This is a genomic window from Ancylobacter polymorphus, from assembly GCF_030813495.1.
Lineage (GTDB): Bacteria > Pseudomonadota > Alphaproteobacteria > Rhizobiales > Xanthobacteraceae > Ancylobacter > Ancylobacter polymorphus.
Map to the genome: position 1 here is coordinate 225,356 of NZ_JAUSUI010000006.1, position 227,161 is coordinate 452,516.

A 227,161-nucleotide genomic window follows, 5' to 3' on the forward strand; every position below is an offset into this window, starting at 1 on the left:
CGACCGGCTGGTGAAGGCGTCCGGCACCAAGGCGGAGATCGTTGTCGCCACCAAGGGCATCACCCCGCGCGAAATGGCGGATGAGGATGAGGACGACCACGCCGCGCAGGGCCACAAGGATCACGACCACGACCACGCCAAGAAGGGCGAACATGACCACGACCATGGCGGCACCGACCCGCACGCCTGGCAGTCGGTGGCCAATGCGGAGATCTATGTCGCCAATATCCGCGACGCGCTGATCGCTGCCGATCCCGCCGGCAAAGCCGCGTATGAGGCCAATGCGAGCGCCTATACCGCCAAGCTGGAGGCGCTGGACGCGCAGGTGAAGGCGGCGATGGCGGCGATCCCGGAGAGCCGGCGCCGCATCATCACCTCGCATGATGCGTTCGGCTATTTCGGCGCCGCCTATGGCGTCGAGTTCATCGCGCCGCAGGGCGTGTCGACGGAATCGGAAGCCTCCGCCAAGGACGTTGCCCGCATCATCCGCCAGATCAAGGCCGAGAACATTCCGGCGGTGTTCATGGAGAACATCTCCGACCCGCGCCTCGTCAAGCGCATCGCCAAGGAGACCCAGGCGAAGATCGGCGGCGAGCTGTTTTCCGACGCGCTCTCCGATGACAAGGGCCCGGCGAGCACCTACATCGACATGATGAAAAACAACATCACCCAGCTCTCCTCGGCCCTGTCGAGCTGACGCGGGGCCCCCCGCATCCCGGCCGGCCGCTGGCCGGACCGGGATCGGCGGGAAATGTGAACGGAACACGCGATCCCGGTTCGCCGCAATGCGGCGTCCGGGATGACGCATTTGAGACGACCACTGGAGTTCACCATGCCCGAAGCGGCTTCGTCCAAAATCCCCGTCACCGTGCTGACCGGCTATCTCGGCGCCGGCAAGACCACGCTGCTCAACCGCATCCTCTCCGAGCCGCACGGCAAGAAATTCGCCGTCGTCGTCAACGAATTCGGCGAGATCGGCATCGACAACGACCTCGTGGTCGGCGCCGATGAGGAAGTGTTCGAGATGAACAACGGCTGCATCTGCTGCACCGTGCGCGGGGACCTGATCCGCATCATCGACGGCCTGCTGCGCCGCAAGAACGACTTTGACGGCATCATCATCGAGACCACTGGCCTCGCCGACCCGGCCCCGGTCGCCCAGACCTTCTTCGTCGACGAGACGGTGGGCGCCAAGACCGCGCTCGATGCGGTGGTGACGGTGGCCGACGCCAAATGGCTGAAGGACCGGTTGAAGGACGCGCCCGAGGCCAAGAGCCAGATCGCCTTCGCCGACGTGATCCTGCTCAACAAGACCGATCTGGTGACGGAGACCGAGCTGAAGGACGTGGAGATGCGCATCCGCGCCATCAACCCCTTCGCCCGCATCCACCATACGCAGCGTTCCGAGATCGCCATCGACAAGGTGCTGGGGCAGGGGGCGTTCGACCTCGACCGCATCACCGCCATCGATCCGGACTTTCTGGAAGGCGGCCACCGCCACTTCCATGACGAGGACATGCGCTCCTATTCCTTCGCCACCGACAAGCCGCTGGACCCGGACAAGTTCTTTCCGTGGATCCAGGAACTGACCCAGCGCGAGGGCGCCAATATCCTGCGCTCCAAGGGCATTCTCGCCTTCAAGGACGATGCGGACCGCTTCGTGTTCCAGGGCGTGCACATGATCCTCGACGGCGACCACCAGCGTCCCTGGCGCGCGGACGAGGCGAAGGTGAGCCGCATCGTCTTCATCGGCCGCCAGCTGGATGCGGCGGCGCTGGAAAAGGGTTTTCTCAGCTGCGTGGCGTAGAGCCGTCATCCCTCTCCCTCCTGCCGACGATTCCCGGACACGGCCTGACGGCCGTTCCGGGAGGAGAGGGAGGAGGGGGACTTCCGTCGTGACGCCGGCCGCGAATTGGGCTAACCCGACATTTCCCGCCAAGAAGCCGTCGAGCCCATGACCTCCCAATCCTCCACGCCCTCCTCGCTCACCTCGAAGCTCCGCCGGCTCGATCTCGGCGGCGCGGTCGTCGGCCTGCGCTTCCTCGGCGCCACCGCCGGTTTCGTGCTGGGCGAGGGCGAGATCGTGCTGGTGGACGCGGAAGAGACGCGCGTAGAGGCGCATAAGGGCGCGGTACTCTCGGTTGCCGGCGACGACAGGCGGCTCCTCACCGGCGGCGATGACGGGCGGGTGGTCGCGACGACCGCCGACGGCGCGATGCAGGCGCTGTTCGAGCAGAAGGGCCGCTGGATCGACCAGGTGGCGGCAGGCGCCGATGGGACCGTCGCCTTCTCGGCCGGCAAGACCGCGCATTTCCTGCCCGTGAAGGGCGAGCGCAAATCGCACGATTTCCCTTCCACCGTCGGCGGCCTCGCCTTCGCGCCGAAGGGCACGCGGCTGGCCGTCGCGCACTATGGCGGCGTCTCGCTCTGGTTCCCCAATGCCCAGGCCAAACCCGAATTTCTGGAATGGAAGGGCTCGCATCGCGGCGTTCTGTGGAGCCCGGACATGCGTTTCGTGGTGACGACCATGCAGGAAGCGGCACTGCATGGCTGGCGGCTCGCCGATGGCGGGCATATGCGGATGTCGGGCTATCCCTCGCGCGTCACCTCGATGGCCTTCACCGCCGGCGGCAAGTTCCTCGCCACCTCCGGTTCCAGCGAAGCGATCCTCTGGCCCTTCGCCAGCAAGGAAGGGCCGATGGGCAAGCAGCCTTCCATGCTGGCGCCGCGGGATGTGCGCGTCTCCAGCGTCGCCGCCCATCCCCGCGACGAGGTGGTCGCCTGCGGCTATGAGGACGGGCTGGTGCTGATGGTGCGCATCTCCGACGGCGCGGAAATCCTGCTGCGCGCCCCCGATGGCGCGCCGGTGACGGCGCTGGCCTGGCGCGGCGACGGCGGTGCGCTGGGCATCGGAACGGAAAGCGGCGCGGCCGGCCTCATCGCGTTCTGAGGTTATTTAATACCGTGATTTCTGGGGGTTAGCCGCCTTCTGCTGTGGCAAGTCGGCCACGGTGAGGCGAGGACGTCGCTCGCGCGCCAACAATCTGGGGTGTGTCACCGGCCTGTCACCGATCTGTCGTCCGCGCTCGCTAGCGGGGCAGCGGGAACAGAGGACCGGGGAGCCGACCACCATGAACCGTCACGTCACGTCGAACCGCTACGTCACGTCGACCAGCCGCCTTGCGCTGGTGGTGGCCGCCACCATCCTAGCCGCACCGCTGGTGCTCGGGGCGGCGGCCCGCGCCGACTCTTTCGTCGTGCCGACCGGCTCGACCGTGACCACGGCGCAGAGCGTCGCCGGCACCGACACAGGCCTGGTCGAGGAAGGCGGGCGGCTCGATGTCTCCGGCGTTGCCATCACCTGGAGCGCTCCGGCGACCGGCGTGGGTGTGACGCTGGACAATGACGGCACGATCACCAGCACCGGCCGGGCGATCGACAGCGCCTCCGACGTGACGGGCACGCTCACCTTCACCAATAGCGGCGCCATCACCTCCGGCGAGGACACGGTGCGGATCAACGGCGCCTTCGTCAATGGCGTGCTCGATATGGTCAACTCAGGCACGATGACTGCCAACGCCGGGCAGGTGCTGGACCTCACCAAGGCAGCGGCGGAAACCGCCACGGTGACGATCGAAAACACCGGCACCATGACCGCCGCGAAGAGCGATGCCGTGCGTTTCGGCGCGGGCACCATCGTCTTCACCAACTCCGGCACGATCCAGACGCTCGACACCAAAAGCCGCGCCCTGAAGTTCGACGATGAGACCGCGATCGACACGCTCGTGTCGTTCACCCTCGTCAACGAGGAAGGCGGCAAGATCATCGGCATGGATGATGGCTTCAAATTCACTGCCAAGTCCCAAACGTCCGACGCGAAGGTCACGGTCGAGAATCATGGCCTCATCGACGGCGGGGCCGGCCAGGCGCTCGATTTCGCCGACCTGACCTCCGCCGGCAATGTCATCGCCATCACCAATTACGGCGTGCTCAAATCCGCCACTGCCGACGGCATCCGCCCCGGCGCCGGCGCCACGGTGACGAATTACGGGCTGATCCAGTCGACCGCCCTGACCAGCGACGGCGACGGGATCGATTTCCAGAAGGCTGGCGGCACGGTCGTCAACAAGACGGGCGGCCAGATCATCGGCGCCAAGCACGGCATCACCGGCGACGGCGCCGTCACCGTCACCAATGAGGCCGGGGCGACCATTACCGGCAAGAACGGCTCGGGCATCAACATTGACAGCAGCGGTGCCACGCTGGTCACCGTCACCAATTACGGCACCATCCGCGGCGAGGTCACCGGGCTCATCGACGAAGAGGGCAAGGACAGCGTGCCGGACGGCGATGGCGACGGCGTCGATGTCGACGGCCAGGTGCTGCTGCACAATTACGGCGTGATCCAGGGCACCGGCGCCTCCGGCACCAAGGATGGCGAGCCGAACACGGCGGACGGCATCGCGGCCGGCGGCGGCATCATCTACAACCACAAGACCGGCATCATCGAAGCCTTCGACAACTATCCGAACGTGGATTCCGACGATGTCGGCCGCGCCATCCTCATCGACGACAGCGCGCAGGGGCCGGCGCCCTTCGCCACCCAGCTGTTCAATGAGGGCATCATCCGCTCCGATGGGCCGACCGTGACCTTCATCGGCACGCAGGACGACACCATCGTCAATAGCGGCCTCATCAGCAGTGGCGGCGAGGTCGCGGTCGACATGGGCGGCGGCAACGATCTGTTCGTCTATGTCGCCGGCAGCGAGGTCGTCGGGCTGGTTCTGGGCGGGGCGGGCGACAACACGTTCGAACTCTCCGGCGCGGGCACGTTCGACCTCTCCCTGCTTGGGGACGCGGCGCAGTATCGCGACTTCGGCACGCTGCTGGTGGGCGAACTCTCCAGCTTCACCGGCACCGGTATCTCGACTTTCGACGGTGAGGTGCAGATCGACGGCAGCTTCGTCCTGAATGGTTCGCTGGCGGCCGCCTCCGTGGCGGTCGAGGACGGTGCTCTGCTCGGCGGGAATGCCACCGTCGGCAACCTTGTCGTCGGCCTGGGCGGCACGGCCTCGCCGGGCAATTCCATCGGCACCGTTACTGTGCTGGGCACGACGACCTTCGAGACCGGCTCCTTCTATGAGGTGGAACTCAGCGGCCTCGCCTCGGACCGCATCGTCACCGATACGCTCACGCTCAATGGCGGCACGGTGGTGCTCTCGGCGATTGGCCCGGTCTATACCGGAACGCCCTACGAGATCATCTCGGCCTCGGCGACGACCACGCCGTCGAGCCAGTTTACGCTGGAGGATCCGGGGTTCTTGTTCGTCGACGCCGCACTCGGCCGCGACGACGCCTCGGTGACGCTCACCCTCACCCGCAACGACGTGTCACTCGCCAGCCTCGCGCGCACCGCCAACCAGGCCAGCGTCGCCGGCGCCCTCGACCGCGCCAATGGCAGCGCGCTGCAGGCCACCGTGCTGGCCGGCACGAGCGGCCAGGAAGAGGCGATCCGCGCCGGCTACGATCTGCTCTCCGGCGAGGTGCATGCCTCGGTCGGCACGACGCTGTATTTCCAGTCGACGCTGGTGGCCGACACGCTCGTCGGCCGTCTCCGGCAGGCTTCGGCGGCCGGGGCCTCGCCGGCCCTGGCGGCGCTCGCCACCGGCGGGCCGGTGACCGCCTATGCGGCGAAGGCGCCGGAGGCGGCGAGCCCGTTCCCGGTGAAGGCCCTGCCGCCTGAGCCGGCGGGTCCGGTCTACGCCGCCTGGGCGCAGGGCTTTGGCCAGTGGAATTCCGCCAACGGGACCGGCAATTCCGCCGATGTCGATTCCTCGCTCGGCGGCTTCCTCGCCGGCGGCGACGTCACCTCGGGCAATGTCACCTTCGGCCTCGCGGCCGGCTACGCTTCCGCCAGCCTCGATGTCGACGACCGGATGAGCAGCGCCGATGCCGATACGGTACTCCTCGCCGCCTATGCCGGGGCGAATTTCGACGCCTTCCGCCTGCGCGGCGGCGCCAGCTATGGCTGGAGCAGCATCGACACCACGCGCAGCGTCGCGATGCTGAGCCTGTTCGAGAACCCGCTCGGCTCCTATGACGGCTCGACCGCGAACATCTTCGTCGAGGCCGCCTATGCGGTGGAAGCCGGCGGTATCGCCTTCGAGCCGTTCGCGCAGATGGCGTGGAGCTGGATCGACACGGACAGCTTCACCGAGACCGGCGCCTTCACCAGCGGCCTCGCCTCCTCCGGGCTTTCCTATGACGTGCCGTACTCGACGCTGGGCCTTCGCCTCGCCACCACGCTGTCTCTGGGCGAGGGCACGATGACCCCGCATGCCAGCGTGGCCTGGCGCCACGCCTATGGCGACATCACCCCGGAGCTCGGCATGAGCTTCGCTTCCACCGGCACGGCCTTCACCGTGTCCGGCGCGCCGATCGCCGAGGACAGCTTCCTGTTCGGCGCCGGCATCGACTTTGCGGTGGGAGCAAACGTGCTTCTCAATGTCGGCTATGAGGGGCAGTTTGCCAGCGAGGTGAACACCAACGCGATCAAGGGCGGCTTCACCTACCGGTTCTGAGGCGCCGCGCGGCTGGGCTCTCCTGACGGTCCCGGCCGCCCCCTACCAGAAGACGGCAATTCGGCTAGAGCACGTTCCGATCTGATTGCATCGCAATCAGATCGGTAAAACGTTCTCTATCGATCATTGAGAGACTGATTCACCGATCAGGTCGATTCAACCTGATCGGATCAGGCTCTAGGCTGGGCCATCGCAGGAGTCTCCCGCATGAAGATCGACGACGTTCGCCGCACCGCCTATTCCATGCCGCTCACCAACCCGGCCTTTCCCAAGGGGCCGTACCGGTTCTTCAACCGCGAATTCTTCGTCATCACCTACCGCACCGATCCGGCGGCGCTGGAGAAGGTGGTGCCCGAGCCGCTCAAAGTGGTCGAGCCGATCGTCAAATATGAGTTCATCCGCATGCCGGATTCGACCGGCTTCGGCGACTACACCGAGACCGGGCAGGTGATCCCGGTCGAGCTGAACGGGGTGAAGGGCGGCTATGTCCACTCCATGTATCTCGACGACGAGGCCCCCATCGCCGGCGGGCGCGAGCTGTGGGGCTTTCCCAAGAAGCTGGCGAAGCCGAGCCTGAAGGTCGAGAGCGACACGCTGGTCGGCACGCTCAACTATGGCAGCGTGCTCGTCACTTCCGCGACCATGGGCTACAAATATACGGCGCTGGACAAGGCGGCGCTGCACGCCTCGCTTCTGGGCCCCAACTGGGTGCTGAAGATCATTCCCCATGTCGACGGCACGACGCGGGTGTGCGAACTGGTCGAGTATTATCTCGAAGACATCACGGTCTATGAGGCGTGGACCGGCCCGGCGGCGCTCGGCCTGTTTCCGCATGCGCTGGCGGATGTCGCCAAGCTGCCGGTGCTGGAAGTGATCTCGGCGGCGCATTTCCGCACCGACCTCACCCTCGGCCTCGGCAAGGTGGCGTTCGACTACCTGAAGGACTGAGGCCCTATCCGAGCGCCAGCCGCTCCGTCGCCATGAAGCCGAAAAACAGGGCGAGCCCGAAGGCGACCAGCATCAGGGCGGCGAGGAGTTCCACGCCGCGCAAGGCTACCGCCGCCGCCGACCCGGAACGGTTGGCGGCGAGCCGCACCGCCGCGTGCTTGGCGAACACCGCCAGCGCGGCGATGGCGCTGACCGTCAGTGCCGTACCCACCCCCATGAGCAGGGCCGAGGCGGCGCCGACCCAGAAAATGCCCTGCGCCAGCGCGAAGACCAGCACGAGAATAGCGCCCGAGCAGGGCCGCAGCCCGACCGACAGCACCGCCCCCCACCAGTCGCGCCAGCGATTGCTGCGAGGCAGATCGTCCGGGCTCGGCATATGGGCGTGGCCGTCGCCGCAGCCGCAATCAGGGCCATGGACATGGGCGGGCGTGCCGCGCCAGGCGGCCATGAGCGCTTGGCCCTTGATCCAGGCAAGGCGCAGGCCGAGGACGACGATGAGGCCATAGGCGGCGAGCTCGATGAAGCTCACCGCCCGGCTCATCGTCGCGGCGGTGGCGCCGAGGAGGGCGGCGAGCAGGCCGGCGACGGCGATGGCGGTGAACGCCTGCGCCAGCGCGCTGGCAAAGGCGAGGCCGACGCCGCGCTTCAGCGTCGCCTCGTTCGCGAGCAGATAGGAGGAGATCACCGCCTTGCCATGGCCGGGGCCGGCGGCGTGGAACACGCCATAGGCGAAGGAAATGCCGCCGAGCAGCAGCACTGCATGGCCATCCTGTTTGGACGCGCGCACGGCGGAGGTGAGGAGCCGGTAGAATTCCGCCTGCTTGGCGAGGATGAAGCCGGCGATGCCGCCGGCCTCTGGCGCCGCCGGCGCGCCGACACCGAACGGGCTCTGGGCAAAAGCGGGGTGCAGCGTCAGCGCGCAAGCGCCGAGAGTCAGCGCCAGCAGGGCGAGCCGGCGTCTCACGAGCACTTCACCGTCACGCGGTTGGCGAATTGCGAACCGAACTGGCTGGCCGAGGTGAGGGCGTTGAAGAAGCCTTCCGACAGCGTGGTCGAGCTTCCCGTCGCCGCCGGGTCGGGGCGGTGCAGGGTGAGGGCGCAACTGCCGGCGTCGCCGGCGAGCGTCACCGGGTCGTCATCGGCGAGCTGGAAGGCGACGAAATAGGTGGGGTCATAAACGTCGAGCGACATTTCCCCCTTCTTCGCAGGGGGATCGGCGAAGGGAAGGGTGAAGTGCAAGGTCAGCGCGGTGCCGTCATAGGTGAGAGAATAGTCCTTCGGCGGCAGGAACTTGATGTCCTGCTTGCCACGCTTGGCATAGGTGAAGAAATCGAACTCGTGCAGGGAGTCGATATTCACCTGCGCCAGTTCCTTCAGCGTCTTCTCGCTGGGCTTGCCATCGGGCGTGGTTTCCAGCCCTTGCAGCGCATAGGTCGAGAACGCCTCGTCGAACTTCCAGTGGTGGCGCACCCCGCTGAGCCGGCCATCGGGCGCGTAGTCGAGTTCCGACTGCACCTCGACCCAGACATGCGGGTGTGCAGTGGCGCCGCCAGTGAGTGCGGTGAGGACGACGAAGATCGCCAGAAGTCGCTGAATCACGTCGGGTCTCTCCGGAGCCGCTGGGCTGAGCGACTGGTGGCGGGGGAGTTCGGCGGAATGGTGACGCAGGGCGCAGCAAACGGCAACGGCCGCCCGCAGGCGGCCGTCTCATCGCTTCACAAGCCCGTGTGGGTGGCCCCAACGCCTGCCCGCCGCTCCGTGCGTCAGGCCGCCTTCTGCGCCTTCGGCTGGATCAGCTTGCGGTTGACCAGCACTTCGGCGATCTGCACCGCGTTCAGCGCCGCGCCCTTGCGCAGATTGTCCGACACGCACCAGAAGGAGAGGCCGTTCTCCACCGTCGCGTCCTCGCGGATGCGCGAGACATAGGTGGCGTCCTCGCCGGCCGCTTCATAGGGCGTGATGTAGCCACCGGGCTCGCGCTTGTCGACGACCAGCACACCCGGCGCGTTGCGCAGGATCTCGGTCGCTTCCTCGACGCTGATCGGATTCTCGAACTCGACGTTCACGGCTTCCGAATGGGAGATGAACACCGGCACGCGCACGGCGGTGCAGGTGAGCTTGATCTTCGGGTCGAGAATCTTCTTCGTCTCGGCCATCACCTTCCATTCTTCCTTCGTGTAGCCGTCTTCCATGAAGACGTCGATGTGAGGAATGACGTTGAAGGCGATGCGCTTGGGGAACTTCTTGGCTTCCACCGGGTCGGAGACGAACACGGCGCGGGTCTGGGCGAACAGTTCGTCCATGGCGTCCTTGCCGGCGCCGGAGACGGACTGATAGGTCGCCACGACGACGCGTTTGATCGTCGCCTTGTCGTGCAGCGGCTTGAGCGCCACGACGAGCTGGGCGGTCGAGCAGTTCGGGTTGGCGATGATGTTCTTCTTGGTGAAGCCGACGACGGCGTCGGCATTCACCTCCGGCACGATCAGCGGCACGTCGCTGTCGTAGCGCCAGGCGGAGGAATTATCGATCACCACGCAGCCCTGACGGCCGATCTTGGGCGACCATTCCTTGGACACCTCGCCGCCGGCCGACATCAGGCAGATGTCGGTGTCGGAAAAATCGTAGTTTTCCAGGGCTTTGCACTTAATGGTCTTGTCGCCGAAGGAAACCTCGGTGCCGACGGAGCGGCGAGAGGCGAGCGCAACCACCTCGTCGGCGGGAAAGCCCCGCTCGGAGAGAATGTCGAGCATTTCGCGGCCCACATTACCTGTGGCACCGACGATGGCGACCTTGTAGCCCATGTGCTGATCTCCTGAAGGCCCTGCCATTCACAGGCTCGGGCGAGCGCGGGCTTTTACGCGATAAGGCGAAGCGAGGCAACGGGTGCGAGCGCAGCGAGCCTCGAAGGATGGTCGCACAAGCGCGTCACTATTTGCGCAGAGACGGCCGCCGCGCGGCCCCTCGCACCGTCTCCCAGTCGCCACGGATGAGGGCTTCTTTCTTGAGCCGGCTCCACCCCTTGACCTGCCGTTCGGCGGCGATGGCATCGGTGATGCGCTCGAACGCTTCCGACCAGACCAGCCTTACCGGCCGCCGCCGAAACGTGTAGCCGGGATAGCTGCCACTCTGGTGTTCGGCAAGGCGCTTTTCCAATGCGCCGCTAGTCGAGCCGACATAGAGCGAACCGTCGGCGCAGCGAAGCATGTATACGACCGCACCCATCTTCTCTCCCGGATGACCATCCTTCGAGGCTCGCTGCGCTCGCACCTCAGGATGACGTTGTGCCGGGGGAAGGCAAGGGGCGTGGACGAGCCTCCTTCGAGGTCCGGCGATGCCGGGCACCTCCGGATGCCGGCGCGTTGGTGGATGACGACGTGATGAACTCCTTAAGGAACCACGTCATCCTGAGGTGCGAGCGCAGCGAGCCTCGAAGGATGGTCGTCCGGGCACATGTCGCCCACGCCACCTCACCCCTTCGCCGCCACGCTCTCCACCGGCGCGCCGGAAGCCTTCCACGCGGTGAAGCCGCCCGTGAGGTGGCAGAGCTTTTCCAGCCCCATCTCCTGCGCCGTTTTCGTCGCCAGTGCCGAGCGCCAGCCGAGCGAGCAGTAAAACACGAAGCGCTTGTCCTGCTGGAAGATGTCCTTGGCGTAAGGGCTTTCCGGGTCGATCCAGAATTCCAGCAGGCCGCGCGGGCAGGAGAAGGCGCCGGGGACGGCGCCCTCGCGTTCGCGCTCGCGCGGGTCGCGCAGATCGACGAACACCACGTCGTCGCGGCCGTGCAAGGCCGTGGCCTCCGCCACGTCGATCGCGGTGACGACGGCATTGGCCTCGGCGAGCAGCTGCTTGTAGCCCTTCTTCATCGTCTCACTCCGCCGCATCAATGCCGGCATCGACGCCCGGCGCCCGGCCGGTCCCGGTGACGCCGAACCGCCGCTCCACATAGTCCTCGACGATCTTCTTGAAATCCTCGCGCAGGGAAGGGCCGCGCAGCGTCATCGCCTTCTTGCCGTCGAGATAGACCGGGGCGGTGGGGAACTCGCCGGTGCCGGGCAGCGAGATGCCGATATCGGCATGCTTGCTCTCGCCCGGTCCGTTGACGATGCAGCCCATGACCGCGACGTTCAGCGTCTCGACGCCGGGATAGCGCTTCTTCCATTCCGGCATGGAGGTGCGAATGAAATCCTGCACCTCGAAGGCCAGCTCCTGGAAGGTGGTGGAGGTGGTGCGCCCGCAGCCGGGGCAGGCAGCGACCAGCGGCACGAAGGTGCGCAGCCCCATGGTCTGCAGCATTTCCTGCGCCACCGTCACCTCGCGGGTGCGGTCGCCGCCGGGCTCGGGGGTGAGCGAGACGCGGATCGTGTCGCCGATGCCCTGCTGGAGCAGCACGCCCATAGCGGTGGAGGAGGCGACGATTCCCTTGGAGCCCATGCCGGCCTCGGTGAGGCCGAGATGCAGCGCATAATCGGCGCGGCGGGCCAATTCGGCATAGACGGTGATGAGGTCCTGAACCGCCGAGACCTTGGCGGAGAGGATGATCTGATCGCGCGGCAGGCCGATCTCCTCCGCCAGCGCCGCCGAGAGCAGGGCCGAGCGCACCAGCGCCTCGCGGGTGACGGCGCGCGCTTCCGCCGGGCGGGGGAGCTTGGCATTCTCATCCATCAGCGCGGTGAGCAGATCGCCGTCGAGCGAGCCCCAATTGGCGCCGATGCGCACCGCCTTGCGGTAGCGGATCGCCTGCTCGACTATGGTGGTGAAGTGGCGGTCGCGCTTCTCGCCAAAGCCGACATTGCCGGGATTGATGCGGTATTTGTCGAGCGCCTCGGCACAGGCCGGGTACTTCGTCAGTAAGAGATGGCCGTTGTAATGGAAGTCGCCGACGATGGGGGTATCGAGCCCCATCTTCAGCAGACGCTCCTTGATCTCAGGCACCGCCATGGCCGCTTCCTCGCGGTCCACGGTGATGCGCACGATTTCCGAGCCGGCGCGGGCCAGCGCGGCGACCTGGCGGGCGGTGCCTTCGGCGTCCGCCGTGTCGGTATTGGTCATCGACTGCACGACAACGGGCGCGCCGCCGCCGACGGTGACGCCGCCGACCTTCACCGCGACGGTGCGGCGGCGGGAGGCGGGCCCGGCGGCTTCCAGCTCGGGGGCGACGACGGGGGCGGGGGAGAGGGCGTCCATGTTCATCGTCCGGGGACTAAAGCGCGCGGCGGGCGGCAGGGGGTAAGACGGGGCGGGCGGGGCGTCAACGGGCCGCCTCGGCGGGCACGGTGGCGGCGTCCGCTTGCGCCGTGGCGGCGCGGCACTTTGCGCAGGTGCCGGCGATCTCCACCACCGGCGTGCGCGGGGTGAAGCCCTCGGCGCGGGTGGCCCAGGCGAGATCGCGGCCAATGGCGTGGGAGGCGACTTCCGCTGTCACGCCGCAGCCCTCGCAGATCAGGAACACGATCACATCGTCGGGGCCGTGCTCGCGCCCGCAGACGAGATAGGCGTTGCGGCTTTCGATGCGGTGGGCAAGCCCCTCGCTCACCAGAAAGTCCAGCGCCCGGTAGACCGACATCGGTGGTGGCTTCTCGCCGGAGGCGCCGAGCCTTTCGACGATGTCATAGGCGCCGAGCGGGGTGTGGCTATCGGCCAGTTCCTCCAGCACACGGCGGCGCAGCGAGGTCAGCCGCGCGCCGCTTTTGGCGCAGCGCGCCTCGAAGCGGGCAATGGCCCCGGCGACGCAGGCCGCGTGGTCATGGTCGTGGCCATGGTGGTCATGCCCGTGCGGGCCGGCGGGGAGAGGTAAAACCGACATATGAATATTATAGACCCTCCGGCGTCACGGCGCCATGACGGCTCGAGTCACGCCCCGTTCACGCTGCCGTCACCCGGTTCCGGCGCAGGCGACGAAAGAGGCAGCGGCTGGCGGCGGGTTCGGCGCGCTTCGCCCTTGTGGGCGCCCGTGTGCCGGAGCAGGATACAGGTGCCGGTTCGTCAAGTGGGGGTTCCATGAAGGCTTTCAAGTTCATTCTCGTGGCGGCGCTCGCGCTGCCTCTGGCGGCGTGTTTCGAGGGGCCGTCCGGCCCTGCGGGTCCGAAGGGTGAGGCCGGTGCGGCCGGCGCCGCGGGTCCTGCCGGTCCTGCGGGCCCGGCCGGCGCGACGGGTCCCGCCGGGCCTGCCGGTCCCGCCGGCCCGGCCGGTCCCACCGGTCCGCAGGGGCCGGCCGGCACGCCCGGCGCGGCTGGCGCGCCCGGTTCCTCCGCGCTCACGGTACGCAGCGTGCCGTGCCCGGCGGCGGGCTGCACCAGCAGCTGCGAGACCGGCGAGGTCATCATCTCCGGCTACTGCGTCAACAAGGAGCGCGGCTTCCAGCACATCGCCTCCTTCGCCGATGATGGCGGCAAGACGGTCGTGGCCTGCGAACATCCGGTGAAGGAAGTTGTCGCGGTCTGCCTCAAGCAGCCGTGAGCCGCGTCTGAGCCTGTGTCGAGGCGGGGCGGTGATGGGAACGTCACCGCTCCGCCCTAGAATCCAGCGGGCGGCCGCAGCCGCCCGTCCCGTCGCATGAGGAATTGGCTATGTCCTTGAAGGGTAAGAACGCCGTCGTCACCGGCTCCACCAGTGGCATCGGCCTCGCCATCGCCCGCGCCTTCGCCGCCGAGGGGGTGAATGTCACGCTGAACGGCTTCGGCGACGCGGCCGAGATCGAGGCGCTGCGCGCCGGCATCGAAAGCGAATTCGGCGTCAAGGCGCTCTATTCCGATGCCGACCTCACCAAGGCGGCGGCCTGCGCCGGGCTGGTGGCCTATGCGCAAGAGAACCTCGGTTCGGTCGACATTCTCGTGAACAATGCCGGCATGCAGCATGTCGCGCCGGTGGAGGAATTCCCGGACGACAAGTGGGACCTCATTCTGGCGCTGAACCTTTCCGCCGCCTTCCACGCCATCAAGGCCGCCGTGCCGGGCATGAAGGCGCGCCAGTGGGGCCGAATCATAAATACCGCCTCCGCCCATGCGCTGGTGGCCTCGCCGTTCAAATCCGCCTATGTCGCCGCCAAGCACGGTATCGCCGGCCTGACCAAGACCGTGGCGCTGGAGACGGCGCCCTTCGGCATCACCGTCAACGCCATCTGCCCCGGCTATGTCTGGACGCCGCTGGTGGAAAAGCAGATCCCCGACACGATGAAGGCGCGCGGGATGACCGAGCAGCAGGTGAAGGACATGCTGCTGGCGGAGCAGCCGACCAAGCAGTTCGTCACCGTCGAGGAGGTGGCGGCGCTGGCGGTATTCCTCGCCGGCGACAATGCCCGCTCCATCACCGGCGCGCTGCAGCAGATGGATGGCGGCTGGGTGGCGAAGTAGCGCCCTCTCGACGGGCGGGCGGCTTTGTGGTGTGACGGCGCGATGAGCGACACCGTCACGTCCGCCCCGCCCGCCTTCGACATCGCCGCCCGCGTGCTCTACCGCGACGGCATGATGCTGGTCATCGACAAGCCGGCGGGCCTTGCCGTGCATAAGGGGCCGAAGGGCGGCGAGACGCTGGCCGACCATCTCGACGCGCTGCGCTTCGGCCTGCCCAATGCGCCGGAACTGGCGCACCGGCTCGACAAGGATACCTCTGGCTGCCTTGTGCTCGGCCGCCACCGCAAGGCGCTGGCCGACCTCGGCAAGGCGTTTGCCGACGGTACGGTGGGCAAGACCTATATGGCCGTGGTGCGCGGCGTGCCGGCGGAGACGCGCGGGCGCATCGAACTGCGCCTCGCCAAGCGCTCGCCGACGCGCGGCTGGTGGATGGCGGTGGACCCCAGGGGCCAGGAAGCCATCACCGAGTGGGAGGCCATTGCCGTGGGCGAGGGGCTGGCGGTGCTGGCGCTCTCCCCGCTCACCGGGCGCACCCACCAGCTGCGCGTGCATCTCGACGCCATCGGCCACCCGATTCTCGGCGATTCCATCTATGGCGGTGCCTCGCGCCTGCCGGGCGGGCCAATCCTGCACCTGCATTCCCGCCGGGCGGTGATCCCGCAGAAGAAGGGACGCGAGGCGGTGGATGTGCGGGCGCCTCTGCCCCCGCACATGCGGGCCACGCTGGAGCGTGCCGGTTTCGATCCCGCCGCGCTGGAAGCGCTGGCGGACGCTGCCGTCTTCACGCCACGGGCGGAGCGCTAGAACTTCCTGCAAAAGTGGGTAGCGGCGGCGTGGCCCGGGTCGATGGGGCGGCGCCACCGGGCAGGTGAGACCGCGTCACAATTGCCTATGCAATGCGGGCGCCCCCTTTGCGTCACCCGCGACATACGACAAGATCATACCGTCGCTGGTCGGCGGTCTGTTTGTCGGGAGATGCCTGTGCGTCGAAGTGTGCTTTTTGTTCTTGCTGCCATGTCTTTCACCGGTCCGGCGCTCGCGCAGGACGCGTGGCCGGATCTCGTCGGCAAATGGGTGGGGAAGAGCCGGGCGATCATTATGAGCCCGGCGGGTCACTATGGCAGCGCCGGCAGCGGCAGCGAGCCACGGTTCGTCTCCGCCGATCTGGTGATCGAGATCACCAAGCAGGACCAGGGCCGTTACATCGGCACCATCGTCTCTGCGGGCCACAGGGAAGAAAAATTCATGATTCTGTCCGAAGACCGGAAAACACTCCGCTCGGCGGACAGCGACGGAAACTCCGTCGGCCACATCATCGATTCGAACAGCTTTGAATTGTGCTATGCGCAGATGGCGCCGACGGTGGCCTCTTGCGCTCTCTTCAGGCGTGAAAAACAATAAATCTGCCGGAGCTGTCACGCGCGCGAACGTTTCCCGATCTGATGGCATCGCCATCAGATCGGAGCGTGCTCTCGTCTAGACCACCCGCAAACCGGGCTTGAGGGTGCGCGCCACCCGGCCGCCGAACTGGCCGCAGCCGATCAGCCCCGGCGTCGGATGGGTGATGACATGCACCGGCATCTCGGCGAGCCGGCCCTCGAAGGGCGGGTGCTCCTCGAAGGCGGCGCGGAAGTCCGATTGCGCGAACAGCGAGGCGAGGCCGACCGAGACGCCGCCGGCGAGAAATACGCCGCCGCGCGCATTGGTGATCAGCGCGAGATCGCCGGCGATGCGGCCGAACAGTCGCAGGAAAACCTGGCAGCTGTGCCTTGCCGCGTCCTCGTCGCGCTTCGCTGCCGCAATCACCTCTTCCGGCGACAGGGCATTGCCGGAGAGGATGCGGTGGATGCGGGCGAGGCCGGAGCCGGAGAGCGCGTGCTCCACCACGACAGGGCCGAGCTCGCGCACCATATGGCCGAGCAGCAGCGCCTCCTCCGAATCGGCGGCGCCGAGCCGCACGCGTCCGCCCTCGCCGGTGAGCACCATGCGGTTGCGGCCGGTCTTGACGAGCATGGCGGTGCCGAAGCCGGTGCCGGGCCCGCACACCAGAATGGGCGCATCGCGCTCGGCATGGCCGCCGCCGACCGCGACCAGATCGTCGGCGGTGAGCGCCGGCACGCCCAGCGCCAGCGCTTCGAAATCGTTCAGCACGTTGAACTTCTGCCAGCCGAAATAGCGCCGCATCTCGCGCTTGGAGAAGGCCCAGTCGCGGTTGGTAAGGCGGATCTCCTCCTCATCCGCCGGTCCCGCCACCGCCAGCACCGCACCGCCGACCGAGGCCCGCGCCTCCGCGCCGCGCTGGGCGAGATCGGCCTCGATCATCCGCTCGAAGCCGGCAAAATCGTCATTGCGGTGAATCTGGATGTCGCGCGGCACGCCGTCCGGGCCGACAAGGGCGAGGCGGGAGGAGGTTCCGCCGATATCGGCGATGAGGATCTTGCTGGGCATGTTCCATTCGCTGCAGGACGAGGCCGGGGGAGGGCGGCACGGCAAGGATTAGGGCCCATTCGGACCCGGTTCGACAACCCCCATGCCGGCATTTGGATGCACCGCTTGCGGGAAGTTGCGGATAAGGTTGCCTTCCCCTCCGGCTCGGCCTAGTCCCATCGCGATGAAAGACACGCGCTCGTCTCCCCGCCGCCCGGCTTCGGGCTCTCCCGCCGCTTCCCCGCCCGCGTCCGAGGCGCCGGGCCTTGCCGCGCGCCGCGCTGCCGCCGAGGCGGTGCTCGCGGTGCTGGAGACCGGCCATCCGCTCGAAGAGACGCTGGAGCGGCTCACCCGCGGGCTGGAAGACCGCGACCGGGCGCTGGCGCGCATGATCGCGGCGACGACGCTGCGGCGGCTGGGAAGCCTGCGGGCGCTGCTGAAGACGCTGCTGGAACGCGGCATTCCCGACAAGGCGCGGCGGGTGGAGGTGCTGATCCTCACCGGCGCGGCGCAGATCCTGTTCATGGACGTGCCCGACCATGCGGCGGTGGGCACCACGGTGACACTGGTGGGCGAGCAGGCGGCGACCGCCGGCTTCAAGGGGCTCGCCAATGCTGTGCTGCGGCGCATCGCCCGCGAGGGTGGGGCGGTTCTGCCCGACGCCGCCGACCAGCCGGAATGGCTGGTGGAAGGCTGGACGGCGGCCTATGGCCCGGCGCGGGGCGAGGCGATCTCCCGCGCGCTGGCACAGGAAGCGCCGCTCGACCTCACCGCGCGGGAGAACCCGGCGGCGCTGGCGGAAAAACTCGGCGGACGGCTGCTGCCCACGGGCTCGATCCGTCTTGTCGAGGCCGGCAATGTCACCGCGCTTCCCGGCTTCGCGGAGGGCGAGTGGTGGGTGCAGGACGCGGCGGCGGCGCTGCCGGCGCGGCTGCTGCGTCCGGCGGCGGGCATGACGATCGCCGATCTGTGCGCCGCGCCCGGCGGCAAGACCGCGCAACTCGCCGCCGCCGGCGCGCGGGTGGTGGCGGTGGACCGTTCCGGCCCGCGCCTGCGCCGGCTCAAGGCCAATCTGGCGCGGCTGAACCTCTCCGCCGAGATCGTCGAGGCCGACGCCACCCGCCTCAATGCCGGGCCGTTCGACGGTGTGCTGATCGACGCTCCCTGTTCGGCCACCGGCACCATACGCCGCCACCCCGAGGTCGCCTGGACCAAGGCGCCGGGCGACATTGCCAGCCTCGCCGACCTGCAGACGCGCCTGCTCTCCCACGCCGCCGACATGGTGAAGCCGGGCGGGGTACTGGTCTATTCGACCTGCTCGCTGGAGCCGGAGGAAGGCGAGCGGCAGGTCGCGGCCTTCCTTGAGCGCCGGCCCGATTTCGTCCGCGATCCGGTGACGCCGGGCGAGGGCGGCATCCCCGCGGAATGGATCAATGCCGAGGGCGAGGTGCGCACCCTGCCCACCCATCTGCCGGACGAGGATCCGCGCTTTGCCGGCCTCGACGGCTTCTTCGCCGCGCGGCTGCGCCGGGGGTGAGCTTTTCCACCTGCGCCGCCTCCCGCCCTGCTCCCCGGTTGGAGGCCGGGACTCGCTCCGCTACAGTCGCGTCCATGGCAGAGCTGGTGATTCCCGGCGTCTTCGAGAGGGGCTGAGGCGCTGATGGCCCGCGACATCAACGCGAAGCGCGCCCGCCTGGCGCTGTTCGCGATCGAGACCGGCTGGAACAGGCTGGTGGCGCGCACGCTGGTGCATCCCTGGTTCCCCTGGCGGGCGACGGCCGTGCCGGTGCCCTCGCGCCTGCTGTTCGCCCCGCATGAACTGCGCACCGGCGACCCCGCCCGCGCCGCCGAATTCTATGCCGGGCGCTACAGCTTCGTCGGCAAGCTGGTGCTGACCGACGGCGCGTCGCCCTTCGAGATGGAGCCGCCCTCGCCGGAATGGGCCCGCGAGCTCTATTCCTTCGGCTGGCTGCGGCATTTGCAGGCGGCGGCCTCGCCGGTCGCCCGCGCCCATGCCCGCGCGCTGGTGGGCGACTGGATCGCGATGCGCGGCCACCGCCTGCCGCTCGCCTCCGCCCCCGATGTGGCGGCGCGGCGGGTGACCAGCTGGCTCACCCAGGCGCCCTTGATCCTGCAGGATGCCGATCCGAGCTTCCACCGCCGCTTCATCCGCAGCCTCACCGCGCAGGTGCGCTACATCAAGAGCGTGGGGCCGAGCGCGCCGGACGGGCGGGCACGGCTTTCCTGCGCCTTCGCGCTGGCGCTGGCCAGCCTGTGCATGGCCGACCAGACGAGGCTGATGCGCGCGGCGCAGAAGCGGCTGGTGGAGGAGCTCGACCGGCAGGTGCTGGGCGATGGCGGCCATGTCAGCCGCAATCCCGGCCTGCTGATCGAGGTGCTGCTCGACCTGCTGCCGCTGCGCCAGAGCTATGAGGCGCGGCATGTGCCGCCGCCGCCGGCGCTGCTCAATGCGCTCGACCGGATGATGCCGATGCTGCGCTTCTTCCGCCATGTCGACGGCGCTTTCGCGCTGTTCAACGGCATGGGGCCGACGCCGGCGGATGTGCTCGCCACCGTGCTCGCCTATGACGATGCACGCGGGCGGCCGGTGGCGAACGCGCCCTATTCCGGCTACCAGCGCATGGAAGCCGGCGCCACCGTGGTCATCGCCGACACCGGCGCCCCGCCGCCGCTGCCGGTGAGCCTGGAGGCGCATGCGGGCTGCCTGTCGTTCGAACTTTCCGCCGGGCGGCACCGCATCGTGGTCAATTGCGGCCTGCCGGCCGCCGGGCGCGACGAATGGCGCGCGGTGGCGCGGCAGACGGCGGCGCATTCCACCGTGGTGGTGGAGGATGCCTCTTCCTGCCGCTTCCTTGCCGCCGGCCCGCTGACGCGCCTGTGCGGCGCGCCGGTGTTGAGCGGGCCCAGCGACCTGCATGTCGACCGTAGCGAGCGGGGCGGGGCGGATGTGCTGCGTGCCAGCCATGACGGCTATGCCGGCCGCTTCGGCGTGGTGCATCAGCGCTCCTGGCGGCTGTCGGCCGATGGGATGCGGCTCGACGGCGAGGATTTGTTCCGGGTGGCGCAGGGCGAGGAATTCTCCGCCGACCAGCCGGCCCGTTATGCCGTGCGTTTCCACCTGCATCCGGCGGTCGAGCCTTCGCGCACCTCGGACGGGCAGACGGTGATCCTGCGCCTGCCGGATGGCGATGACTGGGCCTTCACCGCGCCGGGCAGCAGCGTGGCGATCGAGGAGAGCATCTTCCTCGGCAGCGGCGCCGGCCCGCGCCGCACGGCGCAGCTGGTCATGACAGGCACGGCGCGGCAGACGCCGCGGGTGGAATGGACCTTCGTCCAGCTCAAGGCGCTGCGGGGCTGATCCCTCGCCTCGTCCCAATTCGTCATCCCGGCCGAGCGCAGCGAGAGCCGGGATCGTTTCCCGATCGTCGCGCGATCCCGGATACGGCCTGCGGCCGTTCGGGATGACGCCGCGCCGTTTTCGCGCGCCGTCATCCTGAGGTGCGAGCGCAGCGAGCCTCGAAGGATGCATACCTGTCCGCGAGGCCCGAAGGTTCACCCGGAAGGCCAGACGTGGTAGGGGCGGCGGCTTCCTCGTTCAAACGCACTGGCCGCTCCCATGTCCGCTGATATCCGCCCCATCGCCCGCGCTCTGCTTTCGGTTTCCGACAAGACCGGCCTCGTGCCCTTCGCGCAGGCGCTGGCCGCCAAGGGCGTCGCGCTGGTGTCCACCGGCGGCACGCGCAAGGCCCTGGCCGAAGCGGGGCTGGAGGTGAGCGACGTGTCGGACCTCACCGGCTTTCCTGAAATGATGGACGGGCGGGTGAAGACGCTGCACCCGGGCGTGCATGGCGGTATTCTCGCCATTCGCGACGATGCCGGCCACCGTGCCTCCATGGACGAACACGGCATCCTGCCGATCGACCTCGTGGTGGTGAATCTCTACCCGTTCGAGGCCACGGTGGCGCGCGGCGCCGGCTATGACGACTGCGTCGAGAACATCGACATCGGCGGCCCGGCGATGATCCGCGCCGCCGCCAAGAACCATGCGGATGTGGCCGTGGTGGTCGATCCCGCGAGCTACGCCACCGTGCTGGCCGACCTCGAGGCGAAGGGGGGCACGAGCCTCGCCACCCGCCGCAAGCTGGCGCAGCTCGCTTATGCCCGCACCGCCACCTATGACGGCGCCATTGCCGCCTGGTTCGCCGAGGTGGAGGCGAAGGAGAACGCGGAAGCGGTGGCGGAAAGCCGGGTGTTCGGCGGGCGCCTTGCGGAGGCGCTGCGCTATGGCGAGAACCCGCACCAGAGCGCGGCCTTCTATGTCGGCGGCCCGGCGCGGCCGGGCGTGGCCACCGCCCGCCAGCTGCAGGGCAAGGCCCTGTCCTACAACAACCTCAACGATACCGACGCGGCTTTCGAGGCGGTGGCGGAGTTCGACCCCGCCCGCGCCCCGGCGGTGGTGATCGTCAAGCACGCCAATCCCTGCGGCGTCGCCGAGGGCGAGACGCTGGTCGAGGCCTATCGCAAGGCGCTGGCCTGCGACCCCACCTCGGCCTTTGGCGGCATCGTGGCGCTGAACCGCACGCTGGACGCCGAGGCCGCCCGCGCCATCGTCGACATCTTCACCGAGGTGATCGTCGCCCCCGACGCGACAGAGGAGGCCGCCGCCATTGTCGGCGCCAAGAAGAATCTGCGCCTGCTGGTGACCGGCGGCCTGCCGGACCCGCGCGGCGGCGGGCTGGCGGTGAAGTCGCTCGCCGGCGGCTATCTCGTGCAGTCGCGCGACAATGCCGTAGTGGACGACATGGCGCTCAAGGTGGTGACCAAGCGCGCGCCGACGGCGAAGGAACTGGCGGACCTCGCCTTCGCCTTCCGGGTGGTGAAGCATGTGAAGTCCAACGCCATCGTCTATGCCCGGGACCTCGCCACCGTCGGCATCGGCGCCGGGCAGATGAGCCGGGTCGATTCGGCCCGCATCGCCGCCCACAAGGCGCGCGACGCCGCCGAGGCGGCAGGGAATGCCGAGCCGCTGACGCGCGGCAGCGTGGTGGCGTCCGATGCCTTCTTCCCCTTCGCCGACGGGCTGGTTACCGCCATCGAGGCCGGGGCCACCGCCGTGATCCAGCCGGGCGGCTCGATCCGTGACGCGGATGTGATCGCGGCAGCGGACGCGGCGGGCATCGCCATGGTGTTCACCGGTATCCGCCATTTCCGCCATTGAGCGGGACGGACACGCCAACGAAAAAGGGCCGGCGCGAGCCGGCCCTTTGCGTGTGAGGCTCTTGGCCTCAGAAGCGGTAGGTGACGCCGAGGCCGACGATCCACGGGTCGAGATCGGCCTTGCCGGTCAGCGCCTGGCCGGCGACGACCACGTCGAAATCGGGCTTGAGGAAGAGCTTCTTCACGTCGACGTTGAGGCCCCAATGCTCGTCGAACATGTAGTCGAAGCCGACCTGCAGCGCCCAGCCGAACGTGTCCTTCACGTCGATCGAATCGGCCGAATAGGCCTTCTGGTCGAAGAAGAAGGTGTAGTTGATGCCCGCGCCGACATAGGGCTTGAAGGCGCCGAAATCGGTGAAGTGATATTGCAGCGTCAAGGTCGGCGGCAGCAGCCAGACTTCGCCGATCTTGTTCAGGCTGGCGATCGTGCCGGTGCCGTTGATATCGTGCGGGGTGACGCCGAGGATCAGTTCGGCGGCCCAGTTCTTGGTGAAGTAGTAGGTGATGTCGAGTTCCGGCACCACCGAATCCGAGATGTCGAGCCCGGAGCCGGGGACGCCGTGCACCGAACCATTATCTTCGGGGAAGACGCCGAGCAGGCGCAGGCGAATCTGCCACGGGCTCTGTTCCACCACCGGCGCGGGCGCCTTGTAGGCCAGCGGCGCGGCCTTGGTGATGTCGGCGGCCAGCGCCGGGCCCCCCATCAGAGCCGCGCCCGCGAGCGCAAGGACCGCCGGCGCGGCGGTGCGAGCAAAAAATGACCGGATGGACGACATGCCCCAAAACCCCTTTATTCCCTTAAGCCCCGTGCAAGGGCGCGGGCCTATTGGTGAGGGCGCGGGCGAGTCGTGCGCTTGATCGAGATCAATCGGGCGATAGTCTTGTCTTTCTGTGACCAACGGGCAACAGCGGCCGAGAGAGGGCTCACCCGCATTTCAGTGGGCGGAATAGACGTATAATAGAACAATCGGCTACAGCCGGCGGGCGGGCTCCCAGGCGGAGGCCGCGCCATCCGGCGGGGGGAAGTGATGGGCGTCGAAGGGTTCCTGGCCAGCGAGGACGAGCGCGTGGCGCGCCAGCTCGTCGAGCAGGCGGACCTTATCCTGCAGGCGACCGACGGCGACGTGCCGGCCCGGTTCGCGCAGGGGCTGTTCGGCCGCGCGGTGGCGGAGGATGTGCGGGTGTACACGCCGCACGAACTCGCCGCGCTGGCCCGGCTTGCCTATGGGCATCTCAAGGTCCGCCGCCGCGACAGTTTCGACATTCGCATCGAACAGCTCCCGGCCGCCGAGGGCGGCGACCGGCTCGCCCGGGTCTCGGTGATCGAGATCGTCAATGACGACATGCCGTTCCTGCTCGATTCGCTCATGGGCGCGCTCAACGCGCAGGGGCTGACGGCGAGCTTCGTCGTCCACCCGATCATGGGCGTCGACCGCGACACCAGCGGGCAGGTGACCAATCTCGTGCCCGGCGAGACCCCGGCCGGCGCCCGCATGCGGCGCGAAAGCCTGATCCAGATCCATGTGCCGCGCATCGAGGATGAGAGCCGCCAGCTCGCCCTGATCGAGGAACTCGGTGCGGTGCTCAACCAGGTGCGCGTGGTGGTCGCCGCCTGGCAGCCGATGATGGCCCAGGTGCGCGCGGCGGTGACCAACCTCACCCTCGCCCCCGCCATGGTACCGCGCGAGGACCGGGAAGAGGCGATCGCCTTTCTGGAATGGCTGCTCGCCGGCCGCTTCACCTTTCTCGGCTGCCGCCACTATCAGTCCGCCGGCGCGCCCGGCGCGAAAGCGACGGTGTTCGAGCGGCGCATGGAGGATGCACTGGGGATGATGGCGGACGAGGCTTTCCGCCTGTTCCGCCCCACCGGCGATCCGCGCTCGGTCAGTGCCGATATCGCCGAGGCGCTGGCCGATCCCAGCCCGCTGATCGTCACCAAGTCGCGTACCGTCTCCAGCGTGCACCGGCGGGCCTGGATCGACGTGGTTCTGGTCAAGCGCTACGACGCGCAGGGGCGTGTGGTCGGCGGGCTGTGCATCGCCGGCCTGTTCACCGCCACCGCCTATACGAGCTCGGTCCGCACCATTCCCGTGCTGCGGCGCAAGGCCGCCACGGTTCTGGCCCGCGCCGGCTTCGCGCCCGAAAGCCATTCCGGCCGGGCGCTGGTGAAGGTGCTGGAAACCTATCCGCGCGACGATCTGTTCCAGATCGACATTGCCGCGCTTTACCAGTTCTCGCTCGCCATCCTGCAGCTGGACGAGCATCCGCGCGTGCGGGTGCTGGCACTCAATGAGCGGTTCGACCGTTTCGTCTCCATCCTCGTCTTCGTGCCGCGCGAACGCTATGGCAGCGAGGTGCGGGCCAAGATCGGCACGCTGCTGGCGTCGAGCTTCGGCGGGCAGGTGGTTGCCTTCCGCCCGCTGTTCCTGGAAGGCCCGCTGACGCGGGTGCATTTCATCATCGAGCGCGGCGCGGGCGAGGTGCCGAACATCAATCGCGCGACGCTGGAAGAGGCGATCGGCGCGATCATCCGCACCTGGGGCGATGGCTTTGCCGAGGCACTGGCGGCGACCGTGCCGGCCAGCAAGGCGAGCGAGCTGATGGACCGCTACGCCAGCGCCTTCCCGGCCGGCTATCAGGCGGCGGCGACGCCGGCAGAGGCGATCGACGATCTGCGCCTCATCGAGGATCTGAGCGAGGCGAGCCCGGTGGCGGCGGATTTCCGCCCCTCCGCGCTGCGCGAGCGCGGGCGCCTCGCGCTCAAAGTGTTCAGCTACAAGGTGCCGCGCCTGCTGTCCGAGCGTGTGCCGCTGCTCGAGTCCATGGGCTTCGTGGTCATTGACGAGCGCACCTTCACCGTCCGTCCCGCCGGGGGCGCGCCGGTCTATGTGCATGACATGCTGCTGTCGCGGCGCGGCGGCGGCGATGTCGCGCTCGACAAGCTGGGGCCGCGGCTGCACGCGACGCTGATGGCGGTGCTGCGCGGCGGCGAGAGCGACGGGTTCAACGCGCTGGCGCTGACCGCCCAGCTCGGCTGGCGCGATATCGCGCTGCTGCGGGCGCTGGGGCGCTATCTCCGGCAGGTCGGCATTCCCTTCAGCCAGGACTATCTCTGGCAGACGCTGAACGCCCATCCCGCCATCGCGCAGAAGCTGGTGGCGCTGTTCCACACACGCTTCGACCCCGAACAGGGCGAGCGCCGGGCCGAGCGGCAGGAGGAACTGCGCGCCGCCATCGAGGCCGCGCTGGCGGATGTGCCGAGCCTCGACGAGGACCGCATCCTGCGCCGCTTCGCCAATCTCATCGGCGCGGCGGTGCGGACCAATTTCTTCCAGCGCGGGCCGCAGGGCAGCCACCGGCCGACCATCGCCTTCAAGTTCCTCAGTGCCGAGGTCGAGGGACTGCCGCAGCCGCGCCCGCTGTTCGAGATTTTCGTGCAGTCGCCGCGCGTCGAAGGCATCCATCTGCGCTTCGGCCGGGTGGCGCGCGGCGGGCTGCGCTGGTCCGACCGGCCGCAGGATTTCCGCACCGAGGTCCTCAGCCTCGTCAAGGCGCAGCAGGTGAAGAACGCGGTGATCGTGCCGGTGGGCGCCAAGGGCGGCTTCGTGCCGCAGCAGCTTCCCGCCGGGCCGCGCGAGGCGATCCAGGCCGAGGGCGTCGAAGCTTACAAGCTGTTCATCTCCAGCCTGCTCGACGTCACCGACAATATCGAGGACGGCCAGACCGTTCACCCCGCCCATACGGTGCGGCACGACGAGGACGACCCCTATCTCGTCGTCGCCGCCGACAAGGGCACCGCCACTTTCTCCGACACCGCCAACGCGCTGTCGCTGGAGCGCGGCTTCTGGCTGGGCGACGCCTTCGCTTCCGGCGGATCGGTCGGCTATGACCACAAGGCGATGGGCATCACCGCGCGCGGGGCGTGGGAGGCGGTGCGCCGGCATTTCCGCGAACTCGACATCGACATTCGCCGCACGCCCTTCACCGTGGCCGGGGTTGGCGACATGTCGGGCGACGTGTTCGGCAATGGCATGCTGCTGGAGAATACGATCCGTCTGGTCGCCGCCTTCGACCATCGCGACATCTTCCTCGATCCCAATCCGGACCCCGAACTCTCCTTCCGTGAGCGCCAGCGGCTGTTCGCGCTGCCGCGTTCCAGCTGGCAGGACTATGACAAGTCGCTGATCTCGCCCGGCGGCGGCGTGTTTCCGCGCAGTGCCAAGAGCATTCCGCTCACCCTGGCGATGCGCGAGGTCCTGGGCTTCGAGGCCGCCTCCGCTTCGCCGGCCGAAGTCATCAGCGCCATATTGCGCGCGCCGGTGGACCTGCTGTGGTTCGGCGGCATCGGCACTTATGTGCGCGCGACCAGCGAGACCGATGCCCAGGCCGGCGACCGCGCCAATGACGGCGTGCGCATCACCGGCAGCCAGATCCGGGCGCGGGTGATCGGCGAGGGCGCCAATCTCGGCGTCACCCAGCGCGGGCGCATCGAGGCGGCGCGGCGCGGCGTGCGGCTGAACACCGATGCCATCGACAATTCCGCCGGCGTCAACACCTCCGACATCGAGGTGAACATCAAGATCGCCATGGCGCCGGCCCTGCGCGAGGGGCGGCTCGATCCGCAGGCGCGGGCGCAGGTGCTGGCCGGCATGACCCCCGAGGTCGCCGCGCTGGCGCTGACCAACAACTATCTGCAGACGCTGGCGCTCTCGCTCGCGGAAATGCGCGGGCTCGACGATCTCGGCTTCCTGCAGCGGCTGATGCAGCGGCTGGAAGCGCGCGGCCTGCTCGACCGGGCGGTGGAGTATCTGCCCTCCGACAGCGAGATCGCCGAGCGGCGCGGGCGCGGCGAGGCGCTGACCCGGCCGGAAATGGCGGTGCTGCTGGCCTATGCCAAGCTGTCCGTCCATGCCGACCTGCTCGACACCGACGTGCCCGACGACCCCTATCTCGCGCGCGAACTCGCGGCCTATTTCCCGCCCGAACTGCGCGAGCATTTCCCGGAAGGCGTGGAACATCACCGGCTGCGGCGCGACATCATCGCCACCCGGCTTTCCAATGCCATGATCAACCATGGCGGGCCCGCCTTCGTTGCCCGGCTGATGGACGAGACCGGCGCGGGCATTGACGGCATCGCCAAGGCCTTTGCGGTGGTGCGCGACGGTTTCGGCCTCGCCGGGCTCAACCGCGAGATCGACGCGCTGGACGGGCTGGTGCCGGGCGCGGTGCAACTCGACCTCTATGGCGTTGTGCAGGACATGCTGCTCGACCGTGCCATCTGGTTCCTGCGCAATGTCGACCTCCGGCGCAATCTCGACGACCTCGTCGGCCATTACGCCGCCGGCATCCCGCCGGTGGAGAAGGTGCTGGCCGGCCCGGTGCGCGAATTGCTGCCCGAAGAGGCGCGGGTGCTGCACGATGCCCGCATCAGCCAGTGGACGCAGGCCGGCGTGCCGGAGGCGCTGGCGCGCCGCATCGCCCGGCTGCCGGCGGTGGAGAGCGCCACCGATATCGTGCTGATCGCCGACCGCACCCGTGCGCCGCTGGCGGATGCCGCCGTCACCTTCTTCGCCGTCGCGCTGCTGTTCCGGCTGGAGCGTATTCTCGGCCCGGCGCGGACCTTGACGGTGACGGACTATTACGACCGGCTGGCGCTGGAACGCGCGCTGGCGGCGTTCGAGAGCGCGGTGCGCCGGCTCACCGCCGAGGTGATCGAGGAGCACGGCGCCGGCGTCGCCGGGGTGTCGAGCTGGGCGCGGGCGCGCGGCGAGGTGGTGGAACGCGCGCGCAATGGCGTGCACGAGATCGCCGGCTCGGGGCTCAGCGTGTCGAAGCTGTCGGTGGCGGCGAGCCTGATCGGCGATCTGGTGCGCGGGTAGTTCCGGCCCGAACGCCCGGCGCGGCGCGACTACCTCCTCCCAAACGAAGACCGGCCGCGCGTGGCGCGGCCGGCTCCGTTACCCTGGTGCAAACAGGAAGCCGAAACCGGCTACACCGCCGCGTGCTTCTTGTTCTGGCGGTGGGAGATGAGGTCTTCCACAACGGCCGGATCCGCCAGCGTCGAGGTGTCGCCGAGGCTGCTGAACTCGTCCTCGGCGATCTTGCGCAGGATGCGGCGCATGATCTTGCCGGAGCGGGTCTTCGGCAGGCCGGGGGCGAACTGGATCAGGTCCGGCGAGGCGATGGGGCCGATCTCCTGCCGCACCCAGGCCACCAGTTCCTTGCGCAGCGCCTCGGTCGGCTCCTCGCCGGCCATCAGCGTGACATAGGCATAGATGCCCTGGCCCTTGATGTCGTGGGGATAGCCGACCACGGCGGCCTCCGACACCTTGGGATGGGCGACGAGGGCGCTTTCCACCTCGGCCGTGCCCATGCGGTGGCCGGAGACGTTGATCACGTCGTCGACGCGGCCGGTGATCCAGTAATAGCCGTCGGCGTCGCGGCGGCAGCCATCGCCGGTGAAATACTTGCCGGGATAGGTGGAGAAATAGGTCTGCATGAAGCGCTCATGGTCGCCATAGACCGTGCGCATCTGCCCCGGCCAGGAATCGGCGATCACCAGATTGCCCTCGCAGGCACCGCTGAGCGGGTTGCCTTCCGCGTCCACCACTTCCGGGATGACGCCGAAGAACGGGCGCGTCGCGGAGCCGGGCTTCAGCTTGGTGGCGCCGGGCAGCGGGGTGATGAGAATGCCGCCGGTCTCGGTCTGCCACCAGGTATCGACGATCGGGCAGCGCTCCTCGCCGACCACGCGATGGTACCATTCCCACGCTTCCGGGTTGATCGGCTCGCCGACCGAGCCGAGCAGGCGCAGCGAGGCGCGGCTCGTCTTGGTCACCGGCGCATCGCCGCCCTGCATGAGCGCGCGGATGGCGGTGGGGGCGGTGTAGAAGATGTTGACCTTGTGCTTGTCGATGACCTCCCAGAAGCGGGAATTGGTCGGGTAGTTCGGCACGCCCTCGAACATCAGCGTGGTGGCGCCATTGGCGAGCGGGCCATAGACGATGTAGCTGTGGCCGGTGACCCAGCCGATATCGGCGGTGCACCAGTAAATGTCGCCATCGTGATAGTCGAAGACATACTGGTGGGTCATCGAGGCGTAGACGAGATAACCGCCCGTCGTGTGCAGCACGCCCTTGGGCAGGCCGGTGGAGCCCGAGGTATAGAGGATGAACAGCGGGTGCTCCGCGTTCACCGGCGTTGCCGGGCAATGGCTGGTCACCAGGTCGGCGGCCTCGTGATACCAGACATCGCGGCCGGGCTCCATGTTCACCGCCCCGCCGGTGCGGCGGACGACGACGACGTGATCGACCTCGACATCGCCGAGCTTGGCAATGGCGGCGTCGACATTGGCCTTCAGCGGCACCTTGCGGCCGCCGCGCAGGCCCTCATCGGCGGTGATGACGACCTTGGAGCCGCAATCGCGGATGCGGCCGGCGAGGCTGTCCGGTGAGAAGCCGCCGAACACCACGGAATGGACGGCGCCGAGCCGCGCGCAGGCGAGCATCGCATAGGCCGCCTCGGGGATCATCGGCATGTAGATGGTGACGCGGTCGCCCTTCTCCACATTGCGGTTGCGCAGCACATTGGCGAAGCGGCAGACCTCGTCATGCAGCTCCTGATAGGTGATGTGGCGCTGCTCGGAAGGATCGTCGCCTTCCCAGATGATGGCGACCTGATCGGCGCGGGTCGGCAGATGCCGGTCGATGCAGTTCCAGGCAACGTTGGTGACGCCATCCTCGAACCATTTGATCGAGACATGGCCGGGGTCGAAGGAGGTGTTCTTCACCACCGTATAGGGCTCGAACCATTCGATCCGCTTGCCCTCGTCGGCCCAGAAGGCCTGCGGGTCGTTGAGCGAGGCCTCATACTTCGCCTGATAGGCGCGATCATCGAGGAAGGCCCGCTTCGCCCACTCCGCGGGCACGTCGTAGATCTTGTCGGACATGGCGTTCTCCCCATCAGGCGGCGCTGTGCGCCCTCTCTTGCTTCGGCGGGATTATGGTGACCCCGCCGGGGCGGGACAAGCGCGCGGGCGCGCAACTTTGGTCGGTAGGTAGTCGCGCGGAGGGGCACGCCGCGTCCGCTCTCAGCGCGGCTTCGGGCGCCAGACGCTGGTGGCCTTGATCTCCGCGTCTTCCAGCTCGCGGGAGACGGGAACGGCATAATCCGCCATCTTTTCCAGCTGCGCGCGCGGCAGATAGGAGCGGCCGGGATCGCCGATCCACACCTCGACGCCGCCCGCCGCGAGGGCTTCCAGCCAGGCGAAAACCCGCGTCGCCAGGTCCCGCTCATAGGCGATATCGCCGGCGAGCACTACGTCCCAGCCGCCCTCGCTGCCCACCACATCGGCGGTGAGCACATCCAACGCCGCACCGTTGAGGGCCGCATTCGCCGCGATGGCGGCATGGGCGAAACGGTCGATGTCGGCGCAGGCGACGCGGCTCGCGCCCGCCTTCATTGCGGCGATGCCGACCAGCCCCGAGCCGGCGGCGAAATCCAGCACGCGCTTGCCGCGCACCGTCTCGGGATGGTCAAGGATGTAGCGCGCCAGCGCCTGCCCGCCGGCCCAGGCGAAGGCCCAGAACGGCGGCGGCAGGCCGATCTCGCCCAGTTCCTCCTCGGTGCGCTGCCAGATCGGCAGCGATTCTTCGGCGAGGTGCAGCGTGATTTCCGGCACCAGCGGCGGGGCGAGGCGCTGCGTCTCGGCGCGGATGAAGGCGGCGGGGTCGGCGATGCCGCGCGGCGTCACCGTGTGCCGCCCGCCATCTCCAGCACGATGTCCCATTCGGCGTCGGTGACGGGCTGGACGGAGAGGCGGGAGAATTTCATCAGCGCCATGTCGGCGAGGCGCGGTTCCGCCTTCACCGCCGCGAGCGACACCGGGTTCTTCAGCGCCGCCACCGCCTTGAGGTCGACCATGACGAACTTGCCCGAGGGGTCGGAGGGGTCGGGATAGGCTTGCCTGATCACCTCGACGATGCCGACGATCTCCTTGCCCTCATTCGAGTGGTAGAAGAACCCCCGGTCGCCGAGCCGCATGGCGAGAAGCTGCTGCTTGGCCAGGTGGTTGCGCACGCCGTCCCAATGGGTGCCCTTGTCGGCAGCGGCGACCTGCTGCTCCCAGGACCATTTGAAGGGTTCGGACTTGTAGAGCCAGTGCGCCATTTCCATTCCTCGTCGCCTCGCCGGGAGGCCCATTCACTTACCGCCTCGCCGCGCCTCCGTCATCCCGAAGGGCCCGGCGCGCCTTGGCTCACGCTTCCGCCTTTTGCGGGCGGGCCAGCAGCGAACCGATCGCCTGCTCGATGCCATGGCGCCCGGCCAGCACGTCTTCCACCGCGCGGGCGATAGGCATGTCGACGCCGCGCGCCTGCGCCATCGCCACCAGCACGCTGGCGGTGAGCGCGCCCTCCGCCAGCTTGCCCGGCGGGTGCAGGCCCTCCTCCTGGCCGAGGCTGAGACCGAGCGCGTAATTGCGCGATTGCGCGGTGGAGCAGGTGAGGATGAGGTCGCCGAGGCCCGACAGGCCGGTGAGCGTTTCCGCCCGCGCGCCATAGGCCTTGCCGAAGCGCATCAGCTCGGCGAAACCGCGCGCGATCAGTGCCGCCCCGGCGCTGGCACCGAGCTTGCGGCCGCCGACAATGCCGGCGGCGATGGCGAGCACATTCTTGGCCGCGCCGCCGATCTCGACCCCGCGCACATCCTCGCTGTGATAGAGCCGGAACGAGGCGGAACCCAGCGCGGCGGCCAGCGCCTCTGCCACCGCGCCGTCCCGCGCGGCCAGCGTCACGGCGGTGGGCAGGCCGGCGGCGACATCGGCGGCGAAGCTGGGACCGGAGAGAATGGCGGGCACCGCCCGCGGGCAGGCCTCGCCCAGCACCTGCGTCATGAACAGCGAGGTGCCGCGCTCGATGCCCTTGGCGCAGGTGACGACCGGTGTGCCCGGCGCGAGATGCGGGGCGAGGGCGGTGGCCACGGCGCGGCTGGCCTGTGCGGGCACGACGAGGAGCACCGCATCGGTGGCGGCGGCGGCGGCGAGATCGTCTGTCGGGCGCACCGAATCGGCCAGCGCCACGCCGGGCAGATGGGCGGGATTGGCGCGCCGCTGTGCCAGTGTCTCCATAAGCGCAGCGTCGCGGCCCCACAGCACCACCTCGCGCCCGGCGCGGGCGGCGGCGTTCGCCAGCGCCGTGCCCCAGGCGCCGGCCCCGACCACGCCGATGGAGGCGAAGCGTGCCGGCATCAGCCGCCGATCCCTTCGGACGGGGCGGAAGGCGCGGCGGCGGGCGGCGCGGCGGGAGCGTCCGCGGCGGTCTCGGCTGCCTGCGCCGCAGCACGCGCCGCGCCCACGCCCTCGATCTCGCCCAGCGGCCAGCGGGCGCGGGGGGAGGCGTCGAGCCCGTCATGCAGGCCGCGCGCCAGCCGCTCGGCGCCGGCCCAGGCGATCATCGCGCCGTTGTCGGTGCACAGCTCCGGCGGCGGCACGGCGAGGCGGGTGCCGCCATCGGCCGCGACCTTGTGCAGCGCCCGGCGTACCGACTGGTTGGCGCCGACGCCGCCGGCCAGCACCAGCGCGGAGGGCTTCAGCCCCTGATGGCGCATCAGCCGCAGCGCGCAGCGCACGCGGTCGGCGAGAATGTCGACCACCGCCGCCTGGAACGAGGCGCACAAATCATTCACGTCCTGCTCGCTCAGCGGGGCGATCTTCAGCGCCTCGATGCGCACGGCGGTCTTGAGGCCGGATAGCGAGAAATCCGGCACCGGCTTGCCATGCAGCGGCCGAGGGAGGGCGAAGCGCTCGGGGTCGCCCTGCAGCGCCGCGCGTTCCACCGCCGGTCCGCCGGGATAGGGCAGGCCGAGCATCTTGGCGGTCTTGTCGAAGGCCTCGCCGATGGCGTCGTCCATCGTTCCGCCGAGCTTCTCATATTCGCCGATGCCGGTGACGGCGACGAGCTGGGTGTGGCCGCCGGAGACGAGCAGCAGCAGGAAGGGGAAGGGCACCTTGTCGGTGAGCCGCGCGGTGAGGGCGTGCGCTTCGAGATGATTGACCGCGATCAGCGGCTTGTTCGCCGCCAGCGCCAGCGCCTTGGCGGTGGTGAGGCCGACGATGACGCCGCCGATCAGCCCGGGGCCGGCGGCGGCGGCGATGCCGTCGATCTCGTCGAGCCGCAGCCCGGCGGCGCGCAGCGCGCGCGCCACCAGATGGTCGAGCACCTCGACATGGGCGCGGGCGGCGATCTCCGGCACCACGCCGCCATACTCCGCGTGGTCCTCGGTCTGCGAATGCACGATGTTGGACAGGATCGCGCCGGTCCCGTCGGCACGCCGACGCACCACCGCGGCAGCAGTCTCGTCGCAGGTGGTCTCGATGCCGAGCAGGAGAAGATCACGCATTGACTTTACGGGGTTGGCCGGTGAACTGAACGCATACGAACCGCTAGCACCGCAGGACGGCATGACGCAATCGCTTCCCAAACTCCGGCTCGGCACCCGTGGCAGCCCGCTCGCCCTGTGGCAGGCGCATGCGGTGCGCGACGCGCTCTTGAAGGCGCATCGCTGGCCGGACGAGGCGGTGGACGTGCAGGTGATCCGCACCACGGGCGACGCCATCACCGACCGCGCGCTCTCGGAAGCCGGCGGCAAGGGCCTGTTCACCAAGGAGCTTGAGGAAGCGCTGCTCGACCGGCGCATCGACCTCGCCGTGCACTCGGCCAAGGACATGCCGACGCGGCTGCCGGACGGGCTGCACCTTGTCGGCTACCTCCCGCGCGCGGATGTGCGCGACGCGCTGATCTTGCGCGAGGGCGTGGCGCTGCGCGACCTCAAGCCCGGCGCGCGCGTCGGCACCGCCTCGCTGCGGCGTGAGGCGCAACTGCGCCGGCTGCGGCCGGACCTCGACGTGTCGCTGCTGCGCGGCAATGTGCACACCCGCCTCGCCAAGGTGGAGAGCGGCGAGTTCGACGGCACGCTGCTCGCCTATGCCGGCCTCAGCCGCCTCGGCCTCGCCGACAAGGTGAGTTCGGTGCTGGAGACGACGGATTTCCTCCCCGCTGTCGGCCAGGGGGCGGTGGCGATCGAGACCCGTTTTGGCGACATCGCGGTGGACGCGCTGGTGGTGCCGGTGGTCAGCCCCGCCACCGGCCTCGCGCTGCGGGTGGAGCGGGCCTATCTCGCCGAGCTGGACGGCTCCTGCCGCACGCCCATCGGCGGGTTGGCGCAGGTGGAAGGCGACGAGATCCGCTTCCGCGGCGTGGTGCTGGCGCCGGACGGCTCGCGCTTCTACGAGATCGTGCGCTACGGGCCGATCAACCGCGCGCTGGAACTCGGCATCGCGGCGGGCAAGGAAATGCGCGCCATGGTTCCGGCCGATCTGCTGCCGCATTGATGCGGGTGCTGGTGACACGGCCGCAGCCGGACGCGCTGGCCACCGCGGCGCGGCTGCGCGAAGCCGGATGCGACGCGCTGGTCGACCCGATGCTGACGGTGGAGGCGCTTCCCGATGCGCTTCTGCCCGCCGGCGCTTTCGACGCCGTGACCCTGACCAGCGTGAATGGCGCCCGGCTGCTGGCCACCCGCCCGGAGCTGCCGGCGCTGGCGGGCCTGCCGCTCTATGCGGTCGGCCGGCGCACGGCGGCGGCGGCGCCGGAGGCGTTCACCGAGGTGCATGTGGCGGGCGGCGACGGGGCGGCGCTGGGCGCGTTGCTGCGCGAACGGCTGCCGGCCGGGGCCCGGCTGCTCTACATCGCCGGCGAGGAGCGGGCGGTGGACATCGGTGCGGTGCTGGCGGATGCCGGCATTTCCACCGAACTTTTCGTGATCTACCGCACGGTGCCGGCCGAGGCGCTGGCGTCGGCAACGGTGGAGGCTGTGAGGGCGGGGCGGATCGACGCGGCCTTCCATTTTTCGCCGCGCACGGCGGCCACGCTGGCGGAGCGGGGGGAAGCGGCGGGGCTGGCGACGCATTTCCGCCATGTCGAGCATCTGTGCTTCTCCGCCAATGTGGCGAAGCCGCTGGCGGCGATGGGCTGGCCGACCCGGATCGCGCGCGAGCCGACCGAGGACGGGCTGTTCGATCTCATCGGCCGGTAAACCATCGCAGTCTCCCGAGGTTGCGGCGCGGGGACGGGCGGTCTATCCCGGAACCAGGGGCCAGCCCGGCGCTTTATCAAGGCGGAGGTAAGGACGTGGCGACAGACGATCCCAATAAGGGCGCGACCGACAAGCCGGAGGCGGGAGCCAAGCCCGCGCGCCGCAAGCCGCCGACGCTCGACCTTTCCGCCCGCGACGTGACGCCCGAGGGCGAGAAGGTCTCCGACGACGCGGCCACGACGCCGGTGCTGGCGGATGAGGCCGCTTCCGCGGCCTCGCCGGACAGGTCGACGCAGACTTCGACCGGTGGACCCGAGGCGCCCGCCGCCGGCGAGGTCCCCGTGCTCGACGCCGGTGCGACGCCCCCCGACACCAAGGAGCCGGCGTCGGCGGACGCGCCCGCTGATGCGCGGCCGGACCCGCTTGAGCCGGTTCATCCCGTGCCGCCGCCGGCCGCGCCAGCGCCGAAGCGCCCGCTGGGCCTGTTCGGCACGCTCCTCATCGCGCTGATTTCCGGCTTGATCGGCGCCGCCTTTGCCGTCGCGGTCGTTTCCGCCTTTTCCAGCGCCGAGCAGAATGTCGAGGCGATCACCGAACTGGAAGCGCGCGCGCTCGATCTGCGCCAGCGGCTGGAAATGCTGGAAGCGCGCAATGGCGACGCGCCGGCGCCCGGGCTCGCCGCCCCCGCCGAACTGGCCACAAGGCTCGATGCACTGGAAAGCGGGCTCGGCGCGCTCGGCTCCAAGGTCGACGCCCTGCCGGCCACCGCGCCCGCCGCGCCGGCGGCCTCGCCCGACGAGGTCGCGGCGGTGAAAGGCCAGGTCGCGGCGCTGGAACAGCGGGTGAATGCGCTTCCGGCGCCGGCTCCGGCCGCCTCCCCGGCCGCGCTCGACGCCACCAATGCCCGCCTCGCCGCGCTGGAGGAAAAGCTCGGCGCGGCCACTGCGGCCCAGCGCAGCAGCGGCCAGGGCGCGGCGCAGATCGTGGTGCTCGGCACGCTGCGCGAGGCGGTGATCGCCGGTCGCCCCTTCGCCACCGAACTGAAGGCGGCGCAGGTGTTGCTCGGCGATCAGGGCGCGCCGCTCGCGGCGCTGCAGCCTGCCGCCGCCACCGGCTACGCCACCGACGCGGCGCTGGCGGCGCAACTGCGTGCCGCCACCGCGCCCAAGGCCGATGCCGCGCCGGCCGCTGCCACGGAGGAGGGCGTCGTCGGCACGCTGCTGAAGGGGGCGCAGAAGCTCGTCACCATCCGCCGTTCCGATGAAGCCGCCGCCTCTGCCGATCTCGCCAAGGCGGAAGCCGCGCTGGCACGTGGCGATGCCGAGGGCGCGCGCACGGCCATCGCCACGCTGCCGGAAGCCGAGCGCAACGCGGCCCAGCCCATGCTCGCCGCGCTGGACGCCCGGCAGGCGGCGCTCACCACCCTCGCCGACCTCCATCGGCGGGCGCTCGCCACTCTCGCGGGAGCAAGCCAGTGATCCGGCTCGTCGTCTATCTCCTCGTTCTCTCCGCCGTGGCGTTCGGCATCGCCTGGTTGGCGGACCGGCCCGGCGCGGTGGTGATCGACTGGCAGGGCTGGCAGGTCGAGACCAGCATTCTCGTCGCGGCCAGCGCCCTGCTGGCGCTGCTGGCGGCGACGATCCTGCTGTGGACGCTGCTGCGGCTGATCGTCCGCTCGCCCGACAGCATCGCCCATTCCTGGCGCAGCCGGCGCCGCAATCGCGGCTGGTCGGCGGTGACGCGCGGACTTGTCGCAGTCGGTTCGGGCGACGCGGTCGGCGCACGCCGGGCGGCCAATGACGCCCAGCGCCTCCTGGGCGAGGAACCGCTCGCTAAGCTGCTCGCCGCGCAGGCGGCGCAGCTTTCCGGCGACGCTGCCGGCGCCGAGGCGGTCTTCCGCTCCATGACCGAGGCCCCCGGCACGCGCCTGCTCGGCCTGCGCGGCCTGCATGTGGAAGCCCGCCGGCGTGGCGACCAGGGCGCGGCGCTGCAGGCGGCGGAAGAAGCCGCCCGCCACGAGCCGGGCCTTGCCTGGGCGGCGGATGCGGTGATCGAGGCGCGCTGCCTCAATGGCGATTTCGCCGGGGCGCTGGCCATGCTGGAGCGCGAGGCGGCGCATGGCGCGCTCGACCGTGCGACCCACCGCCGCCGCCGCGCGGTGCTGCTCGCCGCGCAGGCGCAGGCGCTCGAACTCTCCGACCCCGCCAGCGCGCGGGAAAAGGCGCAGGAAGCCGCGCGCCTCGCCCCGACGCTGGTGCCGGCGGCCGAGATCGCCGGCCGTCTGCTTGGCGCCTCCGGCGATATCCGCAAGGCGGCCAAAATCATCGAGGTGGCCTATGCCGCCACGCCGCATCCCGACCTCGCTGACGCCTATCTGCATCTGCGCCCCGGCGATGCCTCGCGCGAGCGGCTGAAGCGGGTGCGCACGCTCACCGCGCACCAGCCGGCGCATCCGGAAAGCGCCATGGCGCTCGCCCGCGCCGCACTCGACGCGCAGGATTATGAGGTCGCCCGCACCGCGCTGGCGCCGCTGCTGGTGGCGCCGACGCAGCGCACCTGCCTATTGATGGCCGAACTGGAAGCGGGCGAGCATGGCGATGTCGGCAAGGCCCGCGAATGGACCGCCCGCGCCGTGCGCGCCCAGCGCGACCCGGCCTGGGTCGCCGATGGCGTGGTGGCGGAAGCCTGGGGACCGGTGTCGCCGGTCACCGGCCGCCTCGACGCCTATGAGTGGAAGCTGCCGCCGGGGCTCGCCACGACGCCGATGCTGGAGAACGAGGCGGAGCGGGTGAAGCTCGCCATCGCCGCCGCCATTGAGAGCCGTCCGCTGGCGGAGCCGGTGGGGCCTGTGGTCGACCTGTCCGCCGACAGCGCCGCCGCCAGCCTGGCGCCCGAGGCGGAAGGCAAAACGGATGTCACGGCGTCCCCCGCGCCGGCGCCGGTCAAGCCCGCCGCCGCGAAAGCCACGGGGGAAGGTGCGGTGAAGGCCTCGCCCGTGGTCGCCATGCCGCATCTGCCGGACGATCCGGGCCCCGGCGGTTCTTTCGCCGATGAGCAGAGCGGCACCCGCCCGCCCTATCCCGTCTGAGGCGCCGCCGGCGCGCCGCGCCGGCCGCGCGGACAACACAAAAAAGCGCGCCTTGCGGGCGCGCTTCCTGTCTTCCTTCGAAGAGAACCGGTCAGAGGCCGGCCGCTCGTCAAGCGGCCGGAGGGTGAAAGGGCGGTCGGAGTACATCCGTCCTGACCGCTCTCCATCCGGCGAGGCACTGACGAGGTGCCAACATGCCGGAAGCCCTGTTCTGACCGGGATGATGCCTATATGGGGCACGTCCGGCGGCTTTCAAGGGGTGGCCGCCAAGCAACGCCGCGCGCCTGCCGCCTGCCCGATCCCGGCTCTGCGCTTCGCTGCGGCCGGGATGACGGTGTGCCAAAGCGCGGTTTGCGACCGCGCCTTCCCTCTCAGTGCACCCGGCGGGTGGAGAGCGGGGTCGCCGTGGGCCGGCCGACCGGAGCGGCGGGCTTCGGCGGCGCCTTGGGAGCCTGCGCGAAGGCCGCGGCGCTGCGGCCCTTGGTTTCCTTGGCGCCCCCGCGGGCGCCCTGCTCGCTGAACAGTTCCGCCAGCTTCTCGGTCATCGCGCCGCCCAGCTCCTCGGCGTCGACGATGGTGACGGCGCGCTTGTAATAGCGCGTCACGTCATGGCCGATGCCGATGGCGATCAGCTCCACCGGGGACTTGTCCTCGATCTGCTGGATCATCCAGCGCAGATGCCGCTCGAGATAATTGCCGGGGTTCACCGAGAGGGTGGAATCGTCCACCGGCGCGCCGTCGGAGATCATCATCAGGATGCGGCGCGATTCATTGCGCGCCAGCAGGCGGTTATGCGCCCATTCCAGCGCCTCGCCGTCGATGTTCTCCTTCAGCAGCCCCTCGCGCATCATCAGGCCGAGATTGCGCCGAGCGCGTCGCCAGGGCGCGTCCGCCGACTTGTAGATGATGTGGCGCAGATCGTTCAGGCGGCCGGGCGCGCCCGGCTTGCCGGCCGAAAGCCACGCTTCGCGTGCCTGGCCGCCCTTCCACGCCTTGGTGGTGAAGCCGAGAATCTCCACCTTCACGCCGCAGCGCTCCAGCGTGCGGGCGAGAATATCGGCGCAGGCGGCGGCGACGGTGATCGGCCGCCCGCGCATCGAACCGGAATTGTCCAGCAACAGGGTGACGACGGTGTCGCGGAAGTCGGTGTCGCGCTCGCGCTTGAAGGAAAGCGGCTGCATCGGATCGAGAATGATGCGGTGCAGGCGCGCCGGGTCCAGCATGCCCTCTTCGAGATCGAACTCCCAGCCGCGGCTCTGCTGCGCCATCAGACGGCGCTGCAGCCGGTTGGCGAGGCGGGCGACGATGCCCGAGAGATGCACGAGCTGCTTGTCGAGATGGGCGCGCAGCCGGGTCAGTTCCTCGGCGTCGCACAGCTCGTCGGCGTTCACCGTCTCGTCGAAGCGCGGGGTGAAGGGGTGATATTCCGGCGGGCGCGGCTCGGCCGGCACGGCATTTTCCGGCTTCCACGGCTCGGACGCATCGTCGGATTCGCCGAGTTCCGCGTCGTCGGACAGTTCGGAATTGGGCTGGTCCTGCTGCTCCTCGGATTCCTCCGGGTTCTGGTCGGAGGACAGATCGGTATCGACCTCGGTCTGACCCTCGGCGTTCTCGTCTTCCTCGCTGTCGCTGCCCTTGCCGTTGTCGTCGTCGCGGCTGTCGTCGGTCTCGGTGGAGGGGTCGTTGTTCTCGTCGAAGGGGGCGATGTCCTCGCCCATGCCGAGCGAGGACAGCAGGTCGCGCATCGCCTCGGCGAAGCGGGCCTGGTTCTCGGCGGCGCCGGCCAGCTCATCGAGCGCGGCCGAGCCATGCTCCTCGATGAAGCCACGCCACAGATTGACCATTTCGCGCGCGGCGGCAGGCGGGGCCATGCCGGTCATGCGCTCGCGCAGGATGAGCGAGAGCGCGTGTTCCAGCGGCGCGTCCGAGCGGTCGGCGAGATTGGCGAAATTGGCCTTCTGGTAGCGGTCTTCCAGCATGGCGGAGAGATTCAGCGCCACGCCGTCCATGCGCAGGGCGCCCACGGATTCGCAGCGCGTCTGCTCGGCCGCCTCGAAGGCGGCGCGGGCCTGCTCGCCCATCGGCACCAGCCGCTGGTGGATCTTCGGGTCGTGGCAGGCCATGCGCAGCGCCATGGAATCGGCATGGCCGCGCATGATGGCGGCGTCGTGCTTCGACATGCGGCGCGCCGGCTCCGGCAGCCGGGCGCGGCCATCGGCATAGCCGGGCTTTTCCGCGCCGAAGGTCACGTCGATCTCGCGATTGCCCGCAATAGCGCGCAGGCAGCCGGTGACGGCGCGCTTGAGCGGCTCGGTCGGGGCTTCCTTGGGCGGCGTGCGGGAGGTGCGGTTCGACGTGGACATGGGCTTGCCTTGGAGGTTGGCATCACGGCTCCCTTGCGGGAGGTCGCCCCGAAAGGCCGGGGCGCTGCCCCTCTCCCCGGCGGGGAGAGGGCGCGTGTCGCTCAGGACAGGACGACGTTGACCGCGGATTCGGTCAGTTCCTTGCCGAAGCAGCGCTGGTAGAACTCCGCCACCAGCGGGCGCTCCAGCTCGTCGCACTTGTTGAGGAAGGTCACGCGGAAGGAGAAGGCGAGGTCCTGGAAGATCTCGGCATTCTCGCCCCAGGTGATCACGGTGCGCGGGCTCATCACCGTCGACAGGTCGCCATTGATGAAGGCCTGGCGGGTGAGGTCGGCGAGGCGGACCATGCGCGCGGCGGTGTCGCGGCCTTCCGGCGTCTGCAGGTTCTTGGCCTTGGAGACAACGATGTCGACCTCCTTGTCATGCGCCAGATAGTTCAGCGTGGTGACGATGGACCAGCGGTCCATCTGCGCCTGGTTGATCTGCTGCGTGCCGTGATAGAGGCCGGTGGTGTCGCCGAGGCCGATCGTGTTGGCGGTGGCGAACAGGCGGAAGGCACCGTGTGGGCGGATGACGCGGTTCTGGTCGAGCAGCGTCAGGCGGCCGGCGGATTCCAGCACGCGCTGGATGACGAACATCACGTCCGGGCGGCCGGCGTCATATTCGTCGAACACTAGCGCGACGTTGTTCTGGTAGGCCCAGGGCAGGATGCCGTCGCGGAACTCGGTGACCTGAAGGCCCTCCTTCACCACGATGGCGTCCTTGCCGATCAGGTCGATACGGCTGATATGGCTGTCGAGGTTCACGCGCACGCAGGGCCAGTTGAGCCGGGCGGCGACCTGCTCGATATGGCTGGACTTGCCGGTGCCGTGATAGCCCGTGACCATCACGCGGCGGTTATGCGCGAAGCCGGCGAGGATGGCGAGCGTAGTCGGGCGGTCGAACAGATAGTCCGGGTCGATCTCCGGGACATAGGCGTCCGGTTCGGCATAGGCCGGCACTTCGAGATCAACGTCGATGCCGAACACCTGACGAACAGAGACCTTCATGTCCGGCAGCGCGGGCGCTTGCGTGAGCGGGGCGGTCATTCTTCCTCCGTTGCCGCGCATGCGCGCGGGCTGGTCTGGCACGCGCTTCCCTAGCAGAAGCCCGCGTTCTTGAGATGATTATAGGACTGGATCACGTCGCGCAGACGGTCCTCGGTTGAAATGTCGCCACCATTGGCGTCGGGGTGGTATTTCTTCACCAGCACCTTGAAGCGGGCCTTGATCTCCTCCGGCGTGGCGGAAATCTCCACGCCAAGGGATTCGAAGGCGCGGCGCTCGGCATTGCGGATCATCCGGCTCTCGCGCGGGGCTTCCGGCTCCGGGCGCGCCCGGCCGCCGACCTCGCCGAACATGCCGAAGGGATCGCCGATATTCTCCGTCGTATGACGCTTGGCGTGTTCGGCCGCCCGTGCCGCGCCGCCCTTGGAACCCATTTTCCAGGTCGGGCGATGGCCGGTGGCCGCATCCTTCTGGTAGGCGGCGACGGCGTCGTCCCCCATGCCGGCGAAATAATTATACGACTGGTTGTAGGCGCGGGTGTGCTCGAAGCAGAAGCGCCAGAACTGTCCTTCCATCTGCCGGCCCTTGGGCGCCCGGTGAGTCGCGGCATTGCAGCAGCCCTCCCATTCGCAGGTAGGGCCTTCCGCTTTGAGGCGGCGATCACGGTCGGGCTTCACCCGGATGCGATCGAAGAGGGGGGAGTCGAGCTTCATGGTCCGACGATTATGCTGTTGCTGGAGCAGGTATACAAGAAACCGCGGGTTCGTCACCGCCCCGTCGCATCATTCCGGGGCGACAGCGGCGCCACGACGCGGCGGGATCGGCGCGGCCCGGCGCCTTAGACGGTGCAGAGCCGGCAAGTCTGCGCCGCGATTGCGGTGCAATCGGGTCGGCGGATGCCGCGCCGGGCTGTTGACGCGGCTAGCCGGCGGGCGTACCGCATCGGGCATGAGCACGCCCGTTCCCCCGCTGCCGACCGACGATGCGATCTCCCAGAGGCTGGCCCGCGTGCGGGCGGCGCTGGCCGAACTCTCGCCCAGCGTTCTCGAACTCGAGGATGAGAGTCATCGGCATGAAGGTCATGGCGGTCATCGTCCCGGTCAGCTCACGCATCTTCGCGTGCGGATTGTCGCGCAGGCCTTTGCCGGCCAGAACCGGCTGGCACGGCACCGTCTGGTGAACGGCCTGCTGGCGGACGAACTGGCGCGCGGCCTGCACGCCCTTGCCATCGAGGCCAAGGCGCCGGGCGAGTAGCGCCGGATCATCGCCGAAGAAAAGCCTCGCCGATATGGGGAGGCGGCGGCGTTTTGCCAGAGCGGCGGCAGGGCAGGTGGCTCGTTAACCGGCCGGCCGCCGCAGCGGGGCCACGCGCAGAAGGGTGATGCGGTTGCGCTGCTTGCGCATCACCTGAAAGCGGAAGCCGTGGAACATGAAGGCCTGTCCCGGCTCGGGGATGATGCGGGCCTCGTGGATGACGAGGCCGGCGAGGGTGGTCGCCTCCTCGTCCGGCAGGTGCCAGCCCATGGCGCGGTTGAGATCTCGGATCGGCACCGAGCCCTCGACGCTGACCGAGCCGTCCGGGTTGCGGCGGGCGCCGGTGAAGGCGCGGTCATGCTCGTCGGAGATGTCGCCGACGATCTCCTCCAGAATGTCCTCCAGCGTCACCAGGCCCATCACCTCGCCATACTCGTCGACCACGAGGGCGAAATGCTGCTTGCGGCGCCGGAACGCCTTGAGCTGGTCCGGCAGCGAGGTCACGTCGGGCACGAACCACGGCGCGCGGGCGATCTTCTCGATGTCGAGCTTGGACGTGTCGTTGCCGAGCGCCATCAATTCGCGCAGCAGGTCCTTGGCGTGCAGCACGCCGATGATGTTGTCCGGCCGCTCGCGCCACAGCGGCAGGCGCGTATGCGGGGAGGCCAGCACCTCCTGCACAATGCGCTCCGGTGGCGTGTCGGCGTTGAGGCTCGCCATCTTGGTGCGGTGGACCATGATGTCGGAGACTTCCAGTTCGCCGAGATCGAGCAGGCCGCCGAGCATGTCGCGCTCGTCCTTCACCACGCTGCCCTCGCGGTGCAGCAGGTCGACCGCGCCGCGCAGTTCTTCCGAGGCGGAGAGCACATTTGTGGTGGCGCCGAGCGGGACGCCCGCGGCGCGCAGAAGCGCCCGCACCAGTGCCTCGATGGCGAGGGTGAGCGGACCGAACAGGCCGACGATGAAGCGGATCGGACCCGCCACCAGCAGCGACACGCGGTCGGGATGGTTGATGGCGATGGTCTTGGGCAGCACCTCGGAGAAGATGACGACGACGACGGTCATGCCCACCGTCGCATAGGCGATGCCGGCCGAGCCGAACCACGCCAGCAGCAGCCCGGTGGTGAGCGAGGAGGCCGCGATGTTGACAAGATTGTTGCCGAGCAGGATGCCGCCGATGAGCCGCTCGCGCTGCGCCATCATCCGGTTGACCAGCGCGGCGCGGGCGTCCCCGTTCTTCTCCAGCGCGTGCATCCGCGCCTTGGAGGAAGCCGTCAGCGCGGTCTCGCTGCCCGAGAAGAAGAAGGACAGCAGGAGGCAGAGGACGACGGCGCCGAGGGCCATCCAGTCATAAAGGGTCATGCGCCCTTCTTAGCGGCCCCGGCGCTCCTCCTCAAGGAAGGCACGCAACTGCGCGGGATCAACATCCCGGGCGATGTAGCTCTGGCCGATCCCGCGCGCGAGGATGAAGGTGAGCGCACCGCGCGAGACCTTCTTGTCCTGCGCGATCAGGTCCATCAGCCCATCTGTGTCGGGCAGGGCGCCGGGAATGTCGGCGATGCGGGTCGGCAGCCCGACCGTGCGCAGATGCGTCTCCACCCGCTCGGCATCCGCCGTGGCGCACAGCCCCTGCGCGGCGGAAAAGCGGAAGGCCTGCGCCATGCCCACCGCCACCGCCTCGCCATGCAGCAGGCGCTGGGAGAAGCCGGCGCCCGCTTCCAGCGCATGACCGAAAGTGTGGCCGAGATTGAGCAAGGCGCGGTCGCCCGTCTCCTTCTCGTCGCGGCTAACCACGGCGGCCTTGGAGGCGCAGCTGGTGGCGATGGCCTCGATGCGTTCCGCCCCGCCGCGGAACACGGCTTCCCAGCGGCGCTCCAGCCAGCCGAAGAACGGGGCGTTGTCGATCAGGCCGTATTTGGCGACTTCGGCATAGCCGGAACGGAACTCCCGCAGCGGCAGCGTGTCGAGCGCGCCCGTGTCGGCGAGCACGAGAATCGGCTGGTGGAAGGCACCCACCAGATTCTTGCCGTGGCGCGAATTGATGCCCGTCTTGCCGCCGACGGAGGAATCGACCTGCGCCAGCAGGCTGGTCGGCGCCTGCACGAAATCGACGCCGCGCCGCAGCGCTGCCGCCGCGAAGCCGGCGAGATCGCCGACCACGCCGCCGCCCAGCGCCAGCAGGAGGTCGCGTCGCTCAATGCGGGCGGCGAGCAGCGCGTCCACCACCTGCTCGAACACGGCGAAGCATTTGGACTTCTCGCCGGGCTCGACGAGGATCGGTGTCGGGGTCAGGCCGGCCTCGCGCAGCGAGGCCTCGACCACGCCGAGATGGCGGTCGGCGACGTTGCTGTCGGTGACGATGCCAATGCGGGCGCCAGGCCGCAGCGCGGCGATGCGCGCGCCGGATTCCGCCAGCAGGCCCGGGCCGATGACGATATCATAGGAGCGATCGCCGAGCCCGACGCTGAGCTGGGTGCGGTCGGCTGCCAGGGGGGGGGCTTGCTTGTTCACGTCTCGTCTCCCGATCCCGGCACGGCGAGATGGCCGATCAGGGCCTCGATCACCGTGTCGACCATCACTTCCTGCGGCACGTCATGCGACACCACGGTAAGGTCCGCGCCCGCATAGACGGGGTAGCGCTGGTCGATGAGCCGGGCCAGCGTGCCTTCCGGGTCGTTCTTCAGCAGCGGCCGGTCGTCGCGCCGGCGCACGCGGCGCAGCAGCACGTCAAGCTCGGCCTTCAGCCAGACGCAGATGCCGTTGGCGGCGATGGCGGCGCGGGTGTCGGCATTCATATAGGCGCCGCCGCCGGTGGCGAGCACCATCGGCCCGGCTTCCAGCAGGCGGGCGATCACCTTTTTCTCGCCGTCGCGGAAGGCGGGCTCGCCGCGCAGGGCGAAAATCTCCGGAATGGTCATCCCCGCCGCCTGCTCGATCTCGGTATCGGCATCGGCGAAGGGCAAAGCGAGACGGCGGGCGAGGCGCTTGCCGACCGAGGACTTGCCGGCACCCATCATGCCGACGAGCACGACGGAGCGTGCACCCAGAAGTGCGCGCAGCCGTTCCGCCTTCTCGTCCTGTTCGGGTTCCGCCGTCATCGCCCTGCGCTCGCTCGCTCAAGCGCGGACTATCATCAGCGCGGGGGTGACGCAATGCGAGCGCGGCGCGTGCACGCCCGTGGCGGCGCTGTAACGCTCCGTTCAGACAGAGATGGCAGGGTGAGGAAGATACCGCCGGCTTCCACCGCCGCGCCGAACGGCCTTAGGATCGGCACAACCCCTTTCGAATCGTGCAGGGCCTGCTCACCATGCCGAGCCTCATTCGCCTTCTCGTCATTCTCGGCATCCTCGGCGGCATCGGCTATGGCACGCTGTGGGCGTTCGCCACGCTGGTGAAGCCGCAGATGCGCGAGATGAGCGTCGTGGTGCCGCCGGACCGGTTCGCCAAATGAGCCCGCGCGGGGCGCAGCTGTTTCTCGACATGATGGCCGCTGAACGGGGCGCGGGAGCGAACACGCTCAGCGCCTATCAGCGCGACCTCGAAGACTATGAGGGGTTCCTGGCGACGCAGGGCCGCGATGTCGCGGGCGCCACCACAGCCGATCTGCGCGGGTGGCTCGCCGCGCTCTCCGCCCGCGGTCTTGCCAGCGCCAGCGTGGCGCGAAAGCTCTCCGCCGTGCGCCAGTTCCACCGCTTTCTCTATGCCGAGGGCCATCGCGGCGACGATCCCGCCGCCGTGCTCGAAGGGCCGCGCCGCAGCCGGCCGCTGCCCAAGGTGCTGTCGCAGGAGGAAGTGAGCGGCCTCATCGCCACGGCCCATGAGCGGGCCGGCGAGGCGGTGGCGAGCGTCGCTGAAGCCGCGCGGCGGGCGCGCACCGCCTGTTTCGTCGAACTTCTCTACGCCACGGGTCTGCGCGTGTCCGAGCTCGCGGCGCTGCCGGCTTCGGCGGCGAATGCGCGCGGCGACGCCATCATCGTCCGTGGCAAGGGCAATAAGGAGCGGCTGGTCCCGCTCGGTGAGCCGGCGCGCGCCGCCATGTCCGCCTATCGCGCGGCACTGGACAGAGTGGCGGCCGAGCGGGCGGCGGCAGACGGACGCAAAGCACCGGCCGAACGCGGGCGCTGGCTTTTTCCCTCTGGCGCGGCAAGCGGGCATATCACCCGCCAGCAGGTGGCGCTGGACCTCAAAGACCTCGCTCTGGCCGCCGGGCTCGATCCGGCGCGGCTGTCGCCGCATGTGCTGCGCCACGCCTTCGCCAGCCATCTCCTGGCGCATGGGGCGGAACTGCGTATCGTGCAGACGCTGCTCGGCCACAGCGACATTTCCACGACGCAGATCTATACCCATGTGCTGGATGAGCGGTTGAAAAGCCTGGTGCGCGACCTGCATCCGCTCAGTGAGGGCAGCGGCGATTGAGCGCAGATGCGCGCCTGCCTTGACGTCGCCACCCTCTCGGGGCAGCTTCCGGCCGATTTCGCGGGCTGTCCTTCCCGGTGGCCCCCCTTTCCCGTGAGCCGGTTCAATCATTTCCAATGCGCAGCTACCTCGATTTTGAGAAGCCCGTGGCCGAACTCGAGGCCAAGCTGGAAGAATTGCGCGCCATGGCGGCGCAGGGCGACGCGGTCGCCATTGGCGACGATATCGCGCGGCTGGAAGGCAAGGCGCGCGACGCCCTGCTCCAGCTCTACGCGAATCTCTCCCCCTCGCAGAAGACGCAGGTGGCGCGCCATCCGCTGCGCCCGCACTTCTCCGATTATGCCTCGGCGCTGTTCGAGGAGTTCGACCCGCTGGCCGGCGACCGCAAATTCGGCGACGACCACGCCATTCTCGGCGGCCTGGCCCGCTTTCGCGGCCGTGCCGTCTGCCTGATCGGGCAGGAGAAGGGCTCCAGCACCGAAACCCGTATCAAGCACAATTTCGGCATGGCGCGGCCCGAGGGCTACCGCAAGGCGGTGCGGCTGATGGAACTCGCCGACCGCTTCTCGCTTCCGGTCATTTCGCTGGTCGACACCGCCGGCGCCTTTCCCGGCCTCGACGCCGAGGAGCGCGGCCAGGCCGAGGCCATCGCCCGCTCGACCGATGCCTGCCTCTCGCTCGGCGTGCCCAATGTCGCCGTCATCATCGGCGAGGGCGGCTCCGGCGGCGCCATCGCCATCGCCACCGCCAACCGGGTGCTGATGCTGGAGCATTCGATCTACAGCGTCATCTCGCCGGAAGGGGCGGCCTCGATCCTCTGGCGCGACACCGCCAAGGCCCAGGAAGCGGCGATGAACATGAAGATCACCGCGCAGGACCTGCTGCGCTTCCATGTCATCGATTCCGTGATTCCCGAGCCTCCCGGCGGCGCCCATCGCGACCCCGAGGCGGCGATGCGCGCGACGGGCGACGCCATCGAGGCCGCGCTCGGTGAATTGGACGGCCTGGAGCCGGCAGCGTTGCGCAAGGCCCGCCGCGAGAAGTTCCTGGCCATCGGCCGCAATCTCTGAGCGGATGCGGGCGCGCCGAAGCGATCCCCTCGCCGGGCTGTGATCGACCGTCATACGCCGTGGGATTGCGCCGGCCCCGGACGCGGTATAACGCTTGGCGCGGGCGCCTTGTGCGCTGCGGTTTCGGGGAGATACCGGGGTTGAGGTTTCAGGCCTTTTCGAGCCTCTCGCGTCAGGCGCGTGACCGGGGACTCGGTGCGCGCTGGCGCGCGGCCCTGTTGGCCGGCTGCACCGCGCTGGTGCTGGCCGGCTGCAATGGCGGCGACAGTTCCTCGCCCATGTCGAAGGCGAGCAAGAGCCTCTCTCCGCAGACGCTGGCACTGATCGACCAGAAGGGCATGACCAAGTCGAGCCCGATCGTGGTGCGGATCTTCAAGGAAGAATCCGAGCTGGAAGTCTGGAAGGAAACCACCAGCGGCGACTATGCCCTGCTGAAGACCTACCCGATCTGCCGCTGGTCCGGCGAATTGGGGCCGAAGGTGAAGGAGGGCGACCGGCAGGCGCCCGAGGGTTTCTACGCCATCACGCCCGGGCAGATGAACCCCAATTCAAGCTATTACCTCGCCTTCGACCTCGGCTTTCCCAATGCCTATGACCGCGCCTGGGGCCGTTCCGGTAGCAATCTGATGGTGCATGGCGACTGCTCCTCGCGCGGCTGCTACGCCATGACCGACGAGCAGGTGCAGGAGATTTTCGCGCTCGGCCGCGAGAGCTTCTATGGCGGGCAGCGCTCCTTCCAGGTGCAGGCCTATCCGTTCCGCATGACGACGGACAATCTGGTCCGCCACCGCAACAACCCGAACCTCGCCTTCTGGAAGATGCTGAAGGAAGGCAGCGACGTGTTCGAGATCACCAAGGCGCCGCCAAAGGTGGATTATTGCGGCAAGCGCTACGTGTTCAACGCCACGCCGGTCGACCCGAACCAGAAGCTGCAAGCGAGCCTTCCCTGCCCGGACTACACGATGCCGGAGGGGCTGGAGGAGGAAGTCGCCGCCCGCCAGAAGGACGTCAGCACCAAGATCGCCAGCGCCGGCGCGCTGCAGCCTGTCGCCCCGGTCAAGACCGGCAAGGACGGCGGCATGCACAAGGTGTTCCTCGCCAAGCTGGAAAACCCGGAACTGTCCGCGCCGGGTTCGCTGCCGCCGGTGGTGAAGCCGCCGGGAAGCGATTATGGAGTTTCAACCACCGAGCCGGCGCCGGCAGAGAGCATTGCACTCGCCACCGCCGACACGGTGACCGAAGCCGCCGCCGTTCCGCTGCCGGCCCCGCGTCCGGACGATGCACCGGGCGGGCCGCGCATCGCCGCCGCCGCCGCGCCCAGCACGGGCGGGTTCTTCGACAATTTGTTCAGCGGGTTGACGCCTGCGCCGACAGCCTCCGCGCCCCCGGCCGTCGCTGCGGCGCCCCCCGCTTCGGCGCCGACCCCGCCGCAGGCCGGCGGCGCGCCGTCTGCCGCTGCCGACGCTCAAGCCCGGCCGCCGGAACGGGCGGCGCTGCCGCAGCTGGCCGCGCTCGATGCCGGCAGCAATGGCGGCTTTCTCGACAGCCTGAAGAACCTGTTCGGTGGCAGCGCGCCGCCGGCAGAAGCGGCCCCGGCGGCCGAGCCGATCGCCAACGTGCCGGTTCCGCCGGTGCGTCCGCCCGTGCCGCGCCAGGCGGCGGCGCCCGCGCCGCAGGCGGCAACCCGCGCGAATCCGCCGACGCCTGCCACTGTGGCTCCTTCGGTGGTGTCGTCCGGCACGGCGACGACGCCCGGCGCGGTTCAGACGCTGCCGGGTGCCGCCGGCATTCTGGCGCCGGGTAGCTTCTCAGCGGTTCAGTAAGGCCGAAAGGGCTTCAGGCGAGCGGGGTGCTGTGGGCGCTGGCGACCCGCCAGCCTGCGGCCTCTCGCCGCCAGACGCGGGTGAAGCGCAACGTTGCCTCGAAGGGCGCTCCGCCCGCCGTGCCGGCCGCATCGGCGCGCAGCACCGCGAGCACCAGCCCGGGCGCGAGGTGGCTTAGCCGATAATCGGAAAAGGTCAGCCGCTCCAGCCGGAAGGCGCCGGTGCGGTGCAGGTCGAGATCGTCCTCTTTGCTCAGCACATGGCCGAACTGGTTGACGAACACCAGATCGTCGGCCAGCAGCGCGTCGAGCGCGGCGACATCGCCCGCGAGAGCGGCGTCGCGCAGGCGCCGTTCGGCGGCGGCGACGCGGTGCAGGTCGTCATTGCGATCGGCCTGCGCCCCGTCACCCATCGCCCTGCCTCAGACGAACTTGCCGTGGCAGTGCTTGTACTTCAGGCCCGAACCGCAGGGGCAGGCCTCGTTGCGGCCGACCCGGCCCCAGGTCGAGGGGTCATTGGGGTCACGGTTCGGCGTCGCCGCGTCGAAAGCCGGGGCCAGCGTCGCCGCCGCGGCAATCTCGGCATCGGCGAGCGCGAACTCGTCCTCGCCGGTCGCCGCGTCGATATGGTGCGGCGCCATGGGCGGCATCTCGTCGGTCTGCGGCGCAGACATCACTTCGACGCGCATGAGCTGGGCCGTGACCGCCTCGCGCAGATTGGCCAGCATGGCCTCGAACAGCTGGAACGCCTCCGACTTGTACTCGTTCAGCGGGTCGCGCTGGGCATAGCCGCGCAGGCCGATGACCTGGCGCAGATGATCGAGCGTCACCAGATGCTCGCGCCAGAGATGATCCAGCGTCTGCAGGAGGATCGACTTCTCGACATAGCGCATGATGTCGGGGCCGTATTTCGCCGCCTTCAGCGCCATCGCCTCATCGGCCCGGCGCTGCACGCGCTCGCGCATCTCCTCGTCGGCAATGCCTTCCTCGGCGGCCCATTCCTTGACCGGCAGGTCGAGGCCGAGCACGCGCTGCAGCTGCTCGGCGAGGCCGTCCGTGTCCCACTGCTCGGGATAGGCATTGGGCGGCACATGCTTGGTAACGATGTCCTCGATGACGCCATGGCGCATTTCGGCGACCGTCTCGGCGACATCCTCGTCCTGCATCAGCTCGACGCGCTGCTCGAACACCACCTTGCGCTGGTCGTTCATCACGTCGTCGTATTTCAGCAGGTTCTTGCGGATGTCGTAATTGCGCGCCTCGACCTTCTGCTGCGCCTTTTCCAGCGCGCGGTTGATCCAGGGATGGACGATGGCCTCGCCCTCCTTGAGGCCGAGCTTCTGCAACATGCCGTCGAGCCGGTCCGACCCGAAGATGCGCATCAGGTCGTCTTCCAGCGACAGGAAGAAATGCGAGTGGCCGGGGTCGCCCTGGCGGCCGGAGCGGCCGCGCAGCTGGTTGTCGATGCGCCGGCTCTCATGGCGTTCGGTGCCGATGACGTAGAGCCCGCCGGCTTCCAGCGCCTTCGCCTTCAGCTTGGCGATTTCGTCGCGGATGCGGGCTTCGGCGGCGGCGCGTTCCTCGCCCTCCGGCATGTCGCCGAGTTCGTGGCTGATGCGCATCTCGGCATTGCCACCGAGCTGGATGTCGGTGCCGCGGCCGGCCATGTTGGTGGCGATGGTGACGGCGCCGGGCACGCCGGCCTGGCTGACGATGTAGGATTCCTGCTCATGGTGGCGGGCATTCAGCACCGCGAACACCTTGTCGTCCGCCGTGCCCTGGTCGCCATCATAGAGCGGGCGGAAGGCGTCGGGGTCGGAGAAGTCCTTCTGCTTGAAGCCGCGCTGCTTCAGCAGTTCGGCCAGCAGTTCCGACTTTTCGATCGAGGTGGTGCCCACCAGCACGGGCTGGCCGCGGGTCTTGCAGTCGGTGATGAGGTCGATGATGGCGTTGTATTTCTCGCCCGCCGTCCGATAGACCTCGTCATCGTCGTCGATGCGCTGCACCGGCAGGTTGGTCGGGATCTCGACCACTTCGAGGTTGTAGATGTCCTGGAATTCCGCCGCTTCGGTATTGGCCGTGCCGGTCATGCCGGCCAGCTTCTCATACATGCGGAAATAGTTCTGGAAGGTGATGGAGGCCAGCGTCTGGTTCTCAGGCTGGACCTGCACCCGCTCCTTGGCTTCCAGCGCCTGGTGGAGACCTTCCGAATAGCGCCGGCCCGGCATCATGCGGCCGGTGAACTCGTCGATGATGACGACTTCGCCGTTGCGGACGATGTAGTCCTTGTCGCGCTGGAACAGGCTGTGGGCGCGCAGCGCCTGATTGACGTGGTGGACCACCGAGACGTTCTCGATGTCGTACAGGCTCTCGCCCTTGAGAATGCCGGCGTCGCGCAGCAGGGTCTCGATCTTCTCCATGCCGGCTTCGGTCATGGCGACGGAGCGCTGTTTCTCGTCGACCTCGTAGTCTTCCTTCGACAGCTTCGGGATGTAGGTGTCGATGGTATTGTAGAAGTCCGAGCGGTCGTCGAGCGGGCCGGAAATGATGAGCGGCGTGCGCGCCTCGTCGACCAGAATGGAGTCCACCTCGTCGACCACGGCGTAGAAGTGCGGGCGCTGCACCATCTGGTTCAGCTCGTACTTCATGTTGTCGCGCAGATAGTCGAAGCCGAGCTCGTTATTCGTGGCGTAGGTGACATCGCAGGCATAGGCCGCGCGGCGCTCATTGTCGTCCATGCCGTGATGGATGATCCCGACGGTGAGGCCGAGGAAGCGGTAGACCCGCCCCATCCATTCGGCGTCGCGCTTGGCGAGGTAGTCATTGACGGTGACGACGTGCACGCCCTTGCCGGTCAACGCATTGAGATAGACCGGCGAGGTGGCCACCAGCGTCTTGCCTTCGCCGGTGCGCATCTCGGCGATGCCGCGCTCATGCAGAACCATGCCGCCGATCAGCTGCACGTCGAAATGCCGCTGCCCCAGCGCCCGGCGCGCCGCCTCGCGCACCGTGGCGAAGGCGGGGACCAGCAGGTCGTCGAGGCTCGCGCCCTTGGCCAGCTGCTCGCGGAAGGCAATGGTGCGGGCGCGCAGCGCCTCGTCGGAGAGCGCCTTGACCTCGGGTTCGAGCGCGTTGATGGCCGCGACCTTGGGCTGATAACCGCGCACGCGGCGGTCATTTGCCGATCCGAAGAGCTTTCGCGCGAGAGCGCCGAACATGAGACTTCCAATCCGAGTCCGCCAGGGGCAGGTGTCGGACGGGCGGTGACGGGCCGCCACATCCTCTTGAGCAAGCTGCGGGCGCGAACGCGCGGGCTGAAGCCTCATCGAGACGCCATTTGCGGCCGAAATGGGTCTTCAGGGCCGGGCCGCCGCGAACGGCTTGCGGGTTCTTGGCTCACATAAGCGCGAGTGCCGGCGAGAACCCGCACCGCGTGCCACACTTATGAACGGGTTTGGGGGTTGTCAATCGCACGCCGGACGACAGTTTCGCCGATCAGCGGGCGGTCGCGCAGGTAGCCCATGCCACCGGCGCGCAAGCGGCGAAATATCCGGCGTTGGCCATCATACCGGCTTGCAACCTGTGCCGTGCTGGGCCAGCTTTCGCGGCCCACGCGGCCAAACCGAATTGAGGAACGTTCCATGACCCGTCATTTCCCGCTCGCCGCGCCCAAGGCGTCCGCTCGCGCCGTCGCCGGCCGGGTCTCCGCCGGCCCGCTGCGTGCCGGCCTGCTGGCTGCGCTGATCGGCACCGCCCTGCTTCCCGCCCTGCCGGCGCTCGCTCAGGACGCGGCGCCGAAGCCGGCCGCGCCGGCCGCCGCCGCGACCCAGGACGATCCCGTGCTCGCCACCGTCAACGGCCAGCCGATCCGCCGCAGCGACGTGACCGCCGCGGCCGCCGAACTGGCGCCGAACCTGCCGCAGCAGATCCAGGGCGCGGCCCGCGACGAATATGTGCTCGGCTTCCTCATCGACCTCAACGCCATGGCGCAGGCCGCCGAGGCGCAGAAGCTCTACGAGACCGAGGAATTCAAGCGCGAGATGGATTTCATCCGCAAGCGCGTGCTGATGCAGGCCATCCTCACCAAGGCCACCAAGGACGCGCTCACCGATGCCGCCCTGAAGCAGACCTATGAAGAGGCTGTGAAGCAGCAGAAGCCGGAGAAGGAAGTGCGCGCCCGCCACATCCTATTCCGTGCCGACCCCAACAACAAGGAAGCCCAGGCGGCCGCCGAGAAGAAGGCGCAGGATGTCGAGGCCCAGCTCAAGAAGGGCGCTGACTTCGCCAAGCTGGCGAGCGAGCTGACCGAGGACCCCTCGGGCAAGGATGATGGCGGCGATCTCGGCTTCTTCACCAAGGAGCAGATGGTGCCGGAATTCGCCGAAGTCGCCTTCGAGCTGAAGCCGGGCGAAGTCTCCAAGCCGGTGAAGACGCAGTTCGGCTGGCACGTCATCAAGCTTGAGGAGGTGCGCGAGCGCCCGGTGCCGACCTTCGACGAGGTCAAGCCGCAGATCGAGCAGTTCCTGGCGCAGAAGGCCCAGGCCGATGCGGTGCAGAAGACCCGCGAGGCCGCGAAGGTGGAGAAGACCGAGGCCGCGCCGAAGCCGGGCGACCTGATCAACGCCCCGGCCGCGAAGCCGGCCACCCCGGCGGCCCCGGCCCCGTGATCGCCGCGGACCCCGCGCGGTCCGCCGCGACGGGCCGCTGACGAGAAAAGCCCCGGACCGCAAGGATCCGGGGCTTTTTCGCGTCAAGAGGCCCCGCGTCTTGGGACGGGACAGTCGCCCCGTGTGGGTCAGTCCATGGGGAGGCGCTGCAGAAGCGCGTCGACGCTATGGCGCCAGGTCAGCCAGGGCATCCCGCGCGATCCCACCGCGCGCCCGGCCTGGAAGGCGGCGAGCCAGGCGTCGAGCGCCGCGTGGAGGGTTTCCGCTCCCGTGCCGTCGAAATAGCTGGCGTGGTCGCCGGCCACTTCGCGAAAGACCGGAATGTCGCGGGCGAGGATGGGCAGGCCGTGCCGGGCCGCCTCGATCAGCGGCAGGCCGAAGCCTTCCCCTTCGCTGGCGGCGAGAAGACAGCTGCACGAGCTGTAAAGCTGCCGCAGCTCCGCGTCGCTGGGCCGCTCGACCCAGATCAGTCTGTCGCCATACTCATGATGCCCGCGCAGCCTTTCTATCAGTTCCTCGACCATCCAGCCCTGCGCGCCGGCGATCACCAGTGCCGCATTCCCGCCGGCGGCCCATAGGCGTTCCATGGCATCGAGGGCCAAAGCGTGGCCTTTGCGCGGCTCCACCGTCCCGACCATCAGGAAGCTCGGGCGGCGGGGCGCCTGCGTGGCGGCTTCGCGCATGGCGTCGGCGCGGGGCCCCCGGCAGGTCGCGCTTTCCAGATCGGCCCCGAGGTGGAACCAGTCGATGGCCGGCATTCGGCCATTGGCCGGCGGATGGACGGCGAGGTAGCGCGTGACATCTTCCGCCACCGCGCGGGAGATGCACAGCAGCTGATCGTAGCGCGCGATCGTGTGCAGCCAGGCCGCGAAAAACCCCTCGGGCATCGGGAAGCAGTGCGGGAGAGTCAGGGGCAGGAGATCATAGACGATGAAGGCGAGGTGAACGCCCGACTGGGCCATCGAATCCAGCGCGCCCCGCATCCGGGGAATGAGCGAGAAGCCAGGATCGGCGCCGAGCAGCATATCGCCGGCGTAATAATCGATCGGGGCGTCCTCATCCCAGACTGGGGGAATATCGAGGAAGGCGCAGGTGAACCGACGCGCATAGCGGTAGCGGCCAAGGACCGGGTCGGCGAAAACCGGCTCCACCTGCCAGCCGGCCGGCGGATCGCGCAGCAGCGTTCCCAGCAGGGCACGCACCACCCGCTGAATGCCGCTGTTGGCATCGTGCCGTGCAAGCTCGGTGACATCGATGAGGAACTGCCGCTGGCGGGCTCCGCTCGGCAGGCTGTCGGCTGCGGCCTGTGCCAGTTCCGCGTCGAGGAGGGGATCGGACGGCAGCCGCGCCAATTCGTCGACAAGCCGGTGCCGGCCCTGCGCCCGCCGGCTGAACGTCTCGATGGCGGCGTGATAGGCGCGGGCGCAGCTTTCAGGGGCGTGTTCGGCCACGGTCCGCTCACGCCCGGCCTTGCCCATGTGCTGCCGCAGGGCCGGATCGTCCACCAGAAGGTCGATGGCCTGGGCGAGTTCGCGATCCGCGAAGGCGTCGGGAATGTGAAGCACCCCCGCTGGCGACAGGTCGGCAAGGCTGCCATGCGCGTTCACGATCACCGGCAGGCCGGCGGCCAGGCAATCAATGACGGACGCGGAACTCTCGCCGCGCGAATTCGTCCTGAGCTGGACGGCGAGGTCGGCCGCCAGCAGATAGTCGCCGAACATCTCCTCGCCGGCCCAGCCGGTGATGTGGACCCGCCCGGCGCAACGGGTCGGGGCCACGCGCTCCATGATCGCCGCGCCGAGGGTGCCCGCATCGCCGACGAAGACGAAGCGCACCTTTGGGTTGGCGCTACAGGCGGCGGCACACAGACCCTCGATCAGGCGCAGCGGCAGCTTGGCCGGCGTCACATAGCCGAAACTGCAGATGAGCACCTCGTCGGGCGCAATGCCGAGGCGCGCACGGGCGTCGGCGCGGCTCTTGTCCGTCCTCGGATGCGGGACACCGGGAAGCGGGACGACCACCCAGTCGGCGACGGTCGCCGCATGATAGAAATGCCGCGCCAGTCGGCGGGCATGGTCGGAATGGACGATCACCCCATCGGCCATCCGCACGGCGCGGGCATTGGTGGGCCAGGTATAAATCGCCTGGGTCAGGGGATCGCTCCCTTCCGCCGACGCGCAGCGGGCGAGCAGGGCTCCGTAGCCATGGCCTTCCGCCAGCAGCCGGGAGAAGCGCGCCGCGCTGGTGACGCACTCGATGCTGGACAGGAAGAAGTCGTGCAGCACGACGACACCGGGAATCTCCTCCAGCAACTCGAACATATGCGCGTGAAAGTGCGAATTGCCGAATTGGTAGAGAACCCGATCGTAGCGCTCGGCGTGGGCGCGAAGAAAGGAGACATCACGCACGCAGAAGCGCGCGGCCAGAGCGGGGTCGACCGAGCGTCGCTCCTCCGCAATGAGTTCGATCGCGTAATAGTCGGCCAGCGCCGGCAGGAGTGTGGCGCTGTAGAAGCTGATGCCGCTGCGCTGCGGCGGCAGTGGCGAGACAAAGGCGAGGCGCGGCTTGGGATTGACGCCGGCTTCTGCCGTCGCTTGCGGCCGTGGCGGTGCGAGCGCGCGCAGCGCCGCGAGCGCGTGTCGGACCGTCTCGTCCCAGCTGTAGCGCGCGGCCCGCGCGGCGGCGGACGCGCGCAGCGACTGGCGGAAGGGTTCATCCGTCAGCACTTTCTCGATCATCCGCGCCATGTCGTCGATGGAGTGCGGATCGAACAGCGCGTCGTCCCGGCCGATGATCTCCGGCACGCTGGAGGCGTTCGCCCCGACGACCGCAGCCCCGCAGCGCAGCGCCTCCAGTACCGGCAGGCCGAAGCCCTCGTACCAGCTCGGGAAGATGAACGCGGCGCACAGATTATAGAGGGCGACGAGAGTGTCGTCCGGCACATAGCCCGTGAGGATCACGGCCGTGTCCGGCAGGCCGGCGGCGCGGGCATGGGCGAGCAGCCGCTCCTTCTCATCCGCCGTGGCGCGGCAGACAATGGCGAACTGATGGGTCTCGATCAGCGACGGGGAGAGGGCGGCAAACGCGCTGATGAGGGCGGGAATGTTCTTTCGATGGTCGATGCCGCCCGTATACAGGAGGAACGGGCGCGTGAGGCCCAGCCCGGCGGTGTGCCGCTCGCGCTCCTCCTCGCTGATGGCGAGAGGGACGAAGCGGGCGTCGACATCGGCGCCTATAGTGACGATCCGATCCGTCGGCCGTCCCAGATGCAGGGCCGCATCACGCGCCGAGCAATCGGAGATCGCGAGCAGCAGATCGGCCTTTTTCAGAGACTCGATCTTGCTCTGGTACCAGCGCTCGAATTGGGGGGCGGTGAGGTAGAGCGAGGAAAAAAGCAGCGGGATCAGGTCATAAAGCACCACGGCGGTCGGTGTGTCGCCGACGCCGGTCACGCAGTCCTCCGACATGCCTTCGAACAGGCTAGTGACGAGAACGATATCGGCTGCGCACTCGGCGATCACCGCCTCGCGAATGGCCTCTGCCGCCTGTCTCCGCGCCGCCGGTGCCAGGAAGCTGGCGGGCCGTGCCGCGGTCCAGAGGCGCAGGGTGACATTGGGCCATGCGGCGAAGTCGCGTCGCAGACCCGCATTGTCCTCGCCGATCATGCCATTCAGGAGCAGGACGAAGTCGTCCTCGGGCGCCAGGCGCAGAAGGCCTTCCACCAGAGAGCGGGCATAGCGGCCGATGCCGCGCTGTCCGCTCGATCGTGACTGAAGCGCCTGCAGGTCGACAAGAATGCGCACGATGTCTCTCGCTTCAGGAGGTTTGACGGGCGCGCCGCGCCGCGATGCGTCGCGACAGATGGGCTGCGGCGGGGCTGAGGAATGGCGCATCCTGCGATGGCTCCGGCAGGTGCGGCGCCACGTCGGGAGGGGCGGCCAGCGCTACCGCGCCGCGCAGAGCCTGGTATTCCGCACTGTGGAGCCAGAGCCGGAACGGCCGGCGGGGCCGTCCGCTTGAGTGAAAGACGAGACGGCGGAACATCTTGCGGGGCTTGCCGCTGGTGTGAAACAGCAGCCGGCGCAGCATCTTCTTCGGTCGGCCCGATGGGCGGAAGAACAGCGCCTCCCAGAAGCCCCGGTGAGTGGCGTATTCACGGGCGAGGGCGGTCGCCTCGCTCTGGTGCGCCAGCGCTGCTTTAAGCGCTTCGATCGTCTGCTCCCGCTGCTGAATCTGCGCCGTGAGGTCTCCGTTTCGGACGCGCTCGGCGGCGAGGAGCCGCTCCAGACCGTTCATCTGCTCCTGCAACAGCTGCGCGCGGGCCTCGCCGTCTCCCTTGACGAAGTGATCGAACACATTGGGCGGCGCGGAAAAAGCCGGCGCGAGATCCTCGTGCTCGGCGGCGAGGTAGAAACGATTGAGTCCATCCCAATAGAGGCTGCGATATCCCGCGGCCGTCAGGAACGGCTCCCAGCTTCTGGCGGTCTCTTCCGGTGAGTTCGGGTGCGTGCCCTCGATCAGGATCACCCAGGGGCGATAGCGGGAGAGATCCAGCCCCCGCACCACGGCGGTCTCATGGCCTTCGACATCGATCTTGAGGAAGTGAATGGGCTGGCCCGGGGAAAGATGGGCGTCGAGGAGGCCGGTCAACGTGTGCTGGGGCACGTCGATGGCCGATATCGCCCAGCCCATGGTGCGGTGCCTCTCGGCGATGGCGGCGTCGACGGTGGACAGCCCCGTATCGCCAACGATGTACAGCCGGGCAGTGCCGTCATGATCGCTCGCCACCACGCCGAGATTCACGTCCCGCGCGCGCCGCGCCTCAAGCTCGGCCAGCCTTTGGGGTAGCGGTTCGATGTTCACGCCCCGCCAGCCGTGCTCGTAGAAGGCACGGGTGACACTGTCGGCGTCGGGGGAGAAGGCGCCGACATCGACATAGAAGCCGGCCCCGACATGGCCGAGCGCCCGCCAGAGCATCACGTCTTCATGGTTTTGTGCGAAGGAGACGAATGGCACAGGGGAACTCCGAGGAGTGGGACGCTGCCGCTACAGCCCGAGCCTGCCGCGCGCGGGCCCGCGCGTCGGCGCGCCAGGGAGGTTTCGTTCACCGAAGCGGGTGGACCGGCCATCGCAGCGACGGCCAGCCGATTAGCGCGAGGGACCTTCGGCTCTCCAGTCGTCGTAATCCGAGCGGGCCATCATGTCCGCGAGTTCGCGGACGGTGACCTTGGGTTCCCAACCCAGCCGCGTGCGCGCCTTCGTCGCGTCGCCGAGCAGCAGGTCGACTTCCGCTGGCCGGTAGAATTTCGGATTGACCTTGACCGCCACCTTGCCGCTGCGCCGGTCTACGGCCTGTTCGGCCTCGGCCGTGCCGGACCATTCCAGCGCGAGGCCGAGCGCCTCGGCGGCGAAGCTGACAAAGTCGCGAATGGGCGTCGTCACCCCGGTGGCGAGAACATAATCGTCCGCCTCGTCCTGCTGGAGCATGCGCCACATGCCGTCGACATAGTCGCCGGCGAAGCCCCAGTCGCGGCGTGCATCGAGATTGCCGAGTTCGACCGGGACATGTTCGCCATGGGCGAAGCGGGCCAGCCCCAAGGTGACCTTGCGTGTCACCATTTCCGCACCGCGCACGGGGCTCTCATGATTGAAGAGAATGCCGGAGGAGGCGTGGAGCCCGAACGACTCGCGGTAATTCATGGTGATGTAGTGGCCATACACCTTGGCCGCGCCATAGGGCGAGCGAGGGTGGAAGGGCGTCTGTTCATTCTGCGGCACTGCCCGGGCGCGACCGAACATTTCCGAGGTCGAGGCCTGATAGAAGCGGGTCTGGGGACAATAGGTGCGGATGGCGTCGAGGAGGCGCGCCACGCCCATGCCGTTGACATCGGCGACATAGAGCGGCTGGTCCCAAGAAGAGCCCACAAAACTTTGTGCCGCGAGATTGTACACCTCGTCAAAGGTGGTCTGGCGGAGCACGCGGTTGACGCTGTTGATCTCGCTCAGGTCGAAGTTCACAAGCCGCACATCGTCGGCAACGCCCAGCTTCCGCAGGCGGGTGAGCTTGGCCTGCGAATTGGCGCGGACGGTGCCTGTGACCTCATAGCCCTTTTCAAGCAGCAGACGCGCGAGATAGCTCCCATCCTGCCCGGTAATACCCGTTATTAGCGCCTGCTTCATCTTGGACTCCACGCGCATTACCAAACGTCATGTGGCCTACATATCTACCGACCTGACGGATTGTCGAGCGAATGGGAGGTCGTTTGATCCCGCAGGGCGTGAGAAAATCGGTCCGTTCCCGTTTCTAACTTGAGTTGCGAGGGCGCTTTGCCGGCGGTGGGAGGAAGAGTGTCGCGCCGTTGGCTCGCCGTCAGCCGAGCCGCTCTTTGATAAGCCGTCCCACGGCGCCAAAGGAATTATGGCGCTTGAGGTGTGCGAACCCCGCCTGTGTTTTTGCGGTGGTCTGTCCAGGATCGTCATAGATGGCCCGCATGATGCTGGCGGCATGCGCGAGGCTCGGTTCCGCCCAATAGCTTCCCTCGGTGCCAAAGTAATCCTGGGGCGACACGGCGGTTTCTGCGAACTGCACGGGATATCCGGTTTGCTCATTGATGAAGTCGCGCGTGCCACCAAAATCGGTCGCGATAACCGCCTTGCCGCGCGCCAGCGCCTCGGCGCATCCGAGGCCAAACCCCTCCGAGCGATGGAGGGACACGAAAACGTTGCAGTCCTCCATCAAGGCCGACATCTCGGCTCTGGTGAGCGTGCCGTCGACGATCTCGATACGGGGATCCTGGCGGGTAAGCGCCAGGAGGCTCGAGAGCCGGGCCGCGTCCGAGCCGCCGCCGCGTGCCTTGACCAGCAGCCGGGCGTCCTCCCGCCCGCTCGGAAAAGCGAGGCGGAACGCTTCTATCGTGCCGAGCGGGTTCTTTCGCGCGATGGAGGAATCGGCGTCAAAGAAGGTGTGAAACTTCAAAGGACCCGTAAACGGCTGCTGCCGTGGTTCCGCCGGCAGGTCGACGGGTTGCGGCACCAGGTGGATCGGCCTCGACCGAATGCTTTCGAGCGCGTCCCGAATGAACGTCGTCGGCGCCCAGTGCACGTCGAAGTGTTCGAACCCGTGCCTCCATGCGGCGGGAAAGCTGGGCAACTCCCAATAGGGATAGGCGATGTTGGTCTGGTCGCGGCAGGCGCGGCGGGCGAACATAGCGATTTCAGCGGCGCCGAAGATGGCCAGCGCGGTGCGGTGGCGGGATGTGGCGGCCAGCCGGTTTGCCAACGCCGGTTCCGCCATGCGCCCAGGCAGGGGCACATTGATGAGGCCTGCGGGAATTCCGCCGGCATCAAGGGCGGCCACCATGAGCCGCGCCGCTTCGCCAAGCCCGATTTCCGATCGAAGAAAGCCGACGATATCAACCCCGGGCTTCGGCCTCTTACCGGCGAGGCGGCGCAGCCAGCAGGGCACCGCCCGCACCGGAGGGCAATTCTCACGCGCGCACTGAAGCGATCGCACGCCCGACTTGATCGTCTTTCTGCCAATTTTCATCGTGCGGCCGGGATCCTCACGGGGCGATCTCCTGCCGAGCGGCAGCCTTTCCCGCATCCGGCGTACGACCGGCATGCGTCACGACGTGAGAGCGCATCGGGATGAACAGCGTTCCAGCCATGCGGCGGTCCACCTTCGAGCCGGGCGTAGGGGAGCTACAGTACGAGGGCAGGCGTCGTGCCTCAATAGCTCAGCGGGCGCGGTCGGGCTAACGGGCAGTTCTGGCACTTCTATCCGCCCCTGGCGGACCGCGACACCGGCCCCAACCAGCCGCCGATCCGACGACAGGTCTGCCGGCGCGAGACGCGGCTGTGCCGTCGCTGCGCCGCCTTGGACAGACGTGCGTGTGCGATGACGGGCGCGCCGAAGTGCAGGCTGGCCTCGGGCGAGGATCTTGCCATGGGGCTCGCTGCCCGCGTGGGAATCGAGGTCGAGCGGCTTGCGACCGGCGGCACTTTACGCGGGGCGGCGTCTGGAGACCCACTTCTCCCGTCAACGAGGTTTGAGGCTCTCAGCAGGGCAGGCATCCCCGGGCGATCAGGCGGGCGGCGGCTGCAAGGCCATTTGAGCGGCAGCGCCGTTGCACGCGAGTGCAGCCTTTGGCGGGCACTCCGCCGCGAGGAGGTCCACGGAGCGTGCCCGTTCCATGCGCGGGCAACATTGGCGCGCGTCGCGGCACCGCACGCCTCTGTCGCAGCTCTTGCGCGGGCCGCGGGCATTCACGCACGCAGGCATCCCCGGGCGATCAGGCGGGCGGCGGCTGCAAGGTTGGCGGCTTCGTCATCAAGCCGGCGCGTCAGCAGGCGCGCCCACACATAACCGTTGACGAGATCGAGGCCGGTCGCAGCGTCGAAATCCGCCACCAGTTCTCCACGTCGCGCAGCCCGGGCGAAAAGTTCGGCAACGGGAAAGCTGCGCTCAACCAGGAAGGCGCGCAGGGTTTCCAGCGCCGCCGGGTCCTGCTGCGCTTCCACCAGCAACGCGGTGAGAGCTTCACCAGCGGGCGTATCGCGCCAGAAGCCGAGGAGCTTCCGCAACGCCGCTGCGAGGTCGTTCTCCAGGGAACCGGTATTGGTCTCCGACATGTCGAAAGGCTGGCGGGCATAGATTTCGACTAGCAGGGCCGGCTTTCCGCTCCACCAGCGATAGATTGTCGGCTTGCCCGCGCCCGCGCGGCGCGCGACCTGCTCGATAGTGAAGCCGGCATATCCGGTTTCGGCGAGCACCGCCTCCGCAGCTTCCAAGATCGCCTCGGTGGCCGCCTTGCTCCGGCGCGGTCCGGCGGAGCCCCGTCGTGCCGGGCTCCCTTGGACGCCGCCCGACCGTGAATGAGCGGTTTTGTTAACCATAGTCGTTAACTTTCTTGCACCACGCGCATCCTCGGATCGCCGCCCATATGATCGCTCGCTGTTCGACGGCAGTGGTCCCATATGCGTTCGCCGGAAAACGATACGAAACGTTTCGACACATGAAACGATACGTTTCGTATCAATACTAGTCTATTTATCCGACTAATCTTTTCGTGGATGATCTCGGGCAGCGCGGCGCGCGCTGCGAGGGGGCCCGTCTCCTCGGCCGGGCCTGCAATGCCCGAGAAACAGGGGGTGGACGAGCGCGAATCACTTCAAACCAACCACGCCAACTTGTCGCTCGGCAGACTCAAAAGGTAAAGATGGTGCGATGCGGTGTCGGTACGGTACCGGCACGTCTCCTCACGCATCGTGATGATCCACCCGGGCCAGACGAGTATTCGTCCAAAGCCGAACCTGTCCGGCGGATCCGAAGCACTGCCATCTGGGTCGGCCAAACATCCCGACCGCACCGACGCCGGCCTTGGACCGCCGAATGCTCAACTCGGGCGGGCGCACCTCCGCCGCGCCGCCTGAGCGCTGCCGCTGCCGGTGTCGCCGGCTCTCCTGGCGCGCGGGATGCCGCCGGGAGGCGGCGCCGGGCCTCGCCATTCGCCTCGCGCTGGCGACGCCTAGCTACGCCGCGACGAGCCGGAATGATCAGTCACCAAATTGACCATCTGGTCGTCAGCCCGCGCCGGAAGGGACCCATGCCGTGATCGACTTTGGCTCGTAACCGGCTTTGGCCCTGCGGTACCAAGCGCGACTGCAGGGGCGTCGATCACAATTATGATTCGCCGCCGGCAGTGGAGACCGGTTCGAGCCGCCTGCGGCAGAGCCTGCCCCCTTCCGCAGGCGAAAGGGTTTCGATCGCTTGTTCGCGGCCCTTAGCGTTCGGGCACGTCCCGCCCAGGCGAAATGCGGGGCCGCCAGCGATCGCGGTTGGCCTGCCGGCGGTCATCCACCCGCGCCGCGTTTCTCGGAAGTCGGGGCACCATCCTTCATGCCGGGTCGCACCCTTCGTGCCTCGCCTCATTCTTTCGCCCATCGCACGTGGTCGAACAATGCGCCTGGCCCGCCCGCAAGGCTCCGTGTCTTCGGCCACGCCGCAGGGGGCGTCTCGGCCGTCACCTGCGGATCGCCTCGGTCCACGGCTCGCCCCCCAAGTCGAACCAGTGCCGACGGCGGCGTCGATGCCGCCCGGCCGTGGCCTGGTGAAACACGCGTTCGGTCGCGTCTCCGGCTCCAGCGGCGCTCGATGTTCCGACCCGTCGGACCACCCTGCCTTCCCGATGTTCGGGCAGCGTCGCCGCATCGGGACAGTCAATGCCGTTTGCCGCCTGCCACCGCCCGCCGGGACTTAGCGCGCCTACGCCGCCCATGATGCCGATCTCGGGCCTGCCGACTGAGACTTACCCCGCCCGCCTTTCCATGCTGCGCTCGGCCGCGTCACGCGCCGGGGATTTTCTGTCCCAACCAGTCCCGGTGCCGCCGCCGCTCCCGTCGAGTCCCAGCCGTTCGACGTGGGGGCCCGAGCGCGGCCGCCACCCATCGTCTTGCGGATGTTGCGCATCTCGGGCACACCCGTGCAGCCCTTTCCCGCGATCGAGTTCCCGCCGATGGCCCACGCTGCTCCCGTCTCTCCGCTCGCCCCCAAGACCACGCCTGAACTCGGCCCGGTTGCCGGGGTGCGCTTCGCCACCGCCGAGGCGGGCATCCGCTATAAGGGCCGCACCGATGTGCTGCTGTTGACGCTGGACGAAGGCACCACGGTAGCGGGCGTGTTCACCCGTTCCAAATGCCCATCGGCGCCGGTCGAATGGTGCCGCGCCAACCTCGCTCACGGCACGGCGCGGGCGCTGGTGGTCAATTCCGGCAATGCCAACGCCTTCACCGGCGCCAAGGGTCGGGAATCGACCGCGCTCACCGCCAAGATCGCGGCCAGGGCGCTCGGCTGCCGCGAGGAGGAGATTTACCTCGCCTCGACCGGCGTCATCGGTGAGCCGCTCGATGCGACCAAGTTCGAGGGCGTGCTGCAAGAGACCGCCACGCGCCTCGCGCCGCTGCCCTGGATCGAGCCGGCCAAGGCGATCATGACCACTGACACCTTCCCCAAGCTGGCCACCGCCAAGGTGAAAATCGATGGCGTGGAGGTGACGATCGCCGGCATCGCCAAGGGCGCCGGCATGATCGCGCCTGACATGGCGACCATGCTCTCCTTCGTCTTCACCGATGCCGCCATCGAGGCGCCGGCGCTTCAGGCCCTGCTCTCCAAGGGCGTGGTGGACAGCTTCAACGCCGTCACCATCGACGGCGACACCTCGACCTCGGACACGTTGATGCTGTTCGCCACCGGCGCCTCGGGGGCGCCGCGTATCGATGACGCGAAGGACCCGCGCCTCGCCCGCTTCCGCAAGGCGCTGACCGGCGTGCTGGCCGATCTCGCCGAGCAGGTGGCACGCGATGGCGAAGGCGCGCGCAAGCTGGTGAAGATCCATGTCACCGGCGCGACCTCCAAGCGTTCGGCGCGGCGCATCGCCATGTCGATCGCCAATTCGCCGCTGGTGAAGACGGCGGTGGCCGGCGAGGACGCCAATTGGGGCCGCATTGTCATGGCGGTGGGCAAAGCCGGCGAGCCGGCGGAGCGGGACCGGCTCTCCATCTCCTTCGGCGCCATCCGCGTGGCGCATGAAGGCGCCCGCGACCCGGCCTATGACGAGGCCGAAGTCTCCGCCTATATGAAGAACGATGTGATCGACATCACCGTCGATCTCGGCCTCGGGCGGGGGGCGGACCGGGTGATGACCTGCGACCTCACCAAGGAATATGTCGCTATCAATGGCGATTACCGCTCCTGATCGGCGAAGGGCGAACGCCATGAAACTCATCCTCGTCGCCGCCGCGGCCCTTGTCGATGCAGATGGCCGCGTGCTGCTGACCGAGCGGCCGGCGGGCAAGTCGCTGGCCGGGCTGTGGGAGTTTCCCGGCGGCAAGGTCGAGCCGGGCGAGAGGCCGGAGGAGTGCCTCATCCGCGAACTGGCCGAGGAACTGGGTATCACGGTCAAGGAGCCGTGCCTGGCGCCGCTCTCCTTCGCCAGCCACACGTATGAGACCTTCCAGCTGCTGATGCCGCTGTGGATCTGCCGCCGCTGGGAAGGGCAGGCGCAGGGCCGCGAAGGCCAGCGCCTCGCCTGGGTGAAGCCAGGCGCGCTGCGCGACTATCCCATGCCGCCGGCGGACGAGCCGCTGATCCCGGTGCTGCTGGATCTCTTGGGCCCGGGCCGCTAGCCGATGTGGGCTTCCTAACCCTCACCCGGCAGTTTGCCCTCGGGCACCCTGAGCGCATCCGCCAGCCGGGTCTTGGCGGAGCCGGGGCGCAGCGGCTTCTGCTGGCTCTCATGCGGCGCCCAGCCGGAAATCCACACGATCTCGAAGGTGGCGCGCAGGCGCCCGTCCGGGTCGGCGAAGCGCTCGGCATAGACCTCGAACAGCCGGACCAGCGTCTTCTTCAGCAGCGGCGCGCGCCGCCGGTCGGCGAGCGGGTTGGCGGCGCCCATGCGGCGCAGATCGTGCAACAGCGCCAGCGGGTCGCCATAGCGCACCACCACGCGGTCGACATCGGTGACGGGGAGGGCGAGGCCCGCGCGCTGCAGCAACCCGCCGAGATCGCGCAGATCGACGAAAGGCGCCACGCGTGGGGAAATGCCGCCCAGCGTGTCGCTCTCGGCAATGGCGAAGGCCTCGCGCAGTTCATTGAGCGTGCCGCCGCCGAGGAAGCCGGCGAGCAGCAGCCCGTCGGGCCTCAGCGCGCGGCGGATCTGCGCCAGCGCCCCGGGCAGGTCGTTGACACTTTGTAGGGCGAGGGCGGAAACGACGAGCTCGAGCGACGCTGGCGCGAAGGGCAGGATTTCCGGGTCGGTGACGACATCGACATCGGCCCGTTCGGCCGGACCGAAGGCTTTGTAGGTCTCGACCATGCCCGATGCGGCCAGCGCGTCGCGAAGGACGCGGGTTGGTGTGCCGAGATCGGCCGCATTACCGAAGCGCCGCTTCACCGCGCCCAGCCGGTCAAGGAGGTCCTCCGCCACCCGGTCGAGCAGGAATGTCTCCGGGCCGAGCACGAGGGCGCGTTGGCGGCGCTGGGCGAGGGCGGTGGGATCGAACACGTTCATCGGCGCGGCGGCGGTCGGGGCAGCGGGCATGCGGAGGCTCCTCGGATGAGAGCCATAGGGCGGTGGGCAGGAGAGGTCAAAGGCAGGGCGCGGTCAAAAAAACGGGGAGGGAAACGGGGCGCGGACCTGCGCCGTGCTAATCTACCGCCATGACACCGCTCCCGGAGCCATGGCCCGCGCCTGCCGGTGAGGCCGAGGCACTACCGCCGGCCCTGGCCTCACGGCTGCGCGGCCTGGCGCGGCGGCTATGGGGCGGGCTGGTCGATGTCGCCCTGCCGCCGGGCTGCATGGTCTGCCGCGCCGCGGTAGACGCGCCGGGCTGTCTGTGCGGTGCGTGTTGGAGCCGGCTCGCCTTCATCGCGCCGCCGATCTGCGACCGTCTCGGCACGCCTCTGCCCTATGGTTTCGGGGAAGGGCGGCTGCTCTCGCCGGCCGCTCGGGAGGCGCCGCCGGCCTATGGCAGGGCGCGGGCGGTGGCCGCGTTCGGCGAGGTGACGCGGGACCTGATCCATGCGCTGAAATATGCCGACCGGCTGGATGTCGCTCCGCCGATGGGGCGGATGATGGCGCGCGCGGGCGCGGACATTCTCGCTGATGCACAGGCGCTGGTTCCCGTGCCGCTGCATCGGCTGCGGCTGTGGCGGCGGCGGTTCAACCAGTCGGCGGCGCTGGCAGGGGTCATCGGCCGCGAGACGGGCCTGCCGGTGCGCGCCGGCTGGCTGGAGCGGCGCCGCGCGACGCGGCCGCAGGTGGGGCTCGACCGGGCGGCGCGGGCGCGCAATGTGCAGGGCGCCTTCGCCGTGCCCGACATGGCGAAGGGCGAATTGCGCGGCCGACGCCTGGTCCTGGTCGATGACGTGCTCACGACCGGGGCCACGATCGACGCCTGCGTCAAGGCGCTGCAGCGCGCCGGGGCGGGACAGGTGGATGTACTGGTGTTCGCGCGGGTTGCTGACGAGGCGGACGCGCCCATATCATGAGCGACCAGGATCACGGCCGCGCCGGCGGCTGACGGTTAGGACAAGCCGATGGCGAAGATCGAGATTTACACCACGTCGAGCTGCCCCTATTGCCACGCGGCCAAGTCGCTGCTGGGCCGGAAGGGCGTCGATTTCTCCGAGGTCAATGTGACAGGCGATCCGGTGGGGCGCTCGGCCATGTCGAACCGCGCCAATGGGCGCACCAGCGTGCCGCAGATCTTTATCGACGGGCGGCATGTCGGTGGCTGCGACGACCTTTATGCGCTTGAGGAAGCAGGCGAACTGGACGCGCTGCTGGCAAGCTGAACGAGACCGCGATCATGACTGCTTCCGACCACGCCTCCATGCCCGGTGCCCCGCCGCTTGGTGCCCCGTTTCGCGCGGCGCTCATCCAGATGCGCACGGCCAAGAGCGTTGCCGCCAACATCGCGGCGGCCTCCGCGCTGATCCGTCAGGCAGCGGCGGAGGGGGCGAGCTACATCCAGACCCCGGAAATGACCGGCACGATGGAGGAGAACCGCGAGGCGCTGTTCAACGTGCTGCACGCGGAAGAGGACGACCCGGCGCTGGCCGCCTTCCGCGCGCTCGCGGCCGAACTGAAGGTGCATCTGCATATCGGCTCGCTGGCGGTGCGGGCGAGCGAGCACCGCGCGGCCAACCGTTCCTATCTCCTCAGCCCGGACGGCACGATCGCGGCCCGCTACGACAAGATCCACATGTTCGATGTCGACCTGCCCAATGGCGACGTGTACCGCGAATCCGCCGCCTACCGGCCGGGCGAACTCGCCATCGTCGCCGATCTGCCGCAGATTCGGCTCGGCCTCACCATCTGCTACGATCTGCGCTTTCCCGCGCTGTTCCGCGCGCTGGCGGAAGCGGGCGCAGGCATGATCGCGACGCCGGCGGCGTTCACCCAGTCCACCGGCGAGGCGCATTGGCACATTCTCCAGCGGGCGCGGGCGATCGAGACCGGCTGTTTCGTGCTCGCCGCCGCCCAGGGCGGCACGCATGAGAATGGCCGCAAGACCTTCGGCCACAGCCTCATCATCGACCCCTGGGGCACGATCCTTGCCGAGGGTGGCAGCGAGCCCGGCATCATCGCCGCCGAGATCGATCCCGCTCAGGTGGCCGCGGTGCGCGGGCGGATTCCCTCTCTGTCGAATGGCCGCCGCTTCGAGCTGGTGATGCCGGCCGATCAAAGCCGGCTGCATCTCGTGCCCGGTGGCGCGGCATGATCCTCTACCGCCTGTCTTGCGCCGCGGACCATGACTTCGAGAGCTGGTTTCGCGACTCGTCGGCCTATGACGAGCAGCGGGCGAGAGGACTGGTCGCCTGCCCGGTTTGTGGTTCCGCTGAGGTGGAGAAGGCGCTGATGGCGCCGGCGCTCGGGCGGGGAACGCGCAAATTCGCCGTCGAGACGGCCGCCGAGGTGCCCGTTGCCGAGCCTGCGGAGGTGGCGGTGCCCGCCGCGCAGCCGGTCGCGCTGGTGTCGGAGAAGGAGCAGCAGCTGCGCGCCATGCTGCGCGCGGTGCGCGCCCATGTGGTCGCCAATTCGGTCGATGTCGGCGACGAGTTCGCCACCCTTGCCCGCCGCATGCATGAGGGCGAGGAGGAGAAGCGCGCCATTCGCGGCGAAGCGACGCCGGACGAGGTGCGCGCGCTGATCGAGGACGAGATCGAGATTCTGCCGCTGCCGGTGCTGCCGGACGAGCGGAACTGAGGGGTTGTGCACCCGTCATCCCCGGACGGTCCATCGGACCGATCCGGCCGGGATGACGGCTGAACGGGAGCCCTCCGAGCCGCCGCCTCAGCTCGCCTTCTGCGCCTTGGCGATTTCCGGCAGCAGCCGCGTCTTCAACCCGTCCGCGTCGAGCGGGCCGATGAACTTGTAGGCGATGCGCCCGTCCTTGCCGATGACGAAGGTTTCCGGCACGCCGTAAACGCCCCAGTCGATGGCGGCACGTCCATTGGCGTCGACGCCGACGGCGGCATAGGGATTGCCGAAGCGGCCGAGGAAGCGGCGGGCATTGCCGGCATCGTCCTTGTAGTTCAACCCGACGAGGCGGAAGCCGTTCATTTGCGACAGCTCGACGAGGAAGGGGTGTTCGTCGCGGCAGGGCACGCACCAGGAGGCGAACACGTTCAGCACCGTCACCTCGCCCTTGAGGTCGGCCGAGGCAAGGCCGGGTACGGCCTTCCCGTCGCGCGTCAGGCCTTCCAGCGGCGGCAGGTCGAGGGTGGGCGCGGGCCGGCCGATCAGCGCAGAGGGCACGCGCGAGGGATCGCCGGAGAACAGCCGCCCATAGAACAGCCCGGCCAGAGCCAGGAAGGCGACGAGGGGCAAAAGCACCAGCAGCCGGCGGCCGGACCGTGCGGCCGGGGGCGCGTTCGGGGTGTCCGGGGGCGTGCTCATGCGTCGCTCCGTCCCGCCGAGCGGCGGCGCACCCCGCGCGCCTCCATCTCGTTCAGCCGGCGGCGCACGGAGCGACCGTCGAGGATGATCCACAGTGCCAGCCCGCCAAGGGCGAGGGCGCTCACGCCATAGCAGGCGAGGATGAAGAAGCCGTGCTCGCCGAACATTCAGGAGGCCTCACGCATAGGCCGCCTCGGCGGCGGCACGCGCTTCCAGAACGCGCAGGCGACGGCGGTGGATTTCGTTGCGCATCGCCGCCATGTGCAGCGCCAGCATCAGCAGGGTGAAGCCGAGCGCGCAGATCAGCAGAGGCCAGAGCAGGCTCGAATGGATGGTCGGTCCGTCCATGCGGAACACCGAGGCCGGCTGGTGCAGCGTGTTCCACCAATCGACGGAGAACTTGACGATTGGCACATTGACAAAGCCGACCAGCGAGAGCACCGCCGCCGCCCGACCCGCCTGATTGGGGTCCTCGATCGCCGAGCGCAGCGCCAGGAGGCCGAGATAGAGCAGCAGCAGCACCAGCATGGAGGTGAGGCGCGCGTCCCAGACCCAATAGGTGCCCCACATCGGCCGTCCCCAGAGCGAGCCGGTGAACAGGCAGAGAAAGGCGAACACCGCGCCGATGGGCGCCATCGCCTTGTGCGCCACATCCGCCAGCGGGTGACGCCAGACGAGGATACCGAGCGCCGAGGCCGCCAGCATGGAATAGCCGAACATGGCCAGCCACGCGAAAGGCACGTGGATGTACATGATCTTGACCGTCTCGCCCTGCTGGTAATCAGCCGGGGCGCGGAAGGCGAGCAGGAAGCCGATCGCCAGCGTCGCCAGCGCGAGGCCGCTCAGCCATGGCAGCACGCGCCCGGAAAGGGCGAGAAAACGGGTGGGGTTGGCAAGGTCCATCAGCGCCATGGGGCGGTTCTAATCTGCCGCTCGGCGCTCGGCAACTCGCAGTCGCCCCGTCGAAATGCAGATAGGCCGCCATAGCATCGCCAAATCTGCGCTATTGAAGGAGAGCATCAACGAGCGAACAGGATTCGAGCGCTTATGCCGCACATCGCCGCCGCCCCCGCCGCCCTTCTGCTCGCGCTGGCCGCGCTGCCGGTCGGCGCCCTCTCCAGTGCGCAGGCGCGCTCGACCCAGGACGAGATGATGCAGTTGGAGCCCTCGGAGCGGATCGAGCAGGTGTGCAACACCCGGGCGATGGGCGAGGTCCAGCGGGCGGGCAAGGGCCTGCGCCCGGACGAACTCGTCGCCTACGCCTATCGCGATCCCGTGGTGAAGGGGTGGAAGATCAAGGCGCCCGGCGCGGCGGTGCGCTCGGGCGGCACCTGGTACCACATCGCCTATGAATGCGAGACCGCGCATGAGGGCCTCGACGTGACCAGCTTCCACTACACGCTCGGCGCGGCGATCCCCACCTCGGAATGGGGCGCCCACTATCTCGTGGGACAGTGAGCGCCGCCAAAGGGGCCGACGGCCTTACCAGGAGCGCAGCGCCCGCAGGGTCGGGGTCTTCTTGTCGAGATGATCGGCCATGCGCCCGAGCAGCCGGTCGAGCAGTTGAACCGCTTCCACCACCGCCGGACCCTTGTTGAGCATCACGCATTCGGCGCGGGCGGCCATGGCGGCATCGGTCATTTCGCCGCGCGAGGGAATGCCGTCGCGCACCAGATCCTCCAGCACCTGCGTGGCCCAGATCGACGGAACGGCCGCGGCCTCGCAGATCCACAGCAGTTCCTCCTGCATTTCCGCGAGCCGCTCGAAGCCGATTTCGGCCGCGAGGTCGCCGCGCGCGATCATCACGCTGAAAGTGCCGGAGCGGGCGGCGCGGGCGATCAGATCGGGCAGGTTACGCACCGCCTCCGGGCGTTCGATCTTGGCCATCAGGCCGAGTGGGCGCTCGCGCCCCGCGCCATGGCGGGCGATGGCGGCGTCGAGCAGATCGAGATCTTCCGGCCGGCTGACGAAGGAATAGCCGATGAGATCGGCGCATTCGATGACGGTGGCGAGATCGGCATCGTCCTTGTCGGTGAGCGGCGAGAGGCCGAGCGCGGTGTCGGGCAGGTTGATGCCCTTCTCCGGCTTCAGCTTGGTGCCGCCCGGCCGGGTGTGGAGGATGCGCAGGATCGCCTCGCCCTCGCGCACGCTCTCGACCACCGCCTCCACCTTGCCGTCGTCGTAGCGCACGCGGTGGCCGACCGCGAGACGGGTGACGATCTCGGGCAGCGAGACGGCGGCGCTGAACAGCGCGGCCTCGTCCACCCGCGGTTCGCCCTCGGCGACCAGACGCAGCGTGTCGCCCGGCAGAAGTCGGCCGGAAGGCTTGCCCTTGCGCATCGGCAGCACGGCGCCGGTGCGGATCTTCGGGCCGGCAATGTCCATCAGCACGGCGATGGGGCGCCCGACCGCCCCGCCGGCCACGCGCACATGTTCGGCCATGCGACGCCACGCATCCGGCGTGTCATGGGCGCAGTTGATGCGGGCGACATCCATCCCGGCCCGCGCCAGCGCAAGGATAAACGCCGGATCGTCCGCCGCCTCGCCGGGCAGGGTGACCATGATGCGGGTGTAACGTCCCGCCCGCTCCGGGCCGAGGCTCGCCACCGCCGCAGCGTCGAGCCGGGCTTCGCCGGCAAAGAAGGTGGCCTCGTCGGGCGCGGCGAAGGGAGCCGCGCGGCCCGCCAGCGCCGCCAGCGCCGCCAGCACCGCGTCGAGAGTCGGCAGCACCCGGCTTTCCAGCCGTCCGAGCGAGGACAGGCCGCGCCGCATCAGCTGCCGCTGCAGCGGGCGCAGTTCATGCCGGCGCAGGGCCAGATAATGGGCGAGGTTGTCCAGCGCGGCATCCTCGCGGCCGGCCTCGCGGCGGAATCGCTCGGCCAGCGGGGCGGCTTCCTCAATCACCGCCGCGCGCAGTGAGAGCAGCGTCTCGAACAGGGCAGCGCAGTCATCGGCGGCGCTCTCGCTGGTGACGGGGAGGGGGGCGGTGTCGTGGGTCATGACCGGGTTCCTCGCGAGGATGGGCACGCTATAGGATGGGGCTGTTACGAGGCTGTGACCTCCGTACTCTCCCGCAAAGGGCCGTCAAAACTTGACTTGGCGGCGGGCGGCGCTTACCAAGCCGGCATCCTCGCAGAACCCGCGAGCCGATCCGCCGCCCGGTCCCCGAGACCGGAGGTCAACGCCCGACAGCGCTTTGCGCCCTCGGGCGACGTTCGGCATTGCGCTGTGAGCTGTGGGAAAGCACCGGAGCGAACGCATGTTCGATTCATTGACCGACCGCCTTGGCGGCATACTCGACCGGCTGAAACGACGCGGCGCCCTCACCGAGGCCGACGTGAACGAGGCCATGCGCGAGGTGCGCCGGGCGCTCATCGAGGCCGACGTGGCGCTCGACGTGGTGCGCTCCTTCACCGACAAGGTGAGGACGCGCGCGGTCGGTGCCGAGGTGATCAAGTCGGTCACCCCCGGCCAGATGGTGGTGAAGATCGTCAATGACGAACTCGTTGCCATGCTCGGCTCCGACGCCAAGGCGATCGACCTCGACGCCGCGCCGCCGGTGCCGGTGCTGATGGTCGGCCTGCAGGGCTCGGGCAAGACCACCTCCACCGCCAAGATCGCCAAACGCCTCACCGAGCGCGGCAACCGCAAGGTGCTGATGGCCTCGCTCGATACCCGCCGTCCGGCGGCGATGGAGCAGCTGGCTACGCTCGGCACCCAGGTCGGCGTCGCCACCCTGCCGATCGTCGCCGGCCAGTCCGCCGTGCAGATCGCCCGCCGCGCCATGGAGGCCGCCCGCCTCGGCGGCTATGACGTGGTGATGCTCGACACCGCCGGCCGCGTCACGCTGGACGAGGCGCTGATGGCGGAAGTGGCCGAGGTGAAGGCCGCGACCAAGCCGCACGAAGTGCTGCTCGTCGCCGACAGCCTCACCGGCCAGGACGCGGTGAACACCGCCAAGGCGTTCGACGCCCGTGTCGGTCTCACCGGCATCGTGCTGACCCGCGCCGATGGCGACGGGCGCGGCGGTGCCGCCCTGTCCATGCGCGCCGTTACCGGCAAGCCGATCAAGCTGCTCGGCACCGGCGAAAAGATGGACGCGCTGGAGGATTTCGATCCTCGCCGCGTCGCCGGCCGCATCCTCGGCATGGGCGATGTGGTCTCGCTCGTCGAGAAAGCGGTCGAGAATCTCGACGCCGAAAAGGCGATGGCCGCCGCCGAGCGCATGCGCAAGGGGCAGTTCGACCTCAATGATCTGCGCACGCAGCTCGACCAGATGGAGAAGCTCGGCGGCCTCGGCGGGCTGATGGGCATGCTGCCGGGCGTCGGCAAGATGAAGAACCAGCTCGCCGCCTCCGGCATGAATGACGGCGTGCTGAAGCGGCAGAAGGCGATCATCGATTCGATGACCAAGAAGGAGCGGCGCAATCCCAAGCTGCTCGACGCCTCCCGCCGCAAGCGCATCGCCGCCGGCTCGGGAACCAAGGTCGAGGACGTCAACCGGCTGATGAAGATGCACCGCCAGATGGCGGACATGATGAAGGCGATGGGCGCCCCCGGTGCCAAGCGCGGCCCGATGGCCGGGCTCGCCTCCATGTTCGGCCTCGGTGGGGGCGGCGGCATGCCGAGCCCCGAGCAGCTGAAGCAGATGGCCGAGAAGATGCCGGGCGGCCTGCCTGGCGGCGGCATGGGCGGCGGTCTGCCGCCGAATTTCCCCGGCAACATGCCCGGTCTGCCGGGCGGGTTGCCGGGACTGGGAACCAAGCCGGGCGGGCTTCCGGGCCTGCCGGGCTTCCCGGGGAAGAAGAAGTGACGAACGACGTGCCTTGAATCCAGCCTGTCATCCCGGACGGCGCCGCAGGCGGCGATCCGGGATCGTTCTCCGCGTGGCGGTCAGCGATCCCGGATCTCCGTTCGCTCCGCCTTCATCATCCGGGATGCGGCCGACCAACCGACGAACTGAACGAACTTACTGAAAGGAAGACCCGCATGTCCCTCAAGATCCGTCTCGCCCGTGGCGGCGCCAAGAAGCGTCCCTATTACCGCATCGTCGTTGCCGATTCGCGCTCCCCGCGCGATGGCCGCTTCATCGAGAAGATCGGCACCTTCGATCCGCTGAAGCCCAAGGACTCCGCCGACCGCTTCACGCTCGACACCGAGAAGGCCAAGGCCTGGCTCGCCAAGGGCGCCCAGCCGACCGACCGCGTCGCCCGCTTCCTCGACAGCCTCGAACTGGTGAAGCGCGCCCCGCGCAACAACCCGAACAAGGCCGTCCCCGGCAAGAAGGCGCAGGAGCGCGCCGCCGAGGCTGCCAAGGCTGCCGAAGCCGCCGCCGCTGCCGCCGCTTCGGCGGAATGAGTTTGGGCGGGGCGGCCTTGCGTCGCCCTGCTTGAGCCTCCTTCGAGGCCGCGTCGCGGCACGTCAGGATGACGCGGTTCTCTTGCCGGGAACGACGTCATCCTGAGGTGCGAGCGTGAGCGAGCCTCGAAGGATGGTCATTTCAGAGCGCACCCCATGCCCCAGGACCGCATTCTCCTCGCTCGCATCGGCGCGCCGCATGGCGTGCGCGGCGAGGTGCGGCTGTTCATCTTCGCCGAAGACCCGTCTTCGCTGACGGACTACGCGCCGCTGACCGACGAGGCGGGCACGCGCGTGTTTCGCATCAGGACGCTGCGACCGGCGAAGGAGCATTTCGTCGCCCGGCTGGAGGGCGTCGACACCCGCGAGGCGGCGGAGGCGCTGACCAATCAGGGTGTGTTCATCGCCCGCGACCTTCTCCCCGAGCCGGAGGAGGAAGACGATTTCTACCATGCCGACCTGATCGGCCTCGCCGTCGAGACCCTGGAGGGCGCGCCCTTCGGCAAGGTAGTGGCGGTGCATGATTTCGGCGCAGGCGACATTCTGGAAATCGCCCCGGAAGCCGGCGGCAAGACGCTGATGCTGCCCTTCACCAAGGCGGTGGTGCCGCAGGTCGACATCAAGGCGGGCCGCCTTGTCGTTAATCCCGGCGAATGGATACGCGAGGAAGCCCCGCCGCCTGAGGCGGATCAGGGTTAGGCGTGTGTGAGCAGGGATCGGGCAGGGCCTGTCCGGGCTTCTCAAGCGAAACAAGTCGTCATCCCGGCCGAGCGTAGCGAGAGCCGGGATCGATCTCCAACGGCTCGCGATCCCGGATCGGCCTGACGGCCGTCCGGGATGACGGTGATCGGAAACCCTGCCATGTGGCGCGCCTCGGTTCTCACCATCTTCCCCGACATGTTTCCCGGCCCGCTCGGCCTGTCGCTGGCCGGGCGCGCTCTGGCGCAGGGCGGTTGGGCGCTGGAGACGGTCGACCCGCGCGACCACGCCATGGATCGCCACCGCTCGGTCGACGACACGCCCGCCGGCGGCGGGCCGGGCATGGTGATGCGGGTGGACGTGCTCGCCCGCGCGGTGGACGCCGCCGCGCCGGAGGGCGACACCCGTCCGCGGCTGCTGATGACGCCGCGCGGCAAGCCGCTGACCCAGAAGCGCGTGCGTGAACTGAGCGCCGGCGACGGCGTCGTCATCATCTGCGGCCGCTTCGAGGGCGTGGATGACCGTCTGGTCGCCGCGCGCGGGCTGGAAGAGGTCTCCGTCGGCGATGTGGTGCTCTCGGGTGGCGAGATCGGCGCGCTGGTGCTGCTCGACGCCTGCGTTCGGCTGCTGCCAGGTGTGATGGGACATCCCGAATCCGGCACCGAGGAGAGCTTTTCCGGCGGCCTGCTGGAGTATCCGCAGTATACCCGCCCGCAAAGCTTCGAAGGGCTGGAGATCCCCGCCATCCTCACCGGCGGCGACCATGCCAAGGTCGCCCGCTGGCGGCGCGAGCAGGCGGAGGCAGTGACGAGGGAGCGCCGGCCTGATCTGTGGGCGGCTTATCGCGCCGCGCGTGACGGTTCTGCGACGAAGGGGGAATGACAAACCCGCGCGTTTCGCGTATAGGGCGCGCCGTCACTACCAACTGACAACAGCAAGATGCGGGCGTCCGGGCCTGACGTGCCACGGACGATCCCGCCTGAGGTGATAGAAATGGTCGATATTATCCGCGAGCTCGACATCGAGCAGGTCGCCAAGCTTTCCGAAGTGCGCGCCATCCCCGACTTCCAGCCGGGCGATACCGTCATCGTCAATGTGAAGGTGAAGGAAGGCGAGCGCACCCGCGTGCAGGCCTATGAGGGCGTCGTGATCGCCCGCAATGGCGGCGGCATCAATGAGAGCTTCACCGTCCGCAAGATCTCCTACGGCGAAGGCGTCGAGCGCGTGTTCCCGCTCTACTCGCCGAACATCGACAGCCTGAAGGTTGTCCGTCGCGGCAAGGTGCGCCGCGCCAAGCTCTATTACCTGCGCGACCGTCGCGGCAAGTCGGCCCGTATCGCCGAGCGTCAGGACAAGAACGCCGGCAGCCGCAAGAAGGGCGCCGCCCCGGTCGCGGCCGAGTGAGGCGGGCTCCGGCTTCGGCCGGGCGATGAAAGACGTTCAGGGCGGCTTCGGCCGCCCTTTTCATTTGTCCCGCGCCGGGTGCCGTTCAGGGCGCGGCCGTGACGGGAAAATCGAAAGAGGTGTCGGGGAAAGGCTCGCCCGCCAGCGTGTAGTGCCACCATTCTTCGGCATAGGGCGTGAAGCCGTGGCGCTGCATCAGTGCCTTCAGCGTCGCGCGATTGGCGGTGGCCTCCGCCGCGATGCCAGCGGCGCCGTGATGCGCCTTCACATCGAAACAGTCATAGCCGGTGCCGAAATCGAGTGTCGCGTCAGCGTAGCGCTGGCCCGCGGGGAGGGCGCAATCCGCCAGCGGGTCGCCGGGCCTCCAAGGTTTGGCTGGCGCCTGCTCCAGCCTCACCAGCGCGAGATCGACCGTGCTGCCCCGGCTGTGACCGGACTTTTCGGCGATGTAGCCACGGGCAAAGAGCTTGCTCTTGGGCACGCGGGGATAGAACTCCGGCTTCATCGTCTCGTCGGACAGGTCCTTCGCCCAGGCGACAAAAGCGGCGACAGCCCGCGCCGGGCGGTAGCAATCATAGACTTTCAGGCCGAGCCCCTGCGGTGCCAGCTCCCGCGCGGCGGCGGCCAGCGCCTCGGCCGCGGGACGGGTGAGAATGCAGTCCGGCGCGTCATAGCCGGCGATCGGGCGGCCGACGAAATTATGGCTGCCGGCATAGCGAATCTCATGGCGAATGGTGGGGGCGAGGCTGCGCAGCCGCACGAAGCCCTCGGGGAGATCGCTGCTGCGGGCGGTCGCCGGCGCCGCCGCAAGCGCCAGCATAAGCAGGAAGAGCCTGAGCATCGCATGGTCCTCGTTCGCAACGAGGAACGGGATTTGCCACCGCCGCCCGACCCTGTCCAGAGGATGGTGCCGTTACGGAAGAGTGTGCCGCCGCGCCCTTCAGCAATCCTTGATATGTGCCACACGGGTGTTGGTCTGCTGCTCGACCAGCAGCGTGCCGTCGCCGAGCATCGCGGCCTGCATGACGGTGGCGAAGTCGGGCTTGCGCAACGGGCATGTAATTAATTGCGGATGCTGGATCTTTGCCACTTCCTGCGGTCGCATTTCCACGCGATTTCCCGCTTCCACGGCGGCGAAAGTGGCGAATGTCGCAGCGATTAAGGCGATATCGGACAGGCGCATCATCCACTCCGTTCCCCGCATCAGCTTAGCGTCGCGCATGACGCTACGCCATATCGAATATAATAGGCGAAAGACGACGCGGTTTCCGCATCAAATGCGGACATTTACTTTGGAATACATTATTCCAATCATTTTGACCGTTGCTTGCCCTCACGCCCTCGTGCATCTCAGATCCGGACGGGGCAGGCTGGCAGCGATTGTTTGCCGAGCCGAGACTTGCTAGAAGGGTTCCATGATGGCGCAGGGCTTCCCGATCACGGCTGCTGGCGGCGCGGCGACCTCGCCGGCGCCCGGTGCCGCGCGTCCGGAGGCCCGCCGACGCCTGCCGACAACCATCGGTTTCGCCGCCGTGCCGGACCATGTCCGCCTGCCGGCGCGCTTCTTCGGGCGTTTCACCGCCTGCGCGGTCGCCGGGCTTAGCTGAGCGCCGCCCGGAGCCGCCTTCCGGCTTCGTGCTCCCGGCCGCGCTGCTGCCCGCCCCTGTTTTCCTCATCGCATGAGACGCCCAGCATGAGCACGTCCGCTCCCCGCACCCTGTACGACAAGATTTTCGACGACCACGTCATCGACCGCCAGGAGGACGGCACCTGCCTCCTCTATATCGACCGGCATCTGGTGCATGAGGTCACCAGCCCGCAGGCCTTCGAGGGGCTGCGCCTGGCGGGTCGCCGCGTGCATGCGCCGTCGAAGACGCTGGCCGTGGTCGATCATAACGTCCCGACCACCGACCGCCGCTTCGGCATCGACGATCCCGAAAGCCGCACCCAGGTGGAGACGCTGGCCGAGAACGCCCGCGAATTCGGCGTCGAATATTTCAACGAGCTCGACAAGCGCCAGGGCATCGTCCACGTCATCGGCCCGGAGCAGGGCTTCACCCTGCCCGGCACCACCATCGTCTGCGGCGACAGCCACACGTCGACGCACGGTGCGTTCGGCGCGCTTGCCCATGGCATCGGCACCTCGGAGGTCGAGCATGTGCTCGCCACCCAGACGCTGATCCAGAAGAAGAGCAAGAACATGCGGGTGCTGGTGGACGGCCGGCTGCCCGAGGGCGTGACCGCCAAGGATGTGACGCTTGCCATCATCGGCGCCACCGGCACCGCCGGCGGCACCGGCTATGTCATCGAATATGCCGGCGAGGTTTTCCGCAACCTCACCATGGAAGGCCGCATGACGGTCTGCAACATGTCCATCGAGGGCGGGGCGCGCGCCGGCATGGTGGCCCCCGACGAAACCACCTATGCCTATGTGAAGGACCGCCCGCGCGCGCCCAAGGGCGCCGCCTGGGACGCGGCGGTGCGTTATTGGGACACGCTGCGCACGGATGACGGCGCCTTCTTCGACAAGGAAATCCGCCTCGACGGCGCCGCCCTGCCGCCCATCGTCTCCTGGGGTACCAGCCCGGAGGACGTGATCTCGGTGGAAGGCACGGTGCCCGACCCCGAACTGATCCACGACGCCGACAAGCGCGAGGCCAAGAAGCGCGCTTTGGCCTATATGGGCCTGACCGCCGGCACGAAGATCACCGATATCGCCATCGACAAGGTGTTCATCGGCTCCTGCACCAATGCCCGCATCGAGGATCTGCGCGCCGCTGCGTCCATCGTGCGCGGCCACAAGGTGCGTGAAGGCGTTTCCGGCATGATCGTGCCGGGCTCGGGGCTCGTGAAGCTGCAGGCCGAGGCCGAGGGGCTCGACGCCATTTTCAAGGCGGCCGGCTTCGACTGGCGCGAGCCGGGCTGCTCCATGTGCCTGGCCATGAACGCCGACAAGCTCGGCCCGGAGGAGCGCTGCGCCTCCACCTCGAACCGCAATTTCGAGGGCCGGCAGGGCTTCAAGGGCCGCACCCATCTCGTCTCGCCCGCCATGGCGGCGGCGGCGGCGATCGCCGGTCGTTTCGTCGACGTGCGCAGCTGGCCGCGCGCGAGCTGAACCGCGCCGGGGAGGCGCCGCGATGAGGGGCGATCCGTTCTGGGAACCACCGCCCGACGACCCCATGGAAATATGGGGTCGTCGCATCGGGCGGAGCCTTGCCGTGGTCGTTGCCTTCGCGCTCGCCGTCTATCTTCTCGTGACCTATCTGCGGTGAACCCATGAGTGCGGATTGGCTGAAGCGCGGGGCGCCCTCGCTGGCGGAGATGGAGGCCATGGCCGAGGAGGCCTATGCCCGATTGCCCGAGGAGTTCCGCGCCCTGTGCGGCAATCTCGTCATCCGCGTCGAGGATTTCCCCACCGATGAGGTGCTGAAGGAGATGGAGGCGGAGACGCCGTTCGATCTGCTCGGCCTGTTCCAGGGCATCGGTCTGGCGCAGGGCTATGAGCTGGCGACCGGCGTGCTGCCCAACATGATCTTCCTCTATCGCCGCCCGATCCTCGACTATTGGGCGGAGAATGAGGAGACGCTGGGCGATATCGTCACCCATGTGCTCGTGCATGAGATCGGCCACCATTTCGGCCTGTCGGACGAGGACATGGAGCGGATCGAGGAGGAGGCGGATACGTAGCGGACCGCATGGGAACGGAGTAAGGCTCTGCTTAGAATCTCTCCAAATGGAGAGACGAGGCAAAGCCCATGTCAAATTCATCCGTTCCCTCCGACGAGCCCTGCTACAGCCTGCCGCTGCGGGCGCTTCACTGGCTGACGGTGCTCGCCATCGTCGTCGCTTATGGCGTGACCTATCTCGAAGGCTTCTTCGAGCGCGGCACGCCCGGACGCGCGCTTATCTGGTGGACCCATATCTCGGTGGGTCTGACGATCCTCGGCTTCGTCATCCTGCGCCTCGTGGCGCGGCTTGTCGGGCCGGTGCCGCCGCCCTCGGCGGCCCTGTCGCGGCCGGTGCATCTGGCCTCGGCGACGGTTCATGTGCTGCTTTATGTCCTGCTGGTCGCGACGCCTCTGGTCGGCATCTATCTCGCCTTCCTGCGCGGCAATGAGGTGACGTTCTTCGGCCTGTTCACCGTTCCCTCCCCTGTGGAGGTGGACCGCACGGCCGCCGGCCAGGTCATCGAGTGGCACGAATTGCTGGCGAATGCGCTGGTCGTGCTGGCCCTGCTGCATGCGGCGGCGGCTCTGGCGCACCACCACGTTCTCAAGGACGATGTGCTGCGCCGCATGCTGCCCCGCCGCCGTCGCCTGGGGTGATCGGGCGGGGGCAGGGTTGCGAACGGCGCGTCGTCAGGTCACATCAGCCGCGAAGGCGGAATATCTGACGGGGAGCGGCACGCGCCGCCTCCGGAATCTGAGGAGAGTGCCGTGGACAAGTTCACCACCCTGACCGGCGTCGCGGCGCCGCTGCATCTGGTCAATGTCGATACCGACATGATCATCCCGAAGCAGTATCTGAAGACGATCAAGCGCACCGGGCTCGGCACCGGGCTTTTCTCAGAACTGCGGTACAAGGAGGACGGCTCGGACAATCCCGATTTCGTGCTCAACAAGCCGGCCTATAAGGGCGCGCAGATTCTGGTCGCCGGCGACAATTTCGGCTGCGGCTCCTCGCGCGAGCACGCGCCCTGGGCATTGCTCGACTTCGGCATTCGCTGCGTGATCTCCACGTCCTTCGCCGACATCTTCTACAATAACTGCTTCAAGAACGGCATTCTGCCGATCCGGGTGACGCCCGAGCAACTGGCGGCGCTGTTCGACGACGCGGCGCGCGGCGCCAATGCCAAGATCACCGTCGATCTCGAAAGCCAGACCATCACCGGCCCGGACGGCGGGTCGATCTCCTTCGACATCGATCCGTTCCGCAAGCACTGCCTGCTCAACGGCCTCGACGATATCGGCCTCACCCAGGTGAAGGCGGACAAGATCGCGTCCTATGAGGAAAAGCTCGCCGAAGAGCGCCCGTGGGCCTGAGCGCCCCTGGGCGTGAGCGTGCCGGCGCCGCCATGTCGCGGCGCCTCGCGGGAGGTTTGAATGACCGAGCGCCGTCGCATTTCCTCCGGCTCCGCCTTCGAGGCGGAGGCCGGCTATTCCCGCGCGGTGGTGGACGGGAACGACATCTTCGTCTCCGGCACCACAGGCTATGACTATGCCGCCATGGAGCTGCCGGAGGATCTGGTGGCGCAGACCCATGGCTGCTTCCGCAACATCGCCGCCGCGCTGGCTGAGGCGGGCGCCAGCCTGGATGATGTGGTGCGCGTGCGCTACATCGTGACTGAGGCGGACTACGCCGCGACCGTCTTTCCGATCTTCGGCCAGTATTTCGCCAAGGCCCGGCCCGCTGCCACCCTCATCGTCGCGGGGTTGCTGCAACCGCAGATGAAGATCGAGATCGAGGTAACGGCACGCCGGCAAGGCTGAGCCGGGCTGCGCCGCCTTTTCGCTTTACAGCGCCCGCGTCTCGGGATGGAATCGTTCAAAATGAGAACACCCCGGGAGACGCTCCATGTGCCACATCTTCGCCGGCCAGGCGCCCGAAACCTATGACAGCCAGACGCGCTCGGTGCGCATTGGCGGCCATTCCACCTCGATTCGACTCGAAGCCGCCTTCTGGACCGTGCTGGAAGAGGTTGCCGCCCATCAGGGCATGAGTCTGGGCAAATTCGTCACCAAGCTGCATGACGAGGTGCTGGAACTGCATGGCGAGGTGCGCAACTTCGCCTCGCTGCTGCGCTGTTCCTGCCTGATTTATCTCGCCGAGCTTCGCCCCGCCGGCATCGCCCCTGCTGCCGCCCGCGAGCGCTATCTCTGCGAGAGTGGGCGGGTGCATCTCCACGCCGCCGAATAGCGCGCGGGCGCCGTCCGCCGGCAATGCACATCGTGGTGATGTGTTAGCGGTCTACCACCTGCCGCTCCCTCTGCGGCCTAGCATCCTCCTCAAGGCGACCATCATCGCCGGAGTGAGTTTCAAGGTCGGAGGTACAGGTGGCGAAGGCCATTCATTCGATGATCCGCGTGCTGGATGAGGCGCGCTCGGTGGATTTCTACACGCGCGCTTTCGGGCTGACGATCGCGCAGCGGCTTCCCTTTGACGGCTTCACGCTGGTCTATCTGCGCAATCCGGAAGCCGATTTCGAGGTCGAACTGACCATCAACCACGACCGCACCGAGCCCTATGTGCTGGGCGACGGCTACGGGCATATCGCCTTCGTGGTCGACGATCTCGATGCCGAGCACGCTCGATTTACGCAAACCGGCCTAAATCCGCAGCCGGTCAAGGAGTTTTTCCACGAGGGCGAGCTGCTGGCCAAGTTCTTCTTCGTCACTGACCCCGATGGCTACAAGATCGAGGTGCTGCAAAAACACGGCCGCTACCGCTGAACGACCGCGCCGGTACGCCAAGCGGCGCTGAGGACATCAAGAATACATAAGAATACCCTGGGAGGTAACAATGCCAACACTGATCGACAGGCGCGGCCCCTCACGCCGCGCCGTGCTCGCCGGCCTCGGTGCCGCCGGCGCGCTGATGGTGAGCGGCGCGGCCGTGCTCAACCCGCGCGAGGCGTGGGGGCTGGAAGTCACCGCGCTGAAGCCGGAGACCATGCGCACGCTCATCGTCATGGCGCGCGACGTCTACCCGCATGACCGCATCCCCGACCGCTTCTACGCCATCGCCATGAAGCCCTATGAGGCGGACGCGGCCAAGGACCCGGCGCTGAAAGCGCTCGTCGAGGATGGCGTCGTTACCCTCGACACCCTGTCCAAGGCCAAATACGGCGCGGCCTATGCCGATCTCGGCTGGGAGGACCAGCGGGTGGCGGTGCTGCGCGAGATCGAGGACAGCGCCTTCTTCCAGAAGGTCCGCGGCGGCCTCGTGGTCGGCCTCTACAACCAGGAGGAGGTGTGGCCGATCTTCGGTTATGAGGGCGCCTCGGCCGACAAGGGCGGTTACATCGACCGCGGCTTCAACGACATCGCCTGGCTGTGAGGGGAGGCTCAACCCATGTCCGCACCCTTCGATCTGAATGACGATTCCGTCGTGGTCATCGTCGGCTCCGGCGCCGGCGGCGGCACGCTCGGCACCGAGCTGGCGCTCAAGGGCATCAAGGTGGTGATCCTTGAGGCCGGTCAGCGCCACAACATGGAAGATTTCGTCAACAATGAGTGGGAGAGCTTCTCCCAGCTCGCCTGGACCGACATGCGCACCACGTCCGGCTCGTGGCGGGTGCACAAGAACTTCCCCAATCTCCCCGCCTGGATCGTCAAGGCGGTGGGAGGCTCCTCCGTGCACTGGGCCGGCGCCTCGCTGCGCTTTCAGGAGCACGAGTTCAAGACCCGCACCACCTATGGCGACATTGACGGCGCCAATCTGCTCGACTGGCCGATCACGCTGGCCGAGCTGGAGCCGTGGTACGCCAAGGCCGAAGACCGGATGGGCGTGACCCGCACCAACGGCATTCCCGGCCTGCCCGGCAACAACAATTTCAAGGTGTTCGAGGCCGGGGCGAAGAAGATCGGCTATCAGGAGGTCTCGACCGGCCGGATGGCGATCAACAGCGAGCCGCGCGCCGACCGTGGTTCCTGCCAGCAGATCGGCTTCTGCTTCCAGGGCTGCAAGTCGGGCGCGAAATGGTCGACGCTGATCGCCGAGATTCCGCGCGGCGAGGCCACCGGCAATCTGGAAGTGCGCCCGCAAAGCATGGTGCAGAAGATCGAGCATGACGCCTCCGGCAAGGTGACGGGCGTCGTCTATGTCGACAAGGACGGCAAGACCCAGCGCCAGAAGGCGCGCATCGTCGCGGTGGCCGGCAATTCGATCGAGAGCCCGCGCCTGCTGCTCAACTCCGCCAGCAACATGTTCCCGGACGGGCTCGCCAACTCCTCTGGGCAGGTGGGGCGCAATTACATGCGGCACATGACCGGTTCGGTCTACGGCATCTTCGAGAAGCCGGTGCACATGTATCGCGGCACCACCATGGCTGGCATCGTCCGCGACGAGGCGAGGAACGACACCAAGCGCGGCTTCGCCGGCGGCTACGAGATGGAGACGCTTTCGCTCGGCGTGCCGTTCATGGCCGCCTTCCTCGATCCCGGCGGCTGGGGCCGTTCCTTCACCTCCGCCATGGATGGCTATGTGAACATGGCCGGGCTGTGGATCGTCGGCGAGGACATGCCGCAGGAGACCAATCGCGTCACCCTCAACACGGACGTGAAGGACCAGTACGGCCTGCCGGTGGCCAATGTGCATTTCGACGATCATCCCAACGATGTCGCCATGCGCAACCACGCCTATAGCCGTGGCGCGGCGATATACGATTCGGTCGGCGCTGTCCGTACCTTCCCGACGCCGCCTTACCCCTCCACGCATAATCTCGGTACCAACCGGATGAGCGAGAAGGCGCGCGACGGCGTGGTGAACAAGCACGGGCAGACGCACGACATCCCGAACCTATTCATCTCTGACGGCAGCCAGTTCACCACCGGCGGCGCCGAGAACCCGACGCTGACCATCGTTGCCCTGGCGCTGCGCCAGGCGGATTTCATCGCGGGAGAAATGTCACGCAAGACGATCTGATTGGGCGGGGGGTGCGTAGAAGAGTTGCCGGCATGCCCCCCGGCCACCTCTCGGGGTGACGACTAAACTCGTCCCACTCGAGCGCGATCCGCTCGTCTTGCTTTAATCGGATCCGGCTCCAGGCCGCTGGCGTTTGCGCGCCGGCGGCTTTTTTTTCCGCGCGAGGGGGCCTCGCCCGCGCCGGATCGGCCAATGTCTTGCCAGCGTCAGGCTTAGCGATTAGCAACGCTTCGCCTGAGACAGAGGCTCGGGCCACAGGCGAATGCGAGGAAACCATGGCGACCCACAAGCTCCTGCTTCTTCCCGGCGACGGTATCGGCGTCGAAGTGATGGCCGAGGTGAAGCGGGTCATTGATTGGCTCGACCGGCGCGGTGTCGCTTCCTTCGCCATCGAGGAAGACCTCGTCGGCGGGGCTGCCTATGATTCCTGCGGCCAGCCGATATCCGAGGAGGCGATGGCCAAGGCCTTCGCGGCGGATGCGATCCTGCTCGGCGCCGTGGGCGGCACCAAATGGGCGAATGTGCCCTATGAGGACCGGCCTGAAGCCGGCCTGCTGCGCCTTCGCAAGGACCTGCAGCTTTTCGCCAATCTGCGCCCCGCCGTCTGCTACCCTGCGCTCGCCGATGCCTCCAGCCTCAAGCGCGAGCTGGTCGAAGGGCTCGACGTGCTGATCGTGCGTGAGCTGACCGGCGGCGTCTATTTCGGCGAGCCCAAGACCATCACCGACCTCAGCGATGGCCAGAAGCGCGCCGTCGACACCCAGGTCTACGAATCCTACGAGATCGAGCGCATCGCCCGCGTCGCCTTCGAGCTCGCCCGCACCCGCCGCAACAAGGTGGTTTCCACCGAGAAGCACAACGTCATGAAGACCGGCCTGCTGTGGAAGCAGGTGGTGAGCGAGGTGCATGGCTCGGCCTATGAGGACGTGCATCTGGAGCACCAGCTGGCGGATTCCTGCGGCATGCAGCTGGTGCGCGCGCCCAAGCAGTTCGACGTGATCGTTACCGACAATCTGTTCGGCGACATTCTCTCGGACGTGGCGGCGATGCTCACGGGTTCGCTCGGCATGTTGCCCTCCGCCTCGCTGGGCGGCGTCGAGGAGCTCTCCGGCCGACGGCGCGCGCTTTATGAGCCCGTGCACGGCGCCGCCCCGGACATCGCTGGCAAGGGGCTGGCCAACCCGATCGCAATGATCGGCTCGCTGGCCATGGCGCTGCGCTATTCCTTCGGCGAGCTGGAAGCGGCGGACCGCATCGAGGCGGCGATCGCCGGCGTGCTGGCGGGCGGGGTGCGTACGGCCGACATCTATTCCGAGGGCAAGACCCGGGTCGGCACGTCAGGCATGGGTGACGCCATCCTCGCCGAACTCGACAAGGCCAACTGAGCCGCCGGACCCCGCGCCAAGCTCATGAAAAGCCCGGCCTGTGCCGGGCTTTTTACTGTCCGGGCTTTTTGCGTCGTGGCTCGGCCTATGAAAAAGCCCGGCGCGAGCCGGGCTTTGGTGTCGTCAGGCGAGGCGCCGAAAAACCAGGCGAATCAGTAGCCCGGCAGGTCGAAGCGGCTCGGCAGCGGCCAGCGAATGCCGGTGATGCCACCATCATTGCCATACTGCGGATACACCGACTGGGCGACATAGATGTAATTGAGGTCGCGCGCCGTGCCGGGCTTCACCACCGGACCGGGATCGAGATAGGAGCGCGGCGGCAGCTTGCGAATGATAATGCGGTTGCTGTCCTGCGCCTGGGCAGGGGCCGTGGCGACGACGGCGGAGCCGGCGACAAGAGCGGCAAGGGCGAACAGGGCGACACGCATCTCAACCTCCAGGAAACGGTCGCGTCGCGCGGCGCGGACGGTCTCGTTCGGTACAACATTGCCCGGAACTTATCGTTCCGTCGAGATGATGAAAGTCCTAATTGCGCCGATCGGCGATGAAATATGCCGCTTCCACGAGAAGTGTGGCCGCGCTGCCAAAGCCGGCAAGGGCCGCTTCCGCCTCGCTGACCAACCGCGCCAGTTCCGCCCGCGCCCCCTCGATGCCCAGCTTTCCGACCAATGTGGCCTTGCCGGCGGCGGCGTCCTTGCCCACGGCCTTCCCCACCAGCCCCGCTTCGCCCTCGACATCGAGCAGGTCGTCGGCGATCTGGAAGGCACGGCCGACGGCGCGGGCGTAGCGGTCCAGGCTGGCGCGCTCAGCGGGGCTCGCCCGCCCGAGCAGGGCGCCGGCCTCGCAGGCTTGGCGCAGCAGGGCACCGGTCTTCATCGCCTGCAACTCGATGATGGAATCGGCCGGCAGGTCGAGCGGAACGCCGTGCGCCGCGCCTTCCGCGAACCGGCCCTCGGCGGCGAGGTCGAGCATCTGCCCGCCGATCATGCCGGCCACTCCCGCCGCGCGGGCCAGGCTGGCGATGAGGGCGAGACGCACCGCCGGATCAGTCTCAGTCGCGTCATCCGCGAGGATCTCGAAGGCGAGGGTCAACAACCCGTCGCCCGCCAGAATCGCGGTGGCCTCGTCATAGGCGCGGTGAACGGTCGGCCGGCCGCGCCGCATATCGTCATTGTCCATGGCGGGCAGGTCGTCATGCACCAGCGAATAGCAGTGGATGCACTCCAGCGCCGCCGCTGCCGGCATCGCCGCATGCGAGGGGACACCGAACAGCGCGGCCGATTCGATCACCAGGAACGGGCGCAGCCTTTTACCGCCGGCCAGCGTCGCGTGCCGCATCGCCGCCGACAGACGCGCGCCCGGCGCTCCGCTGCGGGCGATGGCGCCGTCGATATAGGCCGCGACGGAATCGGCGGTGGCGGCGAGCGCAACGGCGAGGGCAGGGCGGTTTTCGGCAGCGGACATCGGACCGAGGGATCGTTCAAGAGGGTAATGCGTTGCGTGCCCGAGGCGGGCGGTGGGGTCAAGCGAGGCGATTGCCGCAGTCCCTCCCGGTCGACCGGCGGAAGCGGGGCGGCTACAGTGCCCGCGGCGGGGAGAACGCATGGGTCGGGTGTGGAGCTGGGTCTGGAAGATCGCACTCGTGGTGGTGGCGACCCCGCTCGTGCTTGGTCTTCTCTATAATATGGTCCCCGCGCCCTCCACGCTGATGCTCGGCCGCTGGGCCACCGGTCAGAGGGTGGAACGGGTGTGGCTACCCCTCGACGACATTTCGCCCACGCTCATCCGTTCCGTGCTGGCCTCGGAGGATGCGCGCTTCTGCTCCCATTCCGGCATCGACATGGTGGAACTGCAGGGGGTGATCGACGAATCGGACGGGCTCAACGCGCCGCGCGGGGCCTCCACCATCACCATGCAGCTCGCCAAGAACCTGTTCCTGTGGAACGGCCGCAGCGTCATCCGCAAGGGGCTGGAACTGCCGCTGGCCCTGTATCTCAATGCGGTGATGACCAAGCATCGCCAGCTGGAAATCTACCTCAACATCGCCGAATGGGGGCCGGATGGCGAGTTCGGCGTCGAGGCGGGCGCGCAACGGGCCTTCGGTCGCTCCGCCCGCGATCTCTCGGCGCGGCAGGCGGCGCTGCTCGCGGTCATGCTGCCCAATCCGCATAACCGCAACGCCGGCAAGCCGGGACGGGGGCTGAACCGGCTGGCGGGAAACCTGCAGGCGCGCATTCCGCGCGAGGGGCCGGAGCTGACCTCCTGCCTGTGAGACGCACCGCGCGGTAAGCGTGCGACAGAATTGCGTCAGCCCCTTTCGCTCGCGCCCATGAGTCTGTATAAGCCGCCACTCGAATTACGCACCATCCGGCGCGGCCCTTCCGACTGGGCGTGAGCCAGGCCGGGACAGGAGAAGACCATGGCAGTTCCGAAGAAGAAAACCAGCCCGTCGCGTCGCGGCATGCGCCGTTCCGCCGATGCCCTCGCCAAGCCGACCTATATCGAGGACAAGGATTCGGGCGAGCTGCGCCGTCCGCACCACCTGGACCTGAAGACCGGCATGTACAAGGGCCGTCAGGTGCTGAAGGTGAAGGCCGAGGCCTGATCGCCCCGGACCCGTGCCGATCTGTCTGAAGCCGGCCCTCGGGCCGGCTTTCGCGTGTCCGGCCGGCATTCGCCCCGCGTGGCGGTAACGATCCAGAAGCGTTGGTGCCGTATCCTTGTAGGGTCGCCACTGCTATCGTGCCGCCCGCACCCGTAAAGGTGTGATCGTCGGGCGCGTCGAACGGAGAGCCTGTTGTGTCGCGTAAGTCTAGTCGTGGATCGCGCAGTGGCTTCGCTTGGATCGTGGCGCTGGCGCTGGCGCTGATCGCGCCTGTTCTGGCCGGATGTGCCGGGCGCCCGGGGCCGGACGCGCTCTCCGTCATCACCGACGAGGATGTCAGCATCGGCACCCACACGCTGCTGGTGGCGTCGGCCCGTGCGCGCGACCCGCGGCCCGGCGTGTTCTACAATGGCGAACGCACCCCGGAACTGAGCTTCGCCAAGGTTCAGGTCAGCGTTCCGCCCACCCACAAGCCCGGCATGGTGGAAGCGCCGACACAGTCGCCGCCCAATCCCGCCACCGACATGGTGGTGCGCGAGGCGGTCTATCGCGAGACGCCGAAGCAATTCACCGCCGATCTCAAGAGCGAACTGGCGAAATACCCGGCCGGCAAGCGGCAGGCGGTGATCTTCGTCCATGGCTACAACACGCTGTTCTCCGAGGCGCTGTACCGGCTCACCCAGATGGCCGAGGATTCCAAGGCCACGGGCGTCCCGGTGCTGTTCACCTGGGCCTCGCGCGGCGAAATCGCCGATTATGTCTACGATAACAACAGTGCCACTGCGGCCCGCGACCGGCTGGAAGAGACGATCCGTCTCGTCTTCGACAGCGGCGCCGATCAGGTGAGCATCGTCGCGCATTCCATGGGCAATTGGGTGACGGTCGAGGCGCTGCGGCAGATCCAGATCTCCGGCAAGCGCCTGCCGGTGGAGAAGATCGGCAACATTGTGCTGGCCGCGCCTGATATCGACGTGGACGTGTTCAAGAGCCAGCTCAAGCGCTTCGGCAAGCCGCCCAAGCCCTTCATCGTCATCGTGTCGAGCGACGACAAGGCGCTGGCCTTCTCCAATTTCATCGCCGGCGACAAGCCCCGTCTCGGCGCCTACACCCAGGACACCGAACTGGTCGAACTGGGCGCCGTCGTCGTCGACATGTCCAAGGTGAAGTCGGTGGATGGATTCAATCACGCGAAATTCGCCCAGCTGGCGGAGATGGCGCCGGAACTGCGTGGAATGATCACGCGCGCCGCGCATGGCGAAGCGACGCCCCCGTCCAATGTCGAGGTGGCCGGCATCCGCTTCGTCGGGCTGGACCGTGTCCGCGCGGCGCAGGTGACCTCGGGGCTGCCCGTGGTTCAGGTGCCGGCGAATGGGGCGGTCACCGGCGATGCCGCAGTCGTTACGGCCAATTCCGTGGCGCAGCCCTGACCCCAGAGGCGCTGGCGCCGTATCTCGGCCCGCCACTGCCGGCCGGGCGCCAGACCTCGCGCGTGACGTGAGGCGGCGCCGGGCCGGCCGAGAGCCGGCTCGGCCGTTTCCCCGGTGGATCAGTCCTTCTTGCCGCCGTCGCCGAGCTTGTCGAGCCGCTTCTGCATATCTGCCACCTGGCGGCGCAGCTCGTCGAAATCGCCCGCCTGCGGAGCGGCAGGCGCTGCGGGCGCAGTGGGCGCCTCGTCGCGCCCGTTGGGCAAGAACATCTTGAAGGTGCGGTCAAACATTTCCATGTTGCGCCGCACCTGTTCTTCCAGCATGCCGAACCCGCCTATACCTCCCATGCCGCCAATGCCCAGCGTCTTGGTGAAGTGTTCCCGCAGGTTGTTCTGTTCCTTGCTGAAATTCTCGATCGACATGTCGAGATAGCGCGGCACCAGCATCTGCATGCTGTCGCCATAAAAGCGGATGATCTGGCGAAGGAAATTGATCGGCAGCAGGTTCTGGCCTTTGCCTTCCTGCTCGAAGATGATCTGGGTCAGTACGGAGTGAGTGATGTCATCGGAAGTCTTGGCGTCGTAGACGACGAAGTCTTCGCCGTTCTTGACCATCTGCGCGAGGTCTTCGAGCGTTACATAGGTGCTCGTGCCGGTATTGTAGAGGCGGCGGTTCGCGTATTTCTTGATGGTGACGGGTTCGGTGGATTTTGCCATTGTGATCCAGTCGCCTTGATCGTTTCCCATTGAAAACTCTAGGACGTTTCCCGCCGCCCGGCTACTGGAATTGTGGCGCCCCGCCGGCGCGCGCGAAGGTAGGGTGCAGCGCACGCCTGACCTGACGTCAAGAATATCCGCCTGCCATTGACATGGATCACAGGTGGCCACCACGATGCTGTCACACCTAAATAACAAGGTGAGGCGCCGGCTGGGAGGCCGAGCCCGCATCCAGGAACGGTACCGGAGGACGTCATTCATGAAAGACGGCATCGTCATTGTCGGCGCCGCGCGCACGGCGGTCGGCGCGTTCAACGGGGCGCTCTCGTCGCTGCCCGCCCATGAGCTGGGCAAGATCGCCATCGCGGCCGCACTGGAGCGTGCCGGCGTCGCACCGGGCGAGGTGAGCGAGACCATAATGGGCCAGATCCTCACCGCTGGTGCGGGCCAGAACCCGGCGCGCCAGGCGTCGGTGGCGGCTGGCATCCCGGTGGAAAGCCCGGCCTGGGGCGTCAATCAGCTCTGCGGCTCGGGTTTGCGCGCCGTCGCCCTCGGCTATCAGGCGATCCTCAATGGCGACAGCGACATCGTTGTCGCCGGCGGCCAGGAATCGATGAGCCAGGCGCCGCACTGCGCGCATCTGCGCAACGGCACCAAGATGGGCAGCCTTGAGATGGTGGACACCATGATCAAGGACGGCCTGTGGGACGCCTTCAACGGCTATCACATGGGCACGACAGCCGAGAACGTCGCCCGCCAGTGGCAGATCACCCGCGATGAGCAGGACAGCTTCGCCGTCCGTTCGCAGAACAAGGCTGAGGCGGCGCAGAAGGCGGGCCGGTTCAAGGACGAAATCGTCCCGGTGACCATTGCCTCGCGCAAGGGCGATATCGTCGTTGCCGATGACGAATACCCGCGTCACGGCGCTACCATCGAGGCGATGACCAAGCTGCGCCCCGCCTTCTCCAAGGACGGTACGGTCACCGCCGGCAACGCCTCCGGTATCAATGACGGCGCCGCCGCCGTGGTGCTGATGTCCGCCTCCCGGGCAGCCAGCGCGGGCAAGAAGCCGCTGGCGCGCATCGTCTCCTGGGCGCAGGCCGGCGTCGATCCCGCCATCATGGGTTCGGGCCCCATTCCCGCCTCCCGCCGCGCGCTGGAAAAGGCCGGCTGGAGCGCCGCCGATCTTGACCTGATCGAGGCCAATGAGGCTTTCGCGGCGCAGGCCTGCGCGGTGAACAAGGACCTGGGCTGGGATACCGACAAGGTGAACGTCAATGGCGGCGCCATCGCCATCGGCCACCCGATCGGCGCCTCGGGCGCCCGCATCCTCACCACGCTGCTCTACGAGATGGAGAAGCGCGACGCCAAGAAGGCGCTGGCCACGCTCTGCATCGGCGGCGGCATGGGCATCGCCATGTGCCTTCAGCGCGACTAGGCGGGAAGCGCGGCCGGTGTCGGCCGTGACCGAAGCCTGAACCGGCGGCAGGGCGGACGCACCGCCTTGCCGTCGACACAGATCGACAAACAGAAGTCGCAAGTTCCCTTGGAAAAGGGACGCCAGAGGGGGGAGACATGGCGCGAGTTGCATTGGTCACGGGTGGGACGCGCGGCATCGGCGCGGCTATCGGCAAGGCCCTCAAGGCGGCGGGCTATACGGTAGCGGCCAATTATGCCGGCAATGACGCGGCGGCGGCGGCCTTCTCAGCGGAAACCGGCATTGCGACCTTCAAATGGGACGTGTCGGACTTCGAAGCCTGCAAGGCGGGCATTGCCGAGGTGACGGAGAAGCTCGGCCCGGTCGAGGTGCTGGTGAACAATGCCGGCATCACCCGCGACGGCATGCTGCACAAGATGACGCCGGAGAACTGGCACGCGGTGCTCAACACCAATCTGACCTCGGTGTTCAATATGTGCCGCAACGTGATCGAGGAGATGCGCGAGCGCGGTTTCGGCCGCATCGTCAACATCTCCTCCATCAACGGCCAGAAGGGCCAGATGGGCCAGACCAACTATTCCGCCGCCAAGGCTGGCGAGATCGGCTTCACCAAGGCGCTGGCGCAGGAAGTCGCGCGCAAGGGCATCACCGTGAACGCCATCTGCCCCGGCTATATCGCAACCGAGATGGTGCTGGCGGTGCCGAAGGACGTGCTGGAGAAGAACATTCTGCCGCAGATTCCCGTCGGCCGGCTCGGTCAGGCGGAGGAAATCGCCCGCTGCGTGGTGTTCCTGGCCGCCGACGAGGCCGGCTTCATCACTGGCTCGACCCTCTCCGCTAATGGCGGCCAGCTGCTCAGTTGAGGCCGAGGCCGCCCGCTGCGAAGGCGGGCGGCGTGTGATGCCCCTTAGCGGGTCTCGGTCTTGAGCACCTTGCCGGTCGCCGGATCGATGTCGATCTCGATCTTGCGCTGGGAAGTGTTCATCCCTTCCACTTCCCACTTGCCGTCATCCAGTTCGATCTTGGTGACGTGCGCCACGCCACTGGCGCGGGCGATGCGCAGGGCCTCCTCGATACCGGTGGCCGGAGCCGGCGTCTGGGCAAAGGCCGGCACGGCGAAGAGCGCGGCAAGGGTGAGGGCCGGGACGAGGGCACGAGCTAAGATCATCAGGGGAACTCCTCCGAACAAGGGTGACGTGTGGGTAATCGGCTCTCGCGCCGCAGGTTCCCGTGCGCGGCGCGATTCCCGGTGGGCGGCAGGCCGAAAACGGCCCTTGGCGTGTGCGGCCGCACCGGTCATAAGGAGCACCCGCACAGGTGTTTCCATGCCCTCTTCCGCTTCCACTCCCGCCCGCTCCCTGTCCCGCCGGACGGCCACACTGATCGGCTTCAGCGCCATTCTCTTGTGGTCGACGCTCGCGCTGACGACCTCCTCCACGGGCGCGGTGCCGCCTTTCCTGCTCACCGCTCTCACCTTCGCCATTGGCGGGGCGGTGGGGCTGGTTACGGCGGTGGCGCGCGGCGTCGGGCTCGGCGTGCTGCGCCAGCCCTGGCCGGTGTGGCTGCACGGCGTGGGTGGCCTGTTCGGCTATCATTTCTTCTATTTCTCGGCGCTGAAGCTGGCCCCGCCGGCCGAGGCCGGCCTCATCGCCTATCTCTGGCCGCTGCTCATCGTGCTGATGTCCGCCTTCCTACCGGGGGAGGGGCTGCGGCCGGCGCATATTATCGGCGCGCTCATGGGGCTCGCCGGCACCGTGGTGCTGCTCGGCGCCCGGGCGGGCGGCTTCGGCTTCGCGCCGGAATATGTGCCGGGCTATCTCGCTGCCGCGCTGTGCGCGGTGATCTGGTCGGTCTATTCGGTCGCCTCGCGCCGCTTCGCCAGCGTGCCGACCGAAGTGGTGGCCGGTTTCTGCCTCGCCACCGCCGCGCTCTCGGCGCTCTGCCATGTGCTGTTCGAGCCATCCGTGTGGCCGGCGGGGGCAGGGGAGTGGCTGGCGGTGGCGGCGCTCGGCATCGGCCCGGTCGGCATCGCCTTCTATACCTGGGACATCGGCATGAAGCGCGGCGACATACGTCTGCTCGGCGTCATGTCCTATGCGGCGCCGGTGCTCTCCACCCTGCTACTGGTGCTGGCGGGCTTTGCCGCGCTGAGCTGGTCTCTGGGGCTCGCCTGCGCGCTCATCGTTGGCGGCGCGGCGGTGGCGACGCTGCCGGCGCGGCGCTGATCCCGTTTCAGCCCGGCGACCAGCCGGGCGCCGCCAGTTCGAAGCCGGCGAAATGGAAGCCGGGCGCCACGGTGCAGCCGACCAGCGTCCAGTCCCCGAGGCTGCGAGCGGATTGCCAGGCCGCGCGTGGGACGATGCGCTGCGGCTCCTCGCCCGCGTCGAGGCCCGGGCCGAGCCGATGCGGCACCACTGGCCCGGCATCGCCCGGCGCAATGGAGAGTTCCAGCGCCGCGCCGGCATGCCAGTGCCACACCTCCACCGCATCCACCCGGTGCCAGTGCGAGACTTCCCCTGCCGCCAGCAGAAAATAGATGGCGGTGGAGGCCGAGCGCCCGTCCGGCGTCAGGTGGGGATCGCGGAAGGTTTCACGGTAATGCCCGCCCTCCGGATGGGGGACGAGGCCGAGATGGGCGACGATGTCGGCGGCGGAAAGCCCGTTCGGCCGCATCACTCAGCCCCGGAAGCTGTTCTTCAGGCTGCGCAGCTCGGTGAACACCGCCCCCGGCTCGGCGCCGGGCAGGCCGATGCGGGCGGCGAGTTCGGGATCGTCTGCGCGCATGAAAGGATTGGTCGCCTTCTCCGCGCCGATGCTGGTCGGCAGGGTCGGCATGCTGGCGGCGCGTTGCGCCTCGATTTCCTTGAGCCGCGCGGCGATGGCGGCGTTGTCTGGGTCGACGCTCAACGCGAAACGGGCATTGGAAAGGGTGTATTCGTGCCCGCAATAGACCGCGATGTCGTCCGGCAAGGTGCGCAGCCGGGCGAGCGATTCCCACAATACCGGCGGATCGCATTCGAAGGGACGGCCGCAGCCCATGACGAACAACGTGTCGCCGGCGAACAGCAGGCGCTCCTCCTCGAACAGGAAGACGATGTGCCCCTTGGTATGGCCCGGCGTCTCCATCACCCGTCCAACCAGCCCGCCGACGGCGACGGGATCGCCATCGACCACAGCGAAGTCGAGGCCGGGAATGGTGTCGCGCTCGGCGCGCGGGCCGATCACCGTCGCACCGAAGCGCTCTTTCAGCGCCTCGACGCCGGCGATGTGATCGGTGTGGTGGTGGGTGACGAGAATATGGGTGAGCGTCCAGTCCTCGCGTTCCAGCACGGCCAGAACGGGCGCCACCTCCGGCACGTCGATGACGGCGGTGGCCTCGGTCACGGGGTCGCGCAGCAGCACCGCGTAATTGTCGGCGAGGCAGGGGATGAGCCGCAGTTCGGCAGGCATGATGACCTCGAAGATGGGCGCTCGGGGGATGGCGGGGCGCGAGGCCGCCGCCGGCACTCTAGCAGGCGCACATGGCGCGTCAGCGGCATTCCTGGGCGGCGCGGTCGATGGCCGCCGAGATGCCGCTGAGCGAATAGGTGTCGGTGGTGACATTGCCTCGCGCCGAAGTGCTCTTCACCACCACGTCCTTGCCCTTGCGCAGCGCATCCACCAACCGTGCTTCTTCCGCGACGTTCCGCACCCAGGCGCCGGTGCCGCGGGTGTAGAGGTCGAAACTGTTGGTGCCGATGGTCAAGGTGGCGTCGGTGCCTTCCTTCAGCGCAAAGCCCATGACCACGCTGACCTCGCCCTTTACATTCTCGGCGGTGCGGGTGGAGATGAAGAAATAGGCGGGATCGCGCTTCAGCCCCGCCGGCATGCGGGTCTTGGGCTGGGAGAGCGCGTAGCAGATCTTGCCGCTGCCGCTGGTGTCGAGATAGACCCCCCAATCCCCGGACTGGGTGACGAGCTTTGGCGCACCCTGGGCACTAGCGCCGCCGATGCCGATCAATGCCATCGCCAGGCCGGCGAGTGCGGCGCGCACGGTGCGTCGTGCCATGGTCTGCATCCTCCGTATCCTAAAGGCCGCCAGCGGCGGCTCCGCGTGATTCTCCGTCTCAGCGGCTCAGGGATATCCGCGCCGTTGGCGGCTGTGAACCCTTGGAACCCCGATCGGACGGCTTTGCTGATCAATTGGCGAAAGGGCGGCGGCGAATTGATGGCAGAAGCGGCGCTCGCGGCAAAGATCGGCGCCGGTCGCGGCGCGCCCTCAACGGGCGCGCAGCCGCGCCAGCGCGCTCTTGGCCGCCGCGCGGTGATCGGCGCCGATATGGCTGGCGAGCAGATTGAGCGCCGTCGCCAGCACCGCCGCGTCGTCGGTGAAGCCGAGGCCGACAAACACATCCGGCACCGCATCGGTGGGTAGCAGGAAATAGGCGAGCGCGCCGAACAGCAGCGCCCGCACCCGCGTCGGCGTCTGAGTGTCCAGCGCGCAGTAATAGGCGGCGGCCGCGTCCTCGGCGAAGGGAATGCGCGCGAGCGCCCCCGCCAGCTTCGGCCAGAAGCCGGCGCGCACCCGAGCCTCGTCCGCCGCGCTGGCGCCGGCAAGTCCCTCGCCCTCTGTGCCGAGGGGATCGGCATCGAGAAAGTCGGCGTCAAGGGCAGGGTCGGATCTCTGGATCATCGTGTTCTCCGGGCGACCAAGGGCAGGCCGGTCACCAAAACATGGTTGCCGGCTTTGCCGTTCGCAACGGGCGTGCCCTCACATCAGCGGATAGGCGGCTTCCACGCGATAGGGCCCGCCCCCGACCGAATCGCGCGAGGAATAGAGCACGAAGCGCGAGACCTCGAAGGTGCTGCTGCGGAAATAGCCGCGCAAGGCGAGATAGTCCGCTACTTGCCGGGGCGCGGCGTCGCGTAGCCGGGCGAGGGTGACATGCGGGCGGAAATTGCGCCCTTCCGGCGGCAGGCCGATGCGCTTCATCGCCCGCTCATGCTCGGCCTGAAGCTCGTTCAGCGCCGGGTTGGCCTGCACGCCGGCGAAGATCGAGTGCGGCTTGTGATTGCCGAACTGGTCGACGCCCGACAAAGTGAGATCGAAGCCGAAGCGTTCGATCTCATCCAGCGCGGCAGCGGCGTCGCGGGCGACCACATGGTCGACATCGCCGATGAAGCGCAGCGTGACGTGGTAATATTCCGGGCTGATCCAGCGGGCGCCGGGAAGACCGCCGCGCAGCATGGACAGATGTTCGGCGATGTCGGCCGGAATTTCGAGGGCGGTGAAGAGCCGCGGCATGACCCCCTCCTGGTGGTTTCGGCAGGGAACCCGCCAGCTATTGAGACGGATTCGTAACCCGAGGAAAAGCTAAAATTGCGACAGGCAAAACACGGGCCGGCGGAGTCTCCCGGTCGCGGCTGACGTGGGCGCCCGGAGCCGATATGGTGAGGCATGATGAGCGAATCGACCGACGACGCCGACCTTTTCACCGCGGCTGACGAGGCGCCGAAGTCTCTCAGCTTCGCCAGCATTCAGTCGCTCTACCGTTACCCCGTGAAAGGGCTGACGCCAGAGCGTCTCGATCTGGTCGAGCTTGAGGCGGGCCGGTACTTTCCCGGCGACCGGCTTTACGCCATCGAGAACGGCCCCTCCGGCTTCATCCCGGAAGCGCCGGCCTTCCAGCCCAAGATCAAGTTCCTGATGCTCATGCGCAATGAGCGGCTCGCGGCGCTTGAGGCGCGCTATGACGACGCGGCGGCGGAACTGGTCATCCGCCTCGACGGCGACGAGGTGGCGCGCGGCCGGCTCGACACGGCGGAAGGGCGCGAGGCGATCGAGGCGTTCTTCCAGCGCTATTCGCGCTACGAGTTGCGCGGCGCGCCGCGCGTGCTGGCGGCACCGCCGGCCTTTCGCTTCGTCGACACTACCGAGGGCTATGTGTCGCTGATCAATCTGGCGAGCTGCCGGGCGCTGGGCGAGATCATCGGCCGGCCGGTGGATCCGCTGCGCTTCCGCGGCAATCTCTATCTCGACGGCATGGAGCCGTGGGAGGAGTTCGACCTTGTCGGCCACACCATCGAGGTCGGCAGCCAGGTGCGGCTCAAGATCACGCAGCGTATTTTCCGCTGTGCGGCCACCAATGTCGACCCGGCGACGGCCAAGCGCGACATGGATGTGCCGGGGACGCTGATGCGGACCTTCGGCCATACGGATTGCGGCATCTTCGCGGAGATCGAGCAGGGTGGGCTCATCGCCGAGGGCGATTCCGTCCGCATCACCGTCTGAACGTCCCGGGGCCGCAAAAGCGGGCTCCCGCAACGAAAAAGGCCCGGCACGCGCCGGGCCTTTTCATTTGGGTCAACTCACTCCGCCACTTCCGCCGGGGCGGTATCGGTGCCTTCGCCCTCACCCTCCGCATCGGCGCGGCGATAACGGCGGCGGCGTGTGCGCGGCGCACGGGCCTCGCCATCCTCGGCCGGTGCTTCCTCGGGCGCTGGCACGGCGGCCGCCTTGGCGGCACGGCTGCGGCCGGGCGCCTTCGGGGCCGGTGCCGCAGGAGCGGCCGCTTCTGCGGGCGCAGGCTCGGCCGCCGGCTGAGACGCGGGCACGGCGGCCGGGATCGCGGCTTCGGGGGCCTTGGTCTCCGTTGCTTCCGCCGGCGCCTCGTTCCGGCGCGGGGCGGCCGGGGTCACCGGGGCGGCGCCGCCACTCTGGGTGATGAAGGCCGGCAGGCCGATCTCGGCTTCCACATCCGGTCCAAGGCGCGGCTGCGGCTGCTGGGCGGGATCGCGATAGCCGCCCTCGCCACCCTCGCGGGGCGCGCGGTTGTCGCGGTAGGGACGGTTGTCGCGCGACCAGCGGCCCTCGCGGCCCTCATTGCGCTCCGGACGGTCGCCCCGGTCACGATCTTGCCCGCGCTCGGCGTGGCGGTCCTGGTTCCGATCCTGGCCGCGGTCCTGATTGCGATCCTGGTTCCGGTCCTGATAGCGGTCGGTACCGCGCTCGCGATTGTCGCGGCGATTGTCGCGGTCACGTGGGAAATCGCGCTGGCCGTCCCGCGGGCCGCTGTCGCGGTGCCCGTTCTCGCGGTAGCCGTTCTCGCGCGGCGCCTGCGGCTCCCGAACCTGATACGCCTGCGGCGCCTCCGCACCGCCCTCGTCCATCTCGTCGTCGAAATCGTCGTCGTCGTTGCGCTGATAGGGCTGACCCTGCACCCCGAACTGCGCCTGAGCGGCGGCGATGATGCGGTAATAGTGCTCGGCGTGCTGCAGATAGTTCTCGGCGGCCACGTGATCGCCGGAGGCCTGCGCGTCGCGGGCGAGCTGCTGGTACTTCTCGACGACATGCTGGGCCGTGCCGCGCACCTTCACGTCCGGGCCGTTCGACTCATAAACGCGGGTAAGCGGATTCTGGCTGCGCCGATTGCCGTTGTTGCGGCCGCGCGTACGCTTCTGCTGATTGTTATTTCGCATCGAGCTGGTCTCTGGTGCCCCACAAAGCCGGACGGCAGTGCCGTTCGGTGCCACACGGGCGGGTCAATCACACGGTGTCCGCTGTGCCGTTGTTCGGCCTCAACCATTGTCACGGCACGGCGGCAAATCTCGCCGTCAGCCGGGGAAAAGCTGCCGCAGCCCGGGACCCCAGCGGGGCTCCAGTCACGCCGCAGGTCGACCTCGACCATCGGGCTTCTTCCATGGGAGCGCATCTCGACGATGCTTCGTCGCCGGCCACGCCGACGACGCTCCGTCCGAACCGCATTTCTCCGGCCCGGACCCGGCGCGCGCACGGATGCGCTGCGGCCGACCCCATGTTTCATCGCGTAACCGAAGCCACGCCGATAAACTCTTGGAGCGTTCGCCCCTTAATGAAACAGGTCGCATTCAGGCTTTTCACAAAGCGCTGAACGCCACTGCCAGCGACGAGCACAGCTACCCGAACGAATGAGCGGCCGGCGTTCCAATCACCAAAAGGCAGTTGATGTCTCAGGACGATTCCTGCGATAGACACTAATCGGTTCGGTATCGTGTTCCAAGCCCTTTTTTGTGGCGCTTCATGCGCGATCAAGCCTTTCGGGCGATCATCGCGCGGGCGATTCCGGCGAGATCGGCGCGCGCCGGGTCCTCGACGCCGAGGCCGGCGGCGGTCAGCAGCCCTGCCACCTGCCGCTCCTGCCCGATGCCCAGTTCCAGCACCGCGTAGCCGCCCGCAACCAGTAGGCGGGGCAGCGCGAGCGCGAGGGCGCGGTAGGCATCGAGCCCCTGCGGCCCTCCGTCGAGCGCGAGAAGCGGGTCGTGCGTCCGAACCTCCCGTTGCAGCGCCGGAATATCGGTGCCGGGAATGTATGGCGGATTGGAGACCACGAGATCGAAGCCGCCGATGAGCGCCTCGCCCCAGTGCCCCACCAGCACCGCCGCGCGCGTGGCAAATCCAAGCGCCGCAAGGTTTGCGCGCGCCTGCCGGGCGGCGCCCGGCGCGAGGTCGACGCCCACGCCGAAAGCGGCGGGATACTCGCTCAGAAGCGCCGCGAGCAGGGCGCCGCTGCCGGTGCCAAGATCGAGCAGGCGGAGCGGGGCGGAGCGGTCGGGAAACAGCGACAGCGCTGCCTCCACCAGCGTTTCCGTCTCCGGGCGCGGTACCAGCGTTTCGGGGCTGAGGGCGAAGTCGAGGCTCCAGAACTCACGCCGACCGGTCAGCCGGGCCAGCGGTTCGCCCTGGGCACGGCGTTCCGCGAGAGCGCGAAGGCGGGTCGCATCGTCTTCCGCCACTTCCTGTTCGCCCCGTGTCACGAGGTCGAGATCGGTGAGGCCGAGGCAGCCCCGCAGCAGGGCGCGGGCCTCGCGCTCGGGCGCCTCCATCCCGCTTTCGGTAAAGGCTGCGGCAAAGGCGCGCAGAAGGGCGGTGCGCGTGGTCACCGCTCGCCCCAGCCGGCGCTTTCGGCTTCCGCCAGCAACGCGGCCTGATATTCCGTCGTCAGCGCATCGACCAGCTCGCCCAGGGCGTCGCCGGCGAGGATTTCCGGCAGCTTGTGGAGGGTGAGGCCGATGCGGTGATCGGTGACGCGACCCTGCGGGAAATTATAGGTGCGGATACGCTCGGAGCGGTCTCCGGAGCCGACCTGCACCTTGCGCTCGCTGGCGCGGGCGCTGTCGCGCTTCTCGCGCTCGGCTTCGTAGATCTTCGCCCGCAGCATGCCCATGGCGCGCGCCTTGTTCTTGTGCTGCGAGCGTTCATCCTGCACCGCGACGACGGTGCCGGTGGGAATGTGGGTGATGCGCACCGCGCTTTCGGTCTTGTTGACGTGCTGGCCGCCGGCACCGGAGGCGCGGAACACGTCGATGCGCAGGTCGGATTCGTTGATTTCGATATCGACATCCTCCACCTCCGGCAGCACCGCGACGGTGGCGGCGGAGGTGTGGATGCGGCCCGAGGCCTCGGTGTCCGGTACGCGCTGCACGCGGTGGACGCCCGATTCGAACTTCAGCCTGGCATAGGCGCCGGAGCCGTGCAGGCCGGCGACGATTTCCTTGAAGCCGCCGGCCGTACCCTCGGTCATCGACAGCACCTCGACCGACCAGCCATTGAGGCCGGCGAAGCGCTCATACATGCGAAAAAGGTCGCCGGCGAACAGCGCCGCCTCATCGCCGCCGGTCCCGGCGCGCACTTCGAGGATGACGCCGCGCTCGTCCATCGCGTCCTTGGGCAGCAGAGCGAGCCGCACCGCGTGGGAGAGGGTCTCGACCTCCTCCTCCAGCGTCTCCGCCTCTTCCTGCGCCATTGCCGCCATCTCGCGATCGCCCGCCGCCTCAGTGGCAAGGCTACGCGCCTCGGTAAGCTGACGCTCGGCGCGGCGCAGTGCCTTCACGCTCTCGACCAGCGGCGAGAGGTCGGCGAATTCGCGCGAGAGGCGCACATAGGTCTCCGCCTCCGGGCTGGCGGAGAGGGCGTGCTCGATCTCGGCATGGCGCGCGAGGAGCTGGTCGAGGCGGGCATCGGGCAGGGCGGTCACGCGGCGGCACTCACAGCGGCAGGCCGGCCTTCTCGGCGAAGGCGGCGAGCTGCGGGCGCAGCGACGCCACCTCGCCGCGCGTGCCGAGCAGCGGTTCGACAAAAGCGGAAGCGGCGGGCAGGTCGAGTTCGAGCAGCATCGCCTTCACAGGGCCATAGGAGGCCGGGGAAACGGACAGTTTGCGGTAGCCGATGGCGGCAAGGGCCAGCGCTTCCAGCGGGCGCGAGGCCAATTCGCCGCAAAGCGTGACCGGCTTGCCGTATTCCGCCGCCTTGTCGATGATCAGCTTGAGCGCCCGCAATGCGGAGGGTGCAAGCGGGTCGAAGCGGTCGGCGACGCGGGCATTGCCGCGATCGGCGGCATAGAGGAACTGCACGAGGTCGTTGGAGCCGACCGAGGCGAAGTCCACCCGGCTGAACAGCTGGTCGAGCTGGAACAGCAGCGCAGGCACTTCCAGCATCACCCCGACCAGCACCCGCTCGGGCAGGCCGTGGCCGTGCCGGCGCAGATGGGTGAGCTCGCGCTCGACGATGTGGTGGGCGCGGTCATATTCCTCCACCGCCGACACCATGGGGAAGATGAGACGCAGCTCGCGCCCGGTGGCGGCGCGCAGCAGGGCGCGGATCTGGCTGCGCAGCAGGCCGGGCCGGTCGAGGCCGAGGCGGATCGCCCGCCAACCCAGCGCCGGGTTTTCTTCCTCGATCGCCCGCATATAGGGCAGCACCTTGTCGCCGCCGATGTCGAGGGTGCGGAACACCACGGGCCGTTCTCCCGCCGCGTCCAGCACCGAGCGGTAGAGCTTCAGCTGCTCATTGGTGCGCGGGAAGGCAGAGGCGATCATGAACTGCAGTTCGGTGCGGAACAGGCCGATGCCGGTGGCGCCGGTCTCCGCGATATGTGGCAGGTCGACCAGCAGGCCGGCATTGAGGTGCAGCTCAATCGGCGTGCCGTCCTTGGTGACGGTCGGCACGTCGCGCAGGGCGGCGTAGCGCTCCAGCCGCTTGGCGCGGAACCGCACCTTGTCGACATAGGCGTTCTCGACATCGGCGGGCGGGCGGATATGCACCTCGCCCGAGACGCCGTCGACGATCACCGCGTCGCCGGCATCGACCTGGCCGACGACGTTTTCCATATGGCCGACGGCGGCGATGCCGAGCGCCCGCGCCACGATGGTGAGGTGGCTGGTCGCCGCGCCTTCTTCCAGCACCAGGCCGCGAATGCGCGTGCGGTCATAGTCGAGCAGCGCCGCCGGGCTCATATTGCGGGCGACGATGACGGCATTGTCCGGCAGCTTGCTGTGCTCGGAACCCGCCGCGCGGCCGGTGAGCTGGCGCAGCAGCCGATTGGCGAGATCGTCGAGATCGTGCATCCGCTCGCGCAGATAGGGGTCGGTCATGCGCAGCATGCGGGCGCGGGTGTCGGACTGCACGCGCTCCACCGCGCCCTCGGCGGTGAGGCCGGTCATCACCGCCTCGCGCATGCGGCCGATCCAGCCGCGATCATGGGCGAACATGCGGTAGGCTTCGAGAATTTCGCGGTGCTCGCCGACGCGGGCGACGCCCTCATCCTCCAGCATGATGTCGATGGAGGCGCGCAGCGTCTCGACCGCGCCGTCGAGCCGCTTCAATTCGCCGGGCAGGTCGTCGGCGATGACCTTGGTGACCTCGATGCGCGGCTCGTGCAGCACCACATGGCCGAGGCCGATGCCTTCCGAAAGCGCGAGTCCCTTGAGGTGGAGCGGACGACGCGCCGCCGGCTCGGCGCCGGGCAGCGCCATGGCGGTGAGCTCGCCCGAGGCGATGATCTCGGCCAGCACCATGGCCGTGGTCTGCAGCGCCTCAATCTCCTCCTCGGTATAGGAGCGGTGGGCGCGGTTCTGCACCACCAGCACGCCGAGCGTGTTGCCGGCGCGCAGGATGGGTACGCCGAGGAAGGAGTGGTAGATTTCTTCGCCCGTTTCCGGACGGTAGGAGAAGGCCGGGTGCGCCTGGGCGTTGGAGAGGCTGATCGGCTCGGCCTCGCGCGCCACCGTGCCAACGAGGCCCTCGTCGATCCGCATCACCGTGAGATGCACGGCGGTGCGGTTGAGGCCTTCGGTGGCGTAGAGTTCGAGCGTGCCGTCGACGCGCAGCACATAGACCGAGCACACCTCGGCCACCATGTTGGCCGCGATCAGTACCACGATCTTGTCGAGGCGGTCCTGCGCGCTCACCGGCTCCGCCATGACCTCGCGGAGACGCCTCAAAAGCACGCGCGGGCCGCCGAGCGCGCCACGCATTGGCCGTCCTCGGTTTCCGGGAGCCGCTATCCCGGAGCGTCACTCAACACGGCGCGACTCGCGCCGCGCCGTTGCCTGACTTCAGGCGTCTAGCCCGTATACCGAATGCAGCGTTCGCACGGCAAGCTCGGTATAGGCGGCGTCGATCAGCACCGAGATCTTGATCTCGGAGGTGGAGATGGCGCGGATGTTGATTCCGCGCTCGGAAAGCGCCTTGAAGGCCCGTGCCGCGACGCCCGCATGGCTACGCATGCCGATGCCGATGATCGAGACCTTCACCACGTCGGTGGCGCCCTCGATGCTCTGGAAGCCGATCTGGTCGCGCACCACGGCAAGGGCCGCCTTGGCGCGTTCGAAATCGGTGCTCGGCACGGTGAAGGTGATGTCGGTGAAGCCCTCGGCCGAGATATTCTGGACGATCATGTCGACATTGATGTTCGCTTCCGCGAGCGGCACGAACACATTGGCCGCGATGCCGGGCTGGTCCGGCACATGGCGAATGCTGACCTGGGCTTCGTCCCGGGCGAAGGCGATGCCGGTGACGACTTCACTCTCCACGATTTCCTCCTCGTCGCAAATCAGGGTGCCGGGCGGGTCGCCGGCGGTCTTGAGTTCCGGAGCGTCCGGATCGGTGAAGCTGGAACGCACGAAGGTGCGCACCTTGTGTACCATGGCGAGCTCGACCGAGCGCACCTGAAGCACCTTGGCGCCGAGCGACGCCATTTCCAGCATTTCCTCGAAGGCCACCTTCTCCAGCCGCCGCGCCTTCGGCACAATGCGCGGATCGGTGGTGTAGACGCCGTCGACATCTGTGTAGATATCGCAGCGGTCGGCCTTGATGCCGGCCGCGACCGCCACAGCGCTGGTGTCCGAGCCGCCGCGCCCGAGTGTGGTGAGGCGCCCGGTCGGCAGGTGGATGCCCTGGAAGCCGGCGATGACAGCGACTTCGCCCTGGGCGAAGCGGTTGATGATCTCCTCGCCGTTCACGTCGAGGATGCGGGCGGCGCCATGGGCGTCGTCGGTCGAGATGGGCAGTTGCCAGCCGAGCCAGGAGCGGGCCGGAATGCCCATGTCCTGCAGCACGATGGCCAGCAGGCCAGAGGTCACCTGTTCGCCCGAGGCGACGATGGCGTCATATTCGCGCGCGTCGTGCAGCACGGCGGCCTCGCGGCACCAGGCGACCAGCTCATTGGTCTTGCCGGACATGGCCGAGACGACGACGGCGACCTGATGGCCGGCCTCCACTTCCCGTTTGACGTGCCGCGCAACGATGCGAATGCGCTCAATGTTGGCGACCGAGGTGCCGCCGAACTTCATCACCAGACGTGCCATGCGGGAAACCGTACCGTGTTCTTCTGTGGGGCCGGGCGGGAGAATGTGAGCTCCCGGCCCAAAAGGCGCGTATACATATCCACCTCGCGCCGCGCCCGCAACGGCGCCGCGCGAGCTTGGAATCCCTCTCGGCACCGCCGGGCGAAGATGAGGCGTCGATGACCGCAACCGCCACCACCGTCGATCCCCGTGAAGTCGAGCGCTTCGCCGCGCTCGCCGCCGAATGGTGGAATCCGCGCGGCAAGATGCGGGTTCTGCACAAGTTCAACCCGGTGCGGCTCGCCTATCTGCGCGAGACGCTCACCGCTCATTTCGGCCGCGATCCCCGTGCCATCCGCCCGCTGGAAGGGCTGCGCCTGCTCGATATCGGCTGCGGTGGCGGCCTGCTGAGCGAGCCGCTGGCGCGCATGGGCGCGGATGTCACCGGCATCGATCCCGCCGAGCGCAATGTGCGGATCGCCGCGCTGCATGCGGAGGAAAGCGGCGTTCCCGTCGATTACCGCGCCACCACGGCCGAGGCGCTGGCCGATGACGGCGAGCGATTCGACGTTGTCATGGCGATGGAGGTGGTGGAGCATGTCGCCGATGTCGACCTGTTCCTCGCCCGCGCCGCTGAAATGGTGAAGCCGGGCGGTCTCCTGGTCGCGGCGACGCTGAACCGGACCAAGCGCGCCTTCGCCCTCGCCATTGTCGGCGCCGAATATGTGCTCGGCTGGCTGCCGCGCGGCACCCATGACTGGCAGCGCTTCGTCACGCCGGAGGAACTGCAGGCGGCGCTGGAAGCGGGCGGCCTGCGGGTGATCGAGCGCGAGGGCGTTGTGTTCAACCCGCTGGCGGATGAGTGGCGGCGCTCGGGCGATCTTTCCGTCAACTACATGATGGTGGCCGAGCGCCCCGCCGCGTCCTAGGGCTGGCAGCGGCTCGGGCGACCGCGGCCTGAGCAAAATCCGCGTTTGATCCGGCGCAACGCCCTTCCGTTGCCGTTTCGCCACACTACATGAGGACCGACGGATTGCCGCAACGGGGTCCGTTACGGCGGCCGGGATACGGGCGCCGTCGTCCCGAGTGACCGTTCGCGCCTCTGGAGGGCGGACGGGGGGCCAGGAGGCAACGCGAAATGAACTTCGAAATCTATACCGAGCGCGCGCGCGGATTCGTCCAGTCCGCCCAGTCGCTTGCCCTGCGTGAGGGCAACCAGCAATTCACCCCCGAGCACCTGCTGAAAGTGCTGCTCGACGATCCGGAGGGCCTGTGCGCCGGGCTGATCACCCGCACCGGTGGCGATCCCCGCATCGTGCTCGCCGACACTGAAGCGGCGCTGAACAAGCTGCCCAAGGTGCAGGGCTCCGGCGCGGGGCAGGTCTATCTCGCGCCCGCCATGGCGCGCGTCTTCGAGGCTGCCGAGCAGGCGGCGAAGAAGGCCGGCGACGGCTACGTCACCGTCGAGCGGCTGCTGCTCGCCCTCGCGCTTGAGAAGGACAGCGAGGCGGGCAAGATCCTCGCCAAGGCCGGCGCCACGCCGCAGAAGATCAACACCGCCATCGAAGCGCTGCGCAAGGGCCGCACGGCTGACAGCGCCACGGCGGAGAACGCCTATGACGCGCTGAAGAAATATGCCCGCGACCTCACCGAGGCGGCGCGCGAAGGCAAGCTCGATCCGGTGATCGGCCGCGATGAGGAAATCCGTCGCACCATCCAGGTTCTGTCCCGCCGCACCAAGAACAACCCGGTGCTGATCGGCGAGCCCGGCGTCGGCAAGACGGCGATCGTCGAGGGGCTCGCCCTGCGCATCGTCGATGGCGACGTGCCGGAGAGCCTGAAGGACAAGCAGCTGCTGGCGCTCGACATGGGCTCGCTGATCGCCGGCGCGAAATATCGCGGCGAGTTCGAGGAGCGGCTGAAGAGCGTGCTCTCCGAGGTCGAGGCGGCCGAAGGCGGCATCATCCTGTTCATCGACGAGATGCACACGCTGGTCGGCGCCGGCAAGACCGACGGCGCGATGGACGCGTCGAACCTGCTGAAGCCGGCGCTGGCGCGCGGCGAGCTGCACTGCGTCGGCGCCACCACGCTCGACGAATACCGCAAGCATGTGGAGAAGGACGCGGCGCTGGCCCGTCGCTTCCAGCCCGTCTTCGTCTCCGAGCCGACGGTGGAGGACACGGTGTCCATCCTGCGCGGCATCAAGGAGAAGTACGAGCTGCACCACGGCGTGCGCATCACCGATTCCGCCCTGGTGGCGGCGGCGACGCTGTCCAACCGCTACATCACCGACCGTTTCCTGCCCGACAAGGCGATCGACCTCGTCGACGAGGCGGCCTCGCGCCTGCGCATGCAGGTCGATTCCAAGCCCGAGGAGCTGGACAATATCGACCGCGAGATCGTGCGCCTGCGCATCGAGCAGGAGGCGCTGAAGAAGGAGAGCGACGCCGCTTCCAAGGACCGGCTGAAGAAGCTGGAGAAGGAGCTCGCCAATCTGGAGGAGCAATCCGCCTCCATCACCTCGCGCTGGAAGGCGGAGAAGGAGAAGCTCGGCGACGCGCAGAAGATCAAGAGCGATCTTGAGAAGGCCCGTGCCGACCTCGCCATCGCCCAACGCTCGGGCGAGTACCAGAAGGCGGGCGAGCTGGCCTATGGCACGATCCCGGCGCTGGAGAAGAAGCTCGCCGCCATCGAAGCCAAGGATACCGCTGCCGAGGTGAAGGCCGGCGCGATGGTGGAAGAGGCGGTGACGCCCGACCACATCGCCGGCGTCGTCTCGCGCTGGACCGGCGTTCCCGTCGACAAGATGCTGGAGGGCGAGAAGGAGAAGCTGCTGCGCATGGAGGACATGCTCTCCAAGCGCGTGGTCGGACAGAAGGAGGCGGTGGAAGCCGTCTCCACCGCGGTGCGGCGCGCCCGCGCCGGGCTGCAGGACCCGCACCGGCCGATCGGCTCCTTCATCTTCCTCGGCCCCACTGGCGTGGGCAAGACCGAGCTGACCAAGGCGCTGGCGTCGTTCCTGTTCGACGACGACACCGCGCTCGTGCGCCTCGACATGTCGGAATACATGGAGAAGCACTCGGTCGCCCGGCTCATCGGCGCGCCTCCCGGCTATGTCGGCTATGAGGAAGGCGGCGCGCTCACCGAGGCGGTGCGGCGCCGGCCCTATCAGGTCGTGCTGTTCGACGAGATCGAGAAGGCGCATCCGGACGTGTTCAACGTCCTCCTGCAGGTGCTCGACGACGGGCGGCTGACGGACGGACAGGGCCGCACGGTCGACTTCCGCAACACGCTGATCATCATGACCTCGAATCTCGGGGCCGAATATCTGGTGAACCAGCCCGACGGACAGGACAGCGAGGCGGTGCGTGAGGAGGTTATGGGCGTGGTGCGCGCGCATTTCCGCCCGGAATTCCTCAACCGTGTCGACGAGATCGTCCTGTTCCACCGGCTGCGCCGGGAGCAGATGGGCGCCATCGTCGATATCCAGGCCAAGCGGCTGGAGAAGCTGTTGGAAGAGCGCAAGATCGCGCTGGAGATCACCCCCGAGGCGCGGGACTTCCTCGCCGACAAGGGCTATGATCCGGCCTATGGCGCGCGCCCGCTCAAGCGCGTCATGCAGAAGCTACTGCAGGACCCGCTGGCCGGCCGCATCCTTGCCGGCACGGTGAAGGATGGCGATGTCGTCCGGGTCGAGCGCGGGGCGAATGAGCTTCTGTTCGACACCCGCCCGCGCAATGTGGACGAAGCGGCCTGACGGCCTCCACACGCCCCACCATCCTGTAAAAGACCGAAGGGCCCTCTCGCGGGGCCCTTCGTGCAGGGGCGGAGGAATGCAATGCCGATACCGATGGAGCTGCAGCACGCATCCGACGATTTCGAGCGCTTCCTTGCCGATGCCCGCGACGGATCGGGCCTCGCCACTCGCAACCAGACCTACACCATGGTCGAGGGCGTGCTGCGCACCTTCCGCCGCCGGCTGGCGGTGCAGCAGGCGCTCGACTTCGCCGATGCGCTGCCGCCCATCCTGCGTGCCATCTTCGTCTCCCGTTGGGATGTCTCGGAGCCGGTGCTGCCCTTCGCCGACCGGGCGACGCTGACACGGGAGGCGCAGGGGTTGCGCCAACACCACAATTTCGCGCCCGACAATTGTCTGGCCGACGTCGCCTGCGCGCTGCGCCGTCATGTCGACGCCGTGGCCTTCGACCGGGTGCTGGCGACGCTGCCGGAAGGCGCGGCGGACTATTGGCGCGCCTGACCGATCCCGCCGATCAAGCAAAAGGGCGCCGCGCGGCGCCCTTTTTCATCAGATGGCAGCAGCAGGACCGGGGGCTCAACCCCGTCCCAAGAGCGCGTCGAGCTCGGGACGGAAGGAGCCGGAGATTTCCGGATTGTCCAGCGCATAGGCGACATTGGCCATCAGGAAGCCGAGCTTCGAGCCGCAATCATAGATCGCGCCGTCAAAGGTGACGCTGTAGAAATCCTGTGTCTGGGCCAGCTTCAACATAGAATCGGTGAGCTGGATCTCGTTGCCGGCGCCGCGCTCTTGGGTGGCGAGCAGGTCGAAGATTTCCGGCTGCAGTATATAGCGGCCTGAAATGGCGAGGTTGGAGGGAGCGTCGTGCTTCTTCGGCTTTTCGACCATGCGGGCGATCTTGTGGACGCCGTCGGCCATCTCCTCGCCGAGGCCGACAATGCCGTATTGGTCGGTCTGCTCGGGCGGCACCTCATAGACCGCGATGTGGTTGCCGCCGCCGGTGCGCTTGTAGGCTTCCGCCATCTGGCCGAGGCAGCCCTTGCCGTTGGTCGGCTTGTGCAGCATGTCCGGCAGCAGCAGCGCGAAGGGCTCGTTGCCGATGATGTCGCGGGCGCACCATACCGCATGGCCGAGGCCGAGCGGCAATTGCTGCCGGGTGAAGCTGGTGGCGCCAGGACCCATGGTCTCCTCGCGCAGCAGTTCCAGCATTTTCAGCTTGCCGCGCTCCTGCAGCGTGTCTTCCAGCTCGTACTGGCGGTCGAAATGGTCTTCGATCACGCCCTTGTTGCGGCCGGTGACGAAGACGATGTGCTCGATGCCGGCGGCGCGCGCCTCGTCCACCACATGCTGCACGACGGGACGATCCACCACGGTGAGCATTTCCTTCGGCACCGCCTTGGTGGCGGGAAGAAAGCGCGTGCCGAGGCCGGCGACGGGGAGGATCGCTTTGCGAATAGGTTTTACCATCGGGGGAATATGCCGCTCTTGATGACGCAGGTTCAGGCAGACGGGCGAACTCGTAGCGCAATGAACTTAACGCTTCGCTCCTGTTAATGCACCGGCGGGTTAACGCGGAGGTGGCGGAATGGGTTCCAGGGGCAGTCACTTCCGCGAAACAAGGGGATGCCGCAACGGAAAGTGACGCCGCGTTAACATCACCGAAACCATGCGGCTGGCCTAATCATCGCCGGTTTCCGCGTTAGGGTAGCGTCATGGTTCATCGCACGGCCTCCGACCGGGGGTATGCCGGCCGCGCGGCTGGCGTCGCCATCATCTGTCTCGGGCTTGCCGCTTGCGCCGGTACCGACGACATCACCGGCGCCCTCTCCGCGCCGCCGGCCGCCTATGCCAATGCGGCGCCGGCCCGCCCGTCACCCGTGCGTCCGCAGGCGCGGGCGGAGGCGGCTGCCGCCGCGCCTGCCGCCACCGCCAGCCATCCCGACATGACCCCGGCCGCACTGGCGCGCGACGAGGCGAATTTCACCCGCTGCATTGCCGCACTGGAACCGAAGGCGCGCGCCGCCGGTGTCTCCGCCGCCGGCTTTCGCCGCTACACGGCGGGGCTGAAGCCCGATATGGGCATCATGGAGAAGCTGCAGACCCAGCCGGAATTCAGCCGGACCGCCGGTGATTATGTCGAAATGCTCGTCTCCGAGACCCGCATCCGCAAGGGCCGGGAGGCGATGGCGCAGAACGCGGCCGTGTTCGCCGAAGTCGAGCGCCGCTATGGCGTCGACCGCTATGTCGTCGCCGCCATCTGGGGCATTGAGACCAATTACGGCAGCGCGCGCGGCTCCTATCCCGTGATCCAGGCGACCGGCACGCTCGCCTGCGTCGGCCGCCGCAAGGCCTATTTCCGCGACGAATTCGTCGCTGCCCTGCGCATCGTCGATCGCGGCGACATCCCTGAGAGCCATCTGCGCGGCTCCTGGGCCGGCGCTTTCGGGCTCACCCAGTTCATGCCCACCGCCTTCCAGCGCGACGCGGTGGACTTCGACGGCGACGGGCATCGCAACGTGGTCGATTCCGTCGCCGACGCCATGGGCTCCACCGCCAAGAAGCTCAAGCGCGGCGGCTGGCAGGCGGGCCGCAGCTGGGGTTATGAGGTCGTGCTGCCGCGCCGCTTCGACTATCTGCTGGCCGACAAGAACATCCGCAAGCCGATGCGGGAATGGGCGGCGCTTGGCATTCACCGCCCCGACGGGCGGGCGATGCCGCCGGGCGACGAGATGGCCTATCTGCTACTGCCCGCCGGCGCCAAGGGCCCGGCCTTCCTGATGACCGACAATTTCAAGGCGATCCTCAGCTATAATCCGGCGGATGCTTATGCGCTCGCCATCGGGCATCTGGCCGACCGTCTGCGCGGCGGCGGCCCCTTCGTCCAGCCGTGGCCGGAACAGCGCGCCCTTTCGCGCAATGAGCGTTCGGAGCTTCAGCAGCGCCTCGCCTCGCGCGGCTACAATGTCGGCACGCCCGATGGCGCGATCGGCGCGCAGACGCGGGCGGCGGTGCGCGATTATCAGGTCGCGGTCGGCCTGCCGCCGGACGGAATGGCCAGCGGCGAGGTGCTCGACAGCCTGCGCGGCGGCTCCTGATACCGGAACCGGGCCAGAGGGTCTTGAATCAGCCGCGATAATGGGCCACCCGTTCTGGGTGTCACCATTGGGAAATCGGCGCATGGGCCGCAGGCTCGGCTATCGGATCGGAGCGAAGGCGCTGGCGGCGGCCGGCCTGCTTCTGGCCGGCTGCGCGCTGGCGCAGGCGCAGAGCGACTGGTTCCGCCCGCCGGCCGATGTCGGCCAACCCTCCGCCCGGCCCTCCCAACAGCAGCAGCGCCCCCAGCAACAGCAGCAGCGCCAGCAGGCGCGCCCGCAACAGCAGCAGCGGGCCGCCCCGCCGCAGGCCGCCGCGCCGAGCCGCTCCTGGTCGCCGTTCCAGCCCTTGATCGATCTGTTCGGCGGCCGCGACAACCGGCCCCGGCGCATGCGCCCGATGGAGCCGGAACTGGCGCCGCCGCCGCCCGTGGTGGCGCAGCCTCCGGCCGAGCCGCGCGGCAAGGTCTATGCCTCGTCCAGCGAGGCGCGGGCGGCGTCCGACAAGGTGAAGGAAGTGGTGCTGGTGTTCGGCGACGAGCAGGCCGGCACGCTAGCGCAGGGGCTGGCGGACGCCTTCGCCGCCGACCGCGAGACTGCCGCCGTCGTCGCTCGCGCCGAGGCCGATGCCGGCTTCGCCCCGGGCAGCGGTGTGGACCTCATCGCCGCCGCGCGGCAATTGCCGACCGGCAACGAGCAGGCCAACGTCATTGTGGTGCTGGCCGGCAGCCATGATCTGGAGCCGATCACCGACGCGGCCGGCGTCCGGGCCGAGCTGTTCGACGAGCGCTGGCGCGACCTCTATTCCCGCCGGGTCGAGGATTTCCTGCTGGCGCTGAAGCTGCAGCGCCGCAACGTGGTGGTGGTGGGCCTTCCGCCGGTGGAAGACGCGGTGCGCAATGAGCAGATCGCGCGCTACAACGCCCTTTTGAAGGAAATGGTGGAGCGCAGCGGCTTCATCTTCGTCGATGTCACCGATGGCTTCGTCGACGAGAACGGCAAGTTCATGATGTCCGGCCCGGCGGTGGACGGCCAACGCCGCCGCCTGCGCACCGCGGACGGGGTCGGCTTCACCCGCGCAGGGGCACGCAAGCTGGCCTTCTTCGTCGATCAGAAGCTCGACGATCTGCTCACCGGCAAGGACCTGCCGCCGACGGCGGCCGACCCGGCGGAAACGCGCCCGTCCATCATCATGCTGACGGGCGGCCCGCCGGCTGGCAACGCCCGCAGCCTCGCCGGCGCGCCGGGCGCGCTGTCGGCCAGCGAGATCCGCACCTCGCCCGTGGCGGAAGCCGACGCCACGCCGGAGCCGGCCAGCGCGCTTGTCGAGGGCACGGCGCCGCCGGTCGTGGCCGGCCGCACGGACGATTTCCGCTGGCCGCCGGGCCAGCCGGTAGAGCCGCTAGTTCCCGCCATGCCGCAGGCGCCGCTCACCGCCACGCCCGCGCCCTGAGCCTTCGCTCGGCATGAAAAAGCCGGGCGCGAGGCCCGGCTTTTGCGTTCAGGCATAGGATGGCCTTCAGCGCGGCAGGACGGAGCTGCCCATCAGGAAGGTGTCGATCGACTGAGCCGCCTGACGGCCTTCGCGGATCGCCCACACGACGAGAGACTGGCCGCGCCGCATGTCACCGGCGGCGAACAGCTTCGGCACGCTGGTGGCGTAGTCGAGATCGGTCGCCGCCACATTGCCGCGCTTGTCGAGGGTGAGGCCCTCCTGCTCCAGCATGCCCTCGCGCACCGGATGGACGAAGCCGAGGGCGATGAAGACCAGATCCGCCTTGATCAGGAACTCGGTGCCGGCGATCGGCTGGCGCTTGGCGTCGACGCGGGCGCACTTCACGGAGGTGACATGGCCCTTCTTGCCCTCGATGCCGAGGGTCGCGGCGGCGAATTCGCGCTCGGCGCCTTCGGCCTGCGAGGAGGAGGTGCGGAACTTGGTCGGCCAATAGGGCCACACCGCCAACTTGTCTTCCTTCAGCGGCGGCACCGGGCGGATGTCGAGCTGGTGCACCGACAGCGCGCCCTGGCGGAAGGCGGTGCCGACGCAGTCGGAAGCGGTGTCGCCGCCGCCGATCACCACCACATGCTTGCCGGCGGCGAGAATGGGCTGCTCGCGCGACACATCCTCATGGCCGACGCGGCGATTCTGCTGCACCAGATAGGGCATGGCGTAGTGCACGCCTTCCAGCTCCTGGCCGGGCAAAGCGGGGTTGCGCGGGGCTTCGGCGCCGCCGCACATCAGCACGGCGTCGTGACCTTCCAGCAATTCCTCGAGCGGCGTGGTAACGCCGACATTGACGCCGTAATGGAAGGTCACGCCCTCGCCCTGCATCTGCGCGACGCGGCGGTCGATATAGTGCTTCTCCATCTTGAAGTCGGGGATGCCGTAGCGCAGCAGGCCACCGGCCTTGGGCTCGCGCTCATAGACATGCACCTCATGGCCGGCGCGCGCGAGCTGCTGCGCGGCGGCGAGGCCGGCCGGGCCGGAGCCGACCACGGCGACCTTCTTGCCGGTCTTGTGCGCGGCCGGCTCGGGCTTGATCCAGCCTGCCTTCCACGCCTTGTCGGCGATGGCCTGCTCGACGGTCTTGATGGTGACCGGCACGTCCTCAAGATTCAGCGTGCAGGCCTCCTCGCAGGGGGCGGGGCAGATGCGGCCGGTGAATTCGGGGAAGTTGTTGGTGGAGTGGAGGTTGCGCGCCGCCTCTTCCCAATTGCCGTGATAGACGAGGTCGTTCCAGTCCGGGATCTGGTTGTGCACCGGGCAGCCATTCGGCCCATGGCAGAACGGCACGCCGCAATCCATGCAGCGCGAGGCCTGGTTGGCGACCTCGGCGTCCGGCAGCGGCAGGGTGAACTCGCGGAAATGGCGAATGCGGTCGGACGCAGGCTGATACTTCGCCTCGCGCCGATCGATTTCGAGAAAGCCCGTAACCTTGCCCATTGCGCCCTCTTTCGCGGAGCACCGCCACCTTGGAGGCATTCCACCCCCCGGTGCAGATACATCAAACATGCCAGTTGGAAAATGGCGGCGCGGCACCGTACCGCGCCGCGACCGAGCCGCGGCCCTCCCGAAGGGCCGGTCCCGCCGGAAGCCCCGGCGGGTGCGGGCAGACCTATTCGGCTGCCTGCAGGCCGCGCATTTTCTCCATTTCGCGCAGCGCCCGCTGGTACTCGACGGGCATCACCTTGACGAACTTGCCGCGATAATCGGCCCAGTTGTCGAGGATCGCCTGCGCCCGCGCCGAGCCCGTATAGTGCAGGTGCTTGGCGATCAGCTGATGCAGGCGCTCCTCGTCGTGATGGCCCATATCCGCCATGATGTCGATGCGGCCCTTGAATTCCAGGTCGCCGCCATGGTGGTGCAGCCGCTCCAGCAGGTCCTCTTCCTCTTCCACCGGTTCGAGATCGACCATGGAAAGGTTGCAGCGCTTCTTGAAGGTGCCGTCCTCGTCCAGAACATAGGCGACGCCGCCGGACATGCCAGCCGCGAAGTTGCGCCCGGTCTGGCCGATGACGACGACCACGCCGCCGGTCATGTACTCGCAGCCATGATCGCCCGTGCCTTCGACCACCGCGATGGCGCCCGAATTGCGCACGGCGAAGCGCTCGCCGGCGACGCCGCGGAAATAGACCTCGCCCGAGGTGGCGCCATAGAGCACCGTGTTGCCGACGATGATCGACTGTTCCGGCACGATGGCGCTGTCCGCCGCCGGCATCACCACGATCCGCCCGCCCGAGAGGCCCTTGCCGACATAGTCATTGGCTTCGCCGACCAGCGTCATGGCGACGCCGGTGGCGAGGAAGGCGCCGAAGGCCTGGCCGGCGGTGCCGGTCAGATGGATGTTGATCGTGTCGTCCGGCAGGCCGGCATCGCCATAGCGCTTGGCCACCTCGCCCGAGAGCATGGCGCCGACCGAGCGGTTGATGCTCTTGATTTCGCTATGGATCACCACCTTCTCGCCGCTCTCCAGCGCCGGCATGGCCTGGTGGATCAGCGTGCGGTCGAGCACATGCTGGATCGGGTGGTTCTGCCGCTCGGTGTGGTAGATAGCGACCTCGGGGCCGACCTGCGGCTTGGCGAAGATGCGGCTGAAGTCGAGGCCCTTGGCCTTCCAGTGCTCGATCGCCTCGCGCTGGTCGAGCCAGTCGGAGCGGCCGATCAGTTCGTTGAAGGTCCGCACGCCGAGCGCCGCCATGAACTCACGCACTTCCTCGGCGACGAAGAAGAAGTAGTTGATGACGTGTTCCGGCGTGCCCTTGAAGCGCTTGCGCAGCACCGGGTCCTGGGTGGCGACGCCGACCGGGCAGGTGTTGAGGTGGCACTTGCGCATCATGATGCAGCCGGCCGCGATCAGCGGCGCGGTGGAGAAGGCGAAGTCGTCCGCCCCCAGCATGGCGCCGATCACCACGTCGCGGCCGGTGCGCAGGCCGCCATCGACCTGCAGCGCGATGCGCCCGCGCAGATTGTTCAGCACCAGCGTCTGGTGCGCTTCCGCGAGGCCCATCTCCCAGGGCGAGCCGGCATGCTTGATAGCGGTGAGCGGGGAGGCGCCCGTGCCGCCCTCGAAGCCGGAGACGGTGATGTGGTCGGCCCGCGCCTTGGCGACGCCGGCCGCGACCGTGCCGACGCCCACTTCGGACACCAGCTTGACCGAGATGTCGGCTTCCGGGTTGACGTTCTTCAGGTCATAGATGAGCTGCGCCAGATCCTCGATCGAGTAGATGTCGTGGTGCGGCGGCGGCGAGATGAGGCCGACGCCCGGGGTGGAGTGGCGCACCTTGGCGATGACCGCATCCACCTTGTGGCCGGGCAGCTGGCCACCTTCGCCGGGCTTGGCTCCCTGCGCCATCTTGATCTGGATCATGTCGGCGTTGACGAGATAATCCGCCGTGACGCCGAAGCGGCCCGACGCCACCTGCTTGATCGCCGAGCGCATGGAATCGCCGTTTGGCAGCGGCTTGAAGCGCGTCGCCTCCTCGCCACCCTCGCCGGTATTGGACTTGCCGCCGATGCGATTCATGGCGATGGCGAGCGTGGTGTGCGCCTCGCGCGAGATGGAGCCGAACGACATCGCCCCGGTGACGAAGCGCTTGACGATCTCGGCCACCGGCTCGACCTCGTCGAGCGCGATCGGCGTGCGGCCGAGCTCACCGGCCTCGCGGATGCGGAACAGCGAGCGGATGTTCAGCGTCTTGGCGCCGGCCTCGTTCACCAGCTGGGCGAAGTGGCGGTACTTGTCCTGCGCGTTGCCGCGCACCGCATGCTGCAGCACCGCGACCGTTTCGGGGTCCCAGGCATGTTCCTCGCCGCGCAGGCGGAAGGCGTAGTCGCCGCCGACATCGAGCGAGGTGCGGTAGACCGGCGCGTCGCTGAAGGCGTCGCGGTGGCGCATGGCGGTCTCTTCGGCGATCTCATTGAGGCCGATACCGCCGACCGAGGAGGCGGTGCCGAAGAAATAGCGGTCGACGACCTCCTGGTTGAGGCCGACGGCGTCGAAGATCTGCGCGCCGCAATAGGACTGGTAGGTCGAGATGCCCATCTTGGACATGACCTTGAGCAGCCCCTTGTCGATGGACTTGATGAAGCGCTTGACGATCTCGTCTTCGGACACCTCCTCGGGGATGTCGACGCGCATGTCGATCATCGTCTCGAAGGCGAGATAGGGGTTGATCGCTTCGGCGCCATAGCCGGCGAGACAGGCGAAATGGTGCACCTCGCGCGCTTCACCCGTTTCGACCACGAGGCCGACCGAGGTGCGCAGGCCCTTGCGGATCAGGTGATGGTGCACTGCCGCCGTCGCCAGCAGCGAGGGAATCGGGATGCGGTCCGGCCCGACGAGACGGTCGGACAGGATGATGATGTTGTAGCCACCATGCACCGCCGCCTCGGCGCGCTCGCACAGCCGCTCCACCGCATCGCCCATGCCCGCCGCGCCCTTGTCGGAGGGATAGGTGATGTCGAGCGTGCGGGTGTCGAAGCGCTCCTCCATGAAGCCGATGGAGCGGATCTTCTCCAGGTCTTCATTGGTCAGGATCGGCTGGCGCACTTCCAGCCGCTTGCGGCGGGAATTGCCTTCGAGGTCGAAGATGTTCGGTCGCGGCCCGATGAAAGAGACCAGGCTCATCACCAGTTCCTCGCGGATCGGGTCGATCGGCGGGTTGGTGACCTGGGCGAAGTTCTGCTTGAAATAGGTGAACAGCGACTTCGACTTCTTCGACAGCGGCGAGATCGGCGTATCGGTACCCATGGAGCCGACCGCTTCCTGGCCGGTGGTCGCCATCGGCGCCATCAGCAGCTTGAGGTCTTCCTGGGTGTAGCCGAAGGCCTGCTGGCGATCGAGCAGCGACACGTCGGTGCGCACCTCGCGCGCTTCCACCGAGCGCAGCTCCTCCAGCACCAGCTGGGTGCGCTGCAGCCACTCCTTATAGGGATGCGCCTTGGCGAGCGTGGTCTTCACCTCCTCGTCGGGGACGAGGCGGCCTTCTTCGAGGTCGACCAACAGCATCTTGCCCGGCTGCAGCCGCCACTTGGTGACGATCTCGCTCTCCGGGAAAGTGAGCACGCCCATTTCCGAGGCGAGCACGATCTTGTCGTCCTTGGTTACGAGATAGCGCGCCGGACGCAGGCCGTTGCGGTCCAGCGTGGCGACGATCTGGCGGCCATCGGTGGCGACGATGGCGGCCGGCCCGTCCCACGGCTCCATCATGGCGGCGTGGTATTCGTAGAAGGCGCGGCGTTCCTCGTTCATCAGCGGGTTGCCGGCCCAGGCTTCGGGCACCAGCATCATCGCCGCGTGCGGCAGCTCGTAGCCGCCCTGAATGAGGAATTCGAGCGCGTTGTCGAAGCACGCCGTGTCCGACTGGCCCTCATAGGAGATGGGCCAGAGCTTGGAGATGTCGTTGCCGAACAGCTCGCTGTCGACGGAGGCCTGGCGGGCCGCCATCCAGTTCACATTGCCGCGCAGCGTGTTGATCTCGCCATTATGCGCGACCATCCGGTAGGGATGGGCGAGCGACCAGGCGGGGAAGGTGTTGGTCGAGAAACGCTGATGCACGAGAGCAACCGCGCTCTCGAATTCCGGGTCGTGCAGGTCGGCATAATAGGCGCCGAGCTGGTCGGCGTTGAACATGCCCTTATAGACGATGGTGCGGCAGGACAGCGACACGACATAATAGCCGGCCGTGCGCGGGTCCTTGGCGTCGTAGACGGCGTTGGAGATCACCTTGCGCAGGATGAACAGCCGGCGCTCGAAGTCGTCCTCGCTGGCGATCGCCTCGGCGCGGCCGATGAACACCTGCACATGACGCGGTTCGGTCGGGAGGACAGTGTGGCCGAGCGAGGAATTGTCGGTCGGCACGTCGCGCCAGCCGAGCAGCACCTGGCCCTCTTCCGCCACCACGCGCTCCATGGTGGCGCGGATGATCTCCCGCCCCTCGGCGTCCTGCGGCATGAAGATGTGGCCGACCGCGTAATGGCCGGGCGCGGGCAGGGTGAAGCCCAGCTTCTCCGCCTCTTTGGCGAAGAAACGGTGCGGCAGCTGCACCAGCATGCCGGCGCCATCGCCGGCGCGCGGGTCCGCGCCCACCGCGCCGCGATGTTCAAGGTTGAGCAGGATCTTCAGCCCGTCCTGGACGATCTGGTGCGACTTGCGGCCCTTGATGTCGGCAATGAAGCCGACGCCGCAGGAATCCTTCTCGTTGCGCGGGTCATAGAGCCCCTGCGCCAACGGCAGGCCCGGGTCGATGTGGGAAATGGATTTGGTGGCACGATCCGCCGCGGCCGGACGAACCGGAGCCTCGTGGACAACGTGCGCGGCGGAGCCGCCCCATTCCTCATTCATTCCCGTCACTCCCTCAAGGGTCGCTTTGATGTCCGGCGCCGAAACGGTCTGTTCCCGCGGGGCGCTCTCCCGCAAGGCGTTCCCGCTCGCCGAACTACGCTAGCATCCGCCGTGCCACGCCCTCAGAAGGGCTGGGCCGCGAATTATAGGACAGCATACCTGCCCTATCAACCGCGAAGATGCCAGAATTGATGCCCGCGCACAAGCGGCGCGCGTGCAATCGCCGGCGCGTTTTTTCAATCTTCTTGCGAAGCGCGCGCGCGAAGCGAAACGAACGGTAAGGCGCCTGGCCTCCGCGCGCAACGCCGTTGCGTCTGAAGGTCGCCGTTGCCGCCGGCGTGGTTGCGAGGGCGGGGAGGGGAGGAGACATGGCCAAGGTCTTGCCGATGCCGCATTTTGCGGCTTCGCTGCCCGCTCGCCCTTCCGCTTCGGAGATGTCCATGCCGATGCCCTGCGCGCCGACCGCCCGCTTGCCCCGGCGCCTCGCGGTGGCCGTGCCGGCGCTGGCCGGCCTATGCACCCTCATCAGCCTGCCGGCGCAGGCGCAGATGTATGTCCGGCCCTATGGCGGGGTCTATGTGGAGCGCTATTACGGCCCGCCCCCGGCTTATTACCCGCCGCCCCCGGTCTATTATCCCCCGCCTGCCGCCTATCCACCCCCACCGCCGCTTTATCAGGCGCCGGGTCGCTTTCCCTTCGCCGATGTCGCCCCGATGCTGCGCTCCATGGGCATGAGCGCCATCGGCCGGCCGCGTGTCGACGGCAACACCTATCTCGTCGATGCCACCGCGCGCTCGGGTGCGCGCATGCGCGTGCGTATCGATGCCTATAGCGGCGAGGTGATCGCCATGCACCCGATCGGGCAGGGGCCGGTGGGGGCCGCGCCGGCCGCACCCGCCCGTCAGGCGCTGCCGGCGGTGGCGCCGCTGCCGCCCGCGCGGCCGCCGGAGCTCGCCGCCATCCCGGCGCCGGAGCCTTCGGCCGATGTGCTGCCCGCCGCTGCACCGGATTCGGCGTCGTCCGCCCCGGCGTCGCCGGCTCCGGTGGCCGATGCGGCGCCCCCCGCGTCCCCCTCCGCTGCGGCGGGTGCGAGCGAACCGGCCCCGGGCGCTGCCAGCCCGGTGCGGATCATCCCGGGAACCGCCGTTCCGCCGAGCGCCATGCCCCCGGCAACGGCGTCCACGGCGCCTCCTGCGGCCCCGCCGCCCACCGAACCGGCCAAGGCTGCCGCTGCGACGCCCGCCATTCCCCCGGCCGGCAGCGGCACGGGAACCGGCGTCGGCACCGGCAGCACCGTGCCGGCCGGAACCGCCTCGGTCTATGCGCGCGGCGCTTCGGGCAAGCCGGCGCCGACGGAGGACTGACCTCCTGCCCGCAACGCAAAGGGCGCCCCGGTGGTCCGCCGGGGCGCCCTTTTCGTCAGATGGAGAGCCGGGTCGCCGCTGCGGGGACGGTCCTCACCCGCAGCAGGCCGTCGGCTTCGCTAACGCGGCATAAAGCTCACGCGGCCTGGGCCTCGCGGGCTTTCGCCTCGCTGGTCTTGGCCTCGATCACGCGCGGCGCGCTGGCGCCGGTTGCGATGGGAATGGTGCGGGGCTTCATCGCCTCGGGGATCTCGCGCACCAGTTCCACATGCAGAAGGCCGTTGGCGAGGCTGGCGCCACGCACTTCCACATGGTCGGCGAGCTGGAAGCGGCGCTCGAAAGCGCGGGCGGCGATGCCCTGGTAGAGCACGTCAGCCGGCTTGCCGGCCTCAACCTTGCGATCGCCGCGAATGGACAGGCCATTTTCCTTCACCTCGATGGACAGATCGTCCGCAGTGAAGCCGGCGACGGCGACGGTGATGCGATAGGCGTTCTCGCCGGTGCGCTCGATATTGTAGGGCGGATAGGTGGGGGCGGTGTCGAGGCTGTTCACCTGGTCCAGCAGTGAGAACAGGCGATCAAAGCCGACCGTCGAACGGTGCAGGGGGGTAAGGTCAAACGTACGCATGGCATATCCTCACATTAAGCGACATGCAGAAGGGTTCTCTCAATTGAGCCGAACCCGGTTCACGTACCGCCTTCTGGCCGGTACAACAGCGAAATAGGAAAGGCTTTGCGGCGCGCAAGAGGCTCGCGGCGAAATCGGTTGCGCGCCTGTCGCGGCCCGCGCGCATCGCACATGAACGCGGGATGAACGAGGGGCTCGGGCCCTATTCAGTGCCGGCTGGCTAAGGGATCGAAGGTCGGTAAAGATCCGATCGAGGGGTGTGTGGAGTGAGGACGCGGGCACCGGTGGCGCTGGCCGTCGCCGTGGGACTGCTGGTCGGGACGCTTCCCCCGCTGCTGCCGGGGAGCATGGCCGCGTTCGCCCAGAATTATCGACCGCCGCCCGGGCCCTATACGCCGGGACCGGGCCCCTACGCGCCCTATGACGCGCCGCCGGGCGGCCGGGCGGGCGGGCCGGTCGATGCCGACGCGGCGGTGCGGATGCTGAGCGCGCGCGGCTTTTCCAACATTTCCGTGATCCGCCGGCGCGGGGCCACCATTCTTCTGGAAGCCAACGGCCCGCGCGGCGAGCGCGTGCAGGTGGTGGTGGACGGCGCGTCCGGCGCCATCAGCGGCATGAAGGTGATCGGCTTCGGCGACAAGCGCTACTGAGGCCGCCGCCGCTTGCGCGAGCCTGACGTTGCGGCGCTTTGCGCGCTTTTGCGCCTTTGCCCCGTGCCGGGGCTTCGCTATAAGCCGCTGGGGCAAAAATCAACGCGCGGCGACATGAGCTTTAAACCCGTTCTCTATTCGACCCGGGATAATCCGGTGCCGGAAGGTGCCCTGTGCGGCGCGGTCACCGCCACGGATGGAATCCGGCTGCGTTTCGCCCGCTGGATGCCGCTGGGCGAGGTGTGTCACGGCACGGTCTGCGTCTTTCCCGGCCGCACCGAGAAAATCGAGAAGTATTTCGAAACCGTGCGGGACCTGCTGCGCCGGGGCTTCGCGGTGGCCGCGCTCGACTGGCGCGGGCAGGGCGGTTCACAGCGGCTGCTGTCCAACCCCATGAAGGGCCATATCAAGGACTTCGCGGACTATCAGCTCGACATTGAGGCGCTGCTGCGCGAGGTGGTGCTGCCGGACATGCCGGGGCCCTGTTTCGCCCTTGCCCATTCCATGGGCGCGGCGATCCTGCTCGACCATGCACGCCGGGGTGGCCAGTCGTTCGAGCGCATGTTCCTGGTCGCGCCCATGCTCGACCTCTCGCTGCTCAAGCACGATGTCGCGGCACGGCGCATCGCCCGCACCCTGTCGCGCCTCGGCCTGTCGCGCGCCTATGTGCCGACCCGCAAGGTGCGGCCGCTGCACGAGGTGCATTTCGAGGGCAATCGCCTCACCTCCGACGCCACGCGCTTCGCCCGCAACCTCACCATATCCATGGAGCACCCGCAGCTCGAAGTCGGCCCCCCGACCATCGGCTGGGTGAAGGCCGCCTTCGACCTGATGGAGACACTGGCCGATCCGGCCTCGGCGCGGGCGATCCGCCAGCCGCTGCTGATGGTGGGCGCCGGCGCGGACAAGATCGTCTCCACCCCGAGCATCGAGCATCTCGGCACCCGGCTGATCGCCGGCGCGCATATCATCATTCCCGGCGCGCGGCACGAATTGCTGCAGGAGCGCGACCTGTTCCGCGAGCCGTTGCTCGCCGCCTTCGATGCCTTCATTCCCGGCAGCGCGGCCGCCTGACGTCGTGCTGGGGAGGTTCAGCCGCGGTTGAGCACGCTCAGCGTCTCTTCATGCAGGCGGCGGTCGCCTGAGGCGACGACGCGGCCGCCGGAGAGGTCGGAGCCGCCCTCCCAATTGGTGACGATGCCGCCCGCGCCCTGAACGATGGGGGTGAGCGGCAGAATGTCGAAATCGTTCAGATTGGTCTCGATGACGAGATCGACATGGCCGGCGGCCAGCATGCAATAGGCATAGCAATCGCCGCCATAGCGCGGCAGCCGCACGCGCTTCTCGACTTCCGTGTAGAGGGCGCGGTTGCCTTCCTCCATCAGCAGCGGGCTGGTGGTCATCATGACAGCTTCGCCCAGGGAGGCGCAGGGGCGGACGGTGAGCCGGCGGTCGCCGGCCGGGCCGCGATAGCGCGCCTGCGCGCCGTCGCCGGTGAAGCGCTCGCGGATGAAGGGCTGATGCATCATGCCAAAGACCGGCTCGCCCTGCCGGCACAGGCCGATCAGCGTGCCCCAGGCCGGCATGCCGCTGATGAAGGACTTTGTGCCGTCGATGGGATCGAGTACCCAGACATAATCGGCATCGAGGCCCTCATCGGGGAACTCCTCGCCGCGCACGCCGTGGCTGGGAAAGGTGCGGCGGATCAGCGACCGCATCGCCTGCTCGGCGGCGCGGTCGGCGGCGGTGACAGGATCGAACACCGCGCCGCGACTCTTGTCCTCGACACCCAGAGCGGTGCGGAAGAAGGGCAGTATGGCCTGCCCGGACACGGTGGCGAGTTCGTCGACGAAGCTCTCGAAGTCCACCGCGCCCATCTGGTCCTGCCCCTGCTGCTGCCCCTGCCGGCCCGTTCCGTCCGGCGCCCTCACTTCCTACCGGGCAGCGCAGGGAACGGCAATTGCCCTATGCGTGGCACGGCGCGCGCGGATGCTGCCGCGACTCCTGCGCGAGGTGAGGGGCGCCCCTCGTTTTTGCCCCGCGCCAAGCGCATGGCTGCCATTCCGGCAGGGTCAAGAAATGGGCAATTCCGGCGTTGCGCCGGAGAAGCGAACCTGCCATATTATTGCAGCGCGGTAGAGCGATTGGCGTCGCTTCACCGCCGCCCTCCTTGGGCGTTTCCTCCCTAGACTTGGGCCGCTCCGGCAACGTGAGCGGCCCCTTTCTTTTTTAGCCATCCACCTGAAAATAAACGATATTTTTCGCCGCTTGGCGCGCGCGGCACAGGGCAGCGTGAGCCGGCCGCCCGGGTGGTCGCCGCGTTCAGGACGATGTCGGGCGGCGCTCAAACGCACCGCAGGCCGATATCCGGGCCACGCGCGCTGGATGCGCGATTGTCGTCATTTGAGCGCCTGCGACCAATTGCCAGTTTCGTTTCTTTCGTTTCGCCGTTGTCACCGCGGCGTCGCAGGTCTATGTTTATTGCGTTGCGGCGGCGTGATTGGCGTCACGCTGCCGCCGCCCTCCTTGGGCGTTTCCTCCCTAGACTTGGGCCGCTTGCGCGCTGCGTAAGCGGCCTCTTTCTTTTCGGCGCCGGCGCCGACCCGCTGTGGCCCTGCGCGCGATCTCAGAAGGCCGGTCGCGCGCCATCGTTCCACCTTTAGTGCCGCCAAGGTGCGGGATCGCGGAGCCCTTTCGTGACCGGTACTGATCCGGGGGCGGGGCGGGCTCGGGCCGATGAGCCGTCACCTATTCGCTTTGCCACGCCCCGGCTGCGGGGTGGGGCCTGAACCGGGGCGGGCACGCGAGGAGGCTCACCGGCAAACCGGTTGAAGCGCGGCAGTGATCCCGGCCGCAACGGCATTTCTTGACGGCAGTGGAACCGGAACGCCGGGCGGGGCGGGCCCCGTAAGGGCCATCCTCTTCCGGTCGCATGTCAAGCTGGTCTCGGGTGCTCAATGGGATCGGGCGCCCAGGTCTCCTTCGGTCACGCGCAGCGTGGCGAGGGCTCCGCCAAACGTCCGTCTCGCGGGTCAAAGCCGGGAAGGAGGAGGTGGGAGGTGGGACAGGTCGGCCACCTCGCTAGCTGCCGCGCCCCAGGCGGTAGCCGGAAAGACAGCGCGACGCCCTGATTCCGGTACTGTCATCGCGAGCCGCGCGCTGGGCCTCAAAACGGAAGCGGGCGCTGACGTGCCGCGACCCCCCGGTCGGCTCCGTCAACGCCCGGCAGGGCGCCAAGCGCTCCTGAAAGGTAATTTGATACGGCAGATTGCGGTATTAATGTCACACCGCTCATGCCACCGTATTTGGTATGCCAGAAACTGACGGTGCTTGCCTTGATTATTCCGCAATGCACCTACATCTTGCACTCGCACGCAGCGATTGGCGTCGCTCCGTGCAGCCCTCCTTGGGCGTTTCCTCCCTAGACTTGGGCCGCTTGCGCGCTGCGTAAGCGGCCTCTTTCTTTTGCGCCGGACGAAGACGCCTGCCGTGGCTTCTGCCATCTTGCCGGTCGTCCCGTTGCGGTTCCGTGGTCTCTCTTTGAGAGCCCGTCCGTCCTTTCGGACCGACCTTTCCCCCCGCTTTTTCAGCGGCTTTGACCGAACAATCGGTGGTGGATTTCAGCCCGGAACCGAGCGTGCAGAATTGGTATAGCTCGCATGTCTAAAATGCAAGGCTCTGCGATGAGGTTTTTTGCGTCGCCCCATCAAAAATTTGAAACGTCTCGTCAGTGAATTGAAAAATATGGATTATTCAGCCGCTGTGCGCAGCGGCGCGAGGTCGAGATGCGGTATCTCAGTCAGCGCGAGCGCGACTTCGAGCAGATCGTTCTGGACGATTTCGAAATTTTCGGACGGTTCGTAGGTCGCCTCGCGCATGTAGAGCGCGCGGTTGATCTCGATCTGAACCGCATGCATCCCGGAGGCGGGGTTGCCGTAATGCTCGGTGATGAAGCCGCCGGCATAGGGCTTGTTGCGCACCACGCTGTAGCCGCGCCGGCGCAGTTCAGCCTCGATCGTGTCGGGAATGATGCCGGCGCAGCTCGTGCCGTAGCGGTCGCCGAGCACGATGTCGATGCGCCCGTCCCGCTGGCAGCCGGACGGCATGGAGTGGCAGTCCACGAGAACGGCGACGCCGAAGCTGCGCTGCATCTGCGCCATCAGTTGCCGCAGCGAGCGGTGATAGGGCTTGTAGAGCGATTCGATGCGGGCGATCGCCTCGTCCACCGGAATGCGCCGGCCATAAATCTCCTGCGCTTCGCCGACGATGCGGGCGATGGTGCCGAGCCCGCCGGCGACGCGCATGGAGCGCGTATTGGCATAGGCGGGCAGGCGCCCTTCGAACATGCGGGGGTCGAGCTCATAGGGCTCGCGATTCACGTCGAGATAGCAGCGCGGGAAATGCGCGCGCATGAACCCCATGCCGAATCGTGTCACCTCGGCGAACAGGCGGTCGACGAAGCTGTCCTCCGAGCGGCGCAGAACGGGCAGATCGAGCCGCGACTGGCTGACGAAGGCGCGGGGATAGACGATGCCGCTATGGGGCGAATTGAACAGGAACGGGGCACGAAGCGCGGCCGGCTGGACGATCTCGAAGGCGGGGTCGATCGTCTCGGCAATGACGGCCATCATTCCTCAATCCGGTTCCGGCCCCACCGCGCGCGGGCCTGACCTTCGTCTCTAACATGGCGCATGGCGGGGCGGAATGCAGGCGGGCGCGGGCGCGCCGGTTTTTGCGCACACGTCCGCGCGAGGGAAACGGGCGCACGTTCACGATGTGCTAAGGGGCGCTGGAGTACCCAAGGAGAACGTGTACGCGGCGCGGTGCGCGTGTCGGTTCACCCGATGCCCGCCATGGCCGCCTCAGGACAATCAGGATGCCCGGGATGCTCAAGATCCTGCTCGCCGAAGACGATAATGACATGCGCCGCTTTCTGGTGAAGGCGCTGCAGAATGCCGGCTATGAGGTCGCCGATTTCGACAATGGCCGCTCCGCCTATGACCGGCTGCGCGAGGAGCCGTTCGAATTGCTCCTCACCGACATCGTCATGCCGGAGATGGACGGAATCGAACTCGCCCGCCGCGCCACCGATCTCGACCCGGACATAAAGGTGATGTTCATCACCGGATTCGCCGCCGTCGCGCTCAATGCCGACAGCCAGGCGCCGAAAGATGCGAAGGTGCTTTCCAAGCCCTTCCATCTGCGCGATCTCGTCAACGAAGTCGGCAAGATGCTGGCGGCCTGACGCGCGCGCGACCGGTGGGGAAAGGCGGCGTCATCCACAGCTGCCATTCCCCGCTTGCACCAAGCCGGGCTTCTGGTTATAGGGGAGCCCCGCTCGCAAGAGACCACGGAATGGGCGCGTAGCTCAGCGGGAGAGCACCTCGTTGACATCGAGGGGGTCACAGGTTCAATCCCTGTCGCGCCCACCATTCCTTCCCATCCGACATTGACCGCTGAGAACAGCCCGGACGGGCTGAGGCCGTCGGCTTCGCGTGTCCTGCGGCCGCACGGACGGATTGTGCCTCCCTCACGTCGCTTCTGCTGCCCATCTCCCTCGTCCGCTTGACCGCTACGCCGTGCAACGGCGATCGATCGCGTGCGATTGCCTTGCGTCACGCACGCGAAAATTGCGTCCATTCTGGAGGGAATTCCACCCCATTTTGGAACAGCTTTCCGCCGCCCGCCGCTCACGACAGCTTGTCGCCCCACGCGAGTGGGGAGTACCAAAACACCATGCGCGGAAGCGGTGGGCGCATCGCGGTTGTCGCGGCGCAGATGGCGTGTGTCATCCATCTGTCCGCAAGGCTTCGCATCATCAGGTGAGCGGTTGCTGAACCTATCGGCGCTGCGTGCGGCCGGAGCCTCGGGAGGGGTGAATTCGGCCGAGAGATGGTATTATCGTAAGACATCTCCGATCTCGGGGCTAAGAGGGCATCATGAATCAACTGAATTGGGTGAAGACGCGCAGCGGCTGCGCGGCGCTGGCGATTGCGGTGGCGCTGGCGTGGGGTTCGGCGGGCTTCGGGGGCGCCTTCGCGGCCGATGCGACCGGACCGGGGTCGCTGGACAAGAGTTTCGGGGCCGGCACGGCCGATGGTACGCCGGACGGCGTCGCCAGCACGTCGCTGGGTGACGGGGACGATATCGCCAACGGTATTGCCACGGCGCCGGACGGCAAGGTTGTCGTCGTCGGCAACCGCAACAATGGCAAGAGCAACGACATCGTCGTGCTGCGCTACGCCAAGGACGGCACGCTGGACGCCAGCTTCGGCAAGGCCGAGGACGGCACGCCGGACGGCGTGGTCAACATCTCGCTCGGCGAGGGCGACGACTTTGCTACCGACGTGGCGGTGCAGACCGACGGCAAAATCGTGGTGGCGGGCTATCATCAGGAAGGCGCCAGCACCAACATCGCCGTGCTGCGGCTCAACACCGACGGCACGCTCGACTCCAGCTTCGGCAAGGCCAATGACGGCACGCCGGACGGTGTGGTGAACATCTCGCTGGGCGACGGCAACGACATCGCCAACGCGGTGGGCCTGACCGCCGATGGCAAGGTCGTTATCGCCGGCACCACGGTTGCCAAGGACGGCACGTCCAACATCGTGATTGGCCGCCTGAACACCGACGGCACGGCGGACGCCAAATTCGGCGTCGACGGCAGCGACGGCACCCCGGACGGCTTCACCGCCGTATCGCTCGGCGACGGCAATGATGTCGGTGAAGACCTCGCCGTGGCTCAGGACGGGAAGATCGTCGTCGTCGGCACCCACGGGCCGAAGGGCAACACCAACATCGCCGTGCTGCGCTTCACGGCCGATGGCACGCTCGACCCCTCCTTCGGCAAGGCCAATGACGGCACGCCGGACGGCGTCGCCAGCTTCTCGCTGGGCGACGGTTCGGATGAGGCGAATGCGGTGGCGCTCACCGCCGATGGCAAGATCGTTGTCGCCGGCGACTCCGTCTCTAAGGACGGCAGCACCAACGTCATCCTTGCCCGCCTGAACGCCGACGGCTCGCTCGACGAGGCCTTCGGCGTGTCCGAGGACGGTACGCCCAACGGCTTCGTCGCCACCTCGCTCGGCGCCGGCAACGACTATGCAACCGATGTAACGATGGACAAGAACGGCAATATCATCGTCGCCGGCTATCACCAGAAGGGCAGCAGCACCAACATTGCGGTGCTGCGCTACAACCCCAAGGGCGAGCTGGACGAGGCGTTCGGCACCGCCGATGACGGCACCCCGAACGGCATCGTCAACCTCTCGCTCGGCGACGGCGACGACACGGCGAACGGCGTGGTGATGCAGGGCGATGCGCTGATCGTCGTCGGTGGCGTCACCACCGCCAAGGACGGCAGCAAGAACATTACCGTGGTTCGGCTGATCGGCCAGTAGGACCAGCGGACGCAAGATCGGGCGTCCGGAAAAAGCGCGCCCCGGCCTCCATCGCGGAGCGCCGGGGCGCGGTCGTTTTCTGCCTCGCGCGCGCCGCTCAGCCGACGCTTTCGTCCAGCAGCCCATTCGCCTCGCACCACCAGCGGAAGGCGTTCGCCGCCTCGATCCGGTCTTCCTCGCGATGGGCGCCCTGCAGGCGGCGGATCATCCCTTCATAGTCGCCTTCGGGATGCGGGTTGCGCTCGGCGAAGACCAGCGCCTCGTCGAGCGTGCGGATCACCACCGCCCCTGCCTCGCCTTTGAGCGGCAGGGGTGGGGTGAAGGCGGCGGAGGTGGAAGAAGTGATCGCCATGGTGGTCCCCCGTGGTTTCGCGCAAACAACGGCCCGATACGCAACAGGTTCCCCGCGCGTAGGCGTACGCCCGGCGCGACGAGCACGCTTATTTTGTCAGCCGCGGCCGTCTCTATTGGAAACTATTTTCCGTGCCCCGTGTTGTCAGGCCAGAAGATCGTTTCTTGAGGAGGTCAACATGACGAAGACTCGGATGAGTTCGGTCGGCGTTGCCGCTCTGGTGGCTGCGGGCCTTGTTTTCGCGGCGGTTCCTGCCGGCGCCACGTCCGTCGGTCCCCGCGACACGCCGCGCTTCGGCGACAATTCCGACCGCACCCAGCTGCGCGAGCATGAGCGCGTGCGCAAGCAGCAGGTGCGCCAGACCGAAGGCCAGTCCAAGACGCGCGCCTTCTTCGGCCCGCTCTATGAGGGCAAGAATTCGCCCTGGCAGAAGATGAAGCGCACTTTCGACTGACCGTGCCGATCCCAAACGGACCAAGACTGAGCGCCCCTGTGGCGCTCTTTTTTTGTCAGGAGCAGCCGCTGTTCGCCGGGCGGGGCTCCGGCGCGCCCCAGTCATTGGAGGGCAGGTTGGCATAAGGCTCGGCGAAGTACTGCCGCACCACCTCGAACCGGCTCGGCACCGTATCGCCCGGGCGGTCATAGGTGAGGATCCAGAAGAAATTGTAATTGCTGTCTGGCCAGGTCGTCGGCACGCCGCCCTTGACGCCCTTCACCTGGCCGAGATGCAGCAGCTGGCGCAGCGTCACCTGCTCGCCGGCGAACTCAGCCTCCAGCGCCGCGCTGGCGATGTGGAAATGCTCCCACACCATCACCACCGTCTTGCCGTGCCAGCGCGGATTTTCCAGCAGGTCGCGCGCCACGTCGCGATTGACCACGTTCAGCTTGGCGTTGAAGTAGCGGTTGTTGCGGATCGGGATGTAGCCGATCGGCGGCGCAATGAGCTTCATGTCCCAGGCGCGGGCGATCGGGCGGGCGGTCTCCACCGTGTGCAGGGTCATGGCGAGAATGGCGGCCGGCGGGTCGTTGCGGATCAGGCTCATCGGGCTGGTGGGGCTGAGATATTGCGCTGCCAGCGCCTGCGCCCGCTCCTTGCCGAGGCTGCACAGCGTCAGCGCCGTGTGTTTCTCGCCATGCCGCACGATCACGATCCGGCGGGGCGCTGCCTCGGCCAGCGCGGTGCCGAGAGTGGTAAACAGGGTCAGGCAGGCGAGAGTTCGGAGCAGCGGTCGCATTTTTTCCTCGGGACGCGCAGGTTCAGGAGAGAATGCCGCGCCTTGGCGACGCTGCCAATTCGCAACGGGATGGTTGATAGCCCGCCAAGGCACACGATATCACTGCCACCTCGCCTTACCCGCCGGAGTGACCATGCAGCGCCGTTTCGATTCCTTCGCCTTCGCGCCCCGTTCGCCGGAGGCGTCCGCCGCCGCTCTCGGCTCCCTGCCGCAATGGGACCTGTCGGATCTCTATCCGGCGATGGATTCGCCCGAACTCACGGCCGACCTCGCCGCGGTCGCCGCCGAGTCGGCGGGCTTCGAGGAAGCCTATAAGGGCAAGCTGGCCGAGGTGCTCGACGGCGCGGATGCCGGCGGGCAAATGGCGCTCATCATCGCCCGCTACGAGAAGATCGAGGACCGGCTCGGCCGGCTCTATTCCTATGCCGGCCTCGTCTATTCCGGTGACACCACCGATCCCGTGCGCGCCAAATTCTATGGCGACGTGCAGGAAAAGCTCACCGACGCCTCGACGCATCTGCTGTTCTTCACGCTGGAGCTGAACCGGCTCGACGATGCCAAGATGGAATCGGCGCTCACCGACCCGGCCTTCGCCAAGTACCGGCCCTGGATCGAGGATGTGCGGGCGGAAAAGCCCTATCAGCTGGAAGACCGCATCGAGCACCTGTTCCATGAGAAGGGCGTCACCGGCCGCGGCGCCTGGAACCGGCTGTTCGACGAGACCATCGCCGGGCTGCGCTTCGAGGTCGGCGGCGAGAGCCTGCCGCTGGAGCAGACGCTGAACTTCCTCGCCGAGCCGGAGGAGGAGAAGCGCAAACAGGGTGCGGAGGCGCTGGCCAAGGTGTTCGGCGAGAATCTGCGCCTGTTCACCCTCATCACCAACACGCTGGCCAAGGACAAGGAAATCTCCGACCGCTGGCGCGGCTTCGAGGACATCGCGGATTCCCGCCACCTCGCCAATCGCGTCGAGCGCGAAGTGGTGGACGCGCTGGTGTCCTCCGTCCACGCCGCCTATCCGCGCCTCGCCCACCGCTACTACAAGCTCAAAGCCAAGTGGTTCGGCAAGGAGAAGCTGGAATATTGGGACCGCAACGCGCCGCTGCCGAAGGTGGAGACGCGCCCGATCGGCTGGGACGAAGCGCGCGACACCGTGCTCGGCGCCTATTCCACCTTCTCCCCGCGCATGGCCGACATCGCCCGCGACTTCTTCGACAAGAGCTGGATCGATGCCGGCGTGCGGCCGGGCAAGGCCACCGGCGCCTTCGCACACCCCACCGTGCCCTCCGCCCATCCCTATGTGCTGCTCAACTATATGGGCAAGCCGCGCGACGTGATGACGCTCGCCCATGAACTCGGCCATGGCGTGCACCAGGTGCTGGCGGCACCGAATGGCGCGCTGATGGCACCGACCCCGCTCACCCTGGCGGAGACCGCGTCGGTGTTCGGCGAGATGCTGACCTTCCGCCGGCTTTTGGCGGCGGCGCCGGACGCGCGCGCCCGCAAGGCGATGCTGGCCTCGAAGGTCGAGGATATGATCAACACGGTGGTGCGGCAGATCGCCTTCTACACCTTCGAGCGCCGAATCCACACCGAGCGCAAGAATGGCGAGCTGACCGCCGAGCGTATTTGCGCCATCTGGATGGAAGTCCAGTCGGAAAGCCTTGGCGAGGCCATCCATCTCGGGCCCGGCTATGAGAATTACTGGGTCTATATCGGCCACTTCATCCATTCGCCCTTCTATGTCTACGCCTATGCCTTCGGCGACTGCCTGGTGAACTCGCTTTATGCGGTCTATGAGAACGCCCAGGAGGGCTTCGCCGAGCGCTATCTCGCCATGCTGGCGGCGGGTGGTACCAAGCATCACTCGGAACTGCTCAAGCCCTTCGGCCTCGATGCCCGCGACCCCGCCTTCTGGCAGACCGGCCTCGGCCTCATCGAGCGCATGATCGGCGAACTGGAAGCGATGGAAGAGGCATGAGCCTTGCCCCGGCGCGGCGCCCTCCGCCGCGCCGGTGGCGGTTGACTGCGTTTCCTGGCCCTCACCTGGCGGCGGGAGCGGCGGGACGAGACAATTGCGGGCGGCCACTCACCTACCAGCTTGAGCCCTAGGCCGACCGGGCGGCGATGTAGCGCCGCTCCTGGGTCAGGCCGGCATAGCCATAGGCGTCGCCGCGCGCTTCCACCACATGCACATAGCTTTCCGCATGAAGGGGGCCGAGCATGTCGCTGAAGGCGGCGAAGGTCTCGGCGATGAAGGCCGCCTTCTCGTCCTTGGTGTTGGTCCCCTCGGTCACGCGGATATCGAGCCAGAAGCCGGAGAGGCCGGCTTCGGCGAGGCTGCGCCCCGCACAGAACCAATGCGAGGGGTCGGCGCGCTCCACCAGCACCGCAGTGAGTGCCGGGTCCTTTCCGAGCCGCTGCTGCGCGAGCTGCGACGCGCGGGCGGCGAGGGCGGCCTCCAGCCCGGCGGCGACGGCGGGAGTGGCGTACTTGATCTGGATCATGGGCATGGCGGGTCTCCTTGCAACAGTGTGCGGAGACTCGTAGCGCGCTGAGATACATGATAGAATGCTATTGTTGAATATATCAATGATATCATTTTGTAATGAATGAGCGTCCTCTCGACCTCGAACTTGTCCGCGCCTTTGTCCATGTCGCGGAACTGTCGAGCTTCACTCGGGCGGCGGAAGCGCTGGGCGGCACACAGGCCGGGGTAAGCCTGAAGCTGCGCAAGCTGGAAGCCCGCCTCGGCCGCACCCTGCTGGAGCGCACGCCGCGCCTTGTCCGTCTCACCGCAGATGGGGCGGCGTTTCTGGAGCGGGCGCGCCGCCTGCTGGCTGCCGATCGCGATGCGCGGCTGTGGGAGGTGGCGCCGCCGCGGCGTCTACGACTTGGCATCAGCGATCATGTCACCGGCGACACGCTGCCCGGCCTGTTGCGGCGGCTGGCGGCGGCAAGCCCCGGCCTCGTCTTCGACATCCGCATGGGCTTTTCGCGGCTCCTGCTGGATGCCTTCGACGCCGGCGATCTCGACGCCGTCGTGGTACGGCGCGAGGGCGACCGGCGCGACGGCCAGGTGCTACGGCAGGACTGCTATGGCTGGTTTGCCAGCCCCGGCTGGCACGCCGATGCCGGCCGCCTGCCGCTCGCCTTGCTGGCGGCGCCCTGCGGCGTGCGCGCGGCCGCCATCGCCGCGCTCGATTCGGCCGCGATTGGCTGGCGCGAAGCCTTCACGGGCGGCAGTGTGTCTTCGGTCGGCGCGGCGGTGGCGGCGGGGCTCGCGGTCGCCCCCATGGCGGCCCATCTCGCGCCAGCGGGCAGCATCGAGGTCGGCCCGGCGCTGAATCTGCCCGTTCTGCCGGCCGCGACGGTCATGCTGGTCGCCCGCGCTGGCGACGCGCCGGCGAAAACCGCGCTGCGCGAACTTGCCGCCTTCCTGCGGGCGTGAGCCGGCGGCACCGCCAGAACGAAAAAGGCCGGTCGAGCGACCGGCCTTAAACACTTCGCGGGATGGCGTGGATCAGGAGCGGCGCTTGGGACGCAGGCGCACCACCACGTCGACACGCGCGACCTCATAGCCTTCCGGCGGCTCGGGAATCCGCTCGACCTCGACCGAGGCACTGGGAATGTCGACGAGGTTGTTCTCGCCTTCGAGGAAGAAGTGATGGTGGTCCGACGGGTTGGTGTCGAAATAGGTCTTCGAGCCGTCCACCGCCAGTTCGCGCAGCAGGCCCACCTCGGTGAACTGGTGCAGCGTGTTGTAGACGGTGGCCAGCGACACCGGGAAGCGCGCCTTGATCGCCTCTTCGTGCAGGATTTCCGCCGAGACGTGGCGGTCGCCCTTGGCGAAGAGCAGCCAGCCGAGCGCGAGGCGCTGGCGGGTGGGGCGCAAGCCGACATCGCGCAGCATATGGCGCACATCGTGGAACGGGCAGCCGGTGCGGCCCGCCCCGTCGCGCAGCTTGGCGACCGGCAGCACGGGGCCGTCCTCTTCCACTACCATGCGGGAGAAGGCTACGTTCTGGGGGCGAAAAACTTCGCTCATCTCGTCTTCCGAACCATCGTTACCGCCTTTCCCCCGAAGGGAGAGACAAGGTCGATCCGCAACTCCGGCTCCGCGACACGCTCCCTGGCAAAGCCGGAAGCGGGCGCTGAGCACCTTTTTCAACTGTCATTATATCGGTACGGTGACCGCCGGGGCAATATCGGGCGGAATAATCGTAACAGTTCCAATCTGCGGCGCGTTCGGCGCAGCCGGCGCATGTGCCCGCGCCGGAGGCGACCCTCTGCCACTTTCAGGCGCGGCGGTGCGCAGGTATTGTCATAGGGATGACATTTTCGGCATGGTCGCAGGCGGCCGGCCGGCTTTGAGCGCGCGGGGCGCTGTGATAGGAAGCGCCCTGCGTCAGGTGGCCGGGCCGGAGAGTGTCCGCGCGTGCCGCACAAAACCGGCGGCTGCGGGCCGCTCAAGGTATGGAAACAGCAAGCGTGGGTAATACCGAGACGATGGTCGAGCGGCAGACGAGCTTCACTTACGAGGAACTGCTCGCGTGCGGGCGCGGAGAGCTTTTCGGGCCGGGCAACGCGCAGCTTCCCGCTCCGCCCATGCTGATGTTCGACCGCATCACCGAGATTTCCGAGGATGGCGGCCCCAACGGCAAGGGCCATGTGCGAGCCGAACTCGACATCAATCCTGACCTCTGGTTCTTCGGCTGCCACTTCATCGGCGATCCGGTGATGCCCGGCTGCCTCGGTCTCGATGCGCTGTGGCAGTTGGTCGGCTTCCATCTCGGCTGGCTCGGTTCTCCCGGCCGCGGGCGGGCGCTCGGCGCTGGCGAGATCAAGTTCTCCGGCCAGGTGCTGCCCACGGTGAAGAAGGTCGTGTACGGCATCGACTTCAAGCGCGTGATGCGCTCCAAGCTGGTGCTCGGCATTGCCGATGGCTGGTTGGAAGCCGATGGCGAGGTGATCTATCGCGCGAGCGACCTGAAGGTCGGCCTGTTCCAGTCCTGACCCGTGCGCCCTTGCGGCGCCACTCGGGCGGGGCCATCTCGCCTGTCTCGATCCTCTCGCGTGCTTTGAAGGAAAGGAAGCCTATGCGCCGTGTTGTCGTAACCGGAATGGGCATCGTCTCGTCCATAGGCAACTCCACCCAGGAGGTGCTGGCTTCCCTGCGTGAGGGCAAGAGCGGCATCCGCCGGGCCGACGCCTATGCCGAGCTCGGCTTCCGCAGCCAGGTGCATGGCGCGCCGCAGCTCGATGCCAGCGAGGTGGTCGACCGCCGCGCCATGCGCTTCCACGGCGGCGGCACGGCGTGGAACCATGTCGCCATGGACCAGGCGATCCGCGACGCGGGTCTGGAAGAGCACGAGATTTCCAACGAGCGCACCGGGCTCATCATGGGCTCGGGCGGCTCCTCCACCCGCACCATCGTCGAGGCGGCGGACATCACCCGCAAGAACACCAGCCCGAAGCGCGTCGGCCCCTTCGCCGTGCCGAAGGCGATGGGCTCGACCGCTTCCGCGACGCTCTCCACCTGGTTCAAGATCAAGGGGCTGAGCTATTCGATCTCGGCCGCCTGCGCGACCACCAATATCTGCATCGGCAACGCCGCCGAGATGATCCAGTACGGCAAGCAGGACATCATGTTCGCCGGCGGCTGCGAGGATCTCGACTGGACGCTCTCCTGCCTGTTCGATGCTATGGGCGCCATGTCGTCCGACTATAATGACCGCCCCGCCGTCGCCTCGCGCCCCTATGACAAGAACCGCGACGGCTTTGTCATTTCCGGCGGTGCCGGCGTGCTGGTGCTGGAAGAGCTGGAGCATGCCAAGGCGCGCGGCGCGCGCATCTATGCCGAGATCGTCGGCTATGGCGCCACCTCGGACGGCGCCGACATGGTGGCCCCTTCCGGTGAGGGCGCGGCCCGCGCCATGAATCTGGCTCTCTCCGGCGTGAAGGGGGGCATCGACTATATCAACCCGCACGCCACCTCGACCCCGATCGGCGATCTCAAGGAGATCGAGGCGATCCGCGCCGTGTTCGGCGACAAGGCGCCGCCGATTTCGGCCACCAAGTCGCTCACCGGCCACTCGCAGGGCGCGACCGGCGTGCATGAGGCGATCTACTCCATCCTGATGATGCAGAACGGCTTCATCTCGGCGAGCGCGCATATTGACGAGATCGATCCGGCCTTCGCCGACATGCCGATCGTGCGCGAGCGCGTCGACAATGCACGGCTGGAGCGGGTGCTTTCCAACGGCTTCGGCTTCGGCGGGGCCAATGCGGTGCTGGTGTTCCAGCACCCCGAGGCGTGATCGAGGCGGCGGGGCGGAAGGAACCACAAGCATGAGCCTGACGCAGGGCACTTCCCCTCAGGGCAACCTGATGCAGGGCAAACGCGGCCTTATCATGGGTGTCGCCAACGATCATTCCATCGCCTGGGGCATCGCCCGGACGCTGGCGGCGCAGGGGGCGGAACTCGCCTTCACCTATCAGGGCGAGGCGCTCGGGCGCCGGGTGAAGCCGCTGGCCGAGAGCCTCGGCAGCGATACGCTGCTCGCCTGCGATGTCGAGGACCTGGCCTCGGTCGACGCTGTGTTCGCGGCGCTGAAGGAGAAGTGGGGCAAGCTCGACTTTCTCGTGCACGCCATCGGCTTTTCCGACAAGAACGAGCTGAAGGGCCTCTATGCCGACACCACGCGGGCGAACTTCACCCGCACCATGGTGATTTCCTGCTTCTCCTTCACAGAGCTCGCCAAGCGCGCGGCGCCGCTGATGACGGAAGGCGGCTCGCTCATCACGCTCACCTATGGCGGCTCGACGCGGGTGATGCCGAATTACAATGTGATGGGTGTGGCCAAGGCGGCGCTGGAGGCGAGCGTGCGCTACCTCGCCGCCGATTACGGGCCGCAGGGCGTGCGGGTGAACGCGATTTCCGCCGGGCCGATCCGCACCTTGGCGGGCGCCGGCATCGCCGATGCCCGGCTGATGTTCAACTATCAGAAGCGCCATGCCCCGCTGCGCCGCACCGTTTCCATCGACGAGGTGGGCGGCGCTGCGCTTTATCTGCTGTCCGATCTTTCCACCGGCGTGACCGGCGAGGTCCACTTCGTCGATTCCGGCTACAACATCATCTCGATGCCGCACCCGGACGCGCTGAAGACCATCGAGGATGCCGTCGAGCGTGCGACCGGCGAGGCCGCCGAGTAGGCGCTTATAGCTCCATATGAGACGAGGCCCGGTCCTGCGCCGGGCCTTTGCGTTTCACGCCCGCAGCGCCACGCGGTAGGGGTGGGCGGGATAGACGCCGAGAATGCGCACTTCCTTGGAGAAGAACGACAGTTCCTCCAGCGCCAGCTTAAGATTGGCGTCCTCGGGGTGCCCGTCGACATCGGCATAGAACTGGGTGGCGAAGAACTCACCGTCGAGCTGGTAGGATTCCAGCTTGGTCATGTTCACGCCATTGGTGGCGAAGCCGCCCATCGCCTTGTACAGCGCGGCCGGCACGTTGCGCACGCGGAACACGAAAGTGGTGACGGTCGGTCCGTTATTGGCCGGCGCCCAGTCGCCATCCTTGGCGAGGACGACGAAGCGCGTGGTGTTGTGCGCCTCGTCCTCGATATTCTCGGCGATGATATCCAGCCCGTAGATCTCGGCGGCGAGGCGGGAGGCGATGGCGGCGCGGCTCGGGTCCTGCGCTTCCGCCACCAGCCGGGCCGAGCCGGCGGTGTCGGCGCCGACAATGGCCTTGAGCCCGAGCTTTCGGATGATGTTGCGGCACTGGCCGAGCGCCATCACGTGGCTCTCCGCCGACTTGACCGTCGCCAGCGTGGCGCCGGGAATGGCCATCAGCTGGTGCGAGAGCGGCAGGAAGAACTCGCCGATGATGGTGAGGCCGGAAGTCGGCATCAGGTGGTGAATATCCGCCACCCGCCCGGCGACCGAGTTTTCGATCGGGATCATGCCGAGATCGGCCTCGCCATTCTGCAGCGCGGCGAAAGCGTCCTCGAAGGTGGCGCAGGGCACGGCCTCGTGGGTGGGATAGACTTCGCGGCAGGCGATATGCGAGTTCGCGCCCGGCTCGCCCTGGAAGACGATGGTGCGGCGGGTCGTCATGGCAGCGTCCTTCACGTTGATTCGCGCGCGAGCATGAGGCGCGCCTTTTCGAGATCGTCCGGCGTGTCGACACCGAGCGGCACGGTGTCGACGATGGCAACGTCGATCCGCATGCCGGCTTCCAGCGCGCGCAGTTGCTCCAGCTTCTCGCGGCTCTCCAGCGGCGAGGGCGGCAGCGCGACGAAGCGCTCAAGGGCGCGGCGCCGATAGGCATAGAGGCCGATATGGTGGAACAGCGGCCCCTCGCCATAGGGAGCGGTGGCGCGGGTGAAGTAGAGCGCGCGCAGCCGTGTGGCGCTCAGCGGGCTGCCCACCGCCTTCACGACATTCGGGTTGGTGCGCTCGCCCGCCTCGGTGATCTCGGCGGCCAGCGTGCCGATATCCACAGCCGGGTCATCGAGCAGGTCGAGCGCGGCACGGATGAGCGCGGGGTCGATGGTCGGCAGGTCGCCCTGCACATTGACGATGCGGGCCACCTGGCCTTGCGGGTCGATGCGTCCGAGCGCCTCGAAGATTCGGTCCGAGCCGCTGGCATGGTCGGCGCGAGTCATCGCCACCTCGAAGCCAGCCTTCTCCACGGCGGCGCGCACGCCCTCATCGTCGGTCGCCACCACCACGCGGCCGATCTGCGCCGCGGCGGAACGCCGCGCCACCTCGACGATCATCGGCCGGCCACCGAGATCGGCGAGCGGCTTCCCCGGCAGCCGGGTCGAAGCCATGCGGGCTGGAATAAGAATAACTGTGTCCTGCGAGGACATTCGGGAGCCCCGTCATCGTGCTAGAAGGTGCCGGCGCCCCTCTCAGAGTGGCGAAACGTAGCACCGCAGCGCGCTTATACGGGTTGCACGTCAACCGTCAAAATGATTAGTTCCCGCGCGCCATTGGCGGTCGCAAGCGAGCGCTGATACATTGCGCGCGGGGTATCGGCGGACCAGCCGGATGGTCGCGGTGCCGGGTGAGGGAGCGAATATTTCGATGGACAGCTTCGAGCTGAACAAGGTTGCTGGTGCGGTCCTGGGCGTGCTCACGTTCACGCTCGGTCTGAATGTGTTCGCCGACATTCTGTTCTCCAGCCACGGGCCCGAGAAGGCCGGCTACGAGATCGCCGTGCAGGAGGAAATGACCGGTGAGGCACAGGCCGCGCCGGCCGCGGTTCCGCTTGCGCAGCTGCTCGCCGCCGCCAGCCCGGAGAAGGGCGAGGCCCAGGCCAAGAAGTGCGCCGCCTGCCACAATTTCGTGGAAGGCGCCGGCGCCAAGGTCGGCCCGGATCTCTATGGCATCGTCGGCCGCCCGGTCGGTGGCGTCGAGGGCTTCGCCTATTCCGCGGCGATGAAGGCCCATGGCGGCACCTGGACGTTCCAGGACCTCAGCGACTTCATCAAGAATCCGAAGGCCGATATTCCCGGCACGGCGATGGGCTTTGCCGGCATCGCCAAGGACACGGACCGCGCCGACCTGATCGCCTATCTCAACACGCTCTCGCACAGCCCGCTGCCGCTGCCCTCGCCGGAGGCGACGCCCGCCGCCGCCGAGCCTGCGGCCACCCAGCCGGCGTCCGGCGAGACGGGCGGCAATGTGCCGCCGCCGGCTGGCTCCGCCGCGCCGGCCACCACCGTTCCCGCGCCCGCCGGTCCGGCGCCTGAGGCGACACCGGCTCCGGCCGCTCCGGCTCCGGCCGCTCCGGCCCCGGCCGCTCCGGCCCCGGCTGCTCCCGCACCGGAAGCGGCCCCTGCGCCCGCCGCTCCGGCGGCGCCCGCTCCGGCGGAACCGGCTCCCGCCCAGCCCGCTCCGGCGGCGCCGGCCACGCCCTGAGGCGTGCGCCCCGCGGGGCGCGGCTTTCACGATCACGTCAGGCCGGCGGCGCTTTGCGTCGCCGGCCTTATTCTTTTCCGGACTGGCCTCTTCTTATTCGCCGCCACTGTTCATAATCCGTCGCGAGGGCCGGCTCGGCCCCGCCTTCAGACGTGCCAGAGGGATGAATGCGCATGACCCGTCTCCGCCGCTCCGACCGCCCCGCCGCCCCCGGCTGGCGTCCCCCGGCATGGAGTGGCGCGATGACCCGGTCGCTCGCCGTCGCCCTTCTCGGCATCGGCCTTGTCGGCCCCGCAATGGCGCAGGAGGCGGCTCCCGCCGCTCCCTCCGCATCGACGGCAAGTGCCGGCGAGTGGAAGCATGGCCTCTCGCTGATGGGCGAGCCGAAATACCCGGCCGGCTTCAAGCATTTCGACTATGTGAACCCGGGCGCGCCGAAGACCGGCCTGTTGCGGCAGTCTGTCGACGGCACCTTCGATTCGCTGAACGACATCATCCCACGTGGCGCGGCGGCGGCTGGGCTGCATCTCATCTACGACACGCTGATGAGCCCGGCCTCTGACGAGGTGGCGACCGAATACGGCCTGCTGGCCGAAGCGGTGCGCTATCCCGCCGATTTCTCCTCCGTCACCTATCGCCTGCGCCCGGAGGCGAAATGGCATGACGGCCAGCCGATCACGGCAGAGGATGTGGTGTGGTCGTTCGAGCAGATGACCAAGAACAACCCGCGCCAAGCCTATTACTACAGCCATGTGAAGGGCGCCGCCGTCACCGGCGAGCGCGAGGTGACCTTCACCTTCGACCAGGCGGGCAACCGCGAACTGCCGCAGATCGTCGGCCAGCTGCGGGTGATGCCCAAGCACTGGTGGACGGCGAACGGCCCGGACGGCAAGCCGCGCGACATCAGCCAGGGGACGCTGGAAGTACCGCTCGGCTCCGGTCCCTATAAGGTCAAGCAGGTGCAGCCGGGCCGCTCCATCTCCTTCGAGCGCGTGCCGGATTATTGGGGCAAGGACCTGCCGGTGAACATCGGCACCAATAATTTCGCCGAGCAGCGCTACGAGTATTTCCGCGATTCGACGGTGGAGCTGGAAGCCTTCAAGGGCGACCAGTATGATTTCCGCATCGAGACCTCGGCCAAGGACTGGGCCACCGCCTATAACTTCCCGGCGGTAAAGGAAGGCAAGGTCATTCTTGAGGAGTTCCCCAACCGCTCCTTCGGTTCGATGCAGGCCTTCATCCCCAATCTGCGGCGCGAGAAGTTCCAGGACCAGCGCGTGCGCCGGGCGTTGAACTTCGCGCTCGATTTCGAGGGCATGAACCGCACGCTGTTCTTCGGCCAGTACAAGCGCACCTCGAGCTATTTCCAGAACACCGAGCTCGCCTCTTCGGGCCTGCCGACTGGCAAGGAGCTGGAGATTCTGGAAAGCGTCCGCGACAAGATTCCCGAAAGCGTCTTCACCAAGCCTTATGAGAACCCGCCGTCGGGCAGCGAGGGCATTCGCCGCTCCAATCTGCGCGAGGCGGCGCAGCTTCTGCGCGCGGCCGGCTATGAGGTGAAGGACGGCAAGCTGGTGAATGCCAAGGGTGAGCCCTTCACGCTTGAGATTCTGATCGGCAACCCGGCCTTCGAGCGCGTCGCCCTGTTCTACAAGCCGTCGCTGGAACGGCTCGGGATCACTGTCACCGTCCGTCAGGTCGACACGTCGCAGTACATCAACCGCACCCGCGCCCGCGATTATGACATGATCATCACCGGCTGGGGGCAGTCGCTCTCGCCCGGCAATGAGCAGCGCGACTTCTGGGGCTCCAGCGCCGCTGACCGCGAGGGATCGGGCAACCATGCCGGCATCAAGGACCCCGGCATCGACGCGCTGATCGAGAAGGTGATCTACGCCAAGGACCGCGAGGAGCTCGTCGCCGCCACCCATGCGCTCGACCGGGTGCTGCTGGCGCATGACTATGTGATCCCGAGCTGGACCTACCCCAACACCCGGACGGCGCGCTGGAACCGCTTCAGCCATCCCGAGAAAATGCCGGAATATGGCGGCGACGCCTTCCCCACCATCTGGTGGTGGGACGCGGAGAAGGCGGCCAAGACCGGGGCGGCACGATGAGCGGGCCGCTGCCGGCCCCGCTTTCCCGCCGCGCTCTGATGGCGCTGGCGGCCGGTACCGTAGCCTTGCCCTGGCTCGGTCGCCGCGCCGTGGCGCAGCCGGCGCCGGCAGCTCCCTCGACGGCGGTCGCGCCGGATTCCACCCTCGGGCCGGAGCGCCACGGCCTCTCCATTTTCGGCGATCTGAAATACCCCGCCGATTTTGCCCATTTCGACTATGTCGATCCGGCGTCTCCGAAGGGCGGCACCTTCTCGCAGATCGGTCCCACCATCGCCTTCAACCAGTCGTTCCAGACCTTCAACACGCTGAACGGCTATATCCTCAAGGGCGATGCGGCGCAGGGCGTCGAGCTGCTCTTCGACACGCTGATGACGCGCGCCTATGACGAGCCGGACGCGCTCTACGGGTTGGTGGCGCAGAGCGTCGCCGTTTCGGAGGACGGCACGCTCTACCGCTTCCGCCTGCGCCCGCAGGCGCGCTTCCATGACGGCTCCAAGCTCACCGCCGAGGATGTCGCTTACTCGCTCACCCTGCTGAAGGAGAAGGGCCATCCCGTCATCGCGCAGAATCTGCGCGATCTCGTGAGCGCGCAGGCGGAGGGCGAGGAGGTCGCCGTGCTCCGCTTCGCGCCGACGCGGGCACGCGATGTGCCGCTGTTCGCCGCCTCGCTGCCGATCTTCTCCAAGGCCTATTACAGCGCCCATCCCTTCGACGCGAGCACGCTGGAGGTGCCGCTCGGTTCCGGCCCCTATCGCGTGGGTCCGTTCGAGGTCGGCCGTTACATCGAATATCGCCGCGACCCCGCCTATTGGGGCAACGGGCTGCCGGTGAATGTTGGCGTGAATAATTTCGACGTGCTGCGCTACGAGTATTTCCGCGATCGCGAGGTCGGCTTCGAGGCGTTCAAGGCGCGGGCCTATCTGTTCCGGCAGGAATTCACCGCGCGCAGCTGGGCCACGGGCTATAATTTCCCGGCGCTGAACGAGGGCAGGGTGAAGCGCGAGACCCTGCCCGATCGCACCCCCTCCGGGGCGCAGGGCTGGTTCCTCAATCTGCGCCGGCCGAAATTTGCCGATCCGCGCGTGCGCGAGGCGCTGTCCTATGCGTTCGATTTCGAGTGGACCAACAAGAACCTGATGTTCGATGCCTATAGGCGCACGACATCCTTCTTCGAGAATTCCGACCTTGAAGCGCAAGGTCCGGCCGGGCCGGACGAAGTGGCGCTGATCGAACGCATCGCTGGCCGGCTCACGCCGGAAGACATCGCCGTGCTCAAGGCGCCGCCCTGGAGCCCGCCGGTCTCCGATGGCTCCGGCCAGGATCGCGCTTTGCTGCGCAAGGGCACGCAGCTGCTGCGCGAGGCGGGATGGGTCATCAAGGATGGCCGCCTCGTCGACCCGCAGGGCAACGGGCTTTCCATCGAGTTTCTCGACGACGAGAACGGGCTGGAACGTCACACCGCGCCCTTCATCAAGAACCTCAAGCTGCTCGGCATCGAAGCGCATTTCCGCCTGGTCGATTCGCCGCAATATCAGCGCCGGCTCAACGATTTCGACTTCGACACAACGGTGCGGCGCTTCTCCATGTCGACCGTGCCGGGCGAGTCGCTGCGCAATTATTTCGGCTCGGCGGCAGCCTCCATTCCGGGCTCCAACAACCTCTCCGGCATCGCCGATCCGGTGGTTGATCTTTTGATCGAGGAAGTGATCACGGCGCCGACGCGCGACAAGCTGCGCACCGCCTGCCGCGTCCTCGACCGCCGCCTGCGGGCCGGGCGCTACTGGGTGCCGCAATGGTACTCTGCCGAATTCCGCATCGCCTTCTGGGACGAGTTCGGCTGGCCAAGCGCGCCGCGCCCCACCTATGCCCGCGCCATACCGGACATCTGGTCGCCGCGTACGCGCTCGGCGGGGTGAGACCGGCAGCACCCGTTGTCGCGCATGAACGGACGTTAAGTTGACGCGGCCCCGACCGCCCGCCACCTTGGACCCGCCTCGCGGAGAAACCCGACCGAATGCTCGCCTATATCGTCCGACGCATCGCGCTGATGGTGCCGACCGTGATCGGCATCATGCTGATTTCCTTCGTGGTGGTGCAGTTTGCGCCTGGCGGGCCGGTGGAGCGGGTGATCGCCGAGCTGACCGGGCAGGGGAGTTCAGCCACCGCCCGCATCTCCGGCAGCGGCGGCGATTTCGGCGGCATGCCGCAGAGTGCGCCGGGGGGTGATCCTGTCTCCTCGAAATATCGCGGCGCGCAGGGGCTGGACCCCGCCTTCATCAAGGAATTGGAGCGGCAATTCGGCTTCGATAAACCGGCGCATGAGCGCTTCTTCAAGATGCTGTGGGACTATGCCCGCTTCGATTTCGGCCGGTCCTATTTCCGCGATGTCTCGGTGGTCGACCTCGTCATCGAGAAAATGCCGGTGTCGATCTCGCTTGGCCTGTGGATGATGCTGATCAGCTACGGCATTTCCATCCCGCTCGGCATTGCCAAAGCCGTGCGGGATGGTTCGCGCTTCGACATGTGGACCTCGGCGGTCATCGTGGTCGGCTATGCGATACCCGGCTTCCTGTTCGCCATCCTGCTGGTCATCCTGTTCGCCGGAGGCTCGTTCTTCTCCTGGTTCCCGTTGCGCGGGCTGACCTCCGACAATTGGGAGCAGCTTTCGCTGACCGGAAAGATACTCGATTATTTCTGGCACCTGGTGCTGCCGATCACCTCCATGGTGCTGGGGGCCTTCGCCACCACGGCCTTGCTGACCAAGAATTCGTTCCTTGACGAGATCCGGAAGCAATATGTCGTCACCGCGCGGATGAAGGGGCTCTCCGAGCGGCGCGTCCTTTACGGCCACGTGTTCCGTAACGCCATGCTGATCGTCATCGCCGGCTTTCCAGGCGCCTTCGTCGGCGCCTTCTTCACCGGCTCGCTGCTGATCGAAACCATCTTCTCGCTCGACGGTCTCGGCCTTCTCGGCTTCGAGAGCGTGCTCAACCGCGACTATCCCGTGGTGTTCGCCAATCTCTACATCTTCTCGCTGGTGGGGCTGGTGGTGAACCTCATTTCCGACCTCACCTATACCTGGGTCGATCCGCGCATCGACTTCGACACGCGGGACGTCTGAACATGGACGCCAACGCCGCCGTGCCGACCGACCCCGCCGCCTCCGCCGCGCCGCGCCGCCCGTGGCTCTCACCGCTGAACCAGCGCCGCCTCGCCAATTTCAAGCGCAACCGGCGCGGCTGGTGGAGCTTCTGGATTTTCTCGGTGCTGTTCATCCTCAGCCTCGGCGCGGAGCTCATCGCCAACGACAAGCCGTTCCTGGTGGAATATGACGGCGGCTATTATTTCCCCGGCCTCGTCGCGTATCCGGAGACCACCTTCGGCGGCGATTTCGAGACCGAGGCGGACTACCGCGACCCCTATTTGCAGAACCTGGTCCGCGAGAAGGGCGGCTGGATGGTGTGGCCGCCGATCCGCTACTCCTATTCCACCCATAATCTCGACCTGCCGACCCCGGCCCCTTCGCCCCCGACCTGGATGCTGACCGAAGCGCAATGCGCGCCTGTCGTGGAGAAGCTCGGCCGCACCGGCGGCTGCGACGCGCTGGAGTGGAACTGGCTCGGGACGGACGATCAGGGCCGCGACGTGCTGGCCCGGCTGATCTACGGCTTCCGGCTGTCGGTGCTGTTCGGTCTGATCCTCACGCTGATCTCGTCGGTCGTCGGCGTGGCTGCGGGCGCGGTGCAGGGCTATTTCGGCGGCTGGACCGACCTCATCTTCCAGCGGTTCATCGAGATATGGACCGCCATTCCGGCGCTCTATCTGCTGCTCATCATCTCCTCCATCCTCGCCCCCGGCTTCTGGGTGCTGCTCGGCATTCTGCTACTGTTCTCCTGGGTAGCGCTGGTGGGGCTGGTGCGGGCGGAATTCCTGCGCGCACGCAATTTCGAATATGTGCAGGCGGCGCGGGCGCTCGGCGTGTCCAACGCGGTGCTGATGTGGCGGCACATGCTGCCCAACGCGATGGTGGCGACGCTGACCATGCTGCCCTTCATCGTCTCCTCCTCGGTGATGACGCTGACCGCGCTGGATTTCCTCGGCTTCGGCCTGCCGCCCGGCTCGCCTTCGCTGGGCGAATTGCTGGCGCAGGGCAAGGCCAATGTGCAGGCGCCCTGGCTTGGCCTCACCGGCTTCTTCACCCTCGCCATCATGCTAAGCCTGCTCATCTTCATCGGCGAAGCCGTGCGCGACGCCTTCGACCCGCGGAAGACCTTCCAGTGAGCGAAACGCCGTTGAACGACGACCCTCTTCTTTCCGTCCGCGATCTCTCCGTCGCCTTCGCCCAGGGCGGGCGGTCGATGCTGGCGGTCGATCGCGTCTCCTTCGATGTCCGCCGCGGCGAGACGGTGGCGCTGGTGGGCGAGAGCGGGTCGGGCAAGTCGGTCACCGCGCTGTCCATCCTCAAGCTGTTGCACTATCCCGCCGCCAGCCACCCCTCCGGCGAGGTGCTGTTCCAGGGCGAGAACCTGTTGGCCATGGAGGAGCGCGAGATACGGCGGGTGCGCGGCAATGACATCACCATGGTGTTCCAGGAACCCATGAGTTCGCTCAACCCTCTGCACACGGTGGAACAGCAGATCGCCGAAATCCTGTTCCTCCATCGCGGCATGCGCGGGCCAGCGGCGCGGGCGCGGGTGATCGAACTCCTTGCCGAGGTCGGCATTCCCGAGCCGGAGACCCGGCTCGGTTCCTATCCGCACCAGCTTTCCGGCGGCCAGCGCCAGCGGGTGATGATCGCCATGGCGCTCGCCAATGAGCCGAAGCTGCTCATCGCCGATGAGCCGACCACCGCGCTCGATGTGACCGTGCAGGCGCAGATCCTCAAGCTGTTGAAGGAACTGCAGCGGCGGCTCGGTATGGCCATGCTGTTCATCACCCATGATCTCGGTATCGTGCGCAAGATTGCCGACCGGGTCTGCGTGATGAACCATGGCAAGATCGTCGAAGAAGGTCTCGTTGGCGAACTCTTCGCCCATCCCCGCCATCCCTATACCCAGGCGCTGATCGCCGCCCAGCCACGCGGCAACCCCGCCTCGCCCCATCCCGAGGCGCCGGTGGTGCTGGAGACCACGGGTCTGATGGTCTGGTTTCCGATCAAGGCCGGGGTGATGCGCCGTACCGTCGGCCACATCAAGGCGGTGGATGGCATCTCGGTGGAAATCCGGCGCGGCGAAACGCTGGGCGTGGTGGGCGAGAGCGGCTCGGGCAAGACCACGCTCGGCCTCGCCCTGCTGCGGCTGATCTCCAGCGAGGGGCCGATCGTTTTCATGGGTGATCCCATCGACCGGCTCGGTTTCAAGCAGATGCGCGCCCGCCGCCAGGCGATGCAGGTGGTGTTCCAGGATCCGTTCGGCTCGCTCAGCCCCCGCATGTCGGTGGCCGATATCATCGGCGAGGGGCTGCGCGTGCACCACCCGAGGCTGTCTGCCGACGAGCGCGATGCCCGCGTCGTCGCGGCGCTCACCGATGTGGGCCTGGATCCCGAGGCGCGCCACCGCTATCCCCACGAATTCTCCGGCGGTCAGCGCCAGCGCATCGCCATTGCCCGCGCCGTCGTGTTGGAGCCCTCCTTCATCGTGCTGGACGAGCCGACCAGCGCGCTCGACATGATCGTGCAGGCGCAGATCGTCGACCTGCTGCGCGACCTGCAGCAGAGGCGCGGCCTGACCTATCTGTTCATCAGCCACGATCTGCGTGTCGTCGCGGCTCTGGCCTCGCGGGTCATGGTGATGAAGGGCGGCGTGGTCGTGGAGGAGGGGCCGGCGGCCGACCTCTTCGCCCAGCCGAAGACCGCTTACACCCGGGCCCTGTTCGCGGCGGCCTTCGACATGGAGACGGCGCCGTTATGAGCGGGCGCGCCAAGGCGGGTGAGCTCGCGGATCGGTTCATCGCCGTCGACCTCAAGGCGCCGGAGAGCGTCGGAACCGGCTTCCGCCCCTACCACCGTTTCATCGCCACCTTTGCCGGGGCGGGCGGGGCGCCGCTGCGCCAGCGCAGGGACATTCTGCGCGTCGGGCCGGTGGTGGGCGTGCTGGCCTATGATCCCGGCGCGGCGTGTTTCGTGCTGATCCGCCAGTTCCGCCTCGGGGCGGAGCTGGCGACCGGGCAGGGGGAACTGGTGGAGATTGCCGCCGGCCTCATCGATCCCGGCGAGGAGGCGGAGGCGGCGGCCCGGCGCGAATGCGTGGAAGAGATCGGCGTTGCCCCGCGCGCCCTGCTGCCCATGGCCCGCTTCCTTCCCAGCCCCGGCGTGACGGACGAGCACGCCACGATCTATCTCGGGCTGGTCGATTCGTCTGCCGTGCCCGACATCGCCGGCGAGCCGGGCGAGACCGAGCTGACCCTGCCGTTTCTGGTGCCGGTGGAGGAGGCGCTGGCGGCGCTTTCCGCCCCGTCTCCCGCGCCCGTCGCCAATGGCTTCGTGCTGATCGCCCTGCATTGGTTCGCGTTGAACCGGGCGCGGGTGGACGCCTTCGTCGCGGCGAACGGCTAGAGCCTGATCCGATCAGGTTGAATCAACCTGATCGGTGAATCAGTCTCCAGAGTATTGATAGAGGACGTTTTACCGATCTGATTGCGATGCAGTCAGATCGGAACGTGCTCTAGAGACGGCGGACGCTGCGCAGCGATGTGCCACTGGCCTCGATGCGGGCCAGCGCCGGTCCCAGCGGTTCGCGCACCACGGACATGAAATGCGCGGTCGCGTGCAGCAGCGTCGCGCCGTCCTCGACGATGCCGACATGGCCGGGCCAGTAGAGCAGATCGCCGCGTCGCAACGCGCCGAGTTCACCGGAGAACGCCACTTCTGCCCCCACCGCTTTCTCCTGCATGTCGGTGTCGCGCGGGCAGGCATGGCCGCAGGCGGTGAGCGCCGCCTGCACCAGACCGGAACAGTCCAGCCCCAGGCTGGAGCGCCCGCCCCAGAGATAGGCGGCGCCGAGGAAGCGGGTGGCGACTGCGACGACGTCCGCCTCGAACGCATTGAGCGGCACGAGATGGTCGGCGAAGACGAAGCCGCCCTCTGCCGTCACTGCGAAACGCTCCCGCGTGCTCGCGATGACGAGGCGGCTGCCAAAAGACAGCAGGTCGATCGGCGGCAGCTTGATCGATGGACCGGGAAACACCGGGGTGCGCAGGGCGCTCACCTTGTGCGTCGGCGCCGGGCCGGCTGGCGCGAGCGCCTCGGACGGGAGCCAGCCGACATAGGAATCCGCGTCGAGCTGGCCCCAGGCCCAGCCCTCGCCGGTGGTCTCATAGACCGTCACCGCCTCGCCATAGAGCGCTTCCGTGGTCAAGGGCGCCAGCGGGTCCGGCGTGGCGCGCACCGGCGCGGCCGGGCGGATGACGCGGTGCCGAGTGCCGTCGACAAAGCGCTCCGCCGTCACCACGCCCTGGAGATGGCGCGCGGCGAGGTCGGACCGGGCAGGGGTAAGGCGACGATCGAAGGTCACAGGGCGCTCCTGCGCGAGGTGAGGCGACGTTCAGCGTGGCAGGGCACGGGCGGTGGCGACGACGAGATCGCCGAGCCGCTCCAGGTAGAGCGCGCCTTCCACCGTGCGCTGGATGATGACATTGCGTCGATCCGCCTCGTCGCGGCGCCGGGAGACAAGCCGTAACTGCCCCATCGTGTCGAGCGCGCGGGTAATCACGGGCTTGGTGACGCCCAACCGGGCGGCAAGCCCGCGCACCGTGTGCGGCGGCGCTTCGAGATAGACGCTGAGCAGGATGGCCAACTGGCGCTGGCTGAGATCGGGCGCGTCGTCGCGCACCTGCGCGAGGGAAAGCTCGTGCAGGAGACGCAACGCCTGCGATGGACGCAGCTCGACCGCCATTGGCCTGTCCCCGGATCCGCAATCGTTACGGCTGCGGATTGTTCCGGACTATGGCGGGTCGGCGCCGAAGAAACCATTAACACCCGCGCGAGCGGCGTTCCGATCATGCCGCAGCGTCAGCCGTAGCGCTCGGCCAGCAGCGCGTCGAGGGCGCGGATGGTCTGTGCCTCGCCGCCTTCCGGCCGGCCGGGGCGGGAGGTGGGGTTCCAGGCGAAGATGTCGAGGTGCAGCCACGCTCCGGCGCGGGAGACGAAGCGCTGGAGGAATAGCGCGGCGGTGATGGAGCCCGCGAAGCCGCTGCCGGGGGCGTTGTTCAGATCGGCAATCTTGCTGTCGAGCATCGAGGCATAGGGCTGCCACAGCGGCATCCGCCAAGAGGGATCGGCCTCGGCCGCGCCATGGCGGGCGAGGTCGGCGGCCAGCGGCTCGTCATCGGTATAGGCCGGCGGCAGCTGCGGCCCCAGCGCGACGCGGGCGGCGCCGGTGAGGGTGGCAAAGTCGATCAGCAGTTCAGGTGCTTCCTCGTCGGCCAGGCTGAGCGCGTCGGCGAGGATCAGCCGGCCTTCGGCATCGGTATTGCCGATCTCGACGGTGAGGCCCTTGCGCGAGGGGAACACGTCGCCGGGGCGGAAGGCGGAACCGTCAATGGCATTCTCCACCGCCGCCACGATCAGCCGCAGACGCAGCTTGAGCCCACGCGCCATGATCATCTGCGCGAGGCCAATGGCATTGGCGGCACCGCCCATGTCCTTCTTCATCAGAAGCATGCCGCTGGACGGCTTGATATCAAGCCCGCCCGTGTCGAAGGCGACGCCCTTGCCGACCAGCGTCACCTTGGGCGCGCTTGGGTCGCCCCACGAAAGGTCGATGAGGCGGGGCGCGCGGGGAGAGGCACGGCCGACGGCATGGACCAGCGGGAAATTGGCGGCCAGCAGATCGTCGCCAGTGGTCACGTTAACCTGCCCGCCAAACCGCGAGGCGAGGGTGCGCACCGCAGCCTCGATCTCGGCGGGGCCGAGGTCGTTGGCGGGTGTGTTGACGAGGTCGCGGGTCAGCGTCACCGCCTCGGCGGTGCGGCGCAGATAGGCCTCGTCGGTCCCCTCGGGCACCACGAGCCGCACATCGGCGCCCGCATGCTTGCCGTAGCGGGTGAAGCGATAGCCGCCGAGCAGAAAGCCCAGGGCCGCCAGCCGGGGATCGACGGGGGCATGGGCGATGACATAGTCGCCGGCCGGCAGGGCCGTGGCGAGCTTGCCGAAGCTCAGCGGGTCACGCGGGGCGCCGTCGCAGCCGAACAGTACGCCGGCGATGGCGCCATCGGCGGCCGGCAGTACCAGCAGCGATCCGGCCTCGGCCTTGAAGCCCGTGGTCTCGCCGAAGGCGAGCGCAGGCGCCGGCAGGCCGCTCGCCACCTCGCGCCAGTTCTGCGGCGTGACGCACCAGATCGGACGGGGAGTGCGCGCCTCGTCGGCACGGATCAACTGGGCGCCCATTCGGTGTCCTCTCCGCAAGAATGTCAGGCGACGGCGAGTTCGAACGCGCCGTTTTCAATGAGATAGACGGCCCCCTGGCGCACCGGAAGCTCCACCGCCTGTGCCGGCGGCATGCCGGCGAAGGCGTGCAGCATCGCGCGCACGACGCCGCCATGCGTCACCACCACCGCGTCGCCGGTGAGTTCGGCGACCGCTTCCAGCACCCGCGTCGAAAGCTCGGCATAACTCTCGCCACCGGGGGGAGAGAAGTTCCACGGGTCGGCATCGCGGGCGGCGAGGCTCACCGGGTCGCGCCGGCGCAGTTCCGGCCAGGTGGAGCCTTCCCAGCGGCCGAAGGTGATTTCGCGCAGGCGGGCATCGCGGCGGAAGGCGTCCGGCGGCAGGCCGAGTTCGGCGCGCAGGATCGCCATGGTCTGCGCGGCACGGCTGAGCGGGCTCGCGACGAAGTCGAGATGACGCGCGCCGCCGCTGAGACGTTCCACCACCCGCGCCGTCTCTGCCGCCTGCTCGCGGCCAAGATCGTTCAGCGGGATGTCATGCGAGCCTTGAAGGCGGCCGGCGAGATTCCAGTCGGTCTCGCCATGCCGAACGAGAAAGATGCGTCGGGTCATTTGGAAGGCAGGCTCACGACATGCGTGTAGCTGATCCGCTTGAACGGGTAGGCAACCCGCAGCGTCACAGTCGAGCCGGCGGGGGCGCGGCCCTTGGCCGTGACCAGCACGCCGCCCACGGTGCGACCCACGCAGCGATGCGAGCCGCCGTCGACGCCGGTGGCGGTGAACTTGCCGATGCTGAAGTTCAGCTTCACGCCGGGCGGGGCGGAGAGCACCTTCACCTGCGGGGCCTGCGTCATCTGGCACAGCGAATCGGCCGAGCCGGCGGCGAACAGCACCGGCCCCTGGCGACCGCCGGTGAGATAGCCGCGCCGATCCTGGTCGTCGCGCCCGTCGCTGGGGCTGACATAGCCGGGGAAGATGGCGCCGCCGAAGCCGAAGATCCGGTTCATCAGCGGGTATTGCTGGAAGGTCGGCGGCACGCCGCTGTCCTGCGCGTCCGGCGGGGGAATATAGGGCAGGTTTGAAAGCCCCGACCCCGGCGGCGGGTTGACGATGATGGGGCCGGACTGCGCCGCCGCCGGCTGCAGGCCGGCCAGAGCGAGCACCAGTGTCCCTGCCGCCAGAGCGGGCAAGGCGTGGCGGCGAAAGAGCGATATCAGGCGGGCTTTCATCATGGCGCGTGCTCCGCTGGGGGGTCGGCTCAGTCCCGGTCGAGGGTGAGGTCGGGCGCGTCCGGGTTCTTCATGCCGACGATATGATAGCCGGCATCGACATGATGCACCTCGCCAGTGACGGCGCGGCCGAGGTCGGAGAGCAGATACATCCCCGTATCGCCGACTTCGTCGATGGTGACGGTGCGGCGCAGCGGGGCGTTGAGCTCGTTCCACTTCAGGATATAGCGGAAATCGCCGATGCCGGAGGCCGCCAGCGTCTTGATCGGGCCGGCGGAAATGGCATTGACGCGAATGTTCTTCGGGCCGAGATCGGCGGCGAGATAGCGCACGCTTGCCTCCAGCGCGGCCTTGGCGACGCCCATGACATTGTAATGGGGCATCCACTTCTCGGCGCCGTAATAGGTCAGCGTCAGCATCGAGCCGCCATTCGTCATCAGCTTCTCCGCGCGCTGGGCGACGGCGGTGAAGCTGTAGCAGGAGATCAGCATGGTTTTGCTGAAATTGTCCGCCGTGGTGTCGACATAGCGCCCGTCGAGCTCGTTCTTGTCCGAAAAGGCGATGGCGTGAACGAGGAAGTCGAGACCGCCGAGCTGGCGCTCCGTCTCGGCGAAGACCGCGTCGATGGTGGCGGGGTCGGTGACGTCGCAATGGCCGACGATGGCCGCGTCGAGCTCGGCTGCGAGCGGCTCGACACGCTTGCGCAGCGGTTCGCCCTGATAGGTGAGGGCGAGTGTCGCCCCCTGCGCGTGGGCCGCCTTCGCGATGCCCCAGGCGATGGAGCGATTATTCGCCACTCCCATCACCAGGCCGCGCTTGCCGCTCATCAATCCGCCCGATGCCATGCTCGTCACGATGCTCCGTACCGTTGCCCGTCTCTCCGGGCGCAGGTTCCTATCGCACAGCAGCAGGACCCGCTCAAGCGAGCGGTCGCGCGCGACAGGCGTGCGCCGTCGGCGGGGCTCAGCCGGCGCCGTCGCGCCGCTTGCGCATCAGCTCTTCGAGCTGCGGGTCCGGCGCCTCGGGAAGCATGATCCGCATGGTGGCGAGCAGATCGCCAAAGCCACCGTCCGCCTTGGGCAGGCCCTTGCCGCGCAGCCGGAAGGTGCGGCCCGACTGGGTGTGGGCGGGCACAGTGAGCGAGACCTCGCCGCCGAGCGTCGGCACCCGCACCTTGCCGCCCAGCACCGCATCGGCGAGCGGCAAGGCCACATCGGCGCGCAAATCCGTGCCCTCGATGCGGAAATGCCGGTGCGGGGCATAGGCCACCACCACATAGGCATCGCCCGGCGCGCCGCCGAACGGACTCGGCTCGCCCTGTCCCTTCAGCCGCATGCGGTGGCCTTCGACGGCGCCGGCGGGAATTTTCACCTCGACCACACGCCCATTGGGCAGGTGGACCTTCACCGACCCGCCCTCGACGATGCGCTCCAGCGCCACCGGCACGGTGATGTCGACATCGCCGCCGCGCGGCGTTTCTCCGCCCGCGCCGCGTCCCCGCCCGCGCCCGCCAAGGCCGCCGAGAATGTCGGCGATCACGTCGTCGAAGCCGCCCGCGTCATGCGGGCCATGGCCGGAGCGGCGGGCACCCTCGGGACCGAAGGAGAAACTCTCATAGGCGGCGTCCCCCGGCGGGGGGCGACGGAATCCGCGCCCGAAGCCGCCGCCGGGAAAGCCCTCGAAGCCGCGCGGCTTGCCTTCGGCGTCGATCTCGCCACGGTCGAACTGGCCACGCTTCTCCACATCGGAGAGGATTTCGTGTGCGGCGTTCAGTTCGGCGAACTGGTCCTGCGCCTTCGGGTTGTCCTTGTTGGCGTCGGGATGCAGCTTCTTGGCGAGCTTGCGGAAGGCTCGCTTGATTTCGTTCTGGTCGGCGTTACGGGCCACGCCGAGAATGTCATAGGGATCGCGCATGAATGGTAATCTCGTCCGGCGGTTCCGGCTTCCTTCCATGTAGGGAGGGTGTTGCGGGGATGCAACGGCTTCCCGCGCCTGTCGGCGGACATCGCGATGAGCGAGCGACTCAGCGGTCGAGCAGGCGGGCCTGATCGACCTTCCAGCCGCTCTTGCCGGCGCGGCAGGCCTCGCCCTGCAGCCAGTCTTCCTGTTTCTCGCGCACGAAGCTCATCAGGAATTCGCGGCATTTGCCGTCGTCGCCGGTCTCGCCGAGCGGCGTCACCGTGCCGCGCGTCGCGCTGGCATAGTTCTCCCAGGGAACGCTGGGAGCGGCCTGCTTCTCGCGCAGCGCCTCGGCGAGGGCGGTGCGGGCGGCGGCCCAGTCATCGGGGGCGATGCCTTTCGGCACTGGCTCGCGGGCATAGGCGCTCGGGGGCACCGAGCCGGTCGCCAGCGTGTCGAGGTCCGGCCCGGTGGAGCAGCCGGCGACGAGAAGCGCCGCGCCGATCAAAGTGAGCACGTTGGGTGCTGTGCGGAATGAAGCCGGGAGCGTATATGGAGGACGTGCGCCGTCCCGTTTGCGCGCTGCCTGCTCCCGCCACCTGTGGAACGTTTCCATGGGTCCCGTACTCGACCGTCCGAAGTTGTCGTTATGGAAGCGTCCGAACCGTTAACATCCGGTGATTTCACCACCGCCACCGAACCTTTCCTGCTGTTCGAGGAATGGTTTGCGCAGGCGAAGGAGAGCGAGCCCAACGACCCCAACGCCATGGCGCTCGCCACCGTGGACGCCGACGGCCTGCCGGATGTGCGCATGGTGCTGCTGAACCAGCGCGATACGCGCGGCTTCGTGTTCTTCACCAATACCGGCAGCGCCAAGGGGCGCGAACTTGCTGTCACGCCCAAGGCGGCGGTGGTGTTTCACTGGAAGTCGCTGCGCCGGCAGGTGCGCGTGCGCGGCCCGGTGGAGCAGGTGAGCGAAGCCGAGGCGGACGCCTATTTCGCCTCCCGTCCACGCCTGTCGCAGATCGGTGCCTGGGCGAGCCAGCAGTCGCGGCCGATGGAAGGGCGCTTCGCGCTGGAGACGGCGGTGGCCAAGGTGACGGCGCAATACGCGCTCGGCACGGTGCCGCGCCCGCCGCACTGGACCGGCTTCCGCATCCGCCCCCTGCAAATCGAATTCTGGCACGACCGGCCCTTCCGCCTGCATGATCGCGTCGTGTTCGCGCGCGAGACTGCCGAGGCGCCGGAATGGACCAAGACGCGACTTTACCCCTGATCGGCCTTTCCCTGGCGGCCTCGTCCCCTGACACCGCCCCGTCGCTGAGCTAGACATCGCCCATGAACAACCAGCCTCGCCGCACTCTCCTGCTCACCGGCGCCTCCCGCGGCATCGGCCACGCCACCGTCAAGCGGTTCTCCGCCGCGGGGTGGCGTGTCATCACCTGCTCGCGCCACGCCTTCCCGGAAAACTGCCCCTGGGAGATGGGGCCGGAAGACCACATCCAGGTCGACCTGTCCGACCCCGCCGACACGCTGCGGGCGGTGGAGGAAATCAAGAACCGCCTGCCCGATGGCCAGCTCCACGCACTGGTGAACAATGCCGGTATCTCGCCCAAGGGCGCGGGCGGGGCGCGGCTCGGTACCCTGAACACGCCGGAGGAAGACTGGCGGCGGGTGTTCCAGGTGAATTTCTTCGCGCCCATCCTGCTGGCGCGCGGCCTGCTGGAAGAACTGAAGCGCACCCATGGCGCGGTGGTGAATGTCACGTCCATCGCCGGCTCGCGCGTGCATCCCTTCGCCGGGGCGGCTTATGCGACCTCCAAGGCGGCGCTGGCCGGTCTTACGCGCGAAATGGCGGCCGATTTCGGCCCGCTCGGCGTGCGGGTCAACGCCATCGCCCCCGGCGAGATCGACACCTCGATCCTGTCGCCCGGCACGGAGAAGCTGGTGGAGCAAATCCCGATGCAGCGGCTCGGCACGCCCGATGAGGTGGCCAAGATCATCTATGTGCTCTGCACCGAGACCTCGTCCTATCTGAACGGGGCGGAAATCCACATCAATGGCGGCCAGCACGTCTGAGCCGTGCCGGACATCCCGTCATCCCGGAAGGCGCCAGCCCGTCCGGGATGACGGCGCTACAGCCATCGCTTCCACTTGAAGAACAGATACGGCACCACCGCCGCCGCCAGCATGCCCGCCAGCGCCAGCGGGTAACCCCAGCGCTCGTCCAGTTCCGGCATGTGCTGGAAGTTCATGCCGTAAACCGAGGCGATCAGCGTCGGCGGCATCAGCACCACCGAGAGCACCGCGAAAATCTTGATGATGTTGTTCTGCTCGATGCCCACCATGCCGAGCGTGGCATCGAGCAGGAAGGTGATCTTGTTGCCGAGATAGGAAACGTGGTCGTTCAGCGAGCCGACATCGCGCTGCATGCTTTTCAAGAGCGCGCGCTGCTCCTTGTCGAATCGCTGCGCCTCGCCCTCGGTGGACAGGAAGGTGACGAGACGGCCCATCGACACGAGGCTCTCGCGCACCTTGGAGGCAAGATCGCCGCGCCGCCCCAGCAGTTTCAATATGGTGCGGAAGCGCCGGCTGTCGCTCGGCCGGTCGGTGGCTTCCTCGAAGACCTGGCGCGACACGGCATCGATGTCGCTCGACAGGCGCTCGATGATGTCGGCGGCGCGGTCGATGATGGTGTCGAGCATGATCAGCAGCAGCCGGTCGCCGCGCGTGCCGGGCGGGCAGGCGCGATCGAGCTTGGCCACGACGAGGCGGAACGGCGTCGGCTCGTCATAGCGCACCGTGGTCAGGCGGTTGCCGGCAAGGATGAAGGAGATTTCTGCCAGGGAAGGGCGTTCGCCGTCGCTGTTGCAGACGATGGCGCCGGTCATGTAGCGCGCGCCGTTCTCCACCCGCAGGCGGCTCGACGGTTCGATCTCGACCATTTCCTCGCGCGTCGGCACGGAAAGGCCGAGCGCCTGCTCGATGATCCGGTCCTCGCCCTCGCAGGGCCGGAACAGGTCGACCCAGACGGCGTCGTCCGGCATGTCGTCTACGGTCCGAACGGCGACGGGGGCGAGCAGTCCGTCGCGGACGCAATAGGCGGTGATCATAGCTCCTCCGGCACGGTCGCGGCGGCGCCGACCATGCTCTGGATCGCAGACAGATGCCAGCCGGCCCCCCGCCAAAGGCGCAGGGCCGTGTCGTAGCCGTCATCGCGGCGCGAATCAGGCGAGCCTTGCCCGGTCCGGGCGCGCATTTGCGCAGCACCCGGAGGAGGGCGGTTCGTCGTTCAGCGTCTCTGGGGGAAGAGGCGGCCTCAGGCCGCGAAATATTCTACGTCGCGAAGCGTGACGATTTTGGCTTCCGCATCATCGGTCCGCGCCGCGCCCGAAACGGGGGCATCGGATACCGTCTTCTTGGAGGAGGCGTAGCGGGCCGCAGCGGCAACCGCGGAAATGCCGATCTCGCGCCAATGTGCGCTCTGTTCCGCGCGGTCCCAGCGTTCGCTCGGTCGGGATTCGGGGGCGCGGCTCTGTTGGGCCGGGCTTTCTTCTTCGGTAGACATGACACTCTCCAGTTTGAACTCCCCGCCTTTGCGGGCGGATGCCGACGAAGTGGGCGTCGACTGCGTCAAAAATATGCAAAGTCGCGGTCGGAGATAAGGCCTCTTGGCGCTTAGCCGGCTTCATCCCGGCTTTTTCGACCTCTTCCAACGGAAGTGATGTTTTTTCGCAACAACTTATGGCGACGAACCGGTGGCAGTCATGTGGCCCCTTCAAGGCGGGTCCTACATGCGTTAATCGACGGACAGCGAGCGATTTGACGCGCATGGCGCGTGGCGGGATTCGGAGCTTTGGATATGGTTTTGCGCGGGGCGGCGGTGGTCCTGTTGGCGGTTCTTCTGGCGGCGTGCAGCAATGCGCAGCGCCAGCCGGCTCCCGAGGCGTCGCTGACGCCGCGGGACAAGAAGCTGCTGGCGGACGCACCCTATAAGAAGGTTCAGCCGCCGGAGATGTATCAGCGCGCGATCGTCGACTATGCCGGCACCGAGAAGCCCGGCACGATCGTCGTCGATACCGACAAGAAGTTCCTCTATCTCGTCGAGGACAATGGCAAGGCGATCCGCTACGGCGTGACCGTCGGCGAAGAAGGCCTCGCCTTCAAGGGCGAAGCCAAGGTGGGCCGCAAGGCCGAATGGCCGACCTGGACCCCCACTCCGGAAATCAAGCAGCGCCTCGCCGGCATTCCGAACTTCGTCGGCCCCGGCCCGCATAACCCGATGGGGGCCCGCGCCCTCTATCTCTACCAGGGCAACAAGGACACGCTGTTCCGTATCCACGGCACCAACCAGCCCGAATATATCGGCTGGGCCATTTCCTCGGGCTGCATCCGCATGCTCAATGAGGACGTGATCGACCTCTATACCCGCGTGCCGCAGGGCGCCAACGTCGTCGTTCTCTGACGATCACGCCGGGTTCAAATGAAAAGGGCGCTGCCGCTGGCAGCGCCCTTTTTGTTTGCCGGTGCTGCGCCTTGCGACCTCCTGAGCCTAGCGGCCCCAAGGTCAGGGGCCCCGGCGCTCGGCCGGAGCCCCGTCGCGTCAGGCCGCCAGCAGGTTCTCGCGCACGGCGTAGTCCAGCGTCTTGTCGAGCGCGCGGGTGAGGCGGTCGAACAATTCGTCGATCTCCGCCGGGGAGATGACCAGCGGCGGGCAGATGGTGACCGCGTCGCCGAACACGTTGCGCAGGATCAGCCCTTCCTGCTGACAGAAGGCCACGCATTTGGCCGCCATGCCCAGCTTGGGGTCGAACTGGCGCTTGGTCTTCTTGTCCGCCACCAGCTCCACAGCGCCCACCAGCCCCTTGCCGCGCGCCTCGCCCACCAGCGGGTGGTCTTCCAGCGCGGCGCGGCGAGCGTCGAACTGCGGGATCTTCGCCCGCACCCGTTCGAAGATGCTCTCGCGCTCGTAGATTTCCAGCGTCTTCACCGCCACGGCGGCGGCCACGGGGTGGCCGGAATAGGTGTAGCCATGGCCGAAGCTGCCGAGCTTGCTGCTCTCGGTGAGCATCGCCTCATACATCAGTTCGGGCACCATCACCGCGCCGATCGGCTGGTAGGCCGAGGACAGAGCCTTGGCGACGGAGATCGAGTCGGGCCGCATCTCCATCGCCTCGCTGCCAAAGGCGGTGCCGAGACGGCCGAAGCCGGTGATGACCTCGTCGCCGATGAAGAACACGTCGTACTTTTTCAGCACGGCCTGGATTTTCGGGTAGTAGGTCGCCGGCGGCACGATCACCCCGCCCGCGCCCATGACAGGCTCGGCGATGAAGGCGGCGACGGTCTCCGGTCCCTCGGCGATGATGAGGGCTTCGAGATCGGCGGCGAGGCGGGTGGCGAAGTCCGCCTCGCTCTCGCCGGGCTCGGCCAGACGATAGTGATGCGGCGCGGTGGTGTGCCGGATGCCGGCGATCGGCAGGTCGAAATCATTATGGTTGCCGGCGAGGCCGGTCAGCGAGGCGGCGGCGATGGTCACGCCGTGATAGCCGCGCATGCGGGCGATGATCTTCTTCTTCTTCGGCCGACCAAGCGCATTGTTCATGTACCAGACGAGCTTCATCTGGGTGTCGTTGGCCTCGGAGCCGGACGAGGTGAAGAACACCTTGGAGATCGGCACGGGCGCGATCTCCTTCAGCTTTTCCGCCAGTTCGATCGCGGGGTCGTGGCTCTTGCCGCCGAAAATATGGGTGAAGGGCAGCTTGCGCATCTGCGTCGCTGCCGCCTCGACCAGCTCTTCATTGCCGTAGCCGAGCGCCGTGCACCAGAGGCCGGCCATGCCTTCGAGATAGGGCTTGCCGTCGACATCGTGCACCCACACGCCCTTGCCTCGTTCCAGGATCAGCGGCCCGGTCTCGCGCACGGCGACAAGGTTGGTATAGGGATGGATCAGCGTCTCGACGTCGCGAGCCTGAAGATTGGTAAGCATGGCAGCTACTCCGCCGGCCGGGTGGAACCGACTCCACCCTAGAGCGGCGGCGGGCGCGCCGGAAGCGGGCCCTTGGTCGGAACCCCCGACCTATTGACTTGTGCCGGGGTTTTCGACTGCGTTGGAGGCCGGCGGCGCCTCCTCATCCGCCCCTTCCGTAGCGTCCGCCGCGGCGGGCGCGTCCGGCTTGCGCGGCGGGCTCGGCACCTTGGCCGTCGCTTCGGCCACAGCCCATTGGCACAGCACCGCGCCGCTGCGCCGCTCGGCCCGATCCACGTGCAGATGCTGCTCGTGATAGCCGTCCGAGCCGGGCCCGAGGATGGTTGTGAAGTCGGCGCAGGCGCTGGCCTTGATCAATTCCTGGAAGGCGACGGGCATGGCCGCGTCGCTACTGCCGGGTACCGGGGCGCCGATGACGAAACGCCGCCCGTCCTTCAGCACATAGCCCCGCGTGTCCATCGCATTGCCGCGCCCGTGCTCGCTGGTGCGGGCGCCGACAACGCGGTTGCGCGGGCGGCATTGCTGCGAGCCGGCGACGAGCACTTTGTCGAGCGGCGCGCCGAGCGTCGCCACCGCCGGTTCGATTCCCTCGCGGACCCAGCGCGCCACGGCGGCGGCCATTTCGCAGCGCAGGGTCGCCGCTGGTTCCAGCGTCACCAGCCGCCCGTCCTTCATGCGGATGGCCGATAGCGAGACGCCCCGGTCGACGGTGCAGGCGGTGTTGGTGGCGGTCACCGCTACGGGCGTGAACACGCCGAGTGATTCGTTGGAGAGTTCCGGGCAGATGGTGGGCTCGGGCGTGCCGGCTGGCGGCTCGGGGGCGGCCGCCGGCGCGGCTGGCGCCGGCGGCGGCAGAGCGGCAAGGCGCGGCTCGGGAGACGGCGGGGGCAGGGGAACGGGAGCCGTCCCTAGGGCCGCCTCGTCGGTCGCCGCCTTCTCCACAGGCGGCTCGGGAGCGGCGGGTGGGGGGGCTGGGGTGGGCGGTGCCGCCGGCTCGGGTGTCGCCGCCGCTGTTTCGGCGGCGGCGGCGGATTCCGCCGGTGCGGCGCCCCGGCCGGGGCGGGGATCGCGCGGGGGTAGGGCGGGTGCCACCGCCACCGGGGTCACGGGCTCGGCGTCGTCAGACGGTACTCTCGTTTTCTTGCTCGTGTCGCCCTCGGCGGGCGTCGCCGACGGCTCGGCGGCGATGTCCTGCGGGCGCGGCGGCGGCAGGGGAATGGCCGCCGCCTTGGCCCGCGTCGCGTTGCGCGAGCGCGCCGGCCGGTCCGGCGCCACGCCGAGCCAGTCGCCCAACTGGCGATTGACCGCCGTGCCGGCCTCGTCAATCGAGCGCTTGAGCTCCCGCACGGGCTCGGCAGCAAGCGGCGCGGCGCCGGAAGCCAGCAGCGCGAGCCCGGCAATGCCGGACAGGGCGCTGCGGTGGGCGGATGGGAGCCGGGGAAAATCCATGCTATCAGGCCTCCATTGCCGGCTTGCCTGCCCGGACGAACTGGATTGCGACAGACTGTGAACGCTCCTCGCGCCATTCTGTTCGACAAGGATGGTACTCTTGTCGACTTCGACCACACCTGGGGACCTGCCGCCGGTGCGGTGATGCGGCGTCTGGCCGGCGACGAGGGCCCGACGCTGGCACGGCTGTTTGACGCCAGCCATTATGTCGCCGAGGAGCGGCGCTTCCTGCAGACCTCGCCGCTCATCGCCGGGTCCTCACGCCAATATGGGCCGCTCTGGGCCGACATCCTGGCGCGGGCAGCCGATGCCGCCTTCTATGAACAGGTCGATCATCTGTTCTGCGAGGAAGGCGCGCGCTACCTCACCCCCATCGGCCGGCCGGCCGAAACACTGGCGCGGCTGCACGCGGTGGGGCTGCCGCTCGGCATCGCCACCAATGACGCGGAGCCGAATGCGCGGCTGCAGGCCGACCGGCTCGGCCTCTCGCCCTATCTCAGCGCGGTGTATGGGCATGATTCGGGTTATGGCTCGAAGCCGAACCCCGGCATGATCGATGCCTTCGCCGCGCTCACCGGCCTGCCGGCGTCCGCCATCGCGCTGGTCGGCGACACCCGGCACGATCTTGAAACCGCGCGGGCGGCGGGGGCGATGGCGATCCTTGTGCGCTGCGGACCCGCGCCGGTGGACGACTTCGCGCATGAGGCCGATCTCGTGGTGGATTCGGTGGAGGAACTGGCCGCGCTGATCCTCGGTGCGGACGCTGGCCAGCCGGCGGTGGCCTGAGACGGGCGGGGGAGGGGCAGCAATGATCCGCCGGAGGCTCTACATCGAGGAACGCATGTCGCGGCTCGCCGTATGGAGCCTGCGCACCGCCATCTTCGCCTTTCCCGTCACCTTCATCGGCGCCGCGCTGTTCGCCACCGAGACGCTGGATTTCCGCAGCGCGCTCTACACCGTGCTGGCCGGCGTCGCGGTGGCGGTGCTAGCGTTGATGCTGGCCCTGGCGGGCTTCGTGGTGATCTGGAATGACGGGCTGAAAGGGCTGTGGCGGGTGATCGGAGCGGCGGCGCTGGCGCTGGTGCTCATCATGCCGACGGCGACGCTCGCCGCGCTCGGCATGGGCGTACGCAACTTGCCCGACGTGACCACCGATACGGAAGACCCGCCATCCTTCGTCACCCTTGGCGCGGTTCGCTCGCGCACCGCCAACAGCCTCGCCTATCCCGGCGACCGTCTGGCGGCGCTGCAGCTCGACCTGTATCCCGGCATCAAGCCGATGAGCTTCGAGGCGCCGCCGGACGAGATCTTCCGCGGCCTGCTGGCGCTGGTGAAGCGGCACAAATGGCTGGTGGTCGAGGCGGTGCCGCCGCGTGACGGGCGCGACGGGCGGCTGGAAGCGGTGGCGCGCAGCCTGCCCTTTGGCCTGCGCGACGATCTCGTCATCCGCGTTCGCCCCATCGCCACGGGCACGCGGGTGGATATCCGCTCCACCGCGCGCAGCGGCGATGCCGATTTCGGTTCCAATGCAAGGCGCATTTCCCAGCTCTTCGCCGAACTGGCCGACCAGCAGGGCCGCCCGCTGCGCCGCTGACGCCTTGGCGGCTCAGGGCAGGCGGTAGAGGCCGGCGAGCACGGCGGGGCCGTCGGTGAGCACGTCGCCGCGCTCCACCAGATCTTCGAGATGCGCCAGGGTGGAGAGCCCGGCCGCGCCGGCGAGGCGGGGGTCGAGGCCGAAATAGATCGCCCGTACAATGTCCGGTATCCTGCGCGGGCCCCGCTCCAGCGCCCGCATTATCGCGGTTTCGCGCGCCAGCCGGTGGCGCAGGAAGCGCTCGACGAAGGCCGGCCCCTGGGTAATCACACCACCATGGCCGGGGAAATAGAGCGTCTCCGGCCGCTGCCCGAGCCGGCGCAGCGACTGCATATAGTCGTTCATCGACCCGTCCGGCGGCGCCACCACCGTGGTCGACCAGCCCATCACATGATCGCCGACGAAGATCGCCCCGGCTTCTTCCAGCACGAAGGCCATGTGATTGGCGGTGTGGCCGGGCGTCGCCAGTGCCGCGAGCGTCCAGCCGGCGCCCTCCACCCGGGCGCCGTCGGCCAGCGCGACATCGGGGAGAAAGCCACGGTCGCCGGCGGAATCGAGCGTGTTGACTTCCTGAGCGTGCAGCGGCCGGGCGGCGCGGTGGGGGCCCTCGCCGTAGGTCGGGGCGCCGGTTGCCGCCTTCAGAGCCGCCAGCGCGCCGCTATGGTCGCGATGGGTGTGGGTGAGAAAGAGATGCGTCACCGTCTCCGCCTCCACCGCCGCCAGCACGGCAGCGATATGCGAGGCGTCGTCCGGGCCGGGGTCGATGATCGCCACCTCGCCGCGCCCGACGATATAGGTGCAGGTGCCGGTGAAGGTGAAAGGCCCGGGATTGGGTGCGAGCACCCGGCGCACGCCCGGCGCCACCTCCTCCACGACCCCCGGCACGGCGGTGAAGCGCCGCTCGAAGGGAATGTCATCCGCCATCAAGGCCTCCGGCTTGCGCGTTCGTGCGGTCCGGGCATGGCGTTTGCACGCCAGCGCCGGCACGTCTATTCAGCTACTGCGCGGACTGCCTATCGCAAGGGTGAGGGATGGACAAACTGCTCGACGGCTATCACCGCTTCCGTGCCACCGGCTGGCCGGAGCGCAAGGCGCTTTTTGAACGGCTGGCGGCTCTGGGGCAGAAGCCGCAGACCCTCGTCATCGCCTGTTCCGACAGCCGCGTCGACCCGTCCATGATCTTCGACGCCGGGCCGGGCGAGTTGTTCGTCGTGCGCAACGTCGCCAATCTGGTGCCGGCCTATTCGACGCCGGACCACCAGCACCATGGCACCAGCGCCGCCATCGAATTCGCCGTGCGCGTGCTTGAGGTGCGGGAGATCGTCGTGCTCGGCCATGCGCTGTGCGGCGGCGCCGGCGCGTTGATCGACGGTGCTCCTCCCCAGGCGCAGGACTTCCTGCCGGATTGGATTCGCATCGGCGCGCCGGCGCGCGACATCGCTCTCAATCTCAGCGACGATCCGGCCGAGCGGCGCACCATTGTCGAGTATCAGTGCGTCAAGCTGTCCCTGCGTAATCTCGCGACCTTCCCCTGGGTGCGGGAGCGGCTCGAGGATGGCCGGCTGGCTCTGCAAGGCGCTTATTTCGCCGTCGCCACCGGCGTCCTGGAGCGGCTGGGTCCGGACGGCACCTTCGCCCCCGCCTGATACTTTCGGTTGAGACGCCCGGAACTTCCACTTCGTACCCGCGTTTGGCGCTCGACCGGCGATGCTGGTCCATCAGCCAAAAGGCGGGAGGACGTGCCGTGGGACTGCTCTCAAAAGATATCAGGTCGCTTGACGACCTTCTGATCCAGGGGCTCGGCGAGCTTCTCTACACCGAGCGCCGGATCGCCAAGACGCTCGCGGCGCTGGCCGGCAAGGTTTCCGATCCGGCGCTGCGCCGCGATCTCGAAGACGGCCTTGCCGCGAGTAACGGCAATATTGTGCAGATCGAGGAAGTCTGCCGCCGCCGCGACTGCCGCCCGCATGTCGCGGAATCCCCGGCGATCGACGGCATCTTCATCAGCGCGGAAGAGCTGGCCGGCGAGATTGACGACGACCATGTGCTCGACATCGCCATCGCCGGCGCGGTGCAGGCCGCTGCGGCCTATACCGCCGCGCGCTATGCCGGCCTCATCACCAGCCTCGTGGGCGTCGGCCGGACGGATTGCTGCCGCCTGCTGCAGGCAGGGCTGGTCCATCACCAGCGCGTCGCCGACATGCTGCGCCTGCTCGCCGAGAAGCGCCTCAATCCCCGCGCGCTGAGCCGTGGCGGGCGCGGGCCGATACCGGTGGCGATTGCCAGCTGAACGGAACAGAGCTGCCGCCAGCCTATCGAAGGGCCTGCCGGCACGCCTCGGCGAGCCGGCTGGGGTTAGCGGCCAGCGCCTCCACCGCCACCCAGCGATTCCAGTCGGCCGCCAGGCTCCAGCCCGGCCGGCCGACATAGGCGAGAGGCAGCCGGTAATGCAGCACGGCGCGCGGCTTCACCTTGCCGCTGATGCGATCCCCGATGGCCGGGAACAGCTCCAGGAACAGCGGCAGCAGATCGAGCGAGCGCTTGCGCGTCGGATTGGCCGCGACATAGTCGGCGCAAAGCGTGGCGAGGTCGGGCCGGTAGTCGGCTGAAATGACCCGCCTGACATAGTCAGCGGGGTAGGGCGGTGGCGCGTGGAAGCGCATCAGCCGGCTCGTCAGTGTCGCTTGGCGCAAGGCCGGTTCGCTCACCAGATAGGCCTGTAGCAGCCGCAGCAGCGTCCCGGCATCCGTGGCTTCCGGCATGACGTTGAAATGCAGGCCGAGCGAATCGGTGAATATCACCCCTTCGCCCCCCGCTCCCGCCGCGTGCAGCGCCTGAACCACACCATCCAATTCGCTGAGCCTCTCCACCGGCAATGGCCCGGTGATGAGTTCGCGCGGCACGAGCGGGCTCACCACCGCGCCGAGCCAGAGCGAGAGTGGCCCCAGTCGCCGGCCCGGGCCCTCGCGTCCGGGATGGACATGGCGCATATCGAGTTCGATGCCGAGGTTGCCGAGCCGTGAACCCGTGAGCCGAAAGGCGTGTGGGTCCTCCTTCTCCACCGTGCCCCCGATGAGGGCGCTGAGGCACTGCGCGGCGCCGCGCTCCGATAAGCGTGTGAATTCGATCTCGACGCCGACCAGCCGTGCGCGGCGGTCACGGGTCAGCGGCGCGGGCAGGGGCTGAAAGGGCGGGCGTGGCGCGCTCACGCGCGGCACCGGGGCAGTTGGCTCATCAGCCGCATATGGGGAAGAACCGCGCCGTGTCCAGACGCTGCGGTGCTGCGTCCGAGGGGAGCCGCTCCGCGTCAGCTCCGGCGGACAGAAAACACCTTACGACATGTTAGGACCGCGCAAGCCCTGCGGCCCACCTTGGGGAAAGGGGCGACGTGCGGCCTCTTGGCCTCTTTGCTTCGCCGCGCCGCTTCCCATCGCCCGCATCAGAAAACCAGCCCATTCGTGCGCGCTTGACCCGCGTGGCCAAAGCGTTCACGAGGGCGGAAGGGGCGCGGGTGGTGAGGCGGCAGGGGCCTTGATGACCCCTTCTGGATGTCGCGACCGGCGAGCAGGCTGTAGGTGCGCCAGTGGGGGGCGCTCCGCCTGATCTGCCAGCGTCCGCTTGGCTGCGAGGAGTCCCGCCAAATGTCCACCACCTATTATGTCGTGCTGTCCTTCGTCGCCAACGAGGAAGGCGACCTCATCCCCGAAGAGCCGCGCGAGGCGCAGAGCCGGGGGCAGGCGGAAGCCATGGCACGCGCGCTCAAGGGCCAGAAGGCGGGCGTGGTCGCTTTTTCACGGACGGGGGACCCGAACCTCGGGGATTTCCAGCCGGCGGTCGAGATCGTGCGTTACGGCCACGTACCGGACGACCTTGAATAACGGCTTAGGTCTGTCGGCGCCCTTGTGAGCGCATCTCTCAGGGCCCTGGTGCGCCCATGTCCCAAGACATTGATAAGTCTTGGGACCGCGTGGTCGGAGTGGCAGGATTTGAACCTGCGACCCCCTCGTCCCGAACGAGGTGCGCTACCAGGCTGCGCTACACTCCGCCGCGGCGCGCAGCCTGTAACATGGCAATGAGCCGCCCGGCAAGGGCCCCACCACCACTTGCGCAGCGAGCAGTGGATAAGCCTGTTGTGGCCGGCGGATGCGTCGAGGTTGAAAGCCGCGTCAAGCTGTGGCTATGTCCGCCCCCACGGAACGCGCCGATAGCGGTGCGACCATTGGGGCGTCGCCAAGCGGTAAGGCAGGGGATTTTGATTCCCCCATGCGGAGGTTCGAATCCTCCCGCCCCAGCCAAAAATCTGTTTAAAATCAAGGCGCTGCATTCTCGGCGCGGTCGACATTCACGATCAGCACGCTCGCCGATCCCGGTTCCCCCACCATGTTCCGCCGAGCCGAAGCCGCCGACGCACTCTGCATCGCTATGCCGATCTAGGTCTAACGATGGCGGCCCTTACCTTCATTGGCGCCCGCGTGGTAGCCCTGCTGATCGCCCGTGGTCTTACGTCATGGTTCGACCCCAAGCGTAAAGGAGAAACCGAATGACCCGCGTCGTCTCCCTCGTCACAGGCGGCATCGCGCTCTTGATCGGCCTCACCGTGTTGCTGGGCGGTTGGTACACGATCGATCAGCGCGAGCGCGGCGTCATCCTGCGCCACGGCGCCTTTATCGGCGAGGCCGCGCCGGGCCTGCATTTCAAGCTGCCACTGGTGGACAGCATCGTTACGGTGCCGCTCGAAACACAGGTCATCAAGTACGAGCAGCTGCCCGCCTATTCGCGGGACCAACAGCCCGCCGAAATCGATCTGTCGGTCATCTATCGAGTGCCATCGACCGAGGTGGCGGATCTCTACAGCCGCTTCGGCGACACCCAGCGTGTTGCGGATCGCATCATCACCCCCAAGGTAAAGGAGCAGGTCAAGAACGTCTTCGGCCGCTACAACGCCGTGACCGCCATTCAGGAGCGAACCCGTCTGAATGCCGACATAGCGGCGGCCGTGCACGAGGGCATCCGCTCGCTCGACGCGCCCGTGACCATTGAGGCCGTCCAGATCGAAAACATCGATTTCAGCGACGCCTACGAGAAGTCTATCGAGCAGCGCATGCTCGCCGAAGTCGAGGTTCAGAAGCTCCGCCAGAATGCCGAGCGCGAGAAGGTGCAGGCCGAGATCGTCGTGACGCAGGCTCACGCCTCCGCCGACGCCGTTCGTGCCGCCGCCCAGGCGGAAGCTGACGCCATACGCCTTCGTGGCGAGGCCGAAGCGCTCGCCATCCGCGCCAAGGGCGAGGCCGTGCGCGACAACCCCCACCTTGTGCCGCTCACCACAGCGGAGAAGTGGGACGGAAAGCTGCCGGCCACCATGCCGCCTGGCTCAACGGTGCCCTTCCTGTCTCTTCAGGCCCAGCCATGAGCGAGACGCGCAAGCGTAACAACCCGCTTTATCGGGCCGCCGGGCCACAGGCGCATCCGGCGAACCCGGAGTTTCGTCTGCCGTCGATTGACGAAGTTGCTTTCCAGGACGCCGAGCCGTGAAAAGCGCCTCTATCTCGCCGGCTCCGAAGTCTTCCGGCCCGACGCTGTCGCCGATGGCGTGCGGTTGAACGGCCCTCGCCTAGGCCGCTGGCGCGGAAAGCACTCCGCTCGGCCTTCGGTGTCCCGCCAAGCCGACGCTGGCTCGTGGAACTCAGACGGCGCATAGCGGCGCTGACCCTAAAGGCTACTCCGCGAAATCGGAGCAGGCTCCAGCTGGAAAGCAGGAGGCCTGCCACCCGCGTCCCCGCCGGCCCTTCTGTTCGCCTGCGAAATGGCGCCAGTCGGGGCCGGCGGGGCATGGTTATTCCGCCAACTGCCGCTCATCCCGCCTGCGTTTCCGCGATCTGGGCCATTCCGTCCGATTGCCGTTCGAAAAGGCGGCGGTAGCGACCGCCCTGACGCGCCAGCAGATCGCCATGCCGTCCATCCTCAAGAATCCGGCCATGCTCGAAGACGAGGATGCGGTCCATGGCCCGCACCGTGGAAAGCCGGTGCGCGATGACGATGGCGGTGCGCCCCTGCATCAGCCGCTCCATCGCCTGCTGGATCGCGGCTTCCGATTCCGAATCGAGGCTGGAGGTCGCCTCGTCCAGAATGAGGATCGGGGCGTCGGCCAGGAAGGCGCGGGCGATCGCCACGCGCTGGCGCTCGCCGCCGGAGAGCTTCACGCCGCGTTCGCCGACGAGCGTGCGATAGCCCTTCGGCAGCCGCTCGATGAAGTCGTGGGCATTGGCGAGCCGCGCTGCATGCTCGATCTCCGCGGCGCTGGCACCGGGTCTGGCATAGGCGATGTTCTCCGCCAGCGTGCGGTGGAACAGGATCGGCTCCTGCTGCACGATGGCGATCTGCTGGCGCAGCGAGGCCTGGGCCACCTCCCGTACATCATGGCCGTCGATCATCACCCGGCCGCCGCTGACATCGTAGAGCCGCTGCAGCAGCTTGACGAAGGTGGTCTTGCCCGAGCCGGACGGCCCGACGAGGCCAACGCGCTGCCCGGCCGGGATCACCACATCCAGCCCGTCGAACAGCGGCGCGGCATGGCGGCCATAATGAAAGGTAACGTGCTCGAAGCGCACCTCGCCACCGCGCACCGCCAGAGGCTTCGCGGCGTCGCGGTCGGCGACCCCGGCGGTGAGGGCGTGCAGATCGACCATCTCCTCCATGTCGTTCACCGCCCGCTGGAGATTGTGCACATGCTGGCCGATCTCGCGGAGATAGCCGTGCAGTACGAAATAGGTGGTGAGCACATAGGTGACGTCTCCCGGCGTGGCGCGGCCCTGCCACCACAGCCAGAGCGCCGTGGCGGTGACGGTGGTGCGCACCAGCCAGAGCAGCGCGAACTCGCCGCTGGCGCTCCAGGTCGACAGCATCCAGGTGCGCCACACCCGCCGCCGCCAGCGCGTGACCACGGCGCCGAGGCGTTCATCCTCGCGCGCCTCGGCTCCGAAGGCCTTCACCACCTGGTTGGCGCCGAGCGTGTCGGAGAGGATGCCGCCGATGCGGGTGTCCCAGGCATTGGAGAGCCGCGCAGCCGGCGCGACGACGCGGGTCGCCAGCAGGACGGTGAGCGCGCCATAGGCCAGCGCGCCCGCCGCCATCACCAGCCCCATCACTGGCCAGTGCAGCATCAGCAGCAGCACCGTGCCAGCCAGCACCACCACGGAAGGTAGCAGCGAGAGCAGAAGCACGTCGTTGATGACGTCGAGCGCCCACATGCCGCGGGTGATCTTGCGCACTGTGGAGCCGGCGAAGCTATTGGCGTGCCAGTCGCTGGAGAAGCGCTGCACGCGGTGGAAAGCCTCGCGCACCACATCCGACATGATGCCCAGCGTCAGCGGCACCACGCCCCACCAGGCGAGATGGCGCAGCAGCACCATCACGAGGCCGAGCCCCGCCATCATGACAAAGGCCTGCAGCGCGGCGGGCGCCTCGCTCTTGCCGGCGGTCAGGGCGTCGATCAGCCGCCCGGCATAGAGCGGCACGAACACCTCGGTCAGCGTCGCCACAACGATGGCCGCGCCGATGCCGGCTGCCATCGGCCATCGGCGCGCCCAGTGGCGGAAGGTGAAGGCAAGCACGTTGCGCAGCGCGTCGCTGCCGCGTTCAATCGGAAATGACATGGGACGTGCAGGCGCGAAAGACGCGCCTCTCCTGCGAACAGAAATCAGTTCAGAGCGGGAAATGGGTGATGGAGCGGCGGGGGAGCGCGGCTCCGCAGCCGGCCGAACTAGCCGTGCCGAATCCCAGCCGGGGTGGGCCGACGAAACAGAATAGTCATGCGTGCCCCTCCCTGGTTCGCAATATCACTATCCCCACCCATACCATGATCCGCCGGCGCCGACAATCGAATGGGGAGGGGGCTTTCAGCCGACGCGGGCAATGGCGTGGCGGGCGAGCAGGTCCGCGGCCAGTTGCAGCATGTCGGCCGCCAGCCTCTCCCGCTCCACGTCGAAGTCGTCGAGCAGGGTGTCGATGATGCTGGCCAGAGAGCGGGTGCCATCCATCAGCGCAACCGCGAGACGCGCCGTCTCGTTCATCTCTGTCGCCTCGTCGACGGCGGTGTCCGCCGCAACGGCCCTGAACACGGCGGTTTCATCGAGGCCGGCGCCGTCCGTTTGCGCGGGGGGGTGGTCGCCCGTCCCATGCACATAGCTCATGCCCTGCGGCGCCAGATCGCCGAAACCGGCGTCGCGCTCGGGGGATGCCAGCCGACGCTTGATGCGGTGGTCCTCGGTCGCCCGCAGCCGGCCGGTGGGGGACTGGCCCTGCAGGTAGAAGCGCTGCCATTTCTGCGCCTGCGCCTCGGGGTCCTGCTCTGCCAGCTTCCGGTTGAAGGCAAGGCGGGAGTCCCGCCAGCTGGCATATTCCCGCTCCAGATCGGGGTCGGACGCCAGCGGGCGCAGGCGCGGCGTCACGTTCTCAAGCGCCACGCTGGGCCAGAGGCTTAAGAAGCAGAACGGCTCTCCGGCGGCGAAGCGCACGCTGCCGGGCTGGAGGAAGCGCCAGTTCATGGTGAAGGTGAACGGTGCCCAGTTGGTCTCGACGATACCGTCGAGCGGCGCGATTCCCGGCTTCATGCGGTTGGGCGATCCGCGGCACCAGATCACCCAGTCCGGGTCGGTGCGGAAGAGATAGCCGGTCTGGAAGGTGAGGATGCCGGAGCCGAAATGCGACGACGCATAGGCTGGCACGCTGCCATCGTCGGCACGGACGACGATATCCTCCAGGCCGGCGCCGCCATTCCAGCTCGCGGTCAGGTCGACGGGATTGATGAGTTCCCAGCCGGAGGCATTGGCGATGGAGAGCGGCGTGCAGCGATAGGCGAAGCGGTCCGGCGTGCCGTCCATCCAATCGCGCTCGGAGGCCCCGGGCACGATCAGCGGTGGGTCGTTGAACAGGGGATAGCAGTCGAGGCGCAGCCCAGCCATGTCCGCGTTTCCATGTCAGCCGGCCCGGGAGACGTGCACGCCGCCATGAGGTGGAGCGCACATATATAAGGCCCATCCTGCCAAGGATGGGCCTGCACGTTCTGAAATGCCAAGACGCGTGGCGCTCACGCCTGCACGTCGAGCCTCACGGCGGCGGCGGGGGAGGAGGCGGCGGAGGCGGGGGAGGAGGCGGCGCCGGCGGCACAAACGGCACTCCAGACACCGGGATAACCGGCGCAGGAGCCGAGGCTGAACTCAGCCGAACGGTCTGCGTGACCATTGGCGGCACGTATGGTTTTTTCATTCCCTCCCCCATGTTCCGACGTAAATCGCAACATTCATTCACATGTCATTGCCCAATTGGGGTGTCAACGCTCTCCAAGGACAAGCTGCGGGACCGCGCGACAATGGTGTCCAGGTGCGGTCTTGCTGACACAGTCGTGCTCGTCGCTGTGCCAGAGGCGGCCTGTGCCTTCTGGCCCAATGCCTCTGGGCGCGAACATATTCGCTTTGAAAATGCCGTCCGCCCTCTGGCATGGGGAACGGAGCTTCCTAACGTGAAGGAGGCGTCTCCGGCGCCTGTCGCGCCGGAGACGATCACGTATTGGCCAAGACGACAAAGCGCGGTGCGAAAACGCACGCGCTACACCGCTCAGGTCGGCGGCACGAGCGGCGCCCCGGACACCGGGACAACCGGCGCAGGAGCCGACGCGGAGGTCAAACGGACCGTCGGCGTGACCATTGGCGGCACATACGGCTTCTTCATTCCCCAAACCCCTAATTTAGAAGTAAATCGCAACATTCATTCACATGTCATCGCCCATTTGGGGTGTCAACGCTCTTCAAATGGGAAGCAGCGGGCCGCGCGAAGTCGGTCGCCTCGCGTCGCATTGCCGACACAGCCGTTCGACTCGCCGGTGTGAAAAAGGGGGTGTGCCCTGGATCGCGCGCGTCGGCAGCACGCATGCGCTTGCGAACGCCGCGCCGGGTCTGCGGTCGCAGCCGCGTGCCATTCGGGATGGAAGTATCCCCAGCGCCTGACGCGCCGGGGATGAGTATGTGATGGCGGAGACGGAAAACGCGCGGCGCGGAGCGCCTGCGCTCGGATACTCAGCCGGGCGGTACGATTGGCGCGCCGGACACCGGGACAACCGGATCGACGCCCGACGCGGCGGTCAAGCGAACCGTCGGCGTGACCATCGGTGGCACATAAGGCTTCTTCATTCCCAACCCCTTGTTTCGACTTAAATTGCAACGTTGATACACATCACTACTCAGGTAGGGTGTCAATCGGCTCCAGAGATGCCGGCACGGTGGCCCGTTGGCATTTGCATGTCGACACCACGCTGCCTCTGGTGCGTGTGGCCCGCGCGTGGCATGGGAGACCGCTCAACGTGTCGCCACACGCTGGCGGGGAGGACGAATTGGAACTGGACTGTGTGCTTCGCGTTTCCCCACTCGCCAGCTTCCAGCCGCTCGGCGACAGTGCCGTGGTTCTGCGCATCGACAGTGGTCAGCTGTATTCGGCGAATGCCACGGCGCAGGCGCTGCTCTCCGCCATGGATGGGGAGCGCACCCTCGCGGACATCGCCTCCCTCCTCATGGACGACTTCCACGTCGACCGTGATGTTCTGGAGCGGGATCTGCTGGCGCTGAGCCGGCAGCTTCTGGACGACGGTATCGTGGATCAGGTGCCCTCCGCGTCATGATCCGGGCGGCGCTGCGTCGACGGCTGTGGTGGGAGGCGCGCTTTCTGCCGCTTCGGGTCCTGGGGCGGGACTTTGCCGGTCTCCTGGCGCTCGCGAACCGTCCGCTCCGCAACGTTGACGCGCAGGGCCTGCCGGCGGCGGAGATCGTTGCCGCCGTGGTTGCAGCGACCCGGCGACCCTGGATGATGCGCAACCGCCGCTGCCTGCGGCAGGGACTTCTGGCCTTCCGCGCCCTTCACAGTGCCGGCCACCGGCCCGCGCTGCATTTCGGCGTCGATGCGGCAGGTCTGAAGGACCGGGATGGCGTGGTGCATTGCTGGATCGTGGTCGCGGGCGAGGTCGTTCTCAACCCTCCCAATCCGGGAATGACGACCGTATTCATTCATTCCTTGCCGGATCCGGGCTGATGCACAGGCTCTGCTTTGCCCTTGGCGCAGAGAGCTGGGTGGTGGAGGGCTCCGATGCCTGCCTGCTTCCACCCCTGCGCGCCCTTCTCGGCGGGCTCGAACGCGATCCCGCCGCGGCCGCGCCGCCGACATGGCGCCTGGAACTTGGCCGGCCCGACATCACTGGAACGCAGGGGCTTGTGCTGCACGAAGGGCAGATGGAAACCGGCCCGCCTTTCCGCCTGTTTGAGACCACCGACGCACTCGTCCTGCTCTGTGGCAGCGAACTGCGCATCGAGGCCAATCGCGCGGATGGCACCGGGTGGGCGATGGTGGCGCCCGGCAGTGAGAGACTGCTCATGGGTCAGGCCGGCGTCTTCATGATGTCGGCCGCGCTCGACAGCGTGGGGCAGCAACTCGTCCATGCCGCCGCTCTGGTGCGACCCGGCGGGACCGGCGCCATTCTGCTGGCGGCGCCGAGCGGGGCGGGCAAGACCACCACGGCGCTCGCGCTTGCCCAGCAGGGTTTCGGCCTGATGTCCGATGATGGCGCGGTGCTTTGTCCCGGTGCCGGGGGCGTGGGAGTCTGGGGGCTCCCCCGTCGTCCAAAAGTCCACCGGGCGACGGCTGCGCTGTTGCCCTCGCTCGAACCGGGCCTTGGCAGCGACTGGGACGCCGCAGGCGAGCAGCCGCTCGACCTCGCGCGCCTCAGCGGGCTCGGCGTGGCGCCGCCCGGCCTCGTGCTGCCGCTGGAAGCGCTTATCTGGCTGGCTGGGCGCCGGGCGGGGGCGGCGCGCTGCGCGCCGATGGCCCGGGATGTTTTTCTCTCCGGCTTCGCGGCCGACAATCTCAATCGCGGGACGACGGGCGTGCCCCAGCACCATCTGAGGCGATTCGTGGCCATGAGCCGGGCGGTCGGCCACGCGCCCACCTATGAGCTGCGGGTCGGCGACGATCTCGCCGATGTGGGCGAGGCGCTCCGGCGGGGGCTCGCCCAGGCATGAGCCTAACTCAGCTCGCCCCCACCCATGCCTGCTGGCTGCTCGCCCTTTCCGACCCTGAGGGGCCGGGGCCGGACCTGTCGACCCTTCCTCCCGCCGCCGTGCCGGAACTGCTGGCGGCGGCGCGGGCGCATCTCATCCTGCCCGTCCTGTGGCGCCGTCTTCGCGAGATGCGGACGGCGGAAACCGCGGTGGCGCTCGATAAGGCGCATGGGGAATTGGAACTGCTCACTGCCCACGGCCTGCTGCTGACCCATTATGCCGGCCGCATCGCCGCGGCTCTGGCGGCCGCGCAGGCGCGCTTCGCCATCGTCAAGGGGCGCGCCTTCGCACCGCTCTACCCGCATGCCTCCGACCGGCCTTTCACCGATATCGATATGCTGGTGCAGCCCGAGGACCGGGCGATGGTCGAGGCGGCGCTCGAGGCGCTGGATTTCGTGCCGGTTCCGCGCAAGACCATCGACCATTCAGCCGCCTATGGCGAATTCAAATGGACCGCCCGTCAGGCCCCGAATGTGCTGGTCGAGGTTCACCTGAACCTGGTGCATTATCCGTTGCTGCGCCGCACCGTGTCCCTGTCGCTGGATGACCTCGCCGCGTTCGGCGGCGCCGAGGCGCCGGCCGGCCGGCTCATGGTCGCCGTGGCCCATGCCGCCGCCGGCCACAAATTTCACGCGCTGCGGCTGATCGTCGACGTGCTGCAGGCCGCGCGGGCGATGGATGTGCAGACGGCGCAGACCTTTGCCGAGACGGCCGTGCAGCGCGGCTGGGCGCTGGAGGCCGGCATCGCGCTCGATCTTGCCGCGCGGCTTTATGGCGATGCGCGGACCGCCGCCATCGCCGCCTTGCTGCCATCGATGCCTGCACGGGCGCTTGCCGCCCGCCTGCTGTCGGAGACGGCGATCCTCGACGCCCCGCAGCACGGCATCGCCTCCCGTCTCCGCCGCACCCTGGTGCGCGGCCTGCAGCATGTGCGGCCGACGCGCCGGCGATGATGGCGGGCACTCGGCCAGTCAGCCGCCCGACCCGTCGCCAGTGATGGAGACGGTCGCCGTGAGCCCGGCGACGAGGGTGATGCCTGGCGGCACGGGGTCGAGCACCACGCGCACAGGCACGCGCTGGGCCAAACGGACCCAGGTGAAGACCGGATTCACCGTCGCGAGGCCGGAACCGTCGGGCTGCGCGTTGGGCACCGCGATGCCGCGCCCGACGCCCGTGACCTTGCCGCTCAGCGTGCCGGGATAGGCCATCAGCGCCACCCGCGCCGTATCCCCGACATGGATGCCGCTCAGCACCGATTCCTCGAAATAGGCGTCGACCCAGAAGCTGTCGCTGTCCACCACCGACAGCGCGCGCTGGCCGCTGGTAGCATAGTCGCCGGGCTGGGCCAGAAGATTGGTGACGTAGCCATTGACCGGCGAGACGATCCGCGTGCGGCTGAGATTGAGCCGCGCCTGATCGCGATTGGCCAACGCCTGCTGATAGGCACCCTGCGCCATCTCTGCGGCGGCGGCGAAGGCCTGCTGCTCCTCCTTGGAAACGGCGAGGGCATCGAGATCGGCGCGCCGCTGCGCCTGCGCCTGCTTGTTGTCGAGATCGGCCTTGGCCCGGGTCACGGCGGCGTCGGCATTGGCGAGCGCGATCTGATAGTCGTCGGGCTCGATCACCATGAGAACATCGCCCTTGTGTACGAACTGGTCGTCCTTGACCGGCAGTTCGATGATGCGGCCGGAGACCTGCGGGGTGACGGTCACTACATAGGCGCGCACCGTGCCGTCGCGCGTCCACGGGGTATCCATATAGGACCGCCAGGTCCACCAGCCGAGCAGGCCGGCGGCGGCGAGGGCGCAGAGAGTGAACCCCACCGACAGCAGGGCGCGAAAGGTCGACGGCCGCTCCGCGGCCGGGTTGAGCATGGTCATGGCCGTGGCCCCACAGAAAGGACGATGAGCGAAAGCAGGATGATGTAGATGCAGAGGTTGAACAGGCCGGGATGCCAGACGTGGCGCGACAGGCTGAAATGATTGGCGATCCGGCTGAGGGGAAAGGTCGCCACCCAGGCGGCCAGCATCATCACCGCGAAGGGGGCGACATAGACCCCGAGAATGTCGATCTCTCTGAACATGTCGTTCGGCCTTTTCAAAGAAGCGGGGACCGGGCAACGGCCCCGGCGCTGAGCAGTTCGGGGTGCAGGTCGATCGTGTCGCGGATCACGTCGATCGCGGCACGCGCCTTCAGTTGCTGCCGGCCCGGCGGGTCGTCCGTGATCGCTCCCGCGAGAGCGGCCTTCGACAGCGCGTCGCGCGCGATGGAGACCTGCCCAGCGGCGAGCGCGTCGAGGGCATGCTGCAGGGCGCGGCCCGTCGGGGCGTCGGTCGCCAGCGCCCGCAGTTGCAGGACGGCCTGCCCGAGGGCGAGCAGCGCCATCAGGCTTCCGGCCTGCTCCGGCGTCGCCTGCGGCGGCAGCGCTTCGGCCCGCCGGGTTAGCCGGGCGGCCCAGCGCGCAGCGGTGCCGGCTGTGGCGACACGCGGGAGGCGGCGGAAGTCGCGCAGCGAAAGGCCGATGAGCCGGCGGGCGCGGTGCTGCGGCGGGACCATCGGCAGGAGGACGAAGAACAGTGTGCCGATGACCGTGCCGGTGACGATCGACAGAGCGAGATTGAAATAGGCGGCGGCGTCATAGCTGGTCGGATTGCCAACCCCCAGAAGCGGCAGCGCGGCGATGGACATGCCGAGAAAGGCGACATTGTGCCAACTGCCTGCTTGGAGCATACCGAGCGGAACGTAGAGCAGGAACAGCAGGGCGAGCAGGGCGGGGAAAGTCGAGAGCCCCGGCAGCACGGCGAAATAGAGCACGCCGCCCAGCCCCACCATCGTTGCCGCTCCCATCGCGTAATCCTTGGCGAAGGTGCGCGCCTGGTCGCCGAAGGAGCCGAAGACCAGCGTGCCGATGGCGGCGAAGACGATGGCGAAGGCCCCGTTCGGCCAGGCCGACACCACCCAGAAGGCGGAGGTGAGCAGCACCGCGAGGAAGACGCGCAGCCCGTTCAGCAGCGCCGGCAGCGGGTCGGCAACCACGAAGGGGCGGCGTAGCGGCGCGAGGCGTGGGCTGTTGCGTTCCCGCAGCAGGAGGATGGCGTCGGCGAGGCCGGCAAAGCCGCAGACGACCTCGCGCGTGGCGTCGAGAGCGATGCGGCCGGCGCCGTTGCTGGCGGGAAGCGTTTCAATCTGTGCCGCGACCTCCTCGGCCGCCTGCCGCAGCTGCCGGGGGGCATGGTCGAGCTGTGCCGGGTCGAGGCGTTCCAGCAGTGGAACGAGAAGGTCGCGGATCGACGTGCGGCTCTCGCTGTGAAGGGTGAGATGCGCGCCGGCATTGCGCCAGCCGACGAGCGCGCCGACCAGGCCGTCCATCATCCGCTGCAGATTGCCGGCGCGGGAGCGCAGATAGGAGGATTCGCCGATGGCCGCGTCGATCTGCGCATGCAGCAGACCGAGGCTGCCCGCGAGACCGCGCCGCGCGGCGACGAGGTCGGGCGTCTCGCCCCCCTGCCGCAGCGTTGCGAGGAAGCCATCCCTGAGCTGCCCCGCCGTGCCGCGCAATGTGCCGGCCAATTGCTGGCGCGCCGCGCCGAAATCGGTCAGCACCATCACGAAACCGGCCGAGGCGATGCCGATACAAATCTCGCCGACGCGGATGACGGCGAGAAAGAACGCCGTGTCCGGATTCGCCAGCGTGTCGGCGAAGATGATCACCGCGGTGATGCCGGACAGCGCCGCCGCATAGGAGGCGAAGTTGCGCAGCAGCACCACCGCGACCCCGCACAGGCCGCACCAGAGGGCGAGGCAGAACAGCAGCGCGTCGCGTTGCTGTGGAAACGCCGCCAGCATCGCCACTATCATCAGCCCGCCGACAATGGTGCCAATGGCGCGGAAGCGGCCCTTCTGGAGCGAGGCGCCGAGATTGGGTTGGCAGACGATGGCAGCCGTGGTCGCGGCCCAGAACGAGTTCTGCAGTTCGAGATAATAGGTGATGTAGAGCGCGAGGCTGACCGAGGCGGCGAGGCGCAGCCCGAAGAGAAGGCGCGGCCGAAGCGGGGCGAAGAAGGACAGTGCCGCCGCCAGAGCGGGGGGCGTGCTGCGAAGCTTCAGCGCTGGAGCATTGTGAGCGTCGCTCATCGTGTCGCCTGCCGGGAGAGTGGATGAGCCCAGCATAGGCGGTGCGCCGCCGGCGGAAATCATACGGCCGTTCCGGCCTCTAGCGCTTTGGTATGGCCCGGATTTCCGGCTGGCCGGACGCGAAGAAGCGGCGATGCCCGCAAAGGCACCGCCGCCGTCTGGATTGGTTCGTTCGCCGCCCGCTCAGGCCTGGATGAAGGCGAGCAGGTCCGGGTTGATGACATCGGCATGGGTGGTGAGCATGCCGTGCGGGAAGCCCGGATAGGTCTTCAGCGTACCGTTTTGCACCAGCTTCACCGCGAGATGGGCGGAGTTGGCGATCGGTACGATCTGGTCGTCCTCGCCATGCATCACCAGCACCGGCACGCTGATGGCCTTGAGATCTTCCGTCTGGTCGGTCTCGGAGAAGGCCTTGATGCCCTCATAATGCGCCTTGGCGCTGCCCATCATGCCCTGGCGCCACCAATTATTGATCGCGCCTTGGGAGACCTGCGCGCCCTCGCGGTTGAAGCCGTAGAACGGGCCGGAGGCGACATCGAGGAAGAACTGCGCGCGGTTGGCGGCGAGCGCGGAACGAAAGCCGTCGAACACCTCGATCGGCAGGCCGCCCGGATAGGCCTCCGTCTTCAGCATGATCGGGGGAACGGCGGAGACCAGCACCGCCTTGGCGACGCGGCCCTGCGGCTCGCCGAACTTGGCGACATAGCGCGCCACCTGGCCGCCGCCGGTGGAATGGCCGATATGCACCGCATTCTTCAGGTCGAGATGCTCCACCACGGCCGAGACATCGGCGGCGTAGTGGTCCATGTCATGGCCTTCGCTGACCTGGGCCGAGCGGCCATGGCCGCGGCGGTCGCTGGCGACGACGCGGAATCCCTTGCCGAGGAAATACAGCATCTGCGCGTCCCAGTCGTCGGAGGACAGCGGCCAGCCGTGATGAAAGACGATGGGCTGGGCGTCCTTCGGGCCCCAATCCTTGAAGAAGATCTCAACGCCGTCCTTGGTCGTGACGTAACCCATAGCGATATTCCTTTGATGGAGGGGATAGAAACCAGTCTCTTCCTGCGCTTCCTGGGAGGGCGCGGGAAACCCGTGATGCGCGGCCAGCGTTCGTAAGGCGTCGCTGCATCGTTCGCGATAATATATAGCGCGATATATTTTTTCGTGAAAGAACGAAATGCGGGCGCGGGCACCTTTTTGTGTGTGCATGCCTGCATGGCAGATATGCGTGGCGCTTTCGCGAAACCGCCGGGAGGCCTGCCGGATACCGGCAGGGGCGGCAAGCGGGGCGTGCGTCAGAAGCCGATGGCGGCGCGCGTCTCGGCTGCCGCCGAGCGGCCCGGCCAGCCGGCGGCCATCACGGCGAGCGGGGTGCAGGCACCGCGGTCGCGGCGCGTCGCCATCTGCGCCTTTTCCGCCTTAAACCGGCGGGCTTCAGCCACCCGCCAGTGCCGCGGCGTGTCACCCACGACACGTTTGAACACCGTGGTGAAATGCGCCTGCGTCTGGAAGCCGACCGCGAGGGCGATGTCGATCACCCGCTGGTTGGTGCCCGCCAGCAATTCCTGCGCGACTTCGATCCGGCAGCGCAGCAGATAGTCATGCGGCCGCAGCCCGGTCGCCAGACGGAATTGGGCGGCGAAATGCATGCGGCTCAGCCCGGCGGCGCCAGCCATGTCGGCGAGGGTGATGCGCTCGCCAATGTTCATTTTCACATGGTCGATCACGCGCTTGAGACGCCATTTCGGCAGCGCCGACCTGACCCGCGCATTGCGGTCAATGGCAGTGATCGCGCCGTCTGCTTCCTGAAGGCGTTCTGCGCTCTCGCAATACACGCCGCTGTCGGTGGTGTTCGCTGCGGGGGAATGCATCTGAAATCCTCTCAAGATCATCAGGCAATTCGATGAGTTGAGAGTAGACGGCTGGCCACCAGACAAAATCGTACCAGCGTTTCGTTCTCTATGCTCTTGGGTGTCCGCTTTCATACCTTGGTATGTATGGCGAGGCGCCCGGAGATACCGAAGGGGACATTGCCCCGACGGCACCGCGCTGGGGCGGGATAAACTATGAGAATACCTCTGAGCCAAGGAGCTGAGCGCGGGAGGATGCCGGCGGCCGCGCCGCATCTTCATTGGACCGTGCGAACAGGATAGCTTTCATCAGCCCCTTCAACCGTCATGCGCCGTCTGACGGAAGGTCAGGGCGGCGGGAGCGACGAGGTGGCATGACGGGAAAATCACCGTATTTCTTTCCGGCTCTGGCCGTCGTCATGGCGGCACCGATCTTCGCCGTCGACACGCTCACCCCGCTCGATACCGCCATCGCCGTTCTCTACGTCGCCGTCATCATGCCGTCGGCGCATTTCCTCGGCCGTCGCGGCGTGCTGGCGGTCTCGGGCACCTGCGTCGCGCTGACGCTCACCAGCTTCGTCATCGTGCATCAGGACGACTGGGAGGGCTCGGCGCTGGTGCGGTTGATCGTCAGCCTGTCCGCTATCCTCATCACCAGCCTGCTCACCCTGCGCAACCAGCAGGTGACCTCGGCGCTGCGGGAGCAGGCCAACCTTCTCAATCTCACCCACGACGCCATTTTCGTGCGCGATCTCGCCGACAGGATCACCTACTGGAACCGTGGGGCCGAAGAACTTTATGGCTGGAGCCGGGCGGAGGCGCTGGGCCAGACGGCCGCCAGCCTGCTGCGTACCCGCTTTCCCGACACGCCGGCGCGCATCCACGCGGCGTTGCTGGCGGACTCGCAATGGGCGGGCGAGTTGACCCATTTCAAGCGCGACGGTGCGCAGGTCACGGTGCTCAGCCGATGGTCGTTGCAACGCGACAAATCCGGCCGCCCGATTGCTGTTATGGAGACCAATAACGACATCACCGAACGCAAACGCTCCGAAGTCATGCTGCAAAAGGCCCAGACCGAGCTTGCCCATGCCGCGCGCGTGGCGACCATGGGCGAGCTCACCGCCTCCATTGCCCATGAGGTGAACCAGCCGCTTGCCGCCGTCGTCACCAATGGCGAGGCGTGCCTGCGCTGGCTGGGGCGCGACGTGCCGGACCTTGGTGAGGCCCGTGCCTCGGTGGAGCGGATGATCAGCAACGGACGGCGCGCCAGCAATGTGGTTTCCCGCCTGCGGGCGCTGGCCCGGCGCGACGATCCCGATCATGTCGCGCTCAACCTCAACGACGTCGTCGAGGACGCGTTGGCGCTGGTGGAACGGGAGGCGGATTCGCACCATGTCGCGGTCCAGATCGACCTCCAGCTCGCGCTGCCGGCTGTTTCCGGCGACCGCGTGCAGTTGCAGCAGGTGGTGATCAACCTGATGATGAACGCGATTCAGGCCATGGCCGGCGTCTCCGGCCGGGCGCGGCGCCTTGCGGTCGCTACCCGGCAGGAGGGTGCGGCCGGCGGCGCCGGCTGCGTGACGGTGGAGGTCCGCGACACCGGCATTGGTGTGGACGCGCAGGGGGCGGAACATCTGTTCACCGCCTTCTACAGCACCAAGAAGGAGGGGCTCGGTATGGGGCTGTCGATCTGCCGCTCGATCATCGAGGCTCATGGCGGGCGCATCGCCTTCGCCGCCAATCCCGATCACGGGATGAAGTTCACCGTCAAGCTGCCCGCACTGAAGGAGCCGGCGCCGTGATTTCGCATACCTCGTCCAGCCGCCCGCCCGCCGCCGCGCCCGCGCCGACAGTGATCGTCGTCGATGACGACGAGGCGTTGCGCGAGGCGCTGAGCAGCCTGTTTCGCTCGGTCGGGCTGCGGGTCGAACTCTATGGCTCGGCGGCGGAACTGCTCGCCGCCAAGCCGCCCGCCGCGCCGCGCTGCCTGGTGCTCGACATCCGCCTGCCGGGGGTGAGCGGGTTGGACTTCCAGGCCCAGATCGCCGCCTCGCCGATGAACATGCCCATCATCTTCATGACCGGTCACGGCGATATCCCGATGACCGTTCGGGCGATGAAGGCGGGCGCGGTGGACTTTCTCACCAAGCCGTTCCGCGACCAGGACATGCTCGACGCGGTCACGACGGCGCTGGAGCATGACCGCCGGCAGAGCGAGGCCAACAAGGCAGCCACCGACATCCGCGACCTCTATCAGTCGCTCACCGCCCGCGAGAAGGAGGTGATGGCGCTCGTCACCTCCGGTCTGATGAACAAGCAGGTGGCGGCGCAGATCAATCTGTCGGAGATCACCGTGAAGATCCACCGCGGGCACGTCATGCGTAAAATGAACGCCAAGTCCTTGGCGGATCTGGTCCGGATGGCCGAAACGCTCGGCCTCGGCATCACAAAGGCTTAAATTGCAAACCTCCGTATGATTTGAATCCCGGACCTTTCGCGCCATCCTTCAGGGAACGCGCCAAGGCGTGCCGCTTTGACCGCGAAAGGAACTCCCCCGTGTCTGAAGTCCCGATGATCGCCATCGTCGATGATGATGAGTCGGTTCGCGTGGCCACCTCCAGCCTTGTCCGGTCCTTCGGCTTCAAGACGACGGTGTTCGCGTCGGCGGAAGATTTTCTGGCGTCGCCGACGATGCCGCGCACCGCCTGCCTCGTCACCGATGTGCAGATGCCGACCATGAGTGGCATCGAACTGTTCGAGGCGTTGCGGGCGCGGGGCGTCGCCCTTCCCGTGATCTTCATCACCAGCTTTCCCGAGGAGCGGGTGAAGCGGCGGGCGCAGGAGGCGGGCGCCGCCGGCTTCCTCGCCAAGCCGTTCGACGCCGACACCATGATGGGCTGCGTGTTTGAAGCCCTCAAGGGCCAGCCGCTGCCGCGCTAGCGCCGGTCCGCCGCCACCGTTCAAGCCGACAAGACGAGCGCCGCTTCGGGGCGCATGCTGACGCTTGTCCTGTATTCGACCCCATGCGCCCCCGCACCGAGCCTCAGGAGCCTGTTATGGACATCGAAGCTATCAAGAAGCGCCGCCTCGCCCCGCTGGGGACCCCCACCGCCTTGCCCTCCAACGCCGTCGCCGACATCGCCGCCGCCCTGACCACGCTGCTGGCCGACGTGTTCACTCTCTACATCAAGACCAAGAACTTCCACTGGCACCTCTCGGGCCCGCATTTCCGCGATTATCACCTCATGCTCGACGAGCAGGGCGATCAGCTCTTCGCAATGACCGATGACATCGCCGAGCGCGTGCGCAAGCTCGGCGGCGTGACGTTACGTTCGATCGGCCACATCGCCCGGCTGTCGCGGCTCGACGACAATGACGCCGATTTCGTCACCGCCCAGGACATGCTGGCCGAACTGTGCAGCGACAATGTCGCGCTCGCCGGCTTCCTGCGCGCCACCCACGCGCTGTGCGACGAGCATGGCGATGTCGCCAGTGCCAGCCTGATCGAGAACTGGATCGACGAGACCGAGCGCCGGACCTGGTTCCTCTACGAATCCGGCCGCCGCGACGAGGGGCGGGGCTGAGCCGCCCCGCTCCACACACCCGTTTCCTCCCCGAAGACCCACCTGGCCGTCGCTGTACCGCAGCGGCGGCCGCTTCTTGTCGGGACCGGCCGGACGGTGCGGGCGCTGCCGGATCGAACCAACATCGCCGGCAGCCGTTTTCCGCGGGGAGATGGCCGGCAGAAGGAGGCTTTGGCGTGAGCGACTATGAGTTCTACTACTGGCCGCTGCCGTTTCGCGGTCAGTTCATCCGGGCGCTTCTGGCCCATGCCGGCAAGAGCTGGGACGAGCACGGGACGGGGGAGATCGAGGCGCTGATGCAGCTCGATCCGACCGACCAGCCCATTGCCTTCATGGGACCGCCGGTGCTCGTCGAGCGCGCCACTGGCCTCGCCTTGTCGCAGATGCCCGCCATCGCGATCTATCTCGGCGAGAGTCTCGGCCTCATCGCCGACGATCCCGCCCGGCGGGCGCTGACAGCGAAAGTGGTCAATGATGCCAATGACGTGCTGGACGAGGTGACGCTGGATGGCGGTCGGCAGATGTGGACGCGCGAGCGTTGGGAGGCTTTCATTCCCCGGCTGGTCCATTGGATGCGGATCGGCGAGGCGATGGGCCGGCGTCACGGCTTGACGGCGGAGCGCGGCACGCTGCTCGGCACCCCGGAGCCGGGTGTCGCCGACATCGTCACCAGCACGCTGTGGTGCACCATGGGCGAGCGCTTTCCTGCCATTAAGGCGTTGCTGGAAGAGAACGCGCCTCAACTCGCCGGCCTGACGCGGCGCGTCGCCGCCATCCCCGCCCTCGCCACGCTGCGGGAGCGCTCGCGTCAGCTCTATGGCGACGCCTATTGCGGCGGCGAGATCGAAAAATCGCTGCGGCAGGTTCTGCTTGCCCCCACTGGCCGTTCCTGACCGCGAGGGGCGCCGCTCAGCCGAGTTTGCGCAGCAGCCGCAGCACTTCCACGCGTTCGCTCGGGGTCAGCGGTTCGAGCGTGGCGGCGCTGATCTCTTTGGCCACCTGGATCGCGACATCGGCGACGTCGCGGCCACGGGCGGACAGGTCGAGAGTGCGGCGGCGGCGGTCGCGCGGATCGTCGGTTATGGCGAGCAGCGCGCGCGCCTCCAGCCGGTCGACCACGCCCTTGATGGTGGCGGCATCGAGATGGATCAGCCGCCCGAGCTGGTTCTGCGAGCAGGGGCCGATCTCGCGGAGCTTGGCGAGGGCGGCGAATTGCGGCGGCGTCAGCCCTTCGACCATGCGGGCCGCGAAAAGCGCGGTGTGGCGTTGGCTGGCGACGCGGATAAGAAAGCCGACCTGTGCGTCGACGTGATAGCCAGCGCCGGATCCGGCGCTGGCGCCGTTCGGCTGGTCCGCGCCATCGCTGTTCATGACGATGCCCCCCTCTGATACCGTCATCGCATCAGAGCACAGCCCGGCCATCGCGCAAGAGAAAATTGTGCGTATAGAAGCACTCGCGCGGCGGTGGGGCTGCCTAGGGCGGTGGCGCCGGCGCCGGTCCGCGCAGTTCGCCCTGCTCGATCCGCAGAACCCGGTCGCAGAGCCCGGCGCAGAGGTCCGAATTCTCCTCGCAGATCAGCAGCGAGAGGCCGGTCGCCTTCAGCCGCGCCAGCGCCCGGCCCATCTGCTCGACCACGATCGGCGCCACCCCTTCCGAGGGCTCGTCGAGCAGCAGCAGCGCCGGGTTGCCGATCAGCGCGCGGGCCACGGCCAGCATCTGCTGTTCGCCGCCCGACATCTGCCCGCCGCGACGCTCACGCATGTCGCCGAGCTGAGGGAACAGCTCGAACACGGCCTCGAGCGTCCACGCGGCGCGGCCCGCGCCGGGCCGTGGCGGGCGGCGGCCGAGGTCGAGATTTTCCCGGACGGTGAGTTCGGTGAAGATGCGGCGATCCTCCGGCACATAGCCGATGCCGAGGCGGGCGATGGCGTGGGTCGGCAGCGGGATAAGGTCGGTGCCGCCGAAGCTCAGCCGGCGTGCCCGCCGGCGGACAAGCCCAATGATCGCTTTCAGCGTGGTCGACTTTCCGGCACCGTTGCGTCCGACCAGCGCCACCGCCTCGCCCGGCGCCACTTGCAGCGACAGGCCGAACAGGATCTTAGCCTCGCCGTACCAGGCGTCGAGGCCCTCCATCTCCAGCAGCGGAGCGAGCGTGCTCATGGCGCCTCGCTCGCAGCCGGCGTGACACCCCCGAGATAGGCGGCGCGCACCGCCGGGTCGTTCCGCACCTCCTCGACGCTGCCATTGGCGATCAGCCGCCCACGCGCCAGCACCACCACGCGGTCAGCATGGCCGAACACCACATCCATCGCGTGCTCGGTGAACAGCACGGCGAGGTCCCGCGCCCGGGTGAGGCTGCGCACCAGCGCGATCATCGCCTGCCGCTCCTCGCCCGACATGCCGGCGGTGGGTTCGTCCATCAGTAGGAGGCCGGGGTCGCCGGCCAGCGCCATGGAGAGTTCGAGCCGCTTCACATCGCCATAGGCGAGGGTGGCGGCGGGGCGTTCGGCCTGTGCGGCCATGCCGGTCTGTTGCAGCAGCGCCAGCGCCTCCTCCCGCGCCATGCGGTGCGCCGGCGCCCACAGGCGAAAAACCTGCCCGCGCGCCGCGATCAGCGCCATCTGCACATTTTCCCGCACCGTCATCGAGCCGAACACGCTGGCGACCTGGAAGGTGCGGCCCACGCCCAGCCGGGCGATGCGGCGGGGAGCGAGCCCGGTGATGTCGCGGCCCTTGAGCCGCACCTCGCCGGCATCCGGCCGCAGCTGGCCGTTGACGATGTTGAAGCAGGTGGATTTGCCGGCGCCGTTCGGGCCGATCAGCGCCAGCAATTCGCCCGGCGCGATGGCAAAGCTCACCCCGTCCAGCGCCCGCACGCCGCCATAATGCTTTGTTAGCGCTGAGATTTCGAGAACCGGCGTGCTCACGTTCATGGCGTGCTCCGCACGCGGCGCAGCCCGCCGGCGAGGCCGGAGGGGAAGGCGAGTACGAGCGCGAGGATGAGCAGGCCGAGCAGGCCGCGCCAAAAGGGGCTCTCGCGCATCACCATGTCTTGCAGCAGCGTCAGGCCGCCGGCGCCGAGCAGCGGGCCCATCAGGCTGTGCACGCCGCCCAGCAGCACCATCACCAGCCCGTCGATCGAGCGCCCGACCGAGATCGCCTCCGGCGAGATCGATCCCTTGGCGAAGGCGAACAGCCCACCCGCCGCGCCGCACAGCGTGCCGGCCACGGCGAAGGCGAGCCAGCGCACCTTTTCCACCGCGATTCCAGAGGCTTCCGCCCGCAGTCGCGAATCCCGCGCCGCCCGCAGGGCGAGGCCGAGCGGGGCGAAGACGAGGCGGCGGAGAAGCACGAGGCCGAGCACGGTGACCGCCAGCGCGGCGAGATAGAGCCCGCCCGCGCTGTCGAAAGGCGCGTCCGGCCACACGCCGAACAGCCCGTTCGAGCCGCCGGTGACCTCTTCCCATTGATGGGCGATCGACCAGACGATCTGGGCGAAGGCGAGGGTGAGCATGGCGAAATACACGCCCTCCAGCCGCACGCAGAACCAGCCGAACAGCACGGCGCCGGCAGAAGCGGTAATGATTCCAACGCCTAAGGCGAGCGGCGTCGGCAGGCCGAGCACGGTCGCGGCATAGGCGGTGCCATAGGCACCCAGCCCGAAATAGGCGGCGTGGCCGAAGGAGGCGAGGCCGCCGGGGCCCATGAGAAGGTGCAGCGAGGCGGCGAACAGCGCGGCAATCACCATGTCGAGCGCCAGCACCGGCGCGTAGCTGGACACCAGGCCGAACAGCGGCACGGCGGCGAACAGCGCCAGCGCCGCCAGCACGAGGAACCGGCCCCGCTGTCCCAATGGGGCGAGCGGCGCCTCCATGTCGCCGCGCCGGGCGGCGGGGGGCAGCGGCCGGCCGAACAGGCCGTGCGGGCGCACCACCAGCACCACCGCCATGACGAGGAATTCCGCCACCAGGGTCAGCCTCGACATGTTGAAGGTGAAGCCGGCCACCTCCACTATCCCTAGAGCGGTGCACAGCGCTTTCACCTCCGCGACCAGCAGGGCGGCGAGATAGGCGCCGCGGATCGAACCCAGGCCGCCGATCACCACCACCACAAAGGCATCGCCGAGCACGGAGAGGTCGAGCGCGAGATTGGCCGGCTCGCGGGCCATCTGCAGCGCGCCGCCGAAGCCGGCGATGCCGGTGCCGAGCGCGAAGACGGCGGTGAACAGCACGGCCTCGTTGATGCCGAGCGCGGCGACCATTTCGCGGTCCTGCGTCGCCGCCCGCACCAGCCGCCCGAAGCGGGTGCGCGTGAGTACGATGTGGAGGACGATGAGGACGATTGGACCGATGAGAGCGAGGAAAATGTCGGAATCCGGCAGCTGGCGGCCGAGGAGCTCGACCGTCCCCGTCAGCCCCGGCGCGCGGGGGCCGAGAATGTCCTCCGGCCCCCACAAAGCGAGGGTGGCGTCGCTGAGGATGAGCAGCAGCGCGAAGGTGGCGAGCAGCTGGTAGAGTTCCGGCGCGGCATAGATGCGCCGCAGCAGCAGAACCTCCACCAGCGCGCCCAGCGCCGCCGTGATCAGCGCGGCACCGAGGATCGCGCCCCAGAAGCCGAGCGCATCGCCGAACACCTCGCCGAGCCGGGGCGCCAGCGTCACCGCAAGGTACAACCCCAGCATGTAAAAGGAGCCATGCGCCATGTTGACGATGCGGGTGACGCCGAAAATGATCGACAGCCCCGCCGCGACGAGGAACAGGCCGGAGGCCGAGGCGAAGCCGTTGACCGCCTGGAACAGCAGCGACTCAAACGACATCGCGTCTTCCCGCCCGCCGTCCGCTCAGTTCGCCGCCGGTCGCAGCTTCAATACCTCGGCGTCCGAGGGCAGGACGCTGGCGCCGTCGACATAGACGGGGTCAAGCATGATGCCGCGCCCGTGCTTCACCGCCAGCGTGCCGACAAAGGCGCCCACCGTCGCCTGGTGGTCGCTGGCGCGGTAGGTGAAGGGGCCGAACGGCCCGTCCACTTCCAGCCCCTCGAACGCCTCGACCAGCTTCTCGCTGTCGGTGCTGCCGGCCTTGGCGAGGCCGGCGGCGAGCGACTTGATGGTGGCGTAGCCGACGATGGAGCCGAGGCGGGGATAGTCATTGTAGGCGGCGCGATAAGCGTCGAGGAACGCCTGATGCGCGGGGATCGTGATCGAATACCAGGGATAGCCGGTGACGACCCAGCCGATCGGCGCCTCCTCCTTCAGCGGGTCGAGATATTCCGGCTCGCCCGACAGGAGACTGACGACGAAGGTGCCATCCAGCGCCTTGCGGGTATTGGCCTCGCGCACGAAGCGGGCGAGATCGGCGGCGAACAGCACGTTGAACACCGCATCGGGCTTGGCGTCGGCGATGGCCTGCGCCACCGGGCCGGCGTCGATCTTGCCGAGCGGGGTCGCCTGTTCGGCGACGAATTCCACATCCGGCTGCGCCGCCTTCAGCAGCGTCTTGAAGGTCTGCGCGGCGGACTGGCCGTATTCGTAATTGGGATAGACGATGGCCCAGCGCTTGCGGTTGGCCTTCACCGCCTCCGGCATCAGCATCGCCACCTGCATATAGGTGGAGGGGCGCAGGCGGAACGTGTAGCGGTTGCCGTCGGCCCAGGTCAGCTTGTCGGTCAGCGGCTCGGCGGCGAGGAAGAACACTTTGCGCCGTTTGGCCAGCTCTGCCACCGCCAGCCCGACATGGGAGAGGAAGGTGCCGGTGAGCAGGTCCACTTTGTCGCGGGTCAGCAATTCGGTGGCGACGCGCACAGCGTCGCCGGGATTGCCGCCATCGTCGCGGGAGATGAGTTCGAGTGGCCGCCCGAGCACGCCGCCGGCGTCGTTCACCTGTTTCAGCGCCAGTTCCATGCCCTTGCGATAGGGGTCGAGAAAGGCGGCCTGCGCCTTGTAGCTGTTGAGTTCACCGATGCGGATCGGTTCCGCCGCCCCGGCCGGCAGCGCGGGCAGCAGCGCGAGGGCGGCGAGGGCGATCAGCGCCGCGCGCCGGCGCAGGAGGGGCACCGAGGGGAACGGCGCGGCCTTTTGGGGGCGCATCGGAGAACTCCGGGTGGCACGAGGAGGGGAGAGAAGGGGCGTGTCGCGGCCTAACCTACCGCCTTGCGGCGCGGGGTCCAGCCCCGCACCGGTGAAGCGCAGCCTACGGACCGACCTCGACTTCGGCTTCCTGCAGCCGGCTGCGCCGCGACGCGATGAGCGCGCCGCCGGCGATGAGCGCCGCGCCGGCCAGCGTGCTGGGGGCGGGAATCTCGCTGAACGCCACCAGCCCGATCACCAGCGCCCACAGGAAGGCGGTGTACTCGAACACGCCGAGCCGGCTCGCATCCGCCCGTCCATAGGCCCAGGCCATGCACAGATGCCCCGCCGTGCCGAGCACGCCGATGAGCACGAAAAGCCCCATCTCCCCCATCGACACCGGCGCCCATTGCCAGGCGCCGAGCGGCGTCACCCAGAGGCAGGCGAAGGCGTTCTGCAGCAGCACGATGGTCGGGATCGGATCGCGCGCGGCGCGGCTCTTCAGCGTCACCATGGCGAGCGCATAGGTAAGCGCCGACACCAGCGCCGCGAGGATGCCCGGCCCATTGGCGAGGCTGCCGCCGGCGCTCATGTCCAGTTCGTTCCACAGCACGACCAGCACCCCGGCAAAGCCGAGGCCGAGCGCCAGCAGGATCGATTTGCCCGGCCGCTCGCCGAGGAACAGGGCCGCGAACAGGGCGATGAACAGCGGCGAGGTGAAGGAGAGCGCCAGCGCCACGGCGAGCTGCAGCACGGAGAGCGAATAGAAGAAGGTCAGCGCCGTGATCGACACCAGCACCGAGCGCCACAGATGCGGGCGCAGCATGGAAGGGCCGGGCAGGGCCGTGCGGCAGGCGACGAACACCGCGCCGGCCGCCAAGGCGCCGATGGCGTAGCGCAGCATGGCGATCTGCCCGGTGCCGTGGCTGGCCGCGACATATTTGATGACGCCGTCCATGATCGACAGGATGCCGATGGCGGCGATGGTCACCAGGGCGGGGCCGTTGAGCACGGCGCGCTTGAAGGTTGCCTGCAACATGGAAATTCAGCCTTCGCCCGTCGCGGCCGCCGCGAGGGACCGGCGGTAGAGATATTCCCAGGTGGCGGAAAGGTCGTGGCACTCGCGCGCCGCGCCATGCCGGGTGAAGCCGCAGCGCTCATAGAAGCGGTGGGCGTCGGTGAAGCGTGTGTCGGTCCATAGCCGGATTTCCGGCGCGCCGGCAGTGTGGGCGGCGGCGAGGGCGGTGTCGAACAGGGCGCGGGCGATGCCACGGCGCCGGGCGGCGCGGGCGACATAAACCTTGAAGATCTCCTGCCCGCCGGCCGGGGCATCGGGGTCGCGGGTCGGGGCCAGCGCCATCGAGCCGATGACGCCTTCCGCCGCTTGCGCCACCCAGATAGTGCCGCCGCGCGCGGCGAAATGGCTGGCGATGGCATCGAGTTCGGGAAATTCGGCGGCGCGGTCGAACACGCAGCCCTCATATTCGGCGAAGGCGGCGGCGATGAGCGCGGCGATGGCATCGCCATCCGCGTCGGTCGCCGGCCGGATCAGGAAATCGGTCACGTCACTCACTCCGGCCCGGCGCGGTCCATTTTCTCGCCGGGTAAGGCTGGGAGAGTTCGACGGCGGGGCGCGGGCGGACTATGTTCGGCTCGTCTTCTGGCGTAAAGACCATTCATTATGCCCGATACATGGATCTGAAATGGCGGGCTGGTGCTTAACCGCTGCTATCCGCCTGTTTGGCCTTCCGTTCCGGAGTGCTCGATGAACCTGTCCCGCCCTGTTCTCCGCCTGGCTTCGGCCGCCGCTCTCGCCGCCCTGCTGGCCGGCTGCGCCTCCGCGCCGTCGCCGCAGCCGATCGAGCCGCCGCGCCCGCAGTTCACCTCGCCGATCACGGCGCAGCAGGTGGAAGGCAAATGGGGGCTGGCCGCCTATCACCGGCCGGAGGATGCGGCGCGCACCGAGGCGCAGGCCCGCCAGGGCTGCCGGCAGCCCTATGTCATCAATATCGGCCCGTCGGGCGGGTTCATGATGTATCTCGCCGATGATTCGTCCCCCTCCGAGGTGGTGTCGAAGCAGGTCGGCAACGGCCCGATCTATATCGGCCTGCCGGACGAGCCGCCGGGCGCGCGCTCGGACCGCGAAGTGGTTCGCTTCGACGGGCAGGTGCTGGTGCTCAAATGGCTCGACCCGGAAGTCGCCGGCCGCTACGGCACCATGGTCTATGTCCGTTGCCCGGCGTGAGCGGGCGGGACTGATTCGGAGCAGTCGCGACGAGCCGCCCGCGCAGGGCTGGGTTGCTCGCGGCTCCCGGCCGGCGGCTTGGAGGCACGGGGCCTCTCCGCTATGGTCCGGCCCGATTTCGGATCGAACGCGGGAGCCGCGCAGCCATGGCGGGCGACACACAAGTGGTTGGCGACACACAGCAAGGCGCCGACACGCATTTCGGCTTCCGCACCGTGCCGCTGGAAGCCAAGCAGCGCATGGTCGACGAGGTGTTCCACTCGGTGGCGCGCCGCTACGACCTGATGAACGACCTCATGTCGATGGGCCTGCACCGGGTGTGGAAGGACCTGCTGGTCTCCCGCCTGCGCCCGCCGAAGAGTGATCGCGCCTTCCGCCTGCTCGATGTCGCCGGCGGCACGGGCGATGTGTCCTTCCGCACGGTGGAAGCCGGCGGGCCGGGCACCAGCGCTGTCGTCGCCGATATCAATGGCGGCATGCTCGGCGTCGGGCGGGAGCGGGCGCAGGGGCTCGGCCTCGCCGACCGCGTGGAGTTCGTCGAGGCCAACGCTGAATCGCTGCCCTTCGCCGACAAGAGTTTCGACGCCGCAACGGTGGCCTTCGGCATCCGCAACGTGCCGCGCATGGACAAGGCGCTTGCCGAGATGCGGCGCGTGCTGAAGCCCGGCGGGCGCTGCTTCGTGCTGGAATTCTCCCGCGTCGACGTGCCGGGGTTGGACGCCATTTACGACGCCTATTCGTTCAAGTTAATTCCCGGCATGGGCAAGCTGGTGACGGGCGACGCGGAGTCCTACCAGTATCTGGTCGAATCGATCCGCAAATTCCCCCCGCCGGAAGCCTTCGCCGATCTGATGCGCGGGGCGGGGTTCAGGCGCGTGGCGTGGCAGCCGCTCACCGGCGGCATCGTCGCGCTGCATTCCGGCGTGCGGATCTAGCGCCGTGGCCACTCCCCTCGGCGATTATCTGCGCCTCGCGCGCGCCGGCTTCGTGATGGCACGCGAGGGTGTCGCCTCGCGCATCGACCCCGGCGTGCGCCCGCCCGGCTCCGAGCCGCTGTTCGCCCTCGCCGGGCTGATCGCGCGACGCGGCCCGGCCTCCAGCGCCGCCCGGCTCGGCGCGGCGCTGTCCCGTCTCGGCCCGTCCTATGTGAAGCTGGGCCAGTTCCTCGCCACCCGCCCGGATGTGGTCGGCCCGCAGCTCGCCCGCGACCTGGAGCTGCTGCAGGACCGCATGCCGCCCTTTCCGCAGGCGGTGGCGGAGGCGACCATCGCCCGCACCTTCGACCGGCCTGTCGCCCAGGTCTATGCCCGGCTCGATCCGCCGCTCGCCGCCGCCTCGATCGCGCAGGTGCATCAGGGCGAGGTGATCGACCCCGACGGCACCGCCCGCCGCGTGGCGGTGAAGGTGCTGCGCCCGGACGTGCAGCGCCGCTTCCGCATCGACCTCTCCTCCTTCTACCGCGCCGCCCGGCTCGGCGAGAGCACCTCGCCCGAGGGCAAGCGGCTGCGGCTGGTGGCGGTGGTCGATACACTGGCGCGCTCGGTGTCGATGGAGATGGACCTGCGGCTGGAAGCGGCCGCCATGTCCGAACTGGCGCAGAACACCGGCGAGGACGCCGATTTCCGCGTGCCCGCGGTCGACTGGGACCGCACCGGGCGCGAGGTGCTGACCACCGAATGGGTGGAGGGCATCAAGCTGAACAATCTGGAGGCGCTGCGCCAGGCCGGCCACGACCTGCCGCGCCTCGGCCAGATCGTCATGCAGTCCTTCCTGCGCCACGCGCTGCGCGACGGCTTTTTCCACGCCGACATGCACCCCGGCAATCTGTTCGTCGACGCCGACGGCAAGCTGGTCGCGGTGGATTGCGGCATTATGGGCCGGCTCGGGCAGAAGGAGCGGCGCTTCCTCGCGGAAATCCTGTTCGGCTTCATCACCCGCGACTGGCTGCGCACGGCGCAGGTGCATTTCGAGGCCGGCTATGTGCCGCCGCACCATTCGGTGGAGGATTTCGCCCAGGCGATCCGCGCCATTGGCGAGCCGATCTATTCGCGCCGCGCCGACCAGATTTCCATGGCCAAGCTGCTGACCCTGCTGTTCGAGGTCACGGCGCTGTTCGACATGCAGACGCGGCCGGAATTGCTGCTGCTGCAGAAGACCATGGTGGTGGTGGAGGGCGTCGCCCGCAGCCTCGACCCGCAGCTCGACATGTGGAAGACCGCCGAGCCGGTGGTGCGGGCGTGGATCGAGCGCAATCTCGGCCCCGCCGGGCGCATCGAGGAAATGGCGGTCGGCATCGGGGCGGTGGGCCGCTCGCTGCAGACGCTGCCGGAACTCATCGCCCATGGCCAGCGCATCGCCGTGCAGCTCGATGCGGCCACCCGCGACGGGCTCACCCTCTCGCCCGCCAGCACCGAGGCCATCGGCCGGGCGGAGGGGCGGGGCAATCGCTGGGTAGCCGGCGCGCTGTGGGCGATCGCCGCGCTGCTGCTGGCGCAGATGCTGTTCTGAGACCGGTCCGGATCAACACGGGTTGCGTTTGAGACTTTTTGCAATCTGAAGGTGCTAACTTACCCCAAATGGTGTAATTCTACTCCCCGCAACCTTTGCGGGGAGAGAGACCATGCGTGCCCTCACCATGCTGTGCCTCGCCGGAGCGGTCGGCCTTGCCACCGCCGCCGCGCAATATGCCTACAGCCAGTCGCCCTATGTGCCGGCGGCGCAGTTCTGCGCCAATGGCACCAGCGCGCCCTGCTCGATCATCCCGGCCTATATCGGGCCGGACCCGATGCTCGCGAACGCCGTCGGCTATAACGGAATCATCGCGGCGCCGCCGACCAGTGCCGCCCAGGATTCCCAGACGCCGTTCGACAACATGTCGTGGCAGAGCTTCGTCGGGCTGAACTGGATTTCCGGCACCGAATCCGCCCCCGCTTCCACCGGCCTCGCCGCCAGCGGCGCGCGCGTGTGGCAGACCTGGGCGAAAGTGAATCAGGTGTTCGGCAATTCGCCGGTGCAAGCCTCCTGCGCCAACCCCTCAAACCTGCCTGTGATTTCCATCGGCAGCGACGGCAAGGGCAATCCTTCGCAGAAGAACGACGACTATTACCAGGCGTCCACCGACGTGCCGCTGATCGACATCAACGGCAACTGGACGCTCTATGAGCGGCGGCTCAACGTCACCGAGATCGCCTATCTCGCCGCTCCCGGCGGCAACCCGCTCAACACGCTGCTCACCGTGGCCGGCCAGAACCGTTTCGTCGCCGGTGGCAACACGGTCGCCTTCGCGGCCTCTTCCACCGACCCGCTGGGCGCGCGTGGCTCCATGGAGCTGAAGATCGCCTGGCGTATCCTGGGGCCGAATGACGATGCTTCCCGCTACATCACCCAGAACGTGCTGCTGGCGGTGGCGCCGGACCTCGTAAGCAACACCCAGCCCATCTGCGCCAATGTGACGGTCGGCATGGTCGGCATGCACATCATTCAGCGCAACCCCGCTTACGCCAAGAACGCCGCCCTGCTGCCGGAATGGATCTGGTCGACCTTCGAGCATGTCGACAACGCGCCGCTGGCGGCAACGACCTGCGATCCGGCCGCTCCGGTCGGCTGCGTGAACCTGAATCAGCCCTCCTGCGGCGCGGCGGCAGCGGGAAGCGGGGTGGCTTCCTATTTCGTGCCGTCCACTAGCTCGACGACCAACGTTCCGCCGACAGCCTCGTCCACCCTGCCCAATTTCGTCTGGAGCCCGGCCCAGCCCTATGCCAAGGGCTATGCGCAGCCGGTGAGCGTGGGGGCGCGCACGCTTTATTCCGGCCCGCAGGTGGTGCGCTGCTGGCAGGTCTACAGTCTGACGGTCGCGCTCAACCGGCAATGGCAGAAGGCGCTCGCCGGTTCGCCGCTGGCCAATTACCAGCTGGTCGGCACCCAATGGGGCGCCTCTATCGACGGCCGGGTCGCCCCTTATCCCAACGACGCCGTGCCCGGCCTGCTCTCTAACGCGACGCTGGAAACCTACATCCAGAACAATACTCAGCCGACCGCCTCTGGCGGTGTGGGTTCCTGCATTGGCTGCCACCGCGCGGCGACGCTGGTGGACGGCAAGACCCCGGCCGATTTCAGCTTCCTGCCGAGCCTCGCCGCGCCCGCACCGACGCGGTTTCAGTTCGCGCAGTAAGGCGCGCTCCCGCCGCCGGCGTCCTCCTGCCGGCGGCGGGCGTTCAGCATGTTCGCGGTTGCCCTTCGGCCGAATCGGCGTTTGGCTGTATGAACGCCCGACCTCCCGCTCCGGCCTTCGGGAAACGCCATGCTCGCCACCAAGCGCCTTCTGCTCATCATCGGCGGCGGTATCGCCGCCTATAAGAGCCTCGACCTGATCCGCCGGCTGAAGGAACGCGGCGCCTCGGTGCGGGTGGTGATGACCTCCGCCGCGCAGCATTTCATCACCCCGCTGGCCGCCGGCGCGCTTTCCCATGATCGTGTGTTCACCGAGCTGTTCGACCGCGAGGCGGAGCAGGATGTCGGCCATATCCGCCTCTCGCGCGAGGCGGATCTCGTCATTGTCGCCCCCGCCACCGCCGATCTGATGGCGAAGATGGCGCATGGGCTCGCGGACGACCTTGCCTCCGCCGTGCTGCTGGCGAATACGCGCCCGGTGCTGCTCGCCCCGGCGATGAACCCGGCCATGTGGGCGAACGCCGCCACACGGCGCAACGCGGCGCAGCTTGCCGCCGACGGGGTGCGCTTCGTCGGGCCGAATGCCGGCGCCATGGCCGAGCGCGGCGAGGACGGGGCGGGGCGCATGGCCGAGCCGCTGGAAATCGTCGCCGCCGCCGCGCGGCTTCTGGGAGGCGACGGCCCGCTCAAGGGGCGGCATGTGCTGGTGACATCGGGCCCGACGCATGAGCCGATCGACCCGGTGCGCTACATCGCCAACCGCTCCTCCGGCAAGCAGGGCCACGCCATCGCCGCCGCCGCCGCGCAGGCTGGCGCACGGGTAACGCTGGTGAGCGGGCCGGTGAACCTGCCCGACCCGTTCGGCGTCGAGGTCTGCCGCGTCGAGAGCGCGCGGGAGATGCTGGCGGCGGTGGAGGCCGCACTGCCGGCCGATGTCGCCATCTTTGCCGCCGCCGTGGCCGACTGGCGCGCCGCGCGTGAGGCCAGCGAGAAGATGAAGAAGGATGGCGGCGCCCTGCCGACGCTGGCGCTGACCGAGAATCCCGACATCCTCGCCACCATCGCGCAGCGGGTCGAGGGGCGCCCCGGCCTCGTCATCGGCTTCGCGGCAGAGACGCAGAATGTGGTGGCGTATGCGCAGGCAAAGCGCGCCCGCAAGGGCTGCGACTGGATCGTCGCCAATGACGTTTCCGCCCAGAGCGGCATTCCCGGCGGGGTGATGGGCGGGGACAGCAACGAAGTCCGCCTCATCACCGAGGCCGGGGTGGAGGCGTGGCCGCCCGCCTCCAAGAGCGAGGTCGCCGCGCGCCTCATCGCCCGCATCATCGCCGCAACCGGCCCTGAGGAGACCCGCCCGTGAGCCTCGCTGTCACCGTCCGCGTCCTCCCCCATGGCGAGGGCCTGCCGCTGCCCGCCTATGCCACGCCGGGCGCGGCCGGGCTCGACCTGATGGCGGCGCTGCCGGAGGGGGAGGCGCTGACGCTCGCCCCGCTCGCCCGCGCGGCGGTGCCGACCGGGCTGGCGCTGGCCTTGCCGGAAGGCTTCGAGGCGCAGGTGCGCCCGCGCTCCGGGCTGGCGCTGAAACAGGGGCTGACGGTGCTGAACGCGCCGGGCACGGTCGATTCCGACTATCGCGGCGAGGTGAAGGTGATCTTGGTCAATCTCGGCACCGAGCCGGTGGTGCTGGAGCGCGGGCAGCGCATCGCGCAGATGGTGGTGGCGCCGGTGACGCGCATTAATCTGGTCGAGAGCGGGGATTTCGACGAAACAACGCGCGGAGATGGTGGATTTGGCTCGACGGGGCTCGACGGCCGGCAAATATCGCGCTAGCCAAGAGCCATGCCGCGCCTCTCCGATAAAAGCCTTCTCGCCATCGCCGCCGTCGTCGACGTGGCGTTGCACGCCCGTGGCGCACCGGTGGCGGCCAAGGCGCTCGCCGCGCGGCACGAATTGCCGCCGCGCCATCTGGAGCCGGTGCTGCAGGCCCTCGTCCATGCCGGCGTGCTCAAAGGCGTGCGCGGTCCGCGCGGCGGCTATGAGCTCGCCCGCGAGCGCCGGCGCATCACCGTGGCTGAAGTGGTCCGCGTGGTCGAGTCGGAAGGGGAGGAGGCGCTGGAAGGCTTCCCGCCCATCGTCCGCGACATCGTGCAGCCGGCGGTGGCCGAGGCCGAGCGCGCCTTCGAGACCGCGCTGGAAGGCGTGACGGTGGAAGATCTCTGCCGCGCCGCCGCGCAGAACACGCTGCGCAAGGGCCTGCCGGAAGGCATAGATTTCACAATCTAGTTTTGTTCAAAATTTGTTTCCTCGACTTGGGAACGTGAATATGTTAGCGCTGCCGGCGAAAACAATTCGCCAATGACGGGCCGCGCGTGCGCCGGCCCGCTTGCTGGAGGCACCCATGGCCGAGACCGCTCCCACCACGACCGCCAACGCCGCTGACAAGCCGGGCCGCGGGCGGGTCTATTCCTCGATCACCGAGACGATCGGCAACACGCCGCTGGTTCAGCTCAACCGGCTGCCGGCCGAGCGCGGGGTGAAGGCGCGCATTCTCGCCAAGCTCGAATTCTTCAACCCGATCGGCTCGGTCAAGGACCGCATCGGCGTCTCCATGATCGAGGCGCTGGAAGAGGCGGGCGTGATCAAGGCCGGCACCGTGCTGGTCGAACCGACCTCGGGCAATACCGGCATCGCGCTCGCCTTCGTCGCCGCCGCGCGCGGCTACCGGCTGATCCTCGTCATGCCGGAATCCATGTCGGTGGAGCGCCGCAAGATGCTGGCGCTGCTCGGCGCCGAACTGGTGCTCACCCCGGCGGCGCAGGGCATGCGCGGCGCGGTGGCGCGGGCGGAAGAACTGGTGAAGGAACTGCCGGACGCCATCATTCCCCAGCAGTTCCGCAACCCCGCCAACCCGGCCGTCCACCGCCGCACCACGGCGGAAGAGATCTGGAACGACACGGACGGCGCGGTCGACATCGTCATTTCCGGCGTCGGCACCGGCGGCACCATCACCGGCCTCGGCCAGGTGCTCAAGCCGCGCAAGCCCGGCCTGCGTCTCGTGGCGGTCGAGCCCGAGGACAGCCCGGTGCTGTCGGGCGGCCAGCCCGGCCCGCACAAGATCCAGGGCATCGGCGCCGGCTTCGTGCCGGATGTGCTGGACCGCTCGGTCATTGACGAGGTGGTGACGGTCGGCAACCAGACCGCCTTCGAGACCGCCCGCGCCATCGCCCGGCTGGAGGGCATCCCGGTCGGCATCTCCTCCGGCGCGGCCATCGCGGCGGCGCTGGAAGTGGGCGCGCGGCCGGAGAATGAGGGCAAGACCATCGTGGTGATCATTCCCTCCTTCGCCGAGCGCTATCTTTCTACCGCCCTGTTCGAGGGACTTTGACCGGCCGCCACGCCTTGGCCTGTATAGGCCGCCTCCGGCCCTTCTAGAGCACACCCGGCTTCGCTAAAGTCGCGGTGATTCGATGCCCCGCCGCGCGCGGGGCGTCTGCCGGAGGTCGGCACGCGGCGAGGGGGAGACGGGCGCGGATGGCGCATCCGGCCGACAACGGCGGGACGGGAGGCGACTGGCGCCGCGACGCGCGGGCCGGCATGCTTTCGCGCCCCTGGCGTCGGCAGCTGCGCCGCCTTGTGCGCCGTTCCGCGCGCCGCATGGCCGCGCTGCCGGGCGCTTCCCTTGCCCGCCTCGCGGTTCTGGCCGCCGCCACGCTTGCCGGCGGCGCGCTCGCCCTTTCCGGTGCGCGCGCCTATGCCCAGCCTGCCGGGGACGGCGTGTTCGCTGTGCTGGCGGTGCAGGACCCCAGCGCGCTGATCGGCCTCGCCCTCGTGGTCGGCCTCATCGTCTTCGCCGCCACCACCGCCATCGTGCATCTGCGCTACCGCCGGCAGTCGCTGCTGCGCGAGGCGGAAGCCTATGGCGAGATCGCCCGGCTGGAAGCGCAGATCGACGAGGCGCGCGCGCTGCTGATGGCGGAGCCGCAGATCGTCGTGGTCTGGCGCGATCCCGCCGGCGAGCCGGAGATCATCGGCAATACCCCCGCCTTTACCGGCGTGGTCGCGCCCGCCCGCATCCTCGCCTTCGGTTCCTGGCTGGTGCCGGCGGCGGCAAGCGAGATCGAGGCGGCGGTGGACCGGCTGCGGGCGCGCGGCACGCCGCTTACCGCCACGCTGGCGACGCAGGACGGGCGCTTCGTCGAGGCGGAAGGCCGCCCCGTCGGCTCGGCCGTGGTGCTGCGCCTGCGCGACATTACCGGCGTGCGGCTGGACCAGGCGCGGCTCGAAGTCGCCTATCGCGCCCTCGACGACGAGACCACGGCGCTGCGCGCGCTGCTCGACGCGCTGCCCGCTCCCGTCTGGGTCGGCGGCGAGGACGGAAAGCTGCGCTGGAGCAACGCCGCCTACGCCCATGCGGTGGAAGCGCGCGACGGGCACGACGCGGCCGCGCGCGACCTCTGGCTGCTCGACCAGCAGAGCCGGGCCAAGGCGCAGAAGCTGCACGCGGCCAGCCTGCCGTTCAAGTCGCGCCAGCCGGTGGTGATCGCCGGCACGCGGCAGGTGCGCGATGTGCTGGAAGTGCCGGTCGGCGGCGGCGCCGCCGGCATCGCGCTCGACGCCACCGAGGCGGAAACGGTGCGGGCCGAACTCGCCCATGTCATCGGCGCGCATCGCCGCACGCTGGACCAGCTCGCCACCGCGGTCGCCATCTTCGGCAAGGACCAGCGGCTGGTGTTTCACAATGCCGCCTATGCCAGCCTGTTCGAGCTCGACGCCGCCTTTCTCGACGACCGCCCGACCGACGGCGCGGTGCTCGACCGGCTGCGCGCGGCCCGGCGCCTGCCGGAACAGGCGGATTTCCGCGTCTGGCGCGAGGATCTGCACGCCGCCTACCGCGCCATCGAGCCGCGCGAGCACTGGTGGCACCTTCCGGGTGGGCGCACGCTGCGCGTCGTCACCGCCCCGAACCCGGAAGGCGGCGTCACCTATCTGTTCGACGAAGTGACCGAGCGCCTGGCGCTGGAAAGCCGCTTCAATTCGCTCACCCGCATCCAGAGCGAGACGCTGGACGCGCTGGCCGAGGCGGTGGCGGTGTTCGGCAGCGACGGCCGGCTCGGCCTGTCCAACTCCGCCTTCCAGCGGCTCTGGCGTCTCGACAAGGCCGGGCTCGGCGCCCACCCGCATATCGACGCGGTGGCCGAGGCCTGCCGGCGCCTGACCGCCGACGGCACGGCCTGGCGCAAGCTGCGCGCCGCCGTCACCGGCATCGACGCGCGGGTGCCGACCGAATTCCGCCTGGAGCGCAGCGACGGCATCATCCTCGACGGTTCCACCCAGCCGCTGCCGGATGGCGGCACGCTGGTGACGCTGCGCGACATCACCGACAGCGTGCAGGTGGAGCGCGCCCTGGTGGAGCGCAACGAGGCGCTGGTCGCCGCCGACCACCTCAAGAGCACGTTCGTCGGCCATGTCTCCTATGAGCTGCGCTCGCCGCTGACCACCATCATCGGCTTCGCCCAGTTGCTGGACGACACCGGCATCGGCCCGCTCAACCCCAAGCAGCGCGCCTATGTGAACCACATCACCGAGAGTAGCGCGGCGCTGCTTGCCATCATCAACGACATTCTCGACCTCGCCACCATCGACGCCGGCGCGATGACGCTGGAACTCACCGATGTCGATCTGCGCGCGGCGATGGAGGCGGCGGCCGAAGGCGTGCGCGACCGCCTCGCCGAGGGCGGCATCCGCCTGTCCATCGAGCTGCCGCCCGCCGCCGGCACCTTCCGCGCCGATGCCAAGCGGGTGCGGCAGGTGCTCTATAACCTGCTCTCCAACGCCGTCGGCTTTGCGCCGGAGGGCTCCACCGTCACGCTCGCCGCCGAGCGGCGCGACGACAAGGTGGTGTTCCGCGTGCGCGACATGGGCCCGGGCATCCCGCCGGAAATCGGCGCGCGGGTGTTCGACCGTTTCGAGAGCCACACCGCCGGTTCGCGCCATCGCGGTGTCGGGCTCGGCCTGTCCATCGTGCGCTCGCTGGTGGCGCTGCATGGCGGTACGGTGAGCCTCAGCGCGGCGCCGGGCGGGGGCACGCTGGTGACCTGCATCTTCCCGCGCGCGGCGGATGCCGGCCGGGACGCGGCGGAGTAGGGCGATGATCGACAGCCGCAACACGGGTTCCGTTCCCACCTCGCCGGTGGCGCATTGGGACGTGGTGCTGCCGGACGAGACCGCCACCGGTCGCCTCGCCATGGACCTCGCCGCGCTGCTGCGGCCGGGCGATCTGGTGACGCTCGGCGGCGATCTCGGTGCCGGCAAGACCACGCTGGCGCGGGCGGTCATCCGCGAACTGGCGGGCGACCCCAACCTCGAAGTGCCGAGCCCGACCTTCACCCTGCTGCAGGCCTATGACCTGCCGCGCCACCGCGTGGTGCATGCCGACCTCTACCGCCTCGGCGATTCCTCCGAGCTCGACGAGCTCGGCTGGAGCGAGCAGACCGACGGGGCGGTGACGCTGGTGGAATGGGCCGAGCGCGCCGAGGGCGCCGTGCTGCGGCCCGACCGGATGGAAGTGCACATCACCCTGCCCACCGAGGGCGCGGAGAAGATGCGCCGGGTGCGCCTGCTCGGCTATGGCCGCATGGCGGGGGCGCTCTACCGCATGAAGGCGATACGCGCACTGATCGACCAGGTCGGCTTCGGCCCGGCGCAGCGCCGCTTCCTGCAGGGGGACGCCTCCGCGCGCTCCTATGAGCGGCTGATCGGCGCCAAGCGCAACGCCGTGCTGATGAATTCCCCGCGCCGGCCGGACGGCCCGCCGGTGCATAACGGCAAGCCCTACAGCGCCATCGCCCATCTCGCCGAGGATGTGAAGCCCTTTGTCGCCATGGCGCGGGCACTGCGGGCGCGCGGCTTCTCCGCACCGGCGATCTATGGCGGCGATCTCGATGCCGGGCTCCTGGTGATAGAGGACCTCGGCCATGAGGGCGTGCTCGACGGCACGCCGCCCGCCCCGGTGCCGGAGCGCTACGAACTGGCGGTGGACGTGCTGGCGGCGCTGCACGCGCAGGACCTGCCCTCCACCGTCGCCGTCACCACCGGCCTCGACCACCACATACCGACCTATGATCTCGACGCGCTGCTGATCGAGGTCGAATTGCTGCTCGACTGGTACCTGCCGCATTCCGGCGGAAGGCTGTCGCCCGATGCCCGCCGCTCCTTCCGCCAGCTGTGGACGGCGGCGCTGGCGCCCTCGCTGGCGCAGAAGCCGGTCTGGGTGCTGCGCGACTACCATTCGCCGAACCTGATGTGGCTGCCCCAGCGCGCCGGGCTGGCGCGGGTCGGGCTGCTGGATTTCCAGGACGCGGTGATGGGCCCGCCGGCCTATGATGTCGTCTCGCTGGCGCAGGACGCGCGCGTCGACGTGCCCGAAGCGCTCGAACTGGCTTTGCTCTCGCGCTATGCGAAAGCGCGGCGCACCGCCGATCCCACCTTCGACACCAAGGGTTTCGCCGCCTCCTATGCGGTGATGGGCGCACAGCGCGCGACCAAAATCCTCGGTATCTTCACCCGGCTGAACCAGCGCGACCGCAAGCCGGTCTATCTCAAGCACCTGCCGCGCATCTGGAACTATCTGGAACGCTGCCTGTCCTTCCCCGAGCTGGGCGGGCTGGCGAGCTGGTACAAGGACCATGTGACAGCGCCCGGCGCCTCGCGGCTGCCGCCCGGCGTGCGCCCGGCCGTGTTCCCGGTCGCCAAACCGGCGGCGGCTGCGCCTATTGCCACGCCAGCGCCCGCTTCCACCCCGCCGAATGAGTCCGGCCGTTCATGACCGACATCACCACCGCCATGGTGCTCGCCGCCGGCCTCGGCACGCGCATGCGCCCGATCACCGATCGCCTGCCCAAGCCGATGGTCGAGGTCGGCGGGCGGGCGATGATCGACTTCGCGCTGGACAGCCTGGCGGAAGCCGGCGTCACCACCGCCGTGGTCAATCTCCACGCCCATGCCGACCTTTTGCAGCGCCATCTCGAAGGGCGCACCCGCCCGCGCATCGTGCTGTCGGACGAGCGCGGCGAATTGCTGGAAACCGGCGGCGGCATCGTCAAGGCGTTGCCGCTGCTGGGCGACGCGCCCTTCTTCGTGATGAACGCCGACACGGTGTGGATCGAGGGCATCCGCCCCAATCTGCGCAGTCTCGCCAACCGCTTCGACCCGGAGGCGATGGATATCTGCCTGCTGCTGGCGCCGGCGGCGACCTCCATCGGCTATGAAGGGCGGGGCGATTTCCTCATGGACGGGCTCGGCCGGCTCACCCCGCGCCCGGAGCGACTCACCGTGCCTTTCGTCTATGCTGGCGCGGCGGTGGTGTCGCCGGCCCTGTTCGAGGCCGCGCCGCAGGGGGCGTTCTCGCTGAACCGGCTGTTCCGCCGCGCCGCCGAGGCCGGTCGGCTGTTCGGCCAGCGCATGGAAGGGGTGTGGATGCATGTCGGCACGCCGGAAGCCATCGCCGAGGCCGAAGAGGCCATTGCGCGCTCCAAGGACTGAGGGCATGGCAGACCGCCGGGGCGCGCGCGGATGAGCACGGACGCGCCGCGCCGCCATCCGCGGCTGTTCTCGATTCCCTCCTCCGCGCCCTTCGTCGCCGTGCTGGCCGACGCGCTGCTCGACGGTGTTCTGGTGGAAGGCTTCGCCCCGCGCGGCGATCCGCTGCGTCTTGCCACCGCCACCATCTATCTGCCGACCCGCCGTGCCGGGCGCCTGCTGGCCGAGGCGTTGCGCCAGCGCATGGGGGCGGGGGTGACGCTGCTGCCGCGCATCGTGCCGGTCGGCGATGTCGACGAGGACGCGCTGGCCTTCGCCGAGACCTTCACCGATCCGCCCCGCGCCGTGCCGCCGACCACCCGCCGGCTGGCGCTGGCGAGCCTGATCCGGCTGTGGCGCCGGGCGCTGGCGGGCGATGACGGGCGCACCGCCGTCGCCGCCGGGCCGGGCGCGGAATTCGCCCTTGCCGACGAGCTGGCGCGGCTGATCGACGAGATGGCGGCACAGGAAGTGCCGTGGGAACGCCTCGACACGCTGGTGCCCGGCGAGCACGACCGCTACTGGGACATGGCGCTCGACTTCCTCAAGATCGCCCGCGCTTTCTGGCCGAGCTTCCTGGAGGAGCAGGGGCAGGTGGACGCGGCGGTGCGGCGCGACCAGCTGATCGCCGCCGAGGCGGCGCGGCTGGCGAACACGCCCGAGGGCGGCCCGGTCATCGCCGCCGGCTCGACCGGCTCCATGCCCGCCACCGCCCGGCTGCTGGCGACGGTGGCGCATCTGCCGCGCGGCGCCGTTGTGCTGCCGGGGCTGGATTTCGCCCTCGATGAGCCCTCCTGGGCGGGGCTGACCGACGAGGAGACCAGCGCCCCGAGCCACCCGCAATACGGCCTCGCCTTGCTGCTGAAGCGGCATATGCGCGTGCCGCGCGAGGCGGTGCGCGAGCTGGCGCCATCCGCCCCGCATGGGCGCGAGCATCTTCTGTCCGAGGCGCTGCGCCCCGTCGCCTCCACCGAGCAATGGGCGAGCCTTTCCGACCGGCTCGGTCCCGCCGCCATCGACGCCGCGCTCGCCGAGGTGAGCGTGATCGAGGCGGAGGATGCGCGCGAGGAAGCGCTCGCCATCGCTCTTGCGCTGCGCGAGGCGCTGGAAGTGCCCGGCCGCACCGGCGCGCTCATCACCCCCGACCGTGACCTCGCCCGCCGGGTGGCGGCGGAGCTGCTGCGCTTCGAGGTCGCCATCGACGATTCCGCCGGCGAGCCGCTGTCCGAGAGCGGGCCGGGGCGCTTCGCCCGGCTGGTGGCCGATGCCTGCCGCGACGCGCTGGCGCCGCTGCCGCTTTCCGCCTTGCTGCGCCATCCGCTCGCCCGCTTCGGAATGGAGCGCGCCCGCCTCGACGCGGGCGCCGATGCGCTGGAAATGATGGTGCTGCGCGGCCCGCGCCCGGGCGCCGGGGCGCAAGGGCTGACCGAGGCGGTGGCCGGGTTCGATCCGGCGGACTTCCACCCGCGCGACCCCCGCGCCCGGCTGGGCGAGGAGCGCCGCACGCTGGCCGAGGCGCTGGCGGGCCGCCTCGCCGCCGCCCTCGCTCCGCTGCTGGCGCTGGGCGAGGGCGAACACCCCTTCGCCGCCCTGCTGGAGGCGCACCGGGCCGCTATCGCCGCCGCGTGGAGCGGACCGGAGGCCGAGGGGCCTGCGATCGACTCGCCTGCCGAGGCGACGGCGCTGGCCGAACTCGCCCGCGCCTTCGAGGCGCTGGGGGAGGGTGCCGCCCATGCGCCTGCCATGACGCTGGCCGATTATGCCGCCGCGCTGGTGCTGCTGCTCTCCAGCCAGCCGGTGCGCCCGCCGCTGGTGCCCGGCGCGCGCCTGCGCATTCTAGGGCCCCTGGAAGCCCGTCTCGTCGGCGTCGACCGCGTGGTGCTGGCCGGGCTGGTCGAGGGCACCTGGCCGAACGCGGTGCGCGCCGACCCCTGGCTCAGCCGGCCGATGCGCGCCGCGCTGGGGCTGGAAGCGCCGGAGCGGCGCATCGGCCTTTCTGCGCACGACTTCGCGCAGGGCTGCGGTGCGCCGGAGCTGGTGCTGTCCTATCCGCGCAAGCTGGGCGGGGCGCCGACCGTGCCCTCGCGCTTCCTGCAGCGCCTCGCGGCGGTGAGCGGAGAGGCGCGCTGGAAGGCGGCCATCGCCCGCGGCGACCGCTTCCGCCGCCTCGCCGGCTTCATCGAGGAAGAGCCGCCCGCCGCCCGCATCACTCGGCCGGAGCCGGCACCGCCGGTGGAACTGCGGCCCAAACAGCTCAGCGTCACCGAGATCGAGACCTGGCTGCGCGACCCCTACACGATCTATGCCCGCCATGTCCTTAGCCTCGCCCCGCTCGACGGGCTTGATGAGGCGCCGGGGGCGGGTGAGCGCGGCAGCGCCATTCACGACGCGCTGGGCACGTTTGCGCAGGCGTTCCCGGAGGCGCTGCCGGCCGAGCCCGAGGCGGCGCTGCTCGCCTTCGGCCGGCGCGCTTTCGCGCCGCTGGAGCGCTTTCCCGCCGAGCATGCTTTGTGGTGGGCGCGGTTCGAGCGGCTGGTGCCGCGCCTCATCGGCTGGGAACGTGCCCGCCGCACCCGGACGCGGCGAGTGTTCGCGGAGAAATATGGCCGGCTGCCACTGGCCGGCGGGCGCTTCACCCTCACAGGCCGCGCCGATCGTATCGAGCAACTGGCTGACGGCGGGCTGGCGATAATCGACTTCAAGACCGGCGCGGTGCCGACCGCCAAGCAGACGGCGGTGCATTATTCCCCGCAGCTGCCGCTGGAAGCGGCGATGGCGGCGGCCGGCTGCTTCCCCGACGTGCCGGGCGAGGAGGCGGCCGGGCTCGTCTATGTCCGCCTCGGCACGGCCGAGGTAAAAGAGGTGAACGCGGTGGACAAGGACACCACCGCCGCCGGCCTCGCGAGCGACACGCTGGCGCGGCTGCAGACGCTGATTGCCGCCTTCGAGAATCCGTCGCGTGGCTATGCCTCGCTGGCGCGGCCGATGTTCGGCGGGCGCTATGGCGATTACGACCATCTGGCGCGGGCCAAGGAATGGTCCACCGGCGGGGAGGGCGAGGAATGAGCGACATCACCGAGCTTGCCCCCGGCGCGCTGCGGGCGGCCACCATGCTGCAGACCTCCGCCTCCGACCCGATGTTCTCGGCCTGGGTTTCGGCCAATGCCGGCTCCGGCAAGACCCATGTGCTGGCGCGGCGGGTGATCCGCCTGCTCATGCGCGGGGTAAAGCCGGGGCGGATTCTCTGCCTCACCTATACCAAGGCGGCCGCCGCCAACATGGCGAACCGCGTGCTCGGCGAATTGCGCCGCTGGACGACGCTGGACGACGGCGCGCTCGACGCCGAGATCGTCCGCACCGATGGCGGCGAGCCCGGCCCGTTGCGCCGGGCGCAGGCGCGGCGGCTGTTCGCGCAGGCGCTGGAAACGCCGGGCGGGCTGAAGATCCAGACCATCCACGCCTTTTGCGGCGCGCTGCTGCACGCCTTCCCCTTCGAGGCCGGCGTGCCCGCCGGCTTCGGCGAGCTGGAGGAGGCGGCGCGGCTGGAGCTGCTGGCGCGGGTGCGGGCGGAGGTGGTGCTGCAAGCCGCCGGGGCCCCGGCGAGTGCGCTGGGTCAGGCGCTGGCGCTGATCGTCGGCCAGACTTCCGACGCGGGCATCAACGATCTGCTGAAGGAACTGGTGGCCGACGCCCCGGCTCTGGCGGCGAGCGAGGACGATCTCGCCCGCGCCGTCGGGCTCGACGCGCCCGTCGCCTCCGCCGATATCGAGCGGGCGATCATCGAGGCGGCGCTGATCCCGCGCGGGGCGTGGCTCGGGCTGGCGGAGGCGCTGCTGCTGGAGGGCGGCAATTGCGCCAAGCGCGGGCAGGCGCTGCGCGCCGCCGTGCTGGCGCCTGACGAGGCGGTGGCGGAGACCTATGCCGGCGTGTTTCTCAAGGAGGATGGCGAACCTTATTCCGACGGGCAGTTCGGCAACGCGGCGGCGCGGGCGAAATACCCGCAATTGATCGCCGAGCGCGACCGCATCGCCCCGCTGGCGCGACAGCTGGCTGCGGCCCGCGCCTTCGAGCGCAGCCGGGCGGTGCTGATCCTCGGGCGCGAGGCGGCGCGGCGCTATGAGCGCGCCAAGGCGGCGCGCGGCGTGCTCGACTTCGCCGATCTCGTCAACGCCGCCCGCCGGCTGCTCGCCTCCGGCGCCTCGGCCTGGGTGCATTACAAGCTCGACCAGGGCATCGACCATGTGCTGCTGGACGAGGCGCAGGACACCAGCCCGGAGCAATGGGAGGTGATCCGCCCGCTGGTGGCGGAGTTCTTCGCCGGCATGGGCGCGCGCGAGGAGGGGAGGCTGCCGCGCACGCTGTTCGTGGTCGGCGACGAGAAGCAGTCGATCTTCTCTTTCCAGGGCGCCGATCCCCGTCGCTTCGACACGGTGCGGCGCGAATTCGAGGCGGCGGGCGGTGCCGGCTTCGTGCATGTGGAGCTTCAGCACTCCTTCCGCTCGGCGCCGGGCATATTGGAGGCGGTGGACGCGGTGTTCGGCCGTGAGGCCTCCTATCGCGGCCTTTCCGCCGAGGCCAAGCCGCCGGTGCACGCGCCGATCCACGCCGCGCTGCCGGCGCTGGTGGAGATGTGGGAACCGGAGGCGCCAAGCGAGAAGGTGGATGTCGACGCCTGGCAGCGCCCGCTCGACGCGCCCGGCGCCGACGACCCCAAGGGACGGCTGGCGAAGAAGATCGCCGCCCATATCGCCGCCCGCATCTGCGAAGGCTTTCCCGTCACCGGCCGCCACGGCACGCGCCCGGCGCGGCCGGGCGATTTCCTCATCCTCGTGCGCCGGCGCGACGGGCTGTTCACCTCCATCATCCGCGAGCTGAAACAGGCCCGGGTGGAGGTGGCCGGCGCCGACCGGCTGGTGGTGGCCGAGCATATCGCGGTCATGGACCTGATGGCGTTGGGCGACGCGCTGCTCGCCCGTGACGACGAACTGGCGCTGGCGAGCGTGCTGAAAAGCCCGCTTTTCGGCTTCGACGACGATGACCTCATGAAGCTGGCGCCCGGCCGCGACGGGCTGCTGGAAGACACGCTGGCCGCGCGCGCGGCTGAGAACCGGAAATGGCGCGCCGCCGCGATGAGGCTGGCGCGGCTGCGCGACGAGGCGCGGCGGCTGCGGCCGTTCGATTTCTACACCCGCGTGCTCGGGCGCGAGCGCGGCCGCGCCGCCATGCTCGCCCGGCTGGGGCCGGAGGCGGCGGACGCGCTCGACGAGATGCTGGCGCTGGCGCGGTCCTATGAGAGCCTGGAGGCGCCCTCGCTCGCGGGGTTCTTGGCCTTTCTGCGGCGCGGCGGCGCCGAGGCCAAGCGCGACATGGAAGCCGGGCGCGACGAGGTGCGGGTGATGACCGTGCACGGCGCCAAGGGGCTGGAAGCGCCCTATGTCATTCTCGCCGACACCACGTCGGGGCCGATGACCCGTCGCAGCGCCGGGCTGCTGCGGGTGGAACTGCCCGACGGGCGCCGTGTGGCGCTGCACGCTCCGGCCAAGAAGGGCGACACGCCCGCCATGGCCGCCGCCCGCCAGCGTGGCGACGACGCCCAGCAGGACGAGTATCGCCGCCTGCTCTATGTCGCGCTGACCCGCGCCGAAACCGCGCTGGTGCTGTGCGGGGCGGATGGCGCCCGCCAGCGCCCGGCCGATTGCTGGTATGACCTCGTGCGTGGCGCGCTGGAGCCGGAGGCTTTGGAAGTCCCCGCCAGCGGCTTTGCCGGCACGGTGCTGCGCTGGCGCGCCGGTGCGGCGGACGCGGCGCTGCCACCGCTGCCTGTCCCCCCGCCGCCCGCCGGTGCCGCCGAGGAGCGCGAGCGGGCGCGGGCGCTGGCCCGGCCGGTGCGCGAGGCGCAGGCACCGGCGAGCCTGCGCCCCTCTGCCACCGATGTTTTCGGCCCCGCGCCCACCGGCGATGCCGCCCGCGCGCTGGAACGCGGCGACCTGCTGCACCGGCTGATGGCGGCGCTGGCGCCGCTGCCGGAAGCCGTGCGCGCCGAGCCGGGCCGCCGCCTGCTGGCGTCGAGCACCGACTGGCCGGAGGCCGCGCGCGAGGAACTGCTTGCCGAGGCGCTGGCGACACTTGCCCTGCCGGACCTTGCGGCGCTGTTCGCGCCCGGCAGCCTCGCCGAGGTGCCGCTGGCCGGCGAATTGGAGGACGGCACGCCGGTTTCCGGCCGCATCGACCGGCTGGGCGTGAGCGAGGGCGCGGTGCTGATCGCCGACTTCAAGACCGACCGGCATGTGCCGCGCGTCGCATCAGCCATGCCGGCGGCGCATGTCCGTCAGGTCGCGCTCTATGCGCGGCTCATCGCCAAGCTATTCCCAGGCAAGCCTGTGCGGGCATTGCTGGTCTATACTGCCGGTCCTCTCGTGCACGCGCTCGACGGCGCGGCGCTGGAGCGGGCGGTGGAAAGAGTCACGTTGGGGTGACGCTGCCTTGACGCATGGGGGGGCGGCTACCTACCTTCCTGTCAACTTTGTGGAAATCCACGATTCTAGAAAGGTGTCCAAATGGGCGTCGAAAAAGTATCGGACCAGAATTTCGAGTCCGAGGTGCTGAACTCCTCCTCCCCCGTCATCGTCGACTTCTGGGCGGAATGGTGCGGCCCGTGCCGCATGGTGGCCCCGGTGCTCGACGAGATGGCGAGCGAACTCGGCGACAAGGTGAAGATCGTCAAGCTCAACGTCGACGAGAACCCGGCGACGGCGTCGAAGTACGGCATCATGTCGATCCCGACCCTGCTGCTGTTCAAGGACGGTCAGCTGGCCTCGCGCCAGGTCGGCGCGGCGCCGAAGGCGAAGATGCTGAGCTGGGTCGGCGGCGCGCTCTGATCGCCCGACCGTCTCCGCTTGCGATCAAACCCCGGCCGGTCCTCCGCGCCGGGGTTTTTCGTTCCGACCGACGCGCTCCCGGCTCGTCCCGGCAGATGATCTGGCGCGGGCGATCCTGTCGTATTCCCCTTTTGGAGACTTCCATGCCGCTTTCCATGTACGACGCCTCCATTCCCGTGTTCCAGCGCGCGCTGGGCAATCTCGACGCGCTTTTACGCAAGGGCGAGGAACACGCCGCCGGCGCCGGGCTCGATCTTGCGGAACTCGCCGCCGCGCGCCTCGCGCCGGACATGTTCCCCCTGACCGGCCAGGTCCAGAGCGCGTGCGATTCCGCCAAATTCGCCGCCGCGCGCCTGACCGGCACCACTGCGCCGAGCTTTCCCGACACCGAGACGACCTTCGAGGAACTGCACCAGCGCATCGCCGCCACGCTGGACTATCTCGCCAGCGTCGATCCGGCGGGCTTCGCGGGTAGCGAGACGCGGGAGGTCGTGCAGAAGTCGCGGCGCGGCGAGCGGCACTTCGTCGGGACGAGCTATCTGCTCACCTTCGCGCTGCCGAACTTCTTCTTCCACGTCACCACCGCCTACGACATCCTGCGCCACAAGGGCGTGCCTGTCGGCAAGATGGACTATCTCGGGGCGCTCTAACGAGCCGGCGCGGCGAGCGCGGGCGGTGGGAAGGCCAGCGTCTCGCGCGTATAGCTCTCCACCAGCGCGCTGAACGGCGTGCCGTCCGGCAGGGTGAGCACGGCGCGGTGCTCCAGCACGAAGGGCGGGATGGCGAGGGGGGCGGCGCCAGCGGGCGGCAGCGGCGCGCCCATCGCCCAGCCTTCGGGCAGCGGGGCCCACAGCAGCCGGGCGCCGAGCGTGGTGCGGCGGAAGTCGAGCGGCTTCACCACCCGGCCGAAGGAGGTGTCGGTGGTCTCCAGCGTCGCGTTCATCGCCGGCGTCAGCAGCGCCGGTAGATACCAGTTGTCCGCTTCCGACAATACCTTGTCGCCGCAGGTGAGCCGGACCCGGCGGTAATTCACCGGTGCATCCGCGTCGACCTTGAGCAGGGCGCGAATCTCCGGCCCCGCCGGCTTGTCCTGCCCGCGCACGCGGTCGGCGACGATGGTCGGTTTCTCCGCCAGCCTATGTGCGGCGCACCAGCTGTCCAGCGTCAGCGTGGCGCTGGGATTGGACAGCAGCTCGGCGTTCAGCGTCTGCAGCAGCGCCAGCGCCGCCAGCCGGTGCATGGCATCGTCCGGCCAAAGGGGAGGCTCGGCGGCGCGGGCCGGCATGCCGGGGGCCAGAAGCAGGCCCAGAACCGCGACGCGGCACGCCGCCTTTACCCATGCCTGCCCCATCCGTCCCTCCCGCACGTGCCCCGTGGCGACGGCAAGGACATGGCGCAAACCCACCCTTCTGTCGAGACGGGCGGTCCCCTCCGTAGTCCCCCGCTTGCCGGCGCGCGCCTGCCGGGCCGATAGTCGATCCCTGCGGTCAGTTGGGCCGGGAGGCACGCAGCCCGAGGGATTGAGGCCGGCCATGGATGAGATGGACATCTTCCGGCGCCTGGCCCTGGCGATCGCCATCGGCGCGCTGGTGGGGGTGGAGCGCCACTGGCGCGAGCGCGACGAGGATGAGGGCGCCCGCACCGCCGGTATCCGCACCTTCACGCTCATCGGCATGCTGGGCGGTGTCGCCGGGCTGCTGGAACGGCTGCTCGCGCCCGCCGGGGCGTCCCCCGGGCTGGTGCTGGTGGGCTTCCTCGTCATGCTCACCGCTGTCATCGCACTGTTCCAGTACCGCGAGGGCGTGGCGGAGAACCGCTTCAGCGCCACCGCCGTGGTGGCGGCGATGCTGACCTTCGCGCTCGGCGCGCTGGCGCTCGTCGGCGACATGACGTTGGCTTCGGCCGGCGGGGTGGTGCTGGCGGTGATCCTCGCCAGCCGCGAGTTCCTGCACCAGGCAATCAAACGCCTGCGCTGGGCGGAGCTGCGCTCGGCGCTGATCCTGCTCGCGCTCGCCTTCGTGCTGCGGCCGATCGTGCCGGCGGAGCCGATCGGCCCGTTCGGCGGCGTCTCGCCGGCGCGCATCCTCGCCATGGCCATCGTGCTGGCGGCGATTTCCTTCTGCGGCTACATCGCCGTCCGCCTGTTCGGCGCGACGCGCGGCGAACTGCTCGCCGGCACCATTGGCGGGCTCATCTCCTCCACCGCCACCACCATCACCAATGCCCGCCGCTCGCGCGAACGCCCCGCCGCCGGGGCATTGGCCGCCGGGGCGGTGAGCGCGGGCGGGGTCTCGCTTGTGCGCACCGCTCTGCTGGTGTCGGCCCTCCTGCCGGCGCTGGCGGACCGCCTGCTGCTGCCGCTGGCGGCCGGCGCGGCGGTGATGTTCGCCGCCGCGCTGCTGCTGACCCGCCGGGGCGGGGCGGGCGAGCCGCCGGCACAGCGGCCGGAGCCGGGAAATCCCTTCGATCTCCTCGCCGTGTTCAAGATGGCGCTGCTGCTGGTGGCGGTGGCCTTCGCCGCGCGGGTGGCGAGCGAAATCTGGGGCACCGGCGGGCTCTACGCCGCCGCCGCCCTGTCCGGCCTCGCCGATGTCGACGCGGTGACGGTGACGGTGGCCGGCATGCTGCCGACGCTCGACGCACGCGTGGCGGCGCAAGCGCTCGGCCTCGCCGTCATCGCCAACATGCTGGCGAAAGTGGCCTATGCCGGCCTGTTCGGCACAGGGCGCTTCGCCCTCACGCTGGCCGGCGCCAGCCTCCTCGCCCTCATGGCGGCGGGAGGCGCGGCGCTGCTGCGGTGAGGATGGCCAGCCTGCGTCAGCGCGGCAGCAGGTTCTGGCTGGCGAGGTCGATCACCTCGTCGCCGCGCCCGCTCATCACCGCGCGGAGCAGCCAGAGGCCGAAGCCGGTGGCCTCCTTGATGCCGATGGTCGGCGGCATGGACAGTTCCTGCTTGGCGGTGACCACGTCGAGCAAGGCCGGGCCGTCATGGTCGAACACCTGGCGGACGGCGCCGGGCAGGTCGCCGGGGTCTTCCACCCGCACCGCCATCAGCCCCACGGCGCGGGCCATGGCGGCGAAATCGGGGTTGTCGAGGTCCGTGCCGAGCCCGACGAAGCCGGCGGCCTTCATCTCCATCGCCACGAAGCCGAGCACGCCATTGTTGAAGATCACGATCTTCACCGGCAGCTTCTCCTGCACCAGCGTGAGGAGATCGCCCATCAGCATGGCGAAGCCGCCATCGCCGGAGAGCGAGACCACCTGCCGGCCCGGCTGCGCCGCCTGGATGCCGATGGCCTGCGGCATGGCGTTGGCCATCGAGCCATGCACCAGCGAGCCGACCAGCCGGCGCTTGCCGTTCATGGCGAGGTAGCGCGCCGCCCAGATGGTCGGCGTGCCGACATCGAAGGTGAAGGCGGCGTCTTCCGTGGCGAGGTCGCTCACCACCTTGGCGAGATATTGCGGGTGGATGGGCTTGCGGCCGGGCGTGCCCACCGCGAGGGCATCGAGCCCCTCGCGCGCCCGCTTGTAGCGCGCCAGCGCGTCGTCGAGATGCGCCCGGTCGGTCTTGGCTCGCAGCAGCGGCAGCACGGCCGCGAGCGTGGCGCGCACATCGCCGACGAGGCCGAGATCGAGCGTGCAGCGCCGGCCGAGCTGCGCGGCGCGGATGTCGACCTGCACGGTCTTCACGCCCGTCGGCAGAAACTGCTTGTAGGGGAAATCCGTGCCCAGCAGCACCAGCAGGTCGCAGGCATGCATCGCCTCATAGCCGGAGGCGAAGCCGATGAAGCCGGTCATGCCGACATCATAGGGGTTGTCGTATTCGACATGCTCCTTGCCGCCCAGCGCATGCACGATGGGGCTCTTGACCGCCTCGGCCAGCGCCATCAGCTCGGCATGGGCGCCGGCGCAGCCGCGCCCGCAGAACAGCGTCACGCGGCTGGCGTCGTTGAGCAGGTCGGCGAAGGCCGCGATCTCGGAGACGGCGGGTGTCACCACGGGCACGGGGGGCAGCAGGCCGGCGGGCGGCGAGATCGACCGCGCCGGCGCCGCGCGCAGCGCCACGTCGCCGGGCACGACGACGACGGCGACGCCGCACGCGCCTACCGCCGCGCGGATGGCGTTTTCCAGCACATAGGGCATCTGCGCGGGGTCGGAGACCATCTCGCAATAGACGCTGCATTCGCGGAACAGATTCTGCGGGTGCGTCTCCTGGAAATAGCCGCCGCCGATTTCCGAAGAGGGGATCTGCGCGGCGATGGCGAGCACCGGTGTGCGGCTGCGCTGGGCATCGTACAGGCCGTTGATCAGGTGCAGATTGCCCGGCCCGCAGGAGCCGGCGCAGACGGCGAGTTTGCCGGTGATCTGCGCCTCGCCCGCCGCGGCGAAGGCGGCCGCCTCCTCGTGGCGGACATGCACCCATGTGATGCGGTCGCTGTCGCGCAGGGCTTCCGTCATTCCGTTCAGACTGTCGCCGACGACGCCATAGATGCGCGCGACGCCGGCCTGTTCCAGCGTGTCAATCATGAGTTCAGCGATGTTTCGTGACATGGTCCGGTCTCGCTTGGGGGAGGCGTGAAGTCTTCACGAAAGGCTTTCCGGCCGCGCCGCGCCGTCAGGGGCGTCATAGGCGCCGTGTTCCGTCAGGGTCTTGCCGCGAAACACCCAATAGGCATGCGCCTGGTAGGCGAGGACGACCGGCAGGACGACGGCAAGGCCGAAGCTGATGAAGGTCAGCGATTGCGGGTCGGCGAGCCCGTCCCACACGGTGACGGCGCGCGGCACGACATAGGGCCACAGGCTCACCACCAGCCCGATCAGGCCGAGGGCGAACAGAACCAGCGCGAGGGCGAAGGTGCGCTTCTCCCCTCCGGTCCAGATGCCGCGCCAGAGCGCGACGATGACCGCCAGCGTCACCAGCGGCACCGGCGCCAGCAGCACGATATTGGGCAGGCTGAACCAGCGCGCCGCCACCTCCGGCACGGTGAGCGCGCTCCAGCCGCTGACCACCAGCATCATCACCGCGACGAGGATGAGCGCGGCATGGGCGATCTCGCGGGCGAAGATCTGGGTGCGGCCTTCCGTCTTGAGGATCAGCCAGCCCGCGCCGATCAGCGCATAGCCGCCGATGAGCCCGATGCCGCAGAGCAGGCCGAGCAGGCTGAGGAAGCTGAACGGCCCGCCGGCGAACATGCCGTCCGCCACCGGCACACCATCGATCAGCCCGCCGAGGATCAGCCCCTGGCACAGGGCGGCGAGAATGGAGCCACCGGCGAAGGCGAGGTCCCAGACGAAGCGGAACCGTGTCGCCTGCAGGCGGAAGCCGAAGGCCACGCCGCGCAGGATCAGCGCGAACAGCATGGTGACGATGGGCAGGTAGAAGGCCGGCAGCAGGATGTAGTAGCCGGCGGGGAAGGCGGCGAGCAGCAGCGTGCCGCCGGCCACCAGCCAGGTCTCGTTGCCGTCCCAGACGGGTTCGATGCTGGCCATCATCACGTCGCGGTCCGCGTCGCGCGGCGCGGCGAGAAACAGGATGCCGACACCGAGATCGAGGCCGTCGGCCAGCACATAGACCACGACGCAGAACACGGCGAGCGCGGCGAAGACGAGCGCGATATGCGCGGTGAGAAAGGCGATCATGGGTCAGGCTCCCGCGGCATGGGGCGCGCCCGGCAGGGCCGGCGCATTGGGGGCGGGGGGAAGGGTGGCGCGGCCGCTCATATTGGTGCCGTCAAGGCCGGGATGCGTCTCGACCGGCATGGGCAGGTCGGTCGGCCCGGCGATGGCCGCGCGGCCGGCAAACCAGAGGAACGTCAGCATGAGCACATTGTAGAGGAGGAAGAAGCCGATGAGGCTCGCCCCCACCGCGCCGGCGCTCACCGGGGCGACCGCGTCCGCCGTCCGCAGCTGGCCATAAATGACCCAGGGCTGCCGGCCGGCTTCCGTCACCGTCCAGCCGGCGATGACGGCGATGAAGCCGAGCGGCGTGGTCGCCATCGCCAGCCCGAGGAACCAGCGGGTTTCGAACAGCCGGTGCCGCAGCCGCAGCACGAGCCCGGTCATGGCGGTGCCGAGCAGCACCATGCCGATGCCGGCCATGATGCGGAAGGCGAAGAACACGACGGGCACATTGGGCTGGTCGGCCGGCGGCACGGCCTTCAGCCCCTCCACCTCGCCGTCCCAGCTATGGGTGAGGTAGAGGCTGGCGAGATGGGGAATGTCGAGCGCGTAGAGGTTCTTCTGCGCCGCCATGTCCGGCCAGGCGATCAGGGTCATTGCCGGACCCTTCGTGGTCTCCCACAGCCCTTCCATCGCCGCGAGCTTGATCGGCTGGTGCTCCAGCGTGTTGCGCCCGTGCAGGTCGCCGAGCGCGATCTGCGTCGGGGCGAGGACCAGCGCCATCCACAACGCCATGGAGAAGGCGGTGCGCGAGGCCTTGACCTGCCGTCCGCGCCAGAGATGGAAGGCGGAGACGCCGGCAACGACGAAGGAGACGGTGAGGAAGCTCGCGCACACCATATGCGCCAGCCGGTAGGGGAAGGAGGCGGTGAACACCACGTCCCACCAGTTCACCACGTGGAAGATGCCATCGGCATCGGCCACGGCGCCGGCCGGGGTCTGCATCCAGCTATTGGCGGCGATGATCCAGGTGGCGCTGAACAGCGCGCCGACCGACACCATCAGGCTGGCGAAGACATGGGCGCCCTTCGACACCCGCCCCTCGCCGAACAGCATGATGCCGATGAAGCCGGCCTCCAGGAAGAACGCGGTCAGCGTCTCGTAGAGGAACAGCGGACCGAGCACATTGGAGGCCGAGCGCGAGAAGCCGGCCCAGTTGGTGCCGATCTCATAGCTGAGCACGATGCCGGTGACGACGCCCATGCCGAAGCCGAGGGCGAAGATGCGCATCCAGAAGCGCATGAGCTGGCGGTACACCGGCTTGCCGGTGCGCCACCACAGGGCGCTGAGGCAGGTGACGAACCAGGCGAGGCCGATGGTCAGGGTCGGCCACAGAATGTGGAAGCCGACGGTGAAGGCGAATTGCAGGCGGGCGAAAGCGACGGCGTCCATGGGATCACTGGGCTCCCGGCTGAAGGGTTGACCGGGCGATCCGCACCGGCACGCCCTTGGACGACGGCGTGAAGCTCTGGGGATCGTGCGCGTAGAGCGGAACCAGGGGGTTGGTCTCGGGGTAGTAGGCGGCGCAGCTGCCGGCGGGGAAATCGTAGGCAATGAGGCGGAAGCCGCGCAGGGCGCGCTCCACCCCGTCCGTCGACAGGGTGGCGATGTCGACCTGGTCCCCGTCCTCAAGGCCCCGGCGGGCGATCTCGTCGCGGTTGAGGAACAGCACGTCGCGCTGGCCGTAGACGCCGCGATAGCGGTCGGAGAGCGAATAGAGCGTGGTGTTGTACTGGTCGTGGCTGCGCATGGTGGACAGCCACAGCGCGTCGGGATCGATCACGGCCGGGTCTTCGCACAGGCCCACGCAGACGAGGAACTGCGCCTTGCCGCTCGGCGTCGCCCAGATGCGCTCGCGGGCGAGCGAGGTGAGATGGAAGCCGCCCGGCGCCTTGATCCGCGTGTTGTAGCCCCGGAAGATCGGGAAGATCGCCTCGATCTCCGTGCGGATCCGCGCGTAATCGCCGACGAGCCCTTCCCAGTCGATCGCGACCCTGTTGCCCAGCGTCGCCCGCGCCATGCCGGCGATGATGGCGGGCTCGCTCTTGAGATAGGGCGAGGCGGGCGGGTTGTGGCCGGCGGAGGCATGGACCATGGACATGGAATCCTCCACCGTCACCGCCTGCGGGCCGGTGGCCTGCAGGTCCCGCTCGGTGCGGCCGAGGCACGGCAGGATCAGCGCCTCGCGGCCATGGACGAGATGGCTGCGGTTGAGCTTGGTGGCGATGTGGACGGTGAGGTCGAGCCGCCGCAGCGCTTCCTGCGTGCGCGGGAGATCGGGAATGGCGGCGGCGAAATTGCCGCCGAGGCCGATGAACACCCGCACCTCGCCCCGCAGCATCGCCTCCAGCGCCGTGACGACGTTGTGGCCATGCGCGCGCGGCGGGGCGAAGCCGTAGCGCGTTTCCAGCCGGTCGAGGAATTCGGTCGAGGGGATTTCGGTAATGCCGACCGTGCGGTCGCCCTGCACATTGGAATGGCCGCGCACCGGGCAGATGCCGCTGCCCTCGCGCCCGACATGCCCGCGCAGCAAGGCGAGATTGGCGATCTGCTGCACATTCTGCGTGCCGTGGCGGTGCTGGGTGATGCCCATGCCATAGACGAGAATGGCGCGTTCGGCCTTGGCATAGGCCGCGCCCGCGCTTTCGATGTCGGCGCGCGACAGGCCGCTCTTGGCGGTGATGGCGTCCCAGGAGGTGGCGTCGAGATCGGCGATCAGCGCCTCGATGCCGGTGCTGTGGCCATGGATGAAATCCCAGTCCAGCACCGGCGCCGCGCCGGCCGCCTGCGCGGCGCGGTCGGCGGCGAGGAGATGTTTCATCATCCCCTTGAGCACGGCGACATCGCCGCCGACCTTGACCTGGAAAATGCGGGAGGAGATCGGCGTCGAGGTC

General features: G+C 68.4%; 205 protein-coding genes and 3 tRNA genes (2 of these 208 cut by a window edge). 113 read left to right on the forward strand and 95 right to left on the reverse strand.

Going from position 1 to position 227,161, the window contains the following annotated elements:
• From J2S75_RS15370 to J2S75_RS15390, 5 genes are all read left to right on the forward strand, one after another.
• A protein-coding gene (locus tag J2S75_RS15370; protein WP_307020926.1) for a metal ABC transporter substrate-binding protein crosses the window boundary here: on the forward strand, positions 1–697 show its 3' portion. The gene continues 287 nt to the left of window position 1, outside the view; 697 of the gene's 984 nt are visible here — the last part of the coding sequence; the start codon falls outside the window, past its left edge; it ends in the stop codon at positions 695–697.
• 135 nt (positions 698–832) lie between these two features.
• Positions 833–1,807: a CobW family GTP-binding protein gene (locus tag J2S75_RS15375; RefSeq protein WP_244375077.1), complete on the forward strand. Its 975-nt coding sequence runs from the start codon at positions 833–835 to the stop codon at positions 1,805–1,807.
• Between the two features lie 147 nt (positions 1,808–1,954).
• Positions 1,955–2,950 carry a WD40 repeat domain-containing protein gene (locus J2S75_RS15380; RefSeq protein ID WP_307020928.1) on the forward strand — a complete coding sequence of 332 codons (996 nt, stop codon included), beginning with the start codon at positions 1,955–1,957 and terminating at the stop codon, positions 2,948–2,950.
• 181 nt (positions 2,951–3,131) lie between these two features.
• Positions 3,132–6,581 carry an autotransporter family protein gene (locus J2S75_RS15385; RefSeq protein WP_307020930.1) on the forward strand — a complete coding sequence of 1,150 codons (3,450 nt, stop codon included), beginning with the start codon at positions 3,132–3,134 and terminating at the stop codon, positions 6,579–6,581.
• Between the two features lie 207 nt (positions 6,582–6,788).
• Positions 6,789–7,529 carry an acetoacetate decarboxylase gene (locus J2S75_RS15390; RefSeq protein WP_307020932.1) on the forward strand — a complete coding sequence of 247 codons (741 nt, stop codon included), beginning with the start codon at positions 6,789–6,791 and terminating at the stop codon, positions 7,527–7,529.
• Between the two features lie 4 nt (positions 7,530–7,533).
• Here J2S75_RS15390 and J2S75_RS15395 read toward each other — a convergent pair whose 3' ends face one another.
• From J2S75_RS15395 to J2S75_RS15425, 7 genes are all read right to left on the reverse strand, one after another.
• Positions 7,534–8,493, reverse strand: coding sequence for a nickel/cobalt transporter (locus J2S75_RS15395; protein WP_307020934.1), 960 nt, complete (start codon positions 8,491–8,493; stop codon positions 7,534–7,536).
• The gene (locus J2S75_RS15400; protein ID WP_307020936.1) at positions 8,490–9,128 is read right to left on the reverse strand and encodes a DUF1007 family protein; all 639 of its coding nucleotides are present in this window, start codon (positions 9,126–9,128) and stop codon (positions 8,490–8,492) included. The genes J2S75_RS15395 and J2S75_RS15400 overlap by 4 nt, the downstream gene beginning before the upstream one ends.
• Before the next feature lie 164 nt (positions 9,129–9,292).
• Positions 9,293–10,330 carry an aspartate-semialdehyde dehydrogenase gene (locus J2S75_RS15405; RefSeq protein WP_307020938.1) on the reverse strand — a complete coding sequence of 346 codons (1,038 nt, stop codon included), beginning with the start codon at positions 10,328–10,330 and terminating at the stop codon, positions 9,293–9,295.
• Between the two features lie 127 nt (positions 10,331–10,457).
• On the reverse strand, positions 10,458–10,751 hold the full coding sequence (locus tag J2S75_RS15410; RefSeq protein WP_307020940.1) for a GIY-YIG nuclease family protein: 294 nt from the start codon (positions 10,749–10,751) through the stop codon (positions 10,458–10,460).
• Between the two features lie 245 nt (positions 10,752–10,996).
• Positions 10,997–11,392, reverse strand: a complete 396-nt coding sequence (locus tag J2S75_RS15415) for a rhodanese-like domain-containing protein (protein WP_307020942.1) — start codon at positions 11,390–11,392, stop codon at positions 10,997–10,999.
• A gap of 4 nt (positions 11,393–11,396) precedes the next feature.
• The gene (gene ispG, locus J2S75_RS15420; protein ID WP_307020944.1) at positions 11,397–12,713 is read right to left on the reverse strand and encodes a flavodoxin-dependent (E)-4-hydroxy-3-methylbut-2-enyl-diphosphate synthase; all 1,317 of its coding nucleotides are present in this window, start codon (positions 12,711–12,713) and stop codon (positions 11,397–11,399) included.
• A 64-nt stretch (positions 12,714–12,777) separates the two neighbouring features.
• Complete coding sequence (locus J2S75_RS15425) at positions 12,778–13,332, reverse strand: Fur family transcriptional regulator (protein ID WP_307020946.1); 555 nt, start codon at positions 13,330–13,332, stop codon at positions 12,778–12,780.
• 194 nt (positions 13,333–13,526) lie between these two features.
• Here J2S75_RS15425 and J2S75_RS15430 point away from each other — a divergent pair, with 194 nt between their 5' ends.
• The 4 genes from J2S75_RS15430 (at position 13,527) to J2S75_RS15445 (ending at position 16,279) form a co-directional block, all read left to right on the forward strand.
• Positions 13,527–13,985 (forward strand): hypothetical protein, encoded by a 459-nt coding sequence (locus tag J2S75_RS15430; RefSeq protein WP_307020948.1) that lies wholly within the window; start codon positions 13,527–13,529, stop codon positions 13,983–13,985.
• 110 nt (positions 13,986–14,095) lie between these two features.
• Positions 14,096–14,878, forward strand: a complete 783-nt coding sequence (locus tag J2S75_RS15435; protein ID WP_307020950.1) for a 3-hydroxybutyrate dehydrogenase — start codon at positions 14,096–14,098, stop codon at positions 14,876–14,878.
• 42 nt (positions 14,879–14,920) lie between these two features.
• Entirely contained in the window at positions 14,921–15,682 is a 762-nt protein-coding gene (locus J2S75_RS15440) for an RluA family pseudouridine synthase (protein ID WP_307020952.1), read from the forward strand.
• 177 nt (positions 15,683–15,859) lie between these two features.
• The gene (locus J2S75_RS15445; RefSeq protein ID WP_307020954.1) at positions 15,860–16,279 is read left to right on the forward strand and encodes a hypothetical protein; all 420 of its coding nucleotides are present in this window, start codon (positions 15,860–15,862) and stop codon (positions 16,277–16,279) included.
• Positions 16,280–16,354: 75 nt separating this feature from the next.
• Here J2S75_RS15445 and J2S75_RS15450 read toward each other — a convergent pair whose 3' ends face one another.
• Positions 16,355–17,326 (reverse strand): glucokinase, encoded by a 972-nt coding sequence (locus J2S75_RS15450; protein WP_307020956.1) that lies wholly within the window; start codon positions 17,324–17,326, stop codon positions 16,355–16,357.
• A 163-nt stretch (positions 17,327–17,489) separates the two neighbouring features.
• Between J2S75_RS15450 and rsmB the strand changes: the two genes are divergently transcribed.
• The 3 genes from rsmB (at position 17,490) to purH (ending at position 22,544) form a co-directional block, all read left to right on the forward strand.
• The gene (gene rsmB / locus J2S75_RS15455) at positions 17,490–18,842 is read left to right on the forward strand and encodes a 16S rRNA (cytosine(967)-C(5))-methyltransferase RsmB (RefSeq protein WP_307020958.1); all 1,353 of its coding nucleotides are present in this window, start codon (positions 17,490–17,492) and stop codon (positions 18,840–18,842) included.
• 123 nt (positions 18,843–18,965) lie between these two features.
• Positions 18,966–20,684 (forward strand): heparinase II/III family protein, encoded by a 1,719-nt coding sequence (locus J2S75_RS15460; protein WP_307020960.1) that lies wholly within the window; start codon positions 18,966–18,968, stop codon positions 20,682–20,684.
• Positions 20,685–20,942: 258 nt separating this feature from the next.
• Positions 20,943–22,544 carry a bifunctional phosphoribosylaminoimidazolecarboxamide formyltransferase/IMP cyclohydrolase gene (purH, locus tag J2S75_RS15465; RefSeq protein ID WP_307020962.1) on the forward strand — a complete coding sequence of 534 codons (1,602 nt, stop codon included), beginning with the start codon at positions 20,943–20,945 and terminating at the stop codon, positions 22,542–22,544.
• 67 nt (positions 22,545–22,611) lie between these two features.
• On the opposite strand, the gene J2S75_RS15470 is transcribed toward purH, so the two are convergent.
• A complete protein-coding gene (locus J2S75_RS15470) occupies positions 22,612–23,247 on the reverse strand; it encodes an OmpW/AlkL family protein (protein WP_307020964.1) in 636 nt (211 codons plus the stop codon).
• Positions 23,248–23,571: 324 nt separating this feature from the next.
• Between J2S75_RS15470 and J2S75_RS15475 the strand changes: the two genes are divergently transcribed.
• On the forward strand, positions 23,572–28,422 hold the full coding sequence (locus tag J2S75_RS15475; RefSeq protein ID WP_307020966.1) for an NAD-glutamate dehydrogenase: 4,851 nt from the start codon (positions 23,572–23,574) through the stop codon (positions 28,420–28,422).
• A 110-nt stretch (positions 28,423–28,532) separates the two neighbouring features.
• Here the strand turns inward: J2S75_RS15475 and acs are convergent, their stop codons facing one another.
• The 5 genes from acs to tsaD all read right to left on the reverse strand — a co-directional run bounded on the left by acs (position 28,533) and on the right by tsaD (position 33,940).
• Entirely contained in the window at positions 28,533–30,491 is a 1,959-nt protein-coding gene (acs, locus tag J2S75_RS15480) for an acetate--CoA ligase (protein ID WP_307020968.1), read from the reverse strand.
• A 141-nt stretch (positions 30,492–30,632) separates the two neighbouring features.
• A complete protein-coding gene (locus J2S75_RS15485; protein WP_307020970.1) occupies positions 30,633–31,331 on the reverse strand; it encodes a class I SAM-dependent methyltransferase in 699 nt (232 codons plus the stop codon).
• On the reverse strand, positions 31,292–31,711 hold the full coding sequence (locus tag J2S75_RS15490) for an EVE domain-containing protein (protein WP_307021324.1): 420 nt from the start codon (positions 31,709–31,711) through the stop codon (positions 31,292–31,294). Before J2S75_RS15490 ends, J2S75_RS15485 begins: the two co-directional genes overlap by 40 nt.
• 88 nt (positions 31,712–31,799) lie before the next feature.
• Positions 31,800–32,789 carry an NAD(P)H-dependent glycerol-3-phosphate dehydrogenase gene (locus tag J2S75_RS15495; protein ID WP_307020971.1) on the reverse strand — a complete coding sequence of 330 codons (990 nt, stop codon included), beginning with the start codon at positions 32,787–32,789 and terminating at the stop codon, positions 31,800–31,802.
• Positions 32,789–33,940 carry a tRNA (adenosine(37)-N6)-threonylcarbamoyltransferase complex transferase subunit TsaD gene (tsaD, locus tag J2S75_RS15500; protein ID WP_307020973.1) on the reverse strand — a complete coding sequence of 384 codons (1,152 nt, stop codon included), beginning with the start codon at positions 33,938–33,940 and terminating at the stop codon, positions 32,789–32,791. Before tsaD ends, J2S75_RS15495 begins: the two co-directional genes overlap by 1 nt.
• A gap of 61 nt (positions 33,941–34,001) precedes the next feature.
• On the opposite strand from tsaD, the gene hemC reads away from it, so the two are divergent.
• The 4 genes from hemC (at position 34,002) to J2S75_RS15520 (ending at position 38,723) form a co-directional block, all read left to right on the forward strand.
• Positions 34,002–34,931, forward strand: coding sequence for a hydroxymethylbilane synthase (hemC, locus tag J2S75_RS15505; RefSeq protein WP_307020976.1), 930 nt, complete (start codon positions 34,002–34,004; stop codon positions 34,929–34,931).
• An 11-nt stretch (positions 34,932–34,942) separates the two neighbouring features.
• Positions 34,943–35,635 carry a uroporphyrinogen-III synthase gene (locus tag J2S75_RS15510; RefSeq protein ID WP_307020978.1) on the forward strand — a complete coding sequence of 231 codons (693 nt, stop codon included), beginning with the start codon at positions 34,943–34,945 and terminating at the stop codon, positions 35,633–35,635.
• Between the two features lie 95 nt (positions 35,636–35,730).
• The gene (locus tag J2S75_RS15515) at positions 35,731–37,113 is read left to right on the forward strand and encodes a COG4223 family protein (RefSeq protein WP_307020979.1); all 1,383 of its coding nucleotides are present in this window, start codon (positions 35,731–35,733) and stop codon (positions 37,111–37,113) included.
• Positions 37,110–38,723 (forward strand): heme biosynthesis protein HemY, encoded by a 1,614-nt coding sequence (locus tag J2S75_RS15520; RefSeq protein ID WP_307020981.1) that lies wholly within the window; start codon positions 37,110–37,112, stop codon positions 38,721–38,723. The genes J2S75_RS15515 and J2S75_RS15520 overlap by 4 nt, the downstream gene beginning before the upstream one ends.
• Positions 38,724–39,094: 371 nt before the next feature.
• Here the strand turns inward: J2S75_RS15520 and cobT are convergent, their stop codons facing one another.
• The 3 genes from cobT to J2S75_RS15535 form a co-directional block, all read right to left on the reverse strand.
• Complete coding sequence (gene cobT, locus J2S75_RS15525; RefSeq protein ID WP_307020983.1) at positions 39,095–41,086, reverse strand: cobaltochelatase subunit CobT; 1,992 nt, start codon at positions 41,084–41,086, stop codon at positions 39,095–39,097.
• A 101-nt stretch (positions 41,087–41,187) separates the two neighbouring features.
• Entirely contained in the window at positions 41,188–42,174 is a 987-nt protein-coding gene (gene cobS / locus J2S75_RS15530; RefSeq protein ID WP_244375109.1) for a cobaltochelatase subunit CobS, read from the reverse strand.
• A 50-nt stretch (positions 42,175–42,224) separates the two neighbouring features.
• Positions 42,225–42,845, reverse strand: a complete 621-nt coding sequence (locus J2S75_RS15535; protein ID WP_307020985.1) for a J domain-containing protein — start codon at positions 42,843–42,845, stop codon at positions 42,225–42,227.
• A gap of 235 nt (positions 42,846–43,080) precedes the next feature.
• Between J2S75_RS15535 and J2S75_RS15540 the strand changes: the two genes are divergently transcribed.
• Complete coding sequence (locus tag J2S75_RS15540; protein ID WP_307020987.1) at positions 43,081–43,386, forward strand: BolA family protein; 306 nt, start codon at positions 43,081–43,083, stop codon at positions 43,384–43,386.
• Positions 43,387–43,470: 84 nt separating this feature from the next.
• On the opposite strand, the gene J2S75_RS15545 is transcribed toward J2S75_RS15540, so the two are convergent.
• From J2S75_RS15545 to J2S75_RS15555, 3 genes are read right to left on the reverse strand one after another with little or no spacing between them, the layout of a single operon-like run.
• Positions 43,471–44,748, reverse strand: a complete 1,278-nt coding sequence (locus J2S75_RS15545) for an HlyC/CorC family transporter (protein WP_307020989.1) — start codon at positions 44,746–44,748, stop codon at positions 43,471–43,473.
• Between the two features lie 9 nt (positions 44,749–44,757).
• Complete coding sequence (aroB, locus tag J2S75_RS15550) at positions 44,758–45,897, reverse strand: 3-dehydroquinate synthase (protein ID WP_307020991.1); 1,140 nt, start codon at positions 45,895–45,897, stop codon at positions 44,758–44,760.
• The gene (locus tag J2S75_RS15555) at positions 45,894–46,484 is read right to left on the reverse strand and encodes a shikimate kinase (RefSeq protein ID WP_244375115.1); all 591 of its coding nucleotides are present in this window, start codon (positions 46,482–46,484) and stop codon (positions 45,894–45,896) included. The genes aroB and J2S75_RS15555 overlap by 4 nt, the downstream gene beginning before the upstream one ends.
• Before the next feature lie 209 nt (positions 46,485–46,693).
• Between J2S75_RS15555 and J2S75_RS15560 the strand changes: the two genes are divergently transcribed.
• From J2S75_RS15560 to J2S75_RS15575, 4 genes are all read left to right on the forward strand, one after another.
• Complete coding sequence (locus J2S75_RS15560) at positions 46,694–46,837, forward strand: hypothetical protein (protein WP_244375116.1); 144 nt, start codon at positions 46,694–46,696, stop codon at positions 46,835–46,837.
• Complete coding sequence (locus tag J2S75_RS15565; protein WP_307020995.1) at positions 46,834–47,802, forward strand: site-specific tyrosine recombinase XerD; 969 nt, start codon at positions 46,834–46,836, stop codon at positions 47,800–47,802. The genes J2S75_RS15560 and J2S75_RS15565 overlap by 4 nt, the downstream gene beginning before the upstream one ends.
• A 116-nt stretch (positions 47,803–47,918) precedes the next feature.
• Positions 47,919–48,872, forward strand: coding sequence for an acetyl-CoA carboxylase carboxyltransferase subunit alpha (locus J2S75_RS15570; protein ID WP_307020997.1), 954 nt, complete (start codon positions 47,919–47,921; stop codon positions 48,870–48,872).
• A gap of 140 nt (positions 48,873–49,012) precedes the next feature.
• Positions 49,013–50,695, forward strand: coding sequence for a L,D-transpeptidase family protein (locus J2S75_RS15575; RefSeq protein ID WP_307020999.1), 1,683 nt, complete (start codon positions 49,013–49,015; stop codon positions 50,693–50,695).
• A gap of 13 nt (positions 50,696–50,708) precedes the next feature.
• On the opposite strand, the gene J2S75_RS15580 is transcribed toward J2S75_RS15575, so the two are convergent.
• On the reverse strand, positions 50,709–51,107 hold the full coding sequence (locus J2S75_RS15580; RefSeq protein ID WP_307021001.1) for a nuclear transport factor 2 family protein: 399 nt from the start codon (positions 51,105–51,107) through the stop codon (positions 50,709–50,711).
• Positions 51,108–51,116: 9 nt separating this feature from the next.
• Positions 51,117–53,912: a preprotein translocase subunit SecA gene (gene secA, locus J2S75_RS15585; RefSeq protein WP_307021002.1), complete on the reverse strand. Its 2,796-nt coding sequence runs from the start codon at positions 53,910–53,912 to the stop codon at positions 51,117–51,119.
• A gap of 423 nt (positions 53,913–54,335) precedes the next feature.
• Between secA and J2S75_RS15590 the strand changes: the two genes are divergently transcribed.
• Positions 54,336–55,361, forward strand: coding sequence for a peptidylprolyl isomerase (locus J2S75_RS15590; RefSeq protein ID WP_307021004.1), 1,026 nt, complete (start codon positions 54,336–54,338; stop codon positions 55,359–55,361).
• Between the two features lie 128 nt (positions 55,362–55,489).
• On the opposite strand, the gene J2S75_RS15595 is transcribed toward J2S75_RS15590, so the two are convergent.
• The 5 genes from J2S75_RS15595 to J2S75_RS15615 form a co-directional block, all read right to left on the reverse strand.
• The gene (locus J2S75_RS15595; protein WP_307021006.1) at positions 55,490–59,164 is read right to left on the reverse strand and encodes a glycosyltransferase; all 3,675 of its coding nucleotides are present in this window, start codon (positions 59,162–59,164) and stop codon (positions 55,490–55,492) included.
• Between the two features lie 13 nt (positions 59,165–59,177).
• Positions 59,178–60,338 (reverse strand): FkbM family methyltransferase, encoded by a 1,161-nt coding sequence (locus J2S75_RS15600; RefSeq protein WP_307021008.1) that lies wholly within the window; start codon positions 60,336–60,338, stop codon positions 59,178–59,180.
• Between the two features lie 171 nt (positions 60,339–60,509).
• Positions 60,510–61,541: a GDP-mannose 4,6-dehydratase gene (gene gmd / locus J2S75_RS15605; protein ID WP_307021010.1), complete on the reverse strand. Its 1,032-nt coding sequence runs from the start codon at positions 61,539–61,541 to the stop codon at positions 60,510–60,512.
• Positions 61,542–61,731: 190 nt separating this feature from the next.
• Positions 61,732–62,982, reverse strand: coding sequence for a glycosyltransferase (locus J2S75_RS15610; RefSeq protein WP_307021011.1), 1,251 nt, complete (start codon positions 62,980–62,982; stop codon positions 61,732–61,734).
• 644 nt (positions 62,983–63,626) lie between these two features.
• Positions 63,627–64,256 carry a TetR/AcrR family transcriptional regulator gene (locus J2S75_RS15615; protein ID WP_307021326.1) on the reverse strand — a complete coding sequence of 210 codons (630 nt, stop codon included), beginning with the start codon at positions 64,254–64,256 and terminating at the stop codon, positions 63,627–63,629.
• A 1,619-nt stretch (positions 64,257–65,875) separates the two neighbouring features.
• On the opposite strand from J2S75_RS15615, the gene argJ reads away from it, so the two are divergent.
• Positions 65,876–67,114 (forward strand): bifunctional glutamate N-acetyltransferase/amino-acid acetyltransferase ArgJ, encoded by a 1,239-nt coding sequence (gene argJ, locus J2S75_RS15620; RefSeq protein WP_307021328.1) that lies wholly within the window; start codon positions 65,876–65,878, stop codon positions 67,112–67,114.
• Positions 67,115–67,133: 19 nt separating this feature from the next.
• On the forward strand, positions 67,134–67,544 hold the full coding sequence (gene mutT, locus J2S75_RS15625) for an 8-oxo-dGTP diphosphatase MutT (RefSeq protein ID WP_307021012.1): 411 nt from the start codon (positions 67,134–67,136) through the stop codon (positions 67,542–67,544).
• 14 nt (positions 67,545–67,558) lie between these two features.
• Here the strand turns inward: mutT and J2S75_RS15630 are convergent, their stop codons facing one another.
• Positions 67,559–68,458, reverse strand: a complete 900-nt coding sequence (locus tag J2S75_RS15630) for a methyltransferase domain-containing protein (RefSeq protein WP_307021014.1) — start codon at positions 68,456–68,458, stop codon at positions 67,559–67,561.
• Between the two features lie 119 nt (positions 68,459–68,577).
• On the opposite strand from J2S75_RS15630, the gene J2S75_RS15635 reads away from it, so the two are divergent.
• From J2S75_RS15635 to J2S75_RS15650, 4 genes are read left to right on the forward strand one after another with little or no spacing between them, the layout of a single operon-like run.
• Positions 68,578–69,408: a ComF family protein gene (locus J2S75_RS15635; protein ID WP_307021016.1), complete on the forward strand. Its 831-nt coding sequence runs from the start codon at positions 68,578–68,580 to the stop codon at positions 69,406–69,408.
• 48 nt (positions 69,409–69,456) lie between these two features.
• The gene (grxC, locus tag J2S75_RS15640) at positions 69,457–69,714 is read left to right on the forward strand and encodes a glutaredoxin 3 (RefSeq protein WP_244375134.1); all 258 of its coding nucleotides are present in this window, start codon (positions 69,457–69,459) and stop codon (positions 69,712–69,714) included.
• A gap of 14 nt (positions 69,715–69,728) precedes the next feature.
• On the forward strand, positions 69,729–70,643 hold the full coding sequence (locus tag J2S75_RS15645) for a carbon-nitrogen hydrolase family protein (protein WP_307021019.1): 915 nt from the start codon (positions 69,729–69,731) through the stop codon (positions 70,641–70,643).
• Positions 70,640–71,128, forward strand: a complete 489-nt coding sequence (locus tag J2S75_RS15650) for a DUF1178 family protein (RefSeq protein ID WP_307021021.1) — start codon at positions 70,640–70,642, stop codon at positions 71,126–71,128. Before J2S75_RS15645 ends, J2S75_RS15650 begins: the two co-directional genes overlap by 4 nt.
• 87 nt (positions 71,129–71,215) lie before the next feature.
• Here J2S75_RS15650 and J2S75_RS15655 read toward each other — a convergent pair whose 3' ends face one another.
• The 3 genes from J2S75_RS15655 to J2S75_RS15665 are packed head-to-tail and all read right to left on the reverse strand — an operon-like array spanning position 71,216 to position 72,733.
• Positions 71,216–71,821, reverse strand: a complete 606-nt coding sequence (locus J2S75_RS15655) for a DsbE family thiol:disulfide interchange protein (RefSeq protein ID WP_307021022.1) — start codon at positions 71,819–71,821, stop codon at positions 71,216–71,218.
• The gene (ccmD, locus tag J2S75_RS15660; protein WP_307021024.1) at positions 71,818–71,988 is read right to left on the reverse strand and encodes a heme exporter protein CcmD; all 171 of its coding nucleotides are present in this window, start codon (positions 71,986–71,988) and stop codon (positions 71,818–71,820) included. The genes J2S75_RS15655 and ccmD overlap by 4 nt, the downstream gene beginning before the upstream one ends.
• A gap of 10 nt (positions 71,989–71,998) precedes the next feature.
• A complete protein-coding gene (locus J2S75_RS15665; protein WP_307021027.1) occupies positions 71,999–72,733 on the reverse strand; it encodes a heme ABC transporter permease in 735 nt (244 codons plus the stop codon).
• A gap of 135 nt (positions 72,734–72,868) precedes the next feature.
• Between J2S75_RS15665 and J2S75_RS15670 the strand changes: the two genes are divergently transcribed.
• Positions 72,869–73,279, forward strand: a complete 411-nt coding sequence (locus J2S75_RS15670; protein ID WP_307021029.1) for a DUF930 domain-containing protein — start codon at positions 72,869–72,871, stop codon at positions 73,277–73,279.
• 24 nt (positions 73,280–73,303) lie between these two features.
• On the opposite strand, the gene J2S75_RS15675 is transcribed toward J2S75_RS15670, so the two are convergent.
• Positions 73,304–74,821: a pyruvate kinase gene (locus J2S75_RS15675; RefSeq protein ID WP_307021031.1), complete on the reverse strand. Its 1,518-nt coding sequence runs from the start codon at positions 74,819–74,821 to the stop codon at positions 73,304–73,306.
• A 259-nt stretch (positions 74,822–75,080) separates the two neighbouring features.
• Between J2S75_RS15675 and ffh the strand changes: the two genes are divergently transcribed.
• The 5 genes from ffh to rplS all read left to right on the forward strand — a co-directional run bounded on the left by ffh (position 75,081) and on the right by rplS (position 79,282).
• On the forward strand, positions 75,081–76,634 hold the full coding sequence (gene ffh, locus J2S75_RS15680; protein WP_307021033.1) for a signal recognition particle protein: 1,554 nt from the start codon (positions 75,081–75,083) through the stop codon (positions 76,632–76,634).
• 176 nt (positions 76,635–76,810) lie between these two features.
• Positions 76,811–77,179, forward strand: coding sequence for a 30S ribosomal protein S16 (gene rpsP, locus J2S75_RS15685; protein ID WP_307021035.1), 369 nt, complete (start codon positions 76,811–76,813; stop codon positions 77,177–77,179).
• Positions 77,180–77,335: 156 nt separating this feature from the next.
• Positions 77,336–77,878 carry a ribosome maturation factor RimM gene (gene rimM, locus J2S75_RS15690; RefSeq protein ID WP_307021037.1) on the forward strand — a complete coding sequence of 181 codons (543 nt, stop codon included), beginning with the start codon at positions 77,336–77,338 and terminating at the stop codon, positions 77,876–77,878.
• Positions 77,879–78,040: 162 nt separating this feature from the next.
• Positions 78,041–78,760 (forward strand): tRNA (guanosine(37)-N1)-methyltransferase TrmD, encoded by a 720-nt coding sequence (gene trmD / locus J2S75_RS15695; protein ID WP_307021039.1) that lies wholly within the window; start codon positions 78,041–78,043, stop codon positions 78,758–78,760.
• Positions 78,761–78,871: 111 nt separating this feature from the next.
• Complete coding sequence (gene rplS / locus J2S75_RS15700; protein ID WP_307021041.1) at positions 78,872–79,282, forward strand: 50S ribosomal protein L19; 411 nt, start codon at positions 78,872–78,874, stop codon at positions 79,280–79,282.
• An 85-nt stretch (positions 79,283–79,367) separates the two neighbouring features.
• Here the strand turns inward: rplS and J2S75_RS15705 are convergent, their stop codons facing one another.
• Complete coding sequence (locus J2S75_RS15705; RefSeq protein ID WP_307021043.1) at positions 79,368–80,123, reverse strand: M15 family metallopeptidase; 756 nt, start codon at positions 80,121–80,123, stop codon at positions 79,368–79,370.
• Positions 80,124–80,222: 99 nt separating this feature from the next.
• A complete protein-coding gene (locus tag J2S75_RS15710; protein ID WP_307021045.1) occupies positions 80,223–80,504 on the reverse strand; it encodes a hypothetical protein in 282 nt (93 codons plus the stop codon).
• A gap of 193 nt (positions 80,505–80,697) precedes the next feature.
• On the opposite strand from J2S75_RS15710, the gene J2S75_RS15715 reads away from it, so the two are divergent.
• The 11 genes from J2S75_RS15715 to leuB all read left to right on the forward strand — a co-directional run bounded on the left by J2S75_RS15715 (position 80,698) and on the right by leuB (position 89,310).
• Positions 80,698–80,889, forward strand: a complete 192-nt coding sequence (locus J2S75_RS15715) for a hypothetical protein (RefSeq protein ID WP_307021046.1) — start codon at positions 80,698–80,700, stop codon at positions 80,887–80,889.
• Positions 80,890–80,975: 86 nt separating this feature from the next.
• Positions 80,976–82,397, forward strand: a complete 1,422-nt coding sequence (gene leuC, locus J2S75_RS15720; protein ID WP_307021048.1) for a 3-isopropylmalate dehydratase large subunit — start codon at positions 80,976–80,978, stop codon at positions 82,395–82,397.
• Between the two features lie 161 nt (positions 82,398–82,558).
• On the forward strand, positions 82,559–82,969 hold the full coding sequence (locus tag J2S75_RS15725; protein WP_244375151.1) for a metallopeptidase family protein: 411 nt from the start codon (positions 82,559–82,561) through the stop codon (positions 82,967–82,969).
• Between the two features lie 68 nt (positions 82,970–83,037).
• The gene (locus J2S75_RS15730) at positions 83,038–83,607 is read left to right on the forward strand and encodes a cytochrome b (RefSeq protein WP_307021051.1); all 570 of its coding nucleotides are present in this window, start codon (positions 83,038–83,040) and stop codon (positions 83,605–83,607) included.
• A gap of 111 nt (positions 83,608–83,718) precedes the next feature.
• Complete coding sequence (gene leuD, locus J2S75_RS15735; protein ID WP_307021053.1) at positions 83,719–84,324, forward strand: 3-isopropylmalate dehydratase small subunit; 606 nt, start codon at positions 83,719–83,721, stop codon at positions 84,322–84,324.
• A gap of 60 nt (positions 84,325–84,384) precedes the next feature.
• Complete coding sequence (locus J2S75_RS15740) at positions 84,385–84,771, forward strand: RidA family protein (RefSeq protein ID WP_307021055.1); 387 nt, start codon at positions 84,385–84,387, stop codon at positions 84,769–84,771.
• A gap of 85 nt (positions 84,772–84,856) precedes the next feature.
• Positions 84,857–85,198, forward strand: a complete 342-nt coding sequence (locus J2S75_RS15745) for a ribbon-helix-helix domain-containing protein (protein ID WP_244375155.1) — start codon at positions 84,857–84,859, stop codon at positions 85,196–85,198.
• Between the two features lie 137 nt (positions 85,199–85,335).
• Positions 85,336–85,731 carry a VOC family protein gene (locus tag J2S75_RS15750; protein ID WP_307021057.1) on the forward strand — a complete coding sequence of 132 codons (396 nt, stop codon included), beginning with the start codon at positions 85,336–85,338 and terminating at the stop codon, positions 85,729–85,731.
• Positions 85,732–85,801: 70 nt separating this feature from the next.
• The gene (locus J2S75_RS15755) at positions 85,802–86,338 is read left to right on the forward strand and encodes a twin-arginine translocation signal domain-containing protein (protein ID WP_307021059.1); all 537 of its coding nucleotides are present in this window, start codon (positions 85,802–85,804) and stop codon (positions 86,336–86,338) included.
• 15 nt (positions 86,339–86,353) lie between these two features.
• Positions 86,354–87,925, forward strand: a complete 1,572-nt coding sequence (locus J2S75_RS15760) for a GMC family oxidoreductase (RefSeq protein WP_307021062.1) — start codon at positions 86,354–86,356, stop codon at positions 87,923–87,925.
• 275 nt (positions 87,926–88,200) lie between these two features.
• Entirely contained in the window at positions 88,201–89,310 is a 1,110-nt protein-coding gene (leuB, locus tag J2S75_RS15765) for a 3-isopropylmalate dehydrogenase (RefSeq protein ID WP_307021064.1), read from the forward strand.
• Positions 89,311–89,462: 152 nt separating this feature from the next.
• Here the strand turns inward: leuB and J2S75_RS15770 are convergent, their stop codons facing one another.
• Positions 89,463–89,738, reverse strand: a complete 276-nt coding sequence (locus tag J2S75_RS15770) for a hypothetical protein (protein ID WP_244375160.1) — start codon at positions 89,736–89,738, stop codon at positions 89,463–89,465.
• A gap of 97 nt (positions 89,739–89,835) precedes the next feature.
• Positions 89,836–90,774 carry a polyprenyl synthetase family protein gene (locus J2S75_RS15775; RefSeq protein ID WP_307021067.1) on the reverse strand — a complete coding sequence of 313 codons (939 nt, stop codon included), beginning with the start codon at positions 90,772–90,774 and terminating at the stop codon, positions 89,836–89,838.
• 139 nt (positions 90,775–90,913) lie between these two features.
• On the opposite strand from J2S75_RS15775, the gene J2S75_RS15780 reads away from it, so the two are divergent.
• The 3 genes from J2S75_RS15780 (at position 90,914) to J2S75_RS15790 (ending at position 93,342) form a co-directional block, all read left to right on the forward strand.
• On the forward strand, positions 90,914–91,582 hold the full coding sequence (locus J2S75_RS15780) for a biosynthetic peptidoglycan transglycosylase (RefSeq protein ID WP_307021069.1): 669 nt from the start codon (positions 90,914–90,916) through the stop codon (positions 91,580–91,582).
• Between the two features lie 147 nt (positions 91,583–91,729).
• Positions 91,730–91,915: a 50S ribosomal protein L32 gene (gene rpmF, locus J2S75_RS15785; RefSeq protein ID WP_018387408.1), complete on the forward strand. Its 186-nt coding sequence runs from the start codon at positions 91,730–91,732 to the stop codon at positions 91,913–91,915.
• A gap of 194 nt (positions 91,916–92,109) precedes the next feature.
• Positions 92,110–93,342, forward strand: coding sequence for an alpha/beta hydrolase (locus J2S75_RS15790; RefSeq protein ID WP_307021077.1), 1,233 nt, complete (start codon positions 92,110–92,112; stop codon positions 93,340–93,342).
• A gap of 119 nt (positions 93,343–93,461) precedes the next feature.
• On the opposite strand, the gene phaR is transcribed toward J2S75_RS15790, so the two are convergent.
• A complete protein-coding gene (gene phaR, locus J2S75_RS15795) occupies positions 93,462–94,058 on the reverse strand; it encodes a polyhydroxyalkanoate synthesis repressor PhaR (protein WP_307021330.1) in 597 nt (198 codons plus the stop codon).
• A gap of 259 nt (positions 94,059–94,317) precedes the next feature.
• Here phaR and J2S75_RS15800 point away from each other — a divergent pair, with 259 nt between their 5' ends.
• Complete coding sequence (locus J2S75_RS15800) at positions 94,318–95,496, forward strand: acetyl-CoA C-acetyltransferase (RefSeq protein WP_307021079.1); 1,179 nt, start codon at positions 94,318–94,320, stop codon at positions 95,494–95,496.
• Between the two features lie 137 nt (positions 95,497–95,633).
• The gene (gene phbB, locus J2S75_RS15805; protein WP_307021081.1) at positions 95,634–96,359 is read left to right on the forward strand and encodes an acetoacetyl-CoA reductase; all 726 of its coding nucleotides are present in this window, start codon (positions 95,634–95,636) and stop codon (positions 96,357–96,359) included.
• A 44-nt stretch (positions 96,360–96,403) separates the two neighbouring features.
• Here phbB and J2S75_RS15810 read toward each other — a convergent pair whose 3' ends face one another.
• A complete protein-coding gene (locus J2S75_RS15810; RefSeq protein WP_307021083.1) occupies positions 96,404–96,664 on the reverse strand; it encodes a PepSY domain-containing protein in 261 nt (86 codons plus the stop codon).
• Positions 96,665–96,821: 157 nt separating this feature from the next.
• On the opposite strand from J2S75_RS15810, the gene yddG reads away from it, so the two are divergent.
• Positions 96,822–97,721, forward strand: coding sequence for an aromatic amino acid exporter YddG (gene yddG, locus J2S75_RS15815; RefSeq protein WP_307021085.1), 900 nt, complete (start codon positions 96,822–96,824; stop codon positions 97,719–97,721).
• A 7-nt stretch (positions 97,722–97,728) separates the two neighbouring features.
• Here the strand turns inward: yddG and J2S75_RS15820 are convergent, their stop codons facing one another.
• The 5 genes from J2S75_RS15820 to thpR all read right to left on the reverse strand — a co-directional run bounded on the left by J2S75_RS15820 (position 97,729) and on the right by thpR (position 100,780).
• The gene (locus tag J2S75_RS15820; RefSeq protein WP_307021087.1) at positions 97,729–98,169 is read right to left on the reverse strand and encodes a cupin domain-containing protein; all 441 of its coding nucleotides are present in this window, start codon (positions 98,167–98,169) and stop codon (positions 97,729–97,731) included.
• A gap of 3 nt (positions 98,170–98,172) precedes the next feature.
• Complete coding sequence (gene gloB / locus J2S75_RS15825; protein WP_307021088.1) at positions 98,173–98,946, reverse strand: hydroxyacylglutathione hydrolase; 774 nt, start codon at positions 98,944–98,946, stop codon at positions 98,173–98,175.
• Between the two features lie 79 nt (positions 98,947–99,025).
• Positions 99,026–99,544 (reverse strand): invasion associated locus B family protein, encoded by a 519-nt coding sequence (locus J2S75_RS15830; protein ID WP_307021090.1) that lies wholly within the window; start codon positions 99,542–99,544, stop codon positions 99,026–99,028.
• Positions 99,545–99,754: 210 nt separating this feature from the next.
• Positions 99,755–100,168: a YkvA family protein gene (locus J2S75_RS15835; protein ID WP_307021092.1), complete on the reverse strand. Its 414-nt coding sequence runs from the start codon at positions 100,166–100,168 to the stop codon at positions 99,755–99,757.
• A 78-nt stretch (positions 100,169–100,246) separates the two neighbouring features.
• A complete protein-coding gene (gene thpR / locus J2S75_RS15840) occupies positions 100,247–100,780 on the reverse strand; it encodes an RNA 2',3'-cyclic phosphodiesterase (RefSeq protein WP_244375172.1) in 534 nt (177 codons plus the stop codon).
• A gap of 153 nt (positions 100,781–100,933) precedes the next feature.
• Here thpR and J2S75_RS15845 point away from each other — a divergent pair, with 153 nt between their 5' ends.
• Positions 100,934–101,767, forward strand: coding sequence for an MOSC domain-containing protein (locus J2S75_RS15845; RefSeq protein ID WP_307021094.1), 834 nt, complete (start codon positions 100,934–100,936; stop codon positions 101,765–101,767).
• A 77-nt stretch (positions 101,768–101,844) separates the two neighbouring features.
• Here J2S75_RS15845 and J2S75_RS15850 read toward each other — a convergent pair whose 3' ends face one another.
• The 5 genes from J2S75_RS15850 to J2S75_RS15870 form a co-directional block, all read right to left on the reverse strand.
• Entirely contained in the window at positions 101,845–102,954 is a 1,110-nt protein-coding gene (locus J2S75_RS15850) for a DUF4167 domain-containing protein (protein WP_307021096.1), read from the reverse strand.
• 588 nt (positions 102,955–103,542) lie between these two features.
• On the reverse strand, positions 103,543–104,394 hold the full coding sequence (gene prmC, locus J2S75_RS15855) for a peptide chain release factor N(5)-glutamine methyltransferase (RefSeq protein ID WP_307021098.1): 852 nt from the start codon (positions 104,392–104,394) through the stop codon (positions 103,543–103,545).
• Complete coding sequence (prfA, locus tag J2S75_RS15860; protein WP_307021100.1) at positions 104,391–105,488, reverse strand: peptide chain release factor 1; 1,098 nt, start codon at positions 105,486–105,488, stop codon at positions 104,391–104,393. Before prfA ends, prmC begins: the two co-directional genes overlap by 4 nt.
• Before the next feature lie 10 nt (positions 105,489–105,498).
• Positions 105,499–107,766 carry a phosphoenolpyruvate--protein phosphotransferase gene (ptsP, locus tag J2S75_RS15865; protein ID WP_307021102.1) on the reverse strand — a complete coding sequence of 756 codons (2,268 nt, stop codon included), beginning with the start codon at positions 107,764–107,766 and terminating at the stop codon, positions 105,499–105,501.
• An 81-nt stretch (positions 107,767–107,847) separates the two neighbouring features.
• Positions 107,848–109,098: an aspartate kinase gene (locus J2S75_RS15870; RefSeq protein ID WP_307021104.1), complete on the reverse strand. Its 1,251-nt coding sequence runs from the start codon at positions 109,096–109,098 to the stop codon at positions 107,848–107,850.
• A gap of 158 nt (positions 109,099–109,256) precedes the next feature.
• Between J2S75_RS15870 and ubiG the strand changes: the two genes are divergently transcribed.
• The 3 genes from ubiG (at position 109,257) to J2S75_RS15885 (ending at position 113,335) form a co-directional block, all read left to right on the forward strand.
• Positions 109,257–110,006 carry a bifunctional 2-polyprenyl-6-hydroxyphenol methylase/3-demethylubiquinol 3-O-methyltransferase UbiG gene (gene ubiG / locus J2S75_RS15875; RefSeq protein WP_307021106.1) on the forward strand — a complete coding sequence of 250 codons (750 nt, stop codon included), beginning with the start codon at positions 109,257–109,259 and terminating at the stop codon, positions 110,004–110,006.
• A 209-nt stretch (positions 110,007–110,215) separates the two neighbouring features.
• Complete coding sequence (gene clpB, locus J2S75_RS15880; protein ID WP_307021108.1) at positions 110,216–112,834, forward strand: ATP-dependent chaperone ClpB; 2,619 nt, start codon at positions 110,216–110,218, stop codon at positions 112,832–112,834.
• A gap of 81 nt (positions 112,835–112,915) precedes the next feature.
• The gene (locus J2S75_RS15885) at positions 112,916–113,335 is read left to right on the forward strand and encodes a DUF2267 domain-containing protein (protein WP_307021110.1); all 420 of its coding nucleotides are present in this window, start codon (positions 112,916–112,918) and stop codon (positions 113,333–113,335) included.
• 75 nt (positions 113,336–113,410) lie between these two features.
• On the opposite strand, the gene J2S75_RS15890 is transcribed toward J2S75_RS15885, so the two are convergent.
• Positions 113,411–114,301, reverse strand: coding sequence for a UTP--glucose-1-phosphate uridylyltransferase (locus tag J2S75_RS15890; RefSeq protein WP_307021111.1), 891 nt, complete (start codon positions 114,299–114,301; stop codon positions 113,411–113,413).
• A 245-nt stretch (positions 114,302–114,546) separates the two neighbouring features.
• Between J2S75_RS15890 and J2S75_RS15895 the strand changes: the two genes are divergently transcribed.
• Complete coding sequence (locus tag J2S75_RS15895; RefSeq protein WP_307021114.1) at positions 114,547–115,929, forward strand: lytic murein transglycosylase; 1,383 nt, start codon at positions 114,547–114,549, stop codon at positions 115,927–115,929.
• Between the two features lie 82 nt (positions 115,930–116,011).
• Entirely contained in the window at positions 116,012–117,379 is a 1,368-nt protein-coding gene (locus J2S75_RS15900) for an SGNH/GDSL hydrolase family protein (RefSeq protein WP_307021116.1), read from the forward strand.
• A 66-nt stretch (positions 117,380–117,445) separates the two neighbouring features.
• On the opposite strand, the gene J2S75_RS15905 is transcribed toward J2S75_RS15900, so the two are convergent.
• The 3 genes from J2S75_RS15905 to J2S75_RS15915 form a co-directional block, all read right to left on the reverse strand.
• Positions 117,446–118,870, reverse strand: a complete 1,425-nt coding sequence (locus J2S75_RS15905) for a glutamate synthase subunit beta (RefSeq protein ID WP_307021118.1) — start codon at positions 118,868–118,870, stop codon at positions 117,446–117,448.
• Between the two features lie 172 nt (positions 118,871–119,042).
• Positions 119,043–123,779, reverse strand: coding sequence for a glutamate synthase large subunit (gene gltB, locus J2S75_RS15910; protein ID WP_370874152.1), 4,737 nt, complete (start codon positions 123,777–123,779; stop codon positions 119,043–119,045).
• Positions 123,780–123,864: 85 nt separating this feature from the next.
• Positions 123,865–124,212, reverse strand: a complete 348-nt coding sequence (locus tag J2S75_RS15915; protein ID WP_307021122.1) for a hypothetical protein — start codon at positions 124,210–124,212, stop codon at positions 123,865–123,867.
• On the opposite strand from J2S75_RS15915, the gene J2S75_RS15920 reads away from it, so the two are divergent.
• Positions 124,211–125,134: a hypothetical protein gene (locus J2S75_RS15920; protein WP_307021125.1), complete on the forward strand. Its 924-nt coding sequence runs from the start codon at positions 124,211–124,213 to the stop codon at positions 125,132–125,134. The genes J2S75_RS15915 and J2S75_RS15920 overlap by 2 nt on opposite strands.
• 136 nt (positions 125,135–125,270) lie before the next feature.
• On the opposite strand, the gene J2S75_RS15925 is transcribed toward J2S75_RS15920, so the two are convergent.
• The gene (locus J2S75_RS15925; protein WP_307021127.1) at positions 125,271–125,762 is read right to left on the reverse strand and encodes an Hsp20 family protein; all 492 of its coding nucleotides are present in this window, start codon (positions 125,760–125,762) and stop codon (positions 125,271–125,273) included.
• Between the two features lie 266 nt (positions 125,763–126,028).
• Here J2S75_RS15925 and J2S75_RS15930 point away from each other — a divergent pair, with 266 nt between their 5' ends.
• Both J2S75_RS15930 and J2S75_RS15935 read left to right on the forward strand, forming a co-directional pair.
• The gene (locus J2S75_RS15930) at positions 126,029–126,412 is read left to right on the forward strand and encodes a hypothetical protein (RefSeq protein ID WP_307021129.1); all 384 of its coding nucleotides are present in this window, start codon (positions 126,029–126,031) and stop codon (positions 126,410–126,412) included.
• A gap of 114 nt (positions 126,413–126,526) precedes the next feature.
• On the forward strand, positions 126,527–127,486 hold the full coding sequence (locus J2S75_RS15935; RefSeq protein ID WP_307021131.1) for an alpha/beta fold hydrolase: 960 nt from the start codon (positions 126,527–126,529) through the stop codon (positions 127,484–127,486).
• 17 nt (positions 127,487–127,503) lie between these two features.
• Here J2S75_RS15935 and hisN read toward each other — a convergent pair whose 3' ends face one another.
• Together hisN and J2S75_RS15945 are read right to left on the reverse strand one after the other, a co-directional pair.
• Positions 127,504–128,289: a histidinol-phosphatase gene (gene hisN, locus J2S75_RS15940; RefSeq protein ID WP_307021333.1), complete on the reverse strand. Its 786-nt coding sequence runs from the start codon at positions 128,287–128,289 to the stop codon at positions 127,504–127,506.
• Between the two features lie 1,872 nt (positions 128,290–130,161).
• Complete coding sequence (locus J2S75_RS15945; protein WP_307021132.1) at positions 130,162–131,043, reverse strand: N-formylglutamate amidohydrolase; 882 nt, start codon at positions 131,041–131,043, stop codon at positions 130,162–130,164.
• A gap of 254 nt (positions 131,044–131,297) precedes the next feature.
• Here J2S75_RS15945 and cpdR point away from each other — a divergent pair, with 254 nt between their 5' ends.
• From cpdR to J2S75_RS15960, 3 genes are all read left to right on the forward strand, one after another.
• On the forward strand, positions 131,298–131,657 hold the full coding sequence (gene cpdR / locus J2S75_RS15950) for a cell cycle two-component system response regulator CpdR (protein WP_244450848.1): 360 nt from the start codon (positions 131,298–131,300) through the stop codon (positions 131,655–131,657).
• A 112-nt stretch (positions 131,658–131,769) separates the two neighbouring features.
• Positions 131,770–131,844 (forward strand) — tRNA-Val (locus J2S75_RS15955).
• A 507-nt stretch (positions 131,845–132,351) separates the two neighbouring features.
• Positions 132,352–133,812 carry a hypothetical protein gene (locus tag J2S75_RS15960; RefSeq protein ID WP_307021134.1) on the forward strand — a complete coding sequence of 487 codons (1,461 nt, stop codon included), beginning with the start codon at positions 132,352–132,354 and terminating at the stop codon, positions 133,810–133,812.
• Positions 133,813–133,909: 97 nt separating this feature from the next.
• On the opposite strand, the gene J2S75_RS15965 is transcribed toward J2S75_RS15960, so the two are convergent.
• Entirely contained in the window at positions 133,910–134,164 is a 255-nt protein-coding gene (locus tag J2S75_RS15965) for a hypothetical protein (RefSeq protein ID WP_307021136.1), read from the reverse strand.
• 178 nt (positions 134,165–134,342) lie between these two features.
• On the opposite strand from J2S75_RS15965, the gene J2S75_RS15970 reads away from it, so the two are divergent.
• On the forward strand, positions 134,343–134,618 hold the full coding sequence (locus J2S75_RS15970; RefSeq protein WP_307021138.1) for a hypothetical protein: 276 nt from the start codon (positions 134,343–134,345) through the stop codon (positions 134,616–134,618).
• A 55-nt stretch (positions 134,619–134,673) separates the two neighbouring features.
• Here J2S75_RS15970 and J2S75_RS15975 read toward each other — a convergent pair whose 3' ends face one another.
• Positions 134,674–135,399, reverse strand: a complete 726-nt coding sequence (locus tag J2S75_RS15975; RefSeq protein WP_307021140.1) for a histidine phosphatase family protein — start codon at positions 135,397–135,399, stop codon at positions 134,674–134,676.
• A gap of 133 nt (positions 135,400–135,532) precedes the next feature.
• Here J2S75_RS15975 and J2S75_RS15980 point away from each other — a divergent pair, with 133 nt between their 5' ends.
• A complete protein-coding gene (locus tag J2S75_RS15980; RefSeq protein WP_307021142.1) occupies positions 135,533–137,377 on the forward strand; it encodes a M3 family oligoendopeptidase in 1,845 nt (614 codons plus the stop codon).
• 127 nt (positions 137,378–137,504) lie between these two features.
• Here J2S75_RS15980 and J2S75_RS15985 read toward each other — a convergent pair whose 3' ends face one another.
• Entirely contained in the window at positions 137,505–137,909 is a 405-nt protein-coding gene (locus tag J2S75_RS15985) for a tautomerase family protein (RefSeq protein ID WP_307021144.1), read from the reverse strand.
• Between the two features lie 95 nt (positions 137,910–138,004).
• On the opposite strand from J2S75_RS15985, the gene J2S75_RS15990 reads away from it, so the two are divergent.
• On the forward strand, positions 138,005–138,847 hold the full coding sequence (locus J2S75_RS15990; protein WP_307021147.1) for a LysR family transcriptional regulator: 843 nt from the start codon (positions 138,005–138,007) through the stop codon (positions 138,845–138,847).
• A 72-nt stretch (positions 138,848–138,919) separates the two neighbouring features.
• Here the strand turns inward: J2S75_RS15990 and irrA are convergent, their stop codons facing one another.
• A complete protein-coding gene (irrA, locus tag J2S75_RS15995) occupies positions 138,920–139,444 on the reverse strand; it encodes an iron response transcriptional regulator IrrA (protein ID WP_279613732.1) in 525 nt (174 codons plus the stop codon).
• A 461-nt stretch (positions 139,445–139,905) separates the two neighbouring features.
• Between irrA and fabA the strand changes: the two genes are divergently transcribed.
• The 3 genes from fabA (at position 139,906) to fabI (J2S75_RS16010) (ending at position 142,611) form a co-directional block, all read left to right on the forward strand.
• A complete protein-coding gene (fabA, locus tag J2S75_RS16000; RefSeq protein WP_307021337.1) occupies positions 139,906–140,412 on the forward strand; it encodes a 3-hydroxyacyl-[acyl-carrier-protein] dehydratase FabA in 507 nt (168 codons plus the stop codon).
• A gap of 83 nt (positions 140,413–140,495) precedes the next feature.
• Positions 140,496–141,716 carry a beta-ketoacyl-ACP synthase I gene (fabB, locus tag J2S75_RS16005; RefSeq protein WP_307021151.1) on the forward strand — a complete coding sequence of 407 codons (1,221 nt, stop codon included), beginning with the start codon at positions 140,496–140,498 and terminating at the stop codon, positions 141,714–141,716.
• A 31-nt stretch (positions 141,717–141,747) separates the two neighbouring features.
• Complete coding sequence (fabI, locus tag J2S75_RS16010) at positions 141,748–142,611, forward strand: enoyl-ACP reductase FabI (RefSeq protein WP_307021154.1); 864 nt, start codon at positions 141,748–141,750, stop codon at positions 142,609–142,611.
• A 54-nt stretch (positions 142,612–142,665) separates the two neighbouring features.
• Here the strand turns inward: fabI (J2S75_RS16010) and J2S75_RS16015 are convergent, their stop codons facing one another.
• Positions 142,666–143,517 (reverse strand): prephenate dehydratase, encoded by an 852-nt coding sequence (locus tag J2S75_RS16015; protein ID WP_307021156.1) that lies wholly within the window; start codon positions 143,515–143,517, stop codon positions 142,666–142,668.
• An 11-nt stretch (positions 143,518–143,528) separates the two neighbouring features.
• Positions 143,529–144,275, reverse strand: a complete 747-nt coding sequence (locus J2S75_RS16020) for a 3-deoxy-manno-octulosonate cytidylyltransferase (RefSeq protein WP_307021158.1) — start codon at positions 144,273–144,275, stop codon at positions 143,529–143,531.
• A 217-nt stretch (positions 144,276–144,492) separates the two neighbouring features.
• On the opposite strand from J2S75_RS16020, the gene J2S75_RS16025 reads away from it, so the two are divergent.
• The 7 genes from J2S75_RS16025 (at position 144,493) to J2S75_RS16055 (ending at position 153,999) form a co-directional block, all read left to right on the forward strand.
• Positions 144,493–145,329, forward strand: coding sequence for a c-type cytochrome (locus J2S75_RS16025; RefSeq protein ID WP_307021160.1), 837 nt, complete (start codon positions 144,493–144,495; stop codon positions 145,327–145,329).
• 242 nt (positions 145,330–145,571) lie between these two features.
• Positions 145,572–147,446, forward strand: a complete 1,875-nt coding sequence (locus J2S75_RS16030) for an extracellular solute-binding protein (protein WP_370874159.1) — start codon at positions 145,572–145,574, stop codon at positions 147,444–147,446.
• Positions 147,443–149,362 carry an extracellular solute-binding protein gene (locus tag J2S75_RS16035; protein WP_307021162.1) on the forward strand — a complete coding sequence of 640 codons (1,920 nt, stop codon included), beginning with the start codon at positions 147,443–147,445 and terminating at the stop codon, positions 149,360–149,362. The genes J2S75_RS16030 and J2S75_RS16035 overlap by 4 nt, the downstream gene beginning before the upstream one ends.
• A 98-nt stretch (positions 149,363–149,460) precedes the next feature.
• Positions 149,461–150,567 (forward strand): microcin C ABC transporter permease YejB, encoded by a 1,107-nt coding sequence (locus J2S75_RS16040; RefSeq protein WP_307021164.1) that lies wholly within the window; start codon positions 149,461–149,463, stop codon positions 150,565–150,567.
• 2 nt (positions 150,568–150,569) lie between these two features.
• Positions 150,570–151,727, forward strand: coding sequence for an ABC transporter permease (locus J2S75_RS16045; RefSeq protein ID WP_307021167.1), 1,158 nt, complete (start codon positions 150,570–150,572; stop codon positions 151,725–151,727).
• A complete protein-coding gene (locus J2S75_RS16050) occupies positions 151,724–153,355 on the forward strand; it encodes an ABC transporter ATP-binding protein (protein WP_307021168.1) in 1,632 nt (543 codons plus the stop codon). The genes J2S75_RS16045 and J2S75_RS16050 overlap by 4 nt, the downstream gene beginning before the upstream one ends.
• Entirely contained in the window at positions 153,352–153,999 is a 648-nt protein-coding gene (locus J2S75_RS16055; protein WP_307021170.1) for an NUDIX domain-containing protein, read from the forward strand. Before J2S75_RS16050 ends, J2S75_RS16055 begins: the two co-directional genes overlap by 4 nt.
• Before the next feature lie 109 nt (positions 154,000–154,108).
• Here the strand turns inward: J2S75_RS16055 and J2S75_RS16060 are convergent, their stop codons facing one another.
• The 8 genes from J2S75_RS16060 to J2S75_RS16095 form a co-directional block, all read right to left on the reverse strand.
• Positions 154,109–154,957: a C40 family peptidase gene (locus J2S75_RS16060; RefSeq protein WP_307021172.1), complete on the reverse strand. Its 849-nt coding sequence runs from the start codon at positions 154,955–154,957 to the stop codon at positions 154,109–154,111.
• 30 nt (positions 154,958–154,987) lie between these two features.
• A complete protein-coding gene (locus J2S75_RS16065) occupies positions 154,988–155,338 on the reverse strand; it encodes a MarR family transcriptional regulator (RefSeq protein ID WP_244375215.1) in 351 nt (116 codons plus the stop codon).
• 116 nt (positions 155,339–155,454) lie between these two features.
• Entirely contained in the window at positions 155,455–156,831 is a 1,377-nt protein-coding gene (locus J2S75_RS16070) for a leucyl aminopeptidase family protein (protein ID WP_307021173.1), read from the reverse strand.
• Positions 156,832–156,854: 23 nt separating this feature from the next.
• Positions 156,855–157,442: a histidine phosphatase family protein gene (locus J2S75_RS16075; protein WP_307021175.1), complete on the reverse strand. Its 588-nt coding sequence runs from the start codon at positions 157,440–157,442 to the stop codon at positions 156,855–156,857.
• Positions 157,439–158,062 carry a hypothetical protein gene (locus J2S75_RS16080; protein WP_307021177.1) on the reverse strand — a complete coding sequence of 208 codons (624 nt, stop codon included), beginning with the start codon at positions 158,060–158,062 and terminating at the stop codon, positions 157,439–157,441. Before J2S75_RS16080 ends, J2S75_RS16075 begins: the two co-directional genes overlap by 4 nt.
• A gap of 26 nt (positions 158,063–158,088) precedes the next feature.
• Positions 158,089–158,886 (reverse strand): enoyl-ACP reductase FabI, encoded by a 798-nt coding sequence (fabI, locus tag J2S75_RS16085; protein WP_307021179.1) that lies wholly within the window; start codon positions 158,884–158,886, stop codon positions 158,089–158,091.
• Positions 158,887–159,022: 136 nt separating this feature from the next.
• Positions 159,023–159,973 (reverse strand): DnaJ C-terminal domain-containing protein, encoded by a 951-nt coding sequence (locus J2S75_RS16090; protein ID WP_307021181.1) that lies wholly within the window; start codon positions 159,971–159,973, stop codon positions 159,023–159,025.
• Between the two features lie 109 nt (positions 159,974–160,082).
• Complete coding sequence (locus J2S75_RS16095) at positions 160,083–160,475, reverse strand: RT0821/Lpp0805 family surface protein (RefSeq protein ID WP_307021183.1); 393 nt, start codon at positions 160,473–160,475, stop codon at positions 160,083–160,085.
• A gap of 132 nt (positions 160,476–160,607) precedes the next feature.
• Here J2S75_RS16095 and pdxH point away from each other — a divergent pair, with 132 nt between their 5' ends.
• Both pdxH and J2S75_RS16105 read left to right on the forward strand, forming a co-directional pair.
• A complete protein-coding gene (gene pdxH / locus J2S75_RS16100) occupies positions 160,608–161,234 on the forward strand; it encodes a pyridoxamine 5'-phosphate oxidase (RefSeq protein ID WP_307021185.1) in 627 nt (208 codons plus the stop codon).
• A 62-nt stretch (positions 161,235–161,296) separates the two neighbouring features.
• On the forward strand, positions 161,297–162,037 hold the full coding sequence (locus J2S75_RS16105) for an SDR family NAD(P)-dependent oxidoreductase (RefSeq protein WP_244375222.1): 741 nt from the start codon (positions 161,297–161,299) through the stop codon (positions 162,035–162,037).
• Between the two features lie 56 nt (positions 162,038–162,093).
• Here J2S75_RS16105 and J2S75_RS16110 read toward each other — a convergent pair whose 3' ends face one another.
• Complete coding sequence (locus J2S75_RS16110) at positions 162,094–163,071, reverse strand: magnesium transporter CorA family protein (protein ID WP_307021187.1); 978 nt, start codon at positions 163,069–163,071, stop codon at positions 162,094–162,096.
• Positions 163,072–163,277: 206 nt separating this feature from the next.
• Entirely contained in the window at positions 163,278–163,595 is a 318-nt protein-coding gene (locus J2S75_RS16115; RefSeq protein WP_307021189.1) for a hypothetical protein, read from the reverse strand.
• Between the two features lie 225 nt (positions 163,596–163,820).
• Between J2S75_RS16115 and J2S75_RS16120 the strand changes: the two genes are divergently transcribed.
• The gene (locus tag J2S75_RS16120; protein WP_244375225.1) at positions 163,821–164,423 is read left to right on the forward strand and encodes a L,D-transpeptidase; all 603 of its coding nucleotides are present in this window, start codon (positions 163,821–163,823) and stop codon (positions 164,421–164,423) included.
• A 138-nt stretch (positions 164,424–164,561) separates the two neighbouring features.
• On the opposite strand, the gene J2S75_RS16125 is transcribed toward J2S75_RS16120, so the two are convergent.
• Both J2S75_RS16125 and J2S75_RS16130 read right to left on the reverse strand, forming a co-directional pair.
• Positions 164,562–165,944, reverse strand: a complete 1,383-nt coding sequence (locus J2S75_RS16125; protein WP_307021191.1) for an aminotransferase — start codon at positions 165,942–165,944, stop codon at positions 164,562–164,564.
• 90 nt (positions 165,945–166,034) lie between these two features.
• The gene (locus J2S75_RS16130; protein WP_307021193.1) at positions 166,035–167,393 is read right to left on the reverse strand and encodes an extensin family protein; all 1,359 of its coding nucleotides are present in this window, start codon (positions 167,391–167,393) and stop codon (positions 166,035–166,037) included.
• A gap of 57 nt (positions 167,394–167,450) precedes the next feature.
• On the opposite strand from J2S75_RS16130, the gene J2S75_RS16135 reads away from it, so the two are divergent.
• The gene (locus J2S75_RS16135; RefSeq protein ID WP_307021195.1) at positions 167,451–168,179 is read left to right on the forward strand and encodes an HAD family hydrolase; all 729 of its coding nucleotides are present in this window, start codon (positions 167,451–167,453) and stop codon (positions 168,177–168,179) included.
• A 22-nt stretch (positions 168,180–168,201) separates the two neighbouring features.
• Positions 168,202–168,987 (forward strand): DUF1499 domain-containing protein, encoded by a 786-nt coding sequence (locus J2S75_RS16140; protein WP_307021197.1) that lies wholly within the window; start codon positions 168,202–168,204, stop codon positions 168,985–168,987.
• 12 nt (positions 168,988–168,999) lie between these two features.
• Here the strand turns inward: J2S75_RS16140 and J2S75_RS16145 are convergent, their stop codons facing one another.
• Positions 169,000–169,911, reverse strand: a complete 912-nt coding sequence (locus tag J2S75_RS16145) for an MBL fold metallo-hydrolase (RefSeq protein WP_307021199.1) — start codon at positions 169,909–169,911, stop codon at positions 169,000–169,002.
• A gap of 107 nt (positions 169,912–170,018) precedes the next feature.
• Here J2S75_RS16145 and J2S75_RS16150 point away from each other — a divergent pair, with 107 nt between their 5' ends.
• Positions 170,019–170,633, forward strand: a complete 615-nt coding sequence (locus J2S75_RS16150) for a carbonic anhydrase (protein ID WP_307021201.1) — start codon at positions 170,019–170,021, stop codon at positions 170,631–170,633.
• Between the two features lie 98 nt (positions 170,634–170,731).
• On the forward strand, positions 170,732–171,277 hold the full coding sequence (locus J2S75_RS16155; RefSeq protein WP_307021203.1) for a YciE/YciF ferroxidase family protein: 546 nt from the start codon (positions 170,732–170,734) through the stop codon (positions 171,275–171,277).
• 22 nt (positions 171,278–171,299) lie between these two features.
• Here the strand turns inward: J2S75_RS16155 and J2S75_RS16160 are convergent, their stop codons facing one another.
• Complete coding sequence (locus tag J2S75_RS16160) at positions 171,300–172,196, reverse strand: amidoligase family protein (protein WP_307021205.1); 897 nt, start codon at positions 172,194–172,196, stop codon at positions 171,300–171,302.
• A 432-nt stretch (positions 172,197–172,628) separates the two neighbouring features.
• Between J2S75_RS16160 and J2S75_RS16165 the strand changes: the two genes are divergently transcribed.
• Positions 172,629–172,865 (forward strand): hypothetical protein, encoded by a 237-nt coding sequence (locus J2S75_RS16165; RefSeq protein WP_307021207.1) that lies wholly within the window; start codon positions 172,629–172,631, stop codon positions 172,863–172,865.
• Between the two features lie 90 nt (positions 172,866–172,955).
• Here the strand turns inward: J2S75_RS16165 and J2S75_RS16170 are convergent.
• A tRNA-Pro gene (locus J2S75_RS16170) sits at positions 172,956–173,032 on the reverse strand.
• A 175-nt stretch (positions 173,033–173,207) separates the two neighbouring features.
• Between J2S75_RS16170 and J2S75_RS16175 the strand changes: the two genes are divergently transcribed.
• The 3 genes from J2S75_RS16175 (at position 173,208) to J2S75_RS16185 (ending at position 174,519) form a co-directional block, all read left to right on the forward strand.
• Positions 173,208–173,282: transfer RNA gene (locus tag J2S75_RS16175), tRNA-Gln, on the forward strand.
• A 245-nt stretch (positions 173,283–173,527) separates the two neighbouring features.
• Positions 173,528–174,397: a prohibitin family protein gene (locus J2S75_RS16180; RefSeq protein ID WP_307021209.1), complete on the forward strand. Its 870-nt coding sequence runs from the start codon at positions 173,528–173,530 to the stop codon at positions 174,395–174,397.
• Positions 174,394–174,519, forward strand: coding sequence for a hypothetical protein (locus tag J2S75_RS16185; RefSeq protein ID WP_307021210.1), 126 nt, complete (start codon positions 174,394–174,396; stop codon positions 174,517–174,519). Before J2S75_RS16180 ends, J2S75_RS16185 begins: the two co-directional genes overlap by 4 nt.
• A 320-nt stretch (positions 174,520–174,839) precedes the next feature.
• Here J2S75_RS16185 and J2S75_RS16190 read toward each other — a convergent pair whose 3' ends face one another.
• Both J2S75_RS16190 and J2S75_RS16195 read right to left on the reverse strand, forming a co-directional pair.
• Entirely contained in the window at positions 174,840–176,639 is a 1,800-nt protein-coding gene (locus J2S75_RS16190) for an ABC transporter ATP-binding protein (RefSeq protein ID WP_307021212.1), read from the reverse strand.
• A 243-nt stretch (positions 176,640–176,882) separates the two neighbouring features.
• Positions 176,883–177,947 carry a DUF6065 family protein gene (locus J2S75_RS16195; protein ID WP_307021214.1) on the reverse strand — a complete coding sequence of 355 codons (1,065 nt, stop codon included), beginning with the start codon at positions 177,945–177,947 and terminating at the stop codon, positions 176,883–176,885.
• Between the two features lie 1,424 nt (positions 177,948–179,371).
• Here J2S75_RS16195 and J2S75_RS16200 point away from each other — a divergent pair.
• The 4 genes from J2S75_RS16200 to J2S75_RS16215 are packed head-to-tail and all read left to right on the forward strand — an operon-like array spanning position 179,372 to position 182,038.
• Positions 179,372–179,656 (forward strand): PqqD family protein, encoded by a 285-nt coding sequence (locus J2S75_RS16200; RefSeq protein ID WP_307021215.1) that lies wholly within the window; start codon positions 179,372–179,374, stop codon positions 179,654–179,656.
• Complete coding sequence (locus J2S75_RS16205) at positions 179,653–180,063, forward strand: lasso peptide biosynthesis B2 protein (protein ID WP_307021217.1); 411 nt, start codon at positions 179,653–179,655, stop codon at positions 180,061–180,063. The genes J2S75_RS16200 and J2S75_RS16205 overlap by 4 nt, the downstream gene beginning before the upstream one ends.
• Positions 180,063–181,046 (forward strand): phosphoenolpyruvate carboxykinase (ATP), encoded by a 984-nt coding sequence (locus J2S75_RS16210; protein WP_307021219.1) that lies wholly within the window; start codon positions 180,063–180,065, stop codon positions 181,044–181,046. Before J2S75_RS16205 ends, J2S75_RS16210 begins: the two co-directional genes overlap by 1 nt.
• On the forward strand, positions 181,043–182,038 hold the full coding sequence (locus tag J2S75_RS16215) for a nucleotidyltransferase family protein (RefSeq protein ID WP_307021221.1): 996 nt from the start codon (positions 181,043–181,045) through the stop codon (positions 182,036–182,038). Before J2S75_RS16210 ends, J2S75_RS16215 begins: the two co-directional genes overlap by 4 nt.
• Before the next feature lie 18 nt (positions 182,039–182,056).
• On the opposite strand, the gene J2S75_RS16220 is transcribed toward J2S75_RS16215, so the two are convergent.
• The 5 genes from J2S75_RS16220 to J2S75_RS16240 all read right to left on the reverse strand — a co-directional run bounded on the left by J2S75_RS16220 (position 182,057) and on the right by J2S75_RS16240 (position 187,204).
• A complete protein-coding gene (locus J2S75_RS16220) occupies positions 182,057–182,965 on the reverse strand; it encodes an HlyD family secretion protein (protein WP_307021223.1) in 909 nt (302 codons plus the stop codon).
• Positions 182,962–183,168, reverse strand: a complete 207-nt coding sequence (locus tag J2S75_RS16225) for a DUF1656 domain-containing protein (RefSeq protein ID WP_307021225.1) — start codon at positions 183,166–183,168, stop codon at positions 182,962–182,964. The genes J2S75_RS16220 and J2S75_RS16225 overlap by 4 nt, the downstream gene beginning before the upstream one ends.
• Before the next feature lie 14 nt (positions 183,169–183,182).
• Positions 183,183–185,219 carry an FUSC family protein gene (locus tag J2S75_RS16230; RefSeq protein WP_307021227.1) on the reverse strand — a complete coding sequence of 679 codons (2,037 nt, stop codon included), beginning with the start codon at positions 185,217–185,219 and terminating at the stop codon, positions 183,183–183,185.
• A gap of 183 nt (positions 185,220–185,402) precedes the next feature.
• Positions 185,403–186,239, reverse strand: coding sequence for an alpha/beta fold hydrolase (locus tag J2S75_RS16235; RefSeq protein ID WP_307021229.1), 837 nt, complete (start codon positions 186,237–186,239; stop codon positions 185,403–185,405).
• Positions 186,240–186,514: 275 nt separating this feature from the next.
• Positions 186,515–187,204 carry a helix-turn-helix domain-containing protein gene (locus J2S75_RS16240; RefSeq protein WP_307021231.1) on the reverse strand — a complete coding sequence of 230 codons (690 nt, stop codon included), beginning with the start codon at positions 187,202–187,204 and terminating at the stop codon, positions 186,515–186,517.
• A gap of 239 nt (positions 187,205–187,443) precedes the next feature.
• Here J2S75_RS16240 and J2S75_RS16245 point away from each other — a divergent pair, with 239 nt between their 5' ends.
• The 5 genes from J2S75_RS16245 to gst all read left to right on the forward strand — a co-directional run bounded on the left by J2S75_RS16245 (position 187,444) and on the right by gst (position 191,546).
• Positions 187,444–188,871 (forward strand): two-component system sensor histidine kinase NtrB, encoded by a 1,428-nt coding sequence (locus J2S75_RS16245; protein WP_307021233.1) that lies wholly within the window; start codon positions 187,444–187,446, stop codon positions 188,869–188,871.
• Positions 188,871–189,527: a response regulator transcription factor gene (locus tag J2S75_RS16250; protein WP_244450852.1), complete on the forward strand. Its 657-nt coding sequence runs from the start codon at positions 188,871–188,873 to the stop codon at positions 189,525–189,527. Before J2S75_RS16245 ends, J2S75_RS16250 begins: the two co-directional genes overlap by 1 nt.
• Positions 189,528–189,625: 98 nt before the next feature.
• Positions 189,626–190,009 (forward strand): response regulator transcription factor, encoded by a 384-nt coding sequence (locus J2S75_RS16255; protein ID WP_370874154.1) that lies wholly within the window; start codon positions 189,626–189,628, stop codon positions 190,007–190,009.
• Positions 190,010–190,125: 116 nt separating this feature from the next.
• The gene (locus J2S75_RS16260) at positions 190,126–190,653 is read left to right on the forward strand and encodes a Dps family protein (protein WP_307021234.1); all 528 of its coding nucleotides are present in this window, start codon (positions 190,126–190,128) and stop codon (positions 190,651–190,653) included.
• Positions 190,654–190,829: 176 nt separating this feature from the next.
• Positions 190,830–191,546, forward strand: a complete 717-nt coding sequence (gene gst / locus J2S75_RS16265) for a glutathione transferase, Atu5508 family (RefSeq protein ID WP_307021236.1) — start codon at positions 190,830–190,832, stop codon at positions 191,544–191,546.
• A 16-nt stretch (positions 191,547–191,562) separates the two neighbouring features.
• Here gst and J2S75_RS16270 read toward each other — a convergent pair whose 3' ends face one another.
• The 7 genes from J2S75_RS16270 to J2S75_RS16300 form a co-directional block, all read right to left on the reverse strand.
• Entirely contained in the window at positions 191,563–192,024 is a 462-nt protein-coding gene (locus tag J2S75_RS16270) for a MarR family winged helix-turn-helix transcriptional regulator (protein WP_307021238.1), read from the reverse strand.
• A gap of 103 nt (positions 192,025–192,127) precedes the next feature.
• Entirely contained in the window at positions 192,128–192,814 is a 687-nt protein-coding gene (locus J2S75_RS16275) for an ABC transporter ATP-binding protein (protein ID WP_307021240.1), read from the reverse strand.
• Positions 192,811–193,587 carry an ABC transporter ATP-binding protein gene (locus J2S75_RS16280; RefSeq protein ID WP_307021243.1) on the reverse strand — a complete coding sequence of 259 codons (777 nt, stop codon included), beginning with the start codon at positions 193,585–193,587 and terminating at the stop codon, positions 192,811–192,813. The genes J2S75_RS16275 and J2S75_RS16280 overlap by 4 nt, the downstream gene beginning before the upstream one ends.
• Complete coding sequence (locus J2S75_RS16285) at positions 193,584–195,470, reverse strand: ABC transporter permease (RefSeq protein WP_307021244.1); 1,887 nt, start codon at positions 195,468–195,470, stop codon at positions 193,584–193,586. The genes J2S75_RS16280 and J2S75_RS16285 overlap by 4 nt, the downstream gene beginning before the upstream one ends.
• Before the next feature lie 24 nt (positions 195,471–195,494).
• Positions 195,495–196,739, reverse strand: coding sequence for an ABC transporter substrate-binding protein (locus J2S75_RS16290; protein ID WP_307021246.1), 1,245 nt, complete (start codon positions 196,737–196,739; stop codon positions 195,495–195,497).
• A gap of 103 nt (positions 196,740–196,842) precedes the next feature.
• Positions 196,843–197,757, reverse strand: a complete 915-nt coding sequence (locus J2S75_RS16295) for a DMT family transporter (RefSeq protein ID WP_307021247.1) — start codon at positions 197,755–197,757, stop codon at positions 196,843–196,845.
• Between the two features lie 6 nt (positions 197,758–197,763).
• Positions 197,764–198,282, reverse strand: a complete 519-nt coding sequence (locus J2S75_RS16300) for a GNAT family N-acetyltransferase (RefSeq protein WP_307021249.1) — start codon at positions 198,280–198,282, stop codon at positions 197,764–197,766.
• 201 nt (positions 198,283–198,483) lie between these two features.
• Between J2S75_RS16300 and J2S75_RS16305 the strand changes: the two genes are divergently transcribed.
• The 15 genes from J2S75_RS16305 to J2S75_RS16375 all read left to right on the forward strand — a co-directional run bounded on the left by J2S75_RS16305 (position 198,484) and on the right by J2S75_RS16375 (position 219,238).
• Positions 198,484–198,963, forward strand: a complete 480-nt coding sequence (locus J2S75_RS16305) for a hypothetical protein (RefSeq protein WP_244375253.1) — start codon at positions 198,484–198,486, stop codon at positions 198,961–198,963.
• 146 nt (positions 198,964–199,109) lie between these two features.
• Positions 199,110–199,898, forward strand: coding sequence for a bifunctional demethylmenaquinone methyltransferase/2-methoxy-6-polyprenyl-1,4-benzoquinol methylase UbiE (gene ubiE / locus J2S75_RS16310; protein ID WP_307021251.1), 789 nt, complete (start codon positions 199,110–199,112; stop codon positions 199,896–199,898).
• Positions 199,899–199,902: 4 nt separating this feature from the next.
• Complete coding sequence (ubiB, locus tag J2S75_RS16315) at positions 199,903–201,471, forward strand: 2-polyprenylphenol 6-hydroxylase (RefSeq protein WP_307021253.1); 1,569 nt, start codon at positions 199,903–199,905, stop codon at positions 201,469–201,471.
• A 112-nt stretch (positions 201,472–201,583) separates the two neighbouring features.
• Positions 201,584–203,134 (forward strand): hypothetical protein, encoded by a 1,551-nt coding sequence (locus J2S75_RS16320; protein ID WP_307021254.1) that lies wholly within the window; start codon positions 201,584–201,586, stop codon positions 203,132–203,134.
• A gap of 129 nt (positions 203,135–203,263) precedes the next feature.
• Positions 203,264–204,493 carry a bifunctional phosphopantothenoylcysteine decarboxylase/phosphopantothenate--cysteine ligase CoaBC gene (gene coaBC, locus J2S75_RS16325; protein WP_307021255.1) on the forward strand — a complete coding sequence of 410 codons (1,230 nt, stop codon included), beginning with the start codon at positions 203,264–203,266 and terminating at the stop codon, positions 204,491–204,493.
• Positions 204,490–204,963 (forward strand): dUTP diphosphatase, encoded by a 474-nt coding sequence (gene dut / locus J2S75_RS16330; protein ID WP_307021256.1) that lies wholly within the window; start codon positions 204,490–204,492, stop codon positions 204,961–204,963. Before coaBC ends, dut begins: the two co-directional genes overlap by 4 nt.
• Before the next feature lie 9 nt (positions 204,964–204,972).
• The gene (locus J2S75_RS16335) at positions 204,973–205,416 is read left to right on the forward strand and encodes an RrF2 family transcriptional regulator (protein ID WP_307021258.1); all 444 of its coding nucleotides are present in this window, start codon (positions 204,973–204,975) and stop codon (positions 205,414–205,416) included.
• 115 nt (positions 205,417–205,531) lie between these two features.
• Positions 205,532–206,518, forward strand: a complete 987-nt coding sequence (cysK, locus tag J2S75_RS16340; RefSeq protein WP_307021260.1) for a cysteine synthase A — start codon at positions 205,532–205,534, stop codon at positions 206,516–206,518.
• Between the two features lie 146 nt (positions 206,519–206,664).
• Entirely contained in the window at positions 206,665–209,277 is a 2,613-nt protein-coding gene (locus J2S75_RS16345) for a sensor histidine kinase (RefSeq protein WP_307021262.1), read from the forward strand.
• A 4-nt stretch (positions 209,278–209,281) separates the two neighbouring features.
• Positions 209,282–210,958: a tRNA (adenosine(37)-N6)-threonylcarbamoyltransferase complex ATPase subunit type 1 TsaE gene (tsaE, locus tag J2S75_RS16350; protein WP_307021265.1), complete on the forward strand. Its 1,677-nt coding sequence runs from the start codon at positions 209,282–209,284 to the stop codon at positions 210,956–210,958.
• Complete coding sequence (locus J2S75_RS16355) at positions 210,955–211,674, forward strand: nucleotidyltransferase family protein (RefSeq protein ID WP_307021268.1); 720 nt, start codon at positions 210,955–210,957, stop codon at positions 211,672–211,674. The genes tsaE and J2S75_RS16355 overlap by 4 nt, the downstream gene beginning before the upstream one ends.
• A gap of 30 nt (positions 211,675–211,704) precedes the next feature.
• Positions 211,705–214,776, forward strand: coding sequence for a double-strand break repair protein AddB (gene addB, locus J2S75_RS16360; protein WP_307021270.1), 3,072 nt, complete (start codon positions 211,705–211,707; stop codon positions 214,774–214,776).
• Complete coding sequence (addA, locus tag J2S75_RS16365) at positions 214,773–218,186, forward strand: double-strand break repair helicase AddA (RefSeq protein ID WP_307021272.1); 3,414 nt, start codon at positions 214,773–214,775, stop codon at positions 218,184–218,186. Before addB ends, addA begins: the two co-directional genes overlap by 4 nt.
• Positions 218,187–218,267: 81 nt before the next feature.
• Positions 218,268–218,588: a thioredoxin gene (trxA, locus tag J2S75_RS16370; protein WP_244375265.1), complete on the forward strand. Its 321-nt coding sequence runs from the start codon at positions 218,268–218,270 to the stop codon at positions 218,586–218,588.
• A gap of 143 nt (positions 218,589–218,731) precedes the next feature.
• Positions 218,732–219,238 carry a DUF1993 domain-containing protein gene (locus J2S75_RS16375; protein ID WP_307021274.1) on the forward strand — a complete coding sequence of 169 codons (507 nt, stop codon included), beginning with the start codon at positions 218,732–218,734 and terminating at the stop codon, positions 219,236–219,238.
• Here J2S75_RS16375 and J2S75_RS16380 read toward each other — a convergent pair.
• Positions 219,235–219,873: a hypothetical protein gene (locus tag J2S75_RS16380; protein WP_307021342.1), complete on the reverse strand. Its 639-nt coding sequence runs from the start codon at positions 219,871–219,873 to the stop codon at positions 219,235–219,237. The genes J2S75_RS16375 and J2S75_RS16380 overlap by 4 nt on opposite strands.
• Before the next feature lie 247 nt (positions 219,874–220,120).
• On the opposite strand from J2S75_RS16380, the gene J2S75_RS16385 reads away from it, so the two are divergent.
• Complete coding sequence (locus tag J2S75_RS16385; protein WP_307021276.1) at positions 220,121–221,389, forward strand: MgtC/SapB family protein; 1,269 nt, start codon at positions 220,121–220,123, stop codon at positions 221,387–221,389.
• Between the two features lie 16 nt (positions 221,390–221,405).
• Here the strand turns inward: J2S75_RS16385 and poxB are convergent, their stop codons facing one another.
• The 4 genes in view from poxB to J2S75_RS16405 are tightly spaced (at most 33 nt apart) and all read right to left on the reverse strand, a layout consistent with a single transcriptional unit that may run on beyond the window.
• Positions 221,406–223,139 (reverse strand): ubiquinone-dependent pyruvate dehydrogenase, encoded by a 1,734-nt coding sequence (gene poxB / locus J2S75_RS16390; protein ID WP_307021278.1) that lies wholly within the window; start codon positions 223,137–223,139, stop codon positions 221,406–221,408.
• A gap of 33 nt (positions 223,140–223,172) precedes the next feature.
• On the reverse strand, positions 223,173–224,228 hold the full coding sequence (cydB, locus tag J2S75_RS16395) for a cytochrome d ubiquinol oxidase subunit II (RefSeq protein WP_307021280.1): 1,056 nt from the start codon (positions 224,226–224,228) through the stop codon (positions 223,173–223,175).
• 3 nt (positions 224,229–224,231) lie between these two features.
• The gene (locus J2S75_RS16400) at positions 224,232–225,659 is read right to left on the reverse strand and encodes a cytochrome ubiquinol oxidase subunit I (protein ID WP_307021282.1); all 1,428 of its coding nucleotides are present in this window, start codon (positions 225,657–225,659) and stop codon (positions 224,232–224,234) included.
• 4 nt (positions 225,660–225,663) lie between these two features.
• Positions 225,664–227,161: the 3' portion of an FdhF/YdeP family oxidoreductase gene (locus tag J2S75_RS16405; protein WP_307021284.1), read on the reverse strand. It continues 803 nt past the right edge of the window; only the last 1,498 of its 2,301 coding nucleotides appear in the window; its start codon lies off the right edge, out of view — the gene reads right to left on this strand; it ends in the stop codon at positions 225,664–225,666.

Bases quoted from the DNA above. Each gene is read 5' to 3' on its own strand.
- J2S75_RS15375 (WP_244375077.1), top strand. From the start codon at position 833: ATGCCCGAAGCGGCTTCGTCCAAAATCCCCGTCACCGTGCTGACCGGC.
- J2S75_RS15380 (WP_307020928.1), top strand. From the start codon at position 1,955: ATGACCTCCCAATCCTCCACGCCCTCCTCGCTCACCTCGAAGCTCCGC.
- J2S75_RS15385 (WP_307020930.1), top strand. From the start codon at position 3,132: ATGAACCGTCACGTCACGTCGAACCGCTACGTCACGTCGACCAGCCGC.
- J2S75_RS15390 (WP_307020932.1), top strand. From the start codon at position 6,789: ATGAAGATCGACGACGTTCGCCGCACCGCCTATTCCATGCCGCTCACC.
- J2S75_RS15405 (WP_307020938.1), bottom strand. From the start codon at position 10,330: ATGGGCTACAAGGTCGCCATCGTCGGTGCCACAGGTAATGTGGGCCGC.
- J2S75_RS15410 (WP_307020940.1), bottom strand. From the start codon at position 10,751: ATGGGTGCGGTCGTATACATGCTTCGCTGCGCCGACGGTTCGCTCTAT.
- J2S75_RS15415 (WP_307020942.1), bottom strand. From the start codon at position 11,392: ATGAAGAAGGGCTACAAGCAGCTGCTCGCCGAGGCCAATGCCGTCGTC.
- ispG (WP_307020944.1), bottom strand. From the start codon at position 12,713: ATGGACGCCCTCTCCCCCGCCCCCGTCGTCGCCCCCGAGCTGGAAGCC.
- J2S75_RS15425 (WP_307020946.1), bottom strand. From the start codon at position 13,332: ATGTCGGTTTTACCTCTCCCCGCCGGCCCGCACGGGCATGACCACCAT.
- J2S75_RS15430 (WP_307020948.1), top strand. From the start codon at position 13,527: ATGAAGGCTTTCAAGTTCATTCTCGTGGCGGCGCTCGCGCTGCCTCTG.
- J2S75_RS15435 (WP_307020950.1), top strand. From the start codon at position 14,096: ATGTCCTTGAAGGGTAAGAACGCCGTCGTCACCGGCTCCACCAGTGGC.
- J2S75_RS15440 (WP_307020952.1), top strand. From the start codon at position 14,921: ATGAGCGACACCGTCACGTCCGCCCCGCCCGCCTTCGACATCGCCGCC.
- J2S75_RS15450 (WP_307020956.1), bottom strand. From the start codon at position 17,326: ATGCCCAGCAAGATCCTCATCGCCGATATCGGCGGAACCTCCTCCCGC.
- rsmB (WP_307020958.1), top strand. From the start codon at position 17,490: ATGAAAGACACGCGCTCGTCTCCCCGCCGCCCGGCTTCGGGCTCTCCC.
- J2S75_RS15460 (WP_307020960.1), top strand. From the start codon at position 18,966: ATGGCCCGCGACATCAACGCGAAGCGCGCCCGCCTGGCGCTGTTCGCG.
- purH (WP_307020962.1), top strand. From the start codon at position 20,943: ATGTCCGCTGATATCCGCCCCATCGCCCGCGCTCTGCTTTCGGTTTCC.
- J2S75_RS15470 (WP_307020964.1), bottom strand. From the start codon at position 23,247: ATGGGGGGCCCGGCGCTGGCCGCCGACATCACCAAGGCCGCGCCGCTG.
- J2S75_RS15475 (WP_307020966.1), top strand. From the start codon at position 23,572: ATGGGCGTCGAAGGGTTCCTGGCCAGCGAGGACGAGCGCGTGGCGCGC.
- acs (WP_307020968.1), bottom strand. From the start codon at position 30,491: ATGTCCGACAAGATCTACGACGTGCCCGCGGAGTGGGCGAAGCGGGCC.
- J2S75_RS15485 (WP_307020970.1), bottom strand. From the start codon at position 31,331: ATGGGACATCGTGCTGGAGATGGCGGGCGGCACACGGTGACGCCGCGC.
- J2S75_RS15490 (WP_307021324.1), bottom strand. From the start codon at position 31,711: ATGGCGCACTGGCTCTACAAGTCCGAACCCTTCAAATGGTCCTGGGAG.
- J2S75_RS15495 (WP_307020971.1), bottom strand. From the start codon at position 32,789: ATGCCGGCACGCTTCGCCTCCATCGGCGTGGTCGGGGCCGGCGCCTGG.
- tsaD (WP_307020973.1), bottom strand. From the start codon at position 33,940: ATGCGTGATCTTCTCCTGCTCGGCATCGAGACCACCTGCGACGAGACT.
- hemC (WP_307020976.1), top strand. From the start codon at position 34,002: ATGACGCAATCGCTTCCCAAACTCCGGCTCGGCACCCGTGGCAGCCCG.
- cobT (WP_307020983.1), bottom strand. From the start codon at position 41,086: ATGTCCACGTCGAACCGCACCTCCCGCACGCCGCCCAAGGAAGCCCCG.
- cobS (WP_244375109.1), bottom strand. From the start codon at position 42,174: ATGACCGCCCCGCTCACGCAAGCGCCCGCGCTGCCGGACATGAAGGTC.
- J2S75_RS15535 (WP_307020985.1), bottom strand. From the start codon at position 42,845: ATGAAGCTCGACTCCCCCCTCTTCGATCGCATCCGGGTGAAGCCCGAC.
- J2S75_RS15540 (WP_307020987.1), top strand. From the start codon at position 43,081: ATGAGCACGCCCGTTCCCCCGCTGCCGACCGACGATGCGATCTCCCAG.
- J2S75_RS15545 (WP_307020989.1), bottom strand. From the start codon at position 44,748: ATGACCCTTTATGACTGGATGGCCCTCGGCGCCGTCGTCCTCTGCCTC.
- J2S75_RS15555 (WP_244375115.1), bottom strand. From the start codon at position 46,484: ATGACGGCGGAACCCGAACAGGACGAGAAGGCGGAACGGCTGCGCGCA.
- J2S75_RS15560 (WP_244375116.1), top strand. From the start codon at position 46,694: ATGCCGAGCCTCATTCGCCTTCTCGTCATTCTCGGCATCCTCGGCGGC.
- J2S75_RS15565 (WP_307020995.1), top strand. From the start codon at position 46,834: ATGAGCCCGCGCGGGGCGCAGCTGTTTCTCGACATGATGGCCGCTGAA.
- J2S75_RS15570 (WP_307020997.1), top strand. From the start codon at position 47,919: ATGCGCAGCTACCTCGATTTTGAGAAGCCCGTGGCCGAACTCGAGGCC.
- J2S75_RS15580 (WP_307021001.1), bottom strand. From the start codon at position 51,107: ATGGGTGACGGGGCGCAGGCCGATCGCAATGACGACCTGCACCGCGTC.
- secA (WP_307021002.1), bottom strand. From the start codon at position 53,912: ATGTTCGGCGCTCTCGCGCGAAAGCTCTTCGGATCGGCAAATGACCGC.
- J2S75_RS15590 (WP_307021004.1), top strand. From the start codon at position 54,336: ATGACCCGTCATTTCCCGCTCGCCGCGCCCAAGGCGTCCGCTCGCGCC.
- J2S75_RS15600 (WP_307021008.1), bottom strand. From the start codon at position 60,338: ATGCTCTGGCGGGCGCTCGGCCATGTCGGGGCCGGCTTCTATGTCGAT.
- gmd (WP_307021010.1), bottom strand. From the start codon at position 61,541: ATGAAGCAGGCGCTAATAACGGGTATTACCGGGCAGGATGGGAGCTAT.
- J2S75_RS15610 (WP_307021011.1), bottom strand. From the start codon at position 62,982: ATGCCGGTCGTACGCCGGATGCGGGAAAGGCTGCCGCTCGGCAGGAGA.
- J2S75_RS15615 (WP_307021326.1), bottom strand. From the start codon at position 64,256: ATGGTTAACAAAACCGCTCATTCACGGTCGGGCGGCGTCCAAGGGAGC.
- argJ (WP_307021328.1), top strand. From the start codon at position 65,876: ATGGCCCACGCTGCTCCCGTCTCTCCGCTCGCCCCCAAGACCACGCCT.
- mutT (WP_307021012.1), top strand. From the start codon at position 67,134: ATGAAACTCATCCTCGTCGCCGCCGCGGCCCTTGTCGATGCAGATGGC.
- J2S75_RS15630 (WP_307021014.1), bottom strand. From the start codon at position 68,458: ATGCCCGCTGCCCCGACCGCCGCCGCGCCGATGAACGTGTTCGATCCC.
- J2S75_RS15635 (WP_307021016.1), top strand. From the start codon at position 68,578: ATGACACCGCTCCCGGAGCCATGGCCCGCGCCTGCCGGTGAGGCCGAG.
- grxC (WP_244375134.1), top strand. From the start codon at position 69,457: ATGGCGAAGATCGAGATTTACACCACGTCGAGCTGCCCCTATTGCCAC.
- J2S75_RS15645 (WP_307021019.1), top strand. From the start codon at position 69,729: ATGACTGCTTCCGACCACGCCTCCATGCCCGGTGCCCCGCCGCTTGGT.
- J2S75_RS15650 (WP_307021021.1), top strand. From the start codon at position 70,640: ATGATCCTCTACCGCCTGTCTTGCGCCGCGGACCATGACTTCGAGAGC.
- J2S75_RS15655 (WP_307021022.1), bottom strand. From the start codon at position 71,821: ATGAGCACGCCCCCGGACACCCCGAACGCGCCCCCGGCCGCACGGTCC.
- ccmD (WP_307021024.1), bottom strand. From the start codon at position 71,988: ATGTTCGGCGAGCACGGCTTCTTCATCCTCGCCTGCTATGGCGTGAGC.
- J2S75_RS15665 (WP_307021027.1), bottom strand. From the start codon at position 72,733: ATGGCGCTGATGGACCTTGCCAACCCCACCCGTTTTCTCGCCCTTTCC.
- J2S75_RS15670 (WP_307021029.1), top strand. From the start codon at position 72,869: ATGCCGCACATCGCCGCCGCCCCCGCCGCCCTTCTGCTCGCGCTGGCC.
- J2S75_RS15675 (WP_307021031.1), bottom strand. From the start codon at position 74,821: ATGACCCACGACACCGCCCCCCTCCCCGTCACCAGCGAGAGCGCCGCC.
- ffh (WP_307021033.1), top strand. From the start codon at position 75,081: ATGTTCGATTCATTGACCGACCGCCTTGGCGGCATACTCGACCGGCTG.
- rpsP (WP_307021035.1), top strand. From the start codon at position 76,811: ATGTCCCTCAAGATCCGTCTCGCCCGTGGCGGCGCCAAGAAGCGTCCC.
- rimM (WP_307021037.1), top strand. From the start codon at position 77,336: ATGCCCCAGGACCGCATTCTCCTCGCTCGCATCGGCGCGCCGCATGGC.
- trmD (WP_307021039.1), top strand. From the start codon at position 78,041: ATGTGGCGCGCCTCGGTTCTCACCATCTTCCCCGACATGTTTCCCGGC.
- rplS (WP_307021041.1), top strand. From the start codon at position 78,872: ATGGTCGATATTATCCGCGAGCTCGACATCGAGCAGGTCGCCAAGCTT.
- J2S75_RS15705 (WP_307021043.1), bottom strand. From the start codon at position 80,123: ATGCTCAGGCTCTTCCTGCTTATGCTGGCGCTTGCGGCGGCGCCGGCG.
- J2S75_RS15710 (WP_307021045.1), bottom strand. From the start codon at position 80,504: ATGCGCGACGCTAAGCTGATGCGGGGAACGGAGTGGATGATGCGCCTG.
- J2S75_RS15715 (WP_307021046.1), top strand. From the start codon at position 80,698: ATGATGGCGCAGGGCTTCCCGATCACGGCTGCTGGCGGCGCGGCGACC.
- leuC (WP_307021048.1), top strand. From the start codon at position 80,976: ATGAGCACGTCCGCTCCCCGCACCCTGTACGACAAGATTTTCGACGAC.
- J2S75_RS15725 (WP_244375151.1), top strand. From the start codon at position 82,559: ATGAGTGCGGATTGGCTGAAGCGCGGGGCGCCCTCGCTGGCGGAGATG.
- J2S75_RS15730 (WP_307021051.1), top strand. From the start codon at position 83,038: ATGTCAAATTCATCCGTTCCCTCCGACGAGCCCTGCTACAGCCTGCCG.
- J2S75_RS15740 (WP_307021055.1), top strand. From the start codon at position 84,385: ATGACCGAGCGCCGTCGCATTTCCTCCGGCTCCGCCTTCGAGGCGGAG.
- J2S75_RS15745 (WP_244375155.1), top strand. From the start codon at position 84,857: ATGTGCCACATCTTCGCCGGCCAGGCGCCCGAAACCTATGACAGCCAG.
- J2S75_RS15755 (WP_307021059.1), top strand. From the start codon at position 85,802: ATGCCAACACTGATCGACAGGCGCGGCCCCTCACGCCGCGCCGTGCTC.
- J2S75_RS15760 (WP_307021062.1), top strand. From the start codon at position 86,354: ATGTCCGCACCCTTCGATCTGAATGACGATTCCGTCGTGGTCATCGTC.
- leuB (WP_307021064.1), top strand. From the start codon at position 88,201: ATGGCGACCCACAAGCTCCTGCTTCTTCCCGGCGACGGTATCGGCGTC.
- J2S75_RS15770 (WP_244375160.1), bottom strand. From the start codon at position 89,738: ATGCGTGTCGCCCTGTTCGCCCTTGCCGCTCTTGTCGCCGGCTCCGCC.
- J2S75_RS15775 (WP_307021067.1), bottom strand. From the start codon at position 90,774: ATGTCCGCTGCCGAAAACCGCCCTGCCCTCGCCGTTGCGCTCGCCGCC.
- J2S75_RS15780 (WP_307021069.1), top strand. From the start codon at position 90,914: ATGGGTCGGGTGTGGAGCTGGGTCTGGAAGATCGCACTCGTGGTGGTG.
- rpmF (WP_018387408.1), top strand. From the start codon at position 91,730: ATGGCAGTTCCGAAGAAGAAAACCAGCCCGTCGCGTCGCGGCATGCGC.
- phaR (WP_307021330.1), bottom strand. From the start codon at position 94,058: ATGGCAAAATCCACCGAACCCGTCACCATCAAGAAATACGCGAACCGC.
- J2S75_RS15800 (WP_307021079.1), top strand. From the start codon at position 94,318: ATGAAAGACGGCATCGTCATTGTCGGCGCCGCGCGCACGGCGGTCGGC.
- phbB (WP_307021081.1), top strand. From the start codon at position 95,634: ATGGCGCGAGTTGCATTGGTCACGGGTGGGACGCGCGGCATCGGCGCG.
- J2S75_RS15810 (WP_307021083.1), bottom strand. From the start codon at position 96,664: ATGATCTTAGCTCGTGCCCTCGTCCCGGCCCTCACCCTTGCCGCGCTC.
- yddG (WP_307021085.1), top strand. From the start codon at position 96,822: ATGCCCTCTTCCGCTTCCACTCCCGCCCGCTCCCTGTCCCGCCGGACG.
- J2S75_RS15820 (WP_307021087.1), bottom strand. From the start codon at position 98,169: ATGCGGCCGAACGGGCTTTCCGCCGCCGACATCGTCGCCCATCTCGGC.
- gloB (WP_307021088.1), bottom strand. From the start codon at position 98,946: ATGCCTGCCGAACTGCGGCTCATCCCCTGCCTCGCCGACAATTACGCG.
- J2S75_RS15830 (WP_307021090.1), bottom strand. From the start codon at position 99,544: ATGGCACGACGCACCGTGCGCGCCGCACTCGCCGGCCTGGCGATGGCA.
- J2S75_RS15835 (WP_307021092.1), bottom strand. From the start codon at position 100,168: ATGATCCAGAGATCCGACCCTGCCCTTGACGCCGACTTTCTCGATGCC.
- thpR (WP_244375172.1), bottom strand. From the start codon at position 100,780: ATGCCGCGGCTCTTCACCGCCCTCGAAATTCCGGCCGACATCGCCGAA.
- J2S75_RS15845 (WP_307021094.1), top strand. From the start codon at position 100,934: ATGATGAGCGAATCGACCGACGACGCCGACCTTTTCACCGCGGCTGAC.
- J2S75_RS15850 (WP_307021096.1), bottom strand. From the start codon at position 102,954: ATGCGAAATAACAATCAGCAGAAGCGTACGCGCGGCCGCAACAACGGC.
- ptsP (WP_307021102.1), bottom strand. From the start codon at position 107,766: ATGCGTGGCGCGCTCGGCGGCCCGCGCGTGCTTTTGAGGCGTCTCCGC.
- J2S75_RS15870 (WP_307021104.1), bottom strand. From the start codon at position 109,098: ATGGCACGTCTGGTGATGAAGTTCGGCGGCACCTCGGTCGCCAACATT.
- ubiG (WP_307021106.1), top strand. From the start codon at position 109,257: ATGACCGCAACCGCCACCACCGTCGATCCCCGTGAAGTCGAGCGCTTC.
- clpB (WP_307021108.1), top strand. From the start codon at position 110,216: ATGAACTTCGAAATCTATACCGAGCGCGCGCGCGGATTCGTCCAGTCC.
- J2S75_RS15885 (WP_307021110.1), top strand. From the start codon at position 112,916: ATGCCGATACCGATGGAGCTGCAGCACGCATCCGACGATTTCGAGCGC.
- J2S75_RS15890 (WP_307021111.1), bottom strand. From the start codon at position 114,301: ATGGTAAAACCTATTCGCAAAGCGATCCTCCCCGTCGCCGGCCTCGGC.
- J2S75_RS15895 (WP_307021114.1), top strand. From the start codon at position 114,547: ATGGTTCATCGCACGGCCTCCGACCGGGGGTATGCCGGCCGCGCGGCT.
- J2S75_RS15900 (WP_307021116.1), top strand. From the start codon at position 116,012: ATGGGCCGCAGGCTCGGCTATCGGATCGGAGCGAAGGCGCTGGCGGCG.
- J2S75_RS15905 (WP_307021118.1), bottom strand. From the start codon at position 118,870: ATGGGCAAGGTTACGGGCTTTCTCGAAATCGATCGGCGCGAGGCGAAG.
- J2S75_RS15920 (WP_307021125.1), top strand. From the start codon at position 124,211: ATGCCGATGCCCTGCGCGCCGACCGCCCGCTTGCCCCGGCGCCTCGCG.
- J2S75_RS15915 (WP_307021122.1), bottom strand. From the start codon at position 124,212: ATGGACATCTCCGAAGCGGAAGGGCGAGCGGGCAGCGAAGCCGCAAAA.
- J2S75_RS15925 (WP_307021127.1), bottom strand. From the start codon at position 125,762: ATGCGTACGTTTGACCTTACCCCCCTGCACCGTTCGACGGTCGGCTTT.
- J2S75_RS15935 (WP_307021131.1), top strand. From the start codon at position 126,527: ATGAGCTTTAAACCCGTTCTCTATTCGACCCGGGATAATCCGGTGCCG.
- hisN (WP_307021333.1), bottom strand. From the start codon at position 128,289: ATGGGCGCGGTGGACTTCGAGAGCTTCGTCGACGAACTCGCCACCGTG.
- J2S75_RS15945 (WP_307021132.1), bottom strand. From the start codon at position 131,043: ATGATGGCCGTCATTGCCGAGACGATCGACCCCGCCTTCGAGATCGTC.
- cpdR (WP_244450848.1), top strand. From the start codon at position 131,298: ATGCTCAAGATCCTGCTCGCCGAAGACGATAATGACATGCGCCGCTTT.
- J2S75_RS15960 (WP_307021134.1), top strand. From the start codon at position 132,352: ATGAATCAACTGAATTGGGTGAAGACGCGCAGCGGCTGCGCGGCGCTG.
- J2S75_RS15965 (WP_307021136.1), bottom strand. From the start codon at position 134,164: ATGGCGATCACTTCTTCCACCTCCGCCGCCTTCACCCCACCCCTGCCG.
- J2S75_RS15970 (WP_307021138.1), top strand. From the start codon at position 134,343: ATGACGAAGACTCGGATGAGTTCGGTCGGCGTTGCCGCTCTGGTGGCT.
- J2S75_RS15975 (WP_307021140.1), bottom strand. From the start codon at position 135,399: ATGCGACCGCTGCTCCGAACTCTCGCCTGCCTGACCCTGTTTACCACT.
- J2S75_RS15980 (WP_307021142.1), top strand. From the start codon at position 135,533: ATGCAGCGCCGTTTCGATTCCTTCGCCTTCGCGCCCCGTTCGCCGGAG.
- J2S75_RS15985 (WP_307021144.1), bottom strand. From the start codon at position 137,909: ATGCCCATGATCCAGATCAAGTACGCCACTCCCGCCGTCGCCGCCGGG.
- J2S75_RS15990 (WP_307021147.1), top strand. From the start codon at position 138,005: ATGAATGAGCGTCCTCTCGACCTCGAACTTGTCCGCGCCTTTGTCCAT.
- irrA (WP_279613732.1), bottom strand. From the start codon at position 139,444: ATGAGCGAAGTTTTTCGCCCCCAGAACGTAGCCTTCTCCCGCATGGTA.
- fabA (WP_307021337.1), top strand. From the start codon at position 139,906: ATGGTCGAGCGGCAGACGAGCTTCACTTACGAGGAACTGCTCGCGTGC.
- fabB (WP_307021151.1), top strand. From the start codon at position 140,496: ATGCGCCGTGTTGTCGTAACCGGAATGGGCATCGTCTCGTCCATAGGC.
- fabI (WP_307021154.1), top strand. From the start codon at position 141,748: ATGAGCCTGACGCAGGGCACTTCCCCTCAGGGCAACCTGATGCAGGGC.
- J2S75_RS16015 (WP_307021156.1), bottom strand. From the start codon at position 143,517: ATGACGACCCGCCGCACCATCGTCTTCCAGGGCGAGCCGGGCGCGAAC.
- J2S75_RS16020 (WP_307021158.1), bottom strand. From the start codon at position 144,275: ATGTCCTCGCAGGACACAGTTATTCTTATTCCAGCCCGCATGGCTTCG.
- J2S75_RS16025 (WP_307021160.1), top strand. From the start codon at position 144,493: ATGGACAGCTTCGAGCTGAACAAGGTTGCTGGTGCGGTCCTGGGCGTG.
- J2S75_RS16030 (WP_370874159.1), top strand. From the start codon at position 145,572: ATGACCCGGTCGCTCGCCGTCGCCCTTCTCGGCATCGGCCTTGTCGGC.
- J2S75_RS16035 (WP_307021162.1), top strand. From the start codon at position 147,443: ATGAGCGGGCCGCTGCCGGCCCCGCTTTCCCGCCGCGCTCTGATGGCG.
- J2S75_RS16040 (WP_307021164.1), top strand. From the start codon at position 149,461: ATGCTCGCCTATATCGTCCGACGCATCGCGCTGATGGTGCCGACCGTG.
- J2S75_RS16045 (WP_307021167.1), top strand. From the start codon at position 150,570: ATGGACGCCAACGCCGCCGTGCCGACCGACCCCGCCGCCTCCGCCGCG.
- J2S75_RS16055 (WP_307021170.1), top strand. From the start codon at position 153,352: ATGAGCGGGCGCGCCAAGGCGGGTGAGCTCGCGGATCGGTTCATCGCC.
- J2S75_RS16065 (WP_244375215.1), bottom strand. From the start codon at position 155,338: ATGGCGGTCGAGCTGCGTCCATCGCAGGCGTTGCGTCTCCTGCACGAG.
- J2S75_RS16070 (WP_307021173.1), bottom strand. From the start codon at position 156,831: ATGGGCGCCCAGTTGATCCGTGCCGACGAGGCGCGCACTCCCCGTCCG.
- J2S75_RS16075 (WP_307021175.1), bottom strand. From the start codon at position 157,442: ATGACCCGACGCATCTTTCTCGTTCGGCATGGCGAGACCGACTGGAAT.
- J2S75_RS16080 (WP_307021177.1), bottom strand. From the start codon at position 158,062: ATGATGAAAGCCCGCCTGATATCGCTCTTTCGCCGCCACGCCTTGCCC.
- fabI (WP_307021179.1), bottom strand. From the start codon at position 158,886: ATGAGCGGCAAGCGCGGCCTGGTGATGGGAGTGGCGAATAATCGCTCC.
- J2S75_RS16090 (WP_307021181.1), bottom strand. From the start codon at position 159,973: ATGCGCGATCCCTATGACATTCTCGGCGTGGCCCGTAACGCCGACCAG.
- pdxH (WP_307021185.1), top strand. From the start codon at position 160,608: ATGGAAGCGTCCGAACCGTTAACATCCGGTGATTTCACCACCGCCACC.
- J2S75_RS16105 (WP_244375222.1), top strand. From the start codon at position 161,297: ATGAACAACCAGCCTCGCCGCACTCTCCTGCTCACCGGCGCCTCCCGC.
- J2S75_RS16110 (WP_307021187.1), bottom strand. From the start codon at position 163,071: ATGATCACCGCCTATTGCGTCCGCGACGGACTGCTCGCCCCCGTCGCC.
- J2S75_RS16120 (WP_244375225.1), top strand. From the start codon at position 163,821: ATGGTTTTGCGCGGGGCGGCGGTGGTCCTGTTGGCGGTTCTTCTGGCG.
- J2S75_RS16125 (WP_307021191.1), bottom strand. From the start codon at position 165,944: ATGCTTACCAATCTTCAGGCTCGCGACGTCGAGACGCTGATCCATCCC.
- J2S75_RS16130 (WP_307021193.1), bottom strand. From the start codon at position 167,393: ATGGATTTTCCCCGGCTCCCATCCGCCCACCGCAGCGCCCTGTCCGGC.
- J2S75_RS16140 (WP_307021197.1), top strand. From the start codon at position 168,202: ATGATCCGCCGGAGGCTCTACATCGAGGAACGCATGTCGCGGCTCGCC.
- J2S75_RS16145 (WP_307021199.1), bottom strand. From the start codon at position 169,911: ATGGCGGATGACATTCCCTTCGAGCGGCGCTTCACCGCCGTGCCGGGG.
- J2S75_RS16150 (WP_307021201.1), top strand. From the start codon at position 170,019: ATGGACAAACTGCTCGACGGCTATCACCGCTTCCGTGCCACCGGCTGG.
- J2S75_RS16165 (WP_307021207.1), top strand. From the start codon at position 172,629: ATGTCCACCACCTATTATGTCGTGCTGTCCTTCGTCGCCAACGAGGAA.
- J2S75_RS16180 (WP_307021209.1), top strand. From the start codon at position 173,528: ATGACCCGCGTCGTCTCCCTCGTCACAGGCGGCATCGCGCTCTTGATC.
- J2S75_RS16185 (WP_307021210.1), top strand. From the start codon at position 174,394: ATGAGCGAGACGCGCAAGCGTAACAACCCGCTTTATCGGGCCGCCGGG.
- J2S75_RS16190 (WP_307021212.1), bottom strand. From the start codon at position 176,639: ATGTCATTTCCGATTGAACGCGGCAGCGACGCGCTGCGCAACGTGCTT.
- J2S75_RS16195 (WP_307021214.1), bottom strand. From the start codon at position 177,947: ATGGCTGGGCTGCGCCTCGACTGCTATCCCCTGTTCAACGACCCACCG.
- J2S75_RS16205 (WP_307021217.1), top strand. From the start codon at position 179,653: ATGATCCGGGCGGCGCTGCGTCGACGGCTGTGGTGGGAGGCGCGCTTT.
- J2S75_RS16210 (WP_307021219.1), top strand. From the start codon at position 180,063: ATGCACAGGCTCTGCTTTGCCCTTGGCGCAGAGAGCTGGGTGGTGGAG.
- J2S75_RS16215 (WP_307021221.1), top strand. From the start codon at position 181,043: ATGAGCCTAACTCAGCTCGCCCCCACCCATGCCTGCTGGCTGCTCGCC.
- J2S75_RS16220 (WP_307021223.1), bottom strand. From the start codon at position 182,965: ATGACCATGCTCAACCCGGCCGCGGAGCGGCCGTCGACCTTTCGCGCC.
- J2S75_RS16225 (WP_307021225.1), bottom strand. From the start codon at position 183,168: ATGTTCAGAGAGATCGACATTCTCGGGGTCTATGTCGCCCCCTTCGCG.
- J2S75_RS16230 (WP_307021227.1), bottom strand. From the start codon at position 185,219: ATGAGCGACGCTCACAATGCTCCAGCGCTGAAGCTTCGCAGCACGCCC.
- J2S75_RS16235 (WP_307021229.1), bottom strand. From the start codon at position 186,239: ATGGGTTACGTCACGACCAAGGACGGCGTTGAGATCTTCTTCAAGGAT.
- J2S75_RS16240 (WP_307021231.1), bottom strand. From the start codon at position 187,204: ATGAAAGCGGACACCCAAGAGCATAGAGAACGAAACGCTGGTACGATT.
- J2S75_RS16245 (WP_307021233.1), top strand. From the start codon at position 187,444: ATGACGGGAAAATCACCGTATTTCTTTCCGGCTCTGGCCGTCGTCATG.
- J2S75_RS16260 (WP_307021234.1), top strand. From the start codon at position 190,126: ATGGACATCGAAGCTATCAAGAAGCGCCGCCTCGCCCCGCTGGGGACC.
- J2S75_RS16270 (WP_307021238.1), bottom strand. From the start codon at position 192,024: ATGAACAGCGATGGCGCGGACCAGCCGAACGGCGCCAGCGCCGGATCC.
- J2S75_RS16275 (WP_307021240.1), bottom strand. From the start codon at position 192,814: ATGAGCACGCTCGCTCCGCTGCTGGAGATGGAGGGCCTCGACGCCTGG.
- J2S75_RS16280 (WP_307021243.1), bottom strand. From the start codon at position 193,587: ATGAACGTGAGCACGCCGGTTCTCGAAATCTCAGCGCTAACAAAGCAT.
- J2S75_RS16285 (WP_307021244.1), bottom strand. From the start codon at position 195,470: ATGTCGTTTGAGTCGCTGCTGTTCCAGGCGGTCAACGGCTTCGCCTCG.
- J2S75_RS16290 (WP_307021246.1), bottom strand. From the start codon at position 196,739: ATGCGCCCCCAAAAGGCCGCGCCGTTCCCCTCGGTGCCCCTCCTGCGC.
- J2S75_RS16295 (WP_307021247.1), bottom strand. From the start codon at position 197,757: ATGTTGCAGGCAACCTTCAAGCGCGCCGTGCTCAACGGCCCCGCCCTG.
- J2S75_RS16305 (WP_244375253.1), top strand. From the start codon at position 198,484: ATGAACCTGTCCCGCCCTGTTCTCCGCCTGGCTTCGGCCGCCGCTCTC.
- ubiE (WP_307021251.1), top strand. From the start codon at position 199,110: ATGGCGGGCGACACACAAGTGGTTGGCGACACACAGCAAGGCGCCGAC.
- J2S75_RS16320 (WP_307021254.1), top strand. From the start codon at position 201,584: ATGCGTGCCCTCACCATGCTGTGCCTCGCCGGAGCGGTCGGCCTTGCC.
- coaBC (WP_307021255.1), top strand. From the start codon at position 203,264: ATGCTCGCCACCAAGCGCCTTCTGCTCATCATCGGCGGCGGTATCGCC.
- J2S75_RS16335 (WP_307021258.1), top strand. From the start codon at position 204,973: ATGCCGCGCCTCTCCGATAAAAGCCTTCTCGCCATCGCCGCCGTCGTC.
- cysK (WP_307021260.1), top strand. From the start codon at position 205,532: ATGGCCGAGACCGCTCCCACCACGACCGCCAACGCCGCTGACAAGCCG.
- J2S75_RS16345 (WP_307021262.1), top strand. From the start codon at position 206,665: ATGGCGCATCCGGCCGACAACGGCGGGACGGGAGGCGACTGGCGCCGC.
- tsaE (WP_307021265.1), top strand. From the start codon at position 209,282: ATGATCGACAGCCGCAACACGGGTTCCGTTCCCACCTCGCCGGTGGCG.
- J2S75_RS16355 (WP_307021268.1), top strand. From the start codon at position 210,955: ATGACCGACATCACCACCGCCATGGTGCTCGCCGCCGGCCTCGGCACG.
- addB (WP_307021270.1), top strand. From the start codon at position 211,705: ATGAGCACGGACGCGCCGCGCCGCCATCCGCGGCTGTTCTCGATTCCC.
- addA (WP_307021272.1), top strand. From the start codon at position 214,773: ATGAGCGACATCACCGAGCTTGCCCCCGGCGCGCTGCGGGCGGCCACC.
- trxA (WP_244375265.1), top strand. From the start codon at position 218,268: ATGGGCGTCGAAAAAGTATCGGACCAGAATTTCGAGTCCGAGGTGCTG.
- J2S75_RS16375 (WP_307021274.1), top strand. From the start codon at position 218,732: ATGCCGCTTTCCATGTACGACGCCTCCATTCCCGTGTTCCAGCGCGCG.
- J2S75_RS16380 (WP_307021342.1), bottom strand. From the start codon at position 219,873: ATGCCGGCCCGCGCCGCCGAGCCTCCCCTTTGGCCGGACGATGCCATG.
- J2S75_RS16385 (WP_307021276.1), top strand. From the start codon at position 220,121: ATGGATGAGATGGACATCTTCCGGCGCCTGGCCCTGGCGATCGCCATC.
- poxB (WP_307021278.1), bottom strand. From the start codon at position 223,139: ATGTCACGAAACATCGCTGAACTCATGATTGACACGCTGGAACAGGCC.
- cydB (WP_307021280.1), bottom strand. From the start codon at position 224,228: ATGATCGCCTTTCTCACCGCGCATATCGCGCTCGTCTTCGCCGCGCTC.
- J2S75_RS16400 (WP_307021282.1), bottom strand. From the start codon at position 225,659: ATGGACGCCGTCGCTTTCGCCCGCCTGCAATTCGCCTTCACCGTCGGC.